This window comes from Pseudomonas sp. NFACC45 (assembly GCF_900113505.1).
In the GTDB taxonomy this organism is placed as follows: Bacteria; Pseudomonadota; Gammaproteobacteria; order Pseudomonadales; family Pseudomonadaceae; genus Aquipseudomonas; species Aquipseudomonas tehranensis.
On sequence record NZ_FOPO01000005.1, the window covers coordinates 1 to 225,865 of the forward strand.

The window sequence follows — 225,865 nt, forward strand, 5'->3', positions numbered from 1 at the left end:
CCCCTGTGGGAGATTCTATGGTTGAGGGGAAGCCCTCAAGCCGCTTTTGGTTGGTATTCGCTTTGCCCTTTCAGCAGAGCGAATACGATCCGGGCAAGCTTGCGAGCCAGCATTACCAACGCCTGAGTGGTAGTGAAACCGCGAGCTCTTTGCTTTTCATAGAAGCCTTTCCAAGCAGATGTGCGACTAGCCGACATGGCGGCATTGTGCAAAAGCCGGCGTACTTCCGGGTCGCCTCGTTTACTCAAGCTGCGGCGACCGTCTTTTTGTCCTGATTTCGACACTCGCAAATCCATTCCCAAGAAGGCAATGAAAGCATCTGCGTTTCTGAAGTCGCCCCGCTGAAATGCCGTAAGCAGGCGGGCTCCGGTTAGAAATCCAATGCCCTCAACTTGCAGGCAACGGTTCAACTGACCCAGCAAACCGGCATTCTTCAGATGATCCTTGATCGTCTTCTCAATCAATGTCTCAAGCCTTTGCATGGCTGCAATTTGTTCGGCGAAAGCGGTCTTCAGCAGCGGCTCGTTAGCCCAGCTTTGTACCAGGGCCACTCGAGCCTGAACCAAGGCTGCACGACGGCGGAAAAGGCTCAGCAGCTGGCGATACAGCGGGGATGGCGGGGTCCAGGGGTGAAGCTCATGCCCTTCGTTCTTCAGGTAACGAGCCAGCAACTTGGCGTCCAGCGCGTCGGTTTTGGCGCGGATTTTTACGCCTTCGCGGTAATGATGCAGTTCATAACCGCCCACCATGTAGATCTCGCAGCCAGCCTCATAGGCCAGATCAGCGAATTCCAGGTGATAGATATTGGTCGACTCAATGGCTACAGCGACGGGGCCCGGCAATGCTTTCAACCACTTTTTGATGGCCGCTTTGTTGTTGGGAATCGCCTCCAGTACATCAAGTTCGGCGTGATAGATCACCAACTCGTTCTTGGCGACATCCACGCCCACAATCGGCTTTGTGACAGAAACCGGCATTGCCATTGAAAATTCTCCGGGCTAAGGTTTGAACACTTGAAGGGTTCACCCAGAGGCGCAGGCTTGTTCCTATCGTCGGTTTAGGCCAGATGCATTCTTTATCGGCGCTTGGGTGAAAGGAGGAGGGGCGAAATCTCCCACGGTCTGTACTGCGCCTAACAGTCAGAATCGAGCCTTGTCCCTCCTCCTCCCTTCAAGTCCTACCATACAAGCGAGCCTGCTCGCGATTACGGAGTGTCAGACAACATTGTTGTCGGCTGATACACCGCTATCGCGAGCAGGCTCGCTCCCACAGGTTTTTTGTATTCCGGTCCTGGCAATCATCCTGTTATGAGCTAGTACTGTCAGGTCGATTCAACATCCTCAGACAGGAATCTTCCATGTTGGCTCATTGGTCTTTGGCGGCAATTCATCTTCTGGCTTTCGCCCTGGGATTCTGGGCGGTGCTTGCCCGTGGCACGGCGTTGCGACGCCTGGCGGGCGGTATGGACGCGGTTCGAAACGTGTTGATGGCGGACAACCTGTGGGGGCTATCGGCGGTGGTCCTGCTGGTGACCGGCGGGATGCGTGCTTTCGGCGGATTTGAAAAAGGCACGGACTATTATCTGCACCAGCCGCTGTTTCACCTGAAGATGACGTTGTTCGTGCTGATCCTGTTGCTTGAAATCGCGCCGATGATCGCCTTGATCAAATGGCGGATGGCACTGGGCAAAGGGCATGCGATCGATCCTTCGAAAGCCGGCCGGTTTGCGCGGATCAGTCACATTGAAGCCTTGCTGCTGGTGCTGATGGTGATCGCAGCCACAGGTATGGCTCGCGGCGTGGGTCTGGGGTGACCGTCACGAATACCGGCTTCATCGCCATTAAAACGAAACGTCTGACAGCCATGCTATGGGTCATATCATTAGTATCGGTTTGACGGGATGAACGAAAAATCAAAGGCGGGATGGAGCAGGGATGAGGGACGGTCGGCATGAATCTTTAGCCAGCCTTGCGACGATGCATAAGGGCTGGCTACGGACTGCTGCAGGGCTCAGGGCGTTTGCGGCTTGTCAGGGGCAGTAAGGCCCGCCTGAATGCGCTGATAAATCTCTTCGCGATGCACCGCAACGTTTTTCGGAGCGTTGATGCCGATACGGACTTGTTGGCCGCTAACGCCCAGAATGGTGATCGTGATGTCGTCACCAATGTTTATGCTTTCACCGACTTTGCGGGTGAGTATCAGCATGGTGTTCTCCTTGATTGCTTTATAGGGCACCTGATTCAGGCAGTGCAGATGTCGGTACTGCTTATAGATTAGTGCCAAGTGTCACAATGTGGGTGCCTCTTTCTGACGCGCAGACGCAGCATTAATTCCCAGGGTGCGACTATACAGAGACGCCGTGCAGGTTTCTCGTGTTTTGAGCGCTGTTTACGGCGTTATTGACGGGCTTGAGTGTTAAAATCCCCGCTCCATGTCTTCCGGGGTAAAACGTTGTGCGCAAATTGGCTTGGGTAATCGCGGTATTGGCGCTGGCAGGATGCGGTGAAGGGCGTGACGTCGACACACCGAAGCCGAAGGTGGCGGCGACCCTCACGCCGACCGCTGCCGCTGCGCCACAGTGGGGCGTTGAAGTCCGGGGCGAAATCCCACAGGCTGTCAGCGATCTGACCGCGTGGCTCATCGAGCACAGTTTTGTCTCAAGCGTGGTGAAAGAGGATGGCAAGGACCGGGTTCTGGTCGGGCCTTTCAATTCCAAGGCCGAAGCCGAGGCGAAACAGGCGCAATTGAACGCCGCCCTGGTTCGAGCGAAAAAGCGCAACATCGAGTCGCTGGTGGTGGATTACCCAACCGCTCAATAAACCCCGCAGAATAGAACAGTCAGTTAAGCCACAAAACCTGTGGGAGCGAGCCTGCTCGCGATAGCGGTGGATCTGCCAACGTTGCGGTTGACGTTGATGTTGATGGGCATGCCCCTATCGCGAGCAAGCAAGCTCCCACAGTTGATTTGCGCTGTTCCCAAATGCGAGGTCAACCGCAGGCCTGCAAATTCACCGGGCCCACGAACTCGTTTCCACGACCCATCACACACGCCACGCTCTGGTTGCGCTGGCGCTCCCAGCTCTGTACCGGGTAGGTCTTGTCCCAGGCTTCATACAGGCGCCGGTCCTGCTTCGAGAGGCGCAGGCCGTATTGTTTACTCATGTAGAAATACGTCCGGGCGATCATTCCGCGGATGGAAGGGCGGGGCATGACTTTCTTGGCCTTGAAATCCACCTGGGTCAGGCATGAGCCGTACTGGCCCTTTTGCGTCGGCAGCCAGCCAAAACTGAAGTTGCTGCGGTCGCCGTTCACTTCCCCGATGCTCGGCACCAGATTATGGAGGTCGGCCTCGGCCCGTTGGTAGACCGGGTCATGGCGGGTGCAATTCTTCCGGCCGCCTTGTTGCCAGCATTGACGCTGATGACCGATCTGCCACGCCGGGACGATATGCTCCCACTCGATACGCGCGGCGCGATTGGCGTTCTTGCGCGGCACATAACCGCAGGCAGCCAGGTTCACGCGATTGCCGGAGTATTTGCAGCCACAGTAGAACTCGGTGGATTGGGGAGCATAGAGCTTCCAGGCGACTTTCTTGGCCTCGCTGAACGTACGGGGCGCATCGGCTTGCGCGCCCATGGCGACCATCACAAGCAATAAAGCTAAACAACGAACACTCATCAGGCTCAATCTTCCTTCGGCACAACCCAGAACACCTGCACACCGCCATCGTCGCGATAGGCGAGGGTGACATTGTCGTTCTCGTCGATTTCTTCCAGCAGGCGCTCCCACTCATCCACTGGCTCCTCGGGCAGCCGGAAGATCAGGGCCGCCTTGGCTTTTTGGGCGGTGGGGGAGTTGATGATTTTCGAGACCCGCAGGCCGAGGCGGGTATAGGAATCTAAGGGGGTAGTTGCAGCGGACGGCGTTGCCACAGGATTATCCTTATTGAGCTGTACGTGCGTACAGTATTTAACCGTAGGCATTTACGCAACTGCTTAAAATTCAAGAAAATCCTCTGACAACGCTTTTTCCGTTTTGGTGTAGGAAAAATTAAGCTAAAGAAGCCGCTCCAGCAGTCGATGGCCTTCGTAGGAATCTTATTCATGGAGTTTTGTTATGTCGTTTTCCGTCGGCTTTCCCAATGCCGCTGCCGTCACCATCGGCGGCCAGTCCGCGGCCACGCTCAAGGCCTTGAGCCAAGCGAGCACCGAGGCAGCCGATGAAACCCTTGACCAGACGCAGGCGCCAGGCCAGGTCCGTACGAGCATGAGCCCTGCGCCCGAAGGTAAGACCGAAAAGAGCGGGAGCACCCAGAGCATTGCCGTGCAGGTGTTGCTCAAGCGCATGCAAGAGCTTCAACAGCAGCTCAGAGAACAGCAACAGCAGTTGGCTGCTGCGCAGAAGCAGGTCTACCCGACACCCGAAGCCAAAACCTCGACGGTCATGGCGATACAAGGCCAGATTGCCGATACCAGCGGTGCATTGCTGGAGGTCACCGGCCATCTGATCACAGAGCTGGCCAAGGGGTCCGATACGGGGGCCCTGGTCAACACGACCGCCTGATCCCACAGCCTTGCGGTGAAATCCGCACGTTGACAAAACCCGGAAGCTTTACCATAGTTCCCTTCACGCAAACGTTTGCGCAGCCTTCGTTGATGCTCGACGACGGCCTGTGGAACGACTTCCCGTGCAACGATTTTGCTCAAAATAATCATAAAATCGGAGTGAACCCATGAAGTTGCCATTCGCTGGACGCCTTCTCGCCGTCGCCATGCTCGCGGCCGCATCCGCTGCGCTGCCTTTCTCTTCGGCATTTGCCCAGACCCCGGAAAAACCCAAGGTGGCCCTGGTCATGAAATCCCTGGCCAACGAGTTCTTCCTGACCATGGAAGATGGTGCCAAGGCTTATCAGAAGGAACACTCCGCCGATTTCGACCTGATCTCCAACGGGATCAAGGATGAAACCGACACCGCCAACCAGATCCGCATTGTCGAGCAGATGATCGTCTCCAAGGTCGATGCCCTCATCATCGCGCCAGCCGATTCCAAGGCCATGGTGCCGGTGATCAAGAAAGCCGTCGACGCCGGCATCACCGTGATCAACATCGACAACCAGCTCGATCCGGCGGTGGTCAAAAGCAAAAACATCACCGTGCCGTTCGTAGGCCCGGACAACCGCAAGGGCGCACGCCTGGTGGGCGAGTACCTGGCCAAGCAGCTCAAGGCCGGTGATGAGGTCGGCATCATCGAAGGCGTGTCCACCACCACCAATGCCCAGGCGCGCACCGCCGGCTTCAAGGACGCCATGGAAGCGGCGCAGATCAAGGTCGTTTCCCTGCAATCGGGCGACTGGGAAATCAACAAGGGCAATCAGGTTGCCGCCTCGATGCTCAGCGAGTACCCGAACATCAAGGCACTGCTGGCCGGTAACGACAGCATGGCGGTCGGCGCAGTATCGGCCATTCGCGCTGCGGGCAAGGCGGGCAAGGTACAAGTGGTCGGCTACGACAACATCAACGCCATCAAGCCCATGCTCAAGGACGGTCGCGTCCTGGCGACTGCCGACCAGTTCGCCGCCAAACAGGCTGTTTTCGGCATCGAGACGGCCCTGAAGATCCTCAAGGGCGAAGCCGTCGACAGCGGCACTAACGGCGTTATCGAAACTCCGGTCGAGCTGGTGACCCAGTAGTTATCCTGGCGACACAACGACGCTCGCCCTTGCTGGCGAGCGTATTGGAGAGTTTTTTATGTCCGTTCGCGACCCGAACGCTGTCCTTTCGGTCAGCGGCATCGGCAAGACCTATGCCCAGCCGGTACTGAGCGACATCGACTTGACCTTGATGCGCGGCGAAGTGCTGGCGCTGACCGGCGAAAATGGCGCCGGTAAGAGCACCCTGTCCAAGATCATCGGCGGGCTGGTGACGCCAACCACCGGGCAGATGCAATTCCAGGGGCAGGATTACCGTCCCGGCAGCCGTACCCAGGCTGAAGAGCTGGGCGTGCGCATGGTAATGCAGGAACTCAACCTGCTGCCGACGCTTTCCGTGGCCGAAAACCTGTTCCTCCACAACCTGCCCAGCCGTGGCGGCTGGATCAGTCGCAAGCAACTGCGCAAAGCGGCGGTCGAGGCCATGGCCCAGGTGGGACTCGATGCGATCGACCCTGACACATTGGTCAGTGAGTTAGGCATCGGTCACCAACAGATGGTCGAAATCGCCCGCAACCTGATCGGCGATTGCCATGTGCTGATTCTCGACGAGCCGACCGCCATGCTCACCGCTCGTGAGGTGGAGATGCTCTTCGAGCAGATCACTCGTCTGCAGGCGCGAGGCGTGTCGATCATTTATATTTCCCATCGCCTTGAAGAACTGGCTCGGGTGGCCCAGCGCATTGCGGTGCTGCGCGACGGCAACCTGGTCTGCGTCGAGCCGATCGCCAACTACAACAGCGAGCAACTGGTGACGCTGATGGTTGGGCGGGAACTGGGCGAGCACATCGACCTGGGGCCGCGCCAGATCGGCGCGCCGGCATTGACCGTCAACGGCTTGAGCCGTTCGGACAAGGTCCGCGATGTGTCCTTCGAGGTGCGCAGTGGCGAGATATTCGGTATTTCCGGGCTGATCGGGGCAGGGCGCACCGAGCTGCTGCGGCTGATCTTCGGCGCCGATGCGGCCGACAGCGGCACGGTGGCGCTGGGTTCGCCGGCCCGTGTCGTCAGCATTCGCTCGCCGTCCGATGCGGTGGCCCACGGTATCGCGCTGATCACCGAGGACCGCAAGGGCGAAGGCCTGCTGCTGACTCAATCCATCGCCGCCAACATTGCCCTGGGCAACATGCCGGAGATCTCCAGCGCCGGCTTCGTCAATGGCAGCGAGGAGTTCTCATTGGCGCAGCGCCAGATCGACGCCATGCGAATCCGCAGCTCCAGCCCGACACAGTTGGTGTCCGAACTGTCGGGCGGCAATCAACAGAAGGTCGTGATCGGTCGCTGGCTGGAACGCGATTGCTCGGTGTTGCTGTTCGACGAGCCGACCCGTGGCATCGACGTCGGCGCCAAATTCGATATCTATGCGCTGCTCGGTGAGCTGACGCGCCAGGGCAAGGCGTTGGTTGTGGTGTCCAGCGACCTGCGGGAACTGATGCTGATCTGTGACCGGATCGGCGTGCTGTCCGCCGGCCGCCTGATTGACACCTTCGAGCGCGACAGCTGGACCCAGGATGACTTGCTTGCCGCCGCATTCGCCGGCTACCAGAAACGTGATGCGTTGCTCAACGAAGCAGCGCCTAGGGACTTCTCATGAAAACCGTATCTGCCGTCGGCAAACCGAGTGGCAACTTCTATGGCCTGGGCACCTACCTGGGGCTGGCCGGGGCCTTGTTGGCGATGATCGCGTTGTTCTCGGTCCTGAGCAGCCATTTTCTTTCGTATGACACCTTCAGCACCCTGGCCAACCAGATTCCAGACCTGATGGTGCTGGCGGTCGGCATGACCTTCATCCTGATCATCGGCGGTATCGATCTGTCGGTCGGGTCGGTGCTGGCCCTGGCCGCATCGACGGTGAGTGTGGCGGTGCTGGGCTGGGGCTGGAGTGTATGGCCAGCCGCATTGTTGGGCATGGCCGTGGCGGCCCTGGCCGGCACCGTTACCGGTTCGATTACTGTGGCGTGGCGGATCCCATCGTTCATCGTTTCCCTCGGCGTGCTGGAAATGGCCCGCGGCCTGGCGTACCAGATGACCGGCTCGCGGACGGCCTACATCGGGGATTCCTTCGCCTGGCTGTCCAATCCGATCGCCTTCGGCATTTCACCGTCTTTCATCATTGCCTTGCTGGTGATCTTCATTGCCCAGGCTGTGCTGACCCGCACTGTGTTTGGCCGTTATCTGATCGGTATCGGCACCAATGAAGAAGCCGTGCGACTGGCGGGTATCAATCCAAAACCTTACAAGATCCTGGTGTTCAGCCTGATGGGGTTGTTGGCCGGTCTGGCCGCGCTGTTCCAGATTTCCCGCCTGGAGGCGGCAGATCCGAACGCCGGTTCAGGGCTTGAGCTACAGGTCATCGCTGCGGTGGTCATCGGCGGCACGAGCCTGATGGGCGGGCGCGGTTCGGTCATCAGCACCTTCTTTGGCGTGCTGATCATCTCCGTGTTGGCCGCGGGCCTGGCGCAGATTGGCGCCTCCGAACCGACCAAGCGCATCATTACCGGCGCGGTGATTGTGGTTGCGGTGGTGCTCGACACTTACCGCAGCCAGCGCGCCAGCCGGCGGGCCTGAACCATGGCGACGATCAAGGATGTGGCGGCGCTCGCGGGAATTTCCTACACCACCGTGTCTCACGTAGTGAACAAGACGCGGCCGGTCAGCGAAGAGGTGCGGCTCAAGGTCGAGGCGGCCATCGAGCGGCTCGATTATGTGCCCAGCGCGGTGGCCCGGTCGCTCAAGGCCAAGACCACGGCGACCATTGGTTTGCTGGTGCCCAACAGCCTCAATCCCTACTTTGCCGAACTGGCCCGGGGGATCGAGGATTACTGTGAGCGCAACGGCTATTGCGTGATCCTGTGCAATTCCGATGACAACCCGGACAAGCAGCGCAGTTATCTGCGGGTGCTGCTGGAAAAACGCATCGACGGCCTGATCGTCGCTTCCGCCGGCGGCGACGTCGGTCTCGCCCAGGGGCTGACCAACGTGCGTACGCCCATGGTCATCGTCGACCGTGGGCTGGACGGCGTCGACGCGGACCTGGTGCGCATCGACCATGAGCACGGCGCCTATCTGGCCACCCGGCACCTGCTGGAGCTTGGCCACCGTGATATCGCTATTATCGGCGGCCCGGCGGACACCAGCGTGGCGCAGATGCGTCTGGCCGGTTACTGCCGCGCCCTGAAAGAAGCCGGGATCGAACTGCCCGTCGAGCGCATGCTCGAAAGCGATTTCACCAGCACCGGTGGTTATCAGGCGGCGGCCAGGCTGCTCGAACAACAGCCACCCAGTGCGATTTTTGCGGCCAACGACATGATCGGCATCGGTGTGTTGCGCGCCGCTGCCGAGCGCAATGTGCGCGTGCCCAGTGAACTGTCGGTCATTGGTTTCGATGACATTCAGATGAGCCGTTATGTCTATCCGGCGCTGACCACGGTGGGGCAGTCGATCCTGCAGCTTGGTGAGATGGCCGCTGAAGTGCTGTTGCGGCGGATCGCAACGCCGGGGCTTGCCACCGATCAGCGCATCGTGACGCCCAGCATTGTCTTGCGAGAGTCGACTGCACCGCTGTCAGGTACATTCGCCCAATACCGCTGAACCGAATTGATGAGTGAAGATGTATGCCAGCAAAAGTAGTGGTAATAGGCAGCCTGAACATGGACCTGGTGACCCGGGCGCCGCGTCTGCCCAAGGGCGGTGAAACGCTGATGGGGCAATCGTTCTGCACCATCCCGGGAGGGAAGGGGGCCAATCAGGCCGTGGCTGCAGCGCGCCTGGGAGCGAAGGTGTCCATGGTCGGTTGCGTGGGCAGTGACGCCTACGGTCAGCAATTGCGCGGGGCGCTGCTGGCCGAGGGCATCGACTGCCAGTCGGTCAGTGTCGTGGACGGCTCCAGCGGCGTCGCGCTGATCGTTGTCGACGACAACAGTCAGAATGCGATCGTTATCGTCCCCGGTGCCAACGGCGCGCTGGGTCCTGATGTTCTGGATCGCTTCGATGAGGTGCTGCGCAGCGCCGATGTCGTTATCTGCCAGCTTGAGGTGCCGGACGCGACCGTCGGGCATGCACTCAAGCGGGGCCGGGAACTGGGCAAGACCGTCATTCTGAACCCCGCGCCGGCCTCCCGGCCCTTGCCGGCCGACTGGTACGCCTGTATCGACTATCTGATTCCCAATGAGAGCGAAGCCGCCGTGCTGAGCGGGCTGGCGGTGGACTCTCTGGAAACCGCCGAAGCGGCCGCGACGCAATTGCTCGCCGCCGGTGCCGGCAAGGTGATCGTCACCCTGGGCGCCCAGGGCCTGATGTTCGCCAATGGCGCGAGTTTTCAACACTTCCCGGCGCCGCAGGTCAAAGCGGTGGACACCACGGCGGCCGGAGACACCTTTGTCGGCGGCTTCGCGGCAGCGTTGGCTGACGGCAAAAGCGAGGCCGAGGCGATTCGTTTCGGTCAGGTCGCCGCCGCGTTATCGGTCACCCGCGCGGGGGCGCAGCCCTCCATTCCCACCTTGTTGGAAGTACAGGCTTTCAAATCATGAAAAAGACGCCGTTGTTGAATATCGCGCTGTCGCGACTGATCGCTTCCCTTGGCCATGGCGACAAGGTGGTCATCGGTGATGCGGGGTTGCCGGTGCCTCCACAGGTCGAGTTGATCGACCTGGCCCTGACCCATGGCATTCCGGATTTTGTCAGCACCCTGAAAGTGCTGCTCAGCGAAATGCAGGTGGAGAGCCACGTACTGGCTGAAGAGATTTTCGATAAACAACCTGCGGCCCTGGCGACACTGGAGGCACTGCATGCCGATGGCGCGCTGGGGGCGCGGGAGCTGGTCAGCCATGAACAATTCAAGGCGGTCAGCCGGCAAGCTCGGGCGATTATTCGCACGGGAGAATGCTCCCCGTATTGCAACATCGTGTTGATTGCCGGAGTAACGTTCTAACCTTCTCAACCCTGCACAAGGAATGCGCCATGCACCGCTATGCTCAGAAAATGCGTCAACTGTTCCGGAGTCTGCTGCTTTTGTCACTGATCACTGCTACGAGCGCCCAGGCGGCGGAAAAAATCGACCTGATCATCGACACTGATCCGGGGGCCGACGATGTGGTTGCCCTGTTGTTTGCCCTGGCTTCCCCCGAAGAGCTGAATATCCGCGCGTTGACCACCGTCGCTGGCAACGTGCGTCTGGACAAGACATCGCGCAACGCTCGCCTGGCTCGGGAATGGGCGGGGCGCGAAGACGTGCCGGTGTACGCCGGTGCGCCGAAGCCGATGATGCGCACGCCCATCTACGCGGAAAACATCCATGGCAAGGAAGGCCTGTCGGGTGTCGAGGTGTATGAGCCGAAGAAAGGGTTGGCCAAGGGCAACGCCGTCAACTACCTGATCGACACCCTCAAGGCGGCCAAGCCTCACAGCATCACCCTTGCCATGCTTGGCCCGCAGACCAACCTGGCCCTGGCGTTGATCCAGGAGCCCGAGATTGTCCAGGGCATCAAGGAAGTGGTGATCATGGGCGGTGCGCACTTCAATGGCGGCAACATCACCCCGGTGGCCGAGTTCAACCTGTACGCGGATCCACAGGCCGCAGAAGTGGTGCTCAAGAGCGGTGTGAAACTCACTTACCTGCCGCTGGACGTGACCCACAAGATCCTCACCAGCGAAGCACGGCTGAAGCAGATCGCTGCCGTGAACAACAAGGCCAGCAAGATCGTCGGCGACATTCTCAACGAATACGTCAAAGGTGACATGGAGCACTACGGCATGACGGGCGGGCCGGTGCACGATGCGACGGTGATTGCCTACCTGCTCAAGCCAGAGTTGTTTACCGGGCGTTCAGTCAACGTCGTGGTGGACAGCCGGGAAGGGCCGACCTTTGGCCAGACCATTGTTGACTGGTACGACGGCCTGAAGGCACCCAAAAATGCCTACTGGGTGCAGGATGGCGACGCTCAGGGCTTTTTTGACCTGCTGACCGAGCGTCTGGCGCGTTTGAAGTAACCCGTCTTGCCACACACCCGCAGGCCAAGGCCTGCGGGTGTGCTTCAATCCACTGCTTCAATGCTGCTGGGGTATCGTTCGAACGCTTGCTGGATAAAGTTCAGGGCGGCCTTCGTTCCCAGTTCCTTCACCAACAGTTCTATACCGATGATTGCCAGTTCTTCGGGGCTGCCAGGACTGTAGGAGCTGTGGCCCTCCGACCATTTGGCATTGATGGTGGCTTCGATGCTGACGGTGCTCATGGTCGGGCTCGCGAGTTGGAAGGTCTGTAGGTTGAGTTAACCATTTTTGCTTGGGGTTTTGCACTGCGACTTAGGCATCAGGGAAGGGCTGTGCGACACTTGCTTTTTGACTTTCTGAAGAGGCCCCCGCCGTGCAGATCGATTTGAACGCTCCTGACGGGTTGACCCTCGACGCGGTTCGTCAGTTGCTGGCTTCGGCCAGTGATGACGAGCACACCCAACTGCGCGTGACCAAGGGTGGCATCGCCTATTTGTCTTCGGGTGTGGTGGGCGGTGTGGACATCGACGGGCTATCGTTTCGGCTGGAAACGTGGGCGAAAGGTTCGGGCTACGTCGGGCGGGTCGCCGCCAGCGACGAGGTCTGGGTCATGCAGATCTACAATGCGTTGAAAGACAACTGGCCGAATCCACCCTTTGACTACATCGACGTTTACTGAGCACCATTCATATTCAGTCACGATTCACCCCTGAAGCGGGATGTCGGCTCAGGCAAACTGCCTGTTTTCCTGATGAGGGCACCATGATAGCCCTTGGCTTGAAACCAAGCTTCGTTTGGGCTGTCGCACGCTCTCTGTTTAATCATCAACAAAAGGAGGCTTCATGCCTTGGAAGCTCGCGTCATTGGGTACTTTGCTGGCCGTCACGCTCTTGAGCGGATGCAGTAGCACCTCTGAATCGACCCCTGATCCGGTGGCAACAGAAACTGGCTACAGCCGCTGCGAAGCAAAAGGTGCCGAGTTTGCCATTGGCAAGAAGGCCACGCCGCAACTGCTGGAACAAGCCCGCACCCGTGCCGGTGCGCAGAATGCGCGGATTCTCAAGCCCAACGACATGGTGACGCTTGAGTACCGCTCGGATCGCCTGAATCTCAATACGGATGCCAATCTGGTCATCAATCGGGTGAACTGCGGCTGATTGAGTTTTCAATCGCCCATAAAAAACCCCGTCACATGGACGGGGTTTTTTGTGCTCGCCGAGTAATTACTCTGGGCGAACCTGTGCAGCTTGCATACCCTTTTGGCCTTTCTCAGCCACGAAGGAAACGGTCTGGCCTTCTTTCAGGCTTTTGAAACCGTCGCTTTCGATAGCTTTGAAGTGTACGAACAGGTCGTCACCGCCACCTTGAGGAGTGATGAAGCCGAAGCCTTTTTCATCGTTGAACCATTTAACGGTGCCGGTTTGGCGATTAGACATGGTGTATCTCCAAGAAACATATATTTTCAGTGTACTGTGCTGCTCAGGCCAACTGGGCACACGGGGATATCATAGTCGAAATGTTCGATTTGGGAGCCCCCCGGAGGCGCTGTTTGCCAATCAGTCGCGTTTTCTTTACCACCTTAACCTGCTGGAAGCCCCGGTTTAAAAGGCTTTCAGCCGAACGTAAAGACGATAAAAAAAGCTGTAAAACCTGAATAAATCGTTCGAAATAGCCTGAAATCAGCATTTTTTGACGCTGTTTGGCTTCGTCGAAAGACTCGTTCTCTTACTTTTTGACCTTGTTAGCGGGCTTGCATTTTGCAATCTGCCCCAGCGCTTTTTCCTTTAGCTCCGGGCTGGCCTGGTCGTCCATCAGGGCCTGGATGTCCTTGGCCGGGTAGGACTTGATTGCATCGGCGCCACAGGCGCAATGGGTTTCGGCATCCTCCGCCCCGATCTGTGGCGTTGCCGCCTGGGTGCACTGGGCCATGTATTTTTCACGCTCGCCCTTGGGCCATTCGGCGTGGGCGGTCAGCGGAAGCAGCAGGGCGAGGGGGGCGACTGCTGCAAAGAGTGTTTTGAGACGCATGCTGCGATGCTCCTTTCGGGTCGATGTCTTTTTATCTGAGGCGTAGCGGGCGGTTCAGTTCAGCACTCTGGCATAAAAACCGTGGATTTACGTTCGCTTCAATCCGGGCGCGGCGATGACCGTTCATCTGTGCTAGCATGCCGGGCTCGGGTATTTTCAGGCTTCGGAGGACCACAGGTCCCGGCGGCGGCAAATGTTCGATTAACCCTGATTTGAATCCCAGTCACTCTGGTTCGGTTTTCCCGGTTGGCCGCAAGGCTCCTGCCGCTGTAAGGCAGGCGTTCGTCATTGAATGGCCTGGACTGGATCTTGTACTGGCTCATCCCAACCCACGTGACCTTTGGTAGGGGTCACCACTAGGAGAGGAGGCGCCATGCCAACTATTACTCTTCCCGACGGCAGTCAACGTTCATTCGATCATCCGGTCTCCGTGGCCGAGGTCGCCGCATCCATTGGCGCGGGTCTGGCCAAGGCCACCCTGGCTGGCAAGGTCAACGGCAAACTGGTCGATGCCAGCGACGTCATCGATAGCGACGCCACGCTGCAAATCATCACGCCCAAGGATGAAGAGGGGCTGGAGATCATTCGCCACTCTTGCGCGCACCTGGTAGGCCATGCGGTCAAGCAGCTGTATCCGAGCGCTAAGATGGTCATCGGGCCGGTCATCGACGAAGGCTTCTATTACGACATCGCCTTTGAGCGTCCTTTCACGCCGGAAGACATGGCGGCCATCGAACAGCGCATGCAGCAGCTGATCGAGAAAGATTACGACGTCATCAAGAAAGTAACCCCGCGTGCCGAAGTCATCGAAGTGTTCAAGGCGCGTGGCGAGGATTACAAGCTGCGTCTGGTGGAAGACATGCCGGACGAGCAGGCCATGGGCCTGTACTACCACGAAGAATACGTCGACATGTGCCGTGGCCCGCACGTGCCGAACACGCGTTTCCTGAAATCCTTCAAGCTGACCAAGTTGTCCGGCGCCTACTGGCGTGGCGATGCTAAGAACGAGCAGTTGCAGCGCGTCTACGGCACTGCCTGGGCCGACAAGAAGCAGCTGGCGGCTTACATCCAGCGTATCGAGGAAGCCGAGAAGCGCGATCACCGCAAGATCGGCAAGCGCCTGGGCCTGTTCCACACCCAGGAAGAATCCCCGGGCATGGTGTTCTGGCACCCGAACGGCTGGACCCTGTACCAAGTGCTCGAGCAGTACATGCGCCAGGTCCAGCGTGAAAACGGCTACCTGGAGATCAAGACGCCGCAAGTGGTTGACCGTAGCCTGTGGGAGAAATCCGGGCACTGGGCCAACTACGCCGACAACATGTTCACTACCCAGTCGGAAAACCGCGACTACGCCATCAAGCCGATGAACTGCCCTTGCCACGTGCAGGTGTTCAACCAGGGCCTGAAAAGCTACCGCGAGTTGCCGATGCGCCTGGCCGAGTTCGGTGCCTGCCACCGTAACGAGCCATCGGGTGCGCTGCACGGCATCATGCGCGTGCGTGCCTTCACCCAGGACGATGCGCATATCTTCTGCACCGAAGAGCAGATGCAGGCCGAATCCGCTGCCTTCATCAAGCTGACCATGGACGTCTACCGGGACTTCGGCTTTACCGAAGTCGAGATGAAGCTGTCCACTCGTCCGGAAAAACGCGTCGGTTCCGATGAGTTGTGGGATCGCGCCGAAGCAGCCCTGGCCGCCGCACTCGATAGCGCGGGCCTTGCGTACGATCTGCAACCGGGCGAAGGGGCTTTCTACGGGCCGAAGATCGAATTCTCGCTGAAAGATTGCCTCGGCCGTGTATGGCAATGTGGTACCTTGCAGCTCGATTTCAACCTGCCGATCCGTCTGGGCGCCGAATACGTGTCCGAAGACAACAGCCGCAAGCACCCGGTCATGCTTCACCGCGCGATCCTCGGTTCCTTCGAGCGTTTCGTCGGGATTCTGATCGAACACTACGAGGGTGCGTTCCCTGCGTGGCTGGCGCCGACCCAGGCAGTGATCATGAATATCACTGATAAACAGGCAGATTTTGCCGCCGAAGTCGAAAAAACTCTCAACCAAAGCGGATTTCGTGCCAAGTCCGACTTGAGAAATGAAAAGATCGGCTTTAAAATCCGCGAGCATACTTTGCTCAAGGTTCCCTTTCTCTTGGTTATTGGAGATCGGGAGGTCGAGATGCAGACTGTCGCTGTGCGTACTCGTGAAGGTGCTGACCTGGGCTCGATGCCCGTCGCCGAATTCGCTGAGTTCCTCGCGCAAGCGGTTTCCCGGCGTGGTCGCCCAGATTTGGAGTAATTATTATTAAGCGTGAAATGAGACAAGATAAACGAGCTGCACCGAAAGCCCCGATCAACGAGAATATCTCGGCACGCGAGGTTCGGTTAATTGGCGCTGACGGCGAGCAGATTGGCATCGTCTCGATTGATGAAGCGCTTCGTATTGCTGAAGAAGCCAAGCTTGATCTGGTAGAAATTTCCGCAGACGCAGTCCCGCCGGTTTGCCGGGTGATGGACTACGGCAAGTCGATCTTCGAAAAGAAGAAGCAGATTGCCGCGGCGAAGAAAAACCAGAAGCAGATTCAGGTAAAAGAAATCAAGTTTCGTCCAGGGACGGAGGAAGGGGATTACCAGGTAAAACTGCGCAACCTGGTACGTTTCCTGAGTGACGGGGACAGGGCCAAGGTATCCTTGCGATTCCGCGGCCGTGAGATGGCCCACCAGGAGCTGGGGATGGAACTCCTCAAGCGGGTTGAACAAGACCTGCTCGAGTACGGTTCGGTCGAACAGCATCCTAAGATGGAAGGACGCCAGCTGATCATGGTCATCGCCCCGAAAAAGAAGAAGTAATCAACAGGGCACGGCAGGCCTTGCGATTATGTTTATCAACTGAATGCGGAGTATCCGAACATGCCAAAGATGAAAACTAAAAGTGGTGCTGCTAAGCGGTTTCTGAAAACTGCTAACGGTATCAAGCACAAGCACGCTTTCAAGAGCCACATCCTGACCAAAATGTCGACCAAGCGTAAGCGTCAACTGCGCGGTAGCAGCTTGCTGCATCCGTCTGACGTGGCAAAAGTCGAGCGCATGCTGCGCCTTCGTTAATTTTTGGATCAAGAATAGAGGAAGTAACTCATGGCTCGTGTAAAGCGTGGCGTCATTGCCCGTAAGCGTCACAAAAAAATTCTGAAACTTGCTAAAGGCTACTACGGCGCGCGTTCCCGCGTATTCCGTGTTGCCAAGCAAGCGGTAATCAAGGCAGGCCAATACGCCTACCGTGACCGTCGTCAGAAAAAACGTCAGTTCCGCGCTCTGTGGATCGCTCGTATCAACGCTGGTGCTCGTGTTAACGGTCTGTCCTACAGCCGTTTCATTGCCGGCCTGAAAAAAGCGTCCATCGAGATCGACCGTAAGGTTCTGGCTGATCTGGCAGTGAACGAAAAAGCGGCGTTTGCTGCGATTGTCGAGAAAGCTAAAGCCACCTTGGCTTAAGTACCCCCGACAGTCACCCGGCCTCACCTCTGTGGGGCCAGGTGTTAAACGTCATAAATAGGGGAAGAGCCTTCAAGCTCTTCCCCTATTTTGTATCTGGAGTCTGTACATGGAAAACCTGGACGCGCTGGTCTCTCAAGCACTAGAGGCTGTGCAAAGCGCTGAAGATATCAATGCCCTGGAGCAAATCCGGGTTCACTACCTTGGCAAGAAGGGCGAGTTGACTCAGGTGATGAAGACCCTGGGGAACCTGCCGGCCGAAGAGCGTCCGCAGGTCGGTGCGCTGATCAACGTTGCCAAGGAGCGTGTTACAGAAGTCCTTAATGCGCGCAAGGCATTGTTCGAGGAAGCGGATCTGGCTGCCAAGCTCGCCGCCGAATCCATCGACGTGACCCTGCCTGGCCGCGGCCAGACTTCCGGCGGTCTGCATCCGGTTACCCGGACCCTGGAACGTATCGAGCAGTTCTTCACCCACATCGGCTACGGCATTGCCGAAGGCCCTGAGGTCGAAGACGACTATCACAACTTCGAGGCGCTCAACATCCCAGGCCATCACCCGGCCCGGTCGATGCATGACACCTTCTATTTCAATGCGAACATGCTGTTGCGCACCCATACCTCGCCGGTACAGGTCCGCACCATGGAATCGCAGCAGCCGCCGATCCGCATCGTCTGCCCAGGCCGTGTGTACCGTAGCGACTCCGATATCACCCACTCGCCGATGTTCCACCAGGTCGAAGGCCTGCTGGTTGATCGCGACATCAATTTCGCCGACCTGAAAGGGACGATCGAAGAGTTCCTGCGGGTGTTCTTCGAAAAAGAACTGGCGGTGCGTTTCCGTCCTTCGTACTTCCCGTTCACCGAGCCATCCGCTGAAGTCGATATGGAGTGCGTGATGTGCAGCGGTAAAGGCTGCCGCGTCTGCAAGCAGACCGGCTGGCTGGAGGTCATGGGCTGCGGCATGGTTCACCCGAACGTGCTGCGTATGTCCGGGATCGATCCGGAAGAGTTCTCGGGTTTTGCTTTCGGCATGGGCGTCGAGCGTCTGGCCATGTTGCGTTACGGTGTAAATGACTTGCGCCTGTTCTTCGACAACGACTTGCGGTTCCTTGCGCAATTTCGCTAAGCCGCAGACCCGTAACGAATCTATTAGGAGAGCAGGATGAAATTCAGTGAACAATGGCTGCGCGGCTGGGTAAGCCCGCAGGTAAGCCGGGACGAGCTGGTTGCTCGCCTGTCGATGGCCGGTCTTGAGGTCGATAGCGTAACGCCGGCCGCCGGTGCATTCAGTGGTGTGGTGGTGGGCGAGGTGCTGAGCACCGAGCAGCACCCAGACGCTGACAAACTGCGGGTGTGCCAAGTTAGCAATGGCGCGGAAACCTTCCAGGTGGTCTGCGGCGCGCCAAATGTGCGCCCGGGCCTGAAGATCCCGTTCGCCATGATCGGTGCCGAACTGCCGGGCGACTTCAAGATCAAGAAAGCCAAGCTGCGTGGCGTCGAGTCCAACGGCATGTTGTGCTCCCAGGCTGAACTGCAGATTGGCGAGGGCAACGATGGCCTGATGGAGCTTCCGGCCGATGCGCCGGTGGGCCAGGACATTCGTGAATACCTGAGCCTGGACGATGCCAGCATCGAGGTCGACCTGACCCCGAACCGTGGCGACTGCCTGTCCCTGGCCGGTCTGGCTCGTGAGGTGGGTGCGTTGTATGCCGCCCCGGTGGCACGCCCCGCGGTCGCGACCGTGGCGGCGGTGCATGATGAAGTGCGCTCGGTTGAAGTCCTGGCGCCTGCAGCATGCCCGCGTTACCTGGGTCGCGTTATCCGTAACGTCGATCTGTCCAAGCCGACCCCGCTGTGGATGGTCGAACGCCTGCGTCGCGCCGACGTGCGTAGCATCGATGCCGCAGTCGACATCACCAACTATGTGATGCTGGAGCTGGGTCAGCCACTGCACGCCTTCGACCTTGCCGAAATCAACGGCGGCATCCGCGTGCGCATGGCCGAAGAGGGCGAGAAGCTGGTCCTGCTCGACGGCCAGGAAGTGACCCTGCGCAGCGATACGCTGGTGATCGCCGACCACTCCCGTGCCCTGGCGATTGCCGGCGTGATGGGTGGCGAGCACAGCGGCGTCTCCACGACGACCCGTGATGTGTTCCTTGAAAGTGCGTTCTTCGACCAGATCGCCGTGGCGGGCAAGGCCCGTTCCTATGGCCTGCACACCGATGCCTCGCACCGTTACGAGCGCGGTGTGGACTGGCAACTGGCCCGTGAAGCCATGGAGCGCGCCACTGGCCTGCTGCTGGAGATCACTGGCGGCGAAGCTGGCCCGATCATCGAAACCGTCAGTGAACAGCACCTGCCCAACATCGCACCGGTTACCCTGCGTGCCCAGCGCATCACGCAAATGCTCGGCATGGAAATGGACCCGGCTGAAGTCGAGCGCCTGCTCAGCGCCCTCGGCCTGAACATCAGCGCCGACGGGGCAGGGCAGTGGCGTGTCGAAGTGCCAAGCCATCGCTTCGATATCAGTCTGGAAGTCGATCTGATCGAAGAGCTGGCCCGTCTGTACGGCTACAACCGTTTGCCGGTTCGCTACCCGCAGGCGCGCCTGGCCCCACAAGCCAAGGCCGAAGCCCGTAGCGACCTGCCGGAACTGCGCCGTCTGCTGGTGGCTCGTGGGTATCAGGAAGCGATCACCTACAGCTTCATCGATCCGCGTCAGTTCGAACTGTTCAACCCAGGTGTCGAGCCGCTGTTGCTGGCCAACCCGATTTCCAACGACATGGCGGCCATGCGCTCGTCCCTGTGGCCAGGCCTGGTCAAGTCGCTCCAGCACAACCTGAATCGCCAGCAGGATCGCGTGCGTCTGTTCGAGAGCGGTCTGCGCTTTGTCGGTCAGTTGGAAGGTTTGAAGCAAGAGCCGATGCTCGCCGGTGTCGTTTGCGGCAGTCGTTTGCCGGAAGGCTGGGCGCAAGGTCGAGATGTCGTCGACTTCTTCGACGTCAAGGCTGATGTGGAAGCGGTACTGGGTTTCGCCGGTGCGCTTGACGCGTTCACCTTCGTGCCGGGCAAGCATCCGGCGCTGCATCCGGGACAGACCGCACGCATTGAGCGTGACGGGCGTGAAGTCGGCTATGTCGGTGCCATTCACCCTGAATTGTCGAAAACCCTGGGCCTTGATCGTCCCGTCTTTGTTTTCGAGCTGGTTTTGGCTGAAGTTGCACTGGGGAAAATGCCGAAATTCCAGGAGTTATCACGCTTTCCTGAAGTGCGGCGTGACCTGGCGTTGCTAGCTGACCGCGACGTTGCATCCAGCGCTGTGCTGGACGTAATCCGTGAAAATGCAGGCGAATGGCTCACGGACCTCAGGCTATTTGACGTGTATCAGGGTAAAGGCATTGATCCGCATAGAAAAAGCCTTGCAGTCGGCTTGACCTGGCAGCATCCATCGCGCACTCTTAATGACGATGAGGTGAATACCGCAACGCAGAATATCCTCACCTCGCTCGAAAACAGGTTGAACGCCACGTTAAGGAAGTGACGTATGGGGGCTCTGACGAAAGCTGAGATGGCGGAACGTCTGTATGAGGAGCTGGGCCTGAATAAACGGGAGGCCAAAGAATTGGTCGAACTGTTTTTCGAAGAAATCAGGCACGCTCTGGAAGACAACGAACAGGTCAAACTGTCCGGTTTCGGCAATTTTGACCTGCGGGACAAACGCCAGCGGCCTGGCCGCAATCCGAAAACGGGTGAAGAAATCCCGATCACGGCTCGCCGTGTGGTCACCTTTCGTCCAGGGCAGAAGTTGAAGGCCCGAGTTGAGGCTTATGCTGGAACCAAGTCATAACGACGAGCTACCCGTCATCCCGGGCAAACGCTACTTCACCATTGGTGAAGTCAGCGAGCTGTGTGCGGTAAAACCACACGTGCTGCGCTATTGGGAGCAGGAGTTTCCTCAACTCAACCCGGTCAAGCGCCGCGGAAACCGCCGGTATTATCAGCGCCAAGACGTGCTGATGATCCGGCAGATCCGCGCGCTGCTGTACGACCAGGGGTTCACCATCGGCGGAGCGCGCTTGCGCCTCTCCGGTGATGAGGCCAAAGACGATACAACCCAGTACAAACAGATGATCCGCCAGATGATCGCCGAGCTTGAAGATGTGCTGGTGGTGCTCAAGAAATAAATTTCTGCTTTTAAATCTTCCAGTTTTCAAAAGCTTGCGATATATTCCTGAGCGTTCCGTTGAGAGACGGAACAAGATTCACGCCTAGTCGGGGCGTAGCGCAGTCCGGTAGCGCACTAGCATGGGGTGCTAGGGGTCGAGTGTTCGAATCACTCCGTCCCGACCATATTATTCAATGACTTAGCCCAATCTGCAAAGATTGGGCTTTTTCATTGGTGGGGAGTTTTTCGGGACTTCATCCCATTTTCCTTTTCAAGATTGTCAGCACCGGTCCCCGCGAGTCGATTGTTGATACCATATTGGCTCGTGCGCCGGCCCCGGATCGTGTCCCAGGAAGTGGTGTAACTCATCATGGTTCTAGCCATTGAGCTTGCCGTTTAGTTGATCACGGCCGACAGCTTGGCCTGTGGATTATCGCTGACCGCCTCGAAGGCTTCCAACTGCATGTAGCGTCGTTGCAGGCACCACTCGTCGTTCTGCTCCAGCAGCATCGCCCCCACCAGCCGCGTTATGGCCGGATCGTTTGGAAAAATCCCCACGGCAGAAGCCAGCTTCTATAAGGCTTCAGTAAATCGATGAACTCGAATGCACGGTTGATCTAGGATGGGATGCATCGTGCAGCGCTACTAATCGATCAAGGTCATCAGCAAGGTGAACTCCCACACAGGCTGGTCTTTAGAGAGCGCGATATGTTCCAGACTGTGGGTGTGAGACAGATGATCGACTCCCTGGAGCGTCAGAGTCGAAAACATCTTGCGGTTCGCTACCATGCCGCCTACACAAATGCCTTTGAAACCATGCGCTCGTGACCACGCTTGCGACCAGTCATCCGGTTGCGGATCGCTTCGCCTTTCAGCCGATCATAGCCAAAAGCGAGCCTAAGCGCCGAATCTACCGCGTCAGAGCCACCGCTGGCGCAGAAAACCTGATTCAACGGCTAGTTACCGTTGCGATTACAGCAAGGGTCATCCCTACCACGCTTTTACTTTTGTGCAGATTCGTTCTCGTTATTATTCTCCAGGCTCATTTTCAAGCACGCTGATGGGCATGCAGCTTCTCAAAAAAGGCAACCGCCGGAACTGGCGTCAGATGCCTCCGACGCACATGTATTTGATTTCCAGATAATCTTCGATGCCGTAAGCAGAACCTTCACGGCCTAATCCCGATTGTTTGATGCCGCCAAAAGGTGCCATCTCGTTAGAGATAAGCCCGGTGTTTACGCCAACCATGCCAGACTCTAGTTGCTCGGCAACGCGCCAGGCACGGGAATGGTCGCGGGTGTAGAAATACGACGCCAAGCCGAACTCGGTATCGTTGGCTTGCTCGACCACCTGACGCTCGTCTTCGAAGCGAATCAGAGGGGCTACCGGGCCAAATGTCTCTTCGCGATTGACAAGCATTGGGGGGGTTACATCAACCAGCACGGTCGGGGCATAGAAGTTGCCACCCAATTCATGGCGAGCGCCTCCGACCAGCACTTTTGCACCGTGCATGCACGCATCGGCCACGTGCGATTCGATCTTCTCGATGGCCTTGCCATTGATCATAGGCCCCAGCGCAACATTGGGTAGAGTGCCTGGCCCTACCTGCACCTGCTTCACCTCGGCGCTCAAGCGTGCGGCGAAAGCATCGTAGATACCGCTTTGCACGAAAATGCGATTGGCACTGATGCAGGCCTGCCCGCCATTGCGAAACTTGCAAGCCATAGCACCGGCGACAGCGGCTTCCAGATCAGCATCGTCAAAGACAATAAAGGGAGCGTTGCCTCCGAGCTCGAGGGAGACTTTCTTGATGGTGTCAGCACACTGTCGCAACAAAATCCGGCCCACTTGTGTAGAACCGGTGAATGACACCTTGCGCACGTCAGGATGAGTAGTCAGCACTTCGCCCACTTCGTGACCACGGGCGGCAGTGATCACATTGAAAGCACCATTGATAACCCCTGCCTCGCGGGCCAACTCCACAAGAGCTAGGGCGCTTAGTGGAGTGTCTTCTGCCGGTTTGACCACTATGGTGCAGCCCGCAGCGAGCGCCGGGGCCACTTTGCGAGTAATCATCGCCATAGGGAAGTTCCAGGGAGTGATCGCTGCGACGACGCCGATAGGTTGCTTGATCACAACGATGCGGCGATCATCCGATGGTGCCGGGAGGACATCGCCATTGACTCTCTTGGCCTCTTCAGCGAACCACTCAATGTAAGCCGCCCCGTAATCGATCTCGGCTCGAGCTTCGGCCATCGGCTTGCCCTGTTCCAGCGTAATCAGGGCCGCCAGGTCTTCTCTATTTGCCAAAATTAGATCGTGCCAATCCCGCAAGATCCGTGCACGCTGCTTTGCGGACTTTGCCGACCAATCCTTGCCAGCAGCCTTGGCACTCACTATGGCCTCAGCGGCCTCTACTGCTGACATGTCGGGCACCACTGTGATAAGTGCGCCAGTGGACGGGTCGAGTACCTCGTAGGTGCGGCCATCCAGCGCAGAAGTCCATTCACCACCAATAAATGCCTGATTACGAAAAAGTGCCGGGTTATTGAGTGTTACAGCCATGTCCGGATCCTCGGATTGTTGGTTCTTTGGAACCGACAATAAGACTGACGGCCGCAGGACAGTAGATCCACTTTTTCGGCCTGCTTAGAGCCATTCAGAGAATTACCAAAACAGTGAAACCCTGTGATAGTCAGCACTATTACGGAGCTTGTGCCAGTTTGAGATGGACTTAACCAGGCAGAAAAAGTGGCTCTATGCGCCTCTAGCAGCCTTGGTTAGATTTTCCCCATCTACGAACAAGATCCCAGAGGAAAGCCCATGGATACCCCGCTGACTACCGAACAACTGAATTCTTACTTCATCGGTTTCACCCCCAATCCACTTTTCAAGCTCAGGCCGCGCCTGATAACTGGTGCCCAGGGCAGTTACCTGCACACCACCGACGGAAAACAGGTATTCGATGGGTTTTCAGGTCTGTGGTGTTCGGGTATGGGGCATAGCCATCCGAAAATCGTTGAGGCTGTGCAAAAACAAGTTGCCAAACTGGACTATGTCTCTGCCTTCTATATGAGCCATCCAGCGGCGTTTATCCTGACTGAGAAAATTGCAGCGCTCGCTCCAGATCCACTCAACCACGTGTTCTACACAACCGGCGGCTCCGACGCGGTCGACAGTGCGCTGAAACTTGCACTGGGCTATCACCGCCTGAAGGGCAATGGCGGTCGTACGCGGATGATCGGCCGTGAGCGCGGATATCATGGTGTAGGATTTGGCGGTATCTCGGTCGGTGGCATGGTTGGTAATCGCAAGATGTTTTCGACCCTGACCCTGCCTGGTGTCGATCATCTGCCGCATACTCACAGTTCAGAGCACATGGCCTTTTCCAAGGGACAACCTGCGTGGGGGGGGCACCTGGCTGACGATCTGGAGCGCCTGGTGGCCCTGCATGACGCGTCAAACATTGCGGCGGTGATCGTCGAGCCAATGGCCGGCTCTACCGGGGTGCTCGTGCCACCGGTTGGATATCTGCAGCGCCTGCGCGACATCTGCACGAAGCATGGCATCCTGCTCATTTTCGATGAAGTGATCTGTGGCTTCGGGCGCATGGGTGCCAATTTTGCTGCACAACGCTTCGGTGTGGTTCCGGACATGATTACCTTTGCCAAAACCGTCACCAATGGCACTCAGCCGCTCGGTGGTGTCATCATGTCCAGCGAGATCTACAACACGTTCATGGATCAGCCGGAATTCACCAACAGTGTGTTCCATGGCTACACCTATTCGGCCCATCCGGTAGCGGTGGCAGCCGCTTTGGCGGCCTTGGACGTCTTCTCTTCCGAGGGTGTAGCGGACAAGGTGCGAGAAAAGGAACACCTATTCCAGGAGTTGCTGCACTCGCTGAGGGGTGAGCCTAATGTGGTGGACGTCCGCAACATTGGGTTCGCGGGGAGCGTGGAGTTCGCCAGCCTACCCGGACAGCCAGGCGTTCGCGGGCACCGTATTACGGAAGCACTCTACGAAGCAGGTTACTACTTGCGCTGGTCTGGAGACCAGGCCGTCTTCGCGCCACCTTTCGACGCCACTGCGGATGAGCTGGAATCCTTGGTGGAGGCATTGCGTAAAAGTATCCGGTCGAACGCCTGACCGGTTATCGACAGAGCTAATGGGAGTCTGCAACAGGCTCCCATTTGTGCCCGCAGGAATTTTGAGTCCGTTCCCGATGTGCCGTCACAACTTGCGTTGCTGAGCTGATACGCGGGCTTCTCGATCAGCAGCGCCACACCCTGCCCACCACCGACACACGCAGCCGCAATTCCAAAACGCAGATCGCCCTCGCGCACGGGAGAACAGAAACAACGGGTTGCGATCGCCAAGGGGTAGGCAATGAGCCGTGAAGTGATCTTGTTCGACGAACCTACTTCCGCCTTGGATCCGGAGCGTGTGGGTAAAGTGCTTCAGGTGATGAAAACCTATCATCTGAGGGCTACACCAAGATGGTCGTTACCCACGAAATGGAGTTTGCTCCGGCGGTTTCAGATCAGTTGGTCTTCGTTGAGAAAGGGGAATCATCGAGCAGGCTACACCACAGAAGTTTTTCAGCAATCCCGGAACCGAGCGCGTCAGGAAATTACTAGAGCTGGTCGTTTGATGTTTACCTGCTCGAAGATGCTAGTCTCGTGAAGCGTCGGGTAGTGCTTTATTTTTTGCTGGGAGTGACTTTCACTTTCGGTCGTGTGTGAGGTTGAAATGACGGCATCCTTGATTGGTGAACGCATTCAAGATCTGCTTGATAGGCGCTCTGCTGTTTCCCTACAGCAACAGCTGTATCGCCATCTCCGGATCATGATTGAGGAAGGTACATTGCGACCTTCCTCAAGACTCCCTTCTACGCGGAGCCTTGCCACACAGTTAGGTGTCTCCCGAATAACCGTCGTTGCTGCCTTCGACATGCTAACTGCTGATGGATACTTGGTGGGAAGCATTGGCAGTGGGACGTTTGTAGTAGAAAGGCCGCCCATTCGATCGATGGTTTCTGTCTCTCGCCCAGTTGCACCTGATGCCATTTCATTGCGTGGCCAACTGATTCTGTCTGGTGCCGCGGGTCTGCAGGAGCGAGAGGGAGCATTCCTGCCAGGTGTACCAGATGTATCGGCCTTCCCTTATGCAATATGGCGGCGGTTGCAAAGCTGTTATCTAGGACAAAACCTCGCCCAGCTGAGCGGGTACGCCAACGGCGGAGGCTATCTACCGCTACGCCGAGCTTTGGCTGACTACCTGCGAGTTGCCAGAGGAGTGCGATGCAGTCCGGATCAGGTTCTTGTGACAATGGGAACACAGCAGTCCCTGGATCTGATTTTGCGACTGCTCACAGATGCCAATGACCAAGTCTGCATAGAGAACCCTTCCCACTGGGCCGGCGCGCTGATGTTGAAGTCGCTGGGGGTGCGTTCTATTCCAGTACCTGTGGATCGGGAAGGCATCGACATGCGTGATGAGCATTTCTCAATGAACCCTAAGCTGGTGTTTGTGACTCCATCGCATCAGTTTCCGTTGGGAAGCATTTTGTCCAGCAGTCGTCGCGAGCGCTTGCTGCGGCAAGCAGCGCAGCGAAACTTCTGGATAGTTGAGGATGATTATGACAGTGACCTTAGGTACGACCACGCACCGTCTCCGTCTTTGCAAGGTGAAGATAATTCGGGCCGTGTTATCTACCTGGGTACCTTCAGCAAGGTGATGTACCCGGGTCTACGTATGAGTTACATGGTTGTACCGCCCTCACTTGTGAATTCCATGGTGAGAGGACTGTTAAGCCTCTATCGCCCTGGACATCTACCTCTCCAGGCTGCACTTGCTGATTTCATCAATGACGGTCATTTGACTCGACATCTGATTAATGTTCGTCCGCTGTATGCAGCACGCCAGGCAGAGCTTCGTAGATGTCTTGCTGAGACGTTCGGTGAGGCTATCACTTTGAGCAGCGGGTTCGCCGGGCTGCATTTGACACTGCGTTTTCGTCGAATTGTAGATCTGGACGCTTTGCAGGCTGAGGCCGCCAAGCGTGATGTTCTGCTGAGGAGATTGAGCGCTTTCAACCATGACGTTGGGCCATTCGAGGATGGCTTCGTCCTAGGTTATGGCGCTCTCAACCAAGCAGACATTGGTGTGGCGGTGCGAAGTCTGCATGAGGCGTATCTGAGCGTAGAAAAGTCAGTACCAGTTCAAGCAGCCCATTAGGTAGCGGGTCATGATCGACAGCAAACTCCACATATTCTTTCACAGCAACCTGGACGACCCAAATCTCTGGTGTCATGCCTTATCCGACATGCTGGGGCCAATTTATTTCAGCGTCGATGGTTCTTGTGAAAGACCGGCGACAGTAGATATTGCGCTGCTGTGGACTGCACCAATTCAGGGATCGCTACTTGGAGGCCGGTCATTTGCCGATCGATAACAACTTGGCGGAGCGTGCGATAAAGCCGTTTGTTACTGGACGCGAGTCGTGGCTCTTCAGACAAGCCTAAAGGCGCCACGGCCAGTGCGCAGATCTACAGCTTGGTCGAGACCGCCAAGGTCAGCGTATAGGACCGATTGCCGCACGCCTCGTCAGTAGAAGATTTACGAAGCGCTGCTGTCGTGGAACTGCTCGCCACAGATGCCACGGTAAACCGAGGTTTCATCTTTTGGTAGGTGGGATGTAGGATCGCACTCGATCAACACGTGGTAGCGCTGGCTGGGGTTCGACCTTGATCCAGAGTTCGGCCTGGGCGTTGATGGAGCGGTCCATGGCTGCGGTGGCCAGACGGAGTTGTACGTGCAGATAGTTGCTGATCTTGACGATGCCCATGGTGTTCACTGTAAAGGATGGATATACAAAGCGCATATGGTTCGTCTATCAATCGTAAACCCCCCACACTAAATTGCGCATGGCCATTGACTTGCCTGCTCACCGCCGGTTAGTTTCGTGACATGACATTTCAAACCTTCCGCAGCCAGCCAAGCATTATTACTGCCATTCCTCATATGGCGGGATAGCACACTGCTGCACCCAAACCCGCCTTAGAGGCGGGTTTTGTTTTTCCGTCTCCAAGGCCCTTGAAAAACCAGGAGACACCTATGAGCACCTGCCTCGTCCCCCATTCTGCTGATACGGCATTGCTTGAACACTATGTGAAGAAGATCCTCGCCGCCCCGGTCTATGACTTGGCGGTGCGTACGCCCCTGCAAGCCGCGCCGGCCTTGTCGGCGCTGCTGGGCAACCAGGTGCTGCTCAAGCGTGAAGACCTGCAACCGACTTTTTCCTTCAAGATTCGCGGCGCCTATAACAAGTTGGTGCAGCTCACAGCCGAGCAAAAGACGCGCGGGGTGGTGACGGCGTCGGCGGGTAACCATGCGCAAGGCGTGGCACTGGCGGCGCGGGAGTTGGGGATCCAGGCGCAGATCGTAATGCCGTGCAGCACGCCGGAATTGAAGGTGCTGGGCGTACGCTCCCGAGGCGCCGAAGCGGTGCTGCACGGCGAGAGCTTCCCGTTTGCCCTGGCCCATGCGCTGCAACTGGCCGAGACATCCGAGTGCACGTTCGTTTCGCCCTTCGATGACCCGGACGTGATCGCCGGCCAAGGCACGGTGGCCATGGAGATCCTGCGCCAGCAACAGGGCCCTTTGGACGCGATCTTCGTGCCGGTGGGCGGCGGCGGCCTGATCGCCGGCATTGCCGCCTACGTCAAATACCTGCGGCCCGAGGTGCGCATCATCGGGGTCGAACCCGAAGGCTCCAGTTGCCTGCTCGCGGCACTGCGGGCCGGGGAGCGGGTGGTGTTGCCGAGTGTGGACGGGTTTGCCGATGGTACCGCGGTCGCGCAAATCGGCGCCTATGGTTTTGAGATCTGCCGCGATTGGGTCGACGAAGTCATTACCGTCAGCAATGATGAATTGTGCAGCGCCATCAAGCTGATCTACGACGATATCCGCTCCATCACCGAACCGTCCGGTGCGCTGGCCGTGGCGGGCATTCGCAGCTATGTCGCCCGTCACGGTCTGCGTGGGCAAACATTGGTGGCGGTCAATTCCGGGGCGAATATCAACTTTGATAGTTTGCGACATATTGCGGAAAGAGTGACGGCGCAAGGCGCCGTTTGATCTGAGGGCCAGCGTTAAACGTTTAATCGAAGGAGGGCGGCGATGATTTTAGGTGAACCATCGCCTTTGGTGTCGGGGTCAGGAAGGTGAGTTGGCCGGACGCTCAGTGCGCCAGTGGTTAGGTAGACTATTTGGTTAACCCGTGCCCTCAGAGCTGACAGCGCTGTGAATTCCGTATTGCAAGTGAGCCCTTGTATATGTCGTTTGCGGTGAGAATTCGGATGGCGTAACTGAATGAATAAACTTCGCATTGACTATCTCAAGGGAGGTAGTGGAGTATGTTTGCGCCTATCGGTACCGCTTTTCGAGCGGGGGCCAATCTGCTGGATGGGAACTCCGTTCTTCCTCCCCTGCACGACCGCCATGCGGAACCCATACTACTCGTAGATGAAGACTCCAATATCGGTCACTCTATTGGTGTCTAAGATGGGAACCGTCGCGATTTAAAGAACTGAAACAATAAACACGGCTCGTCTACTTTCGGAGGGATACGTAATTTGGTCAGGTTTAAATGGCCTTGCTTGGCCCTTATCCATGAGATAGTCAGATGACCAGTGACCGCTTAATGCTTTTAATAAAGCGGTATTAATGACTTTTCTCATCCCGCGGAGAGTATCCGAAAACCTCCTTGAAACGGACGGAAAAAAGTGCCTGGCTAGAGAAACCGCAATTATAGGCAATTTCAGCAATTGTCATTTGACGAACTTTATTTTGCAGGTTCTCTCGGAGTAATTTCTGAGCGTGCTTGAGACGCGCGAGACGAAGCTCACGCCCAAAAGTCGTATCGTGAGCCTGAAAGATCTTATGAATATATCGGATGGATACTCTATGGGACTGAGCTGCTCTTTCAGGTGCGAGATCCGGATCCTGAAAATTTGCCGCGATATAAGCCATCACTCGGTGAAAGAAATGGTCTATCACCGGTTTTGAATCACCCCCTGTGTCGATCTCGGGAACATCCATCATCAAGAAGGCTAGTTCGAGCAAGCCCCTCTCTAAACTGCTGACATGTTCGATAGAAAGACAGGGCGCGCTTTCCAAAGCTTGCAATGCGAATTGTGTCAGAAGTGGCACGAAACGGGAATTGGCGACATCGACTCGACCGCAAACTGCATCGATTTTCGGGCACATAGCCCTGAACAAGTCAGCGGGAATCTTAATGGTGACATTTCTAGTACCATCTGGAATATCAGTCCGATACTCTTCTGCTGAGTTAAATATCGCGACCTGACCAGGCGCAACGTCTCCTAATCTACCCAAGTGCGAAAAGCGCTCGGTCTGCATTGTGGGCATGACCAACGCGAAAAAGTCTGAATCATCTCGTCCCCCATGTACCTTTCTTCGCAATGCCCGTTGCGCATCGGCAGCAAAACGGGTAATTCCCACGGCGCCAATTTGGGTAGACTCGATAATCCCTGAGAACGAAGAAGGATCGCGCGCTACGACATCTATAGGGTAGTAGACATCGCTCATGAACTCATTCCAGGCGACAAGACGCCTTTGTGGGTGAACCTCCCCAGTAGAAAATCTGGTAACTAAATGTAACGGATCCACACAACCACCCCCGGATTAGACATCACCCCGTGCAGCACTGCACGTCTCATGCCATCGACGACAGTCGCCCATGTTAGCGGCTGAAGATGGGCGCTAGCCAGGTTGTAGCAGATGTAAGCCGCAACTTCTTCTGGCGGATCGAAAGCAAAGGCCCTTGAGTCGTCTATTGGATCTTGAAGGTGCGGAAAGGTAGCCCCTCACAGGTTCGTAGTAAAGCACTTATTGCACTGAATTGGTGCGGCGTACGCTCAGGCGAAAATATGAGTTCTCTCACATGAAAGATTAGCCCTCCCACGCGATGGAATATGTCTTCACCGGCATAGGACGGTCAGTTTTCGCCATTGAAGCGAAGCGCTGCCATGTTGCGAGTGCGCGACAAGGATATTTCAGCCATCGACTGATAAGTAAGAGGAATATATGAAAAAAACAACAATCACCGCACTGAGGGCTTGATCATGCGTACTTCCTCAGAACGCGAAGCAGAATTGGCTACGTTGTTCCAAGCCCGGTTTTACGGGCGCCTGCGCGCCGACTGCGATGCTGACGTGGTCGCTTCATTCGAGCGCTCGCCGATCGGGCCCCACGATGATAAGACTGGGAGAGTTGTACGGGGACTGGGCGGCGCGTCCATCACAGGCAAAGCCATCATCATTTCACTTGGTACCGATGGACCTTGGGGAGTCGGACACATAGTGATCGGGAAGCCAGGAAATTTCGTGCCAAGTCCAGGGGTTTTCCTGACTTACGAAGATGCCTTGCTTCACGTTTTTTCGCTTCGTTGCCAGGCGCTCTTGGATATCAAGTCATGCCAACTGGATTCACAGTTGCTTAACGGGTGAAATGGAAATGAAAAATACAAACAAGCAAATTTTCGGCTACAGCGATCGTTTCTCGGTATCGCCTGGGCATAGTCTTTCTTTTAAGGTGAGTTGCGAAGGAGTGGCAAAATATGAAGCCTCTCTGGTTAAGCTCCGTCACGGGTTCACAGGGGGATCGAGTCCAGGCTTCCTTGAGACGCCAATCGCCTCGTCGTTCGAGGGAAGCTATGAAGGTCACAAATATGTATGCCAGCCAGGCTCCTACGTTGAGGTCAATGATCCGAAGGAACTGCTCCGATCACCGGATGGATTGATTATCGAAGCTCATATATTTCCGACGCTTCCTCAAGGAACGCGGTCGGGTAATTTTGGTGCTTACACCGTTGCTCAGAACTCGATATGTGGTGACTCTAGCTTACAGGCGTTGCTCGGAAACTGGTCTGTTGAAAATTCTGCTGGCTATGCGCTTGTGTTGGAAGAAGGCCGACCAACATTTATATGGGGAGAAGCTGGCGAGACGCGCAAAATCTCATTGGCAACACCCCTTATTGCACATCAATGGTACCGCATCACTGTTACGATAAAACCCGATCTTGGTTCCGTCCGCATAGACCAGGAACCAATTGATAACATCATGAACCGTCTTTCATCGAGCGCAAGTACGCTGACCGGAGAGTCACTCACAGTTCCATTTCGCACTGGGCGCTCAAACACCACTGCACCCTTCCGAATAGGCGCTCTTGCACGTTATGAGGGCGGCCAATTGCTAGCAACCGCTGCCTACAATGGAAAGATCGGTAGGACACGCATCTTGCGTCTAAACCCAGGTGATTCGGTTGCTGACGAGGTTGCTGCCTGGCACTTTGGGAAAAGCAATCGCGCGGACGGCCTCTTGCTGAAAGAGGTTGTCGACGAGTCCAAAAATGGTTTGCACGGCCGCTGTTTCAACACTCCGACACGCGGAGTGACCGGACACAGATTCCAAGGGTTGAATGACGACTTCAGGAATGCCCCGAATGAGTTCGACGCCATACATTTTCATGACGATGACATCACCGACGCTCAATGGCCGACGGCATTCACAGTGGAGGTTCCGGAGGATCTCACAAGTGGCGTATATGCCGTTAAACTATTAGGCGGGGAGACCGAGCAGTACATCCCGTTTTTCGTCAAACCAGGCGCTCATAAGCGCGAAGTTGCAGTGCTGTTCTCCACTGCAACTTACCTAGCGTATGCCAACGACCGAATCGCCTTTGAAGCAAATGGCGCGGAAATCATAGCCAGCCGTACACCGATCATTGATCGGCAGGATTTGACGCTTCAAGATCACCCCGAGTTTGGCCGCTCCTGCTATGAAATACACAATGACGGGTCAGGCGTTGTTTTTGGCAGCCCCCGTCGTCCGATCCTGACCCTCAATCCTAAGCACCGCGCTTGGTTCATGGCGGAAGGTGTGTGGGGGCTTCCTGCCGACCTTTGCATTGCACACTGGCTTGAGACGATTAATTGTGAGTTTGATGCACTCACAGATGAAGATCTTGATTGCGAGGGATTTGACCTGATCAAAGATTATAAGGTTTTGATCACTTGTAGCCATCCAGAGTATGTAACGCGCAACGAGATTAACGCGATTGAGTCGTTCACTGCTAAAGGTGGACGTTTGATGTATCTGGGAGGAAATGGGTTCTTCGCTACTGTTTCTTTTGATCCAGAAGACCGGCATATCATGGAGTTGCGAAGGTCAGATGCCGGTACCAGGCCTCACGAGTCGCCGTTTGGTGACCGCCGTCACCAAACTTCCGGAGAGGTTGCCGGGCTGTGGCGTAATAAAGGTATGCCACCACAGCGACTGTTAGGAGTCGGATTCGCAGGGCAAGGCTTTGATCGTTCTACTTACTATGAGCGACTTACTGACAGCTACGATCCTCTTGCCGCATTTGCGTTTGAAGGGATTAGTCGTGATGAGCGTATAGGCGATTTTGGGATCATGGGCGGTGGCGCCGCGGGTGCGGAGATTGATCGGTACGATCCTTCGCTAGGATCAGCACCGGGGGCACTGTTACTAGCCACGTCAGGGCCGCTGTCAGACGCCTACCTTCTGGCAGCCGAAGATGTTCTCGAGTCAATTCCTGCAATTGGCGGCACTGAGCAGTCGCGCCTGAGAGCAGATATCGTCTTAAGTCCACTACCGGGTGGCGGAGGGGTATTTTCCGTGGGGTCGATTGCGTATACCGGCTCTCTTTCCCACAACGACTACGACAATAATGTTGCTCGTCTCACTGGCAACGTGCTCAGGCGGTTCCTTGATCCTGAACCGTTGGACGGAGCGATTGATTCAAACTGAGTGTCCGACTCGATGAGTAGGCATTGGGCTTAACATTTTGGAATGCAAGTACGGAGCAGCGGGTGGTTAGCTGCTCTGTCGCGCTACAGGCTTTCTCTGTACAGGCTTCCTCTGTTGAGGTGTGCACGCATACGAAAAGCGCCGTTCGCTCGTTCGATAGTCCACTGTGGCAAGGGTTCTTAAAATGGGCGTGCCAGACGCCAAACATTAAGTTTGGCGGTTGATACGAAGGATTCTTCCAGTCCCGATGTCCGTTTAGAACAAAAACGTTTCGCGTTATCACAGCTGATTTTGCTAGTGCGCGAAAAGCGTAGTACGAATATGCCTGGGAAGTACCCAGCCAATCGTTAAGGGGGAACAAAATGAGCGATGCTTTGGTTGTGCCAAATGAGAATAGTAAACTCAGCAGTAAACTCAGTAGTAAACTCTCGCTTACTGACGTAATGGTCTATGGCTTGCTTTACTTCGGTCCAATTGCCCCCATTGCTGTCTTTGGAGCGATTCACAATATCTCCAATGGCTTGACCGCACTGACTTATACCCTTGCAGCTATTGCCATGCTATTCAGTGCTATTAGTTACAGTGAAATGGCGAAACACATTCCACTCTCTGGGTCGGTATATTCTTACGTAACAAAAGGTACAAATTCGACATTTGGCTTTATGGCTGGATGGTCGATTTTGTTGGACTATCTCTTACTTCCAGCATTGCTGGCGATTCTCGGTGCGGCGGCGCTACAACCGCTATTTCCTGAAGTCGATAAAACTGTTTGGCTGGTGATCTTTGTTGCTGTACCTATGATCGTGAATTTGTTCGGAATTACTGTCAACGTGAACGTCGGCAAGGTTCTTCTGATTATTCAGCTGGTTGTTCTCTCAATTTTCGTAGTGTTTTCGGTCGGGCTTATTGCTGACGGTGCAGTTTCTAAGGCTCAACTACTTGCTCCGTTCTATAATCCGGCTCAGTTCAGTGTTTCCGCTGTCTTTGGCGCTGTGCCAATCGCTGCTTTGAGTTTTATCGGCTTTGACGCGGTCTCTACTTTAAATGAAGAGGCCAAGGGTGGCGGCAAAACCGTATCAACAGCCACGATGTTGTTGCTTGTCATTGTTACTGTACTATTTGTCGGGCAAGTCTATCTGGTATCTGTCTTTGTTCCGCTAGGTTCTACATTCGAAGGTGCTGACGCTGATGTGGCTTTTTACACGGTTAGCACGCAAATAGTTGGAGCTTGGTTCCTGCCTGTTGTTACTTTAACAAACGCACTCATCGCTTTGATGGCAAATGCACTTATGTCACAGGCTACTACGTCGAAAGTCATCTACTGCATGGCGCGCGACAAAAAATTGCCCAGCATGCTCACTAAGCTCAATAGAAATGAAACCCCGACTACAGCGTTGTACCTCGTCGCTGCTCTTTCACTCATGATTGCAATTCTTGCCAAAGATCATATTGAAACGATCGTGACAATGGTGACATTCGGCGCATTGTGTGCTTATGTAATGCTTAACATTTCCGTTGTTTTCTTCTTCAAAGGTAAGACTGATAAGTCTTTCTTTAAGCATGTCGTCTCTCCTGTGATAGGTTCAGCCGTTCTGTGCTACGCATTGTTCAGTGGTAATGTGAATGCTCAGTTCGTAGGTATTGCATGGCTTGTAATTGGTTGCGTGGTCGCGTGGATTTTGAAAGGTAAGCAATCCTTGGAAATGCCTGTATAGATTCCTATCATTTCAGGGGGGGCATGAAAGATCATGTTCCCGCTGAGAAAATTGTTGTGAATCTTTAACTGGACGTTTGGCTTGGCAAACGATAAACATTCTTTGATCCTACATTTTTTGAGCTAAAGGGAGTAAGTCCTTGCGCTCGATGGAGACACTTATGCACTTAAAAATGCTCATTGACGGCCAACTTGTCGAAGGGGAGGGCGAGCGCCTTCTAGTTATGAATCCTTCGCTCGGCTGCATATTGGCAGAAATTGCCGAGGCAACACCTTACCAGGTTGATCGCGCCGTTAAGGCCGCTGATGCCGCGTTCGAGAGTTGGTCGCAGACTACTCCAAGAGATCGCTCACTATTGCTTCTTAAGCTCGCAGATGTCATCGATAGTCATGCCAAAGAGTTAGCGCGTTTGGAGTCCGATAACTGTGGTAAACCTTACGCGGCGGCTTTAGCGGATGAACTTCCTGGAGTGTCAGATGTATTTCGCTTTTTCGCGGGAGCAAGTCGCTGCTTACAGGGCGCCGCAGCTGGGGAATATTTGACTGGCCACACCTCTATGATTCGTCGGGATCCAATTGGCGTTGTCGCATCGATTGCGCCATGGAACTATCCCTTGATGATGGCAGCATGGAAACTAGCTCCAGCGCTAGCTGCTGGAAATACGGTTGTTCTTAAACCATCCGAGCAAACACCTCTAACTGCGTTGAAGTTAGCCTCTTTAATGGCTACGGTTTTTCCAGCAGGTGTGGTCAATATCGTGTTTGGTCGAGGGCTAACTGTTGGTCGGCCACTTACTACTCACGATAAAGTGAGCATGGTCTCACTAACAGGTTCAGTGGCCACTGGAAGTCATATCATCGCTGAAACAGCGAACACTGTTAAACGAATGCATATGGAGTTGGGCGGTAAAGCTCCTGTCATAATTTTTGACGACGCAGACATCAATGCAGCAGTAGAGAGTATACGTAATTTCGGATTTTATAACGCAGGGCAAGATTGTACCTCAGCCTGCCGGATTTATGTGCAAAAAGGCATCTATGGTCAGTTTGTTGAAAAGCTTGGGGTGGCCGTATCCCAAATTAAGCACGGTCTTCAGGATGATCCCGACACTGAGTTAGGGCCATTGATTACTGAGCAGCACTTGGAGCGTGTAGTCGGCTTCGTTGAAAGGGCGCGATCATTACCGCATATAAAAGTGGTCACAGGTGGTAAACGAGTTGAAGGCCCTGGTTTCTTTTTCCAACCTACGGTGCTCGCCGGAGCCTGTCAAGATGATGAGGTAGTGCGAAGGGAAATTTTTGGCCCAGTAGTTTCGGTAACCGAATTTGAGGATGAATCTCAGGTGTTGGCGTGGGCAAACGACTCAGATTATGGTCTTGCATCATCAGTGTGGACATCAGATGTTGGACGAGCACATCGTCTTGCTGCACGTTTGCAATATGGCTGCACTTGGGTTAATACCCACTTCATGCTTGTGAGTGAAATGCCCCACGGAGGTTTAAAGCAGTCGGGCTACGGCAAAGACATGTCTATGTACGGGTTGGAAGACTACACCGTAATTCGCCATGTGATGTTCAAGCACTAGTGGATCGGCGTGCGCTCATCTTAAATCGATGAGCGCCAAGCCGATCTTATTGACAAAAAAATTTCGGGGGGTGTTGCATCGTGGCTTGGGGTAACAGGTTTTTTGGCGCATGGCATTCCTGAAGAGAGTGGCCCTACAGTCCACGTACTTTTAAGTTGACAACATCGCCCATATCGATGGTGTCGGGTAGGTGACTTCGCCGGAGGTTACGTTGATCCAGCGCGTCGAGACGATGGACAAGCAAATCACTCATCACAAGCAACGAGAAACTGGCCCACGAGATCGCGCTGCTCAAACGCTTCAAGTTTGCCAAGCGCAGCCACCAACCAGGCCCGGATCAGACCAGCTTGCTCAACTACTTGATCGACACCGATATCGCAGCCGGCGGAGCTGAGCTTGAAGCGCTGCAACTGGCCCTGATTGAAGGCAAAGTTCGCCAGCAGCCCAAGCGCGCTGCACTGCCAGCGCAGTTCCCTCGCACGCAGATCCATCACGAACGGAAAAACAGCTTTTGCCGATGCGGCTGCGCGCTGAAGCGTATCGGCGAAGATGCCGGCGAAAAACTCGGCTACACACCGAGCGTCTGCACTGTCGAGCGCTACATCCGTGAGAAATTGGCCTAGCTCTCAAGGTCGCATGCGCCAGCAAAATTTTTATCATCAGCTCCGACAAAAGTTATGGGCATGGTGTCAGTTTGCCAACTATGGGCTTTATTAGATGAACAGTACGGAACAAGCTTTTTTTACCTCAAATACGCTATCTGCTTCCAGATATGCATTCTTCCTAGCGGGATGTGGTATGGGCGCATGGGCACCTTTGGTTCCGTTTGCTAAGGAAAGGGCGCTGATAGGTGAGGCGGAACTTGGTCTGCTCCTTTTGGGCCTTGGTACCGGAGCAATGTGCATGATGCCGTTTGTGGCCCGTTTAGCGAATCGAATTGGCTGCAGAAGTACTGTCTATCTTGCAAGCACTTTTACCGCTGTTGGCTTGGTTGGCTTGGCAACTGCCACTTCATATTGGGTGCTCTTGGCTTTTTTGCTTTTGTTTGGGGCCGCAATCGCTACTGCCGATGTAAACATGAACCTTCAAGGCTCGCTTGTTGAGCGCCACCATCGCAAGCAGATGATGTCTGGCTTTCATGGGCTATTCAGCGTCGGAAATATTTTCAGCGCGGGCACGGTAAGCCTGCTGCTCTGGCTAGGCCTCAATCCCGTTCAGTCAATCCTTGTCTTAGCACTTGGATTGGGCGTCGCGCTCTTATCTCTTGGTCGTTACATGCTCCCGTTCGCGGAGTTGGAGGGAGCGCCAGCCAAAACGAAGCCAACCAAGCTGGTGTTGCTACTGGGAGCGCTGTGCTTCATCGCTTTTTTGGTTGAAGGTTCAATGCTCGACTGGAGCGCCGTCTATCTGACTTCGAACCGGGACATGGAGCCTAGTATTGCGGGCATCGGTTACGCCGCGTTTTCCGTGACCATGGCAGCAGGGAGGCTGTTAGGCGATTGGATCGTAAGCAAGCTCGGATCGCGAGCAGTGCTACTTGCAGGAAGTGTATTGGCAATGGGCGGCATGGCGTTGGCGGTGGTTATCGACCATTGGGTAGTTTCGGTTTTGGGGTTCGTACTCGTCGGATTAGGGATCTCGAATCTCGTTCCGATATTTTGCTCCACGGCCGGGCATCAGACTGTTATGCCCGTCGCTCAAGCTCTCGCAATCATCAATGCGATCGGATACCTAGGCATACTGATGGGGCCGGCTGCGATTGGATTTATCGCTCATGCTACGTCCCTCAGCTTCTCTTTGCTCTTCACCTCTGCGTCACTGATCCTCGTCCTCTGCAGCGCCAAGATCGCATCATACAAATAGCATTGGGCCTGGTAGGAGATCGCCATCTCGGGGCACAGGTGGCGATCTCCTTTTTATCTTCTTGGAAATTACCCTGTTGCGGCGCTGGAGGGGCAGATCAATTTAAGTGGACACCACTTCCCGCCTTTTGGGCTGCCCCCGGCACCGTAGATATTGGAAATGTAGTCAACTGAACTGACTTCGCTCAGCCATTCAAATCGAGGGCTGTCTCTATGTTACAGCCCTCCAGCGCAGAGGCCTCGTTAGCAGCTCAACCGAATTGACTTGCCGATTCAACTGCGGTTTTTGGCTTCCTACTACGTGTTAGTTGATAAGCAATTGCCAGCCATATGAACCACCCCGGCATGACCATCAAGGCAACGCGGGTGTCAGGCCTCAATGCCAGCAGGCACAGAACGAAGCCCATAAAAGCCAGTGAGAACCATGCCATTGGGACGCCGCCTGGCATCTTGTAAGCCGATTTGGCGTGAAGCTCAGGACGCTTTTTGCGATAGGCAATGTAGGACGCGAGGATGGTCGACCACGTGAAGATCACCAGAATTGCTGACACGGTGGAAACGATGGTGAATGCCGTCATGACTTCCGGAACGATGAACAGCACGAGTACACCCACCAGCATCAAAAGTGTCGTGAAGGCGAGGCTCAGCAGAGGCACGCTGTTGCCCGACAGTCGCCGAAAAATACCCGGAGCGTTGTCTTGATTCGCCAGCCCGAACAGCATACGGCTGGAGGAGAATACGCCACTATTGGCCGATGACGCGGCGGAGGTCAGGACCACGAAGTTAACGATGCCGGCCGCTGCGGGAAAGCCTGCGACGAGGAAAAGTTCGACAAAAGGACTTTTTACAGGTGACACCTGTTGCCAGGACGTTACGGCAATAATGCAGCCCAATGCCAACACGTAGAACAGGATGATTCGCAACGGAATCGAGTTGATTGCCTTGGGTAAAGTCCTCTCCGGAGCCCGGGTTTCTGCCGCCGCAGTGCCGATCAGCTCGGTGCCGGCAAAGGAGAATATCGCCATCTGAAAACCGGCAAAAAAACCAAGCACGCCATTAGGAAATGCAGCCTGCTCATCCACCAGGTGGCCCAGGGACGCGGTAACGCCACTGGAGGATACGAACGAGCTGGCAATCAGCACGATGCTGACCCCAATAAGCGTCACGACGGCGATGATCTTGATGATCGCAAACCAGAATTCGACTTCACCGAAGAGCCTGACCGTCAGCACGTTCAAGGCGAACAGTGTCGCCAGCATCCCGATAGCCGGTATCCAGGCAGGCAGATGGGGGAACCAGTACTGGAAAAAGCCTCCCACGACAACGGCATCGCCGATCACCGCAACGCTCCAGCTCAGCCAATATGACCAACCGAGAAAAAATGCGGCGCGAGGCCCCAGGTAGGCGCCGGCAAAATCCGCAAAGGTCTTGAAATTCAAGTTGGAAAGCAGCATTTCGCCCATGGCACGCATGACGAAGTAAACGAACAGGCCAATGATCATGTAGATGAGGATGATCGAGGTGCCGGAGAGGGCGATGATTTTTCCGGAGCCCATGAACAAACCCGTGCCAATGGCTCCGCCCATGGCCATTAACTGGATGTGACGATTGCTGAGCGTGCGCTGCAGCGCAGGCTGCTCAGCCCGCTCTGTTGAATTCGATTTCATTTCAAAACCTCTTGATCTTATGTTTTTGAGTTTTGGCAGAAAATTGGATATCCAGCGCCATTGTCAGGATGCAATGGCGGGTGACGGTGTTGTTTTATTTGGACAGTGACGGCCCACTGCACATGCCTTGGGGCGTCACTCGCAGGTCAACCGGCCGTGCGCAGATGGGCGGCTTTGGTCGGTTGCTGATCAAGCATCTGGAACAAGTTTTTTATATTTTCAGGCGTTGGTACCAGATGGATGTGCCGGCCGACCTGATGTTCGTGCGCCATCGCATGCAGGTAGCGAAGCGACGAGAAATCCTCGAGGGCAAAGCCTACGGAATCGAATACCGTCACCTGCTCATCGCTCTCGCGTCCCTGGACGTCGCCTTGCACAATCCGGAAAAACTCGACGACGGGTGAGTCAGCCTCCAGTTGCTGAATATCGCCTTCAATCCGCGTTTGAGGTTCAAATTCCACGATGACCCGGGCGTTGCGCAGGATGTCGGCGTGTAGTTCGGTCTTGCCCGGGCAGTCGCCGCCGACGGCATTGATATGCATGCCGGGCTCAATCATCTCGGACGTCAGGATCGTTGCGTAGGCCTTGTCGGCCGTAACGGTGGTGACAATGTGCGCGCCCCTGACTGCCTCCTGTACGGAGTCGGCCTGAATCACTTTGATAGTCGGGAAAGCCGCCAGGTTGCGCAGCAGCTTGAGTGAGGCGTCGCGATCAATATCGAAGATACGAATTTCGTTGATGCCCAGCATTTCATGGAAAGCAAGCGCCTGAAACTCGCTCTGAGCACCATTGCCAATGATAGCCATCGAGGTTGCACCTGGGCGGGCAAGAGCACGCGCGACCAATGCCGAGGTTGCAGCGGTGCGAACGGCGGTTGTCAACGTCAGCTCGCTAAGCAGGGTTGGGTAGCCACTCTGGACATCGGCCAGCAGACCAAACGCCATCACCGTCAGTAAGTTCCTTTGACCATTGTCCGGATGGCCGTTCACGTACTTGAAAGAATATTGCCTGCCATCGTCGGTAGGCATCAACTCGATCACTCCGTCTGTGGAGTGGTTGGCCGTGCGCGGCGACTTATCAAACTGCGCCCAGCGTAAATAGTCTGCTTCGATGTAGGTGGCCATTTCACGGATTGCCCGGCGGATGCCAACCCTGGCGAACAGGCGTGCGGCATCATCGACATCTAGGAAGAGCGTCATTTTTTATTCTCCAATCCATCCAGTTAAACGTTGTAGAGCAGGGGAGTCAGGCGCGTTTGCTCTCGAAGCCATGCAGTACGTTCACCGCATTGATTCCGATTTCATCGACCATGTAGCCACCTTCCATCACGAAGAGAGTGGGGCAACCAACACTCGCTATCAGCTCGCCGATCCCGATGAAATCCTCGCTTTCCAACAGGAAGTGACTGATCGGGTCGTCCTTGAAGGTGTCGACGCCCAGTGAGATCACCAATACCTGCGGCGAGAATTGCTGAAGTTTCCTGCAGGCATGAAGCAGGGCATCACGGTAGCTTTCCCAGGCGGTGTTTTTCGGCAACGGGTAGTTGAGGTTGAACCCTTCGCCATGGCCGGCGCCGACTTCATCGCTGAACCCCGAATAGTAGGGATAGGACACGGCCGGCTCGCCGTGCAGCGATACGAACATGACGTCATTGCGCTGGTAAAAAATGTTCTGGGTACCGTTGCCGTGATGAAAATCGACGTCGAGTACCGCGACACGTTTGGCGCCTTGGGTGATTGCCTGCTGTGCAGCAATGGCCGCATTGTTGAGATAGCAGTAGCCCCCCATGTACTCACGCGCAGCGTGATGGCCCGGCGGACGACAAAGGGCAAAGGCACTGTCATGGCCTTCATCGATAAGTGCCAGACCTGTCAGGGCGATATCGGCACTGGTCTTGACTGCTTGCCAGGTGGTGGCGGTGATCGGCGAGCCTGCATCCATTGCATAGAAGCCGAGTTTGCCGTCAATGAACGTGGGTACCTGGTCGTTGGCCAGGTCGCGTACAGGCCATACCAGTGGCAGGGCATCATGGGTGCGTCCTGTGGCGCACCATTGCGACCAAGCGCTTTCCAGAAAGCTCACGTAGCGCTCGCTGTGCGCGTTGACGTAACACGAACGGTCAAACACTCGCGGTTCGACTATCTGGCCAAGTCCTACTTGCTTGACGCGATTGTGAACGGTGTCGGCCCGACTGGGCTGCTCGAACGACGGCTTGAGCACGCCATCTTTCAACTCAGTGCCATGGTGCAGACGGTGGGAATCACTGAAAACTGTAAACATTCTGCGCATCCATTAATGTGAGCCAGTGCAGATATTCTGTTCTGGTCAGGATGGGAATTCTTTGCTTTGTTTTCGTAATTCTCTATATTTATCGGGCGATTTAACTCAGGAATAGTTTAATGAAGAAAAATTTATCCAGGCGCATCAGCCTCGATGAGACCGATCTGGCCATTCTTGAGTTATTGCAGGAGGACGCGAGCATTTCCAATGCCGAACTCAGTGAGCGGCTTTCATTGAGCCTCACGCCTTGCTGGCGACGTCGCAAGAGAATGGAGGAGGCGGGGGTGATAAAGGGTTATCAGGCAACACTTGATCGAAGAATGCTGGGGCTGGATATCATGGCATTCGTGCACATTCGCTTTTCCACGCATGCCGATCATGCTCCGGACGCCTTCGAGGCAGTGATTGCGCAGTTGCCAGAGGTATTGGCCTGCCACAAGATCACCGGAGACGCCGACTACGTTCTTCAAGTGTTGGCAGAGGATCTTGATAGCTATAGCGACTTTATCGAGCAAGTGCTGAGGCGCCAGGTCGGTATCGCGTCTATTCAGTCGAGTCTGGCTTTGCGCGAAATCAAAGCGGGTAGCCGCATGCGCATACCCAAATTGAGCAAGGATTGAATATCGGCCTTTCTGGGCTGAATAGAGCTCTAAAACCTTCCCGCCACGTCCGTCGTCATAAGCATCTGCTGGAAGCGCTCCAGAAAGACCGACTCGGCGCGGGTCATCTTTTGTTCGCGATTCCAAAGCAAATAGACGTTCACATCGCTGACACCCTCCCAGGGCGGCAGGCGCCAGATTTCATCGGCTTGCACATCAGCGGCGACAATGTGTTCGGGAAGGCAGCCAATACCATATCCGGCGGCGACCAAACGCAAGATCTCATCCAGGCTTGGTGAGGACGCGACAATGCGTCCAGTGAAGCCTTGTTGATCCCTGAACACCGTGAGCGGCGATAAATTGCCGCCGATCTGGTCACTGGTGAAGCTCACGAAATTTTCGCTTTGCAGGTCTGACAAGGTCAGGTTCTTGCGACCAAACAGCCGATGGCGCTTCCCACAGAAAAACGCATATCGCTGTTCCAGCATCACCCGCTGTTCGAGTCGAGGTTGCGGTGTTCGGCACAGGCTCAAACCGAAAGACGCGGTCTTTTGAAGCAGCGCGCTGATCACATCCGAGCTGCGCAGTACATCAACTTCCAGTTCCACTTGAGGAAACTCATTGTGGAATTGCGCCAGGAATTCATCGTAGCTGCGAGACTGGATACGGCTTATGGTCAGCAGCCTGATTTTACCCGTGACCAACTCGGCGGGCGCATCCAGCGCCGGGCCTAAACGGGAGATTGTGCCGTAAATCTCTGCGGCGATCTGCATCACTTCCTCGCCTGCCTTGGACAGGGTAATGCGAGGCCCGCGGCGCACCACCAGCTCACTTGCAAGTTGCTCCTCCAGACGTTTGAGCGCCTGACTGATTGCCGGTTGGCTCAAGTGCAGGCGGGCGGCGGCCCGACTGATGCTGCCCTCCTGGCCAATCACCAGGAATGTCCGCAACAGGTTCCAGTCCAGGCGATCATTGAGAAATCGCTTTGCTTCGGGGTCTCTCTGGAAACCAGACGATGAGGTTGTCATTATTTCCTAGGCTTATACTCAAGTATTTAGATTAGAAGCTTTTCCTAGCATAGGGCTTGGCGCACCATCGAGCAATGCACCGTGAGAGTGCGACTTTCATGCTCACGCATGACCTTATCTCCTGCCTATAACAATGATTCCTGGGAGCCTCAGATGACGAGCAAAACCTCCACGCCGCGTCGTGCCGCAGCCGCCGCATTTATCGGCACCACCATCGAATTCTATGACTACTACATCTATGCCTTTGCCGCGGCACTGGTGCTGGGACAACTGTTCTTTCCCAGTGAAAATCCGATGCTCAGCACCATGGCCGCGTTCGGCAGCTTCGCCGTAGGCTTCATCGCTCGGCCATTCGCCGGGATGGTGTTCGGACATTTGGGTGATCGTCTGGGGCGCAAGAAAATGCTACTGGTGACCATCGTGCTGATGGGCGTTGCGACGACCGGTATAGGCTTGCTGCCGACCTACGCCCAGGCGGGTATCTGGGCGCCCATCGGCCTGGTGTTGCTACGGCTGCTGCAAGGCATTTCTGTGGGCGGTGAATGGGGCGGTGCGGTCCTCATGGCCAGCGAGCACGCGCCCAAGGGACGCAAAATATTTTTCGCTTCGTTCGCCCAATGGGGCAGTCCGGCCGGCCTGTTGCTGGCGCTGATCGCATTCCGCTTGATCAGTGAAATGGAACAGGAAAACCTGATGAGTTGGGGCTGGCGCATTCCGTTTCTGATGAGCGGGGTGCTGATGATCGTCGGCCTGGTCATTCGTTTCGGCGTGCCGGAATCGCCAGAATTTGCCGAGGTCAAGGAGAGCGACCAGACCTCTGACAACCCGGTGATGGAAGTGCTGCGCACGGGCTGGAAGAACATTCTGTTCGCCGCACTGGCCGTCACCATCGGTTCGGGCGGCTTCTTCTTCACCAATACGTTCATGATCAGCTACGTCACCCAGTATCAAGGTATCGCCAAGACCACGATCCTGGATTGCCTGTTTGTGGTCACCATCCTGCAGTTCCTTTCGCAACCCTGTTCGGCACTGCTGGCCGAGCGGTTGGGTGAAGGGCGGTTTCTCAAGTGGGTGGCGTCACTGTGTGTCGTGGTGCCGTATCCGATGTTCCTGCTGGTACAGACCGGCAACCTGTTCTACATGACCGCCGGCATTGCCCTGGCAGTGATCCTGCTAGCCGCACTTTATGCAGTGATTGCCGGCTACATGGCTGAAGCCTTCCCGGCGCGAGTGCGGTATTCGGGTATTTCGATTGCCTATCAACTCGGTAGCGGCTTGACCGGAGGCCTGACACCCATGATCGGCACCTTCATCGCCGCTCAATTCGCCGGGCAATGGGTGCCACTGGCGCTGTTTTTCAGCGTGCTGGCCCTGATGTCGCTGACCGGCGTGCTGGGGCTGGCGCATCTACGCAGCGTCAACGCCAGGCCGACTGCTCTGTCTACTGCCCAAGGAGTCGCATGATGAGCAAGCCTCTCGCCATGTCAGAGGTCGAATGGCAAGCGCGCTGTGAGCTGGCGGCGCTGTACCGCTTGATCGCCTACTATCGCATGACTGACCTGATCGATACCCACATCACTCTGCGTGTACCGGGACCTGCGCAGCATTTTCTGATCAACCGCTATGGGGTGGCGTTCGAGAGAATGCGCGCAACCGATCTGATCCTGATCGACCTGCAAGGTAACGTGGTCGGCAGCAACTGCAACGGTGGCAAGGTCAACGCCGCCGGGTTCGTCATACACTCGGCTATCCATGAGGCACGCCCGGACCTGCACTGCATCATCCACACCCACACCGCCAGCGGTATGGCGGTGGCGGCCCAGCGCGACGGGTTGCTGCCGCTGACCCAGCATGCGCTGAAGTTCTACGGCAACCTGGCGTATCACACCTATGAAGGCATCGCGCTCTCGCTGGACGAGCGAGAGCGTCTGGTCGCCGATCTGGGGTCGCACAAGGCGATGATCCTGCGTAACCACGGTTTGCTGGCGGCCGGCGCTGGCGTTGCGGCGGCGTTCCACGAGATCTATTTTCTGGAACGTGCCTGTCAGGCGCAGATCCAGGCGATGTCAGCCGGTGTAGCGCTGAATATTCCCAGTGAAGCTGTATGTCAGCACACGGCGGCGCAGTTTGGCCGTGACGGCATCGACGGCATTATCGACCTGGCCTGGCAGGCCGCGCTCAGTCTGATCGACGAGCAGCGCACCGACTGGTGCAACTGACCATGGCCTGCATCGTTTTGCTCTGCCAGGACCCTGCGCTGACCGATTGGCTGGCCACGCTTTTCGCCGACCATGCGCCACACTTGAATGTACTGCGGCCAGACGATGCGCAGGCCCCGTTCGCCGAGGTCGCGGTGTGCTGGTTTCCACCGCCCGGCAGCCTGGGGCGCTTGCCGCGCCTGCGCCTGGTGCATTCGATCGGCTCGGGTATTGACCATTTGGCCCAGGACGACTCTCGCGATGCGGCGGTGCCGATCTGCCGCGTGGTCGACCCTGATCACAGTCTGGGCATGAGCGAATACGTGCACTGGGGCGTACTGCACTTTCATCGAGGCTTCGATCAGGTGATCGTCGGCAATCTTGCGCAGCACTGGCAGCGCCCGGCGCAGCGAAAGGCTGAAGACTTCAAGGTTGGTGTGATGGGGCTGGGCGCGATTGGCACCCCGGTGTCGGTGCGACTGGCTGTGGCGGGTTACCACGTGCGCGGCTGGGCCCGCACGCCGCGTGAGATCGACGGCGTGACGACCTTCAGCGGTCCGGATTCGCGGCGTGAGTTTCTCGACGCACTGGATGTGCTGATCAACCTGCTGCCACTTACCCCCTCGACCCATGGGGTGTTGTGCGATGAGGTCTTCCAGTGCATGGCCAAAGGTAGCGCATTGATCAACTGCGGCCGTGGCCAGCATCTCAACCTCAATGACCTGCAGCAGGCACTGGCGAGCAGGCAACTGCGCGGAGCCTTACTGGATGTCTTCGAGCAGGAGCCTTTGCCCGCCGACTCGTTGTTGTGGCGCACGCCGGGGGTCTGGGTGACGCCGCACATGGCGTCTGCCGCGTCCGACCTGTGTATCGCCCGGCAAGTCGCCGACAACGTGCAGCGATTGGCCCAAGGGCTTGCACTGAACAATCGGGTCAATCCTGAACTGGGTTATTGACCGCATGCGTTTTGAGAGAGGTCCACAATGAAAACATTTTTCCACCCGGCGCAGCGCCTTCACCATCCGCGTACCTACCTGTCGCGCGGCCAGATGCGTCAGCCACAGGAATTGCCCGCACGTATTGACCCGCTGCTGGCGATGGCCGAAAAACTGGGGTACCCGCTGTTGGTACCTCATGACTATGGTCAGGCGCCGTTGGCCGCCGTACACAGCGCGGCCTATCTGGACTACCTGAGCAGCGCTTACCAGCAGTGGCACGAAGTGCCGGAAGACTGGGGGGATGAAGTCATGTCCAATATCTATATCCGCGAAGGCAACCCTCTGCGCGGGATTCTGGGCAAGACTGCCCGCTACCTGGCTGATGGCAGCTGCCCGATCGGCGAGCACACCTGGCAGTCCGCCTATTGGTCGGCACAGAGTGCAGTGGCTGCCGCCCACGCGGTTATCGACGGAGACCCGTCCGCCTACGCACTTTGCCGTCCTCCGGGGCACCACGCCCGTGGCGAGGCGGCAGGCGGCTTCTGCTTTCTCAACAACGCTGCAATCGCCGCTCAGGTACTGAGGGGCAGGTTCTCCAAAGTCGCTGTCCTCGACACCGACATGCACCACGGCCAGGGCATACAGGAAATTTTCTACGATAGGGATGACGTGCTGTATGTGTCGATCCATGGTGATCCGACCAACTTCTACCCGGTGGTCGCCGGTTTTGAGGATGAAACCGGAACGGGTGCCGGTGAGGGCTTCAACCTGAACTTACCGATGCCCCACGGCGCAAGCGAGGCCGATTTTTTCAGCTGTATGGATCAGGCCGCCTCTGCATTGCGCACGTTCGGGCCAGATGTGTTGGTACTCTCGCTGGGCTTCGATATTTACGAAAACGATCCTCAGTCCAAAGTATCTGTCAGCCATGAGGGCTTCCGTTTACTGGGGCAACGGATTAAGGCGCTGGGGATTCCTTGTGTGGTGGTGCAGGAGGGCGGCTATGACATCGCCACGCTGGATGAAAATGCCTCGCGATTCTTTGCCGGCATGACTGCGTGATGTAACGAGCGGATGACCCGGTTCGCATCACGCATCATCAATGCCATCAACCGTGACTAGCCGGGTGACTGGCACGTTGGGCTGACGTATCCGCATGTGTGTCCCATCGTTGCGCCAGGGGGGGCAGTGCGCGGGAGGGTCTCACTGAGTGTCGTACTGATTGCAGAGAAGGGGGCTAATTTGATACGCGGCTACTCCCGGTATCCAGAGCTTGCAGTGGCCTTATGAAACTCCTCAGATTGGATATTTCAGTTCAGGTAGGGTCGATACCGTCTAAGTTTTCCCTTGGTAGATATCAGGGGTATCTCATGCACAATCCTCAGCACGAACAGGAAGAGAGCGTCAGCGAGGCGGCGCGTGAGACGAAGTGACGACTAACGATCTCGTCAGCAAAAATTGCTCAGGCTTATCTGCCATTCAAGCTCAGTACCTGGCCAGTTCGGTGTTCGGCATTGACGGCCAGGCGTCGATGCTGACAAGTGAGCGAGATCAAAACTTTAAATCTCGACCGATCAGGGAAGTGGTTTTGTTTTGAAGGCAGGTTACGGCGAACGGAGAGCCTAAATGGCAGATTGGTGATTGTACGCTGAAGGCAGGTAACGCTGCGTAATCCGTAGTCATTTTTTGAAAACGGTGGTGTAGTTCTTGAAGTTCCCTAGAGGAAAGGATCCGAGTCCGCTCCTCCTGGTAGTCACTCGGAACAAGTTTGTTGATTTCGACCAAGTCTGCTGGGTTTCCGTTAATCAGTAGCGTTCGCCATGGCTGGCGTTTTTGTGCCCACCTGAACATTTGAGCGAGATCCGAAAAAAGACTGATGGCTTGACGAGTAGCGCCGCGAGCCATTACTGCACGCACTACGTTTCGCAGGTCATGTTCACTGTTTGAGCTGATGACTTTAGAGCCGAAAGTGGGGTAAAAATCTTTCGCAAACTTTCTCCGTAGCTCTGCGTTACCGTCCTTGCGAGCGACACCGTCGCGGAGCCATTCTTCCGCCAGATCCCATAGCGTCAGCTTCTCAGATTTTTGCTGATCGGCCTCTGCAAGTTGTACCGCTAGTTCCGCTTTTTGCCTTACCTTCGCGGCACGTTTGTTTTCATTAGGATTGATCCCTTTCGCTACAAGGTCTCGCGCTTCGTTGCGCTCCTTGCGGATTTCGGTCAACGACTTGTTTGGCCAGGTGCCCCAGGAAAAGCGAGTGTAAATACCCTCCCAGCGGAACTGGAAGTAGAAGGGGATGGCGACCTTTTTTGCGGAGTGAAACCCTGCCCGAGAGGCTGCCCTCGTCGCGTATAACGGTACCGACATATAGAAGTGCAGTGAAAACCATAGATGTTCATTGAATTACTGCATGGGGTGCTAGGGGGCGAGTGTTCGAATCACTCCGTCCCGACCCTATAATCAAAAATCCAGTCATTTAACCGTGACTGGATTTTTTATGCTCAATGATTTTTAAGAAAGCTCGGGTTTCGCCTTGAAACGTCTGCCGACCAAGTAAGCAGCATTGCGTTCAACGCATCAGCGCCGAAGGGTTTTCCTGCAGCATCACCGAACGGTGGAGGGTATCGAGCGCTTCCTTCAGTAAGGATTGCTCCTGCGCATCCTTGGATTTCTTGCTCTCCTTGGCGGCGTACTCCAGCAATACCAAGTGACTGCGGCTGGCTGAAGCTTGTTTCGGCACCACGGTCTCTTCAATCAGTTTACCCATGACGTACTTCTGTGTCCGTGTGTCCTGGCTGGCCTGTTGCGTGACGGAGGCTTTGCTCAGTCGGCCATCTTTATAGGCGAGGCTGGCCGAGCTGCTGGCCCTGTCATTCACTTGTACGTAGAGATAGTTCTGCGACTCGTTATCTTTGCCCAGCGCAGGTGCTTTCCCGCCCTTCAGGCTTTTGTGGTAGTTGGCCGATAGACTCGATTGCTGGACTTGATCGATCTTGCGGTCACGCATGATGGAACCTGCGACGACCGTCTTCTGCGAGAGGGTATAGGCAAAGCTATCGAGTTCAGTCAGGTGCATCGGGTTGGACGCCTTGTTCGTCTGAGTGATGGATGCCTCGAAGTCTGCCAGTCCGGTCAATAGGCCCTTGTCCGCCGCATTACGGGTCAATCGCTCAGGTAGGGTAGCGCCCTGTGGGTAGTGGCTGTTCATGGCGCTGAACGCATCCTTGAACATCTCCATCAGGGCCGCCTTGGCGTTGCCACGCTCCTGTACCCGATCAAGCTGGGCAAGGTAGCTGTTCAATGCGTTGGCCTGTTGTTTGGCATCGCCCAGGATTGCGCCGTTCTTCAGGTCCACGGTCAGGTTCAGTTTGCCATCCGGACCGCTCATTTGCGTGGTGCGGCGTTGGTTGTCGGCGCTAAAGGCCAGGGTCAGATCCTCACCGTCCACTCCCTTCAGCTTGGCGTTCAGGTCAATGGATGCCAAGACGCTGGAGTCAAACTGCGTCAGCTTGCCCAGGTCGAGCTTGGGGGGCTCGGCGGTCAACCCGTCGACAGCCGCCTGAAAGGCGCTGCTCAGAGCGCCAATCGCCTTGAGTTCATCCTCGCTCAGCGGGCCACTCTCCACCAGAGCCTGGACGCCCAGACCATCGTCCTGGCTTGTCAGGCTGAAGGTAACCGTCTTGCCGCTGGCGGTCTTGATGCTGAGACTGATCAGGTTGTCGGCTTTATTGTGCAGCAGCGTCTGTTCGGATTTTATCTCGGCGACGTTGTGAGCCCTGTCCGTGGTGGTATGGAACACTGACTGGGAAATGCTCGAACCATTCTTGGCGAACTGCTCCAACAAGGCTGCGCCCAGGCGGTCAAAACGGTTGGCTATCGACAGCGATCTGGGGTTGGTTCCCATGATGTTAGTGACCGCGTCCTTAGCTTCCTTTTCCCAAACACGAACAATTTCCTGGCCCGGCAGTTGCCCGAGGCGGGAATAGGTTTGTGATTCGACACTGACCACCGGGCTGCCCAGGCTGACAATTGCCGATGGTCTAGCCGGGAAGGCTTCAGCACTGTCTATCGCTGTTGCAGGCAATGCCGCGACAGCGGAGCGAGTCTGGAGGGGAATGGTGGAGGTGATCGAGGATAGGGTAGTCATGACAGTCCGTGTCAACAGAGCAGAGTTACACTCAATGTAGTGAATACACCCCCCGATTGAAAGCGGGGCGGTTGAAATAAGTGGCAAAGAGCTATTGTTCATCTGCCCGTTAGCGACTGACCGGAGCGGCTCAGCCCAATCTGAAAAGATTGGGCTTTTTCACGCTTTGAGAAACGGCGTTCCCGGCTGTGTGGTCAACACTGTCGCCGTCAGAAGACCAGCTTGAACAGGGCGATGACCACGATCAGGCCGATTATGAAAATGATACCTACGGTGCCGCCAAGAAATTTCAACATAATGATGCTCTCATCGGATGGGCTTAATTTTCTAGACCACCCTCGACAACGCTCGTTTCGTTGAATTTCACCCGGCGGTGATCAATGAACCGCCCAAGACCTCGGAACAGGCACCTGATCAAACTTCGAAACGGTCTTGATCCAGTAGCGCCGATAGTCGGTCTGGTCCGGGGCCAAGGGTTTGTGGGTTGACCATGGATGCTCTGCCTTCAGGCTCGCGCGGTAAGCTTCCCATTCTTTCTGCTCGGCCACTTCCCTGGCTTTGGTCCTGTCATCGAACCAACCCAGGACGTACGCTTCGCCCTGATCCGTGCCGTGTGCTATCAGCAGATAAATCTCTGTCATTACCTGGTCCGCCGTTCAATCCTGAAACCCAGCCACTGGGGTCTTACCCTGGGTATCGGCAGTTCTTTTGTGTTGTTGAGGTTTATTGATCAGCGGCGTGTTTCGCGGGGCGGACCGGGTCGGCGGTTATGGGGCGTCCAGCATCTATGGCGCGCAACCGCCATCGCGAGCCTGCTCGCGATGACGTCGGCACAGCCAACATCCCTGCAAACTGACCCTCAGGCGTCGGCAAGCTGAAACCGATAACCCACCCCATACAACGATTCGATCGGCTGTTCACCTGGGCATGCCTGTTCGAGTTTGCGTCGCAGATTGCGGATGTGGCTGTCGACGGTGCGATCGGTGACCACCCGGTGATCGGAGTAGATCCTGTCCAGCAACTGATCACGGGAAAATACCCGCCCCGGCGCGCGGGCGAGGGTGCTGAGCAGACGTAGCTCCAGGGGCGTCAGGTCCAGCGCATTGCCGTCGAGGGACGCCAAGTACTGTTCTTCGTCAATCAGCAGGCGCGGCGGCGCAGCGGTTAGAAGTTGCGGGCTGCGCCGCAGGATGGCCTTGACCCTGGCCACCACTTCGCGGGGGCTGAAGGGTTTGCAGATGTAGTCATCGGCCCCCAGGTCCAGCCCGAGCAAACGGTCCACCTCCTCGACGCGGGCGGTGATCATGATGATCGGCACGGCACTGAAGCTGCGCAGTTCCTTGCACACTTGCAAACCGTCGCGCCCTGGCAGCATCAAATCAAGCAGGATCAGTCGTGGCTCGTTGACACGTACCACCGGCACTACCTCAAGCCCATTGTCCAGGCACTGGGTCGCATAGCCGGCGGCGATCAGGTAGTCGCGCATCAACGCGGCCAGTTTGGGTTCGTCTTCGACGATGAGGATCGGGCTGTCGTTGACCATGGTTCAGGCGTTCCTTGGCAGGCGCAGGGTCAGCCAAAGACCGCCCAGGGGCGAGTGTTCGGCACTGAGGCTGCCGCCGTGGGCTAGGGCGATGCTGTGACAGATGGCCAGCCCCAGGCCGGCGCCACCACTGGCGCGATTGCGTGAAGTTTCGCCGCGGTAGAACCGCTCGAACAGCCGTGGCAACTGATCGGCGTCGACCCCTGGACCGGAATCCAGGAAGTCGACGCGTACGGCGTCGCCATCGCCGGCAGCTCGAATGCGCAGTACACCGCCCTCATCGGTGTAACGCACGGCATTTTCCAGCAGGTTGCTGAACAACTGCTGCAGACGCTTGGGGTCGGCCTCCAAACGCAACGGCGTGATCGGCAGCTCCAGCTCCAGGCGCAAATCCCGGGCACTACAGCGTTCCTGGAACATGGCTGCGCAACCGTCCAGCAGCTCGTTGAGATCGCATTCGCTCTTGCGGTATGTCAACGCGCCCACATCGGCCAGGGACAGTTCATACAGATCATCCACCAGTTTGCTGAGCATGCCGACTTCGCCTTGCAGCGATTTCATCGAAGACTGATCAAGTGTGCGCACGCCGTCCTTGATGGCTTCCAGTTCCCCGCGCAGTACCGACAGGGGGGGTCGCAGTTCATGGGAGACGTCGGCCATGAACTCCCGACGCATTTTTTCATTGCGCTCCAGGGTATACGCCAACTGATTGAAGTCCCGGGCCAACTGACCGACTTCGTCATTGGAAGACACCGAGACTCGGTTGCTGTATTCACCGGCGGCCAGGCGATGCGTAGCGGCGGCCACGCGTTTGACCGGTTCAAGCAGGGTGCGGGCGATCCACCAGGCGATTAGCATCGCCAACAGCAAAGAGAACACCCCCATGGCCAGACTGGTGCGTATCAGGTACTGACGGAAGCGTTCGCCCCCGGCTTCGGTCACGTTCTGAAACGGCGTCACCGCCAGCCAGCCAACGGTTTTGCCCGCGACCTTGACTGGGCGCATCAAGGCGTCGTCGGCAATTGCCGAGTAGCCCATGACCCATTGCTTTTGCACGTCCAGCAGGGCGATGCGAAACACTGCACCGGTCAGGTCGGACATGGGCATGGGGGGGCGTTGCGGGTCGCTGTCGTTTTCCCCGGGTTCGGGGCGCAGCAGTTCGAACCAGCGATCCGGCTGGTTGCGCAAAAATTCCCAATCGCCCTCGCGCTCGTAGGCGTTGGCCAGACGCGGCAGCACTGGCGACATGCGCAACAGGGCCTGCTCGTTGAGGTAGTCGAGAAAACCCTTGCCGAAGCTCCAGCCGTTGGCCACCCCCATGCTCAGGATGACGAACAGTACGCTGGCCAGTACTGCGATAAACAGCTTGGTGGAGATGCTCAGTTTCATGGGCTCGGGCAGGTCGGTGAAGGGCCCGTCCATTTAGGCCCTGGTGCGAAGAAGATTCAAGGGCGCCGGGCAATCTTCAATTTTCCTGCACATTTGCCTCGCAGTATGGCGCCTGGCTTGAACCAACCGTCTTGCAGAGGCATTTATGTCGACCAAATTATTCGCCAAATCCCTGGTGACCAGCGTCGTGCTGGTGTTCCTGATCGTTCTGTTCCTGTTAGGCGGTTGCTCCGGCGAATCGGCACCGGTAGTCGAACCGCCCAAGGTGTCGGTGCTGACTGTGCAGCCGAAAAGCCAGGCGCTGACTACGGAACTGGCCGGGCGCACCCAGGCGTTCATGGTCGCCGAGATCCGTCCGCAGGTGGGCGGTATCGTTCAGCAGCGACTGTTTGTCGAAGGGGCCGAGGTCAAGGCCGGACAAGCGCTGTACCAACTGGATGCCTCCTCTTACAAGGCCGCATTGGCGGAGGCACAGGCCAATCTCGCCAAGGCCCGTGCCACCTTGAAGTCAGCCCAGGCCACGGCCAAGCGTAACGCTCAGTTGGCGAAGATCGATGCCATCAGCCAGCAAGACAACGAGGACGCTCAGGCCAGCCTGCTGACCGCCGAAGCCGAGCGGCAGGTGGCCCAGGCCGGGGTGGAGACGGCGCGCATCAACCTGGCGTACACCCGCATCAGTTCTCCCGTCAGCGGGCGCATCGAAACCTCGACGGTCACCCCGGGCGCGCTGGTGGTTGCCAATCAGGAGAGCGCATTGACCACGGTGCAGCAACTGGACCCGATCTACGTTGACGTCACCCAATCGACCACCGAGTTGTTGCGCCTCAAGCGCGACCTGGCCAGCGGTGTGCTGCAAAGCAATGGCGAAGGCGAGGCGCGAATCAGCCTCAAGCTCGATGACGGCAGCACCTATGCCCATGAAGGTCGCTTGAAGTTCAGCGGCGTGAGTGTGAACGAAGGCACTGGGACGGTGACGTTACGGGCGAAAATTGCTAATCCGGACCGGTTGTTGCTGCCGGGCATGTACGTGCGGGCGGTGCTGGAGCAGGCTCGCGACGATCAGGCGATTTTGATTCCGCAACAGGCAGTAACCCGCAGTGCCAGCGGGGTGACCACGGTCTTGCTGGTGGTCAATGGCAAGGTCGAACAGCGCGTCTTGACCATCGACCGCGCCGTGGGCAACCAGTGGTGGGTCAAGACCGGCCTCAATGCCGGTGACCAGTTGATTGTCGAGGGCGGGCAGAAAGTCCGGGTCGGTGAAGCCGTCGTGGCGCAGAACCCTGGCACGCGCAGTCGCACGCTGAAATCGGCACCCGTCGCCATTGCGCAGGAGGGCTGAGCATGGTGCGTTTTTTCATCGACCGGCCGATTTTTGCCTGGGTCATTGCCATCGTCATCATGCTCGCTGGCGCTTTGTCCATCAGTCAGTTGCCCCTGGAGCAGTACCCGGACATCGCACCACCGACAGTGCGTATCTCCGCCACCTACACCGGCGCCTCGGCCAAGACCGTGGAAGACTCGGTGACCCAGGTCATCGAGCAGCAGATGAAAGGCCTGGATAACCTGACCTACATGTCGGCCTCCAGCAGTTCGGACGGCAGTGCCAGCATCAGCCTGACGTTTACCGCCGGCACGAACCCGGACGTGGCGCAGATGCAAGTGCAGAACAAACTGCAACAGGCCGAGTCGAGGCTGCCGCAGTCGGTGCAAAGCGAAGGTCTGACCGTGACCAAAGGCGGCTCGGATTTCCTGATGATTGTCGCTCTGGCCTCCGACGACCCGAGCGTGACCGGCACCCAGATCGGCGATTACATTTCCAGCACCTTGCTCGATTCCATCAGCCGTATTGACGGTGTCGGCGATGTGCAGACATTGGGCTCGGGTTATGCCATGCGCATCTGGCTGGATCCTGCCCTGTTGCAAAAATACGCGCTGATGCCGTCGGACATCAGCTCTGCCCTGGAGGCGCAGAACACTGAAGTCTCCGCCGGTCAGCTCGGCGCCTTGCCAGCGGTGAAGGGCCAGCAGTTGAATGCCACGATCAGCGCCCGCAGCAAGCTGCAAACCGTCGAGCAGTTTCGCAATGTCGTGGTCAAGTCCACCAGCGACGGTGCCGTGGTATTGCTCGGGGATGTAGCACGGGTTGAATTGGGCAGTGAAAGCTACGACGTGAATTCGGCCCTGAACGGCAAACCCGCTGCCGCCATGGGCGTACAACTGGCCGCTGGGGCCAATGCCCTGACCGTGGGGGAAGCGGTGAAGGCCAAGCTCAAGGAGCTGGAACCGTTCTACCCCACGCCAATGCAACTCAAGAACGTGATTGCCTACGACACGACGCCCTTTGTCAGCCTGTCCATCGAAGAGGTGGTCAAGTCCTTGGGCGAGGCCATCGTTCTGGTGGTGCTGATCATGTTCCTCTTCTTGCAGAACCTGCGGGCCACACTGATCCCGGCGATCACCGTGCCGGTGGTGCTGCTGGGTACGTTCGGTGTGCTGGCGCTGTTCGGCTATTCAATCAACACCCTGACCATGTTCGCCATGGTCCTGGCCATCGGCCTGTTGGTGGACGATGCGATTGTGGTGGTAGAGAACGTCGAGCGAGTAATGGCCGAGCGCGGGCTATCGGCCCTGGACGCCACGCGCCAGTCGATGGATGAAATCACCAGCGCCCTGGTCGGCATCACCCTGGTCCTCAGTGCGGTATTCATTCCCATGGCGTTTTTCGGCGGTTCCACCGGGATCATCTACCGGCAGTTTTCGGTCACCATTGTCTCGGCCATGGTGCTCTCGGTGCTGGTGGCGATGACCTTGACGCCGGCGTTGTGCGCGACCCTGCTCAAGCCGTCCGATGGCAAGGGGCATGGCGCTCAAGGCGGATTTTTCGGCTGGTTCAACCGCATGTTCGAGCGCGCTGCCGAGGCCTATAAAGGTCGGGTGGGCGCTATTTTGCAGCGGGGTCGCATCAGTTGGCTGGTGTATGGGCTGGTGGTGCTGGTAATGACGGTCGGTTATCTGAGCCTGCCCACTTCATTCCTGCCTGATGAAGACCAGGGCATTCTCATGGCTCAGGTGCAATTGCCGGTGGGCGCCACGGACAGCCGTACCCAGGCGGTGATCAAGCAGTTCGAAAGCTATCTGCTCGAACAACCGGAAGTCGAGGCGCTGATCAGCATCACCGGCCTGGGCATGGGCGGCAACAGCCAGAATACCGCCCGAGCCTTTATCCGGCTCAAGGACTGGAGCGAGCGCACAGGGGCAGGGCAGGATGCGGCGTCCATCGCCCAGCGCGCGACCATGGCGCTGTCGAGCATTGGTGATGCCAATGTGTTCGTCATGCAACCGCCCGCCGTGCGAGGCCTGGGACAGACGTCCGGCTTCGACCTGCAACTCAAGGATCTCGGTGGCCTGGGGCATGACGCTCTGGTCGCCGCGCGGGAGCAATTCATCGAACTGGCGAACAAAGACGCACGCTTGCTGGGCGTGCGCAGCAATGGCCTGGACGACGCCCCGCAACTCAAGGTCAGCATCGATGATCGCAAGGCCGGGGCCTTGAGCTTGAGCACCAGTGACATCAACACCACCTTGTCCACGGCGTTGGGGGGCACCTATATCAATGATTTCCTCAATCAGGGCCGGGTAAAGAAGGTTTACGTTCAGGGCGAGGCTGCATCGCGGATGCAGGCGGCCGACCTGGAACATTGGTTCGTGCGCAACAGCAACGACGAGATGGTGCCTTTTTCCTCGTTTGCCAGCAGTTCGTGGAGCTACGGCTCACCGTTGTTGGAGCGTTACAACGGCAACGCTTCGCTGGAAGTGGTGGGCGATCCGGCGCCTGGGGTCAGTACCGGGGATGCGATGGATGCGGTGGAGGCGATCATCAAGCAATTGCCGGAGGGCATCGGCTACGAGTGGACCGGGCAGTCCTATCAGTTGCGCCTGTCCGGTTCGCAGGCACCCCTGCTGTACGCGATATCGGTGCTGTTCGTATTTCTCTGCCTCGCTGCGCTCTATGAGAGTTGGTCGGTGCCTTTCTCAGTGATGCTGGTGGTGCCGTTGGGGGTGGTGGGTGCGGTGCTGGCCACCCGTGTCAGTGGTTTGAGCAACGACGTGTACTTCCAGGTAGGGCTGCTGACCACGGTGGGGTTGGCGGCTAAAAACGCGATTCTGATCGTCGAGTTCGCCAAGCATCTGCAAGAGCAGGGCAACAGCTTGCGGGACGCGACGCTAATTGCCGTGCGCCAACGCCTGCGGCCGATTCTCATGACCTCCCTGGCCTTCATGTTCGGCGTATTGCCCCTGGCCCTGAGCAGCGGTGCAGGTTCCGCCGGACGCCAGGCAATCGGTACCGGCGTGCTGGGCGGCATGTTCACCGCCACGGTGTTGGGGATCTTCTTCGTCCCATTGTTCTTCGTGCAGATTCGCCGACGGTTTTCCCGCGTGTCCACGGTTTCGAGTTCGGTTCCAACCACTCAGGCAGGTGACGCATGATCAAGTTCCGCTGGCCCTTGCTGGCCTTACTCACACTGCTCAGTGGCTGCATCAATCTGGCACCGCAGTATGAACGCCCCGAGGCGCCGGTCTCCGAGCTATGGTTGCCCACCGTCGGTACGCCCAAGGGGGAGGTCGCCGCCGAGATCCAATGGCAACACTTTTTCACCGACAGCCGTCTGGCGCGCTTGCAAGCACTGGCCCTGACCAACAACCGCGACCTGCGCCTGGCCGCCTTGAATGTCGAAAAGGCCCAGGCCCAATACCGTATCCAGCGCGCCGAGTCTTTGCCGTCGATCAATGCCAGCGTCAGCGGCACCCACAGTCGTACGCCTGGCTCGTTGTCCAACAGCGGCTCGGCGACCACCAGCCATGACTACAGCGCGCAACTGGGGCTGAGCAGCTATGAGCTGGACGTATTCGGACGCATGCAAAACCTTCAGGACGAGGCTCTGGAAGACTATCTGGCCCTGACCGAAACCCGGCGCAGCACGCAGATCAGCCTGGTGGCCGAAGTGGCCACGGCCTGGTTGACCCTGGCGGCGGACAACGAGCGTTTGCAACTGGCCCAAGAGACCTTGCGCAGCCAGCAGGCGACCTATGAGTTGACCCGTCGCAGCCACGCACTGGGCGGATCCTCCGGTTTGTCCGTGGCCCAGGCGCAAACCACCGTGGAGTCAGCCCGGGCTGACGCGGCGGCGTATGAAAGCCAGCTCCTCCAGGATCGCAATGCCCTGCGCCTGCTGGTGGGCAGTGATGTTCCCGAGGAACTGCTGCCCGGTGCGAACCTGGAGTCGGCGGCGGCGCTGGTGCAAGTGCCGGCCGAGCTGCCGTCCAGCCTGTTGCAACGGCGCCCGGATGTATTGGCCGCCGAACACACCCTCAAGTCGGCCAATATCGACATCGGCGCGGCCCGCGCGGCGTTCTTTCCGAGCATCAGCCTGACGGCCAGTGCCGGTTCTTCAAGCTCGGCGTTGTCCGGCCTGTTCAAGTCCGGCAGTGGCGCCTGGTCGTTTGCTCCGAGCGTCAGCCTGCCGATCTTCGACGGTGGCAGCAACCGCGCGACACTGGACGCGGCCAAGGTCGAGCGCGAAATACAGGTACAGACTTATCAGCAAACAGTGCAAAGCGCCTTCAAGGAAGTGGCCGATGCGTTGGCAGAACGCAGCACGCTGGATCGCCGCCTCGCCGCGCAGCAAGCATTGACTGATGCCAGTCGCACGAGCTTCGAGCTTTCCGACGCCTTATACCGTGGTGGTTCGCAAAGCTACCTCGAAGCCCTGGACGCCCAGCGCTCGCTGTACAGCGCCCAGCAAGACCTGATCACCCTGCGCCTGGCCGAACAGAGCAATCGCGTGACGTTGTACAAGGTGATGGGGGGTGGCTGGAACTGAGCCGACGTTCAGAGGCATTAAGCGCCCCTGAAGAGCATGTTCGCCGTGGCGTTCAACCTTGCGGCTCGGCCACCAGTAGCAACGACTGCGGCGCCGAGCTTTGTGGGTGCTGCGGCTCCTGCAGACCGGCCAGTCGATAGCCGGCCATATCCAGTGCTTTGAGCCAACTGGACAAGGTGCGAAAGTACCAGGGCATGGGCTGCCATTGCCCCCGGAAGCCGGCGAAGGTTTCTTCTCGCCAACCGTCCTGATAGTTGCCCGCTGCTGCGGCCCACGGATGCAGTGTCTGGATCACTAGCGTGCCGCCGGGGGCGAGCAGGGCGTTCATGGCGGTGAGCAGCGGGATGATGTCCTGGTGCAGCAGGGCGAAGTTGGCGCAGATCAGGTCGTAATTGCGGCCGATGTCCACCGTGGCCTGCGCCAGCGACTCGTAGCTTGCCAGATGCACCGGCGAAGAGCCCGCGGCCCGCGCGGCCTCGACCAGTGTTGCACCGCCGTCCACGCCGACCGCTTCGATGCCCCGTTCGGCCAAGGCCCGTAACAACCAGCCCTCGCCGCAACCCAGATCGAGCACACGCTCGGGTTGACGGCTCAGTACCGCCAACAGGATGGCTTGGTCGGTGACGTTGATGCGGCTCTCGAGGGTGCCGGTGCGGATCGCTTCGATCCAGGATTGGGCGTTGTGCTGCCAGCTCTGGAGGAGGCTGGATTCGGAGGCGGACATGTCGATCTCCTGCGTTGTCCAGCCGAACCTGGGTTGATACTAGGTCACGATGTAGGGAACGGCCTGTGACCCTATTTTGCTCTCGACCAACGGTCAACTTTGGTGCCCTGGTTAGTAGCGGTTTCACTCCCCCTTTCTTCTGGAGGTTTTGAGCGCAGAAGCTTACTTAGGCCGCCGTCGATTTCATCCGGCTGTCGCTCGCGGTTTCCCGTAACAGTCGAGGCGACATGCCGAACGGCGACTTGAAGTGCCGGCTGAAGTGGGAACTGCTGCCATAGCCCCAAGCGTAGGCGATCTCTGTGAGCGAGTTCGCTCACTTCACTATTCCTCAAGCTGACCTTGAGCGATTGATGGCGGCGGCGCGGGACAGTTCGGCAGATAAGGTGGTCGCCGAATACTACGCTGCCAACAAACCGCGCTTTGAGGCTATGTTTGGCGGGCAAACCGCATCGGTGACAACGGGGCAGCAATGACTCGATGACCCAGCAAGTGTGGGAGCGAGCCTGCTCGCGATAGCGACCGCCATCGCGAGCAGGCTCGCTCCCACATTTAGGGGGGCTGTCTCAGGCTCTACAACTAGAACTTGAACCGTCCTACCAAGCCCTTGAGCTGCCCGGAAATATCCGTCAAGCGGCCCGAGCCCGTTTGCGCCGAGTGGGCATATTCTTCCACCAGTTGTGCATCGGTATGGATTTGCGAGATGTGCCGGTTGATGTCTTCGGCCACCTGGTGCTGTTCCTCGGCCGCCGTGGCGATCTGGGTGTTCTGGTCGCGAATCGAGTCCACCGAGATACGGATCTTGTCGAAGCTGTCGCGGGCTTGCTGAATGCGTTCAACGCTGGTTTTGGAGCCCTGCAGACTGCCCTGCATTTGCAGGGTGACTTCCTGGGTCCGGCGGGCGAGGTTGCCCAGCAGGCTGTCGATCTCGCCGGTGGAGTCGGCGGTACGCCGGGCCAGGGCGCGCACCTCGTCCGCGACCACGGCAAATCCGCGACCCTGATCGCCGGCCCGCGCCGCTTCGATGGCCGCGTTGAGGGCCAGCAGGTTGGTCTGTTCGGCAATGGAGCGAATGGTGTCGAGGATGGTGTTGATGTTCTTGCTGTCCTGCTCCAGCGCCTGCATGGTCTGGGTCGACTTTTGCAGGTCCTCGCTCAGTTTCAGCACGCTGCCCGTGGCTTCGCCGATGTGCTGTTGACCATCGTGCACGTCGCGATAGCCCGCGTCCGCGCTGGAGGCGGCCTGGCTGCAGGAGCGCGCGACCTCGTTGGCGGTGGCGACCATTTCGTTGAACGCGGTACTCACCAGTTCAACGGCCTGACGTTGACGTCCGGCAGCTTCGTTCATGTTTTGCGCCACTTCGCTGGTATCGGCGGCGGCGCTTTGCAGGTCGGAGGAGGCGCTGCCAATGCGCTGCACCAGTTGGGCGATCATGCCCAGGAACTGGTTGAACCAACTGGCCAGGGTGGCGGTTTCGTCCTTGCCTTGCACCGAGAGCTTGCGGGTGAGGTCGCCTTCACCTTCGGCGATTTCCTGCAGGCCATTGGCAACACCGCGAATCGGTCGCACGATCACGCTGGCGAAACTGGCACCGACGATGGCGAACACCACTGCCAGCACGGCGGCGATGATGGCGATCAACCAGGTCAGGCTCGAGGCTTGGGCCATGACTTCGTCGCGTTTGATCAGGCCGATGAAACGCCAGCCCAAGCCTTTGGAGCTGACGACGTTGGCCATGTAGGGCACGCCCTCGATCTCGATCTGAGTTACGCCATCAGCGCTTTTGGCCAGTGCGGCATAGTTGGGACCAAGCTCTGCCATGGGCTTGAAGTTGTGCTTGGCGTCGCTGGGGTCGACCAGGACGTTGCCATTGGCTTCGACCAGCATCAGGTAACCGCTGTCGCCCAGCTTGATGTTCTTGACCAGTTCGGTCAGTTGCTTGAGTGAAACGTCCAGGCCCACCACACCCACCAGCTTGCCGGCGGCGTCGGAGACCGTGTGGACGATGCCGATCAGCGATACATCGTCCGGGGCCCAGTAATAGGCGTCTGTACGCACTGTGGTGCCCGGTGACGCGATGGCGGCCTTGTACCAGGGACGAACGCGGGGGTCGTAATTGGAAATTTTGGGATCGTCAGGCCAACTGGCGTAACCACCGTCGGCCAGCCCCAGAGAAAGATAGGCGGTGGTCGGATGGCTTTGGGCGAATCGGTCGAATATGTCCAGCAGCTGCTTGTTGTTCTCAGGCAGCGGAATTTGTGCAGCGTCGGCACCGGAATAATTTTTCAGATCCTTGGCCGCGACAATCCGTGGATCCTTGGCGAAGAACTCGACGTTCTGGCTGATGCCATCGAAGAACTGCTTCATGCCGTTGTCGATCTGGCGGATTTCACGGCCGCTGCTGTCCAGGAAGTTGCTTTGTGCGGCGTTGCGCAGGTTCAGCACGACAAGCACCGCCACCAGGATAACCGGCAGGCAGGCGATGGCCGCGAACGCCCAGGTCAGCTTCTGTTTGATATTCATGACTTCTCCCGCGGATATTTATAGGTGTTGAAACGGCGGAAACAGGAAACAGTAGCGGTGCGCGTTGCGAGTTTCTGGAACGGGGGAAGCGCCCATGCGTACCTACACGATATCGACCAAAGTCGAATGGACTTGAGGCCGCTGGCTGTCAGGGAGTTCAAGGGCCTGGGATGTAGCGAGTCGATTGCAGCCGGCGTGGTTAATCTGGAAGATGTGCCAATTGCTCTGCTGCTTAAAGCGCGAGCGTGATACAAGTCCTGATGCCTTCATGTATTGACGAGGCCCTATGCCCAGCGCATTCGAGAGCGTACTTAAAAACAAAAACATGGCTTACCGGCCGCTCGGATCCTCAGATGCTGATCAGGCTCCGGTTCGTGTCGCGTTCGTATTGATGGACAATTTCTCGATGATGTCCTTTACCGGCGCGGTGGATGCGCTGGTGACAGCCAACCTGATGAGCGACAGGCCACTGTATGAGGTGCTGACGGTTGGGGCATCGGGGAGTCAGGTGACCAGTGACCTGGGGATCGTTATCTCTGCCGATATCGAGTTGGCGCAGTTGCCGGAGAACCAGGACGTCCTGATCGTCGCCGGTGGCTTTCGCGTGAAGTTGCAGGGTATGCCGCTGCTGCGACGCAAGCTGCGCGCCAACGCCGCGTCCGGGGCAATACTGGGCGGGTTGTGGAACGGCGTTTTTTTTGTCGCCGATGCCAGTTTGCTCGATGGTTTCGAATGCGCTGTTCACCCGGAAAGTCGCGCCATGATGGCGGAGGTTTTTCCCCGTGTGAAAGTTTCCAGCCGCGCTTATGTGGTTGACCGGCAGCGGGTCAGCTGCGCAGGTGCCAACAGCTCGCTGCGCATGATGCTTCAGTTGATCCGCCAGACGGGAGGCGAGGCGCTGGTGGGGGCGATCGAGGAGATCCTGCGCTGTGATGAGTCGGGCGACGCGTCGGATCTGCCGCCGGTCTTCGTCGAAACCGATCCGACACTGCCAGAAAGTCTCAAGCTGGCGTTGGAGCTGATGTGGCAAAACATCGAGGAGCCGTTGACCATCGATGAGCTGGCGGCCTGCGTGAAAATCTCCAAGCGACAGTTGGAGCGGCGCTTCTGCAGTTTCCTCGGCGCAACGCCGACGCGTTATTACCTGGAACTGCGCCTGACCCGTGCGCGCCAACTTATCCAGCAGACCAATCGATCCGTCACCGAAATCGCCGTGGCGACAGGCTTTGTCAGCTCGCCGCACTTTCAGCGTCGTTTTCGGGATTTCTTCGGCGTTCCGCCGGGCAGTTATCGTTCGACGTTTGAGCGAAAACAGGGCGTTCGGTGATAGCACGCGACCCGTTCGGAGGTGGGAGGGGCTTGCTCTCTCGCCAGGATCATGATGGCAAAGTATCAACAATCCCCGCACTGAACATCATGTCAGAGATTTTGCCCTGTAGAGGGTTGGCAAACGCCGCAGGCTAGCGGCGTTGGGATCAGATTTTATCGTCAGCTTTTACCTTGGCAGGTACTTCATCGGCCTGTGAGGCAGTCATGCTTGTGCCGCGGCAAAGTACTTTGCGCACTTCATCGGCGATCGAGCCTGCGACGATGCGCTCCTGCATCGGGTCGAACTGAGCTTTTTCCAGCCTTTCGAGACTGTTGTACATGCCCATGTGCCGAACATTGTGGTTAGCGCAGTCGAGTGCCAGTTTTGTGTAGTTGGTGAAGTAGGGACCCGCTCTTTGGACGGTGACCTGGAGGGTCGAACCGCTCTCGGTAAACGAGACGATGGAGTATTCGGCCTTCGAATCGTCGTAGGCATACTGAATTTTTTGAACGTCTGCTGTTGCATAGCAGGCAACGGAAAGCACAACGAGAGACATAACCGTTTTCATACTTCTTCCATGACTAACTGAGTGAGGATAATTGATGGCTAATTGAAATCATTTCAATGGCCGGTAACGTTAAGAAGATATTGTAGTTTTAATAAGAGCAGAGCACCACACGTCGGAAAGGGCTGTCGCTTCGCATTGCTTGTTTCACTCAGCTCATGCAGCTTAAGTTTCTAAAGATGCTTTCGATATATACCCCTGAGAGGCGTGAAAGATGGCCAAATGACATGTCGCGAGCGCCTCGCTACTTGTTTTCACAGTTATGTAGCTCATCAATGATTTGATTAAACACCTCAAACTGAGTCTACGGCCCTATATTGCTCAGGTTGGCATGGCGCAGGGCAATGAGAAGCGGCGGGAGGAGAACCTGCCCGCGATATAAGTGTTCCATTCAACAAGAATGCTGTATGGGCAACCGCTATCGCGAACAGGACCTGCCCTCAGGGCATTTGCGGCAATTCCTGTGGCCGTAGATCAAACACCAGCACCTCGGCTCCCTGACCGTTGCTCAACGTCAGCACCTGTTCCTCGCGCACCCGTACGCCATCACCTTCCTGTAACGGCACCCCATTGAGCTCGACGCTGCCACGGGCCACATGCACGTAGGCATAACGATCAGGCGCCAATGTCAGGGTGGCGTTTTCCTCGCCGTCGAACAGCCCGGCATAAACCCGTGCGTCCTGGCGCACCTGGAGCGAGCCGTTGGCGCTGTCCGGGGAAATGATCAATTGCAGGCGACCGCGTTTCTGTTCGGCGCTGAAGTGCTCCTGTTGATAGCGCGGTGTGGCGCCACTGACGTTGGGCACGATCCAGATTTGCAGGAAGTGCACCAGCTCCTCGGCGCTGTGGTTGAACTCGCTATGGGCCACGCCGCTGCCAGCGCTCATCAGTTGTACATCACCGGGGCGAATGACGGAGCCGGTACCCAGGGTGTCCTTATGCTCCAGCGCGCCTTCAAGTACATAGGAAAAAATCTCCATGTCCCGATGCGGATGCTGGCCGAAACCCTTGGCCGCTGCGACCCGGTCGTCGTTGATGACCAGCAGGTCGGAGAAGCCTTGTTCGTTGACGTTGCGGTAGCTGGCAAAGGAAAAGGTATGGAACGAGGTCAGCCAGCCGTGGCGGGCGATGCCGCGGTCTGAAGCTTTGCGAAGGGTCAGCATGGTAGCTCTCCTGATGGGTATGGGCGGCGGCGGTGGGCGTTCGCCAGGTTCAGAAGAAGGTTAATGGTTATTGACTGGTTCAATAAGCAGGTTAAAAACGAAAGACTGTCCGTTATGAGTGGACAATAGAGGCTGCTACCAGCAGGCGGCTGGCTTCGACATAATGTGGGTTTGTGGCTTCTAAGGCCTCTGGATATTTTGGCGTATTTTCGATGAAAACCGTTGCAATGGTGTTGTTTCCGGATTTTTTATTGCTCGACATGGCCGGGCCTCTTGAAGTGTTTTCCATCGCCAATCGTTACCTTGAACCCGATCTTCGTTATCAATTGCTGACCCTGGGAACCGAACGCGGCGCGTTGCGAGCGTCCAACGGCGTAGCGGTACAGGCCGATATCCACATTGACCAGGCTTGGGCGGCCTATGACGTGTTGCTGGTGCCGGGTGGGCCGGGCGCCTACAACGACCAGCATCCGGGATTGCACACTTGGTTGCGCGCGGCAGCGCCACGGGCCACGCGCTACGGCTCCATTTGCACCGGCGTATTTGTGTTAGGGGAGGCTGGGCTGCTTGACGGCTATCGCGTTACCACCCACTGGCACTACACCGAACGCCTGATCCAGCGTTTCCCCAAGGCACGGGTGGAGACCGACAAAATCTTCCTGCAGGATCGACGCTTGATCACCTCCGGCGGTGTGACCGCCGGCATCGACCTGGCGCTGTCCATCGTCGCTCAGGACCACGGTCGTAAAGTCGCGCTGGATGTGGCCAAAGTGTTGCTGGTGGTGATGAAGCGCCAGGGCGGCCAGGCGCAGTTCAGCCCGCTGGTGGCGGCGGTGGCGGCTCAAGAGTCTGCCATTACCCGGGTGCAGCATCATGTGATGGAGCACCTGGAGGAACCCTTCACCATCGAACGCATGGCCGCGATCGCCGCCATGAGTTCGCGCCATTTCGCTCGGATGTTCGTTCGCGAAGTGAAGATGACGCCCATGGAGTTCCTGCAAGGCGCGCGCATCGATCGCGCCCGCCAGTTGCTGGAATCCACGGATTTGCCCCTCAAGACCGTGGCGTTTCGCAGCGGCTTCGGCAGTGTGCGGCACATGCGCTTGCTGTTCAGTGAAAAGCTTGGCCTGACCCCCGTGCAATACCGCCAGCAGTTCAGTTGAGCCGTCGGTGTCCGTCCAGGGCACCGCAATGTCCGTCATGCGCCCTGTGCCAGCATTGTCCTCTGGGCGATGGCTGCCAAGATAACGGCGAACCCTCTGGAAAGGATGCGCAGGAGCCAGGGCAGACGCGTTCGGATCGCCGTAGTGTCATGCTCGCGATGGTTATCCGGCGCTCGATCGCCCATGAACAGTTTCGCCAGACCCGACACCGAGCCGGCGGTGTGCTTCGGCCCGTTTAGCTTTTATCGCCAGCAGCGACTGGTCACGCGTGAAGGCGAGCCTCTGATATTGGGGGGGCGCGCCCTGGACATTCTTCAAGTGTTGCTGGAGAACGCCGGTCACTTCGTGAGCAAGCAAGCGCTTATCGCGCGCGTCTGGCCTGACAGCGTGGTGGAAGACATCAACCTGCGGGTGCACATCGCGGCGCTACGGCGGGCTTTCGGTGACGCGGCGCAGGAGGGGCGCTACATCCTCAATCATCCCCGGCAGGGCTATTGCTTTGCCGCGCCCGTGGTCGTGGATGCTGACGTCGAGCAGCCGCTCGAGCGCCACAACCTGCCCGCGCGCCTGAGCCCGGTGATCGGTCGCGACAAAGTGCTGGGACGGTTGCTCAGCGAGGTTCCCCGTCAGCGCCTGACCACCGTGACCGGACCGGGTGGGGTCGGCAAGACCACTGTGGTGCTGCGGGCGGCCGAACTGTTGCTGGAATACTTTGACGACGGTGCCTGGTTTGTGGACCTGTCCGTCATCAGCGAGCCGTCGCAGGTGACGGCACAGGTTACCCGCACCCTGGGGCTGGGACACGGAACCTTGAGCCAGCAACTGAAATCGCGGCGGATGTTGCTGGTGCTCGATGGCGGCGACCATCTGCTCGACGCCTGCCGGGACCTGGCCCGGGCGTTGGGCGCATCGGCCCCGCAGGTCTCGCTGTTGTTCAGCAGCCGTGAGCCCTTGAATCTGACCGATGAGCGCGTCGTACAACTGCCGGGGCTGACAGTGACCTCGTCCCGTGAGCCGGCCCACCAGATATTGGCGTGTCCGGCGGTGCAGTTGTTGATCGATCAGGTCGCTGCCCGGCAGCAGGGTTTCGAGCCCAATGACCGCGAGCTGGCGGTGATTGTCCAGATATGCCAACGCCTGGACGGGTTACCGCTGGCGCTGGAACTGGCGGCGGCCCAGGTGGGGGTGTTGGGCGTGGCGGGGGTTTTGGAACAGTTGGATTGTGGGCTGTCACTCTTGAACCATGGGCGCCGCACGGCTGTGGCGCGCCATCGAAGCCTGGAGGCCATGCTGGACTGGAGCTTCGAGCGCTTGAGTGACGATGAGCAAGCCGTGTTCCAGCGCCTGGCCGTATTCGATGGGCCGTTTACGCTCAAGGCGGCGCTGGCCGTCATCAGTTGTGCCGAGTTGGAGGCCGGGCAACTGCCTGGTCTGCTGTCACGGCTGGCGAACCAATCGCTGGTCATGGTCGAGCAGTGCGTGGACGGGGCTCGGTTCCACTTGCTCCACACCACTCGCGCCTACGCCCTGGAAAAATTGCGGCGCAGTGGTCAGTGGGCTGTTTTCAACCGGCGCCATGCACTGCAAGAAGCTTGGGAGGTACGTCGTTCAAGGCCCCAGCCGTCGGGCCAGTTTTTGCAGGAGCGCGCCAGCTTGCTGTAGGTCGGGAGTGTCGAACCCTTCGCTGAAACGTCGATAGACCGGCCTGAGCAGATCCTGGGCGGCATGGTCCATGCCCCGGCGTTGCCACAGCCGGGCCAGGGACATGGCGCTGCGCAATTCCCAGGCCAAGGCATTTTGCCGCCGGGCCACCGCCAGGGCGCTCAGCAGTTGCTCTTCGGCGCAGCGCTCAAAGGCGGGGTCGTTCTGCGCCAGCAGGGCTTCGGCCTCGGCCCGCAGGATCTCCGCCGTACACCAGCCTGCCGCACCGTTGCGGGCGCGCTCGACCTGTGCCTGGCTGACGCAATCGATGCGCAGGGTGACGACGATGTCCTGGATCAGTCCGGCGTTGGTCGAACTTGCTTCCAGGGTTTCGTCATCGAAAGCGCGGGCATAGTGGCTGGCCCAGTCATGGAACAGCATGACCGAATGTTTTTTCGCCTGATGCTTCAACAGTTCGAGCCTTTCCCGGGCGCGTGAATGCTCGCCGTTGTAGTGCGCAATCACACAACCGCTCAGCGCCAGGGTGTAGCAGATCGAGATGCCGTGGTTGATCTGCAAGGCAATCTGCAGCGCAAGGTCGGCGGTGCGCCGGGCTTTTTCGGCAAAGCCTTGCAGCCAGAGAATGCGCGCCAGAACGGTCAGTGCCGCCACGCTCTGATCGTATTGCACGCCGAAACCATGGGAGAAACGGCTGAGATGGCCGCTCTGGGCCAGGCGCTGGATCACTTGTTCGGCATCACGCCGGGCGGCCGTCTGGTCACCCGTGAAATGCTGCGCCAGCACCCGCAGGCGTTGGGTGCTCAAGGACAGGGTCGGGTCGCCGTGCACGCCCAGTCGGTCGAAATCCAGGCTTTGTTCCAGCGCCTCTTGGTAGTTGCCGCAGCTGAGGTTGACGGTCATGAGCCCCGACACGGCGCGCAGCTCGCCGGCCAGGTCCTGGCATTGTTGCGCCAGGCCCCGGGCCGTGATGAAGGCTTCGACAGTGGCAGGCGTGCCGCCTTGAGTATGGTAATTGAAACTGGCATGGGCCAGTTCCAGGGCCAGGGTCAGTCGTGGGCACGGCACGGGGCTTTGGCGCAATAACGCCCGCGCCTTGCTCACGTAAAGCCCGTGCTCCCTGAGCAGCGACAACTCCTGCCAGAGAGGCAGGGTGCGGGCAGTCAGGCGGATCGCTACCGCATGCGATCCCTGCGGGCCCAGCCCCCGGTCGAGCGCGGCACGGATGTCGTCGCGATAGAGGGCGTGGCGGGCGATCCACTGCCGCGTGGGAGTCGTTTCCCAGTCTTTTTCGGCATGCTCCATCAGTGTCAGGCAGCGCTCGGCGTGACGCTGATGGCTGGCAGCCAGTTCCCCGGCTTCAGCCAGTTTTTCCAGGGCATAGCTGCGAGTGGTATCCAGCAGGCGATAACGCACCTCTTCATCGCCGACCTCGACGTTGAGCAGCGATTTGGCGACCAGTTGGCTGACCGACATCAGCACCTGGTCCGGCGCGATATGTTGACCCACGATCACCGCTGCGGCCGATGCCAGATTGAAGCTGCCCATGAACACCGCCAGCCGTCGCAGGCAGGTCTGCTCGCAGGCGGTGAGCAGCGCAAAACTCCAGTCCAGCGTGGCACGCAGGGTTTGCTGGCGCGGTGCGGCGGCGTTGGTGTCGTTGTGGAGCAGGGCGACGCTGCCTTGCAGTTGCCGGTGAAGTTCCTCCAGTCCGAACACCCCGATCTGACCGGCGGCCAGTTCGATGGCCAGGGGAATTCCGTCCAGCCGCCGGCAGATGTCGACCACCAGCGGTATGTCCTGATCCGTCAGCTCGAAGCTGTCATGACTGGCCATTGCCCGTTCGGCGAACAGTTGCAGCGCAGGAAACTCCAGGGCCGGATAACCCTCAATGGGCATCTCCCAAGGTGGGAACGCCAGGGAATCCAGATGCTGCACGTGCTCACCTTCGGCCCGCAGGCTTTCGCGGCTGGTGGCCAGGATATGCAAGTGGGGCGCCCCGCGCAGCAGGGTTTCACTGAGCTGGGCGATGGCATCGATCAGGTGCTCGCAATTATCGATCACCAGCAGCAGGTGTTGTTCCTTGAGTCGCCGGGTGACGATGTCCAGCGGGTCGCCTTCATGCAGTGGCAGGTCCAGCAGCGCACACAGGTTCGGGACGATCGTGCACGGGTCGTTGAGCGACGCCAGGTCCAACAGGTAGGCGCCATCCCGGTAGTGACCGATCAGCCGCTCAGCGACACGTAAGGCGACGGTGGTCTTGCCGATCCCGCCGGTCCCCACCAGGGTGATGAAACGTTTTCGCGGCAGCTGGGCCACCAGGTTTTCCACCAGGCCCTGGCGTCCGATCAGCCGGGTGCGGCGCGGCGGCAGGTTGTGGGCCAGGGAAGGGTGAGGGATTCGCGCCAGTTGCTCCACCGGCTCCAGGGACACCGGTGCGACGAAACTGTAACCGCGCTGCGCCACAGTGATGATGTAGCGCTGCCCATGCTGGCCGTCTCCCAGGGCCTTGCGCAGCGCCGCCACGTGCACCCGCAGGTTGGTGTCTTCCACCACGCTCTTGGGCCAGACACGGGCCATCAGTTCCTGCTTGCTCACCACGTGTCCGGCGTGTTCGAGCAACACCAGCAGAATCTCCACTGCCCGGCGTCCCAGGCGCAACGGCTGCCCGGCCTCCAGCACCAGGCGCTGGCGAGGATGGACGCGGTAAGGGCCGAAATGCAGCGTCTGTTCGACAGGCAGGTTGAGGTACTGGCTCATGTTGCTCTCAATGTTCTGGTCCCGGTGCATCGGCTTTTCCCGAGCATGTTCCTCAGGTTTTGTTTCAAGCGCAACGGTGAAGAGCCTTCTCACTGGCAAACACACAGCCCTCTGGTTGCTTGAACCTTGTGGCGAGGGGATTTATCCCCGCTGGGTCGCGAAGCGGCCCCAAAAGCCCGATCCCCATGAATCGGATACACCCAGGTGTCAGTCTCTGGACTGCTTTGCAGTCCAGCGGGGATAAATCCCCTCGCCACAAAAAGCAGTCTTCATCGCGGCTTAACACGCCGGTTCCAAAAAAATTAACAACGTTTAACTCACACCAATGCCCCCTCTGGCCGGACCATTGAGCCATCCACTCATCTCAAGGAGTCACGTCATGAGCACCTTCATCACCCGCGACGGCACCGAGATTTACTACAAGGATTGGGGCAGTGGTCAACCGGTGGTCTTCAGCCATGGCTGGCCGTTGAACTCGGACAGTTGGGAGGCGCAGATGATGTTCCTGGCGTCCAACGGTTACCGCGTGATCGCCCATGACCGCCGCGGGCACGGGCGCTCCAGCCAGCCTTGGGACGGCAACGACATGGACACCTATGCCGATGACCTGGCCGAGCTGATCGAGCGGCTGGACCTCAAGAATGCGGTGCTGCTGGGCTTTTCCACCGGCGGTGGCGAAGTTGCCCGCTACATGGGTCGTCATGGTGCCGCCCGCGTCGCCAAACTCGGGCTGATTTCGGCGGTGACTCCGTTGATGCTCAAAACCCCGGCCAACCCGGGTGGCTTGCCCGTACAGGTGTTCGACGGTTTCCGCCAGGCCTCCCTGGCTGACCGTTCTCAGCTATACAAAGAAGTGGCCAGTTCGTTCTTCGGTGCCAACCGGCCGGGCGCCAAGGTCTCCCAGGGCATGATCGACTGGTTCTGGATGCAGGGCATGCTCGCCGGGCACAAGAACACCTACGACTGCATCAAGGCGTTCTCGGAGACGGATCTGTCCGAAGACCTGCGCAATATCGATGTGCCGACCCTGGTGGTCCATGGCGATGATGATCAGGTGGTCCCGATCGAAGCCGCGGGCATCGCCGCCGCCAAGTTGCTCAAGAACTCGCAGTTGCTGATCTACCCCGGCGCGCCGCATGGCCTGACCGATACCCACAAGGACCGCTTGAATGCGGACCTGCTGGCGTTCATCCAGGGTTGACCAAGCACTAACCTGTGGGAGCGGGCTTGCTCGCGAATGCGGTGGCACATTCGACATAAGTGTCCACTGACCCACCGCTTTCGCGAGCAAGCCCGCTCCCACAGGGCCGGTATTCAACAGGAATAGCACCCATGAACCGCAATGACTTGCGCCGCCTCGACATGAACCTGCTGGTGATCTTCGAGGCGCTGATGTTCGAGAAGAACCTGACCCGTGTCGCCGAAAAGCTGTTCATGGGCCAGCCGGCGGTGAGCGCCGCGCTGGGACGCTTGCGGGATCTGTTTGACGATCCGCTGCTGATTCGCAACGGTCGCGGTATGGAGCCGACGCCGCGGGCCCTGGCGATTCTGCGGGAACTGCAACCGGCGATGGATACGATCTCGGGCGCGGTCAGTCGAGCCAAGGCTTTCGATCCCTCTACCAGTTGCGACGTGTTCCGCATCGGCTTGTCCGATGATGCCGAGTTCGGCTTGTTTCCACCCTTGCTCAGTCAACTGCGCGAAGAGGCCCCCGGCATCATCGTGGTGGTGCGCCGGGCCAATTTTCTACTGATGTCGTCGCTGCTGGCCAGTGGCGAAATCAGCGTCGGCGTGAGTTACACCACCGACCTGCCGGCCAATGCCAAGCGCAAGAAACTGCGCGACATTCCCTGCAAGGTCTTACGCGGCGACCAGCGCCCAGGGCCGCTGACCTTGGACGAATACTGCGCGCGGCCCCATGCCATGGTTTCGTTTTCGGGCGACCTGAGCGGCAACATCGACCTGGACCTGGCCCGCATCGGTCGAACGCGCAAAGTGGTGTTGGCAGTGCCGCAGTTCAGCGGCCTGCGGGCCTTGCTGGCAGGCACCGAATTGATCGCCACCGTGCCTGACTACGCCGCCTGTGCGCTGGTGGAAGGCTGCGCGCTGCGTGCTGAGGATCCGCCGTTCCAGATCAATGCCGCCGAGTTGTCGATGGTTTGGAGCGGTGTGCATGACAACGATCCGGCCGAGCGCTGGCTGCGCTCGCGCATTGCCACCCATATGTCTCAACCGTTGCCGGCCGCCGCCTACCCGCAGGGAGCTCACCGATGAGCATTGTGGATGAACGTTCCCAGCAGGATCTGGGTTTGCTGTTCCTGCGCCTGAGCGGTGGGCTGTTTTTACTGTGGGTCCACGGGCTGCCCAAGCTGTTGCATTACAGCGTTGAGCTGACCCGTATCGAGGATCCGTTTCATCTGGGCGCCGCGCCCACCCTGATGCTGGCGATTTTCGCCGAAGTGCTTTGCCCCCTGTTGATCATGGCCGGGGTCCTCGTGCGTCTGGCGTGCGTGCCCATCCTGTTTCTGCTGGCCGTCGCGCTGGTGGTGGTACACCCGCAGTGGACCCTGGAAGAAGGGCAGTTCGGCTGGCTGCTGCTGATCGTATTTACCAGCGTGTTGATTGCCGGGCCTGGACGGCTGGCGATGAACACGCGTTTTGTTGGAGTGTTACGTCATGTCTGAACCTCAAACCGTTGATTCCACCCGCAACCCTGCAAAACCTGGCTTTGATGAAATCGTCACGCTGGTGATCAAGCACCGGATCAAGTCCGGCCAGGACGCGGCTTATGAGGCCTGGCTGCGCCGCACCGTGCGGGTGGCCGCTCAGTGGCCTGGGCACCTGGGTGTGGATGTGGTGCGGGGCAAGCAGGGCGGGTTGTCGCTGTTTACCTGCGTGCTGCGTTTCTGCTCCACCGAGGCGATGCAACGCTGGCTGGATTCGCCCCAGCGCCGCGAGTTGGTGGAAGAAGCCGCGCCGCTGCTGGCCGATGGCGACCAGACCGAAGTCGCCCCCCATAAGGAGTTCTGGTTCGCGCCGTTGGCGGATGCCTCCATCCCCCCGCCACGCTGGAAACAGGCGGTGGTGACGCTGTTGGTCATCCTGCCCCACACCTTGCTGGTGCCGCTGATCTGGGGACCTTTGCTGCAACTGCACGCATTTCTTTCCAACTACGTAGTCGCCACGTTCCTGATCACCCTGACCATCGTGCTGTCGGTGGTGTACGTGTGCATGCCGCTGGCGACCCGCCTGTTCGCGCCGTGGCTGGAAGCCTCCCAAACCCACGAACACCTGGAGCCCTAAGCAGCGCCGAGCTGTTGTGACAACCACTGTTGTGGCGAGGGGATTTATCCCCGTGGGATCGCGAAGCGACCCCTCTAGATGCCACCACCGATTGATTCACCTGCACATTTATCGCCAAAGGACATCCGATGAACGCCGATCTGATTCTATTCAATGGCCAGTTCCATACCGTTGACCGTGAGAAGCCCCGCGCCAGTGCGGTCGCCATCAGCCAGGGGCGCTTCGTCGCGGTAGGGACCGACGCCGAGGCCATGGCCCTGCGCGGCAGCGGCACCCAAGTCATCGACCTCAAGGGCCGTACCGTCATCCCCGGGCTCAATGACTCGCACTTGCACCTGATCCGTGGGGGCCTGAACTACAACCTGGAACTGCGCTGGGAAGGCGTGCCGTCGCTGGCCGATGCCCTGCGTATGCTCAAGGACCAGGCCGACCGCACGCCAACGCCACAGTGGGTGCGTGTGGTGGGCGGCTGGAACGAATTCCAGTTTGCCGAAAAGCGCATGCCGACCCTGGAAGAACTCAACCAGGCCGCTCCCGATACGCCGGTGTTCGTCTTGCATCTGTATGACCGTGCCTTGCTCAACCGCGCAGCCTTGCGAGTGGCCGGCTACACCCGCGACACGCCAAACCCGCCGGGCGGCGAGATCGTGCGCGACAGCAAGGGCGAACCCACCGGCATGCTGGTGGCGCGGCCCAACGCAATGATCCTTTACTCGACCTTGGCCAAGGGGCCGAAGCTGCCTTTGGAGTACCAGGTCAACTCCACGCGCCAATTCATGCGTGAACTCAATCGCCTGGGCCTGACCAGCGCCATCGATGCCGGCGGCGGCTTCCAGAATTACCCGGATGATTACGCGGTGATCGAGCAGTTGGCGCGCGAGCAGCAGTTGACGGTGCGCATCGCCTACAACCTGTTCACCCAGAAGCCCAAGGAAGAACTCACCGACTTCAAGAACTGGACCGGCAGCGTCAAGTTGCACCAGGGCGATGACTTCCTGCGGCACAACGGCGCCGGTGAGATGTTGGTGTTTTCGGCAGCGGATTTTGAAGACTTCCTCGAGCCGCGCCCGGACCTGCCAGCGGGCATGGAGCAAGATCTGGAGCCGGTGGTTCGGCACCTGGTGGAGCAGCGCTGGCCGTTCCGCCTGCATGCTACCTACGACGAGTCCATCAGCCGCATGCTTGACGTATTCGAGAAGGTCAACCGCGACATTCCGTTCAACGGCCTGCCGTGGTTCTTCGACCATGCCGAGACCATCACACCGAAGAACATCGAACGCGTGCGAGCGCTGGGTGGAGGCATTGCGATCCAGGACCGCATGGCCTTCCAGGGTGAATATTTCGTCGACCGCTACGGTACCAAGGCCGCTGAAGCCACGCCACCGATCAAGCGCATGCTGGCCGAAGGCGTGCCGGTGGGCGCCGGCACCGACGCCACCCGGGTGTCGAGCTACAACCCCTGGACTTCGCTGTACTGGATGGTCAGCGGTCGCACCGTCGGCGGTCTGGCACTGCACGAAGAGGGGCTGCCGCGCCTGACGGCGCTGGAACTGTTCACCCATGGCAGTGCCTGGTTCTCCTCGGAGCAGGGCAAGAAAGGCCAGATCAAGGTGGGCCAACTGGCGGACCTGGCGGCGCTGAGTGCGGATTTCTTCAGCGTCGAGGAAGAGGCCATCAAGTGGATCGAGTCCGTGCTGACAGTGGTCGACGGCAAGGTGGTGTACGCCGCCGGCGACTTCGAAAAACTCGGCCCCGCCAGTGTGCCGGTGCTCCCGGACTGGTCGCCGGTGGTCAAGGTGCCCGGCCACTGGCGCCCGACTTCACCGTTGCAGGCGCAAGTCCACCAGTGCAGCGGTCCGTGCACGGTGCACGCCCATAGCCATGAACGGGCGCGGTTGTCGAACGTTCCGGTCAGCGATTTTCAGGGTTTCTGGGGCGCGTTTGGCTGCTCCTGCTTTGCCTTCTGACTGACACACCGTTTCTCCCCTGTGGGAGCGAGCCTGCTCGCGAAGGCGTCGGCAAATCCGACGTCGCCGCAAGCTGACATACCGTCATCGCGAGCAGGCTCGCTCCCACATTGTTTTTCAATACATCCAACCCAAAGGAGTCATCCCATGAGCAACGTTCCCGCTTACAACCGCCTGAACAAGGACGACGCGGTCGTTCTGCTGGTCGATCACCAGACCGGCCTGATTTCCCTGGTCCAGGACTTTTCGCCCAACGAGTTCAAGAACAACGTGCTGGCCTTGGCTGACCTGGCGAAGTTTTTCGAACTGCCTACCATCCTGACCACCAGCTTCGAACAGGGTCCTAACGGCCCGATCGTGCCGGAGCTCAAGGAAATGTTCCCGGACGCGCCGTACATCCCGCGCCCGGGCCAGATCAATGCCTGGGACAATGAAGACTTCGTCAAGGCGATCAAGGCCACCGGCCGCAAGCAACTGATCATCGCTGGCGTGGTCACCGATGTCTGCGTTGCATTCCCGACGCTGTCGGCGTTGGCCGAAGGTTTCGACGTGTTCGTCGTCACCGACGCTTCGGGTACGTTCAACGAAACCGTGCAACAGGCGGCCTGGGTGCGCATGACTGCGGCCGGCGCGCAGATGATGAACTGGTTCTCGGTGGCCTGTGAGCTGCACCGTGACTGGCGCAACGACATCGAGGGCCTGGGCAATCTGCTGTCCCAGCGGATTCCGAACTACCGCAACCTGATGAACAGCTATTCGGCGCTGACTGCCAAGTAAGCGCCGTGGCTGCTGCTGGATGACGCCCGCCTTGTGCGGGCGTTTTTGCGCCCGGCATCCACTTTTCCGCAAGCTGAGCCGCCGTCATCGCGAGCAGGCTCGCTCCCACATTTATCCAGGGTGACTACAGATTCCTGTGGGAGCAAAGCTTGCTCGCGATGACGGCGGCACCTTCACCCTCTATGCAACCTGTCTCCCCCTATCCACAATACCCACCAGAACATCCTGACTGTCCACCCTGGAATGACAATGAACCCCTTCGAAGAAATGCGCATTTTTGCCCAGGTCATGGAGTCGGGCAGTTTCACCGCAGCGGCGGAAAAACTGGGGCTGTCCAAGCAGTTCGTCAGCCGCAAGCTCATGGAGCTGGAGCAGCGGCTGGGCGTGCGTTTGCTCAATCGCTCGACACGCCGGCTGGATGTGACCCCGCTGGGCCAGCGCTATTACGAAGCTGCGCTGCGCCTGCTCAATGAAGTCGAACAGGTGGAGCAGGGCATCAGCGGCCAGACCAGCGAGCCGCGGGGCACCATTCGTCTCAGCGCACCGCTGTCGTTCGCGGTCGCGCACCTGGGCAGCTTGCTACCACTGTTCTTGCAGCGCCATCAAGAGGTGAGTGTCGAGGTGGATTTGAGTGACCGCTCGGTTGACCTGCTGGGGGAAGGCTACGACATCGCGCTGCGCATTGGTGTGCTGGAAGATTCGACGTTGATCGCCCGGCGCATTGCGACCATCGAGCGGGTGTACTGCGCCAGTCCCGTCTATCTGGCGCAACGCGGCACCCCCGAACGACCGGAAGACCTGCGCAATCACGATTGCCTGCCCTATGGGCATAGCCGTCAAGTGCAATGGCGATTCGGTGGAAGCAGTAAACCGCTGACCTTGGAGGTCGCCGGACGCATGCGCGCCAATAACGGTGATTTGCTCAGGGATGCGGCTGTCGCTGGCATGGGCATCACGTACCTGCCGACGTTCATTGTCGGTGATGCATTGAAGGACGGTCGATTGATCAAGGTGCTCGAAGGCTTCGAGACAGAGGCGTTGGCGCTGTCGGCGGTCTATCCGCAACATCGGCAAAGTTCACGCCCGGTGCAGGCGCTAGTGGAGTTCTTGCGAGAACAGATGCAGTGAGCTGCCCGGCTGCGTTCAGCCGTGGCAAACGGCTGAACGCATCGGCAGTGCCTGATCAGGCGGCCAGGCTGGAGCTGCTCATTTCTTTTTTATACTGCGCCTTCATGGCCTCCATCTGCTCGCCCAGCGACTCCAGCGTCGCTTTGCCCAGCAGTTTTTTGGCTTGAGGGAACATCTCGGTTTCTTCTTCTTCGATATGGTGCTCAAGCAACTCTTTGACCACTTTCACCCGGCCGGCAAATTCTGGCGTGGACGGGTCAGTGTTCTTCAGGTCCGGCAGCACCAGCGAGTCGACCGTGCGATGTTCTTCCTTGGCCTCGTAGTACATCTCGGCCTGCTCCTTGCCGCCGGCCTGCTTGTAGGCCGGATAAAGAATTTCTTCTTCCAGTCGGGTATGAATGGAAATTTCCATTTCCAGTTTCGCCAACAGGTCGGTGCGTTTCTTGATGCCGCGGCTGGTTGATTCGCTCAGCTGGGCAAGGATGGCCTTGACGCGTTCATGGTCGGCTTTCAACAGGTCGATGGCGTTCATAAGTAGCTCCTGGCAATTCACGGATGCGGGCCGGCTTCAAGCGCCTGCGCCGCGTTCCAGGGAAATTGCATCAGCCGTGCCAGCCAAGGTTTTTTGCAAAGTCTTTTAAAAACAACAGGTTATATAAGTCTGTATTTAGCTCGTCGTGCAGCCTGCATGAGGGCAGGAAAAAATGCATTGCACTTTGCGCTGCCCCAACCGCTAAACCATCAGTTGCCGCACCCGCCCGGCAAGCGCCAGGCATGAAGTCAGCCCGGGCGATTCGATCCCGAACAGATTGATCAGCCCCGGGACCTGATGCTCGGCGGGGCTGCTGATGAGGAAGTCGCGGGCGGGCTCGTCGGGGCCGGAAATTTTCGGACGGATGCCGCTATAACCCGGTTGCAGGCTTTGGTCCGGCAAGTCAGGCCAATAACTGCGAATCGCCGGATAAAAGGCCTCGGCCCGGGCCGGGTCCACACGGTAGTCCTCGCGCTCGATCCACTCGGTGTCCGGACCGAACCGGGCCTGGCCCGCCAAATCCAGGGTCATGTGAATACCCAGACCGGCAGCTTCCGGAGCGGGGTAGATCAGATGCCGGAAAGGCGCGCGTCCGGTCAGGCTGAAGTAGTTGCCCTTGCACAAATAATCGCGGGGCACCGAGTGCAGCGCCAGCCCCTCGATACAGCGGGCGAGGGCGGGCGCCTGGAGGCCAGCCGCATTGATCAGGCGGCGGCAGGACAGACTCATCTGCGCCGTACCACCCAATTGCAGCATGAAACCACCGGTGAGGGTCCGCGCCCTCAGCAAGGGTGTGTGGAATACGATGTCGGCACCGGCCGCTTCGGCATCGCCCTGCAAGGCCAGCATCAGCGCATGGGCGTCGACGATACCGGTGGAGGGCGAATACAGCGCGGCGACACACGCCAGGGCCGGCTCCAGCGCCTGGGCCTGTTGCTGAGCGAGCAGACGCAGGTCGTCGACACCGTTCTTCAATCCTCGCTCAAGCAAGGCCTTGAGCCCCTCCACCTGAAGCTGATCCTTGGCAACGATCAATTTACCAAGCCTTTGGGTCGCGACGCCGTGACTGTCGCAATACGCGTACAACCGCTGGCGACCCTCGACGCACAGCTGCGCCTTGAGGCTTCCCGGTGGGTAATAGATGCCGGCATGGATGACTTCGGAATTGCGCGAGCTGGTGCCCATGCCGATGGCTTCGCCGGCTTCGATCAACAGCACTTCGTGACCGGCCTGGGCCAGTTCCCGAGCCACGGCGAGCCCGACCACGCCAGCGCCCACCACCACGCAATCGATGTCCATGCCCAAACCCTTTCCCCTTGCAGTCGTCTATGCTCAAGCGCCTCAGGATAGCCCGGCGCAGGCGACTTCTACAGCCCAAAAAAAATGCCCGTATCTGGCGATACGGGCATTTTTTGATGACTACACCGTTCGGGCGATCAGCCCGTCAGGCCAGCCTGCTGGACCAACGTCAGCAACGGCTGCGGGTACACACCGAGGAAGAACGCCAGTACGGCGATGGCCAGCAGCATCACGCCGCCTGCCTTCTGTTCCCAGTGCAGCTCGGCATCGTGGCGACGCAGGTTCGGTTCCATCAGGTACAGGGTGACCATGACGCGCAGGTAGTAGAACACGCCGATGGCACTGCCCAGCACCAGGGAGCCGACCAGCCACCATTGGTGCGCCTCGACGCCGGTGGCGATGATGTAGAACTTGCCGATGAAACCGGCGGTCAGCGGGATACCGGCCAGGGACAGCATCATCACGGTCAGTACGGCGGTCAGGTACGGACGGCGCCAGAACAGGCCGCGGTATTCGTACAGGGCGTCGGCGTCGCGGCCGTTGTACGGCGAGGACATCAGGGTGATCACGCCGAAGGCGCCGAGGCTGGTGATCACGTAGGTGACCAGGTACACGCCGATGGCTTCCACGGCCAGGCCCTTGCTGGCGATCAGGGCGATCAGCAGGTAACCGAAGTGGGCGATGGACGAGTAACCCAGCAGACGCTTGAGGTTGCTCTGGGTCAACGCCAGCAGGTTACCGAACAGGATCGACGCGATGGCGATGATGGTCAGCACGTCGCTCAGTACACCGCTGCTGGCCACTGGCGAGATCTGGAACAACCGCACCATCACTGCGAACACCGCGACTTTCGACGCGGTGGCCAGGAACGCCGCCACCGGCGCCGGGGCGCCTTCGTAGACGTCCGGGGTCCAGAGGTGGAAGGGCACCAGCGACAGCTTGAACGCCAGGCCGATCAGCATCATGCCCAGGCCCAGTTGCGCGATCGGGCTTGGCAGGCCCGTGGCCGCCAGAGCCTGACCGATGCCGACGAAGCTCAGGGTGCCGGCTTCGGCGTAGAGCAGGGCCATGCCGAACAACAGGAACGCGGAACCGGCGGCCGACAGCACCATGTACTTGATGCCGGCTTCCAGGGAGCGTTTGTTGAAGAAGGCATAGGCCACCAGACCGTAGACCGGCACCGACAGCAGCTCCAGGCCGATGAACAGGCTGGCCAGGTGCTGTGCGCTTACCAAAACCAGGCCACCGGCGGCGGCCATCAGGATCAGCAGGTACAGTTCTTCACGGTTGCCCGGGTAACCCGTACCGCCATCGCCGAGGTAGGCGTGGGCGAGGGTGACGCAGGCGAGGGTGGCGACCAGGATCAGCGCCATGTACAGGCACGCGAAGCTGTCGATCTGCAACAGCGGTGTGACCGCCAGCGGCGCGACTTTCAGGGCCGGCAGAATCGACAGCAGGGCCAGGTTCAGCCCCGCCACCGACAGCAGGAAGGTCTGTGAGTGATTACGCCGCCAGGCGATCGCCAGCATCACCACGATGATCGTGGCGCTGGTGATCAACAGCGGCGCAAGCGCGATAAAGTGTTGAATCGTGAATTCCATAGCGCTCTTACCGGGCCGAAGCGAGTTGAGAGAAGGCGGTGCCGAGCCACTGCTGCACGCCATGCATCGTGGCGGCAGAAGTGTCGAGGAACGGTTGCGGGTAGACGCCGAGGTAAACCAGCAGCACCGCAAGGCCGAGCACCATGATCAGTTCGCGACCGTCCATGCCGCGCAGTACTTCATCCGACTTGGTCGGACCGAAGTAGGCGCGGTGGATCATGATCAGCGAGTAGACCGAACCGAACACCAGGCCAGACGTAGCGATGGCGGTGATCCATGGAGCGCTGACGAACGAGCCGATCAGGATCAGGAACTCGCCGACAAAGTTACCGGTGCCCGGCAGGCCCAGGGACGCCGCCGCGAAGAACAGGCTGATGGCCGGCAGGTACGCGATGCGCGACCAGATGCCGCCCATTTCACGCATGTCCCGAGTGTGCAGACGCTCGTACAACTGGCCGCTGAGGATAAACAGTGCCGCCGCCGACAGGCCGTGGGCCAGCATCTGGATCACCGCGCCTTGCAGGGCCAACTGGCTGCCGGAGTAGATCCCGATCAGCACAAAGCCCATGTGCGAAACGCTGGAGAAGGCGATCAGGCGCTTGATGTCGGTCTGGGCGAACGCCAGGAACGCACCGTAGAAAATCCCGATCAGACCCAGGGTCATGGCAATCGGCGCAAACTCGGCCGAGGCGTTGGGGAACAGCGGCAGGGCGAAGCGCAGCAGGCCATAGGCCGCCGTCTTGAGCAGGATACCGGCCAGGTCCACGGAACCGGCGGTCGGTGCCTGGGCGTGGGCGTCCGGCAGCCAGGAGTGGAACGGCACCACCGGCAGCTTCACCGCGAAGGCGATGAAGAAGCCCAGCATCAGCACGTATTCGGTGGTGCGCGACATCTGCACTTTCAACAGGTCGGCGTAGTTGAAGGTAATCACGCCGGTGTTGTTGAAGTTGACCAGCACCAGACCCAGGATCGCCACCAGCATGATCAGGCCGGAAGCCTGGGTGAAGATGAAGAACTTGGTCGCCGCGTAGATCCGGGTTTTCTTGCCGTCCGAAGAACTGTGACCCCAGAGCGCGATGAGGAAGTACATCGGCACCAGCATCATTTCCCAGAAGAAGAAGAACATGAACAGGTCCAGCGCCAGGAACACGCCGACGACACCGCCCAGGATCCACATCAGGTTCAGGTGGAAGAAACCGACGTGACGCTGGATCTCTTTCCAGGAGCACAGGACCGAGAGGATACCCAGCAGGCCGGTCAGCAGGATCATCAGCAGCGACAGGCCGTCGAGGGCCAGGTGCACGCTGATACCGAAGCGTTCGATCCAGATGTGCTTGAACTCAAGCGCCCAGGTCGGATCGGCGCCAGGGGCCGGAGCAAATGAATAGTCGCCGGTCGCCCAGAGCCAGAGGCCGAGTGCGAGTTCCAGGGACATGGTCAGCAGCGCAATCCAGCGCGGGAGGGTGGAGCTTGAACGCTCCGCCATCCAGCACAGCAGGCCGCCGATGAAGGGGATCAGGATTAGCCAGGGCAGAATCATGACGGGCTCGTTTCCTTTCGCAAGTTCGCAAGGTTCATATCAGACCGCTACCAGCACGATGGCGCCGATAACCAGCACGGCGCCAGCCGCCATGGAAGCCGCATACCAACGCAGTTGACCGGTCTCGGTACGGCTCAGGGCAGTGTGGCCGCCCTTGGCCATACGCGGGATCAGGCCAATGGTCTGGTCGAGCGGGTCTTTGCGCAGAATGTGGCTGATCGCAAGGTATGGCTTGACGAACAGTTTGTCGTAGATCCAGTCGAAGCCCCAGGCAGCGAACCACCAGGCCGAAAGGAACCGCCCGATGCCGCTGTTGGCGATCGCCGTGACGAAGCGACGTTTGCCCAGGAACAGCAGGGCGGCCAGCAGGATACCGGCCAGGGCGATGGCGCCCGAAGCGATTTCCAGGCTGTGCTTGGCGTCGCCGCCGGCATGGCCGACGCTTTGCGGCAGTACATCGGCCAGCGGTGGCGTGATCATGGCGCCGACGAAGGTCGACAGCACGATCAGCACCGACAGTGGCAGCCAGTGGGCAATGCCGTGGCCGGCGTGGGCTTCGGTCTTGGCTTCACCGTGGAACGCGATGAAGATCAGGCGGAAGGTGTACAGCGAGGTCATGAATGCACCCACCAGGCCTGCGTAGAGCAGACCCTGGTTACCGCTGGCGAACGCTTCCCAGAGGATCTCGTCCTTGGAGTAGAAACCGGCGGTGACCAGTGGCAGGGCCGCCAGGGCCGCGCCGCCGACGATGAAGCTGGCGTAGGCCAGCGGCAGTTTCTTCCACAGGCCGCCCATCTTGAAGATGTTCTGCTCGTGGTGGCAGGCAACGATCACCGCACCGGAAGCAAGGAACAGCAGCGCCTTGAAGAAGGCGTGGGTCATCAGGTGGAAGATCGCGCCTTCCCAGGCGCCGACGCCCAGGGCCAGGAACATGTAGCCGATCTGGCTCATGGTGGAGTAGGCGAGGATCCGCTTGATGTCGGTCTGGACCAGGGCGGCGAAACCGGCCAGCACCAGGGTCACACCGCCGACGATGCCCACCAGGTGCAGGATATCCGGCGCCAGCGCGAACAACCCGTGGGTACGGGCGATCAGGTAGACACCGGCGGTCACCATGGTTGCGGCGTGGATCAGTGCCGACACCGGGGTAGGGCCGGCCATCGCATCCGCCAGCCAGGTTTGCAGCGGCAGTTGCGCGGATTTACCGACAGCGCCGCCCAGCAGCATCAGGGTCGCCAGGACCATCCAGAAGTCGCCAGCCTGGAACTTCTGCGGCGCCAGGACCAGCAGTTCCTGGATGTTCAGCGTGCCCAGTTGTTGGAACAGGATGAACAGGCCGATGGCCATGAACACGTCGCCGATCCGGGTCACGATGAACGCCTTGAGCGCCGCGTTACCGTTGTTGCGGTTGCTGTAGTAGAAACCGATCAACAGGTACGAGCACAGGCCCACACCTTCCCAGCCGAAGTACAGGAACAACAGGTTATCGCCGAGCACCAGGAACAGCATGCTGGCGATGAACAGGTTGGTGTAGGCGAAGAAGCGCGAGTAACCGGCTTCACCGCGCATGTACCAGGAGGCGAACAGGTGGATCAGGAAACCCACGCCGACTACCACGCCCAGCATGGTCACCGACAGGCCATCCAGGTACAGGGCGAAGTTCGGCGTGAAGCCTTCCACCGCCATCCACTGCCACAGCACCTGCACGTACGCGCCACCTTCCGGCGGGGCGACGTTGAACTGCCAGATCACGTAGGCCGTGACGATGGCAGACAGGCCGATGGACCCCACGCCAACCAGCGCCGAAAGGTTTTCCGACCAGCGTCCACGAGAGAACGACAGCAGCAGGAAACCGATGAGGGGAAATACGAAAGTCAGAAAGAGTAGGTTCATCCGCGCATCTCGCTGGCAGCGTCGATATCGAGAGTGTGGAAGCGGCGATACAGCTGCAACAGAATCGCCAGGCCGATACTGGCCTCGGCGGCTGCCAGGCTGATCACCAGGATGAACATGACTTGTCCATCCGGCTGCGCCCAGCGAGCGCCCGCGACGATGAAGGCCAGGGCGGAGGCATTCATCATGACCTCCAGGCTCATCAGCACGAACAGAATGTTACGGCGGACCATCAGGCCGACCAGACCGAGGCAGAACAGGATGCCGGCAACCGCCAGACCATGCTCGAGAGGGATAGCAGGCATGTGATTACTCCTTCGCCTCGTTACGGCCCAAATGGAACGCCGTGACGGCTGCGGCAAGCAGCAGCATCGAGGCGAGTTCGACCACCAGCAGATACGGGCCGAACAGGCTGATGCCCACGGCCTTGGCGTCTACGGTGGTGTGGCCGATGGCCTGGCCGCTCTGATGAGCGAACAGCACATACAGCAGTTCACCCAGCAGCAGCGCGGCGAGAATCACCGGCCCGGCCCAGATGCCCGGCTTGAGCCAGGAGCGTTCTTGCTGCACCGAGGCCGGGCCCAGGTTCAGCATCATCACCACGAACACGAACAGCACCATGATGGCGCCGGCGTAGGCGATCACTTCCAGCGCACCGGCAAACGGCGCACCGAGGCTGAAGAAGGTCATGGCCACGGCGATCAGCGAGATGATCAGGTAGAGCAGGGCGTGCACGGGGTTGGTGTTGGTGACCACTCGAAGCGTGGAGACCACCGCGATACCCGATGCGAAATAGAAAGCGAATTCCATCTTTCTTCCTTAAGGCAGCAAGCTCTTCACGTTGATCGGTTCGGCTTCATTTTGCGCGGCGCCTTTTGGCTTACCGGCAATGGCCATACCTGCAACACGATAGAAGTTGTAATCAGGGTTTTTACCGGGACCGGAAATCAGCAGATCTTCTTTCTCGTACACCAGGTCCTGACGTTTGAACTCGGCCATTTCGAAATCCGGTGTGAGCTGGATCGCGGTGGTCGGGCACGCTTCCTCGCAGAGGCCGCAGAAAATGCAGCGCGAGAAGTTGATACGGAAGAAGTCCGGGTACCAGCGACCGTCTTCGGTTTCGGCTTTCTGCAACGAGATGCAGCCCACCGGGCACGCTACGGCGCACAGGTTGCAGGCTACGCAGCGTTCTTCGCCGTCGGGGTCGCGGGTCAGGACGATGCGGCCGCGATAACGCGGCGGCAGGTAGACCGCTTCTTCCGGGTATTGCAGGGTGTCGCGCTTGCGAAAGCCATGGCCGAAGATCATGACCAGGCTTCGCAGTTGGGTACCGGTACCCTTAACGATGTCGCCAATATATTTGAACATGGGTCAAATCCTCACTGAACCGCGGCCGCAGGCGTGTTCATCAACACGATCGCAGCGGTCACCAGCAAATTGATCAGGGTCAGCGGCAGGCAGAATTTCCAGCTGAAGTCCATCACCTGGTCGTAGCGCGGGCGCGGGATCGAGGCGCGCAGCAGGACGAACAGCATGATGAAAAACGCGGTCTTCAGGGCGAACCAGACGAAGGACAGTTGCGGCAGGATGCCGAACGGACCGTGCCAGCCACCGAAGAACAACGTCACCAGCAGCGCCGAGATCAGGATGATGCCGATGTATTCACCGACGAAAAACATGCCCCATTTCATGCCGGCATATTCGATGTGATAACCGTCGGCCAATTCCTGTTCCGCTTCCGGTTGGTCGAAGGGGTGACGGTGAGTCACGGCCACGCCGGCCACGAAGAAGGTACAGAAACCGAAGAACTGCGGAATGATGAACCACAGGTTCTGGGCCTGGTACTCGACGATGTCGCGCATGTTGAACGAGCCGGCCTGGACCACCACGCCCATGAGCGCCAGGCCCATGAACACTTCGTAGGACACGGTCTGGGCCGAGGCCCGCAGGCTGCCCAGCAGGGCGAACTTGTTGTTGCTCGACCAGCCGGCGAACAGCACCGCATACACCGACAGACCCGCCATGGCGAAGAAGAACAGCAGGCCGATGTTCAGGTCCGCCACGCCCCAGGTCGGGGTGATCGGGATGATCGCGAAGGCGATCAGCAAGGCGCTCATGGCCACGACCGGTGCCAGGGTGAAGATCACCTTGTCGGCAAACGGCGGCGTCCAGTCTTCCTTGAAGAACATCTTGATCATGTCGGCGGCGATCTGGAACATGCCGAACGGGCCGACGCGGTTCGGACCGTAACGGTCCTGCCACCAGCCCAGCAGGCGACGTTCGACGAAACTCAGCAGCGCACCGCAGACCACCACGGCCAGCAGGATCACGATGGCCTTGAGAACCGTCAGGATCACGTCGATCACTTCAGGGGTAAACCAGCTCATTGCGCTGCCTCCTGCAGACCGTCGACGGTTTTGCCGAATATCGCCGGTGGAATACCCGCCAGGCCGGCCGGCAGGGCCACCAGGCCGGCGCCCAGTTCTTCATTGATGCGCAGCGGCAGACGCAAGGTCTGGCCCGCGACGTTCAGGCTCAGCAGGGCACCGTCGTTGACGCCCAGGCGATCGGCTTCGGACTTGGCCAGCGACACGTAGGCGGTCGGGATGCGTTCCTGGACCGGAGCGGCTTTGGAAGAATTCTCTTCACTGCCGAACAGGTGATGGAACGGTACGACCTGCCAGGTGCCCGGTGCCGGGTTGAAGGCGCGCGGCACGCTGGCGAACCAGCTCAGGCCATCGCCCTGGCTTTCGATCAGGCGAGTGCCCGGGTCACCGGCACGCAGGTGACCGCCGACTTCGTCCTGGAACTTGTTCCAGGCTTGCGGCGAGTTCCAGCCCGGCGACCAGGCGAACGGCACTTGCGAGCGCGGTTCGGCGGAGCCCGAGTAACCTTCCATGGAGAACGAGAACGCAGTGTCGTTGTCCTGGGAGGTCCGTGGTTCGTGGACGCTGATGTCGGCGCGCATCGCGGTGCGACCGGAGTAGCGCAGCGGTTCGCGGGCCAGCTTCAGGCCCTTGATGCGGAATGCGGCCGATGGCGCGGCATCGACGATGCGAGCCAGTTGCGGGCTGCTCGAAGCGACGGCGGCGGTGGCATGGTCCAGTTGCGTCCAGTCGATCGGCTGGTTCAGCAGGGTGGCGCGCAGGGCATGCAGCCAGCGCCAGCCTTCATGGACCAGGATGCTGGCGTCCAGATAAGTCGGGTCGAACACCTGGAAGAAGCGCTGGGCGCGACCTTCCTGGCTGACCAGCGTACCGTCGCCTTCGGCGAAGCTTGCCGCCGGCAGCACCAGGTGGGCGCGGTCGGTGGTGGCGGTTTTCTGGTGGTCGGCAACGATCAGCACTTTCGCTGCACTCAGGGCAGCGTCTACCCGGGCTTTGTCAGTGCGGGTGTACAGGTCGTTTTCCAGCACCACGATGGCGTCGGCGCTGCCGTCGATCACCGCTTGCAGCGCTGCGTCCAGCGATTCGCCGCCGAGCATGGCCAGGCCGAGGCTGTTGGCTTCCGGCACGATCAGGCTGATGGAACCGTTCTTCTCGCGCAGCTTCAGTGCCTTGGCGATGTTGGCGGCGGCTTCGATCAGCGCCTTGGAACCCAACGAGGTGCCGGCAATGATCAATGGGCGTTTGGCCGCCAGCAGGGCGTCGGCGATACGCTGGGCGAGGGCGGCTGCTTCGCTGTCCAGGCCTTCGACGGCCGGGGCGCTGGCGTCCAGGGCGTGGGCCACGGCAAAACCGATGCGCGCCAGGTCGTCGGGAGCTGCGTGGACACATTCTTCGGCGACGTCGTCGAGCTTGGTTTCCGCCAGGCTGGCAATGAACAGCGGGTTAAGCGCGTGCTGGCCGATGTTCTTCACGGCCGCGTCGAGCCATGGCTGCACGCGCATGGCGTCGGCCATGTCTTCGGCCTTGCCCTTGACCGACTGGCGCAGGGCCAGGGCCATGCGCGCGGCCGTCTGGGTCAGGTCTTCGCCAAGGACGAACACGGCGTCGTGGTCTTCGATGTCGCGCATCGTCGGCACGGGCAGCGGGCTGTCCTTGAGCACTTGCAGCACCAGGCGAATGCGTTCCAGCTCGCCTGCTTCGATGCCGCTGTAGAAGTGCTCGGCGCCGACCAGTTCACGCAGGGAGTAGTTGCTTTCCAGGCTGGCCCGTGGCGAACCGATGCCGACGATGTTGCGACCGCGCAGCAGGTCGGCGGCTTTATCCAGTGCTTCGTCCAGGCTCAGCTTGGCGCCGCCCGCCAGCAGTGGCTGACGCGGGCGATCGGTGCGGTTGACGTAGCCGTAGCCGAAGCGGCCACGGTCGCACAGGAAGTACTGGTTGACCGAACCGTTGAAGCGGTTTTCGATGCGACGCAGTTCGCCGTAGCGTTCGCCCGGGGAAATATTGCAACCGCTGGAGCAGCCATGGCAGATGCTTGGCGAGAACTGCATGTCCCACTTGCGGTTGTAGCGCTCGGAGTGAGTCTTGTCGGTGAACACACCGGTCGGGCAGACCTCGGTGAGGTTGCCGGAGAACTCGCTTTCCAGGGTGCCGTCTTCAACGCGACCGAAGTACACGTTGTCGTGGGCGCCGAACACGCCCAGGTCGGTGCCGCCGGCGTAGTCCTTGTAGAAACGCACGCAGCGGTAGCAGGCGATGCAGCGGTTCATCTCGTGGGAGATGAACGGGCCCAGTTGCTGGTTCTGGTGGGTGCGCTTGGTGAAGCGATAACGGCGCTCGTTGTGGCCGGTCATCACCGTCATGTCTTGCAGGTGGCAGTGACCGCCTTCCTCACAGACCGGGCAGTCGTGGGGGTGGTTGGTCATCAGCCATTCGACGACGCTGGCGCGAAACACTTTCGCTTCTTCGTCGTCGATGGAGATCCAGCTGCCGTCGGTGGCAGGGGTCATGCAGGACATGACGATCCGACCACGCTTGTCGTTTTCGTCGGTGTACTGCTTGACCGCGCATTGGCGACAGGCGCCTACGCTGCCAAGGGCGGGGTGCCAGCAGAAATAAGGGATGTCGAGGCCCAGGGACAGACATGCCTGTAACAGGTTGTCTGCGCCATCGACTTCGAGCTCTTTGCCGTCTACGTGGATAGTGGCCATGGTTCAAAGTTCTTCGTTGGCCCGGTGTCAGCGGGCGTGGCTAATGGAATCTTGTTATTCGTCCGAATCCAAACAGCCTTGGTGAAAAGGCGTCATCGAACGAAAGGCGAAGGGCACGGACCCTTCGCCTTTTTAAGCGTCGTTACGCGCCGACCATGGTCGGCGTGACCACCTGATTGAGATCACCGGCGCGCGTTGGCGCGATGCCGGCCTCGAATTCAGAGCGGAAGTATTTGATCGCGCTGCCCAACGGCTCCACGGCACCCGGTGCATGAGCACAGAAGGTCTTGCCCGGGCCGAGGAAACCCACCAGACCCAGCAGGGTCTCGATGTCGCCGGCCTGGCCTTCGCCGTTTTCAATGGCCCGCAGCAGCTTGACGCTCCAGGGCAGGCCATCGCGGCAAGGGGTGCAGAAACCGCACGACTCACGGGAGAAAAACTCTTCCATGTTGCGCAGCAGGGACACCATGTTGACGCTGTCGTCCACCGCCATGGCCAGGCCGGTGCCCATACGGGTACCCACCTTGGCGATGCCGCCGGCATACATTTGTGCGTCCAGGTGTTCGGGCAACAGGAAGCCGGTGCCGGCGCCGCCGGGCTGCCAGCACTTGAGCTTGTAACCGTCGCGCATGCCGCCGGCGTAGTCTTCGAACAGCTCGCGGCCGGTGACGCCGAATGGCAGTTCCCACAGGCCCGGGTTCTTGACCTTGCCGGAGAAGCCCATGAGCTTGGTGCCCATGTCTTCGCTGCCGTCGCGGGCCAGGGATTTGTACCAGTCCACGCCGTCGGCAATGATCGCCGGCACGTTGCACAGGGTCTCGACGTTGTTCACGCAGGTCGGCTTGCCCCACACGCCGACGGCGGCAGGGAAGGGCGGCTTGGAGCGCGGGTTGGCGCGGCGGCCTTCCAGGGAGTTGATCAGCGCGGTTTCTTCCCCGCAGATGTAACGCCCGGCGCCGGTGTGGACGAACAGCTCGAAATCAAAGCCCGAGCCCAGGATGTTCTTGCCCAAGAGGCCTGCGGCCTTAGCTTCTTCCACGGCACGGTTCAGGTGCTTGGCGGCGGTGGTGTATTCGCCGCGCAGGAAGATGTAGCCACGGTAGGTTTTCAACGCACGGGCACTGATCAGCATGCCTTCGATCAGCAGATGGGGCAGTTGCTCCATCAGCATGCGGTCTTTCCAGGTGTTGGGCTCCATTTCATCCGCGTTGCACAGCAGGTAGCGGATGTTGATGGACTCGTCCTTGGGCATCAGGCCCCACTTCACGCCAGTGGGGAAGCCCGCACCGCCGCGACCCTTGAGGCCGGAGTCTTTGACGGTCTGGACGATGTCGTCCTGGGCCATGTCGCTGAATGCCTTGCGCGCGGCGGCGTAGCCATTCTTGGCCTGGTATTCGTCCAGCCATACCGCTTCGCCGTCGTCACGCAGACGCCAGGTCAGGGGATGGGTTTCGGCCGAACGCTGGATGCGGTTGGCGGGCCCGAAGGAAGTCAGGGTCATACGTAGCCCTCCAGCAGTTTGGCGACGCCGTCAGGCTGGACGTCACCGAAGGTGTCGTCGTCGATCATCAGCGCCGGAGCCTTGTCGCAGTTGCCCAGGCAGCACACCGGCAACAGCGTGAAACGACCGTCGGCGGTGGTCTGGCCCAGGCCGATGCCCAGCTTGTTCTGGATCTCGCCGACCACGGACTCGTGGCCGCCGATGTAGCAGACCATGCTGTCGCAGACGCGAATGATGTGGCGGCCCACTGGCTGGCGGAAGATCTGGCTGTAGAAGGTGGCGACACCTTCGACGTCGCTGGCCGGGATGCCGAGGATCTCGCCGATGGCGTAGAGCGCGCCATCAGGCACCCAGCCACGTTCCTTCTGGACGATCTTCAAGGCTTCGATCGACGCCGCGCGCGGGTCTTCGTAGTGATGCAGCTCGTGCTCGATGGCCGAGCGCTCGGTTTCGCTGAGGGCGAAACGGTCTGTCTGGATAAGCGTGCTATTCATGCTTAGCGGTCCACGTCGGCCATAACGAAATCGATACTACCCAGGTACGCAATCATATCCGCGACCATGCTGCCTTTGATCACCGAAGGGATCTGTTGCAGGTGTGGGAAGCTTGGGGTGCGAATCCGGGTGCGGTAGCTCATGGTGCCGCCATCGCTCGTCAGGTAATAACTGTTGATGCCCTTGGTCGCTTCGATCATCTGGAAGGATTCGTTGGCCGGCATGACCGGGCCCCACGAAACCTGCAGGAAGTGCGTGATCAGGGTCTCGATGTGTTGCAGCGTGCGCTCTTTGGGCGGCGGCGTGGTCAGCGGGTGATCCGCCTTGTACGGGCCTTCCGGCATGTTGCGCATGCACTGGTCGATGATCTTGATGCTCTGGCGCATCTCCTCGACGCGAACCATGCAGCGGTCATAGGCATCACCATTGGCTGCCAGCGGTACTTCGAATTCGAAGTTTTCGTAGCCGGAGTACGGGCGCGCCTTGCGCAGGTCGAAGTCGCAACCGGTGGAACGCAGGCCCGCACCGGTGACACCCCATTCCAGGGCCTCTTTGGTGTTGTACGCGGCGACCCCGATGGTGCGGCCCTTGAGGATGCTGTTCTGCAAGGCGGCCTTGGTGTATTCGTCCAGGCGCTTGGGCATCCATTCGACGAAATCCTTGACCAGCTTTTCCCAACCCCGCGGCAGGTCGTGGGCAACGCCACCGATGCGGTACCAGGCCGGGTGCAGGCGGAAACCGGTGATGGCTTCGATCACCGTGTAGGCCTTCTGGCGGTCGGTGAAGGTGAAGAACACCGGGGTCATGGCGCCCACGTCCTGGATGTAGGTGCCCAGGAACAGCAGGTGGCTGGTGATCCGGAAGAACTCGGCCATCATGATGCGGATGACGTCGACCTTTTCCGGCACCTTGATCCCGGCCAGTTTTTCGACCGAAAGCACGTACGGCAGGTTGTTCATCACGCCGCCGAGGTAATCGATGCGGTCGGTGTAGGGAATGTAGCTGTGCCAGGACTGGCGCTCGCCCATCTTCTCGGCGCCACGGTGGTGGTAACCGATGTCCGGGACGCAGTCGACGATTTCTTCGCCGTCCAGCTGCAGGATGATGCGGAATGCACCGTGGGCCGAAGGGTGGTTCGGGCCCAGGTTGAGGAACATGTAGTCCTCGTTCGCCCCGGAGCGTTTCATGCCCCAGTCTTCCGGCTTGAAGCGCGCGGCTTCTTCCTCGAGCTGTTGCTTGGCCAGGGACAGGCTGAACGGATCGAACTCGGTGGCGCGGGCCGGGAAGTCCTTGCGCAGCGGGTGACCTTCCCAGGTTGGCGGCATCATGATGCGCGTCAGGTGCGGGTGGCCGGGGAAATCGATCCCGAACATGTCCCACACTTCACGTTCGTACCAGTTGGCGTTCGGCCAGATACCGGTCACGGTCGGCACGCTGAGGTCGCTCTCGGACAAGGCGACCTTGATCATCACGTCACTATTACGCTCGATCGACATCAGGTGATAGAACACGGTGAAATCGACGCCGTCGGGCAGCCCTTGACGCTTGGTGCGCAGACGCTCGTCCACGCCATGCAGGTCATAGAGCATGACGTACGGCTTGGGCAGGTTACGCAGGAACGTCAGGACTTCGACGAGTTTGGCGCGGGCAACCCAAAGCACCGGCATGCCGGTGCGGGTCGGCTGGGCGGTGAACGCCTCGGGGCCAAAACGGTTGTTCAGTTCGACGACCACATCCTGGTCGTCTGCCTTGTAAGGCGGGATGTACAGAGCACTGCCTGTAGTCATGGTTATTTATCGCTTTCGGTCAACGTAAAGAATGAAGCCAGGTTCTCGTTTCTTATGCAGAGCAGAGCTGGATCAGACTTCGTCGGGGCTGCGCAGGTTGGTGACTGCGATACGCTGTTCGCGGCGCTGTTCCTTTTGCGATGGCATCTCGGCGCGATAGACGCCTTGATCACCAACGACCCAGGACAGTGGGCGACGCTCCTGGCCAATCGACTCCTGCAACAGCATCAAGCCTTGCAGGAACGCTTCAGGGCGAGGCGGGCAGCCAGGCACGTAGACGTCCACGGGCAGGAACTTGTCCACCCCTTGAACGACGGAATAGATGTCGTACATGCCACCGGAGTTGGCGCACGAACCCATGGAGATAACCCACTTCGGTTCGAGCATTTGCTCGTAGAGACGCTGGATGATCGGCGCCATCTTGATGAAGCAGGTCCCGGCAATAACCATGAAATCCGCCTGGCGCGGCGATGCCCGGATCACCTCGGCGCCAAAGCGCGCGATGTCGTGGGGCGCCGTGAAGGCGGTGGTCATTTCCACGTAGCAGCACGAAAGGCCGAAGTTGTACGGCCACAGGGAGTTCTTGCGACCCCAGTTGACCGTGCTGTTCAGCACGTCTTCGAGCTTGCCCATGAAGATGTTTTTGTGGACTTGATCTTCTAACGGATCGGAAACGGTTTCCCGCTCGCCAATCGGATACTGCTCGTTAGGAGCATCGGGGTCGATCCTGGTGAGATTGTATTGCATTGCCAAAGCCTCATTGTTTCAGCTTCGCTTGCCGCTTACGACGACCTTCCGGAGCCCAATCAAGAGCCCCCACCCGCCAAAGGTAGACAAGACCTGCCAACAGAATTGCTATGAAAACGAGAGCTTCGACGAATCCGGTCCAGCCGCTTTCGCGGACGGACACAGACCATGCAAAGAGAAAGAGGGCTTCGATATCGAAGATCACGAAGAGCATCGCGACCAGATAGAATTTGGCTGAGAGCCGCAAGCGGGCGCCACCGGTAGGCAGCATGCCGGACTCGAACGGTTCATTTTTGCTGCGGCCCCAGGCTTTTGACCCGAGCAGGCTCGACACGCCGAGCATGAAGGCACACAGGCCGACAACGCCCAGAAGGAAAATGGCAAAGCCCCAGTTGTGGGCCATGAGTCCTGTCGCTTCGGGCATGCTGGAAATCCTTAACAGAGAGCAAAGGTCTCTGAGCTTGAAAAGAAATAACGCAGTGACGATATGTCGCAGCAATCAATCGCGGTGATTTTATGGCTAAACACCGGGCAAGTAAAATTCCTGTAGCGAAATTATTTATTGGAATAAGGACATAGCGCACCTCCAAGACCCTGCGGCCCCGGCGGGGCGGGGATTGGGCGGTTATTCATCAATTATATTTCGTGCGGAATGTAACAATGATAATGACTTCCAAATGATAATTATTATTATCTGAGTCAGCCTTTTCTACAGTGCACTTAGTATCGTGTCCGAGAGGCTGTCTTACATCGTCGCTACTGCAATTGTCAGCGTCGGACGTTTTACTCCTTTTCGGACTGCCCAATACTGCCTTCGATCAATTTTTCTACCCGTGCGCCGCAGTTTTTTTGAGGGCGGGCTTGGTGAAGGTTGGATCTGCCTAGGACTGCTCCTGTGGGAGCCAAGCTTGCTCGCGATGCCGGCAACGCTGTCCCGAGGCAGACTGCGCAATCGTTCATCGCGGGCAAGCCTGGCTCCCACAGATGCAGGCTTGCTCTTACAGAGTAGGTTGCTTCAAAAAAAACGGGTGAAAAAACCGGGGATGTTCGATCGATGTCGCTCAGTTGACCTCGCGTAGAACCTAGGGCCGGGGGGGCGCGCGTTCAATCGACACCGTTTTGCGAGCAAAAAAAATCGGCACGAGGGTGGGCCCAAGGTCTTGAAGAGATGATATCAAATGGCTATCTTTACGCTTCATTCATCTAATCATCTATATCAATACTGGTTAGATTTTCGCCCCCTTCTTAGATAGCCGTGTCAGTTTCCATCGTTCGCGGCTGATACCCAAGGAATGTCATGAACTCTCGGATCGCGAATATGAGCGTTATGCTCAAGCTGGCTTTGGGCTTTGCTGTTGTGCTGCTTCTGACCGCTATTCTCGCCGCGACCGGCTGGTTCAGCCTGGGAAAGATGATCGAGCGTACTGATCGAATGACCAGCATTACCGAGCTTGGCAACCGTCTTGATCACCTGCGCAGGGCTCGCTTGCAGTACCAGTTGGACCGAGGGGATGAACAAAAGGGTGCATTGATCCAGGCGTCGCTGGAGCAGTTTGTCGCCCAGCAGAAAAGCCTCGCAAAAGAGCTGAGAAAACCTGAAAACCTGAAGAAACTTGCCCTGATCGAGCAGGCCAGCACGCAGTATCAAGTGGCACTGAATACGATGCGTGAGGCGTATCGCAATGACGCAGCCATGCGCAAGGAGATGGGCGTCAATGCGGTCAAGGGCGCCGCGCTGATTGCCAAGGTCATCAATGACGTAGAAGCAATGCCTGCCTCGGATGAGCGCCGTTTTGACCTTTATAAGCTCATCCTCAAAGCTAAAGAGGATGTAGCGCTGGTGCGTTATGAAGTGCGTGGTTATACCGGCAACCCCAACAGCACCACAGAACAAGCCGCCACCCGCCAGCTCGAAAATGCGTTCAAGACCATCGAAGCGCTCAACAGCGCTTTCGGCCCGACCTATGCCGACACCTTCAAGCAACTGGAAACTGCGCTGATTGCTTACCGTCGTTCGGTGCAGAACTTCACGACCAGTAATCAGGCCATGGGCAAGGCTGTGCAGGACACCCTTGATTTGGGGGAAACCATCACCCGCCTGTCTGACGAAATGTATGCCAGCCAACTGGCCTCCCGTGACGAAGACAGCGCCCAGTCCCGTATCTTGCAGTTGAGCTGTACTGCATTGGCGATGCTGTTGGGAATTCTTGCTGCCATGCTCATCACTCGCCAGATTACGCGGCCGTTGCAGGACACATTGGCTGTGGTCGATCGCATTGCGGCAGGCGACCTCACGCAACACATGATCGTGACTCGTCGTGATGAGCTGGGTGTCTTGCAGCAAGGTATTCAGCGCATGGGCACCACCTTGCGCGACCTGATCGGTGGCATCCGCGATGGCGTCACCCAAATCGCCAGCGCCGCCGAAGAATTATCGGCCGTCACCGAGCAGACCAGCGCCGGGGTCAATAGTCAGAAGACCGAGACCGATCAGGTGGCGACCGCCATGCACGAAATGTCGGTTACCGTGCATGAGGTCGCGCGTAATGCCGAACAAGCTTGCGCAGCCGCATCAGAGGCCGATGCACAGGCCCGTATTGGCGACCAGGTTGTTGCGCAAGCCATCGTTCAGATCGAGCGCTTGGCCAGCGAAGTCGGGCGCTCAGTCGACGCCATGGATGAGTTGGAACAGGAAAGCGCGCGCATCGGCAAGATCATGGACGTGATCAGAGCGGTGGCTGAGCAGACCAACTTGTTGGCCCTCAACGCCGCCATTGAGGCCGCTCGCGCGGGTGACGCCGGGCGCGGTTTTGCCGTGGTCGCCGACGAAGTGCGTGGGCTGGCCCAGCGTACCCAGCATTCCACCGAAGAGATTGAGAGCCTGGTGGCGGGCTTGCAGGACGGCACGCGTCAGGTGTCGAGTATCATGCGAAACAGCCGCGAACTGACCGACAGCAGCGTGGAATTGGCCGGCAAGGCCGGCATCTCCCTGGGCAACATCACTCAGGCAGTTTCTGGTATCCAGGCCATGAACCAGCAGATTGCCGCCGCCGCGGTGCAACAAAGCTCAGTGGCGGAGGAAATCAGCCGCAGTGTTCTGAGCGTGCGCGATGTATCCGAACAGACCGCCTCAGCCAGCGAAGAAACCGCGGCCTCAAGCATCGAACTGGCGCGGCTGGGTAACCAGTTGCAGCAGTTGGTCAGCCACTTCAAAGTGTAAAAAACGTAAGAAAAACGCAGGCAAAAAAAAGCCCCGAACCAGTCGGGGCTGCAGAACGTCGGCTTTGCGGTTAGCTTTTATTCGGTCCGCAAGGGCCGTTGACTCAAGGCAAGCCGAGGATCAGTGAAACTGCTCTTCTTCGGTGGAGCCGGTCAGCGCGGTGACCGAGGAGGTGCCGCCCTGGATCACGGTGGTCATGTCGTCGAAGTAGCCGGTGCCCACTTCCTGCTGGTGAGCCACGAAGGTGTAGCCCTTGGCGGCGTCAGCGAACTCCTGCTCTTGCAGCTTCACGTAGGCGGTCATGTCGTTGCGGGCGTAGTCGTGCGCCAGGTTGAACATGCTGTGCCACATGTTGTGAATGCCGGCCAGGGTGATGAACTGGTGCTTGTAGCCCATGGCGGACAGTTCGCGCTGGAACTTGGCGATGGTCGCGTCGTCCAGGTTTTTCTTCCAGTTGAAGGAAGGCGAGCAGTTGTACGACAGCAGTTGGTCCGGGTATTCCTTCTTGATCGCTTCGGCGAAGCGACGCGCCTCGTCCAGGTCTGGTTTGGCGGTTTCGCACCAGATCAGGTCGGCGTACGGCGCGTAGGCCAGACCACGGGCGATCGCCTGGTCGAGACCGGCGCGCACCTTGTAGAAGCCTTCCTGGGTGCGGGTGCCGGTCACGAACGGCTGGTCGTACGGGTCGCAGTCGGAAGTCAGCAGGTCAGCGGCGTTGGCGTCGGTACGGGCCAGGATGATGGTCGGTACGCCGGCAACGTCGGCGGCCAGGCGGGCAGCGGTGAGCTTCTGCACGGCTTCCTGGGTCGGCACCAATACTTTGCCGCCCATGTGGCCGCATTTCTTCACCGAAGCCAGTTGGTCTTCGAAGTGAACGCCGGCGGCGCCTGCTTCGATCATGCTCTTCATCAGCTCATAGGCGTTCAGTACGCCGCCGAAACCGGCTTCAGCGTCGGCCACGATTGGCGCGAAGTAGTCGATGTAGCCTTCGTCGCCTGGGTTCTTGCCGGCTTTCCACTGGATCTGGTCGGCACGACGGAACGAGTTGTTGATGCGTTTGACCACGGTGGGAACCGAATCCACCGGGTACAGCGACTGGTCCGGGTACATCGACTCGGCGGAGTTGTTGTCCGCAGCCACTTGCCAGCCCGACAGGTAGATCGCCTGGATACCGGCCTTGACTTGCTGTACAGCCTGGCCGCCGGTCAGGGCGCCCATGCAGTTGACGAAATCTTTCTCGGGACGGAAGGCTGGCTTGGCGCCCTGGGTGACCAGGTTCCACAGTTTCTCGGCGCCCATTTTCGCAAAAGTGTGCTCAGGTTGAACCGAGCCACGCAGACGGACGACGTCAGCAGCGGAGTAATTGCGCTTCACGCCTTTCCAGCGCGGGTTTTCAGCCCAATCTTTTTCAAGGGCTGCAATTTGCTGTTCGCGTGTCAGTGCCATGGAGATAAACCTCGTCGCATAGGTCTGGGGTGGAAAATTCCTGCTCCTGCCGACCAGGGGTTGGACGGTCAAGTCGGTTCAGGCGGGGAGGCGACGGGATGAACGATGGGCTCGAGGGGAAAGTGAGCAGGTAGAGGCGAACTGCGGGCGCATTCGGGCGTCGTGGGCCTTTATACGAACTCAGAGTGATGCCGGGTTACCTAGTTACGCTTCCGTCCCTCGGGACAACTTCGTTCCAGTCGCAACCTCGTCAAACACACCTTGTGGGCGGTACAGACACGAATCGGCTCGCAGGGTAGTTGCAAGCGTCGACCCGAAGGCCCTTGCCAGGGCCCCTGATTAGCGGGAGCGAGGCCATCATGCCTTCGGTTTTTTGGCTCGTCAAACGTTTTGTAGTGCTTTTTTTGTGGCACTACATCTTTGGTCTAATACGACTCATCAGTCAGTTTTTGGTGCTTCAGTTCAGGGTATCCACCTTAACCCGCAGAATCATGTCGTCCCGGCCTTGGGTCGAGTAGCTGCGGCTCAGCCCCTGTTTATCGGCCTGGGTCTGGCGATTGACGCCGGCCAGGGTGATCCATTCACCCAAGCGACCGCTGACCGTTGTGTCGGTACTTTGAACGTTCACTACATCGGGACGCTCCTGGCTCATGCGGTCACGGTTGGTACTGATGTTCAGATGAACGGTCTCGCCGGTGACGCTGGCCGTGACATAAAAGCCCTGGGTGACGTTGCGGTATTCGGTCTGGCTTTGCAGGCGGCCGTAGGTGTCGGTTTGGCTGCTGGTGAACGGCACGCTCTGGCCAACCTGAATCAGCGCCGGCTGACCTTCGCTCGCTTGTACCTGCTGCACGCCGCCTTCGCGGCTGGCAGTGCTGCGGTTGATGATGCGGGTCTGGCTGGGCGCGGCGCCGTTGATCGAATAGCCCTGGTCGCCCTGCAAGTTGTTTTCGTTGGTGTCGACCGTGATCAGTAGGCGCTTGGGGGCGGTGTCCAGTTGGGCGAGAAATGCCTTGAGCTCCTCGATTTTCCCAGGCTCGGCATTGACGATCAGTTGGTTGCCATAGGCGCTGACCTGGCCGTCCTTGCCGATGAAATTCTGCGCCACCGGTAACAGGTCGGCGCTGGTCCGGTAATTCAGTGGGACGATTTCAGTGGCGGCCATCACCGACAGGCTGCAGCCGAGCAGCAGGGTGGCGAGCAAGGTGCGTAAGGACATGTCCATTTCTCCGCGAGACAAAGGCTTGATATTGCCAGTTTGTCGGCCCCGGATGGGGCAAGTTGAATGGTAGACGGCAAAACGCCCCGGCATCGGTGGATGGCGGGGCGTTTTGGGGTGTTGCATGATGCTCTTGTGGCGAGGGGATTTATCCCCGCTGGGGTCCACCCTGTAGGAGCTGACGAGTGCAACGAGGCTGCGATCTTTCCATTGCCAATTGAGTTTGAAGCAAAAGAGCAAAATCAAAAGATCGCAGGCTTCGCCAGCTCCTACACCTGGCGGGATCGAACTCCCGCGCCACGGTGTCAGGCCGAGTGCCGCACCATGTCCACATGAGGAATCCCGGCTTCCAGGAACTCCTCGCTGACCACGGCAAAACCCAGTCGCTCGTAGAACGGCGTGGCATGCACCTGGGCGCTGAGCATCTGTTGCTTGAGCCCGCGCTTCTCGGCTTCGGCGATCACGGCGTGCATCAGCGCGTCACCCACCTTCAGGCCGCGCCAGTCCTTGAGGACCGAGACGCGACCGATATGGCCGTCAGTCAACAGGCGAGCGGTGCCGATGGGGAAGTCGCCTTCAAACGCCAGGAAATGCACCGCGCTCTGGTCATCGGCGTCCCATTCCAGTTCAGGCGGGACGGATTGCTCGGCAATGAACACAGTCTCACGAATGCGCCGGATCTCGGCGTTATCCTTTTGCCAGTCTGCGACACGAACGTGAATTTTATTCATCAGCGAACCCCAGGCTGCCTTGCTTGACCAGTTCGCAGATCAGGCCGCGACCGTCTTCGTCCGCCAGCCACGGGCCGAGGTTTTCGCTGTGCAGGGCGTCGGCGGCGCAGATCATTTTCAACAGGTCGCGCAGCTTGCCCGGCAGATAACGGCTCTGGCCGCTGGCAAACAACAACAGGTCGTCATCGACTTCCGACCAGGCCAGGCGGGCGCTAGGGTTGCGGATGATCACGGCGCCCTGTTCCAGGCCGGCCAGCAGGTCGTCTTCTTCCAATTCCGGGCCTACCACCAGTTCCGGGTAGCGCGGCTCGGTCATGAACTGGCCGAACCAGGTCAGCAGCAGACGCTCGTCGCTCATGTGCTCGGCCAGCAGGCCCTTGAGGCGATCGAGGGCGTCGTGCTGGATCTGGTGCGGGTCGGCCACCGGGCGCGCATCGGCGTCGGTGTAGCGTTCTTCGTCCGGCAGGAACTGGCTGAGGAAGTCGGTGAAGTGGGTCAGCACTTCGGCGGCGCTCGGCGCCCGGAAGCCTACCGAGTAGGTCATGCAGTCATCCACGGCCACGCCGCAGTGGGCCAGGCGTGGCGGCAGGTAAAGCATGTCGCCCGGTTCCAGGGTCCACTCGTCGGTGGCCTCGAAGTCGGCGAGGATGCGCAGGTCGGCGTGTTGCAGCAGCGGGCTCTCAGAGTCGCACATTTGGCCGATTTTCCAGTTGCGCTGGCCATGGCCCTGCAGCAGGAATACATCGTAATTGTCGAAATGCGGGCCGACGCTGCCACCCGGGGCGGCGAAGCTGATCATCACATCGTCGATGCGCCAGCTTGGCAGGAAGCGGAAGTTTTCCAGCAGTTCACTGACTTCGGGTACGAACTGATCGACCGCCTGCACCAGCAGGGTCCACTCGCGCTCCGGCAGTTTGCTGAATTCGTCTTCGGCAAACGGGCCGCGACGCAATTCCCAGGGACGTTCGCCGTGCTCGATGACCAGGCGCGATTCGACTTCTTCTTCCAGGGCCAGGCCGGCCAGTTCGTCGGCATCGATCGGGCTTTGGAAGTCTGGAATCGCCTGGCGGATCAGCAGTGGTTTTTTCTGCCAGTAGTCGCGCAGGAACTCCCGTGCCGTGATGCCGCCCAAGAGTTGCAGAGGAATATCAGGATTCATTTGTAACCTATTGAAAAAATATACTTTTCAGACGCGAATAAAAACGCCCGGCGCGGCCGGGCGTCTCAGGGCAAAACGGTGGATCAGATGCGCTTGGCTTGTGCCGCTGCGTTGCCGATGTAGTTGGCCGGCGTGAGCTTTTTCAGCTCGGCGCGGGCCTCGGCAGGCATGTCCAGGCCATCAATGAAAGTCTGCAACGCTTCAGGGCTGATGCCCTTGCCACGGGTCAGTTCTTTGAGCTTTTCATACGGGTTTTCGATGTTGTAGCGACGCATCACGGTCTGGATCGGCTCGGCCAGGACTTCCCAGCAGGCGTCCAGGTCGGCAGCGATCTTCTGCTCGTTCAGTTCCAGCTTGCTGATGCCCTTGAGGCTGGCTTCATAGGCAATGACGCTGTGGGCAAAACCGACGCCCAGGTTGCGCAGTACGGTGGAGTCGGTCAGGTCGCGCTGCCAGCGGGAAATCGGCAGCTTGCTCGCCAGGTGCTGGAACAGCGCGTTGGCGATGCCCAGATTGCCTTCGGAGTTTTCGAAGTCGATCGGGTTGACCTTGTGCGGCATGGTTGAGGAACCGATTTCGCCGGCGATGGTGCGTTGCTTGAAGTAACCCAGGGAGATGTAGCCCCAGATATCACGGTCGAAGTCGATCAGGATGGTGTTGAAGCGCGCGATCGCGTCGAACAGCTCGGCGATGTAGTCGTGCGGCTCGATCTGGGTGGTGTACGGGTTGAAGCTCAGGCCCAGCTCGTCTTCGATGAAGGCGCGGGCGTTGGCTTCCCAGTCGATGTCCGGGTAGGCCGACAGGTGCGCGTTGTAGTTGCCCACGGCGCCGTTGATCTTGCCCAGCAGTGGCACAGCGGCGACTTGGGCGATCTGGCGCTCCAGACGGTACACCACGTTCGCCAGCTCTTTGCCCAGGGTGGTCGGCGAGGCCGGCTGACCGTGGGTGCGCGACAGCATCGGCACGTCGGCGAAGCGGATTGCCAGCTCGCGGATGGCCTGGGCGGTCTGGCGCATCAGCGGCAGCATCACTTCATCACGGCCTTCGCGCAGCATCAGGGCGTGGGACAGGTTGTTGATGTCCTCGCTGGTGCAGGCAAAGTGGATGAATTCGCTGACGTTGGCCAGCTCCGGCAGCTTGGCCGCCTGCTCCTTGAGCAGGTATTCGATGGCTTTGACGTCGTGGTTGGTGGTGCGCTCGATCTCTTTGACGCGCTCGGCGTGCTCCAGCACAAAGTTTTCAGCCAGGGCATTGAGCGCCGCGTTGGCTTGCGCGGAAAACGCCGGGACTTCGCCGATGGCAGGGTGAGCGGCAAGGCGCTGGAGCCAGCGCACTTCAACCAGGACGCGGGCACGGATCAGGCCGTACTCGCTGAAAATCGGGCGCAGGGCCTGGGTTTTGCCGGCGTAGCGGCCGTCAACAGGGGAAACCGCAGTGAGCGAAGAAAGCTGCATGGGGTGTTCTCGGACAGTCGGGCAACGAAATGGGGCGCGTATCATACATGAAAACAATCGCCGGTCCGTCGCCAACTGACCGGCGTATTACGCGTAATGGGACACTATTTATTACTTGTGGCGAGGGAGCTTGCTGCCGCTGGGCCGTAGGAGCTGTCGAGTGCAACGAGGCTGCGATCTCTCCAGGCGCTTGAATCCCAAGCGAAAGGTCAAAAGATCGCAGCCTTCGGCAGCTCCTACAAGTCCAGCGGCAGCAAGCTCCCTCGCCACAAAAAAACGGGTCGATGCGACTTATTCGTTGCGCATCAACGGGTAAAGCTCTTTCAGCAATTTGCGTCGGCTGATCACCAGTTGCCAGCGATGACCACCCAACTGCCGCCACAGCCGCGCCGAGCGAATTCCGGCCAGCAACAGGGCGCGGATCTTCGAGGCATTGCTCGGTTGTTGCAGATTGCGCATGTCGCCGTGTACCTGGATACGCTGGCGCAAGGTGCTCAGGGTGTCCTGGTACAGCGCACCGCAAGCGGCGATGACGTTTTCGTGGGCGGGACCGAAGTGTTCAACCTGGGACTGAATCTGCGGCAGGCGATTGCCGATGGTGTCCAGCAGGTCGTCGCGCTTGGCCAATTGACGTTCGAGGCCCAGCATCGACAGGGCGTAGCGCAGCGGCTCGCGTTGCAGGGTGCTGGGGTCGCGCTCCAGGGCGCCGATCAGTGCGCGATAACCCTCGCGCAGGTTCAGGTCGTCGCCGCCATAGACTTCAAGTGTGTCCTTGGGATCACGAATCAGCAGGCTGCCGAGCATGCAGCTCAGGCCCGCTTCGGTGGCTTGGCCGGTCTTGGCGATCCGGTCCACCAGCACGGCGGCAAGAAATACACCGCCCAATGCCGTCAGTTGCTCCTGGGTCGGGCTCATGCCTTGCTGCTCCAGGGCTCTGCGACTTCGATCACGCCGCCGCCCAGGCAGATTTCCCCGTCGTAGAACACCACGGACTGGCCGGGTGTGACGGCTCGTTGCGGGTCATCGAATGTTGCGCGATAGCCCGTGGCGGTTTTCTCCAGCATGCAGGGTTGATCACTCTGGCGGTAGCGAACCTTGGCCGTCAGACGGCGCGGTTGACTGAGGTCGATCGGGTTGACCCAATAAATGTCGGAGGCGAGCAGGGCGCGGGAGAACAACCATGGGTGGTCGTTGCCCTGGCCGACGATCAGCTCGTTGTGCTCCAGGTCCTTGACCAGCACGTACCACGGCTCTTCACCGGCGTCCTTGAGCCCGCCGATGCCCAGGCCCTGGCGCTGGCCGATGGTGTGGTACATCAGGCCATGGTGGCGGCCGATGACTTCGCCTTCGGTGGTTTTGATTTCGCCTGGCTGGGCCGGCAGGTACTGCTTGAGGAAATCGCTGAAACGCCTTTCACCAATAAAGCAGATGCCGGTGGAGTCTTTCTTCTTGGCGGTGGCCAGGGCGTGTTTTTCGGCGATCGCGCGCACTTGCGGCTTTTCCAGCTCGCCCACCGGGAACAGGGTCTTGGCGATCTGCTCGCCGCCGACGGCGTGCAGGAAGTAGCTCTGATCCTTGTTCGGGTCCAGGCCCTTGAGCAGCTCGGTGCGGCCATCGATGTCGCGGCGGCGCACATAGTGACCGGTGGCGATCAGGTCGGCGCCGAGCATCATGGCGTAGTCGAGGAACGCCTTGAACTTGATTTCGCGGTTGCAGAGGATGTCTGGGTTCGGCGTACGACCGGCCTTGTATTCGGCCAGGAAGTGCTCGAACACGTTGTCCCAGTATTCGGCGGCGAAGTTGGCGGTGTGCAGCTTGATGCCGATCCTGTCGCAGACGGCCTGGGCGTCCGCTAGGTCGTCCATGGCGGTGCAGTATTCGGTTCCGTCGTCTTCTTCCCAGTTCTTCATGAACAGGCCTTCCACCTCATAACCCTGCTCGATCAGCAGAAGGGCGGAAACGGAAGAGTCCACGCCGCCGGACATGCCGACAATGACGCGCTTGTTGGTGGTGTCAGAAGGGGCTGGATCACGCATAGCAGTTCAATGAGTGTCTTGAAAAAGGACGCGATTCTATCAGGCCCGGACGCGCAAGGCTAAAGAGAAGGACGGATCAGCGTCAGACTGTGGCGATGACCGGCCAGATAATCGTCGATGCAACGGATGATCAGCTCGCTACGCCAGTGTTCACGTTGTTCGAGCAACTCGTTGCGGGTCAGCCACTTGGCGCCGAGGATGCCGTCGTCCAATTGATACTCGGGGTGGTGTTCCAGGGCCTTGGCGGCGAAACAGACGCGTTGGTAGGTCACGCCGTTGCTGGGGGCGGTGTACAGATAAATGCCTACCACGGCGGTGGGCTCGACGTCCCAGCCGGTTTCTTCCAGGGTTTCGCGCACGGCGGCTTCGATCAGGGTTTCGTTCGGGTCCAGGTGGCCTGCAGGCTGGTTAAGCACCGCCCGTCCGCCCTTGGATTCTTCCACCATCAGGAAACGGCCGTTGTCTTCGACGATGGTGGCGACGGTGATGTGGGGTTTCCAGTCCATAGCGATGCCTCTATATAACTGTTTGAACACAGATCCTGTGGGAGCGGGCTTGCTCGCGAAAGCGGTGTGTCAGTCAATGCAGATGTTGAATGATAAATTGCCTTCGCGAGCAAGCCCGCTCCCACAAGGGGAATGTGTTGTGTCTGAAAACACAAACCCCGGCATCAGGGCCGGGGTTTGTGGTGTTCCCTTACAACCTTACACCAGCGCAGCAATCGCCGCGTTGAAGGTGTTGCTTGGGCGCATGGCCTTGCTGGTCAGCTCCGGGTTGGCGAAGTAGTAACCGCCGATGTCCACCGGTTTGCCTTGGACGGCATTGAGTTCGGCAACGATTGTTTCTTCGTTGTCGGTCAGCGTCTTGGCCAGGGCGGTGAACTGGGCCTTGAGGGCTGCGTCGTCGTTTTGAGCGGCCAATGCCTGGGCCCAGAACAGGGTCAGGTAGAAGTGGCTGCCACGGTTGTCGATGCCGCCGACCTTGCGCGAAGGCGACTTGTTGCGGTCCAGGAACTCACCGGTGGCCTGGTCCAGGGTCTTGGCCAGCACCAGGGCTTTAGGGTTGTTGTAGGTCACGCCCAGGTGTTCAAGGGACGCGGCCAGGGCCAGGAACTCGCCCAGGGAATCCCAGCGCAGGAAGTTTTCTTCCAGCAACTGCTGAACGTGCTTGGGTGCCGAGCCGCCGGCGCCGGTTTCGAACAGGCCACCGCCGTTCATCAGCGGCACGATCGACAGCATCTTGGCACTGGTGCCCAGTTCCATGATCGGGAACAGGTCGGTCAGGTAGTCGCGCAACACGTTGCCGGTCACCGAAATGGTGTCCTTGCCTTCGCGGGTACGGGCCAGGGTGAACTTCATCGCGTCGACCGGCGACATGATGCGGATGTCCAGGCCGGCGGTGTCGTAGTCCTTCAGGTAAGCCTGGACTTTTTCGATCACCACGCCGTCGTGGGCGCGCATCGGGTCCAGCCAGAAAATCGCTGGAGTGGCGCTGGCGCGGGCACGGTTGACGGCCAGCTTGACCCAGTCCTGGATTGGCGCGTCCTTGGTCTGGCACATGCGGAAGATGTCACCCGCCTCGACGTTCTGCTCCAGCAGGGTGCGACCGGTGTTGTCCGAAACACGGACCACGCCGTCGGCCTTGATCTGGAAGGTCTTGTCGTGGGAGCCGTACTCTTCGGCTTTCTTGGCCATCAGGCCGACGTTCGGCACGCTGCCCATGGTGGTCGGATCGAAAGCGCCGTGTTGCTTGCAGTCTTCGATCACCGCCTGGTAGATGGTGGCGTAGCAGCGATCCGGGATCACCGCCTTGGTGTCGTGCAACTGGCCGTCGGTGCCCCACATCTTGCCGGAGTCACGGATCATGGCCGGCATCGAGGCGTCGACGATGACGTCGCTCGGCACGTGCAGGTTGGTGATGCCTTTATCGGAGTTGACCATCGCCAGCGATGGGCGCGCCGCGTAGACCGCCTGGATGTCGGCTTCGATCTGCGCCTGCTGCTCGGCCGGTAAGGCCTTGATGCGGGCGTACAGGTCGCCGATGCCGTTGTTCAGGTTGAAGCCGATCTGCTCCAGCACTTGTGCGTGCTTGGCCAGGGCGTCTTTGTAGAACTCGGCCACGATCTGACCAAACATGATCGGGTCGGAAACCTTCATCATGGTGGCCTTGAGGTGGACCGACAGCAGCACGCCTTTTTGCTTGGCGTCTTCGATTTCAGCGGCGATGAAGTCGCGCAGGGCGTTCTTGCTCATCACGGCGCAGTCGAGGATCTCACCGGCTTGTACGGTGGTTTTTTCCTTCAGGACAGTGGCAGTGCCGTCCTGAGCGATCAGCTCGATTTTCACGCTGCCGGCGGCGTCGATCAGGGCGGCTTTTTCGCTGCCGTAGAAATCACCAGTGCTCATGTGGGCCACGTGAGATTTGGAGTCGGCTGCCCAGGCGCCCATTTTGTGCGGGTGCTTACGCGCGTAGTTCTTGACCGACAGCGGAGCGCGGCGGTCGGAGTTGCCTTCACGCAGGACCGGGTTCACGGCGCTGCCCTTGACCTTGTCGTAACGGGCGCGTGCGTCTTTCTCGGCGTCGCTGGTCACGGTTTCCGGGTAATCCGGCAGTGCGTAGCCCTGGGCCTGCAATTCCTTGATCGCGGCCTGCAGTTGCGGCACCGAGGCGCTGATGTTCGGCAGCTTGATGATGTTGGCTTCAGGCGTCACGGCCAGGTCGCCCAGTTCGGCGAGGTGGTCGGCGACGGCTTTGTCACCCAGTTGCTCGGGGAAGCTGGCCAGGATGCGCCCTGCAAGGGAGATATCGCGGGTTTCCACGGCGATGTCGGCCGAGGCGGTAAAGGCTTCGACGATCGGCAGCAGCGAATAGGTGGCGAGGGCGGGAGCTTCGTCGGTGAAGGTGTAGATGATCTTCGAGCGGGTGGGCATATTCGGATTAACTCTCTTCTTTGCTAAAGCATGCGCAGAAACTCGAGGAGCGCCGGGTAAGCGCGTTCGTTCAAAAGTCATCCGTGAGCCGAATGTCGAGGTTTCTTCGCGGTGATGTTGGGTGCATCAGTCGAGCGTCAAGCGGTTGGGCCGCGGTAACGGTCCGGCTTTTAAACTGGCGGAAAGTCCTGTGATAGAGCACTCAGCCAGCGTGACCCTGTGGTCAGCGGCGGCATTATACATAGGTAGCTGGCAATCTGCCGATGGTTCATAGACTTCCGTACACGTCCATTGGTCTAAACGTCGCAGTACCCAAGGAGCGGACTATGCTCATGTTTGGCGCTTTTCCCTTGGTTTTCAGGGTTGTACACCGCTAACTGCAAGCTATTCCCCCGGATGAGCCTAACGTAGGGTTTGCGCGCCGATTCAACTGGGGTACGCTCGAACGCAGCCAGATGTTCAATCCAAGCAATGGAGTTCAGCATGGGGTATCAAAAGATTCAGGTTCCAGCCGTCGGTGACAAAATCACCGTCAATGCAGACCATTCTCTTAATGTTCCCGACAACCCGATCATCCCCTTCATTGAAGGCGACGGCATTGGCGTCGATATCAGTCCGGTCATGATCAAGGTGGTGGACGCTGCGGTTCAGAAGGCCTATGGCGGCAAGCGCAAGATTTCCTGGATGGAGGTCTACGCCGGTGAGAAAGCAACCCAGGTTTACGACCAGGACACCTGGCTGCCCCAGGAAACCCTGGACGCGGTCAAAGACTACGTGGTTTCCATCAAGGGCCCGCTGACCACGCCGGTCGGTGGTGGTATTCGCTCGCTGAACGTAGCCCTGCGCCAGCAGCTCGATTTGTATGTCTGCCTGCGTCCGGTGCGCTGGTTCGAAGGCGTGCCAAGCCCGGTCAAGAAGCCTGGCGACGTGGACATGACGATCTTCCGTGAGAACTCCGAAGACATCTATGCCGGCATCGAGTGGAAAGCCGGTTCGGCCGAAGCCACCAAGGTCATCAAGTTCCTGAAAGAAGAAATGGGCGTGACCAAGATCCGTTTCGACGAGAACTGCGGCATCGGCGTCAAGCCGGTTTCCAAGCAGGGCACCCAGCGTCTGGCCCGCAAGGCCTTGCAATATGTAGTGGACAACGACCGCGATTCGCTGACCATTGTGCATAAAGGCAACATCATGAAGTTCACCGAAGGTGCCTTCAAGGAGTGGGCCTACGAAGTGGCGGCCGAGGAGTTCGGCGCGACGTTGCTCGACGGCGGTCCGTGGATGCAGTTCAAGAACCCGAAAACCGGCAAGAACGTCATCGTCAAGGACGCCATCGCCGATGCCATGCTCCAGCAAATCCTGCTGCGCCCGGCCGAATATGACGTGATCGCGACCCTGAACCTCAACGGTGACTACCTCTCCGACGCCCTGGCGGCGGAAGTGGGGGGGATTGGCATTGCACCGGGCGCCAACCTGTCCGACACCGTGGCGATGTTCGAAGCCACTCACGGCACCGCACCCAAGTATGCCGGCAAGGACCAGGTCAACCCGGGCTCGCTGATTCTGTCGGCGGAAATGATGCTGCGGCACATGGGTTGGACCGAAGCGGCCGACCTGATCATCAAGGGCACCAACGGCGCGATTTCGGCCAAGACCGTGACCTATGACTTCGAACGTCTGATGGACGGCGCTACGCTGTTGTCTTCCTCGGCCTTCGGTGATGCACTGATTTCGCACATGTAAGCGGATCGCCAGCCAGCAAAAAAATGCCCGGCTCGAGTGATCGAGTCGGGCATTTTTGGTGTCGGGGGAGGCTTGTGCCGATCAATGGACTTCAGTGGTCATGACATTGACAGGGGTGGCGCAAGGGGTATCTTCAACGGTGTCCGCCGCAATATTGACCGCGTGCAGGCCCTTGGGCCCCTGGATAACTTCGAATGTGACGCGTTGTCCGGCTCTCAGGGTTTTATAGCCATCCATCTGAATCGCCGAGTAATGGGCGAAAAGGTCTTCATCCCTGCCGTTGGCAATAATGAAACCGTAGCCCTTGGCGTTATTGAACCATTTGACTTTGCCACTCATCTTGACGACCGACATAGGCCATATCCCTCTGCAACACACTCCGTCAGTGGAGTATCATCCAGTCCATCCGCAGTCTAATCTTGGAAAACAGGATCGATTCCACGGACCTTTTTAACCCACGATGGGCTCTATTGGTTGTAACACCGTTTTCCCGATAGTCAAGGCGACCCGGCGGTCGTGGTTGAAATCGCCTGCAAGCGCCCCCATCACTGTATTTGCCAACTAAACGAACCTTTCTTTCCATGCATGCAATCAGCCAGATTCGACTAACATTCAATCAGGATCGCCCGGATCTACATGACGACGATTCCGCAGGCATTGCTGTTCAGGAAGCAAAGCCTGCATTACAGGCGCCACCGATGTACAAGGTGGTTTTGTTCAACGATGACTACACACCGATGGATTTCGTCGTCGAAGTGCTCGAGGTGTTTTTTAACCTGAATCGCGAGCTGGCGACCAAGGTCATGCTGGCCGTCCATACAGAGGGACGGGCAGTATGTGGAGTGTTTACCCGCGACATCGCCGAGACGAAGGCCATGCAGGTCAACCAGTACGCCCGGGAAAGCCAGCATCCGCTACTCTGTGAAATCGAGAAGGACGGTTAACGCCGACCACTTGGGTATGAGGTGAAGCTATGTTAAACCGCGAGCTCGAAGTCACCCTCAATCTTGCCTTCAAGGAGGCTCGTTCGAAGCGTCATGAATTCATGACCGTCGAGCACCTGCTGCTGGCCCTATTGGATAACGAGGCTGCCGCCACCGTTTTGCGTGCCTGTGGCGCAAACCTCGATAAACTCAAGCATGATTTGCAGGAGTTCATCGACTCCACCACGCCATTGATCCCCGTTCATGACGAGGATCGTGAAACCCAGCCAACCCTGGGCTTCCAGCGTGTCCTGCAGCGTGCTGTCTTCCATGTACAGAGCTCGGGTAAGCGTGAAGTGACCGGCGCCAACGTCCTGGTCGCCATCTTCAGCGAACAGGAAAGCCAGGCAGTTTTCCTGCTCAAGCAGCAGAGTGTTGCGCGCATCGATGTCGTCAATTACATCGCCCATGGCATTTCCAAGGTGCCTGGGCACGGCGATCACTCCGAAGGTGAACAGGATATGCAGGATGACGAGGGCGGTGAGTCTTCTTCTTCAGGCAATCCGCTGGACGCCTATGCCAGCAATCTGAATGAACTGGCGCGCCAGGGGCGTATCGATCCACTGGTCGGACGCGAGGCGGAAGTCGAACGGGTCGCGCAGATCCTGGCCCGACGCCGCAAGAACAATCCGCTGTTGGTGGGCGAGGCGGGCGTGGGCAAGACTGCGATCGCCGAAGGCCTGGCCAAGCGCATCGTCGACAACCAGGTGCCGGACCTGCTCGCCAACAGTGTGGTGTATTCCCTCGATCTGGGGGCCTTGCTGGCGGGCACCAAGTACCGCGGTGATTTCGAGAAGCGCTTCAAGGCCTTGCTGGGCGAGCTGAAAAAGCGTCCGCAGGCGATCCTGTTCATCGACGAAATCCACACCATCATTGGTGCCGGTGCCGCGTCCGGTGGCGTCATGGATGCCTCGAACCTGCTCAAGCCGCTGCTGTCTTCGGGTGATATCCGCTGCATCGGTTCGACCACGTTCCAGGAATTTCGCGGGATTTTCGAGAAGGACCGTGCCCTGGCCCGGCGTTTCCAGAAAGTCGATGTGTCGGAGCCTTCGGTGGAAGACACCATCGGTATCCTGCGTGGGCTGAAGGGGCGTTTCGAGCTGCATCACAATATCGAATACAGTGATGAGGCGCTGCGCGCCGCCGCTGAGCTGGCCTCGCGTTACATCAATGACCGGCACATGCCGGACAAGGCCATTGATGTGATCGACGAGGCGGGTGCCTATCAGCGCCTTCAACCCGTGGAGAAGCGCGTCAAGCGCATCGAAGTGCCACAGGTTGAGGACATCGTCGCGAAAATCGCGCGGATTCCGCCCAAGCACGTCACCAGTTCCGACAAGGAGCTGCTGCGTAACCTGGAGCGCGATCTGAAGCTGACGGTGTTCGGTCAGGATGCGGCCATCGATTCGCTGTCTACCGCCATCAAGTTGTCCCGCGCCGGTCTCAAGTCGCCGGACAAGCCGGTGGGTTCCTTCCTGTTCGCAGGTCCTACCGGTGTCGGCAAGACCGAGGCTGCACGGCAATTGGCCAAGGCGATGGGGATCGAGCTGGTTCGCTTCGACATGTCCGAGTACATGGAGCGTCACACCGTGTCGCGTCTGATTGGTGCGCCTCCGGGTTATGTCGGTTTCGACCAGGGCGGTCTGCTGACCGAGGCCATCACCAAGCAGCCGCATTGCGTGCTCTTGCTCGATGAAATCGAGAAGGCGCATCCGGAAGTCTTCAACCTGCTGCTGCAGGTCATGGATCACGGTACGCTGACCGACAACAACGGGCGCAAGGCGGATTTCCGCAATGTGATCATCATCATGACCACCAACGCCGGTGCCGAAACCGCAGCTCGCGCTTCGATCGGTTTCACCCATCAGGACCATTCGTCCGATGCGATGGAAGTGATCAAGAAGAGCTTCACGCCTGAATTCCGCAACCGCCTGGACACCATTATCCAGTTTGGTCGCCTCAGCCATGAGGTCATCAAGAGTGTGGTGGACAAGTTCCTTACCGAACTTCAGGCGCAGCTCGAAGACAAGCGTGTGCTGCTGGAAGTCACCGATGCGGCCCGCAGTTGGCTGGCGGCCGGCGGTTACGATGTGACAATGGGCGCGCGGCCGATGGCTCGCCTGATCCAGGACAAGATCAAGCGTCCGCTGGCGGAGGAAATCCTCTTTGGCGAACTGGCCGAACATGGCGGTGTGGTCCACATCGACATCAAGGACGGCGAGCTGACCTTCGACTTCGAAACCACGGCTGAAATGGCCTGATCGTTAGCTGCAATAAAGCAAAAGGCGCCGAAAGGCGCCTTTTTGCTGACTTCAGAAACACGCCGATCTCCTGTGGGAGCGGGCTTGCTCGCGAATGCGGTTGTACATTCAACATCTATGCAAACTGACCCACTGCCTTCGCGAGCAAGCCCGCTCCCACAGGGATTTGTGTGTTTCTGGAGAGTGAGACAAATCCCAGGCAAACAAAAACGCCCGGCATCAGCCGGGCGTTTTGTATTGACTTGTTAGCGAGCGCGGTAAGTGATGCGCCCTTTGCTCAAGTCATAGGGCGTCAGCTCGACGCGCACTTTGTCACCGGTAAGAATACGAATGTAGTTCTTGCGCATCTTGCCGGAGATGTGCGCGGTTACGACGTGCCCATTTTCCAACTCCACACGAAACATGGTGTTGGGCAGGGTGTCGACGACAGTGCCTTCCATTTCGAAGCTGTCTTCTTTCGACATGCAGTAAAGCCCTCGGTATCCAGTGAATGGCCCGGTGCAACTGCGCCAGGCAAAAGCGGCGTGCATTGTGCCCGAAAAAGGGGGTTTAAGCCAAGGGGTTCTAACTGAGGACGACCCATCTCTGGTTAATCAGCAATTCGATGGGGCGATATTGGGTCTTGTAGTTCATTTTTTTGCAGTTTTTGATCCAGTAGCCCAAGTACACCGCTTCCAGCCTCAGGCGCCGGGCTTCGTTGATCTGCCAGAGAATGGCAAACCGCCCCAGGCTGCGCCGTTCTTCGTCGGGCTCGTAGAAGGTGTACACCGCCGAAAGCCCGTTGGGCAGCAGGTCTGTGACGGCGATGGCCACCAGTCGCCCTTCGAGGCGGAACTCATAGAAGCGGGAAAAGGGCAGGTCGCGGACCAGAAAGGTCGAAAACTGATCACGACTGGGTGGGTACATGTCGCCGTCGGCGTGGCGCTGCTCGATGTAGCGCTGGTACAGATCGAAATACTCTTCGCTGAACTGCGGCTTGGCTGGTCGGACCTGAAGATCGGCGTTGCGCTTGAAAATCCGCTTCTGCTGGCGATTGGGTACAAACTGAGCCACGGGAATGCGCGCCGGAACGCACGCATTGCAATGTTGGCAATGGGGCCGGTAGAGATGATCGCCGCTGCGACGGAAGCCCATCTCCGACAGGTCTGCGTAGACATGCACATCCATGGGCTGGCTAGGATCGAGGAACAGCGTCGTGGCCTGCTCCTCGGGCAGGTAACTGCAAGAGTGGGGTTGAGTGGCATAAAACTTCAAGCGCGCCAACTCGGTCATGATCAACCCTCGGGAGTAAGCTTTGGATTAAGTGTAAGCCAGGAGCGCCATTGTCGCTCAGCAAACCCAGGTTGCGTGATTGGGCTGGTCCAGATGCGCCTTGAGGTAGCCGGCAAACTCAGCCCTTGGGATCGACCGGGCGCCCAGGCTGTGCAGGTGTTCGGTGGGCATTTGGCAGTCTATCAGCACGAAACCGGCCGCTTTGAGATGTTGGACCAGGGTGGCGAAGCCGAATTTCGAGGCGTTGTCGGCCCGACTGAACATGGATTCGCCAAAAAACAGCTGCCCCATGGCCAGGCCATACAGGCCACCCACCAACATGCCTTGGTCCCATACCTCCACTGAATGGGCGAAACCGCGTCGATGCAGCTCCAGATAGGCGGTCTGCATGGCCTCGGTGATCCAGGTGCCGTCAGCATAGTCTCGGGGCGCGGCGCAGGCCTCGATGACAGCGGCAAAGTCCTTGTCGAACGTCACGGCATAGCGTTGCTTGCGCAGAAGCTTGCCCAGGCTGCGCGATACATGCAGTTCGTCGGGAAACAGTACGGTGCGTGGATCCGGTGACCACCACAAAATCGGCTGGCCTTCGGAGAACCACGGGAAACAGCCGTGGCGATAGGCCCGGATCAGCCGATCGGCGGACAGGTCGCCACCGGCGGCCAGCAAGCCGTTGGGGTCGCTCAGGGCTTTGGCCAGTGGCGGAAAATCGAACGTGTTGCGTTGTAGCCAAGTCAGCATGGTCATCCGGGCGTGCAGAAGGGGAGGGCGGCTCTTGTGCGCAGACGCAGACAAGAGCCCGCCTAAAGGTTAACCGTCAAGCCACCGGAATGTCATCGAGATACTTCTCGGCGTCGAGTGCGGCCATGCAACCGGCGCCGGCCGACGTAATGGCTTGTCGATACACGTGATCGGCCACGTCGCCGGCGGCGAACACACCTTCGATATCGGTTGCAGTGGCATTGCCCTCGCTGCCGCCGCGGACGATCAGGTAGCCGTCGCGCATCGTCAGTTGGCCCTGGAACAACTCGGTGTTGGGTTGATGGCCGATCGCGATAAACACACCGGCCAGGGACAAGGTGCTGGTCTGGCCAGTCTCACTCTGGCGCAGACGCACGCCGGTCACGCCGCTGGCGTCGCCCAGCACTTCATCCAGATTCTGGTTCCAGTGCAGTTTCACGTTGCCGTGGCTGGCTTTTTCGAACAGCTTGTCCTGCAGTATTTTCTCTGCGCGCAGTTTGTCCCGGCGGTGAATCAGGTGGACCTCGCTGGCGATGTTGGACAGGTACAAGGCCTCCTCAACCGCCGTATTGCCGCCGCCGACCACCGCCACGACCTGATTGCGATAAAAGAATCCGTCGCAGGTCGCGCAAGCGGAAACGCCCCTGCCGGCGAAGGTCTGCTCCGAGGCCAGGCCCAGGTATTGAGCTGAAGCGCCGGTCGCGATAATCAGTGCGTCGCAGGTGTAAGTGCCGCTGTCGCCGATGAGTTGGAAAGGGCGCTGTTGCAACTTGGCGGTGTGGATATGGTCGTAGACGATCTGCGTGTCGAAGCGTTCGGCGTGGCGTTGCATGCGTTCCATCAGCACTGGACCGGTCAAGCCCTCGACATCGCCGGGCCAGTTGTCGACTTCGACGGTGGTGGTGAGCTGGCCACCGGCCTGCAGGCCAGTAATGACAACGGGTTTGAGGTTGGCACGGGCGGCATAGACAGCGGCGCTGTATCCCGCGGGGCCGGAACCGAGAATGATCAGGCGTGAATGCTTCACTTCGCTCATAAAAACACCTCATAAGCCTTTGTCACGAAAGAGAATGCATGCTCCAATTGACGCCAGCACAGCTGGATTTTGGCTATGCTGTAGCCCATCGTGCGGGCAATGCCTTGGGGCCGACAAACCCGTACAATGCTTGAGTTTTGAACGCAGGAGAGGCAAAAGATCAAAATCTTCGGCAACACCTGCGGTTTTCTGGATGCACGTCACAGTGGTAAAAGTAGTACCGGTTGTGCACATTCACTTTTTTGCCTGCTCGTGATGAGCAGTTTTTTATAGTCATTCAACAGATGGACGCGCCTTTGGCGCAGGAAAAGAAGCGTTTTGAAGAAATCCACCGCAGCACCTAAAACAGTCGTTCCGCTCTGGCGCCAGCAATTGCACTACCGGCTCAAGGAAGGTGCGTTGATCGCCATCGGCGCCTTGTGCCTGTTCCTGATGATGGCCTTGCTGACTTATGGCAAGGACGATCCGGGCTGGAGCCACAACAGCAAGATCGACGATGTGCAGAATTTCGGCGGTCCGGCCGGTTCCTACAGCGCCGACATCCTGTTCATGGTGCTGGGCTATTTCGCCTACATCTTTCCGCTTTTGCTGGCGATCAAGGCCTATCAGATTTTCCGTCAGCGCCACGAGCCCTGGCAGTGGAGTGGCTGGCTGTTTTCCTGGCGCCTGATCGGCCTGGTGTTCCTGGTGCTGTCGGGCGCCGCGCTGGCCCACATCCATTTCCACGCACCCACCGGCCTGCCGGCCGGAGCGGGCGGCGCGCTGGGGGAAAGTCTTGGCGAGCTGGCCAAAAATGCCCTGAACATCCAGGGCAGCACGCTGCTGTTCATCGCCCTGTTCCTGTTTGGTCTGACGGTGTTCACCGATCTGTCATGGTTCAAGGTGATGGATGTCACCGGCAAGATCACCCTGGACCTGATCGAGCTGATCCAGGGGGCCATGAATCGCTGGTGGGCGGCGCGCACCGAGCGCAAGCAACTGGTGGCGCAACTGCGCGAGGTGGATGACCGCGTCCACGACGTGGTGGCCCCGACCGTCACGGACAAGCGCGAGCAGGCCAAGGTCAAGGAACGCTTGATCGAACGTGAGCAGGCTCTGAGCAAGCACATGTCCGAGCGTGAGAAACAGGTGCCGCCGGTCATCACCATGGCGCCGGCCAAGGCGCCGGAGCAGAGCAAGCGCGTACAGAAAGAGAAACAGGCGCCGCTGTTCGTCGACAGCGCAGTGGAAGGCACCTTGCCGCCGATCTCGATCCTGGACCCGGCCGAAAAGAAACAGCTCAACTATTCCCCCGAATCCCTGGCGGCCGTCGGTCACCTGTTGGAAATCAAGCTCAAGGAGTTCGGCGTCGAGGTTTCGGTGGATTCGATCCACCCGGGTCCGGTGATTACCCGTTACGAAATCCAGCCGGCCGCCGGCGTGAAGGTCAGCCGTATCGCCAACCTGGCCAAGGACCTGGCGCGTTCTCTGGCCGTGACCAGCGTGCGCGTAGTGGAAGTGATTCCCGGCAAGACCACCGTGGGCATCGAGATTCCGAACGAAGATAGGCAGATCGTACGCTTCTCCGAAGTGCTCTCCACCCCTGAATACGACAACCACAAGTCGCCGGTCACCCTGGCCCTGGGCCACGACATCGGCGGCAAGCCGGTCATCACTGACCTGGCGAAAATGCCGCACCTGCTGGTGGCCGGTACCACCGGTTCCGGTAAGTCGGTGGGTGTGAACGCGATGATCCTGTCGATTCTGTTCAAGTCAGGTCCCGAAGACGCCAAGCTGATCATGATCGACCCGAAAATGCTCGAGCTGTCGATCTATGAAGGTATTCCGCACCTGCTGTGCCCGGTGGTGACCGACATGAAGGACGCCGCCAACGCCCTGCGCTGGAGCGTCGCCGAGATGGAGCGCCGCTACAAGCTGATGGCGAAGATGGGCGTGCGCAACCTCTCGGGCTTCAATGCCAAGGTCAAGGAAGCCGAGGAGGCCGGCACGCCGTTGGCCGACCCGTTGTATCACCGCGAAAACATCCACGACGAAGCGCCGCTGTTGCACAAGCTGCCGACCATCGTGGTGGTGGTGGACGAATTCGCCGACATGATGATGATCGTCGGCAAGAAGGTCGAAGAATTGATCGCCCGTATCGCCCAGAAGGCCCGTGCTGCTGGTATCCACCTGATTCTCGCGACGCAGCGGCCGTCGGTGGACGTGATCACCGGCCTGATCAAGGCCAACATTCCGACCCGCATGGCGTTCCAGGTGTCGAGCAAGATCGACTCGCGGACCATCATCGATCAGGGTGGCGCCGAGCAGTTGCTGGGCCACGGTGACATGCTCTACATGCCGCCGGGCACCAGCCTGCCGATTCGTGTGCACGGTGCGTTCGTGTCCGACGATGAAGTTCATCGGGTCGTTGAAGCCTGGAAGCTGCGTGGCGCCCCTGAATACAACGACGACATCCTCAACGGTGTCGAGGAGGCTGGCAGCGGCTTTGAGGGCAGCAGCGGTGGTGGCGATGACGATGCCGAAACCGATGCGCTCTATGACGAAGCGGTGCAGTTCGTCCTGGAAAGCCGCCGGGCCTCGATTTCCGCCGTTCAGCGCAAGCTCAAGATCGGCTACAACCGTGCCGCACGCATGATCGAGGCCATGGAAATGGCCGGGGTCGTCACGGCGATGAACACCAACGGTTCGCGCGAAGTACTGGCGCCGGGCCCGATGCGCGATTAATGACCTGAGCGGCCTGGCGACACGCCGCTTGACCTCCCACGACTTCAAGAGGACTCCCATGCGCCTGATTCGCATGTTGCTGTTGCCCGTACTGGCCCTGACCACCTTGTCGGCCCACGCCGATGAAAAGGACGTGGCCCGCCTGACCCAGTTGCTGGAACGTTCCCAGACCCTGACCGCTCGCTTCTCCCAGCTGACCCTCGACGGCAGTGGTACCCAGTTGCAGGAGACCGCGGGTGAGATGGCCTTGCAACGTCCGGGCCTGTTCTATTGGCACACCGATGCACCGGCTGAACAACTGATGGTGTCCGATGGCAAGAAAGTCTCCCTGTGGGACCCAGACCTGGAGCAGGTCACCATCAAGACCCTGGACCAGCGCTTGACCCAGACCCCGGCGTTGCTGCTCTCCGGCGATGTTTCCAAGATCAGCCAGAGTTTCGACATCAGCTCCAAAGAGGCCGGCGGCGTGATTGACTTCACCCTCAAGCCCAAGACCAAGGACAGCCTGTTTGACAGCCTGCGCCTGTCATTCCGCAATGGCCTGGTCAACGACATGCAACTGATCGACAGTGTCGGCCAGCGCACCAATATCCTGTTCACCGGGGTCAAGGCCAACGAGCCGATCGCTGCGGCCAAGTTCAAGTTCGACATCCCCAAGGGTGCTGATGTAATCCAGGAATAAACACAAAGCCCCTGTGGGAAATGGCCTGTGGGAGCAAGGCTTGCCCGCGATTGCATCGCCTCGGTCTACCAGACGCACCGAGGTGTCTGTATCGCGGGCAAGCCTTGCTCCCACAGATCTGCTCCGGCAGAGAGGATCGGCACCAGGACCCAGCGGAGGTTGTGTAAGTAGTGATGGACCTGTTTCGAAGCGCCCCGATTGCCCAGCCATTGGCCGCCCGCCTGCGCGCGACCAACCTGGATGAGTACGTCGGCCAGGAGCATGTGCTCGCTCGCGGCAAGCCTCTGCGCGAAGCGCTGGAGCAGGGCGCGCTGCATTCGATGATCTTCTGGGGGCCGCCGGGCGTGGGCAAGACCACCCTGGCACGGCTGCTGGCAGAAGTTTCGGATGCCCATTTCGAAACGGTTTCGGCGGTGCTGGCCGGGGTCAAGGAAATCCGCCAGGCGGTGGAAGTCGCCAAGCAACAGGCCGGGCAGTACGGTAAACGCACCATCCTGTTTGTCGATGAAGTGCACCGTTTCAACAAGTCGCAGCAGGACGCGTTCCTGCCTTACGTCGAAGACGGAACGCTGATCTTCATTGGCGCGACCACCGAAAACCCTTCGTTCGAACTCAATAACGCCCTACTGTCTCGGGCGCGGGTCTATGTGCTCAAGAGCCTCGACGAGGCGGCGATGCGCAAGCTGGTGCACCGGGCGCTGACCGAGGAGCGCGGCCTGGGCAAACGCCAGTTGAGCCTCAGCGACGAAGGCTTCCAGATCCTGTTTTCTGCCGCCGACGGCGATGGTCGGCGCTTGCTCAACCTGTTGGAAAACGCCTCGGACCTGGCCGAAGACAACAGCGAGATCGGCGTTGAACTGCTGCAAAGCCTCTTGGGCGATACCCGTCGACGCTTCGACAAGGGCGGCGAAGCGTTCTACGACCAGATTTCGGCGCTGCACAAATCCATACGTGGCTCCAACCCCGACGCCGCCTTGTACTGGTTTGCGCGGATGATCGACGGCGGTTGCGATCCGTTGTACCTGGCGCGCCGAGTGGTGCGCATGGCCAGCGAAGACATCGGCAACGCCGATCCCCGTGCCCTGAGCCTGTGCCTGGCGGCCTGGGATGTGCAGGAGCGCCTCGGCAGCCCGGAAGGCGAGCTCGCCGTGGCCCAGGCCATCACGTACCTGGCTTGCGCGCCAAAGAGCAATGCGGTGTACATGGGCTTCAAGGCCGCGATGCGCAGCGCCACCGAGCACGGTTCCCTGGAAGTGCCGCTGCACCTGCGTAACGCGCCGACCAAACTGATGAAGCAATTGGGCTACGGTGATGAATATCGTTACGCTCACGACGAACCGGACGCCTATGCCGCCGGCGAAGACTATTTTCCCGAAGAACTCGAACCCCAGTCGTTCTATCAGCCGGTGCCCCGTGGCCTTGAACTGAAGATCGGTGAAAAACTCAATCACTTGGCACAACTGGACCGTCTGAGTCCACGGCAACGGAGAAAACCTTGATCCCCTTGATCCTCGCAGTCTCCGCAGGTGGCGTCGCCGGCACGTTGTTGCGCTTTGCCACCGGCAATTGGGTCAACGCAAATTGGCCACGGCACTTCTATACCGCCACGCTGGCCGTTAATATCGTGGGCTGTCTGCTGATCGGCGTTCTATACGGTCTGTTTTTGATTCGCCCCGAGGTGCCCATCGAGGTGCGCGCGGGGCTGTTGGTCGGCTTTCTTGGCGGCCTGACGACTTTTTCATCCTTTTCACTGGATACGGTACGCCTGCTGGAAAGCGGGCAGGTGCTGCTGGCCCTGGGCTATGCGGCCATCAGCGTATTCGGCGGGCTGCTCGCCACCTGGGCCGGCCTGTCCCTGACCAAACTTTGATAACGAGAGACCGACATGCTCGATTCCAAACTGTTACGTAGCAACCTTCAGGACGTAGCGGACCGCCTGGCATCCCGTGGCTTCGCCCTGGACGTCGCGCGCATCGAAGCGCTGGAAGAACAGCGCAAGACCGTCCAGACCCGCACCGAAGCCCTGCAGGCTGAACGTAACGCGCGCTCCAAATCCATCGGTCAGGCCAAGCAGCGCGGCGAAGACATCGCACCGCTGATGGCCGATGTCGAGCGCATGGCGGGTGAGTTGAGTGCCGGTAAGGTCGAGCTGGACGCGATCCAGACCGAACTGGATTCGATCCTGCTGGGTATCCCCAACCTGCCGCATGAATCGGTTCCGGTCGGTGAAGACGAAGACGGCAACGTCGAAGTGCGCCGTTGGGGCACGCCGACAACCTTCGATTTTCAGGTTCAGGATCACGTGGCCCTGGGCGAGAAGTTCGGCTGGTTGGACTTTGAAACCGCCGCCAAGCTGTCGGGCGCTCGCTTTGCTTTGTTGCGTGGGCCAATTGCCCGTCTGCATCGCGCCCTGGCGCAGTTCATGATCAACCTGCACGTCACCGAACACGGTTACGAAGAAGCCTACACGCCTTACCTGGTTCAGGCGCCAGCCTTGCAGGGCACTGGCCAACTGCCGAAGTTCGAGGAAGATCTGTTCAAGATCAGCCGCGAAGGTGAGGCCGACCTGTACCTGATCCCGACCGCCGAAGTGTCGCTGACCAACATCGTCGCTGGCGAGATCGTCGACGCCAAGCAACTGCCGATCAAGTTCGTCGCCCACACACCGTGCTTTCGCAGTGAAGCCGGGGCGTCGGGCCGTGATACCCGCGGCATGATCCGCCAGCACCAGTTCGACAAGGTCGAGATGGTCCAGATTGTCGAACCGTCGAAATCCATGGAAGCGCTGGAAAGCCTGACTGCCAACGCCGAGAAGGTCCTGCAATTGCTGGAACTGCCGTACCGCACCCTGGCGCTGTGCACCGGCGACATGGGTTTCAGTGCGGTGAAGACTTACGACCTGGAAGTCTGGATTCCGAGCCAGAACAAGTACCGCGAAATCTCCTCGTGCTCCAACTGTGGCGACTTCCAGGCCCGCCGCATGCAGGCGCGTTTCCGCAACCCGGAAACCGGCAAGCCGGAGCTGGTCCACACCCTCAACGGCTCCGGCCTGGCCGTGGGCCGCACCCTGGTGGCGGTACTGGAAAACTACCAGCAGGCCGACGGTTCGATCCGGGTTCCCGACGTGTTGAAGCCCTACATGGGCGGCATTGAGGTCATCGGTTAAATGGACTATTTGCCACTGTTTCACAACCTGCGCGGCAGCCGTGTGCTGGTGGTCGGCGGCGGCGAGATTGCCTTGCGCAAGTCTCGCCTGCTGGCCGATGCCGGTGCAGTGCTGCGGGTGGTCGCACCGCATATCGAGGCGCAACTACTCGAGTTGGTCAGTGGCAGCGGTGGCGAATGTGTCCTGCGTGGTTATCTCGAAACAGACCTGGACGGTTGCGGCCTGATCATTGCCGCCACCGACGACGAACCGCTCAATGCCCGGGTTTCCGCCGACGCCCATAAGCGTTGCGTACCGGTCAACGTGGTGGACGCGCCGGCCCTGTGCAGCGTGATCTTCCCGGCGATTGTCGACCGCTCGCCGCTGGTGATCGCGGTGTCCAGTGGCGGCGATGCGCCGGTGCTGGCGCGGTTGATCCGGGCCAAGCTGGAAACCTGGATTCCTTCGACCTATGGGCAACTGGCTGGTCTGGCGGCGCGTTTTCGCAGCCAGGTCAAGGGGCTGTTCCCGGATGTGCAGCAACGCCGGGCGTTCTGGGAAGAGGTGTTCCAGGGGCCTATCGCTGACCGGCAGCTGGCCGGGCAGGGCGCCGAGGCTGAGCGCCTGTTGCGTGAAAAGATCGCAGGCCAGGCGCCGAATGCACCGGGTGAGGTCTATCTGGTGGGCGCAGGCCCTGGTGATCCGGACCTGCTGACCTTCCGCGCCTTACGGCTGATGCAGCAGGCGGACGTAGTGCTTTACGACCGTCTGGTGGCGCCGGCGATCCTTGAGCTGTGCCGACGCGATGCCGAGCGGATCTACGTCGGCAAGCGTCGCTCCGAGCACGCGGTGCCCCAGGACCAGATCAACCAGCAATTGGTCGACCTGGCCCGGCAAGGCAAACGTGTGGTGCGGTTGAAGGGCGGTGACCCGTTCATCTTCGGTCGTGGCGGTGAAGAAATCGAAGAGCTGGCGGCCCATGGCATCCCGTTCCAGGTGGTTCCGGGTATCACCGCCGCCAGCGGCTGCGCAGCCTACGCCGGGATCCCGCTGACCCATCGCGATTATGCCCAGTCGGTGCGCTTCATCACCGGCCATCTGAAGGACGGCACCAGCGACCTGCCGTGGTCGGACCTGGTTTCCCCGGCCCAGACCCTGGTGTTTTACATGGGGTTGGTGGGGCTGCCGATCATCTGCGACGAGTTGATCAAGCACGGTCGCGCGGCCGACACACCGGCGGCGCTGATTCAGCAAGGCACCACCTCCAACCAGCGAGTGTTCACCGGCACTCTGGCGGACTTGCCGCGGTTGGTTGCCGAGCATGAGGTCCATGCGCCGACGCTGGTGATCGTTGGGGAAGTGGTGCAACTGCGCGAAAAACTGGCGTGGTTTGAAGGGGCTCAGGGGCAGGTCTAGAGACCGCATCGCTCCAATCGCGAGCAGGCTCGCTCCCACAGGTTTTTGTGTCGTTTGCAGATACTGTGAACACCCGCAACCCCATGTGGGAGCGAGCCTGCTCGCGATTGGCCTTCAGAAGCAACAAAGATCCTGGATCAGTCCTCAACCCCACGCCAAATTCCTTTCCCACTCAACCGCTCCCGATCATGGGCAACCCTGAAATCCTGCTCCGGCCCTTTGGGCACGATCCCGTTGGGATTGATGGTCTTGTGGCTGCCGTAGTAGTGGCGCTGGATGTGGGTGAAGTCCACGGTCTCGGCAATTCCCGGCCACTGATACAACTCCCGCAACCAGTTCGACAGGTTCGGATAATCCGCAATGCGCCGCAGGTTGCATTTGAAATGACCGAAATACACCGCGTCAAAACGGATGATGGTGGTGAACAAGCGGATATCGGCCTCGGTCAGGTATTCACCGGTCAGGTAGCGTCGGGTTTGCAGCAATGCCTCCAAGCGGTCCAGTTCAGCGAACAAACCATCGAACGCTTCTTCGTAGGCCGCTTGAGTGGTGGCGAACCCGGCGCGGTACACGCCATTGTTCACGGCCGGGTAGATGCGTTCGTTCAACGCATCGATGTCGTTGCGCAGGTGCTCGGGGTAGAGGTCCAGGTCGTTCCCGGTCAAGCCGTCGAAGGCGCTGTTGAACATGCGGATGATTTCCGCTGATTCGTTGTTGACGATGCGTTGTTGCCGTTTGTCCCACAGCACTGGCACGGTGACGCGACCGGTGTAGTCCGGCGTATCGGCGGTGTAGCGCTGGTGCAGGAAATCCAGGTGATCGAGTTTGTCGCCAGTGGAGCCATGGCGCTTGTCGAACGTCCAGCCGTTTTCCAGCATCAGGTAGCTGACCACCGAGACATCGATCAGGTCTTGCAGGCCTTTGAGCTTGCGATAGATCAGCGTCCGGTGGGCCCAGGGGCAGGCCAGGGACACATACAAATGGTAGCGCCCGGACTCGGCGGTAAACCCGCTGTCGCCCGTGGGGCCGGCGCTGCCGTCGGCGGTGATCCAATGGCGGCGTTGCGCCTGTTCACGCTGGAAGGTGCCGTCCTTGCTTTCATACCACTGGTCCTGCCAGCGACCTTCGACTAACAAACCCATCTCGATCTCCTCTGCCCATAAACGTTGGAGAGGAGTCTATTCCCATAGGTTCGAACAAAAAGCGCAAAGGTTGGGCGTTGATGATCGGTTAAATCGATCGATCCCGCGCGGCCCAGTATTGGCGGGCTTGCTCTAAAGCTTCTTCCCGAGCCAGACCCAGGCCGCGAAGGGCCAGGGCCATGGTGGCGATCAGCGCCAGTTGCGGGTAGTTGTCTTCAACGTCGCCTCGCCAAATGGCTTTGAGGTGCTCAGGGTCGAGGCTTTGCGGTTTGACGTGGCGCTGTTCGGCCAGTCGCGGCCATTCCTCATCCCAGCTCACCCCACCGCAGGTGCCATACAGGTGGCTGTCGGCGTCCGGGTTGATCTCGATCTCGCCACCGTCGCCCTTGATCACGATGGCGGTGTCTCCCAGCAAGCCGCTGGCATCGCGGTGGACCGCCTGGTAGCCCGGATGGAAGATGCTTTGCAGCCCGCAACGGGCACCCAGGGGGTTGAGGATCCGCGCCAGGGAATGGATCGGTGAACGCAAGCCCAGGGTGTTGCGCAGGTCGATCATCCGTTGCATTTGCGGAGCCCAGTCCACCAGTGGCATGAAGGCCAGGCCACCATTGTCCAGCGCTGTGCCAACCTGCTGCCAGTCGCGACACAGGGGGATGTTCAGCAAGCCAAGCAGTTGCTCGCTGTAGAGCCGGCCCGCCGTATGCGCGCCGCCGCCGTGCATGAAAATCCGCACACCGTTCTGCCCGAGGCATTTGGCCGCCAGCAGGTACCACGGTAAATGACGTTTCTTGCCGGCGTAGGTCGGCCAATCCAGATCCACCGCCAACGCCGGGGTCTGCAGGCGTTCACGCAAGGCTTGGGTGAAACCGGCCATTTCTTCGGCGCTTTCTTCCTTGTGCCGCAATAGCATCAGGAAGGCGCCGAGTTGGGTGTCTTCGACCTGTTCGTCCAGCACCATGCCCATGGCTTGCCGCGCTTCTTCGCGGGTCAGGTCACGGGCGCCGCGCTTGCCTTTGCCGAGGATGCGCACGAATTGGGCGAACGGATGTTCGGCCGGGGTCTCAAGGGTCAGCGATGGGAAGTCGGTCATAAGCAGTTCGTCGGTTTGGGCAGGCCCGCCAGCTTGGCGGCGAGTTTGGCGGGAGTGCCTTTGAACAGTCGGTTCAGGTGCAGGCTGTTGCCCTTGTCGGCGCCCAGTTTCAGCGCCGTGTACTTGATCAGCGGCCGGGTCGCGGGGGAGAGCTGGAATTCGTCGTAGAAGCCGCGCAACAGTTCGAGGACTTCCCAGTGTTCGGCGCTCAACTGGATGTCTTCGGCGGCGGCCAGGGCCGTGGCGACTTCGGCCGACCAGTCATTGAGATCGGCCAGGTAGCCGTCCTTGTCCAGCGCAATGGCGCGTTGGCCCACGTTCAGCACGTTCATAACCAGGTGTTGACCTTGTCATGGTGGATCGACAGCGCGACGAACGCCGGGTAATCGATGGCCTCGGCCCATTGCGGAATGTCCAGGGCCCGGGCTTGGGCGTCTTCGCCAAGCACGAAGAGCTTCAGGCCTTTGCGTTGCAGTTCTGCAAACGGCACCGTGGCGGCTCGCAAGGCGTATGTCGCGTCGCCGCACAGCAGCAGCGCGTCCTGCTCGCCCAGTACCCGCAGGCAACTGGCGAAGCGGCTATCGCCGAAGGGGGAATGAGACAACACATGCAAAGTCGACATCAGAGGGTGATCACCTGGTCATAACGATCAATGAGCGCGGCGATCTGCGGCGCGCTGAGTATGTTCAGCTCGTCCAGCGCCAGGGCAGCGGTTGCAACGCCACGTTCGGCGGCACTGTCGGCGCAGACGTACAGGTCCTCGACGCCAAACATGGGCAACGCCTGCAAGTTCGCGCTCAGGTCCTTTTGCTGGAGCGCCTTGGCGTTTTGGCCGCTGGCGAGCTGCAAGACGCCGTCGTCGAGAAACAGCAGGCCGATGGGCAGGTCGAACGCGCCCCCGGCCAGTACGATGTCCAGGGCTTCCCGGGCGCTGGGGCCCGACCAGGGAGCCTGGCGGCTGATGAGCAATAAGGATTTGGCCATTACGCGCCTCCAAAACAGATCAAACGGTCGGCGTCCTGGATCGCGTCGTGCAACTGGCCCAGGCCGGACAAGGCCCAGGGCGCGCCGACGCTGACCGCTGACCGCTGGTAGCGTTGGGCCTCTTCATTGTTCAGCACACCACGGCGCAACGCCGCGGCGATGCAGACCACGCCGTCGAGCTGGTTGTCGCTGACAAAGGCGCGCCACTGTTGGGGCAGATCCTGTTCATCCTGGGGCGTTACGAGGCTGTCGGCAGCGTTATAGACACCATCCTGATAGAAAAACAGCCGCACGATTTCATGCCCTCCGGCCAGCGCGGCCTGGGCAAACAACAGGGCGCGACGCGAGGAGGGTGCATGGGCGGCGGAAAACAACGCGATGGCAAACTTCATGACAGACCCGATCAGCAAAACTGCGGCCATGATAAAGCTTTATGGGCGGGGGGGCGATTGCCAGGGGATTCAACACAAAGGGGCATGCTTTGGATACTTTGTGGCGAGGGGATTCATCTTGTGGCGAGGGGATTTATCCCCGTTGAGCTGCGAAGCAGTCCCTTGACCCGCCAACGCGGTGTATCAGACAGGCCACGGTGGCGAAAGAGGGGCCGCTTCGCAGCCCAGCGGGGATAAATCCCCTCGCCACAGGTGGTATTCAATCCATTCGAGCTACTGCTCGAGCCCATTCAACTCGCAATACTCCGCCCACTCCATCCCCGCCATCTGTGCCACTTCCTTGTGGACTTCCATGCGCTGGTTTTCGTAGTCCTGGGGCGAAGCGGCGGTCAGTTGCAGGGTCAGCTCCCAAGCGAACAGGCCCTGGCGCTCGGCTTCGGCTTCGAACGCTTCATGCAAGCGCTCGGCGCGATACTGCGCAGCGGTCTGGCCCTTGGCCTGGGCCAGCAGCGGGTTGAGGTTGTCCAGTTCGACGCGCAGCTCGGGGCGTTCATCGAGAAATTTTTCCAGCGCTCGTTCATGTTGCTGTTCGGTTGCCGCCATGGTCACTCCTTGGGTGCCGGGGGTTGTTTCTTGCTGGCCTTGGCCGCAGCGGCCAGGCATTCGAGGGCGAACTGTTCGGTGTAGGTCATCTGTATCGGCGTGGTTTCGCCCTTGACCGTACGTTCACCGTCGAGGATGTAGCGAATCCGCTTGTCGGTGACGCCGATTCGCTTGGCGATCCAGGCCGGGGTCTGGCCGATCTGGCTGATCAGTTTGTCAGCGTATTCGGTGGTCGGTTTGTAGAACTCGGCATTGGGTGTCATGGGCTGTTCCGCGCGGGCAAGTGGCAATGGCGCGACAGGTTGCGCGAATCATCGCCCGGTGTCGCGTATAAATTTCAGTAAAGCAGCATGAAGGCCCAGGCCGCAGTGCTACAGTCGGTTTTTTTCTCTACGAGTGAACGCAATGCGAATGCTGATGGTGGCCGCGGCCGCAATGTTGCTGGTTGGCTGCGCGGGTTCGGCGATGAACCAGGCCCGTACTCAAGCGCCTTACAAGACACTGACCTCCGACAAGCCGGAACAGGTCGTGGCCCAATGCGTGCAGTTTTCCTGGCAGGACGAAGCGGTATTTGGCGTGGATGCCGGTGCCTACCTGCAACCGGCTCAGAAGGGGGGCACGACGGTGTACACCCGCGCGGCTGAATCGTTTGTCGATGTGCAAGGCAGCGCCACGGGTACCGCATTGAGCTATTACGCCCAGCATGACGATTTTGTGGCCAAGCGCCGGTTGGCGGCGTTGGCGACTTGTCTTTAGGCGACTTGCACTGCTATCGCGAGCAGGCTCGCTCCCACAGGTTTATATGTCGTTTGCAGATACTGTGAACACCCGCAACCCCATGTGGGAGCGAGCCTGCTCGCGATGAGGCCGGCACAGCCCACATCACCGCAAGCTGACCCACCGCTTTCGCGAGCAAGCCCGCTCCCACAGGGTCCGTATTTCAATCAGTCTGGTCCAGGCGCTTCTGGAAGAAGAAACGCTGGTGACCTGGCGGGTAGTCGTCGATCTGGCCACAGCCTGTGAAACCGTGTCTTTTGTAGAACTCCGGCGCCTGGAAGTCGAAGGTGTCCAGCCACATGCCCACGCAGTTTTTCGTCCGGGCAAAGTCTTCGGCCATCTGCATCAATGTTGAACCGGTGCCTTGGCCACGGGCCTGTTCCGGCACCACCAGCAACTCGATATAAAACCAGCGAAAGAACACTCGACCGTAGAGCCCACCGATGATTTCGTCGCTGTGTTCGTCGCGTACCAGCCAGGCGACCAGCTCAGGCACCGTGCCGCCGGTCTTGGCCGTGTTGTAGGCGCGCAGCGGGACGAGGATCGCCTCGCGGTCTGCTGCGGTGGGGGTGTCCGTACGTTCGATTCGTAGCGTCATCGGCAATGTCCTTGTGCGGTGAGGGATGAGCCGCACGAGCCTATCCCAACCTGGCTTTTGCGTCACCCAAGCGACGGTGAACAGGCGTACTACGCAAACCGGGCCATACTGCCTAGTGTTTTTGCAGCGATCCGCGACATGGAATGATCGGTAGATGGTTAATCTGTTGTCGGGATCCAACACGTTTTGAAGAGGAACGTCATGAACACCGCATTGCTGATCATCGATGTCCAGAGCGCGCTGTGCAGCGGCGAAGAAGAGTGCTTCGACAGCCCACGCCTGCTCCGGACAATCAACGACCTCAGCGCCAGGGCCAGGGCCGTCGGCCTGCCGGTGATCCTGATCCAGCACGAAGAGCTGGAGGGGTCGCTGACTTATGGTTCCAGCGCCTGGCAACTGGCCGACGGCCTGTTGACTGCACCGGATGACCTGCGAGTACGCAAGACCACGCCGGACGCCTTCTACCAGACCGATCTGCTGTCGCTGCTGCAAGCCCGGATGATTGATCGCGTGGTGATCTGCGGGTTGCAAACCGACTATTGCGTCAACGCCACCGTACGCCAGGCCCATGCCCTGGGGTACGACGTGGTGCTGGCCGCGGACGCCCATTCCACCGTGGACAACGGCAGCATGGCGGCCGAGCAGATCATTGCCAACCACAACAACCGGCTGGGACGCCTGAGCAGCGCGGTGTCGCGGATCGATGTGCTGCCGGCGGGGGACATCCGTCTCTGACCGCGACACCCAAACCTGTGGCGAGGGAAACCGGACGATGGCAGCGGATGCGTTGATCAGCGCTGCAGCACGAGCACTGGCGGCAGGGGATCCGGTGGCCGCGCTCAATCGCGTTTCCCTGCGTGACGATGCGCCGGCCTTGGCGCTTCGCGGCATTGCCATGGCCCAGTTGGGCGAGCTGGAGCGGGCCAGGACGCTGATGCGGCGGGCGGCTCGGGCCTTCGGGCCCAGGGAGGCCGTGGCACAGGCGCGGTGTGTGGTGGCCGAGGGTGAGATCGCCCTGGCGTCCCGTGATCTGGCCTGGCCGGTGAAGCGCCTGGAGGCTGCGCGGGCGGTGCTTGAACGCCATGGCGACCGGACGAACGTCGCCCACGCACGCTCAATCGAAATCCGCCGCTTGCTGTTGCTAGGCCATCTCGATGAGGCCGAGTCCAGGTTGGTTGACCTTGATCCGAGCTGTCTGCCTGCGCCGTCCAGAGCCGCTTGCGAACTGGTGGTGGCGGGTATTGCCATGCGACGGTTACGAACGAAAACCGCACGGGCCGCGCTCGAACGTGCCGGCCAGGCCGCACGACAAGCGGGCATCGGCGCGCTGACTGCCGAAGTCGAAAGCGCCTGGCGCGTCCTGCAGACGCCGGCGGCCCGTCTGATTGCGGGGGGCCAGGAGCGGTTGCTGGTCCTTGAGGACGTTGAAGCACTCCTGTCCAGCGACGCGTTGGTGGTGGACGCATGTCGCAATGGGGTAAACAGGGCGAGCCAGCGGATCTCCCTTGCCAGGCGCCCGGTGTTGTTCGCCCTCGCCAGACAATTGGCTCAAGCCTGGCCGGCCGAGGTGTCCAGGGAAACGCTCGTTGCCCAGGCCTTTGGCTTGAAACTGACGGATGAATCCCATCGCGCCCGACTGCGGGTCGAAGTCGGGCGGCTGCGCGCGGTGCTTCGCCCGCTGGCCGAGGTGACAGCGACCCGGCATGGGTTTGCCCTGGTGCCGCGCAGGGACGGGGAAGTGGTGGTGCTGGCGCGTCCTGTGGAGGAGCCCCACGCCGCAGTGCTGGCGTTGCTCGCCGATGGCGGGTCATGGTCCAGTTCTGCCCTGGCGCTGGCCCTGGATGTCAGCCAGCGCACCGTGCAACGGGCCCTCGACACGCTGGCCGCGGCGGGCCAGGTGCAGTCGGTCGGGCGTGGGCGGGCCTGCCGCTGGATGGCGCCGCCGCTGCCTGGATTCACGACGGTATTGTTACTCACCGCGCTGCTGCCCAATGGTTAGGATGCAGTCACACTCCAACGATGAGGCTTGCAAGATGAAACGTTCAGATGCCCAGATCCTGCGTGAATACGGTCCTTTTCCGGGCGTTGACTGTGTACACGGTGTCAGTCATGACGGTGAGCTCGTCTGGTTTGCTTCCGGCGACAAGTTGCACGCACTCGATCCCGCCAGCGGCCAGATGTTGCGTTCGCTGGACGTCCCGGCAAACGCTGGAACGGCTTTTGACGGTGAGCACCTGTTTCAGATCGCCGCAGACACCATTCGCAAGATCGACCCGCGCACCGGTCAGGTACTGGCGACCATTGCGGCGCCCAATAGCGGGGATGACTCAGGGTTGGCCTGGGCCGAAGGATCCCTCTGGGTCGGCCAGTACAAGGCGCGCAAAATCCTCCAGATCGATCCCTCCACGGGCAAGATCCTGCGCACCCTCGAATCCAACCGCTTCGTCACGGGCGTGACCTGGGTCGACGGCGAACTCTGGCACGGCACTTGGGAAAACGATGAAAGCGACCTGCGGCGCATCGACCCTCAAACCGCAGAAGTGCTGGAAAGCGTGACGATGCCGGCGGGGATCGGTGTGTCGGGGCTTGAGTCAGACGGCGCCGACCGGTTCTTTTGCGGCGGTGGCAACAGCGCGAAGGTGAGGGCGGTTCGCCGACCGTAGGAGCTGCCGAAGGCTGCGATCTTTTGATCTTGATCTTTCGCTTGGGACTCAATTGTCTGGGGCAAGATCGCAGCCTCGTTGCACTCGACAGCTCCTACACAGCTCCTACACAGCTTTTTCGCAGATGCGCTCGACCTTGCGATAGGTCAGCAACACGATGCCGGTGACCACAATCGCGCCGCCCATCACCTGGCCCGGGTTGAGCATCTGGTCCAGCACCAGCCAGCCGATCAGCAGGGTCGCCAGCGGTTCGATGTTCATCACTGGGGCGTTGCGTGGCATGTCCAGGCGAGGCACGGAGATGAACAGCACAATAAACCCGGTGCCATAGAGCACCACCAGGGTCGCCAGGGCGAACCAGCCGGTGCTGCTGGCCGGCAGGTCGAAGCCGCCGGGAAGGGCGCCGGTCAGGCCGGCGAGGTTGACGCTGCTGAACACAATGAAAATGGTCAGCAGGCTGCGCACCGAACCGCGTACTTGGGATAATTTGTGGTCGGTGATCCACAGCGCGCAGGCAAAGACACAGGCGGCACTGAAGGCCAGGCCAACACCCAGCAACCATTGTGGGCCGACGCTCTCTTGCGACGACAGTCGGGCCGGTACTTCCAGCACGAACACCAGGCCCAGCAGGATCATGCCCATCAACGTGGCAGTACGTGCAGTGGGACGTGGCCCGCCCAGTGCCCAGGTCAGCAACGCCAGCAGGATCGGAAAGACATTGCCCACCAACAGCGCCAGGGCCACCGGGACCCGCGCCACGGCGGAATACAGGCACAGGCTCTGGGCGGCAATCAACAGCCCCAGAGCCAATTGCCAGCGCCAGACGCCTTGTGGCAGGCGCAGGTTCTGGCGTTGCCAGAGCACCATGGCAGCCAGCACCAGCAGGGTGCCGCCCGAGCGCAGCAGGATCGCCAACAAGACCCCCGCACCGTCATCAAATGCCGCACGGGCGGCGACATGGTTGCCGGCGAAGGCACATCCCATGCACAGCAGAACCAGCACGGCGAGGTGCCGCGGTAACGGAGTGGGGGTGTCAGGTGCAGCCGTGGAGCGGGTCATGGCAGGGCGTCTCAAAGGCAGGCCGCCGAAGCAAAACGCTTCGGACCGGCTATTTAAGTTATATGTTGTCGTACAACTTGGCTTGGGTTTTTACCCCATAGGCATGCAAGACACAAGCTTCGCATCCTGAAAGCCATCTACCGATTCACAGCGATCCCTCGCAGGTCCGCCGCACATTGTTCGTCGGTTTGCTGTACAACAACCTGATCGTTGGGTTGTTTCCACACCGCCCTTGATCTACCCCTTCCGCGGAGCAACCCATGCGCCTGGCTGATTTCATTCTCGACAATATCGAGCCGATTCTTCAGGCGTGGGAAGACTTCGCCAAAACCATCACACCGGCCTCCCATGGCATGGATTCGCTGGCTCTGCGCGATCACGCCGAGCAAATGCTGCGCACCATTGCCGCTGACCTGCGCACTTCGCAGACGGTCAAGGAACAGATCGCCAAGTCCCAGGGCGATGCGCCAGCGGCAGAGGCTGAAACCGCAGCCGAAACCCATGCGATCATTCGCCAGTCCTCGGGGTTTACGGTGGAGCAGATGGTTTCGGAGTACCGTGCGCTGCGCACCAGCGTGCTGTTGCTCTGGATGCCGCAGACCCAGTTGGATCAGGAGCAGGTCATGACCGATCTGATTCGTTTCAACGAAGCGGTGGATCAGGCCCTGGCGGAATCGGTGGTCAGTTATTCGGGCGCCGTCGATGCCTCACGAAATATTTTTCTCGGGATTCTGGGTCATGACCTGCGCAGCCCCCTGGGCGCGATCTTGCTGAGCTCAGAGGTGCTATTGCGGGCAGGAGACCTGCCCGCCAAAGCCACCAAGATATCTTCGCGCATTTACACCAGCGTCAAGCGGGCCAACAAGATTGTCGGCGATCTACTGGACTTTACCCGTACCCAGTTGGGCTCGGGCATTCCGGTGCAGCGCTTTAATGGTGATCTGGTGGCGGCCTGTGAAGGCATGGTGGAAGAGGCGCGGGCTTATCACCCGGAAAGCAGAATCATCTTTGAAACCACCGGTGCCCTGGAAGGCCTGTTTGATCAGGCGCGCATGGAGCAGGTGTTCGCCAACCTGATCGGCAACGCCGTCCAGCATGGCAGCGAGGGGACGCCGATTACCGTTTCACTGGGCACCGAAGAAGATACTGCGGTGATCGCCATCAACAACCAGGGTAAGCCGATCGAGAAAGACGCCATTGCCAGCATCTTCAACCCGATGGTCCGGCAATTGCGCAACGGCGACATGCAGTATGGCTCTACGGCTGGGCTCGGGCTGGGGCTGCACATCGCGTCAGCCATCGTATCTGCCCATAAGGGCACTATCGAGGTTCATTCCAAGGCAAGATCGGGCACCACCTTCACCGTACGGATCCCGCTCCACGCGCACTGAATTTTTTCTTGCGCAGGGTAGGCGGCCTACTTGTACGATGTCCTATCACGGAGTAAAACAGTCGTCGCCGTCCAATAATAATTAACGGAGACGCACGATGGATGCTTCGCAACCTGCAACGACCGCCCACCAGGGCCGCCGGGTGTTCCTGAAAAAATCCTTGGTGGTTTCGGCCGCCGCCGCAACGCTGGGCAACCTGCCCAGGCTGACTCAGGCAGAACCCTTGAGCCAGCGTTACCCTGACCCGCTGATCAAGATCCTCGACCCCAGCTTCATGGACCTGCGGCTGTTCAACGCCAGTGTTGAAAAGCTCGCTACTGGCTTGCGCTGGGCGGAAGGGCCGGTGTGGGTGGGCGACGGTCGTTATTTGCTGGTCAGTGACATTCCCAACAACCGCATCATGCGCTGGGATGAAGTCACCGACAGCCTGTCGGTTTACCGCGAGAACTCCAACTTTTCCAACGGCCTGTGCCGTGATCGCCAAGGGCGCTTGCTGGTCTGCGAAGGCTCCACCACGTCGACTGAAGGCCGGCGCGTCACCCGCACCGAGCACAACGGCACCATCACCGTGCTGGCGGACAGTTTCGAGGGCAAGCCTTTCAACTCGCCCAACGACATCGTGTGCAAGCGCGACGGTTCTGTCTGGTTCACCGATCCACCGTTCCAGACCGGCAACAACTACGAAGGGCACAAAGTCGCACCTGCCCAGCCCCACGCGGTGTACCGCATTGACGGTGAAACCGGCAAGGTCACCCGGGTCATCGACGACATGGCAGGGCCCAACGGCCTGTGCTTTTCGCCGGACGAGAAGATCCTCTACGTGGTCGAAGGCCGGGCCAAGCCGAACCGCCTGGTGTGGGCGATCACGGTCAAGGACGATGGCACCCTGGGCGAGCGGCGCAAGCACATCGAAGGCTTGGATTACGCGGCCATCGATGGGCTCAAATGCGACGAGAGTGGCAACCTCTGGTGCGGTTGGGGCGGTAATGGCGATCCCAAGGCCGACCTGGAAAAGCTCGACGGTGTGCGGGTGTTCAACCCCGAGGGCAAGGCTATCGGACACATCTCCCTGCCGGAGCGCTGCCCTAACGTCTGCTTTGGCGGACGAGAGGGTAATCGCCTGTTCATGGCCGGCAGCCACTCGTTGTATGCACTGTTTGTGAATACCCGTGGGGCGACGTTTGCCTGAGTGACTGACCCTCTCGCCCTGCGGTTCCTTGTGGCGAGAGAATCAGGTGTGGGAGCAAGGCTTGCCCGCGATACAGGCGACTCGTTTCTCCAGAGACCACGTTGCCTTCATCGCGGGCAAGCCTTGTTCCCACAATAAATCCCCTCGCCACAGCGTTCTGTTTGGACCAGGGGACTTGGTTATCCGCAACTCCATAACTCCACAGTCGGCTGGCTTGCCTTGGGCGGTCCGAGCCAATGGCTCATCGGCTGGCAAGCCCCGTCGAAGCACAACTGGTAATCACCCGCCTCGGGTGTTCGCCCCAGTTTCAGCGGTTGCAGGGGCGGCAACCGGCGCTGATAGTGCCAACTGCCGTTTTTCAACCGGGCACCGTCCGGAACTTCCATGCCGGCGCCGTTGCCCTTGACCCTGGCTTCGCCCAGAACCAGGCCTTGTTCAGTCACGCGGTAATCTTCCTCCCAACGAATCTTCTCGATGGTGTGATTCCACGCCAGGGTGAAATCAGTGACAGGAAGCTGGGCCCAGACCGCACCGGCCAGGCCCAGGCACAAACCGATCACGCCAGGGTCCGTCCGGCCTGCCGTGAGCGCCACACGTGCTGGAGGATCAATAGCCCGGCCAACACGAAGCCGATTTCATCGGTCAACGGCAGCGCCACGACCAGCGAAGCCCCGGCGGCAAAACACATCAGGCGTTCCCAGATCGGCATTTTCTGTTGCAGGTAGCCGGTGGACGCCATGCCCCACAGCCCGACCGCCAGCATCGTCTTGATCAGCATGTAAGCGGTCATCCATAGGCTGTCGCCCTGGAGCATCAGCGCCGGGTTATAGACGGCCATGAATGGAATGACGAAGCCGGCAAGGGCGATGCGCACCGCCCAGAAGCTGATTTTCAGCCCCGTTTCCCTGGCGATGGGCGCAGCGGCGAAGCAGGCCAGTGCTACCGGCGGCGTCAGGTCGGCGAGGATGCCGAAATAGAACACGAACATATGCGACACGATCAGCGGTACGCCCAGTTCCAGCAGGGCGGGCGCGGCGATCGAGCTGGTGATGATGTAATTGGGAATGGTCGGAATACCCATGCCCAGCACCAGGCAAGTGAGCATGGTCAGGATCAGCGACAGCAACAGGTTGTCTCGGCCGATGGCCAGGATGTAGCCGGCGAAGGTCGACGCCACACCGGTCAACGACACCACGCCGATAATGATCCCCACCAGGGCGCAGGCAATCCCCACCGGCACCGCATGCCGCGCGCCGTCCACCAGTGCGTGCAGGCAAACCGTCAGGGTTTCCCGTGCGCCTTTGATGAACCAGCAGATCACCACCAACACCGCGATCACCGCAAATATGACGCCGATGCCTAACTGGAAAAAGCCCACGCACAGGATGCCCAGGGCGATCCAGAACGCGCAGCGCATTGCAAAACTCGACACCCGCAAAATGATCGCCGAGCCGAGAATCACGATGGCGGTGAGCGCCAGTCCGACCATGCCGGAAAACAGCGGCGTGCGACCGGAGAACAGCAGGTAGATCAGCACGGCGAGGGGGATCAGCAGATACCAGTTTTCTTTGACGGCGCCCAGCGCGCTGGGGCATTGGTCTTTGGGCAAGCCCTTGAGGTTGGAGCGCTTGGCTTCCAGGTGAACCATCCAGAACACCGAGCCGAAGTACAGGCACGCGGGAATCAGCGCCGCTTTGGCGATCTCAACGAATGGCACGTTGATGGTCTCGGCCATGATGAACGCCACGGCGCCCATGATCGGCGGCATCAATTGACTGCCCATGCTCGAGGTGGCTTCCACGCCGCCGGCAAACGCGGCCTTGTAGCCGAAGCGTTTCATCAGCGGGATGGTGAATTGCCCGGTGGTCACGACGTTGGCGATGCCGGAACCGGTAATGGTACCCATCAAGGCAGAGGAGGCCACGGCTACTTTGGCCGGGCCGCCGAGCTTGTGGCCGAACAGGCCCATGGCGAAGTCGGTGAACAGCTTGATCATTCCGGCCTTTTCAAGAAAGGAACCGAACAGAATGAACAGGAAAATGTAGGTGGCCGATACGTAGGTGGGCGTGCCGTAGAGGCCCTCGGTGCCAAAGGACAATTGATTGACGATCTGATCGAAGCCGTAGCCGCGATGGGCCAGCTCGCCCGGCAAATATTCACCGAACAGCCCATAGGCCAGGAACAACCCGCAGATCAGCGGCAGGGCAATCCCCATCACTCGCCGCGCCGCTTCGAATACCAGCACGATCAAAACGATACCGACGATGAGGTCCGTGGACGTCAGGTCACCGGAGCGCTGGATCAGGTCAGACTCGAAGACCCATTGGTACGCGGCCGTGGCGATGCCAGCCAGGGACAGCACCCACGCCAGGGGTTGCCAGGGGCGGCTTGCGCCATAGGCGGGATAACTGAGGAACACCACCCACAACAGGAAACCCACGTGCACGGCACGCAGCACCTGACTGGAAATGGGGGCGAACGCGGCGGTAATGATCTGGAATACAGAAAACAGCAGGGCCACGTAGAACAGCGTCTTGGGCCAGTCTCGTGGGTCGGAGGGAAGACCGTGCTGAATTTCACTCATTAACTGAAAGCCTCTTGTCTACATCGAAGGTGCGAACCAGGAGGGTGCAACGGCGATCATCGCCGCTGCACCGGGTCGGTTTACAGCGCGCCGACTTCCTTGTAGTAGCGCTCGGCACCGGGATGCAGAGGAATGGGCAAGTTCTTCGCGGCATTTTCCAGCTTGATGTCCTTGGCCGCCGAATGGGCGTTGCCCAGGCGGGTGAGGTTATCGAACATCAGCTTGGTCATCTGATAGGCCACCTCGTCCGGGACATCCGAATGGGTGACCAGGATGTTGGTAATGGCCACGGTCGGCACGGCTTCGGCCTGGCCGTCGTAGGTATCGGCCGGAATATCTGCGCTCTGGTAGGCAGGGTTGCCGATCTTCGCCACCACGTCTGCCGGGATCGACACGTAGTTGAGCGCCATGGTCGAGGCCAGGTCACGAATGGCCGCCATCCCAAGCCCGGAGGACTGGAGCGTGGCATCCAGTTGACGGTTCTTGATCAGGTCCACCGATTCGGCGAACGGCAGGTATTGGACCTTCATGTCGCTGTAGCTCAGTCCTGCGGCCTTGAGGATGGCCCGCGCATTGAGCTCGGTACCGGATTTGGCCGCTCCCACGGAGATGGATTTACCCTTGAGGTCGGCCAGGGTCTTGATGCCCGATTCCTGGCTGGCAACGATCTGGATGTAGTTGGGGTAGGCGCCGGCGATGGCCCGCAGTTTGGTCAGAGGGGCTTTGAAACCGGCATCTTCCACGCCGTTCTTGGCGTCCGCCACCGAGTCGCCCAGCGCCAGTGCCAGCTCTCCGCGACCGGCCTGCAGCAGATTGAGGTTTTCCACCGAGGCCTTGGTGGCCTGTACCGAGGTCTTGGAACCTTCGATCCCGTTGCTATAAATCTGCGACAGGCCGACCCCGATCGGGTAATAAACCCCGCTGGTGCCCCCCGTCAGGATGTTGATGTACACCGGGGCTGCCTGGGCTGTGGTCGTGACCACCAGTGCTGCCGCGGCGGCCAGAAGGGTGAAGCGCTTGTTGACTCGCATGGGAAACTCTCCGTCTTGTTATGGCTTTATGCAGAGTAGTGCCACTGTAGTCGAAACGGGCCCGCAGGTGGCGAGTCAATAGCGCATCAAAAGGTGATGGGCATCGTTTTTTTAAGCATCCTTGTTAAACGCCGGGCTTGGCGCGGCGCTGCTGCCGCGCACGGTCAACTCGAACGGCAGCACGACATGGCGTTCGGCAATCGGCTTTTTCTCGATCAGGGCGATCAGCATATGCACCGCTCTCTGGCCGAAGGTTTCGGCAGGTTGGGACAGGGTGGTCAGCGGTGGATCGCAATACGCGGCGAAAGGAATGTCATCAAAACCCACCAGTGAAATGTCCTCGGGCACCCGCAAGCCCATTTGCTTGATGCGCTTGAGCGCGCCAATGGCCATCTCGTCGTTTTCACAAAACAGCGCGCTGGGGCGCTCGGCCAAGGCCAGCATGGCGCCGGCCCCTTCGTAGCCGGCCTTCAGCGTGAAGTCACCGTGACAGATCAGGCTTGGGTCGGCGGCGATACCGGCCTGGCACAAGGCATCCTGATAACCGGCCACGCGGTCCAGGGTCAGGGGACTGCTTCGGGGCCCTTTGATGATGCCGATGCGTCGGTGGCCGAGGCCGATCAAGTGTTCGGTCATGGCCTGGGCGGCGGCCCGGTTGTCGAGGCTGATGGTCGGGTAGGGCGCGCCCTTGACCACCTCGCAGGCGTTGACCAGCGGCAAGCATTCGGCGCCCGCGGGAAGCGATTCGAACGGGTTGCTCGCCCGCAACTGGATCACCCCGTCGGCCTGGTGCGCGTAGACGAGGGCGGCAAATTCGCGCTCGATTTCCTCCCGACCCTGGGTGTCGCACAACAGCAATCGATAGCCGGCCGCCTGCGCAGCCTGCTGGGCCCCGCTGATGACCCGGGCGAAAAAGGTGTTGGCGATGGTCGGGACCAGAATCACCAGGTTGCCGGTTCGCCGGGAGCGAAACTGCACAGCCATCAGGTTGGGCCGATACCCGGCCTGTTCCACGGCCGCGTTGACCTTGTCGCGAGTCTGGGGCAGCACCCGTTCGGGAGATTTCAGCGTTCGGGAAACCGTGGCCACCGAAACTCCGGCCAGCCGGGCCACTTCACGGATATTGGACAAAATCACCTCGATTCGGCGCCAGGAATGCCGGCACGGTTGGGGAGCTTACCGCAGGTTGCGCGTTGCACAAATGCTCATGCATGTGCCTACGGGTTTGACATGCCGCAAAACTGAGCCTAGATTTCCGCCATGATGTAACCGGTTACATCGTCATCAATCCCAGCCGAAGAGAGTCACGATGAATCCTGTAGCAGCGAAAATAAGAATGGGCTTTGTCGGCGGTGGAGAGGGCGCCTTCATTGGCCAGGCCCACCGTCAGGCCGCGGGTCTGGACGGTGGTTTTGAACTGGTGTGCGGTGCGTTCAGCCGTGATGCGCACAACAATCAGCAGACCGGCGCGGCCCTGGGCCTGGCTGCAAACCGTTGCTACAACGATTGGCAAGGCATGCTCGACAGCGAAGCGGCGCTGCCGGCGGACCTGCGCATGGAACTGCTGGTTATCGTCACCCCCAATCATCTGCACGCCCCCATCGCCAGTCAGGCGCTGAAGGCGGGGTTTCATGTGTTCAGTGAAAAGCCTGCCGCTTTGAATCTGGGTGAATTGCTGGCCCTCAAGCAAGTGCTTGAAAGCAGCGAGCGGCTCTACGGCCTGGCTCACACCTACCTGGGTTATCCGATGGTCTGGCAGGCCCGGGAGATGGTGCGCACCGGCGTGATCGGCACGGTGCGCAAAGTGCTGGTCGAGTACCCCCAGGGCTGGCTCAGTCAGGACGTCGCCGGGCAAGGCAACAAACAGGCCGGCTGGCGTGACGATCCTGAACAGTCAGGGTTGGGTGGTTGCATTGGCGACATCGGCACCCATGCGTTTTCCCTGGCGGAGTTCGTCGCCGACCAACCCATCGAACAGATATGCGCGGCATTGGGCACCCACATCCAGGGCCGGCAACTGGACGACGACGCGGCGATGCTGTTGCGCATGGCCGGCGGCGCCAGTGGCGTGCTGATTGCCAGTCAGATCTGCGCGGGTGAAGAGAACCCGCTGAAAATCCGCCTGTATGGCGATAAGGGTGGCTTGGAATGGCGCCAGGAAGAGCCGGCCAGCCTGATCCATCGTCCCATCGACCAACCGTTGCGAGTCTTGCGTTCCGGTGTTGGTCAGCCCTGGCTGTGCGAGGCCGCCCGCCAGCGGATGCGTCTGCCGGCCGGCCATCCTGAAGGTTATCTGGAGGCCATGGCCAATCTCTATGGCGATTTTGCCCGTGCCATACGGGCCAAGGCACCAGGGCCTGACGCCCCCGGGGTACCCGGCATCGAAACCGGTCTGCGGGGCATGGCCTTTATCGAAGCAGCCATCGCCAACCATCGCGGCGATACCAAGTGGACCGCACTGGCCTGCACACAATGAATCAGGAGAGCCCCGCCGTGAATCCCATTGCCCAAACACCGACAGGCCTGCGTGGCCCGGGTATTTTCCTGGCGCAGTTCATGTCCGCCGAAGCGCCATTCGACACCCTGGCGAACATCGCCCAATGGGCGGCCTCGCAAGGTTACAAAGCCATTCAACTGCCGACCTCGGGCACGCAATATATCGACCTGGCCCGCGCCGCCGAGAGCCAGGATTACTGCGACGAACTCAAGGCCATTTGCGCCCAGGCCGGTGTCCAGATCAGCGAGTTGTCGACGCACCTGCAAGGCCAGTTGGTGGCGGTGCATCCGGCGTTCGACGCGCTGTTCGATGACTTCGCCCCGGCCCATCTGCGTGGCCAGCCCCAGGCACGAACCGAATGGGCGATCGAGCAATTGAAGCTCGCTGCCCGCGCCAGCCAGCGCCTGGGCCTTAGCGCCCATGCGACGTTTTCCGGTGCGTTGCTGTGGCCGTACCTGTACCCGTGGCCGCAACGTCCCTCTGGCCTGGTGGAGCAAGGGTTCGCCGAACTGGCCCGCCGCTGGTTGCCCATTCTGGACTGCTTCGACGCAGCCGGCGTGGACCTGTGCTACGAAATCCATCCAGGTGAGGACTTGCATGATGGCGCCTCGTTCGAACGCTTTCTGCAGGCCGTCAATCATCACCCTCGGGCGGCGATCCTCTACGACCCCAGCCATCTGCTCCTGCAGCAGATGGACTACCTGGGCTTCATCGATCGCTATCACGAGCGCATCCGCATGTTCCACGTCAAGGACGCCGAGTTCCGGCCCGACGCCCGTTCCGGTGTGTACGGCGGTTATCAGGGCTGGGTCGATCGTCCCGGGCGGTTCCGTTCGCTGGGGGATGGCCAGATCGATTTCAAAGCGATCTTCAGCAAACTGACCCAATACGATTTCAGCGGCTGGGCGGTGTTGGAGTGGGAGTGTTGCCTGAAGGACGCGCAACAGGGCGCCGCAGAAGGCGCGGCGTTCATTCAGCGACACATGATCAGCAAGACCCGAAAGGCGTTTGACGATTTTGCCGGGGTAACGGCCGATGAAGACTCCAACCGGCGGTTACTGGGCCTGTTGAGGTAACCGGCCCAACCCAAAACCCTATGGCGAGGAAACTCATTGTGGGAGCAAGGCTTGCCCGCGATGAAGTTAACGCGGTCCCTGGGGAAATGAGGCGCCTGTATCGCGGGCAAGCCTTGCTCCCACAATCAATCCTCTTGCCACAAAGGCTGTGTTCGGCATTTTTTCTTCACAAGAACAACAATAAAACGGTGACTGTCATGACCACGATGAACGCACGCTTGAGCGTGATGATGTTTCTGCAGTTCTTTATCTGGGGCGGTTGGTTCGTCACCCTGGGGACCTTTCTGTCCAGCACCCTGGGCGCCAGCGGTGGGCAGATCGGCATGGCGTTTTCCACCCAGTCCTGGGGAGCGATCATTGCCCCCTTCGTGATCGGCCTGATCGCCGACCGCTACTTCAATGCCGAACGCATCCTGGCGGTGCTGCATCTGTTGGGCGCGGTGTTGTTGTATCAGCTGTATTCGGCGGCGGATTTCAGCGTGTTCTACCCGTACGTGCTGGCCTACATGGTGATCTACATGCCGACCCTGGCCCTGGTCAATTCGGTGGCGTTCCGCCAGATGCGCGACCCGGCGCTGGAGTTCTCCCGCATCCGGGTGTGGGGCACGATCGGCTGGATCGTCGCGGGCGTGGTGATCAGCTTTGTGTTTGCCTGGGACTCGCGCGAAGCGATCTCGGCAGGCGGCTTGCGCAATACCTTCCTGATGGCGGGCATCGCCTCGCTGGTCTTGGGACTCTACAGCTTCACGTTGCCGGCCACCGCACCGCTCAAGGCGCAAGCGAACGCAGGTGGCGTCAAACAACTACTGGGCCTGGATGCCCTGGGTCTGTTGAAGGATCGCAGCTACCTGGTGTTCTTCATCGCCTCGATCCTGATCTGCATCCCCCTGGCGTTTTATTACCAGAACGCCAACCCGTTCCTGGCTGAAACCGGCATGAGCAACCCCACGGCAAAAATGGCCATCGGGCAAGTCTCCGAAGTGCTGTTCATGTTGCTGTTGCCGCTGTTCATCCAGCGCTTTGGCATCAAGCTGGCGCTGCTGGTCGGCATGTTGGCCTGGGCGCTGCGTTACGTGCTGTTCGCCTACGGCAATAACGGCGATCTGGCGTTCATGCTCTTCACCGGCATTGCCCTGCATGGCATTTGCTATGACTTCTTTTTTGTCTCGGGGCAGATCTACACCGATGCCAAGGCGCCGGAGCGTTTTCGCAGCTCAGCCCAGGGGCTGATTACGTTGGCGACCTATGGCGTTGGCATGCTGATCGGCTTCTGGGTAGCGGGACAGGTGACCGATCACTATGCCGTGGACGGCGGCCATGAGTGGAAGAGCATCTGGCTGTTCCCGGCCGGTTTTGCGCTGCTGGTGTTCGTCTGCTTCCTGTTTACCTTCAACGGCCGGCAAGCGGTCGTGGCCGCTTCAAAGGCCTGAGGTGCTGGACGTCAATCATTTATGGCTGACGTCCAGTTTGGTGTAGGTCACTTTCCCGCCTTCGCTGGAAGAACCGACGTTATCCAGCGTGTAGACGCCGGCCTTGAAGTAGAAGTTATAGGGATGCCAGGAGCGGTCCAGCTTCACCTGCTTGCCAACGTTGTTGATCAGCACCGTGAGCTTGCCTTGCTTGTCCATTTGCAGGGAGTAGCTGAAGGTTTTGTTCAGCGCCACTTTCGGCACGGTATAGATCACCGGGCTCTTCTTGTCCTTGGGTTTTACCCGATATTCCACATCAATGTTGCCGGTGCCCTTGGCGTAGCGATACACCAGTTTCAACAGCGGCGTAGGGGCATCCTTGGCGTGGATCTGCGCCACGACTACGCGGCCCTGGGAAGGAACCTGGTTCACCGCCAAGGTGCCTTTGAGGGTATTGACGCCGCTGTTGTAACGCCAGTTGCGCAACTTGCCGTCTTTGGTGGTTTCGCGCAATTCGGAGCGCGGGTAGTCACTTTTACCGGTATGGGAGCCGTTCACCGGCGCCCAGAAGATAATCCGCTCGCCTGAGCGGTTGAAGTACTTGTTCTGCAGCGTGGGCATGGCCTTGGTCGCCACGACCTGCGCCGGGGTCTGCACGGGCAGGGTGATGTTCCAGACAGTCAGATCAATCATGGTCAATGCTCCAACGGAATCGGCCATCACGCATCAGCCGCAATGGGCAGGATTACCTTCCGTGGCACAGTGTCCATGGTATCGACGAGCGACCGTTTCGCTGCAGAGGCAACTGACGAATGGCTCTGCGCCGAGCCTTGGGGCGGGTTGAGCGCAGTGATGTCAATTTGACGCTGATCGGTTAGAGTACGCGCCGCCCGAGAGATGGATCCCGGGCGTTTTCTCATGGAGTATTCAATGAACCACCTCAGCAAAATTGTCGCCTGCGCACTGGTTGGCCTGGCCCTGGCGGGTTGCACCGGCACCCCGATGAAAACCAAGCAATACGACAGCAGCCAATACACCGTGGTCGGCCACAGTGAAGCGAAAGCCACCGGCCTGCTGCTGTTTGGCATGATCCCGATCCGCCAGAACAACCGTTTCGTGCGCGCTCAGAATGCCGCGATCCTGGCCAAGGGCGGCGACGCCATGATCAACACCCAAGTGCAGGAAGACTGGTTCTGGGCCTGGGTCCTGACCGGTTACACCACCAAGGTGTCCGGTGATGTGGTCAAGCTGAAAACCGTTCAGTAAGACTCACGCTGTTGTGGGGGAGGGATGTGTCGTGCCGGCTGGCGCGGATCGATGTCAGTCATGACCCGTTCAGCCAACCGTACGCCCACTTTCCTCCTCCCGAAGCGTAAGGCTCATGCCATCGCAGCTTTGCGACCAGGCGGTGAGCCAGTCGGGCATGGCCGGTGACTGTTCGGCCAGCCCCAATGCGCGAATAAACTCTCCTGGTGCAATCGTGCCCTGGGCCGAGCGGAACAGACCGCGCATCATCACCACGCCCACCACACGTCCCTGGCTCAGGAAACGGTGTTCCATGAAGGTCCACTTCTCGTCCCAGCCCAGCAAGCGAGTGTGCACCTCGAACGCCTCGAACAGCTTCAGCTCCCGGCGAAACTTGCCCCACACATCCCCCACGATCGGCACTGCCCGGTTGCGCAAGGCCACTTTGTAGGCGCCGCTGCGCAGCACGTAATCCATACGCCCTATGTCGGCCAGGGTGAAATAGCGGCCGTTGGTGACGTGGCGGTTGAGGTCCAGGTCCAACGGCCATACCCGCATGCGCACCACGGTGGTATCCAAGGGGCCGGTCGGCTTGCGCCAGGGACGACGAAACAGCATGAGCAACAGTCGGAACCAGAGATTCATAAATACGCCCGCAAGGGTGGAAAACGCCGCACTTTAGACAGCCGCCGAGGCTTGGGCTAGGTGCGCAAATGACTGTTTTCGTGGAAATCGCGCATTTGGGACATGTCCGGCGGGTTGCAACTGATCAGGAATTTGTGGCGAGGGAGCAAAGCTCTCATGGAACAAACTACAACCTACTGACTTTTAATCTGCAAACACAACTCGGCAATGTGATCTCAGTTAGGCGAGTGCGCCTCTTTTGTGGCGAGGGGATTTATCCCCGTTGGGCTGCGTAGCGGCCCCCAAACCAGGCAACTCGGTGCGCCAGGAAGATTGCGTTAACTGCTTTAGGGCCGCTACGCAGCCCAACGGGGATAAATCCCCTCGCCACAAGAGGCACTTTGGATTCACCTTATGGGGGCTTCAAACTCCGCGCCGAATGTTCAACAAGCCGCTACCTCAGCCTTTGGCCGCCATCGCCGTTACTTCTACCCGCATCCCTTCAACTGCCAGCGCCGCCACGCCCACTGCGGCGCGTACCGGCCAGGGTTTGGCGAAGAAACGCTGGTACACCTCGTTGAAGGCCGCGCGGTCGGCCATGTCGGTAAGGTAAATCGTCAGGTGCAAGACCCGATCCATGGAGCTGCCGGCGCCTTCCAGGGCCGTCTTGAGTGCCTGCAATGTGCATTCGCTTTGCAAGGTGATGTCACCCAGTTCCAGGCTGCCGTCAGGGCGAGTGGGAATCTGGGTGGAAACCAGCAGGCCGCCGAAGCCGGCGACGTCGGAAGAGATGGAGTCCGCGTCCGGGTCGGGGATGAACGTGATGTCTTGGTTTGCCATGAAAGCCTCTTGTTCAGGAAAGGGTAATGGGGCGGTCGCGACGCAAGCGGCCCTTGCGCGGCCAGTTTACCGTCCATCGTCGAGCCTTTCGTGATTTCCTTTCTCTGCTCATGTACGCCTGCGTCTGATGACCGAGTTGGACGGGTTGGTTCAGGCAGGCTGGAACACCAACGTCTCGCCATCTTCCGGTACCCGTATCCGACCTTCGAGGCCGGCCATCGCGGCGGCGTCGCGCAGTGCTTTGCGCGTCGTCGGGCAGTGGCTGATCGCTTCGAGGTGATTAGCAACCACGGTCCCGCGAGACAAGCGGGCGAACGCCAGGGTTTCCTCGATGCCCATGATGATATCGCCACCTAAATCGAACCGCGCCCCGCCTGCCGGCACCACGCTGACCTGCGGTTGATGGTGCAAGACGAACTCGCGCACGGCGGGGCTGAGCAGGGTGTCGCCGGTGAGGTAGACGCTGGGTTCGCCAGGCAGCTCGATCAGGTAACCGACGCCGTGCTCCATCAGCTTGCCCACCAGACCCTGCCCATGGGTGCACCTGACTGTACGGATCGTGCCGCCCAAAAACGCGCCGGGCTGTTGGTGTTCCTTGGCAAGCGGCTGGACATTCAAGCCCCGCTTGGCGAGATAGGGGGCGTCATGGGGTGTGCAGATCACCGGGATCTGTTTTTCCCTCAACCACCGCTTGGCGGCTCGGTCCAGATGATCGAAATGACCTTTCTGGCAGTGTGTGATCAGGCAGTGAGTCACGGTCTCCAGGTCGCCAGCCGTAGACGCTGGCAGTTCCACCAGTGGATTGCGCTGGGTGGCACCGAACAACCGAAGCGGCGGCAGCATACCTTTGCCGGCCAGCATCGGATCGACGAGCACGCGATACGGGCCGGATTCAAGGATGATCGTGGCGTTACGGATTTGCTGAATTTTCATGGAGCGTTCCTTTTTTGGGCGAGCGCTTCATGGTGTCGATTGGCGGTGATGGGCATAATGGCCGAATCTGACATCATTGATTCATTTCAAGCCATGCCTCAAAAACTTCGTGTCGGTCTACTCTTGTTTCCCGGTTGCATGCCTGCCGGGCTGTTTGCGTTCGCCGATCTGCTGCATGCGGCCAACCGCAGAAGCGGCCGGGTGTTGTTCGAGGCGACTTATGTCGCCCTGCAAGCAGGCCCGGTAACCTGTGCACATGGCATAAGCCTGCAAGCGCAGGCGGCCCTGGGCCGTTGCGAACTCGACGCCGTCCTGGTCCCCGGTTTCTGGGCCGAATCGGCCGAGCAGGTGAACGCGGTACTTGCTGGGCAGACGCAACTGTTGAAAGCCCTGTCGAAACGTCCCCGACGCCTTCAGCTCTGGGCTTACTGCACAGGTGTTTGCCTGCTGGCCGCCTGCAGGCAATTGGACGGGCAGGGCGCGACGGTGACGTGGTGGCTGGCTCAGGCAATGCAGGCGCAGTATCAAAAAGTCCGTTGGCAAAGCGATCAGAACTGCGTGTTCAATGAGCGAACCGCCACTGCTTCGGGGGTGAATGGTTATTTGCCCATCGCGGAAAAATTGATCGAACAGAGCGTCAGCCGAGATGTGCTGCGCGACATTACCCGGCTCATGGTGCTTGCGCGCCCAGCGATTTCTCACGCGGCGTTCCAAGGGATCGCCCTGGTCCAGCAGCCCGATGGGTTGCTGCGTCGGTTGCATGGGCTGATCGAGCAAATGCCAGCGGAACACATCACGGTCAAGGCGCTGGCGGGGCGGCTCGCCATGTCCGAGCGCACGCTCGCGCGCAAGGTCGGCAGCGAAACGGGCCAGACCGTCGCAGCGTACGCCCGCTGCATCAAGCTGAACCAGGTCAGCGAACGCCTGACGTTGACATCATTACCCCTCGCCAGCATCGGCGCCGAGCTGGGTTTCAGCAGCAGTTCCAACCTGCAACGGATGTTCAAGGCGCTGACTGGGCTGACGCCGGTGGAGTACCGGCGCCAGTTCGGGCGGGTGTGACGCCGGGGGACGGATCAGCTGCGTGCCTCATCCGTCTCGTTTCGATGATGGTCAGGCCAACTGTCGACGGGGCGCGCACGGTCTTCGTTGAACATTTCGGTGAGCAACGCGTTGGCGCGCTGGTAGGCGTCGTGCCTGAACTTGAGGTCGTCTTCCGGCTGGGCGACGATTTCCTCCAGCATCTGCAGATTCAAACGACGGAACTGATCCGCGCGCTCGCGCGCTTCGTAAGCCCCGACACCCATCTGCACCAGCGCATTTCGGCCCAATGCCAACGCGCTCTCGAAGGTTTCCCGCTCGGCGGTCTCAACACCCATCTGCCGCAGGGTGATCAGGTGCCCCATGTCCCGCGCACGGACGATCAGTTTCAACGCGGGGAAGTGCTCCTGGGCCAGTCGGGTCAGCGTCAGGTTGTCCTGCTGGTCGTCAATCGCATTGATCAGCACCACCGCCTGGCCGGCGCCGGCCGCGTGGAGCAGATCGAGGCGCGTGGCGTCGCCGTAGAACACTTTTACGCCGAACTTGCGCAGCGTCTCGATGTTGTCGGGGTCATGGTCCAGCACCACCACCTCGACGCCGCAGGACATCAACAGACGCCCGGCGATCTGCCCGAAGCGGCCGAACCCGGCGATGATTACCCGTGGGTTCTGCTGATCGACGAGGTCGGATTCCTGGCGGTTTTTCTTGGTGGCGGACTCTATTCGATCCAGCAACAGGATCAGCAAAGGCGTCAGGCACATGGACAGGGCCACCGCCAGCGTCAGGCTCTTGCCCCACTGGTCGGTCAGAATGCCGGCCAGCGTGGCGGCGCCGAACACCACGAAGGCGAACTCGCTGCCCTGGCCCAACAACACCGCCTGCCATGAGCGTTGGCCGGCAGGGACGTTCAGCAAACGGCTGACGGCTTTGATCACCAGCAATTTGATCAGAATGAAACCCAGGGTCAGGGTCATGACCTTCAGCGGAGCATTGATCAGCGTGCCGAAATCGATCGACATGCCGACACCGATAAAAAACAACCCCAGCAGCAAGCCTTTGAACGGTTCGATGTCGCTTTCCAGGGCATGGCGGTATTCAGAACTGGCCAGCAGCACCCCGGCGAGGAACGCGCCCATGGCCATCGACAAGCCGGCCTCTTCCAGCAGAAAACCGAAGCCGAACACCAGAAACAGCGCCACGGCGCTGAAGATCTCACGCAGACCCGACCGCGCGGCGAAGCGCAACAGCGGGCGCGTCACGTAGCGCCCCAACAGCACGACGACGCTGATGGCTGCGACGATCTTGATGATTGAAAGCATCAGGGCGGTGCCGGATGGCGTGTCGCCGTGGGCCGCCAACAACGGAATCATGGCAACCAGGGGAATGGCCGCGATGTCCTGGAACAGCAGGACGGCGAAGCTGCTGCGTCCGACGGCGGTCGACGTCAGGTTGCGCTCGTTCATCGCTTGCATGGCGATGGCCGTGGAAGACAGGCTCAGAGTCAGGCCGACCAGCAGCGCGGCCGTCCAATTGAGCCCCAGGGCCGCGCAGAACACCGCGATTGCCCCGCCACAGGCGAGCATCTGCAAGGCGCCGCCACCGAACACCATCCTGCGTAGCGCCCAGAGCCGCTTGGGATCGAGCTCGAGCCCGATGACGAACAGCATCAGCACGACGCCGATTTCGGCGAATTCCAGAATCGCCTTTACGTCAGTAACGAGCTTGAGTCCCCACGGGCCGATCACGCACCCGGCCAGCAGATAACCCAACACCGGGCCCAGGCCCAACCTGACGGCAATCGGCACGATCAACACCGCCGAACCCAGGTAGATAAGCAGTTCAATCAGGCTGTGAGTCTCCATATCAATCTTCCTTCCAGGAGGCCAGGCGTGCGCTGTAGTGTTCGATTTGTGCGTCCAGGGTCTCGGACGCGCCGGCATACGCGCCGTGTACCACGACCGGCTCCAGCCAGCGCATGTGGCAGTAGAGGGCCGTTGCGTGGAGGGGCTGGGCCAGCACCTGGAAGCCCGGGTTGGCGCCGATCTGGAAATGATCGTGGTTGCCTCCCGTGGAGACGGCCCATAGCAGGGGCTTGTCTTTGAGGGCTGTGGCGTCTCTGCCATAGGCCCAGCCATGGGTGAACACTTTATCGATCCACAACTTCAGCAGCGGCGGCATGCTGTACCAATACATCGGGTGTTGGAGGACGAGCAGTTGACACTGTTCGACGGCGCGCTGTTCGGCCTCGACGTCGATGTCGAAGTCCGGATAAAGATCGTAGAGAGAGCGTATGACCACGTCCGGATTGCTGGATGCCCGCTGGAGCATTTGCTGGTTGACCCGTGATTGGTCAGGGTAGGGGTGGGCGTAAATGATCAGAATCATCAGGGCAATTCCGGTAGGCCGGTCCTGGTCAAAAGGCCGGATATCCTACCGAGGAAGGCGCGTGTTGTTTAGAACATTGTTTGCCGGCGTGTCGTGCCAGGGTCAATTGAGCGGCAGCGAGACCTTGACCTCCAGGCCGCCACCGCGCCGATTCCTGAGGGTCAGCGTGCCGCCATGCTCCAGCACCGTCGCCCGCGCTGCCGACAGCCCCAGCCCGACACCACCGGTGTTTTTGTTGCGCGAGCCTTCGATGCGAAAGAACGGCGCGAAGACTTGCTCGTGGAACTGGGGGGCGATACCTGGCCCGCGATCGTGAACGCGAATCTCGACGCGGTCCATGAACGCCTTGAGCTGAACGCCCGGCTCGCTGCCATATTTGCTGGCATTGTCGATCAGGTTGACCAGCGCGCGCTTGATCCCGATGGGCCGGCCCACATAAACGAACCGATGAGCGCCCTCGAATGAAACCTCGATGCCGGCATCCTTGAAGTCGTCGACGACGGTGTGCAGCAGTTCGGCCAGGTCGAACGCGGTGGCGTGTTCGAGCCGAGCTTCGTCGCGGAAGAATTCCAGCGCGCAATTGACCATCGCCTGCATTTCATCCACGTCCCTGAACAGTCTCGACTGCTGCTCGGCATCCTCAATGAATTCCCCGCGCAGGCGCATGCGGGTCAAGGGCGCGCGCAGGTCGTGGGAGATGGCGGCGAGCATTTGTGTGCGGTCCTGGACGAAGTGCTGGAGCTGGGCCTGCATGGCATTGAACGCGAGTATCGCCTGACGGATTTCGTGAGGGCCGACCACCGGGATGGGCGGCGCCTTGAAGTCCACGCCAAAGCGCCTGGCGCCCTCGGCGAAGCGTTCCAGCGGGGTCGCCAGGTGCCGCGTGGCAATCAGGCCGACGATGAACGTCGATAAAAGAATCAGCGCGATAATGATCAGGTTGCGCATCCATTCCTTCATGCCCCAACTGCGAGAGGGCACGGAAAATTCCACCCAGGAATGGTCGGCCAGTTGGATGAGGACCGCGTAGCGTCTGTCTGGCGCATCGGCGGGCCAATCGTCGGGTTCGTAGGCCTCTACCCTGGCCTCGGGCCGGCCCAGTTGCTTGCGCAGGAACGCCGCCCCCTCACTGAACTGCGGGTCGTCGATCAGCGGCAATCGCGCGTCTTCCCGGCGGAGTAACCAGTGCGCGGCGAACCCCTGGTCGCTGGCCGCCCTGGCGATATCGGACCGTTGCCCGGGCGCCACCGAGTCGATGATGCGCGTGATGGTGGCGGCCTTATCCATCAGGCCCGTTTCCATTAGGGGAGGGCGTGCCCAGGTCCCAGCCAGCAGGCCGAACAGCTCGTTCAGGGCCAGCAACGTCAGCATGGCGAGCATGGTGGTCAGGGCAATCCAGCGGGCTACCGTATCGCGTGGTCGACGGAAGGCTGATTGCCGGGGCTTCATCGCTTCACCACATGGGGGCTGAAGAGGTAGCCGCTGTTGCGAATGGTGCGGATCATCGATGGGCCATTGATATCGCTCTCCAGCTTGCGGCGCAGCCGGCTGACCTGGACGTCGATGCTGCGATCGAAGGCGTCGTAGGTTTCGCCGCGGGCCAGGTCCAGCAGTTGCTGGCGAGTGAGGACCCGGCGCGGGTGTTCGGCAAAGACCAGCAGCAACTCAAACTCGCCGGTGGACAGCGGGATCATGACTTTGTCCGGTGAGCGCAACTCGCGACGGGTGACGTCCAACTGCCAGTTTTCGAATTCCAGAATCAGCCGCGAGGTGCTGTTCAGCGTACCCCTGGCTTCGCCGGTGCGCCTGAGTACGGCGCGCACCCTGGCCAGCAGCTCGCGCGCATCGAACGGCTTGGTCAGGTAATCATCGGCCCCCAGCTCAAGACCGACGACCCGATCACTCAGCTCACCCATGGCCGTGAGCATGATGATGCCAACTGTATGCTCGGCCCGCAGTCGTTGACAGAGCACCAGCCCGTTGTCTCCCGGCAACATGACATCGAGGATGATCAGGTCCGGCAACCGACGCGCCACCGCCTGCCACAGCGCGGCACCGTCGGCGGCCACTTCGACGCTATAGCCATGTTGCTCGAGGAATTTGCGCAAGAGGGCGAGGACTTCGAGGTCGTCGTCCACCAGTAATAGATGGCTCACAGTGGGCACGCAGGGCAATGAATACAGAAGGGAATACTAGGGTCAATCCGGGGCCTGCGTCATATATTTCAACTCGGTAACAAAGTTGCCGACGGGCAATGTTGTGGAAATCTTCAGGCAAAGAATCAGGGGCAGGATCGCCCCATGTCAGTCAGTTAAAAATAGCCCGCCCAACAAGGATAGGTGCATGGCTGTGTCCCCTAACTGACCGGTATCGCCCCAATTTCTCGCCGAGATAGCCTTGTATGCCGATCACCAAGCCCGCTCCGCTGTTTGTTCGTTGCACTGTTGTCGTAGGACTCGTGGCATTCGCCAGCGGCTGCACCAGCACGCCCGCTGCAACCCCTGGCAGTTGTGAACATGCGAGCTACACCGTTCATGATCCGGCAGAACCCGTCAACCGGGGTATCTTCGCCTTCAACCGGACCGTCGATGACTATGCGCTGGCCCCCGTTGCCCGCGGCTATCGCAAGCTGCCAGAGGTCATGCAGACGGGCGTCCATAACTTCGTGGCGAACTTCGGTGAGCCCAAGGTCTTCATCAACGATCTGCTGCAAGGCAACGCCCAACGCTCGGTCAACACCCTGGGGCGCTTCGTCATCAACACCACGGCCGGCATCGTCGGGCTGATCGATGTGTCCGGTAAGCTCGGCATCGAGCGCCACAAGGCCGATTTCGGCCAGACATTCGGCGTCTGGAACCTCGCCCCCGGGCCGATCCTCGAACTGCCGCTGCTGGGAACGTCCAGTTTGAGGGACGCCACCGGCAGACTGCTGAGTTCTGCGGTCGATCCGTTCGGCAGCAACAGCGACACGGTCGATACGCTAGGTACGATCAACACCGTAGGCGGCATCGTCGATGGACGTGCCGAGGCGCTCCCACTGACCGACAAATTGCGCACTCAACCGGATTACTACGTGGCGCTTCGTGACTCGGTCGCGCAGCGGCGCGCCGATTTTGTCGCCCAGGGCAAGTTGGGCGCGGTGGCGGGGGATGACGCCGCTTGCCAGGAGGGGGAGACCGTTGATGAGTAACCCTGTATTGGTTCTGCACCGGCGAGTGAAAATCCTCGACAGAGGTATTCTGCATTGCCGGGAGATCGAACTGCAGTTGGCGCAGGACGGCCGACATCTACTGCTCAGCCGCTACCTGGAGTTGTACAGCCATGACCAGGCCGGCGCGTGCGACACCCAGAATTACCGGGTGCCGCTGGCGAGCATGATTCGCTGGATGGTCAGTCATGGGGAGCGGGTGAGTCCACTGGTCCGCTAGCCTTGCGCCGACGTAGAGACTGCTAGACTTTACCGTCCAGTTATCTCTCGGAGAGATCGGATGAACAATAAAAACACGATTTGTCTCTGGTACGACGGCGCTGCGCTGGAGGCTGCGCAGTTCTACGCCGCGACGTTCCCGGACAGTGCGGTGCAGGCCGTTCATCACGCCCCCGGTGACTACCCGATGGGCAAGCAGGGCGATGTGCTGACGGTCGAGTTCACGGTGATGGGCATTCCATGCCTGGGGCTCAACGGGGGCCCGGCGTTCCAGCACAACGAAGCCTTTTCATTCCAGGTCGCGACCGATGACCAGGCCGAAACGGATCGCTTGTGGGACGCGATTATCGGCAACGGCGGCCAGGCCAGTGCCTGCGGCTGGTGCAAGGACAAGTGGGGTCTGTCCTGGCAGATCACCCCGCGCGTGTTGACCGCCGCGATAGCCCATCCCGATCAAGCAGCGGCCAAGCGCGCGTTCGAAGCCATGATGGAGATGACGAAGATCGACATCGCGGCCATCGAAGCCGCGTTAAAAGGTTGAGCGGCGCAGGCTGACAGTTCGCTATCGCGAGCAGGCTCGCTCCCACATTGGATCTGTGTCGGTCTCGATGGGGGCAACACAACCCCCTGTGGGAGCGAGCCTGCTCGCGATGACGGCGGCACATTCAACATGGCTGCACCTGCCAGTCAGCTCATCCCAGGGCGGTTTCAGGCAACCTGGCAATCACCTTGATCTCGAACTGAAAACCATACAACCACGTCACCCCCACCGCCGTGAGCGTCGGATGCGGTGCGCTGCCCCAGAACTCGGGTACCACTTTCCAGATCCTCTCGAATGTCGATTCGGGGTCGACGATGAACACGGTGACGTCAACCACATCGTCAAAGGTGCAACCGGCGGCGGCTAGAGTCGCCTTCAGGTTGTTGAACGCCAGCCGAACCTGGTCCTCCAGTTCCGGTTCTGGCGAGCCGTCTTCGGTGCTGCCGACTTGCCCCGATACGAATAAAAAGCCATTGGAGCGAATCGCTGGCGAATAGCGATTACGCTCATACAGGGCCTGGCGCCCGGCTGGGAAAACTACATCACGCTGTGCCATAAGTGTCTCCATCAAAGGGTCGGATTCAATCTTGAAACCACTCTAGGGGCTTGTGCCCGGACGATAAACGAGCAACCTTGGCGATCACTGTTTGTAGAATCCAAACAATCTGACGGACACATGGGGCAGCAATGGATCGTTTCGACGCGATGCAGGCATTCGTTCGAGTGGTGGAGGCGGGCAGCTTCACCAAGGCGGCCGACACCCTGCACATGAGCAAAACCACCGTGACCCAACTGGTGCAGCAACTGGAGGCACGGTTGCGCGTCAAGTTGCTCAACCGCACCACGCGCAAGGTCAACGTCACCGCTGACGGCGCCGCTTATTACGAGCGGGTGATTCGCCTGCTGGCCGACATGGACGATGCCGAGACCAGCGTCTCCGGCGCCCAGGCGCTGCCCCGCGGGCGCCTGCGGGTGGACGTGCCGAGCCCACTGGCTGCAATGATCCTGGTGCCGGCCTTGCCGACCTTCTATGAACGATATCCGGACATTCAGATCGACATGGGCGTCAGTGATCGCATCGTCGACATGCTTGATGAAAACGTCGATTGCGTGGTGCGCGGCGGTGAGTTGCGGGATCAGTCGCTGGTCGCCCGACGGGTCGGCGATCTCGCCCTGGGCGTCTTCGCCGCCCCGAGTTACCTGGCACGGTTTGGCGTGCCCGCGCATCCGCGAGAACTGGAGGATTCGCACCATCGCACCGTGGGTTTCCTGTGGGCGCGCACCGGCAAATCCTTGCCCTACGCAATGCGCCGTGACGCTGAGCTGCTTCACGTCAAAGGGCGCTACGCGCTGGCCATTGACGACGGCAACGCCTACCTCGCGGCGGGTTTGGCGGGGTTGGGCGTGCTCTGGCTGCCCGAGTACATGTCCCGCACCCACCAGGCGCAAGGTGATTTGGTGGCGCTGTTCGAAGACTGGCACCTCGAGCCGATGCCGCTTTATCTGGCCTATCCGCCGAACCGGCACATCAGCGCCAAGTTGCGGGTGTTCATCGATTGGGTCGTGGAGTTGATGGCGCAGCATGCGCCGGTTATTGCTCGATCCGGGTTGTGAAGCCCGACCGCATGACTGCAGAGGAGACACACCATGGACCTATTCACCGGCGGTTGCCTGTGCGGCAACGTTCGCATCCAAGCCTCGGGGCGCCCGTATCGGGTTGGCCTCTGCCACTGCCTCGATTGCCGCAAGCATCACGGGGCGCTGTTCTACGCCTCTGCGGTGTTCCCCCAGGATGCCGTGACCATCGAGGGTGAAACCCGGGACTACGCCGGGCGTTTCTTCTGCCCGCGCTGCGGCTCGTCGGTGTTCGCCCGTACCGGCGACGAGATTGAAGTGAACCTGGGAACGCTGGATGCCCCGGATCAACTGATGCCCACCTACGAAAGCTGGACCGTGCGCCGTGAATCCTGGTTGCCGGCGTTTCCGTTCACCAGGCACTACCCGCATGATCGTGAGGGCACGGGGCGCTTCGAGGAGTAGGCGCGGCGGTACCCGGTCTTAAGCAAAGCCCACAATCGCCTTGATCTCCAGGTACTCCTCGAACCCATGGAGACCATACTCACGGCCATTGCCGGAGCGCTTGTAGCCACCGAACGGCGCCATCGGGTTCCACGCCGGATAATTCAACAGCACTTGCCCTGCGCGGATGCGCGACGCAACGCTGCGCGCCTGTTCAAGGTCCTGACCCTGAACATGCGCGCCCAGCCCATAGACGGTGTCGTTGGCGATGGCGACCGCTTCATCCACCGTGTCATAGGGAATGATGCACAGCACCGGGCCGAAGATTTCTTCCTGGGCGATGCGCATCGCGCTGTCCACCTCGGAGAACACCGTCGGGCGAGTGTAGAAGCCTTTTTCAAAACCCTGCACGCGGCCTGGCCCACCACACAGCAGTTTTGCGCCTTCGTTCAGGCCCACTTCGATCATGGCCTGCACGCGCTTGAACTGGGCTTGATTGGCGATAGGACCGAGGATGGTTTCTTCCGATTGCGGATCACCGACGATGATCGCATTGGCGGTGGCGGCAGCCAGGGCTTCGACCTGGGCCAATCGGTTCCTTGGCACGATCATGCGGGTCGGTGCGCTGCACGACTGGCCGACATTGCGAAACGCCGACATCACCCCCGGTGGCACGGCTTTGTCGAAGTCGGCGTCTGGCAGCAGCACGTTCGGTGACTTGCCGCCCAACTCCTGGGTCACGCGTTTCACCGTCGGGGCGGCCGCCTGGGCCACCAGCGCGCCTGCACGGTTCGAGCCGGTGATGGAGATCATGTCGATATCAGGATGCGCCGCCATCGCCGCACCGACCTCGGCACCGCTGCCGTTCACCAGGTTGAAGACCCCGGGAGGCAGGCCGGCGTCATGCACCAGTTGCGCGAAGAGCAGGGCGCTCAGGGGCGACAGTTCGCTGGGTTTGAGAACGACCGTGCAACCTGCCGCAATGGCCGGAGCGACTTTTGCGGTGATCTGATACAGCGGCCAGTTCCACGGCGTAATGAGCCCGCAGACGCCGATGGGTTCGTGGGTAATGGCTGTGCCGCCTTCGACCTTCTGGAAACAATAGTCGGACAGCACATCACGGGCCACACGCACGTGTTCGGCCGCCAGTGGCACTTGCATCGCCCGGGCAAAACCGATGGCTGCGCCCATTTCCAGAGAGAGCGCCTGGGCCAGCGCCTCCTTTCGTTCAAGGATCAGTTCATGGATTCTGCCGATCACCAGTGCGCGCGAGGCCGGCGACGTCGAGGACCAGCCGGGGAAGGCCGCACGCGCCGCCGCGACCGCCCGATCAACATCCTCGCACGACCCTTGGGCGACGTGGGCAACCACCTCTTCGGTGGCCGGGTTGATCACCGGCAGCGTGGCCGCATGTGCCGGGGACGACCAGTCACCGTTGATATAAAGCTGTCGGGTTATGTGCGGGTCGAGGGTGTAGCTGTTCGAAGATCGGGTTGTCATCCAACGGGCTCCCATAGAGCGTTTATGGCATGGTCTGCGGCAGATCGTTATGCCGTGTCTGCTCAATAAACTAACAAAGGGGCCCTGATCAGTTGTGCCGTTCTCGACCTTGGCAAAGGAGAATCTGCTGTATCTGGCGCGCTAACTTGGCAAAAACGTATCTGTACCCATTGCCGGTTGCCCATTGCCCGTTGCCGACACGCGAGCCAGCGCTTCGACTTCAATCAGGTAGCCATGATGCAGCGCCGGGACGGGCACCACGGCGCGTGCGGGGCGGTGTTCGCCCAGATAGCGGGCATAGATGCGGTCGAAGGCCGGCCAGTGTTCGATGCCGGCGACATAGACCGTCACCTTCACCAGATCGCTTGGGCCCCGGCCTGCAGCGTCGAGAATCGCCAGCAGGTTTTCCAGGGCAATGACGGCTTGGACCTCGAAGGGCTGGTCGACGCTGTGGCTGCCATCGGCGCGTACCGGCAATTGCCCGGACACATACAGGACGCCCTGGTGCGACAGCGCCTGGGCGTAATGTCCACCCGGCGCTGCGGCGTGGGTGGTATGGAAAAAACCGATTTCACCAGCCATGCAGACGGCTCCAGCTGTGCACTTGGCCCGTGGCATCACAGGCGAGGTAATGAGGGAACTGTGCGCCAGTGGCACATGCATGGTTGGGCAGGATGCGCAGGCGGCTGCCGATGGGAAACCGCGCGGTGATATCCACGTGCTCGGCGTTCGTCAGGGTGATAATGCCGTGCTCCTGATTAGCGCTGGTGAGCAGCGCGCCGTCGATCCAGTCGCCGGTTTCGCTACACACCTGTCCATAGCCGAAGTCCCGTGACTGGCGCTGCGTACCCCGGTCACGACTCATGGCCATCCAGCCGGCATCGGTGATGATCCAGCCTTTTTCCTGTTGATGACCGATGACGGTGGTCAGCACGCTCAACGCCAGTTCGCCTGCCTGGCAGACGCCGACGTTGTGCATCACCAGGTCGAAGAATACATAGACGCCTGCGCGAACTTCGGTGACGCCTTCCAGGTTCTGTGCCGACAGCGCCGTGGGCGTGGAGCCGATGCTCACTTCAGGGCAAGCCAGCCCGGCTTCGCGAATGCGTTGGGCAGCGCGCACGCAAAGGTTGCGTTCCTGTTCGGCCAAGGCTTGCAGCGCGTCGGGCGTATCGAGTTCGTAGCTGGAGCCGGCATGGGTCATCACGCCGCAAAGCTGCATGCCGCCTTCATCAAGTAACCGGGCGATGCCCACGAGTGAATCGTCCTCGACCCGCACGCCGGACCGATGGCCGTCGCAATCGATCTCGATCCAGACCTCGAACCGCTCATCGTGCTGCTGGCCGAAATCGACGATGGCCTGGGCCGCCGTCAGGCTGTCCGTGAGGATGCTCAAACGACAGCCTTGGCGCCTGAGCGTCAGGGCCTGGGCCAGTTTGCCGGGCGCCATGGCCACGGCGTAGAAAATGTCCTGGATGCCGGCCGCGAAACAATGTTGCGCCTCCTTCAAGGTAGACACGGTGACGCCGCTGGCGCCTGCGGCGATCTGCGCCTGGATCACGGGTAGGCATTTACTGGTCTTGATGTGGGGCCGTAAACGCACACCCAAGGTGTCCATGCGTTGCTGCATGCGCTGGATGTTGCGCTGCATGCGCGGTACATCGATGAGCGCGACAGGGGTATCAAGGAGGGAAATTGAGGCGGTCATGAGCAGCACTCGGTGGATGGGGACAGGGCGACTCTACTCAGCCGTCGTGAAGTCGTGGTTCAATGCTGAGTCATCAATCATTAAGTTGAACTGAATGATTAGCGTCGAAGACCTGCGCATGGCCGTGACGCTGGCGCGCTCCGAGTCGTTGAGCGCAGCGGCCAGGGCCCTCAATGTCTCGCCACCTGCGTTGTCCATGCGCTTGCGCAAACTGGAGACACTGCTCGGCCTGACCCTGGCCAACCGCGATGCCCGGCGCCTGAGCCTCACCGCCGATGGCGAGCGCTTCTCCCGCCAGAGTGCGCTGTTGCTGGAGCAACTGGAGGCGCTTCCCGAGTCGTTCAAACAGCCGGACAATCAACTGGCCGGCACCCTCAGGCTGGCGGCGCCGTTCGGCTATGGACGGCAACGCATCGCGCCGTTGCTGGCGCGTTTTGCCAGGTTGCACCCACAGTTGTGCCTGCATCTGGATCTACGGGAAACGCCCTGGCCCGATCGTCACGACAGTGATGCGGTGATTCACATCGGCAACCTCAGTGACAGCCAGTGGGTTGCCCGGTCCCTGAGCCACAATGCTCGCTGGTTATGCGCCAGCCCCGCCTACCTGGAGCGGCACGGCACGCCGTCTTCACCGGAGCAACTGGCCGAGCACCGCTGTATTTGCATTCGCGAAAACGATGAGGACGTCACGCTGTGGCATCTGCGCAATGAGCAGGAACGCAAGACCCTGCGCATCCAGCCAGCCTTGCTGAGCAACGACGGCAGTGTGGCCCGACGCTGGGCCGAAGAGGGGTTGGGCCTGGTGCTGCGCTCGCAATGGGATGTCAGCAGAGCCATCGCCGATGGCAACCTGGTCCGGGTGCTCGCCGATTGGCAATTCGACAGCGCACCGATCAACCTGCTGGTGCCGTCGCGCAAAGTTCGCAGCGCACGGGTGCAGGCGTTGGTGAGTTTTCTTGAGGCTGAGTTGAAAGCCTGAACAATAAGGTTCCTTACAGACCTGCCGCCATCGCGAGCAGGCTCGCTTCCACAGGGAAACTGGGGTGGTCGGTGATTTCCGGGCCAGCATAAATCCTTGTGGGAGCGAGCCTGCTCGCGATGGCGGCGGCCCGTTCAAGATAAAGGCTAGAACGGCCCGCCGCAGGCGTAGATTCTGCCGCAAAGCGGCCTTCACCGCGTCGCCAGACGCACCATAACTGTCCGCAAACCCAAAGAAACACGGGTGCAACGCCCGCCTCTGGAGCATCCCGCAAAGTCTGCTGAGCGAACCCTGCAAAACGGTGGTTTGTACCAAGCGGCCGGTATTTTTAACCGTTTATCCACGGTCTCATGGTGTTGTAATAAAAACGTGATGCAGCGTTGTACCGATGCTTCACGAACGGCATCAATGTTTGCCTCGTCATGCCTTCAACAACAACTCAGGACCGCACTCATGAGCTTTCTTCGACCCAAGTACATCACCTTCGACTGCTACGGCACGTTGACCAACTTCCAGATGGGCACCATGACTCGCGAACTGTTCGCTGATCGTGTCGATGCTGGGCAGATGGACCAGTTCGTCAAGGATTTCTCCGCTTATCGTCTGGATCAGGTGATGGGCGAGTGGCGGCCCTATGATGAAATCATCAAGACGTCCCTGATGCGGGTCTGCAAGCGCTGGGGAATCGAATATCGGGGCGAAGGCCAGCTCTATTACGACGCCGTGCCAACCTGGGGCCCTCACGCCGATGTACCGGCGGGTCTGTCGAAAATCGCCGACAAGATTCCGTTGGTGATTTTCTCCAACGCGATGGACGAACAGATCATGTCCAACGTCGACAAGCTCGGCGCGCCTTTTCATAAAGTCTTCACCGCTCAGCAGGCCCAAGCCTACAAGCCGCGCCTGGCCGCTTTCGAATTCATGCTCGATAACCTCGGCTGCGGGCCGGAGGATGTGTTGCATGTCTCGTCCAGCTTCCGCTACGACCTGATGTCGGCCCACGACATGAAAATCAAGAACAAAGCCTTCGTGGCCCGCGGTCATGAGCAACCGGCGAACGCCGTGTATGGCTACCACCAAATCCCGGACATCGGCGGTTTGGCCGCTCTGGTCGGGCTCTGAGTTGAGCGCACTCTTCAAGGTGAAAGGGGTTAGACATGGGCAGTGAGTCTTACTGGCTCGATACCGCACCGGCCTTCACTGGTGCCCAGCTCGGCGGATTGCCCGGGCGGGTCGACGTGGCCATTGTCGGGGGCGGTTTCACCGGCCTGGCGGCGGCCCGGGCCCTGGCCTTGAAGGGGGCCAGCGTGGCAGTGCTGGAAGCGGGCAGGGTGATTGGCGAAGCGTCGGGGCGCAATGGCGGTCAATGCAACACCGGCGTTGCCCAGGACTACGCGTCACTTAGCGCCAGCCTCGGCGCCGATAAAGCGCGGGCTTATTACCAGGCCTATGAAAGCGCCGTACAGAGTGTGGTTTCGCTGGTGGAGCAGGAAGCGATTGCCTGCGATCTCACTCGCCACGGCAAGCTCAAACTGGCCGCCAAGGCGTTGCACTACGAAGGATTGGCGCGCACCTGTGAGTTGATCCGCAAGGAAGTCGACGCCGACGTCGAGTTGCTGTCTGCCCAAGAGACTCGGGCGGAGGTCAATTCGGCCCAGTTCCACGGTGGCCTGCTGCAGCGCAACGGCGTGCAGATGCATGTCGGGCGCTTCGGCGTCGGCCTGGCCGAGGCGGCCTCGCGTCACGGGGCGTTGGTGTTCCAGGGTGTGGCGGTGAAGGACTGGAAGGCCAGCGATGGTGGCTATCAGGTCAACACCAGCAAAGGCGCGCTGCAGGCCTCGCAGATCCTGCTGGCTACCGGCACGTGTCAGCAAGGTGGATTGGGCTGGTACCGGCGGCGAATCGTACCGGTGGGCAGCTTTGTTATCGCCACCGAGGTGCTACCCCAGGAGCTGATTGACAGCTTGCTGCCGGCACGCCGCTCCTACGTCACCAGCCGCATGATCGGTAACTACTTTCGCTTGACCCCGGACAACCGGCTGCTGTTTGGCGGTCGGGCGCGGTTTGCCATGTCCGACAGCGTTTCCGACGCCAAGAGCGGCAAGGTGCTGCAAGCGGCGATGGTGCAGATGTTCCCGCAGTTGGCCCACGTCCGGATCGACTATTGCTGGGGCGGGCTGGTGGACATGACGTCCGATCGTTTACCTCGCGCCGGCCAGCATGGAGGGGTGTATCACTCCATGGGCTACAGCGGTCACGGGGTGCAGATGTCGGTGCACATGGGGCAGGTCATGGCCCAGGTCATGGCTGGCGAGGTCGAGGCCAACCCTTGGCGCGAACTCGATTGGCCGGCCATTCCCGGGCATTTCGGCAAGCCCTGGTTCCTGCCGCTGGTAGGCGCGTATTACCGCCTGCAGGACTACCTGCACTGAGTTTCATGGCGTTGTTTGGCGTTTCAACCACGTTGCGTTAATCGTGCGCAATCGAGCCCTATCATTTTCCGAAAGGTAGAACTGACATGACTGACAACAAAAATGGCATTGAAGACCAGTTGATCACCGGTACAGAAAGCCTGCGTGTTTTCGAAGGGCTCAATCGCGGCATGTCACGCCGCAATGCATTGCAGATGCTGGGGTTGGCAGGTGTGGCCGCAGCGGGCGCCGGCAGCCTGTTCGGTGCCGCTGGCAAGTTGTTTGCCGAAGAGGCGGCAAGCCCTGGCCAAGGCAAACCGGGCGGACGTATCCGCGTCGCCGGCATCTCCAGCTCCACCGCCGACACCCTGGACCCGGCCAAAGGCTCATCGTCCACGGACTACGTGCGTCACTACATGTTCTACAACGGGCTGACGCGTTTCGACAATCACATGGTGCCGCAACTCGAACTGGCCGAGCGCATCGACACCACTGACGCGACACTCTGGGTGATTACCCTGCGCAAGGAAGTGACTTTCCATAACGGCAAGGGGCTGACCGCCGCCGACGTGGTGTTCTCCCTGTTGCGACACAAGGATCCGATCACGGGATCCAAGGTCTTGCCGCTGGCGTCGCAGTTCGCCGAGGTCAAGGCCAATGGCAGTCATGAAGTACAGATACGCCTGAGCGGCCCGAATGCCGAGCTGCCGTCGATCCTGGCGATTTCCCATCTGCTGATCGTGCCCGAGGGCACCAGCGACTTTAGCCAGGGCATCGGCACCGGTCCGTTCAAGGTCAAGGAGTTCAAACCAGGGGTGCGTTCCATTGGCGCCCGCAACACCAATTACTGGAAACCGGGTTTGCCGTATCTGGACGAAATCGAGTTCATCGGTATCGGCGACGAGCCATCACGGGTCAACGCGCTGTTGTCTGGCGACGTGCAGATCATCAACGAGGTCAACCCGCGCTCGACGACTCGGATCAAGAACAGCAGCACCCATCGGGTCGTGGATTCGCCGTCGGGCAACTACACCGACCTGATCATTCGTCAGGACCAGATGCCCGGCCAAAGCCCTGAGTTCACCCAGGCCATGAAATTGCTGTTGGACCGCGAGCAGGTCAAGTCGGCGATTTTCCGCGGCTTCGCCAGGGTCGGCAACGATCATCCGATCGCGCCGGGCGCACGCTTTTACAACGCCGATCTGCCGCAACGCACCTACGACCCGGAAAAAGCACGTTTTCTGCTGAAGAAGGCGGGTATGGAAAATATCACCATGCCGGTGATGTGTTCGCCGGCCGCCACCGGCTCGGTGGACGTCGCCGTGCTGCTGCAGCAATCGGCCAAGGAGGCCGGGCTCAAGCTCAATGTCAACCGCCTGCCCAGCGATGGCTACTGGTCCAACCACTGGGCCAAGCACCCGATCAGCTTCGGCAATATCAACCCGCGACCCAATGCCGACATGCTGTTTTCGCAGTTCTTCCAGTCCACCGCACCGTGGAACGAATCGGCCTGGAAGAACCCGCAGTTCGACCAGCTGTTGGTCCAGGCCCGAGGCGAAACTGATGAGGTCAAGCGCGGCAAGATGTACGCCGACATGCAGACCCTGGTGCATGACCACTGCGGCATCGGCATCCCGGTGTTCATCAGCAACATCGACGGTGTCGACCAGCGCGTCAAAGGTTACGGCACCAACCCGCTGGGCGGATTCATGGGCTACATGTTCTCCGAGCAAGTCTGGCTGGACGCCTGATGAACGCCGGGTATTGGCTGGGTGACAGGGCAGGAGGGCAGGCTGATGAATAGCAGCACACTTTGGTTGATCGGCCGGCGCGTGGGCGCCGCGATCGTGACGTTGTTGATCGTCTCGATGGTGGTGTTCGCCATCACGGCGGTGTTGCCGGGAGACGCGGCGCAACAGTCCCTTGGACAGTTCGCCACGCCGGAGCAAGTGGCAGCGCTGCGGATAAAAATGGGTCTGGATCAACCCGGTGTGCTGCGCTACCTGCACTGGTTGACGAGTTTGCTCAGCGGCGACATGGGTGTGTCGGTCTCCAATGCCGTGCCGGTCAGCGAGCTGATGGCTGGACGCGTACCCAGCACCTTGATGCTGGCGGCCGCCACGGCGCTGGTGTCGGTGCCGGTGGCACTGATCCTGGGCATTGGTTCGGCGATGGGGCGTGGTGGTCGCGTCGACAGCTTCATCAGCTTTTTTACCTTGATGATGGTGGCGGTACCGGAGTTTCTCGTCGCCACCCTGGCAGTGTTGATTTTCGCGGTGAACCTGGGCTGGCTCTCGGCGTTGTCCTATTCCAGCGAGATCACCTCGCCGTGGCAATTCATGCGCACCTACGCCTTGCCGGTCATGACCCTGTGTTGCGTGATCATCGCGCAAATGGCGCGCATGACCCGGGCGGCGGTGATCGATCAACTCGACAGCCCCTACGTGGAGATGGCCCGGCTCAAAGGTGTGAGCCCGGTGCGGGTGGTCCTGCGTCATGCGTTGCCCAACGCCATCGGGCCTATCGCCAATGCCATCGCCTTGAGTCTGTCCTACCTGCTGGGCGGGGTGGTGATCGTCGAGACAATTTTCAACTATCCCGGCATTGCCAGCCTGATGGTCGATGCCGTGACCAACCGGGATATGGCGTTGGTCCAGGCCTGCACCATGTTGTTTTGTACCGCGTACCTGACGTTGGTGTTGATTGCTGACCTGTGCGCGATCCTTTCCAACCCGAGGCTGAGAAATCAATGAACAATCTCATTGTGAAACCCCCGACCGCGGCGGTCGCTCTGGCGTTGGGCAAAGACGCCCACGCCACGTCCTGGCTTGGACTGGTGGGCGCCGCGATGTGTGTCTTCTGGTTGCTGGTGGCGATCTTCGGTCCGTGGCTGGCACCGCACCCGGTGGGGGAAGTGGTCTCTGACAATGTTTTCGACAGCCTCAGCATCGCTTATCCGTTAGGCACCGATTACCTGGGTCGCGACATGCTCAGTCGGGTTCTGGTCGGCGCACAGTTCACCGTGGGCCTGGCGCTGGTGGCTGCGGTCCTGGCCAGTGGGCTGGGGACCAGTTGCGCACTGCTGTCGGTGGTATCACCCAAGTGGCTGGATGAGCTGATCAGTCGCTTGATGGACGCTTTCATTTCGATCCCGAGCAAGATGCTGGCGTTGATCATGGTCTCGGCATTTGGCTCGTCGGTGACTTTGCTGGTGTGTACGGCGGTGCTGAGCTACTCGCCGGGCGCGTTCCGTATCGCCCGCAGCATGGCGGTGAACATCGAGGCGCTGGAGTACGTGCAAGTGGCCCGCACCCGTGGCGAGCGTCGACTGTACATCGCCTGCGTGGAGATCCTGCCCAACATGCTCAACCCGGTCCTGGCGGACCTGGGCTTGCGTTTCGGCTTCATTGTGCTGCTGCTCAGCGGCATGAGTTTCCTGGGCCTGGGCGTGCAACCGCCGGATGCCGACCTGGGCTCGCTGGTGCGCGAAAACATCGGCGGCCTCAATCAGGGAGCGCCGGCCATTGTGATTCCGGCCCTGGCCATCGGCACTCTGACCATCGGCGTCAATCTGTTCATCGACCGCCTGTCTTCGCGACGCAGCCGACGTACGGGAGGGCATTGAAATGAGTGAATTGATTCGAGTCGAGGACCTGCGCGTGGTCGCGTGTGGCGAACGCGGTGAGGTGGAGATCGTCAAGGGCGTGAGTTTCTCCCTGGAGAAAGGTGAAGTGCTGGCGCTGATCGGCGAATCCGGTTCCGGCAAGACCACCATCGCCCTGGCGCTGCTCGGTTATGCCCGGCGCGGTTGTCGCCTGGCCGGCGGTGTGGTGCAGATTGGCGAACATGACATGCTGGCGTTGCGCGAAAGCGAGCTGCAAGGTCTGCGCGGCAATCGTGTGTCGTATATCGCCCAAAGTGCCGCTGCGGCATTCAATCCGGCAAAAAAACTCATCGACCAGGTGGTGGAAGGGGCATTGATTCATGGGCTGGGCAGCCGGTCGGTGCTGGAAGCCAAAGCCATCGAACTGTTCCGTGACCTGGCGTTGCCCGATCCCGAGCGCATCGGCCAGCGCTATCCCCACCAAGTCTCCGGCGGGCAACTGCAACGGGTGATGGCGGCCATGGCGTTGATCAGCGATCCGCTGCTGGTGGTGCTCGATGAACCAACCACGGCCCTCGACGTGACCACCCAGATCGACGTGCTGCGCGCCTTCAAGCGTGTTGTGCGCGAGCGGGGCGCGACGGCGGTTTATGTGTCTCACGACCTGGCGGTCGTCGCGCAGATGGCCGATCAGATCGTGGTGCTTAATGGCGGGCAGATCTTCGAGCAGAGCGCCACCGCGCCGCTGCTCAAAGGCCCGGCTCACGCCTACACCCGCAGCCTGCTGGCGGCGGCGCGGCCGGATACGACGATCCGTCCGCCCTGCGGTGTGGCCGGCGATGCGCCGCTGCTGACCATTGAGGGTTTGACCGCCGGCTACGGCAACAAGAATCCGCAGGGCATGCCGCCGATCCGGGTGCTGGAAGACATCGACCTGACCGTGCGCCGGGGTCAGGCCATCGGCGTGATCGGCGAATCGGGTTCGGGCAAATCTACCCTGGCCCGGGTGGTGGCGGGGCTGTTGAGCCCGGCACTGGGCGGGCTGACGTTTGATGGTCAACCCTTGGGTGGCAGCCTGTCCGAGCGCACCGACGAACAGTTCCGGCGCATTCAGATGGTCTTCCAGAATGCCGACACCGCGCTCAACCCGATGCACAGCGTTGGCAACATTCTGAGCCGGCCATTGAAAATGTATTTCGGCCTCAAGGGCGCGGCGTTGCGTGAGCGCATCGACGAGCTGCTGGACCTGGTGCGTTTGCCACGGGAGCTGGCCGAACGCCGCCCGAGTGAACTCTCCGGCGGGCAAAAACAGCGAGTCAACCTGGCCCGGGCGTTGGCGGCCAAGCCGGACCTGATCCTCTGCGATGAAGTGACCTCGGCGCTGGACACTGTCGTCGGCGCGGCGATTCTTGAACTGCTGCGCGACTTGCGCCAGCAATTGGGGGTTTCCTATCTGTTCATCAGTCACGACATCTCCACGGTGCGGGCGCTGTGCGACGACATTGTGGTGATGTACAGCGGCCACAAGGTTCAAGAGGGCACCCGGCAGTCGTTCGCCCAGCCACCCTTCCATCCCTACACCGACCTGCTGATCCATTCGGTTCCCGAGTTGCGTCAGGGCTGGCTGGAAAGCTGCGGCACCACCACCTGCGGCACGCTCCCGCCCTTGGGCGCCCAGGCCCCTGTAGCGGGGCTGTGCACTTTCCTCAATCGCTGCCCGGTGCGGGTCGATGGCCTGTGCAACCACACCGCGCCACCCCGGCGAATCATCGACGGTGGCAGTGAAGTGCTCTGCCATCACGACAGCGCCGAACTGCTCAAGAACCAACAGGATGCCAACAGCATGACCATGGGAGCCTACGCATGAACGCGCGTTTCGTGAGGTTGGCCGAGCAGGGCCGGCCCATCGTCCATTTGAAAGTCGATGGCGAACCCGTCGAAGCCTTGCAGGGGGACACACTGATGGTCGCGTTGCTGACTCGGGGCCCGGCGTTGCGCCAGTCGGAGTTCGATCCGGGCAGCCGGGCCGGTTTCTGCCTGATGGGCGCCTGCCAGGATTGCTGGGTCTGGACCCGCAGCGGCGAACGTCTGCGCGCCTGTTCCAGCGAAGTGCGTGAAGGGCTGGACATCATCACCAAGCAACCGGAGGCAATATGGCCACTGCGCGGCTGAGCAATCATCGAGTCGTCATTGTCGGCGCCGGACCCGCTGGCATTCGTTGCGCCCAGACCTTGGTCGCGGCGGGCTTCAAGCCGGTCCTGATCGACGAAAACCGTCGCGACGGCGGACAGATCTACCGACGCCAGCCTGAAGGCTTCACCCGTAACTACGCCACGCTCTACGGCACGGAGGCGGACAAAGCGCGGGACTTGCACGAAAGCTTTGACCGTTTGCGCCCACAGATTGACTATCGCCCGGACACCCTGGTGTGGAACCTCACGCCCGGGCAACTGTGCTGCGTCAGCCAGGGCCTGCACTCGACGGTGGATTACGACGCATTGATCCTTTGCACCGGCGCCACCGACCGCTTGATGCCGATCGAGGGCTGGCAGTTGGGCGGCACGTACAGCCTCGGCGGGGCGCAGATAGCCTTGAAGGCCCAGGCGGTTTCCATCGGCCATCGCGTGGTGTTCATGGGCAGCGGGCCGCTGCTGTATCTGGTCGCCAGCCAATACCTCAAGGCCGGTGCCAACGTGGCGGCGGTGCTGGACACTGCGCCGCTGGGGCTGCGCATCAAAGCCTTGCCCAAGCTCATGGCGCGTCCCGGATTGCTGTTCACTGGCATGAAACTGTTGGCTCAGTTGTATCGAGCGAAAATCCCTGTGCACCTGGGTATCTCTCCATTGCAAGTGCTGGGTGAGGCGGTCAGCGGCGTCAGTGGTGTACGGGTACGCACGGCGGCCGGTGAAACCTTGACGGTGGATTGCGACGCGGTGGCGCTGGGTTATCACTTGCGCCCGGAAACTCAATTGGCTGATCTGGCGGGCTGTGCTCTGCGTTTTGACGAGGCTTCAGGCCAATGGTGGCTGGACACGGACGAAGAGGGCCGGACCTCGGTCAGCGGTGTTTATGCCGCCGGAGATGGGGCGAAGATCCGTGGCGCTGATGCCGCCGAACACGCCGGGCGCCTGGTCGCCTTGGCGTTGTTGAGCGATTTGCAGCAACCGGTGGACGCCACGCAGGTTACCGCGCAGCGTCAGGCGCTCAAGGTCATGGATCAATTTCGCCTCGGTCTGGCCCAGGCGTTTCCCTGGCCCGCCGCCCAAGCCAAGGCCTTGCCCGACGAGGCGATCGTCTGCCGCTGCGAGATGATCAGCGCCGGTGAGTTACGCCGTACGGTCAGTGAAAAGGGCGCCTGTGAAGTCAACCGGGCCAAGGCTTTCAGCCGGGTCGGCATGGGCCGCTGCCAGGGGCGTTATTGCTCTCAGGCCGGGGCCGAAGTCATTGCCGCAGCCGCGGGTGTCCAGGTCCAGGAAGTCGGTCGGCAGCGCGGCCAGGCGCCGGTCAAACCCCTTTCGATGCTCACCCGGGAGGTGACGCCATGACGCTCAATAAAGCCGATGTGGTCATCGTCGGCGGTGGTTTGATGGGCTCGGCCGCAGCGTTTTTCCTGCGCCAGCGAGGCCAGTCGGTGATCCTGCTGGAGCGTGACCAGATCGGTCAGTACGCCAGTGGTGTGAACTTCGGCAACGTGCGGCGCCAGGGGCGTTTTCTCGGTCAACTGGAGCTGGCAAACCGTTCCTGGGCGCTGTGGAAGCGCCTGCCGGAACTGATCGACGACGACCTGGAGTTCATCGCCAGCGGGCACATGCGCGTGTGTTATCGCGAGGATGAAATCGCCGAACTTGAGGCTTACGCGGCGGCACCCGAAGCTCAACAGTTGGACTTGAAGATCTACCGAGGTAGCGAACTGCATGCGCGCTTCCCGTTCCTGGGCAAGGACGTCAAAGGTGGTTCCTACGCCCCTCATGACGGTCACGCCAACCCGCGTCTGGCGGCCCCGGCGTTTGCCAGGGCGGCGCGGCGACTCGGCGCACGCATCGAGGAGCGGACCGAAGTGGCCGAAGTGCAGAAGGTCAATGGTGATTTCAGTGTCACAACCACCGATGGCCGTCAGTTCAGCGCCGCTCAGTTGCTGATTACCGCAGGTGCCTGGGGCCAGAAACTCTCGGCGCAGTTCGGTGAGCCGGTGCCGCTGGACACTAACGGCCCACAGATGGCTGTCACCGAGCCGGTGCCTTATGCCTTACCGACGGTGATCGGCGTGTACACCAAAATTCCCGAGGAAGTGATCTACTTCCGGCAGATCCCGAGGGGCAACATCGTCATTGGTGGCGGCTATCGCAGTAAACCGGACATGCTCAATCGCCGGGCTTATGTTGAGCCGCGCAGCATTCTCAATCAGCTCGATCAGATGCGGCGCTTGCTGCCGGGCGTCGGTAACCTGAACATCATTCGCGTGTGGAGCGGCATCGAAGGTTATCTGCCCGATTCCCTGCCGGTGATGGGCCCCAGCGGCAACGTGGACGGCTTGTACTATGCGTTCGGTTTCTGCGGCCACGGCTTCCAGCTCGGGCCGGGGGTTGGCGACGTCATGGCCGAGCTGATCAGCTCCGGCAGTACCAGCACCTCGATCGAACCGTTCTCCATTCGCCGGTTCGCCGCCACGGCCGAGCAGCGGAGCAAAGCCTCATGAAACCTCGCGTACTCGCCATTCTTGAGCGCCTGCTGGGGTTCGAAACGGTCTCTTCAGAGTCGAACATGGCCCTGATCGAGTACGTGCGTGAGTTGTTGCTGAGCAAGGGCATCGAGTCGCTGATCGTCAAGGATGAAAGCGGCAAGAAGGCCAACCTCTTCGCCAGTACCGGCCCACAGGCGTTGCCGGGGATTCTGCTGTCCGGGCATACCGACGTGGTGCCGGCGGCGGGGCAGGCCTGGACCGTTCCGGCGTTCCAGGCGACGGTGCGCGACGGACGGGTGTACGGTCGTGGCAGTTGCGACATGAAAGGGTTCATCGCCTTGGCCATCGATGCCATGCTCGACGCCGCTGACCACTCCTTGAACCGGCCGCTGCAACTGGCGCTCTCCCATGATGAGGAGATCGGCTGCGTGGGCGTACGCCGCTTGCTCGACGTGCTGCACCTGGCACCGGTAAGGCCGTTTTTGTGCGTGATCGGCGAGCCGACCAACATGCAGTTCGTGCTCGGGCACAAGGGCAAAGGCTCTTATCGCACTTACTGCCGAGGCCTGGAGGCGCACTCGTCCCTGGCGCCGCGTTCGGTCAATGCGATTCATGTGGCCTGCGATTTCATCGCCGCGTTGCGCCAGAGCCAGCAGCAGTTGCAAGAGCACGGCGCCCGGGACGCCGATTACGACGTGCCCTACAGCACCGTGCACGTCGGCCAGATTGTCGGTGGCAAGGCGCTGAACATTGTGCCGAACCTGTGCACCCTGGATTTCGAAGTGCGCAACCTGCCGGCCGATGACCTGGATCAGTTCCTGGAGACACTGCGCGAGCACGCTGAAGTGATCGTGCGCGAGGCGAAAAAACTCTCCAGCGTGGCGGACATCGAGATCGAGACCCTGAACGTCTATCCGGGCCTCGATACTCATCCAAGCGTTGAGGCGGTGCGCTTTCTGAAGAACTTTGCCGCAGCGGACACCGGAACCGCCAAGGTTTCCTTCGGCACCGAGGGGGGGCTGTTCAAGCAGCGTCTGGATGTGCCGGTGGTGGTCTGCGGCCCGGGCTCCATCGAGCAGGCGCACAAGCCCGACGAGTTCATTGAAATCAGCCAGATGGACGCCGGGGAGCGGTTTCTGGAAGGGTTGCTCGGGTCATTGAGACGGTAGCTGGCTTTCGTGACAAATGCAGCCCCTTGTGGGAGCGAGCCTGCTCGCGATAGCGATCCATCATTCAACATCAATGCTGCCTGACCCACCGCATCGCGAGCAGGCTCGCTCCCACAGGGTTCCTGGGTTGCTCCTGATACTGCGGTAGAGCCTGCTGCCGCACGACAAATTTCAGCATCCAACACTGCCCAAACCCCGCTTTCAGCATCCTCATCCGCGGCATCTCCTTAGACTGGAAATACCTCGGAACAGGACGCGATCATGCTCAAGAATCAATTGAAAGACCCCAGCCTTTTAGCAGAACTCGCCTACATCGACGGGCAGTGGATCGGTGCCGATGACGCCGCCACGCTCGACGTCATCAACCCGGCCACGGGGGACGTGCTCGCTCGGGTGCCGGCCATGCAGGGGGTGGAAACCCGGCGTGCCATCGACGCCGCCGAGCGTGCCTGGCCGGCCTGGCGTGCGCGCCCGGCGGCGGAACGCGCAGTGCTGCTGGAGCGTTGGTATCAGGCCATGATCGACAACCTGGACGATCTGGCGCTGATCATGACGTTTGAGCAGGGCAAACCGCTGAACGAAGCCAAAGGCGAAATCCGCTACGGCGCCGGCTTCGCTAAATGGTTTGCCGAAGAAGCCCGCCGGGTCTACGGCGAAACCATCCCGGCGCCCAGCGGCGATCGGCGCCTGCTCACCCTCAAGCAACCGGTGGGCGTCTGCGCGGCGATCACCCCATGGAACTTTCCCAACGCGATGATCACCCGCAAGTGCGCCCCGGCGTTGGCGGCGGGTTGCCCGGTGATCGTCAAACCGTCGGACCTGACACCCTTGTCGGCCCTGGCCCTGGCGGTGCTGGCCGAGCGGGTCGGGATTCCGGCGGGGGTGTTCAACGTTGTGACCGGCATGCCGGCGGGCATCGGCGAAGAACTGACCGGCAACCCGACGGTGCGCAAGATTTCTTTCACCGGGTCCACGGCGGTCGGTCGACTGCTGATGCGCCAGAGTGCCGAACACATCAAGCGCCTGAGCCTGGAGCTGGGCGGCAACGCGCCGTTCATTGTGTTTGACGACGCGGACCTGGAACAGGCCGTGGCCGGGATCATGCTCAGCAAGTTCCGTAATGCCGGCCAGACCTGCGTCTGCGCCAACCGGATTCTGGTGCAGGACGGCATTTATGAGCGTTTCGCCGAACGTCTGGTGGAGGAGGTGGGCAAGCTCAAGGTCGGCAATGGCCTGGAGGCCGACGTGATGATCGGTCCGCTGATCAACATGGCGGCGGTGAGCAAAGTCGCTCGGCATATCGATGATGCGTTGAGTCAGGGCGCGCGTCTGCTCTGTGGCGGTATTCCCGAGGGTGACAGCCAGTTCGTCCAGCCCACGGTGCTTGGCGAGGCCCACGCTGGAATGTTGCTGGCCAGCGAAGAAACGTTTGGCCCGGTTGCACCGCTGATGCGCTTTACTACTGAAGAAGAGGCCTTGGCCCTTGCTAACGCCACTCCATATGGCCTGGGCGCGTACTACTTCACCCAGGACTTGCGTCGTTCATGGCGGTTTGGCGAGGCGTTGGAGTTCGGCATGGTTGGCCTTAACACCGGGATCATTTCCATGGAAGTCGCGCCCTTCGGTGGTGTCAAACAGTCGGGCCTGGGCCGTGAAGGCAGCAAATACGGCCTGGATGAATACCTTGAAATCAAGGCCTTCCACATCGGGGGACTGTGATGCGTCCATTGTTTGAACACCTACCAGGGAGCCACGATTGATGAGCAAACCATTTCGAATCGCTGCCATCGCCGGTGATGGCATCGGCAAGGAAGTCCTGCCTGAAGGGCTTCGGGTATTGGAGCAGGCCGCAAAGAAATGGCAGTTGTCGTTGAGCATCGAAGTGCTCGATTGGGCTCACTGTGACTACTACCTGGAGCACGGGCAGATGATGCCCGCCGACTGGTTCGAGCAGCTCAAGGGTTTCGATGCGATCTACTTCGGCGCCGTGGGCTGGCCGGACAAAGTGCCGGACCACATTTCCCTGTGGGGCTCGCTGCTCAAGTTCCGCCGCGACTTCGACCAGTACGTGAACATTCGCCCGGTGCGGCTGTTCCCGGGCGTGCCGTGCCCCTTGGCCGGACGAGAAGCAGGGGACATCGATTTCGTGGTAATCCGTGAGAACACCGAAGGCGAATACTCCTCCGTGGGCGGCAAGATGTTTGAAGGGACCGAGCATGAGTTCGTGCTCCAGGAGTCGGTGTTCACCCGGCGCGGCGTCGATCGGATTCTCAAGTTCGCCTTCGATCTGGCCCAGACCCGACCGCGCAAGCGCCTGACGGCGGCGACCAAGTCCAACGGGATCTCCATCAGCATGCCGTATTGGGACGAGCGCACGGCGTTGATGGCCGAGCAGTACCCGGATGTGCAATGGGACAAACAGCACATCGATATCCTGTGCGCGCGTTTCGTTCTGCAGCCGGACCGTTTTGATGTGGTGGTGGCGTCAAACCTGTTCGGCGACATCCTCTCCGACCTCGGCCCGGCTTGCGCCGGCACCATCGGCATCGCGCCGTCGGCCAACCTCGATCCGCAGCGGCGCTTCCCGTCGTTGTTCGAACCGGTGCATGGCTCGGCGCCGGATATTTATGGACAGAACATCGCCAACCCGATTGCGATGATCTGGTCAGGGGCGTTGATGCTCGATTTCCTGGGCAATGGTGATGAACGTTATCGCGCCGCCCATGACGGGATTCTCAAGGCTATTGAACAAGTGATAGCCCAGGGGCCGATCACCCCCGACCTGGGCGGTCAGGGCTCGACTCAGGACGTTGGCACAGCCATCGCCGCAGCGCTTTGACGCTTTACTAACCTGTGACACCTTTTTGCCCGCTCACACTGCGGGCTTTTTTTTGGGGTTTGATCGCAAAATTCAAATTCACCGAAAATCCCTTTGTGGGATGGTTGCAGGATGCACATCCACCGCCAATCCCCTGTGGGAGCGGGCTTGCTCGCGAAAGCGGGGTGTCAGTTTGGGGGATGTTGAATGTGCCGCCGCCTTCGCGAGCAAGCCCGCTCCCACAGTTTTTCCGGAGTGGCTGCAGGATGCGCATTCACCGCCAATCCCTTGTGGGAGCGAGCCTGCTCGCGAAAGCGGGGTGTCAGTTTGCGGTGATGTTGAATGTGCCGCCGCCTTCGCGAGCAAGCCCGCTCCCACAGTTTTTTCGGGGTGGCTGCAAGATTGGCAATCACCGCAGATCCCTTGTGGGAGCGAGCCTGCTCGCGAAAGCGGAGTGTCAGTTTGGGTGATGTTGAATGTGCCGCCGTCATCGCGAGCAGGCTCGCTCCCACAGTTTTTTCCGGGGTGGCTGCAAGATTGGCAATCACCGCAGATCCCTTGTGGGAGCGAGCCTGCTCGCGAAAGCGGAGTGTCAGTTTGCGGTGATGTTGAATGTGCCGCCGTCATCGCGAGCAAGCCCGCTCCCACACTTTTTCGGGGTGGCTGCAGGATGCGCATCCACCGCAGATCCCCTGTGGGAGCGAGCCTGCTCGCGATAGCGGTGGTGCTATTTGACGACGTAGATCTTGCGTACGTAGACGTGACTCGTCCAGGCGCACGGCGCATTCTGCGGTACGAACACCGTGTCGCCGGTATTGACCGCCAGGTCGGTGCCGTCGGCTGTCTGCAGGGTGACGCTGCCTTCAATCAGGTGCATCAACTCATGCAGTTTGTGGGGCCTGGCTTGGCGAGTGTAAGGCGTTGAGTCCCAAACGCCGATGCGCAGGTTGGTGGCTTCTTCGACAAACAGATTGTGCGAGCGACATTGCGGTGGCGGGCTGAGCAGTATGGCTTCATCGGGGGCCGCCGAAGGCGAGAGCAACGTGTGGGCCGGGAGTGCTGTCAGCCCGGGCTCGCTGGTATTCACGCGCTGGGTATCGGCACAGAAGGCCCATAAAGACTCAGCTTGCGCGTCGATCTCAAGCGCCGTACCACGGGCGATCACCGCGCTTTCACCGGCGCTGAGGCGCAGCGTTTGTGCCTGGCTGCGCAGTTCAACGCCTCCGGCATGCACCACGATCATTTCGCTGAAGGGATACTGGTCGCTGCTGAACCCACCGCTGGCCCGGACGATACCAGCGGCGATGCCATCCGCCCCGGCATAAGCGATGAGCCTGTCGAATGGATCATTGGCGCCCAATGAGCCTGGGGTGAACGAGGTTGAGGCGGGGCTGCCGTCGGCATGGGCCAACAGCACTGCAGTGGGTTCGAGCATGAACAGGATTCTCCAAAATAAGCGATGGGATTTGTCAGCCAACGGCCTGGGTCACCAACACAAACTGCCGCACCGCGCCGCTCGCTTGCGGTGGCGTGCCGCGAGCCATTTGGGCGACGGTGTCGACTTGCTTGAGGCCCGCGTCTTCGAGCCAGGGGCCCAGCCCGGTGTCGGAGGGAATGTCGATCCGAACGAATGCATCCGGCACCCGTGCCAGCAACACGGCGATCAGGTGCCGGGCCTGTTCAGGGTTCTGCGCGATGACCGGACCGATGCAACGGCCACGTCCGAAGGGGCGCAGCAGGGCGAAAGCGCACAACTGGCCGTCCCGCTCAATACCCACTGCATGCTCAACGACATCGAACAGATCGGTGAGCACGACCCCACGGTCCAGGCCACTTCCGGCATTGGCCAGTGTGATCATTTCGGCGCGATCGGCTTCGGTCAGCGGGCGGCAGCGTTCGTTGGCGGCCAATGTCTGCGGTGCAGGCGGTAAAGCCAGGCCTTGATGTTGCTGGATATGCCCAAAGTCCACGAATCCCTGACTGGCATACAGCGGGGCGCCGGCCAGCGTCGCATTGAGGATGGCAGTACGCGAGCCGCACGCTTCGATGGCCAGCTCCATCAATTTGCGACCGATCCCCTGGCCCTGGTACTCGTTATCGACGATCACCAGGCCGATGGTGGCGTAACTTCCCTGGGCACAGGTGAATGCAGTGCCGATCAGGCGGCCCTGATCCTCAACGACAAAACCTTGGGCCACGCGCTGCAGCATCGCCCAGTCCTCCAGGCGATGGGGCCATTTCAGTTGCACGGATAGGGCGTGTGCCGAGGGGACATCGGTAGCGGTCATGGCACGATAGACGTAGTCAGGGCATTTCGAATTGGACATGGCAGATCACCATTGAGTGAGGGGGTAATCAGTCGGATTTATCCGCGGATAATGTTTGTATCTCACCTGCAAGCAAGCCTTACAAGGGGCGCAAAACGATTCGGCAGGTTCCTTCTACAACGACGCTTGCGGCCACATTTCTTGCTCAAATCAGCGGCCGGGCCGGCAGTAAATACCGGATGGTTTTTTGCCCGATGCACCTTGTCATGCACGGGTCAGTAGCTGCGCTCACGGTCCACCAGACCCCGCATCGGTTCGCCCCGTTGATGCCGGCGAATATTGTCCAACAACACGCCGAACGCACTCTCGGGTTGAGTCATCGCTGCGATATGGGGGGTCAGCATTATTTGTCGATGGTTCCAGAACGGATGATCCGGCGCGGCCGGTTCCTGTTCCAGCACGTCGAGCACCGCCGCGCTCAACTGGCCGCTGGCAAGGGCTTCAAGTAAATGCGCTTCTACCAAATGCCCACCGCGGCCCATGTTGACCAGGGCCGCGCCGTGGGGCAGATGCTGGAACAGCTGGCGGTTGAGAATTCCCTTGGTCTGCTCGGTCAGCGGCAGGACACACAGCACAATGTCGCATTGGCTGAGGAAGGCCGGCAGTTGCCCGGTTCCGGCAAAGCACTGCACTCCATCAATGTGATGTTCACTGCGCGCCCAGCCTGACAAGGCGAAACCAAAGGGCTTCAAGGCGTTGAGTATGTGACGGGCCTGCAACCCCAGGCCCATGACCCCGACCCGGCGCTGCTGCGCAGGCACCAACCGGTGTGCTTGCCAGCACCGCTCGGCCTGTTGCTGGCGATAGCGCAACATGTCCCGGTGCAAGCTGAGCACGGCGAAACTGGCGTATTCACACATACCCTGGCTGATGCCCGGGTCGAGCAAGCGCACCACCGGCAGCGTTGGTGGCAAGCGGCCCAGATCCAGTTGATCGACCCCCGCCGACAAGGCGAACAGCACTTGCAGGTTGGGCAACAAGGTTTCGATATCGTCCGGTGCCTGCCAGGCCGCCAGGTAACGAATATCCCGCGGATCGCCGATGTCCGGCCAGGCACGCCATTGGATATCCGGCGCGTGTTCGGCGAACAGGCGCTTCCATTGTTCACCGCGCACCGGGTCGGCTTTGTAGAGCAGGGCCATGAGGTCATTTCTCGCATGAAATAAGGAAGTAACAAGCATGCCTTAATGGCAAAGCAGGATCTGTCGAAAGGCCCCCCCTGGGAACATCAGGCTGCGTTGTATGGCGCGCAAGTCAGCAGATTCCATGGGGTACGAGGCCCTTGGAGGATTCTGCTGTTTGCCGGGGTGTAAACAGTCGATCCGAATTTCTCAACGACCAAGTTCGGCTTAGACAATCGTGTCGAACGCTTAACCTGTGAACACACCGCAGCCGCTTCCTGGTTGCGAGGCTCACGATGGGAAATGCCATGAACAGTAAAGTCGAAGAAACCCCCAGCCTGCTCCGTCAGCGTGATCAGTATGTGCCGCGAGGCCTGGTCACCGCACATCCACTGGTGATTGATCGGGCCCAGGGTTCGGAGCTGTGGGACGTGGACGGCAAGCGCTACCTGGACTTCGTCGGCGGCATCGGGGTCCTGAACATCGGCCACAATCACCCCAAGGTGGTCGCGGCGGTGCAAGCCCAACTGCAGAAAGTCACTCATGCCTGTTTCCAGGTCGTGGCCTACCAACCTTATCTGGACCTGGCCAAGCGCCTGTGCGAAATGATCGGGGGTGAGCAAGCCTATAAGGCGGCGTTCTTCACCTCAGGCGCCGAAGCGGTAGAAAACGCGGTGAAGATCGCCCGAGCCTACACCCAGCGCTCGGCGGTGATCGCCTTTCGCGGCGGCTTCCATGGCCGGACGTTGTTGGGTACCACGCTCACCGGCATGAGCCAGCCTTATAAACAGAATTTCGGACCGTTCGCACCGGAGGTGTTTCACACGCCCTATCCGAATGCCTACCGGGGTGTCACCAGCGAAATGGCGCTCCAGGCGCTGGACGAACTGTTGGCCACTCAAGTGGCGCCTGAGCGGGTCGCAGCGATCATCATTGAGCCGGTGCAAGGCGACGGTGGTTTCCTCTCGGCGCCCGTCGAGTTCCTCCAGGGCCTGCGCGCGCTGACGGAAAAACATGGCATTGTGCTGATTCTCGATGAAATCCAGACCGGATTTGGTCGCACCGGTAAATGGTTCGGCTTCCAGCATGCCGGCATCCAGCCAGACCTGGTCACGGTCGCCAAAAGCCTGGCCGGCGGCTTGCCGCTGTCGGGTGTGGTCGGCAAGGCCGAAATCATGGATGCGCCACTGCCTGGTGGACTGGGCGGCACCTATGGCGGTAACGCGCTGTCGTGCGCGGCGGCGCTGGCGGTGATCGAGGCCTACGAGCAGGAACACCTGTTGGCCCGTGGCGAGGCCCTGGGCGAGCGGCTGCGTCAGGGGTTGTTGCGCCTCCAAGCCCGTTACCCGCGCATTGGCGACGTGCGTGGCAGCGGCTTCATGCTGGCGATCGAACTGATCAAGGATGACGTTGCACGTACCCCGGATGCCGACCTCAACCAACGCTTGATCGACGAAGCCCGGGCCGGTGGATTGCTGGTTATCAAGTGCGGGGTGTACCGCAACGTATTGCGCTTCCTTGCCCCTCTGGTGACCAGCGAGGCGCAGGTCGATGAAGCATTGCAGATTCTCGACGCTGCGCTGGCACGGGTCATGGGCTGAAGGCCCGGCGTTCATGGCGTTTGCCAGGGCAAGCGCCCATGCATATCAAAAGGAGCGTGGATCGATGGGACATCAGCGGAGGCTTTACCCATGAGGTTGACTGAGTATCGGGCATTGTTGATCGACTGCGATGAGGTGCTGGTGGATCGGGACTCCGGCGTCTGGACCGCGTTGCAACCGTTGCTGGAGAATCACGGCGATACGCCTGACAAGTCACAGGTGCTGGCCGAGTTCGACGAGGTGCTGCAAGCGCTGTATCCGCGCTTCGGCGAGTTGGGCTTCAGCGGTTTGCTGTGTTTCGCCCACCGTCAGTTGGCCGAACGCTGGAAACTCAAGGTCAGTTGGGAGGAGGGCATGAGCTTCGCCCGCTCGGCCGCCGCCTGGACGCTGTTCGAGGATGCGCCGGGGGCGATGCTCTACCTGCGCAAGTTCTATCGCCTGTTGGTGCTGGGCGACCGCGATGCAGAAGACCGGGGCGCGTTGTGCGAGCGCCTGGGCATCGAGCCGGAGGATTTTATTTCACTGGCCAGTGACCCCTTGCACGATCCCGCTTGGCTCAAGGCCAACGACCTCGATGCGCAGGCTATTCTTCAGGTGACCCGTCCGGGCGCCCGCCCAGCCAAGGTCGGGGCGGTTTGCCTGATTTGTCGCAACCCCGACAACCCACCCAAGCCATGCGCAGGCCAGCATTGCATCAACAGCATGGCCGATCTGGTGGCTCAGCATCAGCTGTCTTTACGGTGCTGATTTTGTTAGAAGATTGTCTTACAAATGGCAGGCAGAGGTAGGCGATGGAAGGTGTAGCGAAACTGGACCGGATCGACATCAGCATTCTGGTAGAGCTTCAAAAAGACGGCCGCATGACCAACGTCAGCCTGGCCGATGCCGTGGGGCTTTCCGCCAGCCCATGCCTGCAACGGGTCAAACGGCTGGAATCGTTGGGGTACATCTCCAGCTACAAGGCCCACTTGAACCTGGCCAAGATTACCGATTCGGTGACGGTCTTCACCGAAATCACCTTGAGCGACCATAAGCGCGAGGACTTCGCCAAATTCGAATCCAACATCCGCCTGGTGGATGAAGTGCTCGAATGTCACCTGATCAGCGGCGGCTACGATTATCTCGTGCGCTTCATGACCCGCAGCATCCAGGATTACCAGGATGTGATGGAAAGCCTGCTGGACAAGAACATCGGCATCTCCAAGTACTTCAGCTACATCGTCATCAAATCGCCTGTGCGCAAGGACGAGATTCCGTTGCGCAAGCTGCTGCGGCATTGATTGATTGAAACGTTTTACGCTGATTCAGCGCCGTCATCACTGGCGTGAATCAGCGAAGCCACCTGCTGCCCCAGGTCGGTCAAGCTGAAAGGCTTGGTCAGGATGCGGGTCGTGGCATCGACCGAAACCAGGCTTTTACCTTCGGCGAACCCAGTGATGAACATCACTTTGAGCGAGGGATATCGGGTCTTCATTGCATCCGCCAGAGCGACACCGTTCATCGTTCCGGGTAGGCCGATGTCTGTGAGCAACAGGTCGAGATGCGCCATTTTCTCGACCTGTTTCAGGGCAGAGGCACTGTCCAGGGCCTCGATGACGCGATAGCCGGTTTCGGTCAGGAACTCCGAAACCGTCTGGCGAATAGCCGCTTCGTCGTCGACCAGCAGAATCGTTTCGTTGGCGCCTGGTTGCAGTCGCGCAGCCTCCGGCTCAGCGTCCTCCGGCCGAGCGGGGGACTGGCTGACCACCGGGAAATACATCGTCACGGTCGTTCCCACCCCGACGCTGCTCTGAATCTTCACTTGCCCGCCGGATTGCTGGGCAAACCCGTAAATCATCGACAGGCCCAGACCGGAACCTTCGCCAATGCGCTTGGTGGTGAAAAACGGATCGAACACGCGCGGCAGGATGTCGGCGCTGATCCCGGTGCCTGAGTCCGCCACCGATATCGCCACATACAGTCCGGCGGGCAGCATCTTTTCACTGCAAGATTGCGCGTCGATAGCGCAACGTTGTACGTCCAGCTTCAAGGTCCCGCCACCGGGCATCGCATCCCGAGCGTTGATCGCCAGGTTGAGCAGCGCGTTCTCCAGCCCATTCGGGTCGCATTTGATCGGGTCGTGCCCCCTGAAAGAACATTCGACATGAATGCTCGGCCCCACGGAACGCCGGATGATTTCTTCGAGGCCGGCCACCACCTCCCGAGGTTCGAGCACTTCCGGTTGCAGCGATTGCTGCCGGGAAAATGCCAGCAGGCGCTGGGTCAGGGCGGCTGCACGGGTTGCCGAAGTCAGGGCGACAGAGTTGTACCGGGACAGCTCGTCATAACGTTGATTGTCGATGTTTCGTTGCATCAACTCCAGGCTGCCGGTGATGCCGGCCAGAAGGTTGTTGAAGTCGTGGGCGATGCCCCCGGTCAGTTGGCCGACAGCTTCCATTTTCTGGCTTTGGCGCAGTTTGGACTCGGCCAGCGCGCGCTCTTGTTGTTCGGCTTCAAGCTGCCTTGTTCGGACAGCGATGCGTTCTTCGAGCAACTCGTTCCAGTCCCTCAGCGCCGCCTCCAGTTGCACCCGCTCGTGAATGTCTTCGACGGTGCCATACCACTGTTCGCAGCGGCCTTCAGGGTCCAGGCTGCAAAATGCACGGATTCTGAACCATCGATATTCTCCCGTGGACTTGCGCAACTGGATCTGCGCGTCGAAGGGTTGCAAACTGGCCAGCGACTGTTTCCATAGCTTGGCAAATGATAGCCGGTCATCGGGATGCACTGCGTTTAACCACTGGCGTCCCAATGTCTGCGCCGGCGACCTTGCGGTGTATTCATACCAGCGTTGATCCAGTGACGTCACCGCGCCATGGCTGTCGGCCGTCCAGGGCCAGAGCGGAGTGAGCTGCGCCGCGATTCGGTAGTGCCTTTCGCTTTCACGCAATTTTTCTTCGGTCAGGCGCATGGCTTGCATGGTTTGCGAGCGCCTCAATGCGGCACCGAGGAGGTTGCTGTAACCGCGCAGAAAATCGATATCGCTCTGGCTAAACTGCCTGGGGCTGCGACTGTCGACTTCGAATATTCCGAAAGGCCGTGTTTCGCTGGCTCCGTATACCAGTACATTGACGAACGCCTGAACGCCGTTGCGCTTCTGGAAATCGTGATAGTGAAAGCGTGTTTCTGTTGAGGCATCCGTGGAAATGACGGCGTTGCCGGTGTCCAGGGAATAGCGTTCCGGGGTTCCTGCCAGGGCCTGCACCCGTACTTTTCCCACCACCCCGGGTGCCCACCCCACACCGTTACGCACGAGGAAAGTGACACCGTCGTCTTCCAGCAACATGAACTTCGCCAGATGGGTTTCCAGCGCCTCACCCACCAGGCGACACGCCTCATCCAGAATGTGCTCCAGGTCGTCTGAAACCAGGGCCAGCTCGCCGAACTCGGCAAGTACCTTGCGTTGACGTAATAAAGTGTCTTCGATTGCCATATGGGTCACCCTGAGTACGTCTTGAATATCCGAGGGTGGGAGGACGGCTAGGTTCACATGAATTGATGAGCGTGCCGGCCACAGAGCGTTGACGAACGCAAAAGCCCTTCCTGAGAAGGGCTTTGCAAGGTGGATGCAGTATCTGTGACGCTCCCTGAACAACGGAGGGAGCGGGCAGTGCATGTTCCGGTTCTATTCCTGAAGGAACGTCAGCAGATCCTGGTTCAGCCGATCCTTGTGCGTATCGGTCAGGCCATGCGGCGCGCCGGGGTAGACGATCAGGCGCGCACCCTTGATCAGCGCCGCCGAGGCCCTGCCTGAAGCATCGATAGGCACGATCTGATCGTCATCGCCATGGATCACCAGCGTCGGCACATCGAACTTCTTCAAGTCGCCACGGAAGTCGGTCGCCGAGAAGGCCGCGATCGACTCATAGGTGTTCTTGCTGCCCGCCTGCATGCCCTGGACCCAGAACGACTGGATCAGCCCTTGGGACGGCTTGGCACCCTCGCGGTTGAAGCCGAAGAAGGGGCCGGAAGCGATGTCCAGGTAAAGCTGCGAGCGGTTCTCCAGGGATGCCTTGCGCAGCCCGTCGAACACCTCGATGGGCAGGCCGCCGGGGTTGGTCTGGGTCTTGAGCATCAGCGGTGGGACGGAGGAGACCAGCACGGCCTTCTTCACCCGGTCGGTACCATGGCGACCGATATAGCGAGCCACTTCGCCGCCCCCCGTCGAGAAACCCACAAGGGTGACATCCTTCAAGTCCAGCGCTTCAATCACCGCCGCCAGATCGTCGGCGTAGTGATCCATGTCGTTGCCCTCCCATGGCTGGCTGGAGCGTCCGTGGCCGCGACGGTCGTGGGCAACAACGCGGTAGCCTTTGGCGGCGAGGAACATCATCTGCGCTTCCCAGCTGTCGGCGTTCAGCGGCCAGCCGTGGCTGAAGGTGACCACCTGTCCATCGCGGGGGCCCCAGTCCTTGTAGTACAGCTGCACGCCGTCTCGGGTGGTGATGTAACTGGCGGACTGGATCACGCTGCCGACGGCGGACGCGCTAGCGCCGGCCTGGGCGGGCGATGCAGCCTCGGCGCTGAGGGTAGCCAGTGCCAGTGTCGCGATGGCCAGGGTGCGATTGAGTGTGTTCATCGTTTCTCTCTCCATAAGGGGCGGATTGTGATCTGCTGCGATCGTCATCGATCGCGTTGGTGGGCAGATTAGAGAGAGAGGCCGATGACGAGAACGGCGATGGTATCGATAGCAACTATGGGAATAACAGATACCTGAAACCCGCCAGTTTGACTCCTGCAGCTCAATCATTGTGGCGATCAGCCGAAGAAGCGGGTGGTCTCGGAAATTCTGGAACCAAGAGATTGCCAAAGGCAGGAGTGTGGATTGCACCAGCCGTCAGCCACGGGTTTGCGTCTATGCTTGTTCTGTGAGTTTCCACCTCGGCCTTGCGCGAACACCGAACGGCTTATCAGGAGAACACGTGAGAATTTCGACACCGGCTGCGGCGCTGCTTTGTCTATTGCTCGGCACAGGGGTCAAGGCCGGAGAGTACCAGGTCGTTACCGAAGAATGGGCCCCGTACAACTACCAGGAAAACAACCAGCTCACCGGTATGACCACGGAGATCGTGCGGGCCATCATGGCGTTGACCGGGGATGACTTTGAGGTGCATCTGCAGCCCAGCATGCGCGCCACCCAGGTACTGAGGACCCGCAGCAAGACCATCATGTTCTCGTTGTTCCGCACGGCGGAGCGCGAGCCGTTATACAAGTGGGTCGGGCCGATCGTGGAGGAGTCCATTTACGCCTATCAACTGGCCAATGCGCCGCCGGTGAACTCCCTGGAACAACTGCTGCACGCCCCGCAGATCACCACCCGTCATGCCGGCCTGGTGCCCCAGATGCTGCAGTCGCTGGGTTTCAATAATGTGGACAAAAGTGCAACCGAGAGCAAGTTGCTCTACCGCATGTTGCTCGCCGGGCGCACCGGCATCATCGTCGGCGACACCGATGCCGGAGTGGCTTACTACAGCCGCCAGTTGAACATCGCGCCGGGCACGCTGCGCAAAATTCCCATCGAGCTCTATCGCTCGTCGCTGTACATCGCGTTCAGCCTCGATTCTGAGGACGAGGTGGTGACTGCGTGGGCCAAGGCTTTGGAGCAGTTGCGCCGTTCGGGCGAGGTGGAACGGATTCAGCGGCGGTATGAGAGGGTTGTTGGGCAGTGAAAGCACGATCGTTGTGGGGCATGGTGCAAACTCGATGGAGTTGCTGGCGCTCAATTATGGTTTGCTCAACTTCCAAACCCCTCAAAGCCACCTTTAAATGCCAGAATCTCTCCACTGGATCGTTTTGGAGATCACCATGCTTCGCGCTTTTGAACAACGGCTCGACCCTTTTCCGCCCGACGAGGTCCCCCCACCACCTGACGGTCTGGCGCGGTTCCTGTGGGCCTGCACGCGGGGCGCCCGCGGTTACATCCTCGCCCTCGCGCTGCTCAGTGCCGCTGTGTCGATTTACGAAGCCTGGCTGTTTTCCTTTCTCGGGCAGGTCGTAGACTTGCTCTCGGTTTGGCAAGCCGGCGGCGATGCGGCCAGGCAGGAGAGCCGCGTGCTGTGGGGCATCGGCGCGGTGCTGGTGACGAGCATCGGGCTGGTCGCGTTGCGCACGATGGTGCAGCACCAAGTATTGGCGATCAACCTGCCGTTGCGGTTGCGCTGGGATTTTCATCGGCTGATGCTGCGACAAAGCCTTTCGTTCTTCTCCGATGAGTTTTCCGGCCGGGTCACCACCAAGGTGATGCAGACCGCGCTGTCCGTGCGCGAAGTGTTATTCACCCTCATTGAGGTCGCTCCCGGGATCGGGGTGTACTTCATCGCGATCATCGCGCTGGCCGGCGGCTTTGACCTCAAGCTGATGCTGCCTTTCATCGCCTGGGTGGTGTTGTTCGGGCTTGCCATGCGCTACTTCGTGCCCCGCCTTGAGAAAGTCGGGCAGGAACAGGCCAATGCGCGCTCATCCATGACCGGGCGCATCTCAGACGCCTATACCAACATCACCACGGTGAAGCTGTTCTCCCACACCAAACGCGAAGCACACTTCGCGCGCGCGGCCATGGAGGATTTCAAGCAAACCGGCTTTCGCCAGATGCGCCTGGTCAGCCAGTTCGAGATCGTCAATCAGGCATTGGTGGTCGGGTTGATCATGGGGGCAGGCGGTTATGCCCTTTGGCTATGGCACCAAGGCGAAGTCGGCCCAGGTGCGGTGGCGGCGATTATCGCCATGGCGTTGCGCATCAATGGCATGTCGCACTGGATCATGTGGCAAATGACCTCGCTGTTCGAGAGCATCGGCACCGTACAGGATGGCATGGCGACCTTGACCCGTGGCCCCAAAGTGCAGGATGCGCCGCATGCCGGCGCGCTGGTTACCACCGGCGGTGCGGTGACCTTCGACAAGGTGAGTTTCAACTACAACGGCGAACGCCAGGTGCTCGATGGCCTGAGCCTGAGCATTCGCCCGGGCGAAAAGATCGGGCTGGTGGGCCGCTCCGGCGCCGGGAAATCCACGCTGATCAACCTGCTGCTGCGTTTTTACGACGTGGACGAGGGTGAGATTCGCATCGACGGGCAGAACATCGCGCACGTCACCCAGGACAGTCTGCGCAGCGCCATCGGCATGGTCACTCAGGACACTTCGCTGCTGCACCGCTCCATTCGCGACAACATCGCCTATGGTCGCCCCGATGCCACCGACGCGCAAATCCGCAGCGCGGCGGCCAGTGCCCAAGCCGATGGGTTCATCAGTCAACTGAGCGACAAGCAAGGCCATAGCGGCTACGACACCCTGGTGGGCGAGCGGGGTATCAAGCTTTCGGGTGGCCAGCGTCAACGCATCGCCATTGCCCGAGTGATGCTCAAAAATGCCCCGATCCTGCTACTGGACGAAGCCACCAGCGCGCTGGATTCAGAGGTCGAAGTCGCCATCCAGGAAAGCCTCGATAAAATGATGAAGGGCAAGACCGTGATCGCCATCGCCCATCGGCTGTCTACGATTGCCGCGATGGACAGGCTCATCGTCATGGATGACGGACGCATTATCGAACAAGGCACCCACGCCGAACTGCTCGGGAAAAACGGGACCTATGCGCGGCTATGGCATCACCAGAGTGGCGGATTTCTGGGGGAGGATCAGGGCGTGGCTGAGGCGGTGGAGTAGGTATGAGGGTGTAAATGCAGCCAGGTCTGTTCAGGCGCCGCAATCGGGTGCTTGGCGGCATGCACATCATCTACTGACATCTTTTGTCGTGCGCCTATTGGATTGTTATGGTGACTTTGCCTTTTGATCTGCCCTGCTCGACGTACCGCAACGCCTCTGCGGTTGATGCAAAAGGGAAGGAGCGATCGATGACCGGTTTGATGACGCCGGCCTCGATAAGCGAGGTGATCTTCTGCAGTTGTATCCCGTTGGCACGCATGAACAAAAATGCATAGCTCACCCCATGTTTGCGGGCTTTTCTGCGAATACCGCTGCTCAGCAGACGCATGATTTGCCGCAGCACCCAGGACAGGCCTTGCTCTTGGGCAAATTGCGCGGTCGGCGGCCCTGAAAGGGAAATGAGCTGTCCGCCAGGCTTGAGCACCTTGATCGATTTCTCCAGTACATCGGCGCCGAGGCTGTTTAACACCACGTCAAAATCGCGCAACTCCTTTACAAAATCCTGCTGTTTGTAATCGATGACCACATCCGCCCCGAGTGCTTTCACCCATTCGACATTCGCCGTACTGGTGGTGGTCGCAACGAAGGCGCCGAGGTGTTTGGCGAGCTGGATAGCAAGCGTACCGACGCCACCGGATCCGGCATGAATCAACACCTTCTGGCCTTTTTTCAGCTGGGCGGTCTCAACCAGCGCCTGCCAGGCCGTCAAACCCGCCAAGGGGATGGCGGCCGCTTCGGCCATGTCGAGATTCGAGGGTTTGAGCGCGAGCGCGTTTTCGTTCACGGCGATCAGTTCGGCAAACGTCCCGATCCGTGCTTCTGGAGGACGTGCATAGACTTCGTCTCCTGGCTTGAATCGCTTCACCGCCGACCCCGTGCGCACGACCACCCCGGCCAGGTCATTGCCCAACACCAATGGAAACGTATAGGGCAGGATCAGTTTGAATTCCCCCGTTCTGATCTTCGAGTCCAGCGGGTTCACGCTCGTTGCATGCACCTGGACCAGAACGTCATGCACACCGACTGCAGGGTCGGGCACTTCGCCAATCATTCCGTTCTGCTTGCCGTAGCGGTCGATAAAAAATGCCTTCATGTTGCAGCTGCTCTTGTCGGAGGAATGAGAGAGGGGCGAGGCCGAGCTGTCGGCAGGGATCAGCCTTGAGTCAGATAGCGCTGCGCCACGGCGGACTGCCTGATCTGCGACAAAAGACCCTGACGCGCGGTTTGCAGGGCATCCCAGCGCTCGCCTTCATGCAGCGGTGGAATGGTCACCGGTTCGCGACGGTCGAAGCCCACCAGGGCGGCATCGACCAGATCATCCACTTCCATGATTTCGCTCAAGGTGTTGATGTCGACGCCGGCGCGATCCCAAATCTCCGTGCGGGTGGCCGCGGGCAGTACGGCTTGTACATAGACCCCCTGAGGCGACAGTTCCAGGCTCAGGCCTTGGGACAGAAACAGTACGAACGCCTTGGTCGCACCGTAGACCGTCATGCCGAACTCAGGCGCCAGACCCACCACCGAACCGATGTTGATGATCGCGCCTTCACCTGCCTTGACCAGGCGTGGCGCGATGGCGCTGGCGAGCCGCACCAGCGCGGTGGTGTTGAGGGCCACCAGTTGTGCAACGCTGTCGGTGCTTTGCTCGATGAAGGCGCCGGACTGTGCCGCGCCGGCATTGTTGACGAGGATGCCGATGCGCGCATCGTCCCGCAGGCGGGCTTCGACGGTGTGCAGGTCACTGAGTTGAGTCAAGTCGGCCTGAAGCACTTCAACGGCGACGTTGTGCTCGCCACGCAACTTCGCGGCGAGCGTTTCCAGGCGCAAGTGATCGCGGGCGACCAACACCAGATCGTGTCCGCGTTGGGCGAAACGCTTGGCGTAAACCGCGCCAATGCCGGTGGAGGCGCCAGTGATGAGAACGGTAGGGCGAGTCGTCATGATGTCAGCTCTTTATCAGGAACATGGATTGGGATTGATGCACGAGAAAAAATCAGGCTCGATCAGCCAGTGCCTGGGCCAAGGGTATAGGCGGTAAACAGATTCAGGTCGCTCATGGGAGGTTGTTCCGTGTTCGTTGATAACGGGTCAGGTCGTTGGAGATTATGATGATGATCGAAATCTAAAGTGTCAACGGTTTTGATTATGATCAACATCAATGTATGATCAGTCGATGAATTTCCAGCGGTAACGAGGTATCGAAACATGCGAGTGACCAAGGCCCAGGCCCAGGCAAATCGGGAACACATCGTCGAAACAGCCTCGGTTGTATTTCGCGAGCGCGGTTTTGACGGGGTCGGCGTGGCCGACCTGATGGCCGCCGCCGGTTTCACCCATGGCGGTTTCTACAAACATTTCGGTTCGAAGGCTGACCTGATGGCCGAAGCCTCGGCGAAAAGTCTTGAGCAGTCACTGATCGGCGTCGAAGCATTGAGCGTGAAGGACTTCATTGATGTGTATGTGTCACGGGACCATCGCGACGGGCGCGCCACGGGTTGCACCATGGCAGCGTTGTGCGGTGACGCGGCACGTCAGTCGGACGATTTGAAGGGGGCATTCGCTGAAGGCATCGAGCGCATGTTGCAAACACTCGGCGAAAAATACCCTACCGGGCCGGATGCGGCGCCGGGTGAGGCGAGGGTGAAAATGATCGACCTGCTGGCGCGCGCGGTCGGCGCGATCATGCTATCGCGTGCCTGTCCTGACGACTCGACACTGGCCGATGAAATTCTGGCGGTGTGCCACGCGCAAATGACTGCATCTTTGTCTAGTCGATCGTAGATTTTGTCGTTGGACGACAGGCGCGAATGCCCGCTTTCCCGAAGTCAAAATCCAAAGGCTCGAACCGTTCACTCGTGTCCATACGAATATTACGCAGGCCCACGGTTTCCAGGTGTGAAGCGTACAACGGCTCCGAAAAATAACTGATCAAAATCGAACGACGGTGCGAGCCCACCGAGTTCAGACTGCCCGCATGCACCAAGTCCACATCGAACACCAGGATGTCACCGGCGCAACCTGAAAGCTGTACGGAGCGTGATTCATCGTTGAGGTCGAATGGCGGTTCCCCCAGCGCGGGTCGATGGCTGCCAGGCACGATACGCGTCGCGCCGTTCTCGGCGCCATAATTGTCGAAAAAAGCCAGGGCCATGGCGATGTCGCCTGGCCGTTGGGCCGACAAGTCGCGGTGCAGCGGTTGATGGCCGCCACCGACAAGAGGTTCGCGCCCCTCCACCTGCGCCAGAAAGAACCGCTCCCCGATCAACTCACCCGCGACCGCCAGCACCCGGGGCAGACGACACACAGCCTGAACCTTCGCATCGTCGTCCAACATCGAATGACGCCAGTCCATGCCTCGCGGCACCGGCCACTGGTCCGACGGCCTCACACCTGCATCGAACACCGCACGCAGGTCTTCCAGCCATTCGGTTGGGATCGCTTGACGGAGCAGGGCGTAACCATTTCGATGGAGTTGATCGCGGTCAGTCATGGTTTTCTCGACTTCCTTGTGCGCACGTTTGCAAGGCTAGTATTCAAAGCAAAGTTGGACCACCCGACACTGCAAAATCGAAAGCGACCAGAGACAAGCCCGGAAGGTTTGCAGTTATCATCCGGCCACCATCCAAGAAAAGGACTTCACCGATGAAGCGTCTGTTCGCCTGCACCCTCCTTGCACTGGCCGTCGTCGGCTACGCCAAAGCCAACCAGAGCACCTTCGAAGAAACCAACCAGTGCTCGGAAGATATCGACTGCCAAGGGGATTTCATCTGCAAGAACGGCCTATGCGATCTTCCTGAACCCCAACAAAGCCTCGTTGCAAAACCCACCGTCACGACTCAAATCGCCCCCCCAGCGCCCCCCGGCGTTGCCTATGAAACCTTGCCCGTCACCGCCGAGCGTGCTGGGCCGTTTACAACCCATACCCTGGGGACGGGGACCGCGCTGAATTATCAATCGCGCGCTGGGGTGGTGAATGTCATGGAGGCAATTGTCGAGGAGGCTGAGTACACCGGGTATGTGGCGATTGAAAAGGCTTATACGTTTGGGCCGAGCCGGTATGTGGTGGTGGTTTCCACGGGGGAGGGTGGGAATGCTTGTCCGGCGTCTACTTATGTTTTTAGTTTTGATGCCAAGGCCGAGCGTGTTGATGGGAAACGGGAGGTTGATGGGTGTTCTGAGTTGGTTGAGGTTGTGGTGGAGGGGAATAGGTTGACGGTTCAGAAGGAGGGGGGTGGGACTGTTGTTTTTAATGGGGTTGTGGAGTAGATCGGTGGGTGGGCCTTCGTCTGTTTTCGGCCAAAAGCGGACTGTAGACAGATAGCTGCTGGCATTCCTACGCTGGCATTCTAGTAATCACACAACGCTAAAAAGGAACATTCATGTTGGTCATTCAAATTGATCGGGATAGCGTGCATGCAGGGGATGATCTGGAAAGTCGTAGGACGTCAATCAGGCTTGATCCAGCAGTAACACTGCGCGCTTTGTTCGAAGCGATCCAAGGTATGGGTTACCTGCCTGGCATCAGTGGAGGCAAGGCGACGTGGATTATTTGTTCGTCTGGCAAACACATAGGTGTTTTAGCTCAGCAATGGCCAGAAACTAAATTGTTAATCCCCGCCGAGAGCTTCCTGAGTCAGTATTTTGGGGATACCGAACCTCGCCTTCTGTTCAGATATTGGTGCCAGGCAGATCCAGACCATGTCTTTTCACAGATCAAAGCTGGAAATGAACCGCCGTCTCGATTTTAGGACTGGCGGGGGCTACCTACTGATCAAGAGGCTAATATGTCTGCTTTGGGTTGTGGCGGCCTGTTGCAAAGGTGGGCTACCGATCTATAGCTGCATCCTTTCGTTATCAGAATCAGGTCGAAGGCTCACACCGATAAGCTAAAGTTTTTCGTACACTACCTCGAATTCTTCACCCAATTCCTGTTGGATGGATTTCAGTAATTTAGCGACGGCCTCGTCAAATCTTGCGTAATCGTCTGCACTCCAAGGGCCGGGATCAGGTGGATAGTCCCAGTTCAGCGAGGTGTCATGCCACTGTGAAAGCTCGTTAAGCATTGCCTGGACTTCGTTACTGAGTGGTAGCCTCTCTTCAATAGGCCCTACAGAAAATTTATCCCGGGCAATATTGTTTCCACACCAAAGGCAGCCTCCGCCCCATTCGAACATTAAGCGAACTCGATAGCGTTTTGCCCTCATCATTGGGCTCCATTTTTTTGTGGGTACATGGTGCGCACAATAGCGCTGGCAAAGATATCCACGCTAGGCAGGCAACTGTTACGACAGTCAGCAATGGGTCGGTTACTGCCTTTCGCGACGGTCAGCAATCGACCCCAAGCGGGCATCTGAATATCTGGCCGCTCGCGTAAGAGATAGGCCGTAAGATGTGTGCTTCATTGCCGATAAGGAAATCGCCATGTCACCGAACAAGGCTTGCCCCGTCATCCTCTCCAGTATTCCTGGCACACACATCCTTCTGTTCCGCCATCCAATAGCAGGCGTACAACTGGTCAAAGGGACAATTGAGACAGGTGAAACTCCAGCTCAGACCGCGCTGCGTGAATTAAGCGAAGAATCAGGCATAGAGGCTGCCTCGGTTGTCAGCGATATGGGCTGCTGGGACGCCGCGCATCTCGACCAGATATGGTCATTTCAACTGTGTTACACGCAGGCAATTTTGCCGGAGCAATGGACTTATCACACGCTCGATGACCATGGTCACGCCTTCAACTTTTTTTGGGCTCCGCTCGATGATTTGCCGTTTGCCGACTGTCATCCGGTCTTCCGTCGAGCATTACGGTACCTGACTGCCACACTGACAGCGCAAGGTTATGTATTGGCTCATGATCAAAGCACAAACATATCATCCGAAGCTCTGAGTTGATGTTCGCAAGCGGATTTCGAGTGGCGGCTTCTGGCCGAATGCAGACCTTGACCAACGTCTGCACATAGCCATTCTCTGCCAGTCATAGGTGGTCAAATCCGATGTAAATGGCAGGTAAGGTCGAATGCATGCCGCGGGGGAAGTCCGTGCAGAACTCATCGGCCAGCTAAGCAGAAACGGGCGCTTTAAGCGCCCGAAGCTCTATCAATTTTCAACCTGCTCCTGAAGCCGTCGACCAATGACCTCCAGCAAATCACACCCATCACGCAACGGAATCACCAAAAGTTGCGCCAAGTCCGAAAGCACCACTGTGTCGCTGGCGATCTCGGATCGGAACGCGATGTTTTCCAGTACTTGAGTCACCACACGGATGCGGTAATCAGCGGTGGCGTGCAAGACGTCCAGCGGGGCTTGAGTATCGATGAGTAGAGAGGCAGGCGTGCAGTCGATGCCGGTGATGGGGATGTATCTTTGCATGGGATTGCTCCGGTCAGGTTAGAGGGCTGATCCGATCCTCAGGTCGCCAAACCTGATCGCCATTCTGGGGCGACGGAATGACTATAGGTTTCCCCGCGCTCGACGGACAAGGCACCCGGTTCCGAGAGCTTTGTAGGAATCGCGATGGTTTTTTGCCAGAGATGTCTTACAGACAGAGGGAGAGTCGAATCTATCGACAGTGGACAACTGCCCTAGGGAAATTTACTGTCGCGAGCGGCCTGGAGCCATCGAGCCAGTACTTTGATTTAAGGAGAGGGTTATGGAGAAATGGACGCTGCACTGGCTGGAAGCTTCGGGGAGCCTGGCCGAGTTTCGCCGCGAGCTGACTGATGAATTTGATGCCGCGTACGAGGCCGTTGCTCGCCTGATGCTCCCGCCGCGACTCGATGTTCTGATTCAGCGGCTACCGGGCGAAACCATTGCGGAAATGGGCCTGGTAGGGCGGGCGTTTCGCAGTTCCATGTTTTCCATGACCCTTGATCCCGATAATCCCAATTTCCTTTCCAGCCTACGCACCGGTGCGTTGCGTCGACATGTGATTCATGAGGTTCATCATTGCCTGCGCATGGGCGGTCCTGGCTACGGCTGGACTTTGGGCGAGGCTCTGGTCAGCGAAGGGCTGGCCGGCCAGTTTGTTCGGCATTTGCTCGGAAGCGATCCGGAGCCTTGGGAGCGTGCCATTGCCTGCGCCGATCTTTCAAGTCCAGCGGTTGGACGCCTAGCTCTCGAATCAAGATATTACGATCACAACGAGTGGTTCTTTGGTTTCGGCGACAAGCCCAAATGGCTCGGTTACTCGTTGGGCTATCAAATGGTCGGACGCTGGCTAGCGTTGAGGGGCGAGGTTGATGTTTCAACCTGGGTCAACGTACCTGCAACAGACATCATCGCCATTGCGCTGGAGGATGGTTTGGTGTCGGCGCAGTCTTGAACGATTCTCGCAACCGCTCAATCACCTGACCAATCGAAGGCCCTTGGATTGCCGGCGGCGTAGGGCTCTCCCCGAATTCACGCCAAATGAACAAGGTCAGCTCCACGCCATCGGTCAATGTCTGAGCGTTCTCTTGAGTGCCAAACGTCTCCAGCAGCCTGTACCGCGAATCTTTCCAGAACAGTTCCTCGACCCAGTCGTACACCGGGATGAAATGGAAGTGGATAGGGTAGCGGGGATCGTGACCGAATCGACTGATGTAAAGCCATTTGGGCTTCAGTTGCGTTTCAAGAACGCGCTGGATGTCTGCCATCAGACCGCCGAGCTCTGCGGGCGCAGGGCCGGGCAATTGAGCCAATGAGTTTACATGAGCTTTGGAGCCGAGCATGAGGTAGCCGGGTAGGGCGGATGCCAGATGGTGGTTGACGACCCAGTGGGTGGTTTCATGGAGGATGAATTGCGGTGATAACTTCAAAGCTGACTCCCTGTCGGTCATTGGGTGAAGGCGCGTCTAACCTTCGAACTCCGTCTGCAACATCGCCAAGAACGCCTCTCTGGCAGGATGCAGGCCGGCGTTTTCATGCCAATAGAAAAGGTTGTCGATCCCCATCAGCTCGGGAAATTCATACCCCGTCCAACCAGCCCCCGGGCGGTATTGCTCATAGATTCCCCGGGGCACCAGCGAGACACCTGCACCCGCACTGACGCAGCCGACGATGGTGCCATAGCTGGCGATGCTGATGATCGGTTGTGTTTGCTCATGACGCAGCAGCCACTGCTCCAGCGCCAAGCGGTACGGACAGCCTGTGGGCCACATGAAGATCGCTTTGCCTCGCAAATCTGCCGCGCTGCGCAGCGGGCCATGAGACTCGGACGCGATGAGCACCAGGTCCTCGCGGTACATCACGGCGCGCTTGAGTCCTGGCCGCTCCATGTCCACCGCTACGATCGCACCATCGAGCCGGTGATGCTGGATATCGTCCAGCAACTGAGCCCAGGTGCCTGTGCTCAGCTCAAGCGAAACCTGCGGGTACTTCGCATGGTACTTGGCCAACAACTGAGGCAGGCGCCCCGTGGCGCTGGATTCGATGGCGCCGATGCGCAGCGGTCCGTGTGGAGCGCCGGTAGGTTCGACTGCGCGGCGGGCTTCTTCCGTCAGGCTCAATATTTTTGTGGCGTACTCCAAAAACACTTTTCCCGCCGGGCTGACCCGCAGCCCACGACCCTCACGAAAAAACAACGGCGTACCGAGCTCGCGCTCCAGGGATTTGAGGCGTGCCGTGATGTTGGACGGCACGCAGTGCAGCACTTCGGCGGCGCGGGCGATGCTGCCGGTATCGCAAACGGTCTTGAGCATGCGCAGTTGGGACAGTTCCATAGCTCACCCAAAGTGAATGGTGAGTTGAGTTTAAGTCACTTGTGTTGATGTTGGGTGGTTTCGATACTTCCGGGTAAATCGGTCAGACGCTCAATGCGCAGGAACTCTGAATGGAAACCCGTTGTGTGCCGTTTGAAGGCTCGAAAGACCCCAGCAGACCCAGCGTGAAAGTTATTCTCGCGACGATGTTCGTAATTCTTTGCTGGGCCTATTCTCCGATTGGCATTCGCATCGGCTTGCAGGCTTACGAGCCCGGTCAACTGGCGCTGATGCGGTTTCTCATCGCATCGGCGTTCATGGCCCTTGTCGCGATGGCGAAGGGCATTTCCCGGCCGCGTCTCAGGGATCTTCCATTATTGACGGTGCTGGGTTTCTTTGCCGTGAGTCTGCACCACATCGCCCTCAACTATGGCCAGCGGGGCGTTAGTGCCGGGGCTGCCAGTGTGCTCGCCCAGTCCACGCCTTTATTCAGCGCTTTACTCGCACATTTTTTCTTCAAGGACAGAGTCAGCGGTTGGCAATGGGGCTGCGTAATGTGCGGTTTGCTCGGCGCTGCGGTGGTCGTCACGGGTGATCGTGGCCTTGGAGACATGGACGCCCATGGGCTATTGATCCTGCTGGCGGCGCTGTCCTGGAGTGTGTATTTCTCTTTGCAAAAGCGCCATTCCCATCGCTACGACGGATTGACCATGGTTTGTTACACCGTCTGGTCGGGCACTCTCCTGTTGTTCATTTTCGCGCCGGGGATGTTGAGCGCGGCGCGCCAGACTTCGGCCCCGGTGAATCTGGCGGTGTTGATTCTCGGAATTTTTCCCAGCGCGCTGGCGTACCTCGCTTGGGCTTACGTCCTGGCGCACAGCAACGTGAGCCGAGCATCCATGGCGCTTTACCTGATACCGCCCACGGCGATGTTGATGGCTTCTTGGGTGCTGGCCGAACGCCCGTCAGCGATGGTCATTGTTGGGGCGGTTATCGTGTTGGTGAGTGTGTTTGCGTTGAGTGTTGAACCGGGGAACGGGGCAAAAGTGGGCTGATTCTATCGCGGATTTAGGATTACCTTACCCGGATTGAGCTGGGGGTTATCAATGAATCTTTTACCCTGACGCGCTGTTTTGGGGCTGCTGCGCAGCCCAGCGGGAGCAAGCTCCCTCGCCACAGGTTGCGTTATGCCAGCGATTTACCTCATTGAGTTTTACCGGCTTGCGTCGTTCCTGCGGCCAGGCCCAGGTTGATGCATTGAGCGAGTCCTGTGCTGGCCGGGGATGCTTTCGTCTGATCCGTATTTTTCGGCGTCAGGTGCCTCTGTAATGAACACCATTCCCTCCCCAGAATAAACACGCGGCTCGCCTCACACGGCCCGTGTACTGCAAACTTTTCTATCAGGTGTGCTCATGGCGAAGATGGCGATTTTTTTGGGTGGGTTCCTGGCGTTGACGCTTTTGATTGGCGTGCTGGCAACGATTTCTCCGGTATAGACGCGAGGGGGCTTTTGTGGCGAGGGAGCTTGCTCCCGCTGGGGCCGTAGGAGCTGTCGAGTGCAACGAGGCTGCGATCTTTCCCCAGACACTTGAGTCTCAAGCGAAAGATCAAAAGATCGCAGGCTTCGCCAGCTCCTACAGAGCCCAGCGGGAGCAAGCTCCCTCGCCACGGGGTTGTGGCACATCAGGCCTACCGATGCAAAATCACCTGTGCAATCTCCTGCAACCCCATTACCCGCTGCGCGGCGTTGAGTTTGATCGCTTCCTTGGGCATGCCGAAGACCACGCAGCTGGCTTCGTCCTGGGCCACGGTGCTGCTGCCGGCGTCGAGCATCTCTTTCAGGCCGCGGGCGCCGTCGTCACCCATGCCGGTCATGATGATGCCGGTGGCGTTGCGGCCGGCGAATTTGGCCACTGAGCGAAACAGCACGTCCACCGATGGGCGGTGGCGGTTGACCAGGGGGCCGTCCACCACTTGCACGTGATAGAACGCGCCGCTGCGGGTGACCATCATGTGTTTGCCGCCCGGGGCGATGAGGGCCAGCCCCGGGTGGATGCGGTCGTTGTTGCGGGCTTCGCGCACTTCGATCTGGCACAGGCTGTTGAGTCGGGCAGCAAACGAGGCGGTGAATTTTTCCGGCATGTGCTGGACGATGACGATCCCTGGGCATACCCGTGGCAAGGCGGTCAGCACCGCTTCCAGGGCCTGGGTGCCGCCAGTGGAAGTGCCGAGCGCCACGATGCGCTCGGTGGTCTGGGCCATGGCATGGCCGTTGGCGGCCGGCAGCATGGCGTCGGCGGTGAGTTTGGTGGCGGGTGTCAACGGTGCCGGGGCAGGGCGCTTGCCCAGGTTTCTGACGTTGACCTGGGCGGCGGCGCGGATGGCTGATATCAACTCCGGTGCCGACTCCAGCAGGAAATTCTTCAGGCCGCTGGTGGGCTTGGTGATGATTTCCACCGCGCCGGCGGCCATGGCTTGCAAGGTGGTTTCGGCGCCGCGGGGTGTCAGTGACGAGCAGATCACCACCGGCGTGGGCCGTTCGCTCATGATTTTCTTCAGGAAGGTGATGCCGTCCATGCGCGGCATTTCCACGTCCAGCACGATCACGTCGGGCCACTCTTTGGTCAGTTTGTCCATGGCGAAAATCGGATCGGACGCCGCGCCCATCACATGAATGTCCGGCGTGTCGCTGAGGATCGCCAGCAGTACCTGGCGAACCACGGCAGAGTCGTCCACCAGCAGTACATTTATCTTTTTTGACATGGTTAATGCCGGGTCCTTATCGGTTGATGCCTGACCCACACGTCGCCGCTGCACAGGTCAAAGATGATGCTTCGGTAACCGGTGCTGCCCATGTCGTGGGCGATCAGGTCCAAGCGGTACAGCGCGGCCATTTCCAGCGCTGCGTTGACGTTCATGCGCGCCACGTCGCCGAACGGCACCTGGCGTTGCAGCTCCGGGAACATTTCACCGCCGCCGAACAGCTTGAGCTGGTAATCCTCGGGTTCGGTACGATGGGCCTTGGCCTGGCGGACGAACAGTTCGATGGCTTCGTCGGCGTACATGCCGTTCAGCGCCGTGGAGCAGCGCGCCCGGCTGGGCAACATGTAATGGCACATGCCGCCGATCTTGCGCTCCGGATGCCACAGGGTGACGGCTACACAAGAGCCGAGAATGGTGCGCAGGCGAGTCGGGCTGGTGGCGAAACGAAACTCGCCGGGCGCCAGATACACCTCGGGCATTTGCTTTAGCGCGGCGCTCATGGCTTGCGATAAATCGAAGGTGCCACCAGTTTCAACGCATCGGATACGCCGTTGAGGCTTTCGGAGTGGCTTACGATGAAATACCCGCCGGACTTGAGCCGCGGGAGCAACCTGGCGACTACTTTACTTTTGGTGGGCTGGTCGAAATAGATCATGACGTTGCGCAGGAAAATCACGTCGAACTCCCCCAGTTCCGGCAGGGTGTCATTGAGGTTGACCTGGATGAAATTGACCCGGCTGCGCAACGTCCGGTCAATGAGGAAGGTTCCTTGCTGGCGGCCGGTGCCCTTGAGGCAGTATTTCACTAGCAGCGATTGGGGCAGATTACGGGCGCGCTCCATCGGGTAATGCCCGGACCGGGCCTTGGCCAGCACCTGGCAGCTGATGTCCGAGCCAATGATTTCCCAAGGGGTGGTGCCCAGGTCTTCGGCCAGGGTCATGGCCAGGCTGTAGGGTTCTTCCCCCGATGAACTGGCGGCACTCCACAGGCGAAAGGTTTTGCCCGGCGTTGCATGGGGCAGCACATGCTGGCGCAGGAAATCGAAGTGCTTGGGCTCGCGGAAAAAGTAGGTTTCGTTGGTGGTGAGCAGGTCCAGCGCCACCTGCAATTCCTCGGTGCGCTGGCCGTTCATGATCAGCTTGAAATACTCCCCGTAGCTGCCCAGCTCATAGTGTTTGAGACGCTTGAACAACCTTCCGGCCACCAGCGCCTTCTTGGCCGGGGACAGATTGATGCCCGCGGCCTGGTACAGCCAGGACTGAAACTGACTGAACTCCCGATCATTGAGCGTCAGTGAGTTCACAGTGCGTTCCGTGCAGGTGTCTGTGTTCATTGCGCTTCAACTTCCAGGGCGGTTGGACTGGCCTGGGCCAGCTGCGACATTTCATCGATGGACAGCACCCGGTCCACCTCCAGTACGATTACGAACTTGCCGTCGACCTTGGCCATGCCACTGATGAAGTCGGCGCGAATCTTCGCCCCGAAACTCGGTGGCGGTTCGATCTGCGAAGCCGGGATCTCCAGCACCGCCGACACGGTGTCCACCAGCAGGCCGATGTCCTGAGCGTGACCATCCTCGGTGCTGGCCTCGATGATCACCACGCACGAACGCCGAGTGATTGCCGAGTTCTGTCGGCCGAATCGGGCCGACAGGTCCACCACCGGCACGACCGCGCCGCGCAGGTTGATCACCCCGCGCACGAAAGCCGGCATCATCGGCACCACCGTCAGGTTGCCGTATTCGATGATTTCCTTGATGCACAGGATGCCGATGGCAAACATCTCCGTGCCGAGCATAAACGTCAGGTATTGCGCGTCTTCTTCAACCGCGATGGCGGCTTGGCGTGTGGTCGCGATGGCACCCATGCCTTTTTCTCCTTTAAGCGAGCCTGTGGAAACGCACCGTCAGAACCGGGTGAATTCGGATTCGTCGGGTGCGCTGGCCATGTTGTAGGCAAACGCCTTGGGCATCACCGTCGCGGGAGCACGCACTGCCTTGCGACTGGACGGGCCGGGGGTGTTGTCCACTTTCAGTGGCTGGCTGGCCGATTTGGCCGGCGCGTCGAGAGTGAAGAAACTCATGGCCTGTTGCAGTTGTTCGGCCTGGCTGCTCATCTCTTCTGCGGTGGCGGCCAATTCTTCGCTGCTGGAAGCGTTCTGCTGGGTCACCTGGTTGAGCTGGGTCATGGCCGTGTTGATCTGCGCCACGCCGGCGGCCTGTTCTTCGGAAGCGGCGCTGATTTCCTGCACCAAGTCCGAGGTCTTGTTGATGGACGGGACCATTTCGTTGAGCAGGTGCCCGGCCTTCTCGGCCATGTCGACGCTGCTGGAGGACAGCTCGCCGATCTCCTGGGCCGCCACCTGGCTGCGTTCCGCCAGTTTGCGCACTTCGGCGGCGACCACGGCGAAGCCTTTGCCGTGCTCACCGGCGCGGGCCGCTTCGATTGCCGCGTTGAGCGCCAGCAGGTTGGTCTGGTAGGCGATGTCGTCGATGATGCTGATGCGTTGGGCGATTTTCTTCATCGCCACCACGGTCTGCTGCACCGACTCACCACCGTCGGTGGCTTCTTTGGCGGCCTTGCTGGCCATGCCGTCGGTGACCTTGGCGTTTTCGGTGTTCTGGTTGATGCTGGCGCTCATCTGTTCGATGGAGGCGCTGGTTTCTTCGACGCTGGCGGCCTGCTCGCTGGTGGCCTGGCTCATGGATTGCGCGGTGGCGCTGACTTCTTCGGAAGCACTGGCCAGGTTGTCGGCGGCGTTGCGCACTTCACCGATGATGTGGGAGAGCTTGCCCACCATATTCTGCATGGCGTTGAGGACCATGCCGGTTTCGTCTTTGGAGCCGCTTTGGATTTTCGCGTTCAGGTTGCCTTCGGCCAGTTGCTCGGCGACCGAAACGGCCTGCTTCAAGGGGCGAGAAATGATCCGGGAAATGAACAGCGCCAGGCCCAGGCCCACCAGCAGGGCGGCAATCAGCACGGCAATGATCGACAGGCGCGCATCTTCATACAGCTCAGTGCCGTGAGCGCTGGCCACATCGGCCCCGCTGGCATTGAGCTCGACCAGTTTCTGCAGGTCGGCGGTCACCAGATCGAAATGACGTTTGGATTCGCCCTTGAGCAACGTCTGGGCTTCGGTGGTCAGGTTTTGCCGGGACAGCGCGAACAGGTCTTTGCTGACGGCCAGGTAAGCGACCCAGTCGCTGCGAGCGGTGTCGAAAAGCTGGCGATCTTCTGCGCTGGAGAGCAGCTTTTCATAGGTTGCCAGGCGTGTTTCGAAGCCCTGTCTGGCTTCCTCGGCTTCTTGTTCAATCGCCGTGCGCTCCTGCTCGGAGTCGGCCGTAATCTGGCGATTTTCCTTGAGGCGATAATTCGCCGCGTAGAAACGCATCCCTGAGGCGGCGCGCATCGAAGCCATCCAGTTTTCGCGGATATCGATGGTGGTGCCGTTGACCTCGTTGAGTTGGATGATCGAGAACACCCCCATGACGGCGGTCAACGCGAGCACCACCAGAAACGAGGTGATCAGTTTGGTGGCGATTCTAAGATCGTAGAACCATTTCATTGGGAAGTACCTCTCCATGGAATTGCTAAAGCGTCAGCGAACAGTGGCTTGTTGTAATGGGGGTGTGGTGTAGCGGTTGTCGGTTTGGGCGATCTGGGTCAGTAGCGCCGGCACGTCGAGAATCAACGCCACCGCGCCGCTGCCCAGAATGGTCGAGCCGCTGATGCCGCGCAGCGCGCCGAACAACTTGCCCAAAGGTTTGATCACGGTCTGGAACTCACCGAGCAGGTCATCCACCACCAGCCCGGCCTTGAGTTCGGCGTAGCGCACCACCACCACGTTCTGCCGACGTGAGGCCGGGCCTTCGTGGTTGAAGTGATCGCGCAGGTACACCAGCGGCAGCACTTCGCCGCGCAGGTCGAGGTAGCCTTGTTGGCGGCTGCAAACTCCGTCGTCCTCGCTCAGCTCGATGCATTCCTGAACCATGTCAAGGGGGATGACGTAGGTGGACTGGCCGATGCCCACCAGAAAGCCATTGATGATCGCCAGCGTCAGCGGCAGGCGGATGCGCACCACGGTGCCCTGGCCCGGTTGGCTGTCCAGATCGACGGTGCCGCGCAGCAGGGTAATGTTGCGCTTGACCACGTCCATGCCGACGCCACGCCCGGAAAGGTTGGTGACGGCCTGGGCGGTGGAGAAGCCGGGTTCGAAGATCAGGTTGTAGATTTCCTGGTCGCTGGGGCTGGCGCCGGGGGCGACCAGGCCGCGTTCCTGGGCTTTTTCCAGGATCCGGTCACGGTTCAGGCCGGCGCCGTCGTCGGCGATTTCCAGCACGATGCTGCCCGAGTCGTGATAGGCATTGAGGTGCAGATGACCCTTGGCCGGTTTACCGGCCGCCAGCCGCGCCTCGGCGGTTTCGATGCCGTGGTCCATGGCGTTGCGCAACAGGTGCATGAGCGGGTCGCCGATTTTTTCCACCACGGTTTTATCCAGCTCGGTTTCCGCACCGCTGATGATCAGGTCGATGTCCTTGCCCAGTTCCTGGCTGACATCGCGCACCACCCGGCGGAAACGATTGAAAGTTTCACCGATGGGGATCATGCGCAGACGCAAGGCGCCGTCGAGAATTTCTTCCACCAGCCCGGACACCGTTGAAGTCGATTCCTGCAACGAGTCGTCGTTGCAGTGGCGGGCCAGGAGGCTGGCGCCGGCGCTGGCGATGACCAGTTCGCCCACCAGGTTGATCAACTCGTCGAGCTTGTCGGCGTTGACCCGCACATAGGCGCCGTCCTTGGCTTTGCCGTCGCTGGTCGTCGGTTGCTTGTCGGGCGTGACCTGAGCGGGCATGCGCGCAGCCGAACGCTGGTCCGGCATCAGTTGGCCGGTGGTGACCATTGCCGTGTTGGGGTCATCCTGCTCTTGTAAGGTTGCAACCAGCCCGGTGTTCATCGGCGGCACAGGGTCATCAATGGCGACGATCTGGATCTGGCAGTCTTCGCGCACGAAATCGAAGACTTCGTTGATCGCTCCGTGGCCGGCAGCCGAACTGAACTCAATGTCGAACCCCAGGTAGCAGGACTCGGCATCCCAGGTTTCGGCAGAGGGCATTGCATCGGTTAGCGTGGTGATGTGGATGATCTCACCGAGGGTTTGCAGGTAACGCAGGAATGACAGCGGGTCCATGCCGTTGCGGAACACCTCCGGGCCAAAACGCAGGACGATGTGCCAGAGGCGCGTTTCGGCGGGCGCTTGTGGGTCGCTTGCTTCGGCGGCCTTCGGGGCTTGGGCGGGCGAGGGCGTCTGATATTCCTGAAGGATCTGGCACAGCTCCATTTCCCGGGCCAGGGCCGGGGGCGCCAGTTTCGCGCCCTGGTTGGCCACCACATTGATCAGCTCCAGCATGTGATCACTGGACTTGAGCAACACGGCGATCAGGCCGGCGTCCACTTCGACGCTGCCGTTGCGCAGCCGATCGAGCACGTCTTCGACGATGTGGGTGAAACTGACGATCGGTTCCAGGCCGAACAACCCGGCCGAGCCCTTGATCGTATGGGCCGCCCGGAAGATCGCGCCGATGGCATCATCGTCCCCCGGATCGCTTTCCAGCTGCAGCAGGGACTCCTCCATCGCCTGCAACTGTTCCCGTGCCTCGACGATGAACGTTTGTTGTGCCTGATCGAGATTGATGCTCACGCTCATATCCTTTGTCGTGTCCCACGTGTTGCGAGGTCTCTATACAACCAGGTTGCACAGGGCGAGTGTTTCGGTGACGGCCTTGCTCTGGCCCGTTATCTCCAGCCGGGTACCGGCCTTGGGGGCCTCGCGCTGGACCATCAGCAGCAGTTGCAGGCCGGCGCCGTCCATTTCCGTGATCTGCGACAGATCCAGCGCCATGCGTGGCGTCGCTCCCAGGCGCGGCAGCCACTGCGCGGCGAGGTCGGCGGCGGTATAGATCGTCAGTTCGCCGTCGATCTGCACCTGCGCGGTGTCATCCTGTGTTTCGTACAGCAACGGCATTTCACTCTCCGCGAATCAAGGAAGAATCAGCTTGGACACCGCCGCCAACATCTGCGCCGGCTGGAAGGGCTTGACCACCCAGGCCTTGGCACCTGCTGCCTGGCCCTCGAGTTTTTTTGACTCCTGGGATTCGGTGGTGAGCATGATGATTGGCGTGAACTTGTAGCTGGCCAGCTTCTTGACCTCCTTGACGAAGGTGATGCCGTCCATGTTCGGCATGTTCACGTCACTGATGATCAGGTGCACTTTCTGGCCGTTGAGCTTGCCCAGTGCATCCTTGCCATCGCTGGCCTCGATTACGTCGTAGCCGGCACTTTTCAGCGCGATGCCGACAACCTGCCGAACGCTCGCGGAGTCGTCGACAACCAATACACTTTTAGCCATGAACGGCTCTCCTAGAAGAAGGTTATTTCCTGTGAATTCTGTTGCGCGCCCGATTCGCCATGATGGTTGCGGCGTTGTTCTTCGGTGGCGTAAGTGGTTTCCATGCGCGCCAGCCATTGGCGGGCATCGATGGAAACGGCCTGGTCGGGCGACTGACTGGCCTGCTGCATATGCACATGCAGGTCCTCGATGTTGTCGCGCACGTGGCTGAGGATCTGGCTGACCCGATCCTGGAATTGCAGGTTGACCAGCACTTCGGTGAGCTCGTCGCGAATACCGAAGCTTTCCTGTTGCAACATGTCGGCCGATTCGGCCAACCGCCCGGTGACGCTCTTGAAGCGTTCCAGCACGCGCTGGATGCTGTCCTCGGAGACGGTGACCGACTGGCTGTCCTGATCCGCGCCGCTGGAGGCGGCCTGGACCAATTGAGTGATGGCGTTATTGATGATGTCGACCTTGGCCGACATCTGCTGGCCGGTCTCGCTGGATTTGCTCGACAGACTGCGCACGGCGTCGGCCACTACCGCAAAACCGCGCCCGGCTTCGCCCGCACGGGCGGCTTCGATGGCGGCGTTGAGGGCCAGCAGGTTGGTTTGCGCGGCAATGGCCGCGACATCGGCGGCCATGGTCCGCAGCTCGCCGGTGTAGGCGGTGAGGTTACGCACCTGGGCCAGGGTTTCATCGCGGCTGGCCTGGGTGGCTTTCAGGGAGTCGATGACCTGGACCAGCTCACCTTCGCTTTGGGCCAGTACCTGTACGGCGCCGCCACTGCTTTTGCCGGCCAGCTCACCGGCGGCCAGTTGCGAGGCTTGCACGGTGTCTTCCAGGCGTGAAGAAATACCGGTGAAGCGACTGGTCAGCGAGACAATCGCGGTTTCGGTCTGCTGCCGGGAGCTTTCCACCTGCTTGGCCCAGATCGGCATGGCACCGAGGATGACTTCGTTGAGTTGCGCGCCGGCCTTATGGCTCAGGTGGTCGGCGGCGTGTAGCGCGTGATGGGCAATGGCGGCGGCGACGGCTCTGTCGATCTGCTGGTGCTGGGCGCGGGCAGCCCACACGCCGACCCCGGCGCCAATGGCCAGGAGCACGGCGCACAACCCCAGGTTTTGTGTACTTGGACCGTTGAGAATCAGCAGGCCGACGCTCGCGATCAGGGCCACAAACAAGCTGGACCAAAGGATGCGCGGCGGAGTTTGGGATGGGGAATGACCGTGTGAATACGACGTCATGGTTCGGTCCTTGAACAGTGTTGCTAACAGGTTATTTGCGAATAACTGGTTATCTGCGACCCCACCCCGGACTTTAAGACCGGTCGTCCGATTCCGGAATGGCCGAGGGCGTTGACCTGCCCAGCGAGTGGCACTGTGCTACTTCAGGTTAGACGCAGTCCCTGAAATGTCGAGGCGCACTGACGAACAGATGAGTCGCGCACAACCCCCTCTACGTCGAGGGACTCTGTGGGAGCAAGGCTTGCCCGCGAAGCAGGCGACTCGGTTCCAGATCGAGCGCATGACCTTCATCGCGGGCAAGCCTTGCTCCCACAGATATTCTCGCCACAGGTTTGGATTGAGCTAAATTACTTCCCACCGGATTTTGAACCTGCCATCACGAGCCCTCATGCCCACCCAGCCTCTCTGGAAAATCTACCTCCTGTTCCTGGCCCCCATGGTCCTGTCCAATTTCCTGCAATCCATGTCCGGTACGCTCAATAGCATCTACATCGGCCAGATGCTCGGCACCCAGGCATTGGCGGCAGTGTCGGGCATGTTTCCCATCCTGTTTTTCTTTATCGCGCTGGTGATTGGCCTGGGCGCGGGAGCGGGGGTATTGATCGGGCAGGCCTACGGCGCCAGGGAAACCGGCACGGTAAAAGCGATTGCCGGCACCACGTTGCTGCTGGCGGCGATCATCGGGCTGGTGGCGGCGGTGCTCGGCAGTGTGTTCGCGCGCCAGGCGCTGCAGGGGCTAGGGACTCCGGCCGATGTGCTGGAGGACGCAGTGTCCTATGCCCGGGTGATGATGTGGATCCTGCCGATATTGCTGGTGTTCGTGGTGTTTACCCAGTTGCTGCGCGGGGTGAGCGATACGCTGTCGCCCATGCTGGCCTTGCTGGTGTCCACCGGTGTCGGGCTGTTGCTGACACCGGCGCTGATTCGCGGTTGGCTGGGGCTGCCGCAAATGGGCATCCAGAGCGCGGCGCTGGCGGGGCTAGTGGGTACGGCAGCGGCCATGGTCATGCTGGCGTGGCGCCTGAACCGTCGCGAGCATGCGCTGGCGCCGGACCGGGCGTTGTTCGCGGCGATGCGCCTGGACATGGATATCCTCGGCAAGGTGTTGCGCATCGGCCTGCCCACGGGGTTGCAGATGGTGGTGATCTCGCTGTCGGAGCTGGTGATCCTGGCGCTGGTCAATGGCCACGGATCCCAGGCCACGGCCGCCTACGGCGCGGTGACGCAGATCGTCAATTACGTACAGTTCCCGGCGTTGTCGATTGCCATCACCGCCTCGATCCTCGGCGCCCAGGCCATCGGCGCCGGGCGTCTGGAGCGCTTGGGGCCGATCCTGCGTACGGGGCTGTTGATCAACGTCTGGCTCACCGGTGGGCTGGTGGTCTCGGGGTATCTGTTGTCTCACTGGCTGCTGGGGCTGTTCATCACCGACCCGGCGGCGCGAATCCAGGCTGAGCACTTGCTGCACATCATGCTCTGGAGCCTGCTGGTCTTCGGCTTCCAGGCCGTGATCGGCGGCATCATGCGCGCCAGCGGCACGGTGCTGATGCCGGTGGCGATTTCGATCTTCTGCATCGTCGGCGTTCAGCTGCCCGTGGCTTACCTGCTGGACGCGCAGTTCGGCCTGCAAGGGGTATGGATGGCGTTTCCGGTGGCTTACTTGAGCATGCTGGTGTTGCAGACGCTGTACTACAAGATGGTCTGGCAGCATCAGCGGATTGAGCGGTTGGTGTAGCTCACCGCTTTCTGACACAACAAAAAACCTGTGGGAGCGAGCCTGCTCGCGATAGCGTCGGCACATTCAGCATCGATGCGAGCTGACCACCGCCATCGCGAGCAGGCTCGCTCCCACAGAGATTCGATGCTTGGCGATGTTACAGTGGCCGGCATTCTTCTACCGCCATCACCGAGGATCTCGATGTCTGCCCGCCCGCCCTCCAGTGTTTCCTACCGCGCCTTTCTCTTCGACATGGACGGCACGCTGCTCAATTCCATCGCCGCTGCCGAGCGGATCTGGACGCGCTGGGCCCTTCGTCACGGCGTGGAGGTGGCCAGCTTTCTGCCGACCATCCACGGCGTGCGCGCCATCGACACCATTGCCCGCCAGCACCTGCCAGGGGTAGATGCCCTGGCCGAGGCCGAGCAGATTACCCGCGAGGAAATCGAAGACGTGGAAGGTGTGGTGCCCGTGCCCGGTGCTGCGGCATTTCTGAACAGCCTGCCGCCCCTGCAATGGGCCATCGTCACCTCGGCGCCCATGGCGCTGGCCTTGCGCCGTATGGAAGCGGCCGGCATTCCTCGTCCGGCGGTGATGGTCACCGCCGAGGATGTCAGCGACGGCAAACCCAACCCTGCCTGTTATCGACTGGCTGCTGAGCGTCTGCAAGTCGCACCACAGGATTGCCTGGTGTTCGAGGATGCCGAAGCGGGCATCAAGGCCGGCGAAGCGGCTGGGGCGGATGTGCGGGTGGTGACGGCGACGCATACGCATCCGGTGGCCACCCCCCATCCGCTGATCAAGGATTACCGTGAGCTTGGCGTTGAGGTGGATGAGGCCGGACGGATGCGGCTGAACCCGACGCTGTGACCGCAGCAGAACCCCCTGTGGGAGCGGGCTTGCTCGCGATAGCGTCGGCAAATTCAGCATTGATGCAATCTGACCCGCCGCCATCGCGAGCAGGCTCGCTCCCACAGTTGGATCTGTGGTAATCGTTGAATCGGTCAGGTCACCACGCGGTAGCACGGTTCATACGCGGCGCCGCCCGGCAGTTTCATGCGGTGCTGGGCGACGAAGGCCTGGAGCAGCCGGTCGAGGGGTTCCATGATGGCGGCGTCGCCGTGGATCTCGTAAGGGCCGTGTTCTTCGATCAGGCGGATGCCCTTGTCCTTGACGTTACCGGCCACGATCCCCGAGAACGCTCGGCGCAAGTTGGCGGCCAGTTCGTGGGCGGGCAGGTCGCGCCTCAGGCCCAGGCTGGCCATGTTGGCGTGGGTCGGGTCGAACGGACGCTGGAAGCCTTCGTCGATTTTCAGCAACCAGTTGAAGTGAAAGGCGTCGTTGCGTTCGCGGCGGAACTGTTTGACCGCTTTGAGCCCTTGGGTCATCTGCCGCGCCACTTCGGCCGGATCGTCGATGATGATCTGGTAATGCTTCTGTGCAGCCTCGCCCAGGGTCGCACCGACAAAGGCATGCAGTTGATCAAGGTACGGCGCGGCGCTCTTGGGCCCGGTAAGAACGACCGGGAAGGGCAGGTCCTGGTTGGCCGGGTGCATGAGAATGCCCAGCAGGTAGAGGAACTCTTCCGCCGTACCGGCGCCGCCCGGGAAGATGATGATGCCGTGACCCACACGCACGAAAGCTTCCAGGCGCTTCTCGATGTCCGGCAGGATCACCAGCTCATTGACGATCGGGTTCGGCGCTTCGGCGGCGATGATGCCTGGCTCCGTCAGGCCCAGGTAACGGCCGCCGTGGATGCGCTGTTTGGCGTGGGCGATGGTGGCGCCTTTCATCGGGCCTTTCATCACGCCCGGGCCGCAGCCGGTGCAGATGTCCAGGCTGCGCAGGCCCAGTTCGTGGCCGACTTTCTTGGTGTATTTGTATTCTTCGGTGTTGATCGAGTGGCCGCCCCAGCACACAACGATTTTTGGCTCCACCCCAGGGCGCAATGTGCGGGCGTTGCGCAGCAGGTGGAAGACGTAGTCGCTGATGCCTTGGGAGGAACTGAGGTCGATGCGCTGGCTGTCCAGTTCGTTCTCGGTGTAGACGATGTCGCGCAGGGCGCTGAACAGCATCTCGCGGGTGCTGGCGATCATTTCGCCATCGACGAAGGCGTCGGCCGGGGCGTTCAGCAGTTCCAGGCGTACGCCCCGGTCTTGCTGGTGAATACGGATCTCGAAGTCCTTGTAGGCTTCCAGGATGGTCTTGGCGTTATCGACATGGGCGCCGGTGTTGAGAATGGCCAGGGCGCACTGGCGGAAGAGGGTATAGATACTGCCGGAACCGGCTTCACTCAGTTGCTGGACTTCGCGCTGGGACAAAGTCTCCAGGCTGCCCTTCGGGCTGACCGAGGCGTTGATTACATGTCTTTGATTCATTCAGCTTTCCTTGAAAACGATGCCGTACTCACAACGACGGCATCTTGAAAAAAACGTCCACGCAGAAAGATCGCACGATCCTTGCGGTATCGCCATGGACTTTGATCCGGATCCTTCGGGTCGGTTGCAACACAAAATGAGCCCCAGCATAGCTAAATCCACCGGGCAGGCGATAATGCGGGACTTTTTTTACGCTGCACAAGGAAATTGCACCGCGATGTTCGAGCTCAAGCCGTGGGACGCCGAAGTCTACCGACGCCAGACCCGACGCAGTACCCTCATCGTCGCCGTGACGTTCCTGGCACTGGCGATGCTGTTGTCCAGCCTTTCGGTGATGCTGTTCGGCACGCCCGGGGGGGATAATTTCCGCTTCAATCTCGGCGGGGTGATTGCCGCGGTGTTGGTGATGGTCGCCTTGATGCGCCTGTATTTCTGGTCGCAGCCGTGGATGGCCGCAGCGGTGTACGGCTGGCAGCTCAAGCGCAGCTTGATGAGCATCACCAATGTGATGCACCAGGTGCAGGCCGGGGTGCAGGCCCAGGACGTGGCTGCCATGAAGCTGCTACGGTTTTATCATCTGGGATTGACGCAGATGCATCAACTGGACGCCAACTCCAGCGCCCAGGGCTCACTCGCCCGCGAGGCTGATGAGCATCTGGCAAGGATGCAGGCGCTCAATCTCGACAGCGAGCAAGCTCGGCTGGACCCGATCTGGATCGACACGGTGAAAAAGGCTTATAGCGGGCGCTGATCGACGCCCCAGGGCAATGACAGGTTAAGCGCCGAGGCGCAGAAGGCGTGCGCCCCGGCGATTTTCAAGGTTACGATTTTCTGCCCGCGCCTTGGTTGCGGTCGGTTCCTTTGCGGCCCGCTTCAGAGCCTTTCTGACGATCATTTGCAACGTTGCCGCCCGATGCATGGCCGCCTTTCTTGCCGGCTTCCGATGCTTTTTCCCGATCATTTGCGAAGTTGCCTTGGTTTTTATTTCCACTACTGGCCATTTCGAGCATCCTCATTTTGGTTACGCGAGGAACGAGCCTCGCATAATTTGGGAAAGGAAATGGCCGGCAAAAGTTTAATGAAAACGGTTCGTCAGGTGACGAACGGCGCGAATGGACCAGACGGGGTCGCTAGTCCTCGCCACCACTGATTTTCCAATGCTTGGCATCCGCCGGGAAAACCACTTGCTCGACCCGGTGCGCAATGCCGAAGGCCAAAGAGTTTTCGGCCGGGATGACCCGTTCTTCGGCGCAAAGGCATTTGAAAATGTCCAGCTGAGTGGCGGCGCCGGCGGTTTCCTTGACGTAGATTTCCACGTACCTCGCCACGTCGTTGTCCAGGCTGGACAGGTATTCCCGTAAACGCGAGTGATCCACCGACTTCTGGCCGAAATACCAGTTCATCGGGTGAATCAGAAAGCGTGAGTGAGGCGTGGTGGTGCGGTCGCTGGCGGCCAGGTACATGATGATGCCCATGGACTCGATATTGCCGGCATTCACGGCACGCACCGGCACCGGAAGGGATTTGATGAAGGTGTAGAGGGTAAAGCCGAAGTTGGTACTGCCACCGATCGTCGAGAGGTTAAGCATCAGTGAGTCGGCGCCTTTTTCAATAGCATCCAGGCAGTTGTCCCGGAAGCGCTCGGTCGTTCCCTGATCGATCTGGCAATGAAAATGGACAATGTGTTCGGACATTTCAACCTCCTGTCGACTTCCTGTTGAACTGTCTGCGCAGCGGTAGCGCCGTACAGTTGGGAGTTCGCAGGTGCGCGGATGTTCCTCGTCTGTGGCCGGATGTTGGCGTTCGCGCAGGTGTCGTTCGCCGGGCTCAGCACGCTTGGGCAGTCTGGGCCATGCGTTGCAGAAACATCGCCAGCGCGGCTTCCTCCTCGCTGAGGCCTTTGCGGACCCGGGGGTTGGGCAGCTCCCTCAGCGAACCCAGCAGGAAACCCTCCACCACGGCGGGATGGATGTAGCATTTACGACAGACGGAGGGTGTATTGCCCAGTTGCCGAGCGACTTGCCTGACCATCTCGGCGAGGTGTTTTTTGGCCTCGGTCTCGGTTTCCCAGCACAGCAATCGCAGCCCCGCCAGCGCCGCGGCGCTGCCGGCCCAGGTGCGGTAGTCCTTGGCGGTGAAGTCCGCGCCGGTGAGGCTCTTGAGGTAGGCGTTGATGTCGGACGAGCTGATGGAGTGGCGTTCGCCGTTATCGTCCAGGTACTGGAACAGGTTCTGCCCGGGAATTTCCTGGCAGCGCTTGATGATCCGCGCCAGACGCCGGTCTTTCACGGTGATCTGGTGTTCGACGCCGCTCTTGCCACGGAACTGGAAGGCAATGGCGCTGCCGTTGACCTCGACGTGCTTGCTGCGCAGGGTGGTCAGACCGTAGGAGCGGTTGTCCCGGGCATACTGGGGGTTGCCGACCCGGATCAGGGTGACGTCCAGCAACGTGATAACCGTGGCCATGACCTTGTCGCGGCTGAATCCGGGTGTGGCCAGGATTTGCTCCAGGCGTTTGCGCAAGCGCGGCAAGGCGCGGCCGAACTCCAGCATGCGGGAGTACTTGTCGGCATCGCGCACTTCGCGCCAGCGTGGGTGGTAGCGGTATTGCTTACGCCCGCGGGCGTCCCGACCGGTGGCCTGGAGATGACCGCGCGGGTCGGTGCAGATCCATACGTCAGTGTAGGCCGGCGGCACGGCCAGGGCGTTGAGGCGCTGGAGTTCAGCCGCATCGGTGATCCGCTGGCCCTGGGGGTCGAAATAGCAGAACTTGCCCCGCACCTTCCTGCGAGTAATGCCGGGGGCGGTGTCATCGACATAATGCAGGTCGGCCGGCAACGCATCCGGCGGCAGGGTGTCGGGCATGAAAAAGGTCCTTGGCCACGAATCCGTTGGTCTGTGAAATCATTGACCGCAGGCCGTTGCGGTCGTGCCAAGTTTCTGTTGCTATCCGAAGTACCACCAAATCTCGGGTTCAACGCAGGATCCTGTGGGAGCGAGCCTGCTCGCGATAGCGTCAGATCAGCCCACATCAATGTTGACTGAGCCACCGCTATCGCGAGCAGGCTCGCTCCCACAACGGCAGCCCTACGCCAACACCGCCACCGCCTTGATCTGCGCCCACAGCAACTGTCCCGGATGAAGCTTGAGCTGATCGCGGGAGTAACGGGTGATGCGTGCCAATAGCGGTGTACCGGTAGCCTCCAGCCGTATCAGCACATGGGCGGCGTTGTCGGCGGCCAGTTCGCTGACCACGGTGACGGGCAAACGGTTGAGGATGCTGGTCTGGGCATCGTTTGTCAGGCTGAGGCTGACATCACGGGCCTGGACCTTGAAGCGCAGCGGCTGGCCGATGGCCAGGGGTGTATGGGCGACGCGCACATTCAAGAGGCTGTCGGGCAGTGTCAGGGACAGCAATTGATAGGCCGCGTCATAACCGCTGACCTTGCCTTGGACCACCACGCCCGCGTCATCCCCCAACGCCAGCGGCAGGTCGAGTCGCGCCAGTGTTTCGCCGATCGGCCCGCTGGCCAGTACACGACCGGCGTCCAGCAGTACGATGTGGTCGGCCAGGCGCGCCACTTCGTCCTGCGAGTGGCTGACGTACAGCACCGGGATGTCCAACTCGTCGTGCAGGCGTTGCAGGTAGGGCAGGATTTCGTTCTTGCGCCGAGTATCCAAGGCGGCCAACGGCTCGTCCATCAGCAACAGTCGCGGGCTGGTCAACAGGGCGCGGGCGATGCCGACCCGCTGGCGTTCGCCGCCGGACAGGTTGTGTGGCTGTCGATCCAGCAAGTGACCGATGCCCAGCAGCTCGGTGGCCTGGTCCAGGTCCACCCGTCGTTGCGCCGGCGCGATGCGCTTGAGGCCGAACGCCAGGTTGGCCTGCACGGACAGATGCGTGAACAGGCTCGCCTCCTGGAACACGTACCCCAGCGCCCGTTGATGGGGCGGCACGAACACGCCGCGCTCGCTGTCCTGCCAGACTTCGCCGTTGACCTCGATGAAACCGCGGGGCGGCCGTTCCAGCCCGGCGATGCAGCGCAGGCAGGTGGTCTTGCCGGAACCAGACTGGCCGTACAGCGCGCTCACGCCACGGCCCGGCAGTTGCACATCCAGGTCCAGGGAGAAGTCTCCATGGTCGAGCTGAAAACGCGCTTGAATCATCGATCAGCTCCAACCGGCCCGGGTTCTGCGGCTGGAATACAGCGCCAGCAGCACCAGAAATGAGAACACCAGCATTGCCGCCGCCAGCCAATGAGCCTGGGCGTATTCCAGGGCTTCGACATGGTCGTAAATCTGCACCGACACCACCCGGGTTTTTTCGGGGATATTGCCGCCGATCATCAGCACTACGCCGAATTCGCCGACGGTGTGGGCGAAGCCGAGGATTGCCGCAGTGATAAAACCGGGGCGGGCCAAGGGCAGGATGACGCTGAAAAACGTATCCCAAGGACCGGCCCGCAAAGTGGCCGCCACTTCCAGGGGGCGACTGCCGATGGCGGAGAATGCGTTCTGCAATGGCTGCACCACAAACGGCATGGAATAGATCACCGAGCCGATCACCAGTCCGGTGAAACTGAAGGTGAGGGTGCCCAGCCCGACGGCCTGGGTGAATTGGCCGATCCAGCCGTTGGGGCCCAGGGCGAGCAACAGGTAAAAGCCGATCACCGTGGGCGGCAGCACCAACGGCAGGGCCACCACCGCGCCCACCGGCCCGCGCAGCCAGGACTGGGTACGTGACAGCCACAGGGCGATAGGCGTGCCGATCAGCAGCAGGATCACCGTGGTCAGCGACGCCAGTTTCAGGGTCAGCCAGAGGGCGGCGTAGTCGGCACTGGTCAGTGGCATTTAGCGTTGATAACCGTAGGCTTGGATGATGGCGGTGGCTTTCGGCCCTTTGAGATAATCCATGAACGCCGAGGCGGCGGCGTTGTTTCGACCCTTGTTGAGAATCACCGCGTCCTGTTTGATCGGGGCGTGCAGTTGGGCGGGGACGATCCATGCCGAACCGCTGGCCAGCTTGCCGTCCTTGTACACCTGGGACAAGGCCACGAAGCCGAGTTCTGCGTTGCCGGTAGAAACGAACTGATAGGCCTGGGTGATGTTCTGGCCCTCGACGAGCTTGCCTTTGACCTGCCCGGTCAGCCCCAGCTTATCCAGCACCTGGGTCGCGGCCAGACCGTAGGGCGCGGTTTTCGGGTTGGCAATGGACAGGTGCTGGAAGCCATTGCCCTTGAGTACCTGGCCTTGGCTGTCGACATAACCGTCCTTGGCCGACCACAGCGCCAGCGTGCCGATCGCATAGGTGAAGCGCGAACCCTTGACGGTGTCGCCTTCGCTTTCGAGCCTGGCCGGGGCGGTGTCGTCGGCGGCGAGGAAGACTTCGAACGGTGCCCCGTTCTTGATCTGCGTGTAGAACTGCCCGGTCGCGCCATAGGCCGCCACCAGCGTGTGCCCGGTGTCTTTCGCGAAGCCGGCGGCGATGGCCTGGAGGGGGGCGGTGAAATTGGAGGCTATGGCCACCTGCACCTCATCGGCCTGGACGACGCCACCGCAAAAGAGTGTGGTCAGCAGCAGAGGTGCGAAGCGGGTGAGGTGCATGAGGGCTCCGTAAGGTGGGTTTCGCTATATAGGGAAATATATAGCGAATGGCCGATAAACGGAACGCGGCATTTCGGGAAGTTGGTGTGAGAGGGCTGCCGTCATCGCGAGCAGGCTCGCTCCCACATTGGATTGGTGGTGAACACACATCTTGCTGCCACACCACAACCCATGTGGGAGCGGGCTTGCTCGCGAAAGCGGTGGGTCAGCCAATAGAAATGTTGAATGTACCGCCGTCTTCGCGAGCAAGCCCGCTCCCACAGGTCCAGTGGTGTGCCCAGATGTTGTGTTCGCCACCGATCCAATGTGGGAGCGAGCCTGCTCGCGATGGCGACCGTCAGGACCGCCCACGGCCGTTCAGTTGGACCAGTGCCTCTTCGGCCAAGCGCCGGGTCAGCTCGGCGGTCGACAATTCCCGGCCCATGGCAAATGCCTGCCCGGCCCAGAGATTGCTGAAGTCTGCTTCATCCTTGGCGCGCAACGGCATCAACGCACCGCCCGCCAGGGGGAATGCCGGCGCCATCGGACTCATTGGCCCGATCTCGCGCATCACCCGGTTGACGATGCCCCGGGCCGGGCGACCGGTGAACAGGTTGGTGACTGCGGTTTGACTTTCCTTGGCCGTGCGCAGCGCCCGGTGATGGGACGGGCTGATCTTGGCCTCGGGCGTGAACAGATAGGCGCTGCCCAGTTGTACCGCCGATGCGCCCAGGGCAAACGCCGCGACGATTCCCCGCGCATCGCCAATACCGCCCGCAGCGATCACCGGCACGCTCACCGCATCCACCACCTGTGGCAGCAAGGCAAACAGGCCGACCTGGGTGTTGAGGTCGTCACTGAGGAACATCCCGCGATGGCCGCCAGCTTCATAGCCCATGGCGATGATTGCGTCGCAACCGTGCTGTTCCAGCCAGAGGGCTTCCTCGACGGTGGTGGCTGACGACAGGACTTTGGCACCGGTGGCTTTCACCCGGTCCAGCAGGGACTTTTCCGGCAGGCCGAAGTGAAAGCTGACCACTTCAGGCCGCATCTGCTCCAGCACCCGGCACGCTGCATCATCGAACGGCGTGCGGTTGGACACTGGTGTCGGCGCGTCGAAGTCGGCGCCCAGCTCTTCGTAGTAGGGCTTGAGGTGTTGCTTCCAGGCCGCGATGCGCTGTTCGTCGAACACGGGTGACTGGTGACAGAAAAAATTCACGTTGAACGGCTTGTCGGTCTGTTCGCTGATCGTCGTCAGCGCCTGACGCAATTGCTCGACATCCAGCATCGCCGCCGGCATCGAACCCAGCCCGCCGGCATTGCAGGCGGCGATCACCATGGCCGGTCCCGTCACTCCGGCCATCGGCCCTTGGATAATGGGCAGCTCGATACCAAGCAGGTCAAGAATGCGAGTGTCTGGCCACTGGCTCATGTACGGGGTCTCCGACGGCAGAAGGAAAGAGGGTTTTTAGCAGGTGTGGCCCAGCCAGGGCCAGTCGAGTTTTTCAATCGGATGCGCCAACTTGATCCCAAGAGCGGGTTACCATGCGGGCTTCATTTCTCAAGGAGCCTGACCCATGGACGTCAAACTCAAGGCAGTCGAACCCTTCACCGTGGCCGGCCTGCAGGTACACACGCGCAACGCTGACGAACAGCAGCCCGACACGGCACGGATCGGCCCGATGTGGCAGCAGTTCTTCACTGAAGGGCTGTTCGACAAGATTCCCGCCAGACAGTCGGAGTCGTTTGTCTACGGGGTCTATTCCAGCTACGAATCCGACGCCACCGGGTACTTTGATGTGACGGCCGGGGTACAGGTGGATGCGACCAGCGCAGGCTACGCCGCCGTGGACATCGAAGGCGGGGATTACCTGGTGTTTTCCGCCAAGGGGCCGATGCCCGATTGCGTGATCCAGACTTGGGGCCTGATCTGGGCATATTTCGCGGATAACCCGCAGACGCTGCGCCGCTTCACCACCGATTTCGAGGTCTACAGCAGCCCCGACTCGGTGGCGATCTACATCGGCGTTCAGTCCGCGGACGAGCGCTCCAGCGCCAGCAACTGACGCTTGCGCTCCACGCCCCAGCGATAGCCCGACAGGTTGCCGTCGCTGCGCACCACCCGGTGGCAGGGGATCGCCACCGCCAGGTTGTTGGCGCCACAGGCCTGGGCTACGGCGCGCACGGCTTTAGGCATGCCGATGCGCTGGGCGATCTCGGCGTAGCTGGCGGTGCTGCCCGGCGGAATATCCCGCAGGGCTTGCCAGACCCGTTCCTGGAACGCCGTGCCTTGCAGGTCCAGCGGCAGGTCCAGGCCCAGGGCCGGTGCTTCGATAAAACCCACCACTTGGGCGATCAACTGCTCGAAGTCGCGGTCGGCTCCGATCAGGTTGGCGCGACGGAATTTGTCTTGCAGGTCCCGCACCAGTGCGTCCGGATCATCCCCCAGCAGGATCGCGCACACCCCGCGTTCGCTTTGCGCCACCAGAATCGCCCCCAGGGAGCATTGGCCGACGGCGAAGCGGATATCGGTGTTCTGCCCGGCGGCGCGGTAATCGGCGGGTTTCATGCCCAGCACTTTGTCGGCGGCTTCATAGAAGCGACTGTTGGAATTGAAGCCGGCGTCGTACAGCGCTGCGGTGATCGATCCGCCATCGCTCAGGCGTTCGCGCACCTTGCGCGAGCGGTGGGCGGCGGCATAACCCTTGGGTGTCAGACCAGTGACGGCCTTGAACACCCGGTGGAAATGGAAGGGACTCAAGCCTGCGCTTTGCGCCAGCTCATTGAGCCCAGGCAGTTCTTCGGCGGCCTCGATCTGCCGGCAGGCGGCCGCGACCCGGGCCGCTTGTTGGGCGGCGATCTGGGTCTGGTCCCTGGCCACGCGCTTGCTGGGACGATACCCCGCCGCCTGGGCCTGTTCCGGCGTGTCGAAAAATTCCACGTTACGCGGATTGGGCAGGCGCGACAGGCTGCTGGGGTGGCAATAGATGCCGGTAGTTTTCACGCCATAGACGAATTGCCCATCGGCGCGCGGATCCCGGGCGAGCACGGCGGCCCAGCGAGGATCCTGTTCAGCGGTGAGGGTGTTCGAAGTGCTGTTCATGGTCGTTATGTCCATTGGCCCGTTTTGCCTAAGGTAGCGAGCCTGTGAGAGGGCAACACTCCGGGTCTTGCGGTTGAATTCTGCGCCTTCATCCGGCGGTGCGAAATGTCAGGTTGATCCGCTGGGCGCCCAGCTTTGGATGTTGGCCTTGCTTGAGCGGCAGCACGCCGTGATAACGCATCCGGTCCACGCCGCCCCAGACCACGATGTCGCCATGGAACAACGGGACGCGCAGGCTCTTGTCGCTGCGCTCGAAGCCGCCGAATTGAAACACTGCCGGCAAGCCCAGGGACATCGAGACGATAGGGGCGGTGAGTTGGCGTTCGTTCTTGTCTTGATGCAAAGACATCCGTGCGCCGGGCACGTAGCGGTTGATCAGGCAGGAATCCGGCTCGAAGTGCTCGAACTGCGCCTGTCGGGCAGCGGCCTGGGCCAGTTCGCGAAACACTGTCGGCATGTCGGGCCAGGGCAGGCCGGTCTGCGGATCATGGGCCGTGTAACGGTAGCCACTGCGATCGGTGGTCCAGCCCAGCGCCCCGCAGCTGCTCAGGGCCACCGACATGGTAAAACCGCCAGGCGTGACCATCTGCCGGAACGGCGCGGCCAGTAATACCGCTTCCAGGGCCGGCAGCAAACGTTCGAGCCAGGGCAGGGCAAAACCGCGTAACACAAACGATTGCTCACCGATCTGTTCGGTCAGGCCGGGTGTCGTCGGCGTCTCGTCGGCGAACAGGTCCAGCGTGATAGGGGTGTCATCATTGCGCATCATGAAAAATGATTCCAAGTGTATGCCGGCTGCCGCTGTGCACGCGGCTGACGCCATGGCGCATGTTCACTCGATAATAACCGCGAACGCCTTTGACCGGCCGCTGATGCACCGCGAACACCAGCGCATCGCCCTGTTTCAGATCGATGACCTGCGCACGTGACTGCATGCGCGGGCGCTGCTCGGTCAGCACGAACTCACCACCGCTGAAGTCCCGCCCCGGTTCCGACAACAGAATCGCCACTTGCAGCGGGAACACCTGCTCGCCGTACAGATCCTGATGCAGGCAGTTGTAATCCTGGGGGCCGTATTGCAGCAACAACGGCGTAGGACGCCGTTGCCCGGCGGCGTGACAGCGCTGAATAAAGTCGGCGTGCTGGTCGGGGTAGCGCACTTCAAGGCCCATGCATTCATTCCAGCGGTTCGCCAACGGCACCAGCGCCGGGTACAACGACTGTCGCAATTGCTCGACGACTTCGGGCAGCGGATAGCGAAAATACTGATATTCGCCACGCCCGAACCCATGGCGGGCCATGATCACCTTCGAGCGGAAAAGATCGCCCTCGGCGTATAGGCCGCTGAGCATTTTGCATTGCCTGGCCGTGACCAGGTTGCGGATGATTGCGCTGCCATCCTGGTCGAGGTTTTGTTCCAGGGTAGGCCAATCAAGGCCGTCTATGTGTTGTGTCAGCGAGGGGGCTTGCAGGATAGCGGACATGCGCACAAACCTTGGTGGGAAAGGTTGGCCAGTCTGGGGAGTATCCTGGTTGTTGACACTCCGGAGCTTGCGATCAATGTCTGCCGAAGGGGCTGGCCCCTGTGGCGAGGGAGCTTGCTCCCGCTGGACTGCGCAGCAGGCCCCTGGGGCGGTCGCTGCGCAACCGAGCGGGAGCAAGCTCCCTCGCCACCGAGATCCAACGAAATTTTTACAGTGCTTTACTGACTTTGACGTCGCTGATCACATCATCGGTCTGGCCATGCATCGCCTGCAGCGCCGCCATGGCTTCGTCCATTGTACCGGTTTGCAGTTGCGCGAATTCGAAGCGGCGTTCGCCGTTGAGCTTGTACTTGATGACGTATTTGGTTGTCTGGGCCACGGTTTTGCCTGTCTTGAAGGGCGATGCTCAGCTCAGTTTCGAGCTGGAACGCCGGATGATTTTGATTTTGTGGGTCAGGGTCGGCTTGCGCGTGACGCTGATGGCACGGCGGTTGACGGTGTCGATGGTGATGTTCCAGAAACCGGTGCTCGGTGCGGTGATCCTGGCCGGGAACGTGTCGAACGCGCCGCCGTGATAAGTG

The 225,865-nt window shown here is 59.9% G+C and carries 212 protein-coding genes, 1 tRNA gene and 8 pseudogenes (1 of these 221 cut by a window edge); 105 read left to right on the forward strand and 116 right to left on the reverse strand.

The annotated features are described in order from the left end of the window. Positions 1-35: 35 nt before the first annotated feature. Complete coding sequence (locus BM132_RS10095; RefSeq protein ID WP_092455084.1) at positions 36-983, reverse strand: IS110 family RNA-guided transposase; 948 nt, start codon at positions 981-983, stop codon at positions 36-38. 374 nt (positions 984-1,357) lie between these two features. Here BM132_RS10095 and BM132_RS10100 point away from each other — a divergent pair, with 374 nt between their 5' ends. Then, the gene (locus BM132_RS10100) at positions 1,358-1,813 is read left to right on the forward strand and encodes a DUF2214 family protein (RefSeq protein WP_092399324.1); all 456 of its coding nucleotides are present in this window, start codon (positions 1,358-1,360) and stop codon (positions 1,811-1,813) included. Positions 1,814-2,010: 197 nt separating this feature from the next. Here the strand turns inward: BM132_RS10100 and csrA are convergent, their stop codons facing one another. Then, positions 2,011-2,205, reverse strand: coding sequence for a carbon storage regulator CsrA (gene csrA, locus BM132_RS10105; RefSeq protein ID WP_003179932.1), 195 nt, complete (start codon positions 2,203-2,205; stop codon positions 2,011-2,013). A gap of 248 nt (positions 2,206-2,453) precedes the next feature. On the opposite strand from csrA, the gene BM132_RS10110 reads away from it, so the two are divergent. Next, positions 2,454-2,819, forward strand: a complete 366-nt coding sequence (locus tag BM132_RS10110) for an SPOR domain-containing protein (protein WP_092399322.1) — start codon at positions 2,454-2,456, stop codon at positions 2,817-2,819. A 169-nt stretch (positions 2,820-2,988) separates the two neighbouring features. On the opposite strand, the gene BM132_RS10115 is transcribed toward BM132_RS10110, so the two are convergent. Both BM132_RS10115 and BM132_RS10120 read right to left on the reverse strand, forming a co-directional pair. Further along, positions 2,989-3,678, reverse strand: coding sequence for an endonuclease (locus BM132_RS10115; protein ID WP_092399320.1), 690 nt, complete (start codon positions 3,676-3,678; stop codon positions 2,989-2,991). 5 nt (positions 3,679-3,683) lie between these two features. Further along, complete coding sequence (locus BM132_RS10120; RefSeq protein WP_076385536.1) at positions 3,684-3,983, reverse strand: DUF1654 domain-containing protein; 300 nt, start codon at positions 3,981-3,983, stop codon at positions 3,684-3,686. Between the two features lie 133 nt (positions 3,984-4,116). Between BM132_RS10120 and BM132_RS10125 the strand changes: the two genes are divergently transcribed. The 8 genes from BM132_RS10125 to BM132_RS10160 all read left to right on the forward strand — a co-directional run bounded on the left by BM132_RS10125 (position 4,117) and on the right by BM132_RS10160 (position 11,695). Next, a complete protein-coding gene (locus BM132_RS10125) occupies positions 4,117-4,563 on the forward strand; it encodes a hypothetical protein (RefSeq protein ID WP_092455086.1) in 447 nt (148 codons plus the stop codon). A gap of 169 nt (positions 4,564-4,732) precedes the next feature. Continuing rightward, positions 4,733-5,689: a sugar ABC transporter substrate-binding protein gene (locus BM132_RS10130; protein ID WP_092399316.1), complete on the forward strand. Its 957-nt coding sequence runs from the start codon at positions 4,733-4,735 to the stop codon at positions 5,687-5,689. 58 nt (positions 5,690-5,747) lie between these two features. Continuing rightward, on the forward strand, positions 5,748-7,301 hold the full coding sequence (locus BM132_RS10135) for a sugar ABC transporter ATP-binding protein (RefSeq protein ID WP_092455088.1): 1,554 nt from the start codon (positions 5,748-5,750) through the stop codon (positions 7,299-7,301). Further along, positions 7,298-8,275 carry an ABC transporter permease gene (locus BM132_RS10140; RefSeq protein ID WP_092455090.1) on the forward strand — a complete coding sequence of 326 codons (978 nt, stop codon included), beginning with the start codon at positions 7,298-7,300 and terminating at the stop codon, positions 8,273-8,275. Before BM132_RS10135 ends, BM132_RS10140 begins: the two co-directional genes overlap by 4 nt. 3 nt (positions 8,276-8,278) lie before the next feature. Beyond that, complete coding sequence (locus BM132_RS10145) at positions 8,279-9,298, forward strand: LacI family DNA-binding transcriptional regulator (RefSeq protein ID WP_092455092.1); 1,020 nt, start codon at positions 8,279-8,281, stop codon at positions 9,296-9,298. A 23-nt stretch (positions 9,299-9,321) separates the two neighbouring features. Beyond that, on the forward strand, positions 9,322-10,236 hold the full coding sequence (gene rbsK / locus BM132_RS10150; RefSeq protein WP_092455094.1) for a ribokinase: 915 nt from the start codon (positions 9,322-9,324) through the stop codon (positions 10,234-10,236). Beyond that, complete coding sequence (gene rbsD, locus BM132_RS10155) at positions 10,233-10,637, forward strand: D-ribose pyranase (protein ID WP_092399306.1); 405 nt, start codon at positions 10,233-10,235, stop codon at positions 10,635-10,637. The genes rbsK and rbsD overlap by 4 nt, the downstream gene beginning before the upstream one ends. Positions 10,638-10,666: 29 nt before the next feature. Continuing rightward, the gene (locus BM132_RS10160; protein WP_092399304.1) at positions 10,667-11,695 is read left to right on the forward strand and encodes a nucleoside hydrolase; all 1,029 of its coding nucleotides are present in this window, start codon (positions 10,667-10,669) and stop codon (positions 11,693-11,695) included. Positions 11,696-11,739: 44 nt separating this feature from the next. On the opposite strand, the gene BM132_RS10165 is transcribed toward BM132_RS10160, so the two are convergent. Further along, entirely contained in the window at positions 11,740-11,937 is a 198-nt protein-coding gene (locus BM132_RS10165) for a hypothetical protein (RefSeq protein WP_047229327.1), read from the reverse strand. 131 nt (positions 11,938-12,068) lie between these two features. Here BM132_RS10165 and BM132_RS10170 point away from each other — a divergent pair, with 131 nt between their 5' ends. Together BM132_RS10170 and BM132_RS10175 are read left to right on the forward strand one after the other, a co-directional pair. Continuing rightward, positions 12,069-12,374 (forward strand): hypothetical protein, encoded by a 306-nt coding sequence (locus tag BM132_RS10170; protein ID WP_092399302.1) that lies wholly within the window; start codon positions 12,069-12,071, stop codon positions 12,372-12,374. A gap of 163 nt (positions 12,375-12,537) precedes the next feature. Next, positions 12,538-12,852: an I78 family peptidase inhibitor gene (locus BM132_RS10175; RefSeq protein ID WP_092399300.1), complete on the forward strand. Its 315-nt coding sequence runs from the start codon at positions 12,538-12,540 to the stop codon at positions 12,850-12,852. 66 nt (positions 12,853-12,918) lie between these two features. Here the strand turns inward: BM132_RS10175 and BM132_RS10180 are convergent, their stop codons facing one another. Together BM132_RS10180 and BM132_RS10185 are read right to left on the reverse strand one after the other, a co-directional pair. Further along, complete coding sequence (locus BM132_RS10180; RefSeq protein WP_003179963.1) at positions 12,919-13,131, reverse strand: cold-shock protein; 213 nt, start codon at positions 13,129-13,131, stop codon at positions 12,919-12,921. Between the two features lie 289 nt (positions 13,132-13,420). Continuing rightward, positions 13,421-13,723: a hypothetical protein gene (locus tag BM132_RS10185; protein ID WP_092399298.1), complete on the reverse strand. Its 303-nt coding sequence runs from the start codon at positions 13,721-13,723 to the stop codon at positions 13,421-13,423. Positions 13,724-14,096: 373 nt separating this feature from the next. Here BM132_RS10185 and thrS point away from each other — a divergent pair, with 373 nt between their 5' ends. The 9 genes from thrS (at position 14,097) to BM132_RS10230 (ending at position 21,562) form a co-directional block, all read left to right on the forward strand. Further along, the gene (gene thrS / locus BM132_RS10190; RefSeq protein WP_003203626.1) at positions 14,097-16,019 is read left to right on the forward strand and encodes a threonine--tRNA ligase; all 1,923 of its coding nucleotides are present in this window, start codon (positions 14,097-14,099) and stop codon (positions 16,017-16,019) included. Continuing rightward, positions 16,019-16,570, forward strand: a complete 552-nt coding sequence (gene infC / locus BM132_RS10195) for a translation initiation factor IF-3 (RefSeq protein WP_169432615.1) — start codon at positions 16,019-16,021, stop codon at positions 16,568-16,570. The genes thrS and infC overlap by 1 nt, the downstream gene beginning before the upstream one ends. Before the next feature lie 60 nt (positions 16,571-16,630). After that, a complete protein-coding gene (gene rpmI / locus BM132_RS10200) occupies positions 16,631-16,825 on the forward strand; it encodes a 50S ribosomal protein L35 (protein ID WP_002553160.1) in 195 nt (64 codons plus the stop codon). Between the two features lie 30 nt (positions 16,826-16,855). Continuing rightward, positions 16,856-17,212 (forward strand): 50S ribosomal protein L20, encoded by a 357-nt coding sequence (gene rplT / locus BM132_RS10205; RefSeq protein ID WP_002553161.1) that lies wholly within the window; start codon positions 16,856-16,858, stop codon positions 17,210-17,212. 109 nt (positions 17,213-17,321) lie between these two features. Next, positions 17,322-18,338, forward strand: a complete 1,017-nt coding sequence (gene pheS, locus BM132_RS10210; RefSeq protein WP_047229332.1) for a phenylalanine--tRNA ligase subunit alpha — start codon at positions 17,322-17,324, stop codon at positions 18,336-18,338. 36 nt (positions 18,339-18,374) lie between these two features. After that, positions 18,375-20,753: a phenylalanine--tRNA ligase subunit beta gene (gene pheT / locus BM132_RS10215; RefSeq protein WP_092399296.1), complete on the forward strand. Its 2,379-nt coding sequence runs from the start codon at positions 18,375-18,377 to the stop codon at positions 20,751-20,753. Positions 20,754-20,756: 3 nt separating this feature from the next. Then, positions 20,757-21,059: an integration host factor subunit alpha gene (gene ihfA, locus BM132_RS10220; protein WP_002553164.1), complete on the forward strand. Its 303-nt coding sequence runs from the start codon at positions 20,757-20,759 to the stop codon at positions 21,057-21,059. Then, a complete protein-coding gene (locus BM132_RS10225) occupies positions 21,040-21,396 on the forward strand; it encodes a MerR family transcriptional regulator (protein ID WP_003179985.1) in 357 nt (118 codons plus the stop codon). Before ihfA ends, BM132_RS10225 begins: the two co-directional genes overlap by 20 nt. Positions 21,397-21,485: 89 nt before the next feature. Then, positions 21,486-21,562 (forward strand) — tRNA-Pro (locus tag BM132_RS10230). 211 nt (positions 21,563-21,773) lie between these two features. Here the strand turns inward: BM132_RS10230 and BM132_RS27935 are convergent. After that, positions 21,774-21,941 (reverse strand): annotated as a pseudogene (locus BM132_RS27935) (IS256 family transposase); the annotation flags it as partial. Positions 21,942-22,481: 540 nt separating this feature from the next. Further along, positions 22,482-23,942: an NAD-dependent succinate-semialdehyde dehydrogenase gene (locus BM132_RS10240; RefSeq protein ID WP_092399294.1), complete on the reverse strand. Its 1,461-nt coding sequence runs from the start codon at positions 23,940-23,942 to the stop codon at positions 22,482-22,484. 258 nt (positions 23,943-24,200) lie between these two features. On the opposite strand from BM132_RS10240, the gene BM132_RS10245 reads away from it, so the two are divergent. From BM132_RS10245 to BM132_RS10260, 3 genes and pseudogenes are all read left to right on the forward strand, one after another. Next, positions 24,201-25,526, forward strand: a complete 1,326-nt coding sequence (locus tag BM132_RS10245; RefSeq protein WP_092399292.1) for an omega-aminotransferase AptA — start codon at positions 24,201-24,203, stop codon at positions 25,524-25,526. A gap of 603 nt (positions 25,527-26,129) precedes the next feature. Next, positions 26,130-27,617: a MocR-like pyridoxine biosynthesis transcription factor PdxR gene (locus tag BM132_RS10255; protein ID WP_092399290.1), complete on the forward strand. Its 1,488-nt coding sequence runs from the start codon at positions 26,130-26,132 to the stop codon at positions 27,615-27,617. A 182-nt stretch (positions 27,618-27,799) separates the two neighbouring features. After that, positions 27,800-28,047 (forward strand): annotated as a pseudogene (locus BM132_RS10260) (transposase); the annotation flags it as partial. 9 nt (positions 28,048-28,056) lie between these two features. On the opposite strand, the gene BM132_RS10265 reads toward BM132_RS10260, so the two are convergent. Beyond that, positions 28,057-28,227, reverse strand: coding sequence for a TA system antitoxin ParD family protein (locus BM132_RS10265; RefSeq protein ID WP_092399288.1), 171 nt, complete (start codon positions 28,225-28,227; stop codon positions 28,057-28,059). Between the two features lie 269 nt (positions 28,228-28,496). Here BM132_RS10265 and ilvA point away from each other — a divergent pair, with 269 nt between their 5' ends. Continuing rightward, positions 28,497-29,519 (forward strand): threonine ammonia-lyase, biosynthetic, encoded by a 1,023-nt coding sequence (ilvA, locus tag BM132_RS10270; protein ID WP_092399286.1) that lies wholly within the window; start codon positions 28,497-28,499, stop codon positions 29,517-29,519. Between the two features lie 585 nt (positions 29,520-30,104). On the opposite strand, the gene BM132_RS10275 is transcribed toward ilvA, so the two are convergent. Then, positions 30,105-30,992 carry an AraC family transcriptional regulator gene (locus tag BM132_RS10275; protein ID WP_092399284.1) on the reverse strand — a complete coding sequence of 296 codons (888 nt, stop codon included), beginning with the start codon at positions 30,990-30,992 and terminating at the stop codon, positions 30,105-30,107. Between the two features lie 927 nt (positions 30,993-31,919). Here BM132_RS10275 and BM132_RS10285 point away from each other — a divergent pair. The 5 genes and pseudogenes from BM132_RS10285 (at position 31,920) to BM132_RS10305 (ending at position 39,398) form a co-directional block, all read left to right on the forward strand. Next, entirely contained in the window at positions 31,920-34,235 is a 2,316-nt protein-coding gene (locus BM132_RS10285; protein WP_092399368.1) for a N,N-dimethylformamidase beta subunit family domain-containing protein, read from the forward strand. A gap of 362 nt (positions 34,236-34,597) precedes the next feature. After that, positions 34,598-35,950 (forward strand): APC family permease, encoded by a 1,353-nt coding sequence (locus BM132_RS10290; RefSeq protein WP_092455097.1) that lies wholly within the window; start codon positions 34,598-34,600, stop codon positions 35,948-35,950. 160 nt (positions 35,951-36,110) lie between these two features. Then, complete coding sequence (locus BM132_RS10295) at positions 36,111-37,535, forward strand: gamma-aminobutyraldehyde dehydrogenase (protein WP_092399278.1); 1,425 nt, start codon at positions 36,111-36,113, stop codon at positions 37,533-37,535. A gap of 211 nt (positions 37,536-37,746) precedes the next feature. Next, positions 37,747-38,155, forward strand: a pseudogene (locus tag BM132_RS10300) (IS66 family transposase); the annotation flags it as partial. 97 nt (positions 38,156-38,252) lie between these two features. Then, positions 38,253-39,398: an MFS transporter gene (locus BM132_RS10305; protein WP_092399276.1), complete on the forward strand. Its 1,146-nt coding sequence runs from the start codon at positions 38,253-38,255 to the stop codon at positions 39,396-39,398. A gap of 250 nt (positions 39,399-39,648) precedes the next feature. Here BM132_RS10305 and BM132_RS10310 read toward each other — a convergent pair whose 3' ends face one another. The 3 genes from BM132_RS10310 to BM132_RS10320 form a co-directional block, all read right to left on the reverse strand. Then, on the reverse strand, positions 39,649-41,064 hold the full coding sequence (locus tag BM132_RS10310; protein WP_092399274.1) for an amino acid permease: 1,416 nt from the start codon (positions 41,062-41,064) through the stop codon (positions 39,649-39,651). A gap of 146 nt (positions 41,065-41,210) precedes the next feature. Then, on the reverse strand, positions 41,211-42,263 hold the full coding sequence (locus BM132_RS10315) for an ornithine cyclodeaminase (protein ID WP_092399272.1): 1,053 nt from the start codon (positions 42,261-42,263) through the stop codon (positions 41,211-41,213). Between the two features lie 46 nt (positions 42,264-42,309). Continuing rightward, complete coding sequence (locus BM132_RS10320) at positions 42,310-43,344, reverse strand: histone deacetylase family protein (protein WP_092399270.1); 1,035 nt, start codon at positions 43,342-43,344, stop codon at positions 42,310-42,312. 119 nt (positions 43,345-43,463) lie between these two features. Here BM132_RS10320 and BM132_RS10325 point away from each other — a divergent pair, with 119 nt between their 5' ends. Continuing rightward, a complete protein-coding gene (locus BM132_RS10325) occupies positions 43,464-43,964 on the forward strand; it encodes an Lrp/AsnC family transcriptional regulator (RefSeq protein ID WP_092399268.1) in 501 nt (166 codons plus the stop codon). Between the two features lie 29 nt (positions 43,965-43,993). On the opposite strand, the gene BM132_RS10330 is transcribed toward BM132_RS10325, so the two are convergent. Continuing rightward, the gene (locus BM132_RS10330; RefSeq protein ID WP_092399266.1) at positions 43,994-44,971 is read right to left on the reverse strand and encodes a LysR family transcriptional regulator; all 978 of its coding nucleotides are present in this window, start codon (positions 44,969-44,971) and stop codon (positions 43,994-43,996) included. 153 nt (positions 44,972-45,124) lie between these two features. Here BM132_RS10330 and BM132_RS10335 point away from each other — a divergent pair, with 153 nt between their 5' ends. The 4 genes from BM132_RS10335 to BM132_RS10350 are packed head-to-tail and all read left to right on the forward strand — an operon-like array spanning position 45,125 to position 49,169. Then, positions 45,125-46,435 carry an MFS transporter gene (locus tag BM132_RS10335; protein WP_092399264.1) on the forward strand — a complete coding sequence of 437 codons (1,311 nt, stop codon included), beginning with the start codon at positions 45,125-45,127 and terminating at the stop codon, positions 46,433-46,435. Further along, positions 46,435-47,190 carry a class II aldolase/adducin family protein gene (locus tag BM132_RS10340; RefSeq protein ID WP_092399262.1) on the forward strand — a complete coding sequence of 252 codons (756 nt, stop codon included), beginning with the start codon at positions 46,435-46,437 and terminating at the stop codon, positions 47,188-47,190. The genes BM132_RS10335 and BM132_RS10340 overlap by 1 nt, the downstream gene beginning before the upstream one ends. Before the next feature lie 2 nt (positions 47,191-47,192). Beyond that, positions 47,193-48,125, forward strand: coding sequence for a 2-hydroxyacid dehydrogenase (locus tag BM132_RS10345; protein WP_092399260.1), 933 nt, complete (start codon positions 47,193-47,195; stop codon positions 48,123-48,125). Positions 48,126-48,152: 27 nt separating this feature from the next. Further along, positions 48,153-49,169 carry a histone deacetylase family protein gene (locus BM132_RS10350; RefSeq protein WP_092399258.1) on the forward strand — a complete coding sequence of 339 codons (1,017 nt, stop codon included), beginning with the start codon at positions 48,153-48,155 and terminating at the stop codon, positions 49,167-49,169. A gap of 489 nt (positions 49,170-49,658) precedes the next feature. Here BM132_RS10350 and BM132_RS10355 read toward each other — a convergent pair whose 3' ends face one another. The 5 genes from BM132_RS10355 to baeS form a co-directional block, all read right to left on the reverse strand. Further along, positions 49,659-50,474 (reverse strand): integrase arm-type DNA-binding domain-containing protein, encoded by an 816-nt coding sequence (locus tag BM132_RS10355; protein WP_092399256.1) that lies wholly within the window; start codon positions 50,472-50,474, stop codon positions 49,659-49,661. Between the two features lie 202 nt (positions 50,475-50,676). After that, entirely contained in the window at positions 50,677-52,254 is a 1,578-nt protein-coding gene (locus BM132_RS10360) for a lactate dehydrogenase (protein ID WP_256244249.1), read from the reverse strand. 377 nt (positions 52,255-52,631) lie between these two features. After that, entirely contained in the window at positions 52,632-52,895 is a 264-nt protein-coding gene (locus tag BM132_RS10365; protein WP_047229356.1) for a hypothetical protein, read from the reverse strand. 218 nt (positions 52,896-53,113) lie between these two features. Then, complete coding sequence (locus BM132_RS10370) at positions 53,114-53,797, reverse strand: response regulator (RefSeq protein WP_092399250.1); 684 nt, start codon at positions 53,795-53,797, stop codon at positions 53,114-53,116. Positions 53,798-53,800: 3 nt separating this feature from the next. Beyond that, entirely contained in the window at positions 53,801-55,219 is a 1,419-nt protein-coding gene (baeS, locus tag BM132_RS10375) for a sensor histidine kinase efflux regulator BaeS (protein WP_092455100.1), read from the reverse strand. A gap of 112 nt (positions 55,220-55,331) precedes the next feature. Here baeS and BM132_RS10380 point away from each other — a divergent pair, with 112 nt between their 5' ends. The 3 genes from BM132_RS10380 to BM132_RS10390 are packed head-to-tail and all read left to right on the forward strand — an operon-like array spanning position 55,332 to position 61,068. Further along, on the forward strand, positions 55,332-56,525 hold the full coding sequence (locus tag BM132_RS10380) for an efflux RND transporter periplasmic adaptor subunit (protein WP_092399246.1): 1,194 nt from the start codon (positions 55,332-55,334) through the stop codon (positions 56,523-56,525). Positions 56,526-56,527: 2 nt separating this feature from the next. Then, positions 56,528-59,674: an efflux RND transporter permease subunit gene (locus BM132_RS10385; RefSeq protein ID WP_092455101.1), complete on the forward strand. Its 3,147-nt coding sequence runs from the start codon at positions 56,528-56,530 to the stop codon at positions 59,672-59,674. Continuing rightward, on the forward strand, positions 59,671-61,068 hold the full coding sequence (locus tag BM132_RS10390) for an efflux transporter outer membrane subunit (protein WP_177218172.1): 1,398 nt from the start codon (positions 59,671-59,673) through the stop codon (positions 61,066-61,068). The genes BM132_RS10385 and BM132_RS10390 overlap by 4 nt, the downstream gene beginning before the upstream one ends. 52 nt (positions 61,069-61,120) lie before the next feature. On the opposite strand, the gene BM132_RS10395 is transcribed toward BM132_RS10390, so the two are convergent. Both BM132_RS10395 and BM132_RS10400 read right to left on the reverse strand, forming a co-directional pair. Continuing rightward, complete coding sequence (locus tag BM132_RS10395) at positions 61,121-61,792, reverse strand: class I SAM-dependent methyltransferase (protein ID WP_092399242.1); 672 nt, start codon at positions 61,790-61,792, stop codon at positions 61,121-61,123. 166 nt (positions 61,793-61,958) lie between these two features. Next, positions 61,959-62,099, reverse strand: a pseudogene (locus tag BM132_RS10400) (helix-turn-helix domain-containing protein); the annotation flags it as partial. Between the two features lies 1 nt (position 62,100). Here BM132_RS10400 and BM132_RS10405 point away from each other — a divergent pair. Beyond that, positions 62,101-62,265, forward strand: a pseudogene (locus tag BM132_RS10405) (glycine/betaine ABC transporter substrate-binding protein); the annotation flags it as partial. Positions 62,266-62,368: 103 nt separating this feature from the next. Here the strand turns inward: BM132_RS10405 and BM132_RS28925 are convergent. Continuing rightward, on the reverse strand, positions 62,369-63,223 hold the full coding sequence (locus BM132_RS28925; RefSeq protein WP_371264120.1) for a methyl-accepting chemotaxis protein: 855 nt from the start codon (positions 63,221-63,223) through the stop codon (positions 62,369-62,371). Between the two features lie 6 nt (positions 63,224-63,229). Beyond that, positions 63,230-64,312 (reverse strand): annotated as a pseudogene (locus tag BM132_RS28930) (cache domain-containing protein); the annotation flags it as partial. A 286-nt stretch (positions 64,313-64,598) separates the two neighbouring features. Between BM132_RS28930 and BM132_RS10420 the strand changes: the two are divergent. Further along, positions 64,599-65,639, forward strand: coding sequence for a GlxA family transcriptional regulator (locus BM132_RS10420; protein WP_092455106.1), 1,041 nt, complete (start codon positions 64,599-64,601; stop codon positions 65,637-65,639). 148 nt (positions 65,640-65,787) lie between these two features. On the opposite strand, the gene BM132_RS10425 is transcribed toward BM132_RS10420, so the two are convergent. Continuing rightward, on the reverse strand, positions 65,788-66,189 hold the full coding sequence (locus BM132_RS10425) for a hypothetical protein (protein WP_092399236.1): 402 nt from the start codon (positions 66,187-66,189) through the stop codon (positions 65,788-65,790). A 437-nt stretch (positions 66,190-66,626) separates the two neighbouring features. After that, positions 66,627-67,349, reverse strand: coding sequence for a pirin family protein (locus tag BM132_RS10430; protein ID WP_092455107.1), 723 nt, complete (start codon positions 67,347-67,349; stop codon positions 66,627-66,629). Between the two features lie 212 nt (positions 67,350-67,561). On the opposite strand from BM132_RS10430, the gene BM132_RS10435 reads away from it, so the two are divergent. Beyond that, positions 67,562-68,512 carry a GlxA family transcriptional regulator gene (locus BM132_RS10435; protein WP_092399232.1) on the forward strand — a complete coding sequence of 317 codons (951 nt, stop codon included), beginning with the start codon at positions 67,562-67,564 and terminating at the stop codon, positions 68,510-68,512. A gap of 183 nt (positions 68,513-68,695) precedes the next feature. Next, positions 68,696-70,174, forward strand: a complete 1,479-nt coding sequence (locus BM132_RS10440) for an ATP-binding protein (protein WP_092455109.1) — start codon at positions 68,696-68,698, stop codon at positions 70,172-70,174. On the opposite strand, the gene BM132_RS10445 is transcribed toward BM132_RS10440, so the two are convergent. Beyond that, positions 70,121-72,931, reverse strand: coding sequence for an ATP-binding protein (locus tag BM132_RS10445; RefSeq protein WP_092455590.1), 2,811 nt, complete (start codon positions 72,929-72,931; stop codon positions 70,121-70,123). The two genes, BM132_RS10440 and BM132_RS10445, sit on opposite strands and share 54 nt — an antisense overlap. Before the next feature lie 379 nt (positions 72,932-73,310). On the opposite strand from BM132_RS10445, the gene BM132_RS10450 reads away from it, so the two are divergent. The 7 genes from BM132_RS10450 to BM132_RS10480 all read left to right on the forward strand — a co-directional run bounded on the left by BM132_RS10450 (position 73,311) and on the right by BM132_RS10480 (position 80,106). Further along, the gene (locus BM132_RS10450; RefSeq protein ID WP_092455111.1) at positions 73,311-74,132 is read left to right on the forward strand and encodes an alpha/beta fold hydrolase; all 822 of its coding nucleotides are present in this window, start codon (positions 73,311-73,313) and stop codon (positions 74,130-74,132) included. Between the two features lie 131 nt (positions 74,133-74,263). Next, on the forward strand, positions 74,264-75,205 hold the full coding sequence (locus tag BM132_RS10455; protein WP_092455113.1) for a LysR family transcriptional regulator: 942 nt from the start codon (positions 74,264-74,266) through the stop codon (positions 75,203-75,205). Next, positions 75,202-75,615: a DoxX family protein gene (locus tag BM132_RS10460; RefSeq protein WP_092455115.1), complete on the forward strand. Its 414-nt coding sequence runs from the start codon at positions 75,202-75,204 to the stop codon at positions 75,613-75,615. The genes BM132_RS10455 and BM132_RS10460 overlap by 4 nt, the downstream gene beginning before the upstream one ends. Next, entirely contained in the window at positions 75,608-76,234 is a 627-nt protein-coding gene (locus BM132_RS10465; protein ID WP_092455117.1) for an antibiotic biosynthesis monooxygenase, read from the forward strand. The genes BM132_RS10460 and BM132_RS10465 overlap by 8 nt, the downstream gene beginning before the upstream one ends. A gap of 128 nt (positions 76,235-76,362) precedes the next feature. Then, positions 76,363-78,201 carry an amidohydrolase gene (locus BM132_RS10470; RefSeq protein WP_092455119.1) on the forward strand — a complete coding sequence of 613 codons (1,839 nt, stop codon included), beginning with the start codon at positions 76,363-76,365 and terminating at the stop codon, positions 78,199-78,201. A gap of 147 nt (positions 78,202-78,348) precedes the next feature. Continuing rightward, positions 78,349-78,978: an isochorismate family cysteine hydrolase YcaC gene (gene ycaC / locus BM132_RS10475; RefSeq protein WP_014337664.1), complete on the forward strand. Its 630-nt coding sequence runs from the start codon at positions 78,349-78,351 to the stop codon at positions 78,976-78,978. A 249-nt stretch (positions 78,979-79,227) separates the two neighbouring features. Next, positions 79,228-80,106: a LysR family transcriptional regulator gene (locus BM132_RS10480; protein WP_092455121.1), complete on the forward strand. Its 879-nt coding sequence runs from the start codon at positions 79,228-79,230 to the stop codon at positions 80,104-80,106. 55 nt (positions 80,107-80,161) lie between these two features. Here the strand turns inward: BM132_RS10480 and BM132_RS10485 are convergent, their stop codons facing one another. The 15 genes from BM132_RS10485 to BM132_RS10555 form a co-directional block, all read right to left on the reverse strand. Continuing rightward, a complete protein-coding gene (locus BM132_RS10485; RefSeq protein WP_047227744.1) occupies positions 80,162-80,638 on the reverse strand; it encodes a hemerythrin domain-containing protein in 477 nt (158 codons plus the stop codon). A 201-nt stretch (positions 80,639-80,839) separates the two neighbouring features. Continuing rightward, a complete protein-coding gene (locus BM132_RS10490) occupies positions 80,840-81,943 on the reverse strand; it encodes an NAD(P)/FAD-dependent oxidoreductase (protein ID WP_092399213.1) in 1,104 nt (367 codons plus the stop codon). 131 nt (positions 81,944-82,074) lie between these two features. Next, on the reverse strand, positions 82,075-83,538 hold the full coding sequence (gene nuoN, locus BM132_RS10495; RefSeq protein ID WP_047227742.1) for an NADH-quinone oxidoreductase subunit NuoN: 1,464 nt from the start codon (positions 83,536-83,538) through the stop codon (positions 82,075-82,077). A 7-nt stretch (positions 83,539-83,545) separates the two neighbouring features. Further along, on the reverse strand, positions 83,546-85,078 hold the full coding sequence (gene nuoM / locus BM132_RS10500) for an NADH-quinone oxidoreductase subunit M (protein ID WP_047227741.1): 1,533 nt from the start codon (positions 85,076-85,078) through the stop codon (positions 83,546-83,548). A 39-nt stretch (positions 85,079-85,117) separates the two neighbouring features. Then, a complete protein-coding gene (gene nuoL / locus BM132_RS10505; protein WP_092399211.1) occupies positions 85,118-86,971 on the reverse strand; it encodes an NADH-quinone oxidoreductase subunit L in 1,854 nt (617 codons plus the stop codon). Beyond that, entirely contained in the window at positions 86,968-87,276 is a 309-nt protein-coding gene (gene nuoK, locus BM132_RS10510; protein WP_044463936.1) for an NADH-quinone oxidoreductase subunit NuoK, read from the reverse strand. Before nuoK ends, nuoL begins: the two co-directional genes overlap by 4 nt. Before the next feature lie 4 nt (positions 87,277-87,280). Next, on the reverse strand, positions 87,281-87,781 hold the full coding sequence (gene nuoJ / locus BM132_RS10515) for an NADH-quinone oxidoreductase subunit J (RefSeq protein WP_047227739.1): 501 nt from the start codon (positions 87,779-87,781) through the stop codon (positions 87,281-87,283). Between the two features lie 9 nt (positions 87,782-87,790). Beyond that, positions 87,791-88,339: an NADH-quinone oxidoreductase subunit NuoI gene (gene nuoI / locus BM132_RS10520; RefSeq protein ID WP_047227738.1), complete on the reverse strand. Its 549-nt coding sequence runs from the start codon at positions 88,337-88,339 to the stop codon at positions 87,791-87,793. A gap of 11 nt (positions 88,340-88,350) precedes the next feature. Continuing rightward, the gene (nuoH, locus tag BM132_RS10525; protein WP_047227737.1) at positions 88,351-89,358 is read right to left on the reverse strand and encodes an NADH-quinone oxidoreductase subunit NuoH; all 1,008 of its coding nucleotides are present in this window, start codon (positions 89,356-89,358) and stop codon (positions 88,351-88,353) included. Beyond that, positions 89,355-92,069: an NADH-quinone oxidoreductase subunit NuoG gene (gene nuoG, locus BM132_RS10530; RefSeq protein WP_092399209.1), complete on the reverse strand. Its 2,715-nt coding sequence runs from the start codon at positions 92,067-92,069 to the stop codon at positions 89,355-89,357. The genes nuoH and nuoG overlap by 4 nt, the downstream gene beginning before the upstream one ends. Positions 92,070-92,211: 142 nt before the next feature. After that, the gene (gene nuoF, locus BM132_RS10535) at positions 92,212-93,570 is read right to left on the reverse strand and encodes an NADH-quinone oxidoreductase subunit NuoF (protein WP_092399207.1); all 1,359 of its coding nucleotides are present in this window, start codon (positions 93,568-93,570) and stop codon (positions 92,212-92,214) included. Then, positions 93,567-94,064 (reverse strand): NADH-quinone oxidoreductase subunit NuoE, encoded by a 498-nt coding sequence (gene nuoE, locus BM132_RS10540; RefSeq protein WP_003203372.1) that lies wholly within the window; start codon positions 94,062-94,064, stop codon positions 93,567-93,569. Before nuoE ends, nuoF begins: the two co-directional genes overlap by 4 nt. Before the next feature lie 2 nt (positions 94,065-94,066). Then, positions 94,067-95,851, reverse strand: coding sequence for an NADH-quinone oxidoreductase subunit C/D (nuoC, locus tag BM132_RS10545; protein ID WP_092399205.1), 1,785 nt, complete (start codon positions 95,849-95,851; stop codon positions 94,067-94,069). A 72-nt stretch (positions 95,852-95,923) separates the two neighbouring features. Further along, complete coding sequence (locus BM132_RS10550; protein WP_024779314.1) at positions 95,924-96,598, reverse strand: NuoB/complex I 20 kDa subunit family protein; 675 nt, start codon at positions 96,596-96,598, stop codon at positions 95,924-95,926. A 10-nt stretch (positions 96,599-96,608) separates the two neighbouring features. Then, the gene (locus BM132_RS10555; RefSeq protein WP_011062185.1) at positions 96,609-97,022 is read right to left on the reverse strand and encodes an NADH-quinone oxidoreductase subunit A; all 414 of its coding nucleotides are present in this window, start codon (positions 97,020-97,022) and stop codon (positions 96,609-96,611) included. Between the two features lie 1,008 nt (positions 97,023-98,030). On the opposite strand from BM132_RS10555, the pseudogene BM132_RS28935 reads away from it, so the two are divergent. Both BM132_RS28935 and BM132_RS28940 read left to right on the forward strand, forming a co-directional pair. After that, positions 98,031-98,915: pseudogene (locus BM132_RS28935) on the forward strand (methyl-accepting chemotaxis protein); the annotation flags it as partial. A 198-nt stretch (positions 98,916-99,113) separates the two neighbouring features. Then, entirely contained in the window at positions 99,114-99,818 is a 705-nt protein-coding gene (locus tag BM132_RS28940) for a methyl-accepting chemotaxis protein (RefSeq protein ID WP_371264121.1), read from the forward strand. A gap of 120 nt (positions 99,819-99,938) precedes the next feature. Here BM132_RS28940 and aceA read toward each other — a convergent pair whose 3' ends face one another. The 9 genes from aceA to BM132_RS10605 form a co-directional block, all read right to left on the reverse strand. Next, a complete protein-coding gene (aceA, locus tag BM132_RS10565) occupies positions 99,939-101,264 on the reverse strand; it encodes an isocitrate lyase (RefSeq protein ID WP_014337679.1) in 1,326 nt (441 codons plus the stop codon). A gap of 457 nt (positions 101,265-101,721) precedes the next feature. Beyond that, entirely contained in the window at positions 101,722-102,483 is a 762-nt protein-coding gene (locus BM132_RS10570) for a secretin N-terminal domain-containing protein (RefSeq protein ID WP_092455123.1), read from the reverse strand. 305 nt (positions 102,484-102,788) lie between these two features. Continuing rightward, entirely contained in the window at positions 102,789-103,214 is a 426-nt protein-coding gene (locus BM132_RS10575) for a GNAT family N-acetyltransferase (protein WP_072339633.1), read from the reverse strand. Continuing rightward, positions 103,207-104,373, reverse strand: a complete 1,167-nt coding sequence (locus BM132_RS10580; RefSeq protein ID WP_047227729.1) for a ribosomal protein uL16 3-hydroxylase — start codon at positions 104,371-104,373, stop codon at positions 103,207-103,209. Before BM132_RS10580 ends, BM132_RS10575 begins: the two co-directional genes overlap by 8 nt. 83 nt (positions 104,374-104,456) lie before the next feature. Then, positions 104,457-105,827 carry an adenylosuccinate lyase gene (purB, locus tag BM132_RS10585; RefSeq protein ID WP_092455125.1) on the reverse strand — a complete coding sequence of 457 codons (1,371 nt, stop codon included), beginning with the start codon at positions 105,825-105,827 and terminating at the stop codon, positions 104,457-104,459. 291 nt (positions 105,828-106,118) lie between these two features. Further along, complete coding sequence (gene hflD / locus BM132_RS10590) at positions 106,119-106,742, reverse strand: high frequency lysogenization protein HflD (RefSeq protein ID WP_047227727.1); 624 nt, start codon at positions 106,740-106,742, stop codon at positions 106,119-106,121. Continuing rightward, positions 106,739-107,863, reverse strand: coding sequence for a tRNA 2-thiouridine(34) synthase MnmA (gene mnmA / locus BM132_RS10595; protein WP_047227726.1), 1,125 nt, complete (start codon positions 107,861-107,863; stop codon positions 106,739-106,741). Before mnmA ends, hflD begins: the two co-directional genes overlap by 4 nt. A gap of 59 nt (positions 107,864-107,922) precedes the next feature. Then, positions 107,923-108,369, reverse strand: a complete 447-nt coding sequence (locus tag BM132_RS10600; RefSeq protein ID WP_092399195.1) for an NUDIX hydrolase — start codon at positions 108,367-108,369, stop codon at positions 107,923-107,925. 198 nt (positions 108,370-108,567) lie between these two features. Beyond that, positions 108,568-110,793 carry an NADP-dependent isocitrate dehydrogenase gene (locus BM132_RS10605; protein ID WP_092399193.1) on the reverse strand — a complete coding sequence of 742 codons (2,226 nt, stop codon included), beginning with the start codon at positions 110,791-110,793 and terminating at the stop codon, positions 108,568-108,570. A gap of 483 nt (positions 110,794-111,276) precedes the next feature. Between BM132_RS10605 and icd the strand changes: the two genes are divergently transcribed. Beyond that, positions 111,277-112,533, forward strand: coding sequence for an NADP-dependent isocitrate dehydrogenase (gene icd / locus BM132_RS10615; RefSeq protein WP_092399189.1), 1,257 nt, complete (start codon positions 111,277-111,279; stop codon positions 112,531-112,533). 81 nt (positions 112,534-112,614) lie between these two features. Here the strand turns inward: icd and cspD are convergent, their stop codons facing one another. Beyond that, positions 112,615-112,872 (reverse strand): cold shock domain-containing protein CspD, encoded by a 258-nt coding sequence (gene cspD / locus BM132_RS10620; protein ID WP_177193358.1) that lies wholly within the window; start codon positions 112,870-112,872, stop codon positions 112,615-112,617. A gap of 242 nt (positions 112,873-113,114) precedes the next feature. Between cspD and clpS the strand changes: the two genes are divergently transcribed. After that, a complete protein-coding gene (clpS, locus tag BM132_RS10625; protein ID WP_015094394.1) occupies positions 113,115-113,477 on the forward strand; it encodes an ATP-dependent Clp protease adapter ClpS in 363 nt (120 codons plus the stop codon). Positions 113,478-113,506: 29 nt separating this feature from the next. Then, entirely contained in the window at positions 113,507-115,777 is a 2,271-nt protein-coding gene (gene clpA, locus BM132_RS10630) for an ATP-dependent Clp protease ATP-binding subunit ClpA (protein WP_047227721.1), read from the forward strand. Positions 115,778-116,022: 245 nt separating this feature from the next. Here clpA and infA read toward each other — a convergent pair whose 3' ends face one another. From infA to trxB, 4 genes are all read right to left on the reverse strand, one after another. Further along, on the reverse strand, positions 116,023-116,241 hold the full coding sequence (infA, locus tag BM132_RS10635; protein ID WP_002553999.1) for a translation initiation factor IF-1: 219 nt from the start codon (positions 116,239-116,241) through the stop codon (positions 116,023-116,025). A 100-nt stretch (positions 116,242-116,341) separates the two neighbouring features. After that, positions 116,342-117,049: an arginyltransferase gene (locus BM132_RS10640; RefSeq protein ID WP_092399185.1), complete on the reverse strand. Its 708-nt coding sequence runs from the start codon at positions 117,047-117,049 to the stop codon at positions 116,342-116,344. A gap of 57 nt (positions 117,050-117,106) precedes the next feature. Next, entirely contained in the window at positions 117,107-117,787 is a 681-nt protein-coding gene (gene aat / locus BM132_RS10645; RefSeq protein ID WP_092455592.1) for a leucyl/phenylalanyl-tRNA--protein transferase, read from the reverse strand. 76 nt (positions 117,788-117,863) lie between these two features. Continuing rightward, complete coding sequence (trxB, locus tag BM132_RS10650) at positions 117,864-118,823, reverse strand: thioredoxin-disulfide reductase (RefSeq protein ID WP_092455127.1); 960 nt, start codon at positions 118,821-118,823, stop codon at positions 117,864-117,866. 318 nt (positions 118,824-119,141) lie between these two features. Here trxB and BM132_RS10655 point away from each other — a divergent pair, with 318 nt between their 5' ends. From BM132_RS10655 to cysG, 6 genes are all read left to right on the forward strand, one after another. Continuing rightward, positions 119,142-121,547 (forward strand): DNA translocase FtsK, encoded by a 2,406-nt coding sequence (locus tag BM132_RS10655; RefSeq protein ID WP_092399181.1) that lies wholly within the window; start codon positions 119,142-119,144, stop codon positions 121,545-121,547. Between the two features lie 58 nt (positions 121,548-121,605). Next, on the forward strand, positions 121,606-122,229 hold the full coding sequence (gene lolA, locus BM132_RS10660; protein WP_092399179.1) for an outer membrane lipoprotein periplasmic chaperone LolA: 624 nt from the start codon (positions 121,606-121,608) through the stop codon (positions 122,227-122,229). Between the two features lie 173 nt (positions 122,230-122,402). Further along, a complete protein-coding gene (locus BM132_RS10665) occupies positions 122,403-123,728 on the forward strand; it encodes a replication-associated recombination protein A (RefSeq protein WP_092399177.1) in 1,326 nt (441 codons plus the stop codon). After that, on the forward strand, positions 123,725-124,099 hold the full coding sequence (gene crcB / locus BM132_RS10670) for a fluoride efflux transporter CrcB (RefSeq protein ID WP_092455129.1): 375 nt from the start codon (positions 123,725-123,727) through the stop codon (positions 124,097-124,099). Before BM132_RS10665 ends, crcB begins: the two co-directional genes overlap by 4 nt. Positions 124,100-124,114: 15 nt before the next feature. Next, positions 124,115-125,395 (forward strand): serine--tRNA ligase, encoded by a 1,281-nt coding sequence (gene serS / locus BM132_RS10675; RefSeq protein WP_092455131.1) that lies wholly within the window; start codon positions 124,115-124,117, stop codon positions 125,393-125,395. Next, positions 125,396-126,790: a siroheme synthase CysG gene (gene cysG, locus BM132_RS10680; RefSeq protein ID WP_092455133.1), complete on the forward strand. Its 1,395-nt coding sequence runs from the start codon at positions 125,396-125,398 to the stop codon at positions 126,788-126,790. A gap of 137 nt (positions 126,791-126,927) precedes the next feature. Here cysG and BM132_RS10685 read toward each other — a convergent pair whose 3' ends face one another. From BM132_RS10685 to BM132_RS10720, 8 genes are all read right to left on the reverse strand, one after another. Next, positions 126,928-127,932 carry a glutathione S-transferase family protein gene (locus BM132_RS10685; RefSeq protein ID WP_092455135.1) on the reverse strand — a complete coding sequence of 335 codons (1,005 nt, stop codon included), beginning with the start codon at positions 127,930-127,932 and terminating at the stop codon, positions 126,928-126,930. An 88-nt stretch (positions 127,933-128,020) separates the two neighbouring features. Continuing rightward, positions 128,021-129,022: a glycosyl transferase family protein gene (locus BM132_RS10690; protein ID WP_092455137.1), complete on the reverse strand. Its 1,002-nt coding sequence runs from the start codon at positions 129,020-129,022 to the stop codon at positions 128,021-128,023. Beyond that, positions 129,019-129,354 carry a TusE/DsrC/DsvC family sulfur relay protein gene (locus BM132_RS10695; protein ID WP_092399167.1) on the reverse strand — a complete coding sequence of 112 codons (336 nt, stop codon included), beginning with the start codon at positions 129,352-129,354 and terminating at the stop codon, positions 129,019-129,021. The genes BM132_RS10690 and BM132_RS10695 overlap by 4 nt, the downstream gene beginning before the upstream one ends. Continuing rightward, positions 129,351-129,644: a sulfurtransferase complex subunit TusB gene (gene tusB / locus BM132_RS10700; protein ID WP_092455139.1), complete on the reverse strand. Its 294-nt coding sequence runs from the start codon at positions 129,642-129,644 to the stop codon at positions 129,351-129,353. Before tusB ends, BM132_RS10695 begins: the two co-directional genes overlap by 4 nt. Then, the gene (tusC, locus tag BM132_RS10705) at positions 129,644-130,006 is read right to left on the reverse strand and encodes a sulfurtransferase complex subunit TusC (protein ID WP_092399163.1); all 363 of its coding nucleotides are present in this window, start codon (positions 130,004-130,006) and stop codon (positions 129,644-129,646) included. The genes tusB and tusC overlap by 1 nt, the downstream gene beginning before the upstream one ends. Next, on the reverse strand, positions 130,006-130,398 hold the full coding sequence (gene tusD / locus BM132_RS10710) for a sulfurtransferase complex subunit TusD (RefSeq protein ID WP_092399360.1): 393 nt from the start codon (positions 130,396-130,398) through the stop codon (positions 130,006-130,008). Before tusD ends, tusC begins: the two co-directional genes overlap by 1 nt. 273 nt (positions 130,399-130,671) lie before the next feature. Further along, positions 130,672-131,001, reverse strand: coding sequence for a DUF6388 family protein (locus BM132_RS10715; protein WP_092455141.1), 330 nt, complete (start codon positions 130,999-131,001; stop codon positions 130,672-130,674). A 2-nt stretch (positions 131,002-131,003) separates the two neighbouring features. Then, positions 131,004-131,264 (reverse strand): hypothetical protein, encoded by a 261-nt coding sequence (locus BM132_RS10720; RefSeq protein WP_092399159.1) that lies wholly within the window; start codon positions 131,262-131,264, stop codon positions 131,004-131,006. 142 nt (positions 131,265-131,406) lie between these two features. Here BM132_RS10720 and BM132_RS10725 point away from each other — a divergent pair, with 142 nt between their 5' ends. Beyond that, entirely contained in the window at positions 131,407-131,757 is a 351-nt protein-coding gene (locus tag BM132_RS10725) for a hypothetical protein (RefSeq protein ID WP_092455143.1), read from the forward strand. Between the two features lie 184 nt (positions 131,758-131,941). On the opposite strand, the gene BM132_RS10730 is transcribed toward BM132_RS10725, so the two are convergent. Then, on the reverse strand, positions 131,942-132,376 hold the full coding sequence (locus tag BM132_RS10730) for a GNAT family N-acetyltransferase (RefSeq protein ID WP_092455145.1): 435 nt from the start codon (positions 132,374-132,376) through the stop codon (positions 131,942-131,944). A 201-nt stretch (positions 132,377-132,577) separates the two neighbouring features. On the opposite strand from BM132_RS10730, the gene BM132_RS10735 reads away from it, so the two are divergent. Genes BM132_RS10735 through BM132_RS10745 form a run of 3 tightly spaced genes read left to right on the forward strand, consistent with a single transcriptional unit; the run spans position 132,578 to position 135,039 of the window. After that, a complete protein-coding gene (locus tag BM132_RS10735) occupies positions 132,578-133,111 on the forward strand; it encodes a cysteine hydrolase family protein (RefSeq protein WP_092399153.1) in 534 nt (177 codons plus the stop codon). 37 nt (positions 133,112-133,148) lie between these two features. Continuing rightward, positions 133,149-134,375, forward strand: coding sequence for an ATP-binding protein (locus BM132_RS10740; RefSeq protein WP_092455147.1), 1,227 nt, complete (start codon positions 133,149-133,151; stop codon positions 134,373-134,375). A gap of 34 nt (positions 134,376-134,409) precedes the next feature. After that, entirely contained in the window at positions 134,410-135,039 is a 630-nt protein-coding gene (locus BM132_RS10745; RefSeq protein WP_092455149.1) for a Vgb family protein, read from the forward strand. 105 nt (positions 135,040-135,144) lie between these two features. Here BM132_RS10745 and BM132_RS10750 read toward each other — a convergent pair whose 3' ends face one another. Next, positions 135,145-136,098 carry an EamA family transporter gene (locus BM132_RS10750; RefSeq protein ID WP_092455151.1) on the reverse strand — a complete coding sequence of 318 codons (954 nt, stop codon included), beginning with the start codon at positions 136,096-136,098 and terminating at the stop codon, positions 135,145-135,147. 260 nt (positions 136,099-136,358) lie between these two features. Here BM132_RS10750 and BM132_RS10755 point away from each other — a divergent pair, with 260 nt between their 5' ends. After that, positions 136,359-137,489: a sensor histidine kinase gene (locus BM132_RS10755; RefSeq protein WP_092455153.1), complete on the forward strand. Its 1,131-nt coding sequence runs from the start codon at positions 136,359-136,361 to the stop codon at positions 137,487-137,489. Between the two features lie 97 nt (positions 137,490-137,586). After that, positions 137,587-138,678, forward strand: a complete 1,092-nt coding sequence (locus BM132_RS10760; protein ID WP_092455155.1) for an SMP-30/gluconolactonase/LRE family protein — start codon at positions 137,587-137,589, stop codon at positions 138,676-138,678. A 179-nt stretch (positions 138,679-138,857) separates the two neighbouring features. Here BM132_RS10760 and BM132_RS10765 read toward each other — a convergent pair whose 3' ends face one another. From BM132_RS10765 to BM132_RS10780, 4 genes are all read right to left on the reverse strand, one after another. Then, on the reverse strand, positions 138,858-139,238 hold the full coding sequence (locus tag BM132_RS10765; protein WP_092455157.1) for a DUF1850 domain-containing protein: 381 nt from the start codon (positions 139,236-139,238) through the stop codon (positions 138,858-138,860). After that, positions 139,235-141,262: a TRAP transporter permease gene (locus tag BM132_RS10770; protein WP_092455159.1), complete on the reverse strand. Its 2,028-nt coding sequence runs from the start codon at positions 141,260-141,262 to the stop codon at positions 139,235-139,237. Before BM132_RS10770 ends, BM132_RS10765 begins: the two co-directional genes overlap by 4 nt. 80 nt (positions 141,263-141,342) lie before the next feature. After that, entirely contained in the window at positions 141,343-142,293 is a 951-nt protein-coding gene (locus tag BM132_RS10775; RefSeq protein ID WP_092455161.1) for a TAXI family TRAP transporter solute-binding subunit, read from the reverse strand. A gap of 111 nt (positions 142,294-142,404) precedes the next feature. Beyond that, entirely contained in the window at positions 142,405-143,424 is a 1,020-nt protein-coding gene (locus BM132_RS10780) for a LacI family DNA-binding transcriptional regulator (RefSeq protein WP_092455163.1), read from the reverse strand. 178 nt (positions 143,425-143,602) lie between these two features. On the opposite strand from BM132_RS10780, the gene BM132_RS10785 reads away from it, so the two are divergent. The 3 genes from BM132_RS10785 (at position 143,603) to BM132_RS10795 (ending at position 147,296) form a co-directional block, all read left to right on the forward strand. Further along, positions 143,603-144,769: a Gfo/Idh/MocA family protein gene (locus BM132_RS10785; protein WP_092455165.1), complete on the forward strand. Its 1,167-nt coding sequence runs from the start codon at positions 143,603-143,605 to the stop codon at positions 144,767-144,769. Then, complete coding sequence (locus BM132_RS10790) at positions 144,766-145,866, forward strand: sugar phosphate isomerase/epimerase family protein (RefSeq protein WP_092455167.1); 1,101 nt, start codon at positions 144,766-144,768, stop codon at positions 145,864-145,866. Before BM132_RS10785 ends, BM132_RS10790 begins: the two co-directional genes overlap by 4 nt. Before the next feature lie 197 nt (positions 145,867-146,063). Further along, entirely contained in the window at positions 146,064-147,296 is a 1,233-nt protein-coding gene (locus tag BM132_RS10795; RefSeq protein ID WP_092455169.1) for a nucleoside permease, read from the forward strand. Positions 147,297-147,311: 15 nt separating this feature from the next. On the opposite strand, the gene BM132_RS10800 is transcribed toward BM132_RS10795, so the two are convergent. Beyond that, the gene (locus tag BM132_RS10800; RefSeq protein WP_092455171.1) at positions 147,312-147,968 is read right to left on the reverse strand and encodes a polysaccharide lyase family 7 protein; all 657 of its coding nucleotides are present in this window, start codon (positions 147,966-147,968) and stop codon (positions 147,312-147,314) included. Between the two features lie 237 nt (positions 147,969-148,205). On the opposite strand from BM132_RS10800, the gene BM132_RS10805 reads away from it, so the two are divergent. After that, on the forward strand, positions 148,206-148,541 hold the full coding sequence (locus BM132_RS10805) for a lipoprotein (protein ID WP_047227691.1): 336 nt from the start codon (positions 148,206-148,208) through the stop codon (positions 148,539-148,541). 69 nt (positions 148,542-148,610) lie between these two features. On the opposite strand, the gene BM132_RS10810 is transcribed toward BM132_RS10805, so the two are convergent. The 3 genes from BM132_RS10810 to BM132_RS10820 form a co-directional block, all read right to left on the reverse strand. Next, complete coding sequence (locus BM132_RS10810) at positions 148,611-149,165, reverse strand: thioesterase family protein (protein WP_092455173.1); 555 nt, start codon at positions 149,163-149,165, stop codon at positions 148,611-148,613. A gap of 438 nt (positions 149,166-149,603) precedes the next feature. After that, positions 149,604-149,984, reverse strand: coding sequence for a RidA family protein (locus BM132_RS10815; protein ID WP_047227689.1), 381 nt, complete (start codon positions 149,982-149,984; stop codon positions 149,604-149,606). A 150-nt stretch (positions 149,985-150,134) separates the two neighbouring features. Next, complete coding sequence (locus tag BM132_RS10820; protein ID WP_092455175.1) at positions 150,135-150,917, reverse strand: MBL fold metallo-hydrolase; 783 nt, start codon at positions 150,915-150,917, stop codon at positions 150,135-150,137. Here BM132_RS10820 and BM132_RS10825 point away from each other — a divergent pair. Beyond that, positions 150,903-151,979, forward strand: a complete 1,077-nt coding sequence (locus BM132_RS10825) for a GlxA family transcriptional regulator (protein ID WP_256244251.1) — start codon at positions 150,903-150,905, stop codon at positions 151,977-151,979. The genes BM132_RS10820 and BM132_RS10825 overlap by 15 nt on opposite strands. 14 nt (positions 151,980-151,993) lie before the next feature. Here the strand turns inward: BM132_RS10825 and kefC are convergent, their stop codons facing one another. The 4 genes from kefC to BM132_RS10845 form a co-directional block, all read right to left on the reverse strand. After that, positions 151,994-153,820, reverse strand: a complete 1,827-nt coding sequence (gene kefC / locus BM132_RS10830) for a glutathione-regulated potassium-efflux system protein KefC (protein ID WP_092455177.1) — start codon at positions 153,818-153,820, stop codon at positions 151,994-151,996. A 1-nt stretch (position 153,821) separates the two neighbouring features. Next, positions 153,822-154,343, reverse strand: a complete 522-nt coding sequence (gene kefF, locus BM132_RS10835) for a glutathione-regulated potassium-efflux system oxidoreductase KefF (RefSeq protein WP_092455179.1) — start codon at positions 154,341-154,343, stop codon at positions 153,822-153,824. Positions 154,344-154,445: 102 nt separating this feature from the next. Next, positions 154,446-155,792, reverse strand: a complete 1,347-nt coding sequence (locus BM132_RS10840; RefSeq protein WP_092455182.1) for a sensor histidine kinase — start codon at positions 155,790-155,792, stop codon at positions 154,446-154,448. Continuing rightward, the gene (locus BM132_RS10845) at positions 155,789-156,499 is read right to left on the reverse strand and encodes a response regulator (protein WP_092455184.1); all 711 of its coding nucleotides are present in this window, start codon (positions 156,497-156,499) and stop codon (positions 155,789-155,791) included. Before BM132_RS10845 ends, BM132_RS10840 begins: the two co-directional genes overlap by 4 nt. 245 nt (positions 156,500-156,744) lie before the next feature. Here BM132_RS10845 and BM132_RS10850 point away from each other — a divergent pair, with 245 nt between their 5' ends. Genes BM132_RS10850 through BM132_RS10860 form a run of 3 tightly spaced genes read left to right on the forward strand, consistent with a single transcriptional unit; the run spans position 156,745 to position 158,311 of the window. Beyond that, positions 156,745-157,533 (forward strand): MlaA family lipoprotein, encoded by a 789-nt coding sequence (locus BM132_RS10850; RefSeq protein ID WP_092455186.1) that lies wholly within the window; start codon positions 156,745-156,747, stop codon positions 157,531-157,533. Further along, a complete protein-coding gene (locus BM132_RS10855) occupies positions 157,526-157,771 on the forward strand; it encodes a hypothetical protein (protein ID WP_092455188.1) in 246 nt (81 codons plus the stop codon). Before BM132_RS10850 ends, BM132_RS10855 begins: the two co-directional genes overlap by 8 nt. A gap of 60 nt (positions 157,772-157,831) precedes the next feature. Next, the gene (locus tag BM132_RS10860) at positions 157,832-158,311 is read left to right on the forward strand and encodes a VOC family protein (protein ID WP_092455190.1); all 480 of its coding nucleotides are present in this window, start codon (positions 157,832-157,834) and stop codon (positions 158,309-158,311) included. Positions 158,312-158,462: 151 nt separating this feature from the next. Here BM132_RS10860 and BM132_RS10865 read toward each other — a convergent pair whose 3' ends face one another. Continuing rightward, positions 158,463-158,867 carry a RidA family protein gene (locus BM132_RS10865; RefSeq protein ID WP_092455191.1) on the reverse strand — a complete coding sequence of 135 codons (405 nt, stop codon included), beginning with the start codon at positions 158,865-158,867 and terminating at the stop codon, positions 158,463-158,465. A 131-nt stretch (positions 158,868-158,998) separates the two neighbouring features. Between BM132_RS10865 and BM132_RS10870 the strand changes: the two genes are divergently transcribed. Together BM132_RS10870 and BM132_RS10875 are read left to right on the forward strand one after the other, a co-directional pair. Then, complete coding sequence (locus BM132_RS10870) at positions 158,999-159,925, forward strand: LysR family transcriptional regulator (protein ID WP_092455193.1); 927 nt, start codon at positions 158,999-159,001, stop codon at positions 159,923-159,925. 33 nt (positions 159,926-159,958) lie between these two features. Then, complete coding sequence (locus BM132_RS10875) at positions 159,959-160,351, forward strand: GFA family protein (protein ID WP_092455195.1); 393 nt, start codon at positions 159,959-159,961, stop codon at positions 160,349-160,351. A gap of 18 nt (positions 160,352-160,369) precedes the next feature. On the opposite strand, the gene BM132_RS10880 is transcribed toward BM132_RS10875, so the two are convergent. From BM132_RS10880 to BM132_RS10890, 3 genes are all read right to left on the reverse strand, one after another. Beyond that, a complete protein-coding gene (locus BM132_RS10880; protein WP_092455198.1) occupies positions 160,370-161,830 on the reverse strand; it encodes an aldehyde dehydrogenase family protein in 1,461 nt (486 codons plus the stop codon). Positions 161,831-161,971: 141 nt separating this feature from the next. Further along, positions 161,972-162,412 (reverse strand): RidA family protein, encoded by a 441-nt coding sequence (locus BM132_RS10885; RefSeq protein WP_092455200.1) that lies wholly within the window; start codon positions 162,410-162,412, stop codon positions 161,972-161,974. Continuing rightward, positions 162,402-163,538 carry a DSD1 family PLP-dependent enzyme gene (locus BM132_RS10890; RefSeq protein ID WP_092455202.1) on the reverse strand — a complete coding sequence of 379 codons (1,137 nt, stop codon included), beginning with the start codon at positions 163,536-163,538 and terminating at the stop codon, positions 162,402-162,404. Before BM132_RS10890 ends, BM132_RS10885 begins: the two co-directional genes overlap by 11 nt. 94 nt (positions 163,539-163,632) lie before the next feature. On the opposite strand from BM132_RS10890, the gene BM132_RS10895 reads away from it, so the two are divergent. The 14 genes and pseudogenes from BM132_RS10895 to BM132_RS28945 all read left to right on the forward strand — a co-directional run. Then, on the forward strand, positions 163,633-164,517 hold the full coding sequence (locus BM132_RS10895) for a LysR family transcriptional regulator (protein ID WP_092455204.1): 885 nt from the start codon (positions 163,633-163,635) through the stop codon (positions 164,515-164,517). Positions 164,518-164,970: 453 nt separating this feature from the next. Continuing rightward, positions 164,971-165,639, forward strand: a complete 669-nt coding sequence (locus BM132_RS10900) for a haloacid dehalogenase type II (RefSeq protein WP_092399097.1) — start codon at positions 164,971-164,973, stop codon at positions 165,637-165,639. A gap of 35 nt (positions 165,640-165,674) precedes the next feature. Continuing rightward, positions 165,675-166,949 carry an NAD(P)/FAD-dependent oxidoreductase gene (locus BM132_RS10905; protein WP_092455205.1) on the forward strand — a complete coding sequence of 425 codons (1,275 nt, stop codon included), beginning with the start codon at positions 165,675-165,677 and terminating at the stop codon, positions 166,947-166,949. An 86-nt stretch (positions 166,950-167,035) separates the two neighbouring features. Further along, complete coding sequence (locus tag BM132_RS10910) at positions 167,036-168,679, forward strand: ABC transporter substrate-binding protein (protein WP_092455207.1); 1,644 nt, start codon at positions 167,036-167,038, stop codon at positions 168,677-168,679. A gap of 45 nt (positions 168,680-168,724) precedes the next feature. Continuing rightward, positions 168,725-169,681, forward strand: a complete 957-nt coding sequence (locus tag BM132_RS10915; RefSeq protein WP_092455209.1) for an ABC transporter permease — start codon at positions 168,725-168,727, stop codon at positions 169,679-169,681. Further along, the gene (locus BM132_RS10920; RefSeq protein ID WP_092399089.1) at positions 169,678-170,553 is read left to right on the forward strand and encodes an ABC transporter permease; all 876 of its coding nucleotides are present in this window, start codon (positions 169,678-169,680) and stop codon (positions 170,551-170,553) included. The genes BM132_RS10915 and BM132_RS10920 overlap by 4 nt, the downstream gene beginning before the upstream one ends. A 1-nt stretch (position 170,554) precedes the next feature. After that, the gene (locus BM132_RS10925) at positions 170,555-172,399 is read left to right on the forward strand and encodes an ABC transporter ATP-binding protein (RefSeq protein WP_092455210.1); all 1,845 of its coding nucleotides are present in this window, start codon (positions 170,555-170,557) and stop codon (positions 172,397-172,399) included. Beyond that, a complete protein-coding gene (locus BM132_RS10930) occupies positions 172,396-172,704 on the forward strand; it encodes a (2Fe-2S)-binding protein (RefSeq protein WP_092399085.1) in 309 nt (102 codons plus the stop codon). The genes BM132_RS10925 and BM132_RS10930 overlap by 4 nt, the downstream gene beginning before the upstream one ends. Then, a complete protein-coding gene (locus tag BM132_RS10935) occupies positions 172,686-174,077 on the forward strand; it encodes an FAD/NAD(P)-dependent oxidoreductase (protein WP_092399083.1) in 1,392 nt (463 codons plus the stop codon). The genes BM132_RS10930 and BM132_RS10935 overlap by 19 nt, the downstream gene beginning before the upstream one ends. Next, positions 174,074-175,228 carry an NAD(P)/FAD-dependent oxidoreductase gene (locus BM132_RS10940; RefSeq protein WP_092455212.1) on the forward strand — a complete coding sequence of 385 codons (1,155 nt, stop codon included), beginning with the start codon at positions 174,074-174,076 and terminating at the stop codon, positions 175,226-175,228. The genes BM132_RS10935 and BM132_RS10940 overlap by 4 nt, the downstream gene beginning before the upstream one ends. Further along, positions 175,225-176,382 carry an acetylornithine deacetylase gene (gene argE, locus BM132_RS10945; protein ID WP_092455214.1) on the forward strand — a complete coding sequence of 386 codons (1,158 nt, stop codon included), beginning with the start codon at positions 175,225-175,227 and terminating at the stop codon, positions 176,380-176,382. The genes BM132_RS10940 and argE overlap by 4 nt, the downstream gene beginning before the upstream one ends. Before the next feature lie 261 nt (positions 176,383-176,643). Then, positions 176,644-178,101 carry an NAD-dependent succinate-semialdehyde dehydrogenase gene (locus BM132_RS10950; protein ID WP_092455216.1) on the forward strand — a complete coding sequence of 486 codons (1,458 nt, stop codon included), beginning with the start codon at positions 176,644-176,646 and terminating at the stop codon, positions 178,099-178,101. A 40-nt stretch (positions 178,102-178,141) separates the two neighbouring features. Then, a complete protein-coding gene (locus BM132_RS10955; RefSeq protein WP_092455218.1) occupies positions 178,142-179,221 on the forward strand; it encodes a tartrate dehydrogenase in 1,080 nt (359 codons plus the stop codon). A 122-nt stretch (positions 179,222-179,343) separates the two neighbouring features. After that, positions 179,344-179,714: pseudogene (locus BM132_RS28945) on the forward strand (hypothetical protein); the annotation flags it as partial. Between the two features lie 213 nt (positions 179,715-179,927). Here BM132_RS28945 and BM132_RS10965 read toward each other — a convergent pair. From BM132_RS10965 to BM132_RS10975, 3 genes are all read right to left on the reverse strand, one after another. Continuing rightward, complete coding sequence (locus tag BM132_RS10965; RefSeq protein ID WP_092455222.1) at positions 179,928-180,635, reverse strand: cupin domain-containing protein; 708 nt, start codon at positions 180,633-180,635, stop codon at positions 179,928-179,930. Positions 180,636-180,669: 34 nt separating this feature from the next. Further along, positions 180,670-181,527, reverse strand: coding sequence for a GNAT family N-acetyltransferase (locus tag BM132_RS10970; protein WP_092455224.1), 858 nt, complete (start codon positions 181,525-181,527; stop codon positions 180,670-180,672). A 215-nt stretch (positions 181,528-181,742) separates the two neighbouring features. Beyond that, a complete protein-coding gene (locus BM132_RS10975) occupies positions 181,743-182,669 on the reverse strand; it encodes a 2-hydroxyacid dehydrogenase (RefSeq protein ID WP_092455226.1) in 927 nt (308 codons plus the stop codon). Between the two features lie 287 nt (positions 182,670-182,956). Here BM132_RS10975 and gabT point away from each other — a divergent pair, with 287 nt between their 5' ends. The 3 genes from gabT to BM132_RS10990 all read left to right on the forward strand — a co-directional run bounded on the left by gabT (position 182,957) and on the right by BM132_RS10990 (position 185,529). Next, a complete protein-coding gene (gabT, locus tag BM132_RS10980; RefSeq protein ID WP_092455228.1) occupies positions 182,957-184,249 on the forward strand; it encodes a 4-aminobutyrate--2-oxoglutarate transaminase in 1,293 nt (430 codons plus the stop codon). 90 nt (positions 184,250-184,339) lie between these two features. Further along, complete coding sequence (locus tag BM132_RS10985) at positions 184,340-184,996, forward strand: HAD family hydrolase (protein ID WP_092455230.1); 657 nt, start codon at positions 184,340-184,342, stop codon at positions 184,994-184,996. A 44-nt stretch (positions 184,997-185,040) separates the two neighbouring features. Then, positions 185,041-185,529: an Lrp/AsnC family transcriptional regulator gene (locus tag BM132_RS10990; protein ID WP_076385388.1), complete on the forward strand. Its 489-nt coding sequence runs from the start codon at positions 185,041-185,043 to the stop codon at positions 185,527-185,529. A 14-nt stretch (positions 185,530-185,543) separates the two neighbouring features. Here the strand turns inward: BM132_RS10990 and BM132_RS10995 are convergent, their stop codons facing one another. Next, the gene (locus BM132_RS10995; RefSeq protein WP_092455232.1) at positions 185,544-187,721 is read right to left on the reverse strand and encodes an ATP-binding protein; all 2,178 of its coding nucleotides are present in this window, start codon (positions 187,719-187,721) and stop codon (positions 185,544-185,546) included. A 192-nt stretch (positions 187,722-187,913) separates the two neighbouring features. Next, positions 187,914-188,867, reverse strand: coding sequence for an alpha/beta fold hydrolase (locus tag BM132_RS11000; RefSeq protein ID WP_092455234.1), 954 nt, complete (start codon positions 188,865-188,867; stop codon positions 187,914-187,916). A gap of 343 nt (positions 188,868-189,210) precedes the next feature. Here BM132_RS11000 and BM132_RS11005 point away from each other — a divergent pair, with 343 nt between their 5' ends. Next, complete coding sequence (locus tag BM132_RS11005) at positions 189,211-189,957, forward strand: substrate-binding periplasmic protein (protein WP_092399059.1); 747 nt, start codon at positions 189,211-189,213, stop codon at positions 189,955-189,957. A gap of 136 nt (positions 189,958-190,093) precedes the next feature. Further along, positions 190,094-191,947 carry an ABC transporter ATP-binding protein gene (locus BM132_RS11010; protein ID WP_092455236.1) on the forward strand — a complete coding sequence of 618 codons (1,854 nt, stop codon included), beginning with the start codon at positions 190,094-190,096 and terminating at the stop codon, positions 191,945-191,947. 94 nt (positions 191,948-192,041) lie between these two features. Here BM132_RS11010 and BM132_RS11015 read toward each other — a convergent pair whose 3' ends face one another. Together BM132_RS11015 and BM132_RS11020 are read right to left on the reverse strand one after the other, a co-directional pair. Beyond that, positions 192,042-193,040: an NADP-dependent oxidoreductase gene (locus BM132_RS11015; RefSeq protein WP_092455238.1), complete on the reverse strand. Its 999-nt coding sequence runs from the start codon at positions 193,038-193,040 to the stop codon at positions 192,042-192,044. A gap of 59 nt (positions 193,041-193,099) precedes the next feature. Further along, positions 193,100-193,888 carry an SDR family NAD(P)-dependent oxidoreductase gene (locus tag BM132_RS11020; RefSeq protein ID WP_092399053.1) on the reverse strand — a complete coding sequence of 263 codons (789 nt, stop codon included), beginning with the start codon at positions 193,886-193,888 and terminating at the stop codon, positions 193,100-193,102. 264 nt (positions 193,889-194,152) lie between these two features. On the opposite strand from BM132_RS11020, the gene BM132_RS11025 reads away from it, so the two are divergent. After that, positions 194,153-194,728: a TetR/AcrR family transcriptional regulator gene (locus BM132_RS11025; protein ID WP_092455240.1), complete on the forward strand. Its 576-nt coding sequence runs from the start codon at positions 194,153-194,155 to the stop codon at positions 194,726-194,728. Here the strand turns inward: BM132_RS11025 and BM132_RS11030 are convergent. Then, complete coding sequence (locus tag BM132_RS11030) at positions 194,715-195,437, reverse strand: phytanoyl-CoA dioxygenase family protein (RefSeq protein ID WP_092455243.1); 723 nt, start codon at positions 195,435-195,437, stop codon at positions 194,715-194,717. The two genes, BM132_RS11025 and BM132_RS11030, sit on opposite strands and share 14 nt — an antisense overlap. 152 nt (positions 195,438-195,589) lie before the next feature. Here BM132_RS11030 and BM132_RS11035 point away from each other — a divergent pair, with 152 nt between their 5' ends. After that, complete coding sequence (locus tag BM132_RS11035; protein ID WP_092455245.1) at positions 195,590-196,213, forward strand: hypothetical protein; 624 nt, start codon at positions 195,590-195,592, stop codon at positions 196,211-196,213. 113 nt (positions 196,214-196,326) lie between these two features. After that, on the forward strand, positions 196,327-196,695 hold the full coding sequence (locus BM132_RS11040) for a hypothetical protein (protein ID WP_092455247.1): 369 nt from the start codon (positions 196,327-196,329) through the stop codon (positions 196,693-196,695). Positions 196,696-196,833: 138 nt separating this feature from the next. On the opposite strand, the gene BM132_RS11045 is transcribed toward BM132_RS11040, so the two are convergent. Further along, positions 196,834-197,151 carry a hypothetical protein gene (locus tag BM132_RS11045; RefSeq protein ID WP_092455249.1) on the reverse strand — a complete coding sequence of 106 codons (318 nt, stop codon included), beginning with the start codon at positions 197,149-197,151 and terminating at the stop codon, positions 196,834-196,836. A 217-nt stretch (positions 197,152-197,368) separates the two neighbouring features. Between BM132_RS11045 and BM132_RS11050 the strand changes: the two genes are divergently transcribed. Next, the gene (locus BM132_RS11050) at positions 197,369-197,836 is read left to right on the forward strand and encodes an NUDIX hydrolase (RefSeq protein ID WP_092455251.1); all 468 of its coding nucleotides are present in this window, start codon (positions 197,369-197,371) and stop codon (positions 197,834-197,836) included. A 204-nt stretch (positions 197,837-198,040) separates the two neighbouring features. Here BM132_RS11050 and BM132_RS11055 read toward each other — a convergent pair whose 3' ends face one another. Then, the gene (locus tag BM132_RS11055; RefSeq protein ID WP_092455253.1) at positions 198,041-198,313 is read right to left on the reverse strand and encodes a hypothetical protein; all 273 of its coding nucleotides are present in this window, start codon (positions 198,311-198,313) and stop codon (positions 198,041-198,043) included. Positions 198,314-198,593: 280 nt separating this feature from the next. Here BM132_RS11055 and BM132_RS11060 point away from each other — a divergent pair, with 280 nt between their 5' ends. After that, positions 198,594-199,265, forward strand: a complete 672-nt coding sequence (locus BM132_RS11060) for a DUF2268 domain-containing putative Zn-dependent protease (protein WP_092455255.1) — start codon at positions 198,594-198,596, stop codon at positions 199,263-199,265. Here BM132_RS11060 and BM132_RS11065 read toward each other — a convergent pair. Then, complete coding sequence (locus tag BM132_RS11065; RefSeq protein WP_092455597.1) at positions 199,219-199,740, reverse strand: HIT family protein; 522 nt, start codon at positions 199,738-199,740, stop codon at positions 199,219-199,221. The genes BM132_RS11060 and BM132_RS11065 overlap by 47 nt on opposite strands. Before the next feature lie 36 nt (positions 199,741-199,776). Next, entirely contained in the window at positions 199,777-200,643 is an 867-nt protein-coding gene (locus BM132_RS11070; RefSeq protein WP_092455257.1) for a LysR family transcriptional regulator, read from the reverse strand. 110 nt (positions 200,644-200,753) lie between these two features. On the opposite strand from BM132_RS11070, the gene BM132_RS11075 reads away from it, so the two are divergent. Continuing rightward, positions 200,754-201,677 carry a DMT family transporter gene (locus BM132_RS11075; RefSeq protein WP_092455260.1) on the forward strand — a complete coding sequence of 308 codons (924 nt, stop codon included), beginning with the start codon at positions 200,754-200,756 and terminating at the stop codon, positions 201,675-201,677. A gap of 634 nt (positions 201,678-202,311) precedes the next feature. Here BM132_RS11075 and BM132_RS11080 read toward each other — a convergent pair. The 9 genes from BM132_RS11080 to BM132_RS11120 are packed head-to-tail and all read right to left on the reverse strand — an operon-like array spanning position 202,312 to position 211,019. Further along, positions 202,312-203,385 carry a protein-glutamate methylesterase/protein-glutamine glutaminase gene (locus BM132_RS11080; protein WP_092455262.1) on the reverse strand — a complete coding sequence of 358 codons (1,074 nt, stop codon included), beginning with the start codon at positions 203,383-203,385 and terminating at the stop codon, positions 202,312-202,314. Between the two features lie 2 nt (positions 203,386-203,387). After that, positions 203,388-203,885: a chemoreceptor glutamine deamidase CheD gene (gene cheD / locus BM132_RS11085; protein WP_092399033.1), complete on the reverse strand. Its 498-nt coding sequence runs from the start codon at positions 203,883-203,885 to the stop codon at positions 203,388-203,390. Continuing rightward, positions 203,882-204,718 carry a CheR family methyltransferase gene (locus tag BM132_RS11090; protein WP_092399031.1) on the reverse strand — a complete coding sequence of 279 codons (837 nt, stop codon included), beginning with the start codon at positions 204,716-204,718 and terminating at the stop codon, positions 203,882-203,884. The genes cheD and BM132_RS11090 overlap by 4 nt, the downstream gene beginning before the upstream one ends. Continuing rightward, a complete protein-coding gene (locus BM132_RS11095) occupies positions 204,715-205,251 on the reverse strand; it encodes a chemotaxis protein CheW (RefSeq protein ID WP_092455264.1) in 537 nt (178 codons plus the stop codon). Before BM132_RS11095 ends, BM132_RS11090 begins: the two co-directional genes overlap by 4 nt. Before the next feature lie 39 nt (positions 205,252-205,290). Next, a complete protein-coding gene (locus tag BM132_RS11100) occupies positions 205,291-206,949 on the reverse strand; it encodes a methyl-accepting chemotaxis protein (protein WP_092399027.1) in 1,659 nt (552 codons plus the stop codon). A 33-nt stretch (positions 206,950-206,982) separates the two neighbouring features. Further along, on the reverse strand, positions 206,983-209,082 hold the full coding sequence (locus BM132_RS11105) for a chemotaxis protein CheA (RefSeq protein ID WP_092455599.1): 2,100 nt from the start codon (positions 209,080-209,082) through the stop codon (positions 206,983-206,985). A 39-nt stretch (positions 209,083-209,121) separates the two neighbouring features. Next, complete coding sequence (locus tag BM132_RS11110; protein ID WP_092455266.1) at positions 209,122-209,406, reverse strand: STAS domain-containing protein; 285 nt, start codon at positions 209,404-209,406, stop codon at positions 209,122-209,124. Between the two features lie 15 nt (positions 209,407-209,421). Then, on the reverse strand, positions 209,422-209,790 hold the full coding sequence (locus BM132_RS11115) for a response regulator (RefSeq protein WP_047227658.1): 369 nt from the start codon (positions 209,788-209,790) through the stop codon (positions 209,422-209,424). Between the two features lie 11 nt (positions 209,791-209,801). After that, positions 209,802-211,019, reverse strand: a complete 1,218-nt coding sequence (locus BM132_RS11120; RefSeq protein WP_092455268.1) for a methyl-accepting chemotaxis protein — start codon at positions 211,017-211,019, stop codon at positions 209,802-209,804. A gap of 388 nt (positions 211,020-211,407) precedes the next feature. Between BM132_RS11120 and BM132_RS11130 the strand changes: the two genes are divergently transcribed. Further along, positions 211,408-212,754, forward strand: a complete 1,347-nt coding sequence (locus tag BM132_RS11130; protein WP_092455272.1) for an MATE family efflux transporter — start codon at positions 211,408-211,410, stop codon at positions 212,752-212,754. Positions 212,755-212,937: 183 nt separating this feature from the next. After that, positions 212,938-213,606, forward strand: coding sequence for an HAD family hydrolase (locus BM132_RS11135; RefSeq protein ID WP_092455274.1), 669 nt, complete (start codon positions 212,938-212,940; stop codon positions 213,604-213,606). Between the two features lie 134 nt (positions 213,607-213,740). On the opposite strand, the gene ppnN is transcribed toward BM132_RS11135, so the two are convergent. Beyond that, the gene (ppnN, locus tag BM132_RS11140) at positions 213,741-215,114 is read right to left on the reverse strand and encodes a nucleotide 5'-monophosphate nucleosidase PpnN (RefSeq protein ID WP_047227654.1); all 1,374 of its coding nucleotides are present in this window, start codon (positions 215,112-215,114) and stop codon (positions 213,741-213,743) included. A 217-nt stretch (positions 215,115-215,331) separates the two neighbouring features. On the opposite strand from ppnN, the gene BM132_RS11145 reads away from it, so the two are divergent. Beyond that, the gene (locus tag BM132_RS11145; protein ID WP_092399013.1) at positions 215,332-215,865 is read left to right on the forward strand and encodes a DUF3087 family protein; all 534 of its coding nucleotides are present in this window, start codon (positions 215,332-215,334) and stop codon (positions 215,863-215,865) included. A gap of 70 nt (positions 215,866-215,935) precedes the next feature. Here BM132_RS11145 and BM132_RS11150 read toward each other — a convergent pair whose 3' ends face one another. From BM132_RS11150 to BM132_RS11180, 7 genes are all read right to left on the reverse strand, one after another. Next, the gene (locus tag BM132_RS11150; protein ID WP_092399011.1) at positions 215,936-216,115 is read right to left on the reverse strand and encodes a con-10 family general stress protein; all 180 of its coding nucleotides are present in this window, start codon (positions 216,113-216,115) and stop codon (positions 215,936-215,938) included. Positions 216,116-216,244: 129 nt separating this feature from the next. After that, positions 216,245-216,808: an ATP-dependent Clp protease proteolytic subunit gene (locus tag BM132_RS11155; RefSeq protein WP_092399009.1), complete on the reverse strand. Its 564-nt coding sequence runs from the start codon at positions 216,806-216,808 to the stop codon at positions 216,245-216,247. 133 nt (positions 216,809-216,941) lie between these two features. Beyond that, the gene (locus BM132_RS11160) at positions 216,942-217,979 is read right to left on the reverse strand and encodes a DNA topoisomerase IB (protein ID WP_092455276.1); all 1,038 of its coding nucleotides are present in this window, start codon (positions 217,977-217,979) and stop codon (positions 216,942-216,944) included. Between the two features lie 222 nt (positions 217,980-218,201). After that, positions 218,202-219,281, reverse strand: a complete 1,080-nt coding sequence (gene modC / locus BM132_RS11165) for a molybdenum ABC transporter ATP-binding protein (protein ID WP_092455277.1) — start codon at positions 219,279-219,281, stop codon at positions 218,202-218,204. Between the two features lie 3 nt (positions 219,282-219,284). After that, positions 219,285-219,965: a molybdate ABC transporter permease subunit gene (gene modB, locus BM132_RS11170; protein ID WP_092399003.1), complete on the reverse strand. Its 681-nt coding sequence runs from the start codon at positions 219,963-219,965 to the stop codon at positions 219,285-219,287. After that, positions 219,966-220,718, reverse strand: coding sequence for a molybdate ABC transporter substrate-binding protein (modA, locus tag BM132_RS11175; RefSeq protein ID WP_092455279.1), 753 nt, complete (start codon positions 220,716-220,718; stop codon positions 219,966-219,968). It lies immediately after the preceding gene. Between the two features lie 337 nt (positions 220,719-221,055). Next, positions 221,056-222,129, reverse strand: a complete 1,074-nt coding sequence (locus BM132_RS11180) for an NAD(P)H-dependent flavin oxidoreductase (protein WP_092455281.1) — start codon at positions 222,127-222,129, stop codon at positions 221,056-221,058. Between the two features lie 145 nt (positions 222,130-222,274). Between BM132_RS11180 and BM132_RS11185 the strand changes: the two genes are divergently transcribed. Beyond that, positions 222,275-222,763 carry a GyrI-like domain-containing protein gene (locus BM132_RS11185; RefSeq protein WP_092455283.1) on the forward strand — a complete coding sequence of 163 codons (489 nt, stop codon included), beginning with the start codon at positions 222,275-222,277 and terminating at the stop codon, positions 222,761-222,763. Here BM132_RS11185 and ada read toward each other — a convergent pair. The 5 genes from ada to BM132_RS11210 all read right to left on the reverse strand — a co-directional run. Beyond that, positions 222,727-223,800 (reverse strand): bifunctional DNA-binding transcriptional regulator/O6-methylguanine-DNA methyltransferase Ada, encoded by a 1,074-nt coding sequence (gene ada / locus BM132_RS11190; RefSeq protein WP_092455285.1) that lies wholly within the window; start codon positions 223,798-223,800, stop codon positions 222,727-222,729. The genes BM132_RS11185 and ada overlap by 37 nt on opposite strands. 88 nt (positions 223,801-223,888) lie before the next feature. Beyond that, a complete protein-coding gene (alkB, locus tag BM132_RS11195) occupies positions 223,889-224,569 on the reverse strand; it encodes a DNA oxidative demethylase AlkB (protein WP_371264118.1) in 681 nt (226 codons plus the stop codon). Then, complete coding sequence (locus BM132_RS11200; RefSeq protein WP_177218173.1) at positions 224,556-225,284, reverse strand: 2OG-Fe(II) oxygenase; 729 nt, start codon at positions 225,282-225,284, stop codon at positions 224,556-224,558. Before BM132_RS11200 ends, alkB begins: the two co-directional genes overlap by 14 nt. Before the next feature lie 208 nt (positions 225,285-225,492). Continuing rightward, on the reverse strand, positions 225,493-225,663 hold the full coding sequence (locus BM132_RS28465; protein ID WP_092399344.1) for a hypothetical protein: 171 nt from the start codon (positions 225,661-225,663) through the stop codon (positions 225,493-225,495). A gap of 27 nt (positions 225,664-225,690) precedes the next feature. Next, positions 225,691-225,865: the 3' portion of a DUF1883 domain-containing protein gene (locus BM132_RS11210; RefSeq protein WP_003182962.1), read on the reverse strand. 128 nt of this gene lie beyond the right edge of the window; only the last 175 of its 303 coding nucleotides appear in the window; its start codon lies off the right edge, out of view; the stop codon is at positions 225,691-225,693.

Excerpts from the sequence above, each read along its gene's own strand:
- nuoL (WP_092399211.1), bottom strand. The coding sequence starts at position 86,971 with ATGAACCTACTCTTTCTGACTTTCGTATTTCCCCTCATCGGTTTCCTG.
- BM132_RS11130 (WP_092455272.1), top strand. The coding sequence starts at position 211,408 with ATGCCCACCCAGCCTCTCTGGAAAATCTACCTCCTGTTCCTGGCCCCC.
- ppnN (WP_047227654.1), bottom strand. The coding sequence starts at position 215,114 with ATGAATCAAAGACATGTAATCAACGCCTCGGTCAGCCCGAAGGGCAGC.
- BM132_RS10165 (WP_047229327.1), bottom strand. The coding sequence starts at position 11,937 with ATGAGCACCGTCAGCATCGAAGCCACCATCAATGCCAAATGGTCGGAG.
- BM132_RS10265 (WP_092399288.1), bottom strand. The coding sequence starts at position 28,227 with ATGGGCATCGTCAAGATCAGCAACTATCTGCACGTACAACTCCGTCTG.
- BM132_RS10970 (WP_092455224.1), bottom strand. The coding sequence starts at position 181,527 with ATGTCCAATTCGAAATGCCCTGACTACGTCTATCGTGCCATGACCGCT.
- BM132_RS10715 (WP_092455141.1), bottom strand. The coding sequence starts at position 131,001 with ATGGCGGCAACCGAACAGCAACATGAACGAGCGCTGGAAAAATTTCTC.
- BM132_RS28925 (WP_371264120.1), bottom strand. The coding sequence starts at position 63,223 with ATGATCGCCCAACTGGTGCAGCGCATTGGCAGCGCCTCCTCCGACCTG.
- nuoF (WP_092399207.1), bottom strand. The coding sequence starts at position 93,570 with ATGACCCTGACTTCCTTCGGGCCCGCCAACCGCATCCAGCGTTCGGCC.
- BM132_RS11080 (WP_092455262.1), bottom strand. The coding sequence starts at position 203,385 with ATGTCAAAAAAGATAAATGTACTGCTGGTGGACGACTCTGCCGTGGTT.
- BM132_RS10890 (WP_092455202.1), bottom strand. The coding sequence starts at position 163,538 with ATGACCGCCTCAATTTCCCTCCTTGATACCCCTGTCGCGCTCATCGAT.
- BM132_RS10885 (WP_092455200.1), bottom strand. The coding sequence starts at position 162,412 with ATGGCTGGTGAAATCGGTTTTTTCCATACCACCCACGCCGCAGCGCCG.
- BM132_RS10185 (WP_092399298.1), bottom strand. The coding sequence starts at position 13,723 with ATGCGTCTCAAAACACTCTTTGCAGCAGTCGCCCCCCTCGCCCTGCTG.
- BM132_RS10245 (WP_092399292.1), top strand. The coding sequence starts at position 24,201 with ATGGATACCCCGCTGACTACCGAACAACTGAATTCTTACTTCATCGGT.
- BM132_RS10810 (WP_092455173.1), bottom strand. The coding sequence starts at position 149,165 with ATGAATCTCTGGTTCCGACTGTTGCTCATGCTGTTTCGTCGTCCCTGG.
- BM132_RS11160 (WP_092455276.1), bottom strand. The coding sequence starts at position 217,979 with ATGCCCGACACCCTGCCGCCGGATGCGTTGCCGGCCGACCTGCATTAT.
- BM132_RS10735 (WP_092399153.1), top strand. The coding sequence starts at position 132,578 with ATGAACACCGCATTGCTGATCATCGATGTCCAGAGCGCGCTGTGCAGC.
- serS (WP_092455131.1), top strand. The coding sequence starts at position 124,115 with ATGCTCGATTCCAAACTGTTACGTAGCAACCTTCAGGACGTAGCGGAC.
- BM132_RS10335 (WP_092399264.1), top strand. The coding sequence starts at position 45,125 with ATGACGAGCAAAACCTCCACGCCGCGTCGTGCCGCAGCCGCCGCATTT.
- icd (WP_092399189.1), top strand. The coding sequence starts at position 111,277 with ATGGGGTATCAAAAGATTCAGGTTCCAGCCGTCGGTGACAAAATCACC.
- nuoJ (WP_047227739.1), bottom strand. The coding sequence starts at position 87,781 with ATGGAATTCGCTTTCTATTTCGCATCGGGTATCGCGGTGGTCTCCACG.
- mnmA (WP_047227726.1), bottom strand. The coding sequence starts at position 107,863 with ATGCGTGATCCAGCCCCTTCTGACACCACCAACAAGCGCGTCATTGTC.
- BM132_RS11040 (WP_092455247.1), top strand. The coding sequence starts at position 196,327 with ATGTTGGTCATTCAAATTGATCGGGATAGCGTGCATGCAGGGGATGAT.
- BM132_RS11060 (WP_092455255.1), top strand. The coding sequence starts at position 198,594 with ATGGAGAAATGGACGCTGCACTGGCTGGAAGCTTCGGGGAGCCTGGCC.
- BM132_RS10345 (WP_092399260.1), top strand. The coding sequence starts at position 47,193 with ATGGCCTGCATCGTTTTGCTCTGCCAGGACCCTGCGCTGACCGATTGG.
- BM132_RS10745 (WP_092455149.1), top strand. The coding sequence starts at position 134,410 with ATGAAACGTTCAGATGCCCAGATCCTGCGTGAATACGGTCCTTTTCCG.
- cysG (WP_092455133.1), top strand. The coding sequence starts at position 125,396 with ATGGACTATTTGCCACTGTTTCACAACCTGCGCGGCAGCCGTGTGCTG.
- BM132_RS10305 (WP_092399276.1), top strand. The coding sequence starts at position 38,253 with ATGAACAGTACGGAACAAGCTTTTTTTACCTCAAATACGCTATCTGCT.
- BM132_RS10995 (WP_092455232.1), bottom strand. The coding sequence starts at position 187,721 with ATGGCAATCGAAGACACTTTATTACGTCAACGCAAGGTACTTGCCGAG.
- BM132_RS11050 (WP_092455251.1), top strand. The coding sequence starts at position 197,369 with ATGTCACCGAACAAGGCTTGCCCCGTCATCCTCTCCAGTATTCCTGGC.
- BM132_RS10295 (WP_092399278.1), top strand. The coding sequence starts at position 36,111 with ATGCACTTAAAAATGCTCATTGACGGCCAACTTGTCGAAGGGGAGGGC.
- BM132_RS10425 (WP_092399236.1), bottom strand. The coding sequence starts at position 66,189 with ATGAAAACGGTTATGTCTCTCGTTGTGCTTTCCGTTGCCTGCTATGCA.
- BM132_RS10640 (WP_092399185.1), bottom strand. The coding sequence starts at position 117,049 with ATGACCGAGTTGGCGCGCTTGAAGTTTTATGCCACTCAACCCCACTCT.
- BM132_RS11015 (WP_092455238.1), bottom strand. The coding sequence starts at position 193,040 with ATGAAGGCATTTTTTATCGACCGCTACGGCAAGCAGAACGGAATGATT.
- BM132_RS11000 (WP_092455234.1), bottom strand. The coding sequence starts at position 188,867 with ATGAACACACTCAATCGCACCCTGGCCATCGCGACACTGGCACTGGCT.
- BM132_RS10145 (WP_092455092.1), top strand. The coding sequence starts at position 8,279 with ATGGCGACGATCAAGGATGTGGCGGCGCTCGCGGGAATTTCCTACACC.
- argE (WP_092455214.1), top strand. The coding sequence starts at position 175,225 with ATGAAACCTCGCGTACTCGCCATTCTTGAGCGCCTGCTGGGGTTCGAA.
- pheT (WP_092399296.1), top strand. The coding sequence starts at position 18,375 with ATGAAATTCAGTGAACAATGGCTGCGCGGCTGGGTAAGCCCGCAGGTA.
- tusC (WP_092399163.1), bottom strand. The coding sequence starts at position 130,006 with ATGGCCAAATCCTTATTGCTCATCAGCCGCCAGGCTCCCTGGTCGGGC.
- nuoM (WP_047227741.1), bottom strand. The coding sequence starts at position 85,078 with ATGATTCTGCCCTGGCTAATCCTGATCCCCTTCATCGGCGGCCTGCTG.
- nuoE (WP_003203372.1), bottom strand. The coding sequence starts at position 94,064 with ATGAATAGCACGCTTATCCAGACAGACCGTTTCGCCCTCAGCGAAACC.
- BM132_RS11010 (WP_092455236.1), top strand. The coding sequence starts at position 190,094 with ATGCTTCGCGCTTTTGAACAACGGCTCGACCCTTTTCCGCCCGACGAG.
- BM132_RS10240 (WP_092399294.1), bottom strand. The coding sequence starts at position 23,942 with ATGGCTGTAACACTCAATAACCCGGCACTTTTTCGTAATCAGGCATTT.
- BM132_RS10695 (WP_092399167.1), bottom strand. The coding sequence starts at position 129,354 with ATGAACGTGCTGAACGTGGGCCAACGCGCCATTGCGCTGGACAAGGAC.
- BM132_RS10725 (WP_092455143.1), top strand. The coding sequence starts at position 131,407 with ATGCGAATGCTGATGGTGGCCGCGGCCGCAATGTTGCTGGTTGGCTGC.
- BM132_RS11200 (WP_177218173.1), bottom strand. The coding sequence starts at position 225,284 with ATGTCCGCTATCCTGCAAGCCCCCTCGCTGACACAACACATAGACGGC.
- BM132_RS10395 (WP_092399242.1), bottom strand. The coding sequence starts at position 61,792 with ATGTCCGCCTCCGAATCCAGCCTCCTCCAGAGCTGGCAGCACAACGCC.
- BM132_RS10485 (WP_047227744.1), bottom strand. The coding sequence starts at position 80,638 with ATGAACGCCATCGACCTGTTGAAAGCCGACCATGAACGCGTCAAGGCC.
- BM132_RS10785 (WP_092455165.1), top strand. The coding sequence starts at position 143,603 with ATGAATCCTGTAGCAGCGAAAATAAGAATGGGCTTTGTCGGCGGTGGA.
- BM132_RS10470 (WP_092455119.1), top strand. The coding sequence starts at position 76,363 with ATGAACGCCGATCTGATTCTATTCAATGGCCAGTTCCATACCGTTGAC.
- BM132_RS10770 (WP_092455159.1), bottom strand. The coding sequence starts at position 141,262 with ATGAGTGAAATTCAGCACGGTCTTCCCTCCGACCCACGAGACTGGCCC.
- BM132_RS10420 (WP_092455106.1), top strand. The coding sequence starts at position 64,599 with ATGCCCAGCGCATTCGAGAGCGTACTTAAAAACAAAAACATGGCTTAC.
- BM132_RS10850 (WP_092455186.1), top strand. The coding sequence starts at position 156,745 with ATGCCGATCACCAAGCCCGCTCCGCTGTTTGTTCGTTGCACTGTTGTC.
- kefF (WP_092455179.1), bottom strand. The coding sequence starts at position 154,343 with ATGATTCTGATCATTTACGCCCACCCCTACCCTGACCAATCACGGGTC.
- nuoG (WP_092399209.1), bottom strand. The coding sequence starts at position 92,069 with ATGGCCACTATCCACGTAGACGGCAAAGAGCTCGAAGTCGATGGCGCA.
- BM132_RS10285 (WP_092399368.1), top strand. The coding sequence starts at position 31,920 with ATGAAAAATACAAACAAGCAAATTTTCGGCTACAGCGATCGTTTCTCG.
- BM132_RS10720 (WP_092399159.1), bottom strand. The coding sequence starts at position 131,264 with ATGACACCCAATGCCGAGTTCTACAAACCGACCACCGAATACGCTGAC.
- BM132_RS11020 (WP_092399053.1), bottom strand. The coding sequence starts at position 193,888 with ATGACGACTCGCCCTACCGTTCTCATCACTGGCGCCTCCACCGGCATT.
- BM132_RS10120 (WP_076385536.1), bottom strand. The coding sequence starts at position 3,983 with ATGCCTACGGTTAAATACTGTACGCACGTACAGCTCAATAAGGATAAT.
- BM132_RS10350 (WP_092399258.1), top strand. The coding sequence starts at position 48,153 with ATGAAAACATTTTTCCACCCGGCGCAGCGCCTTCACCATCCGCGTACC.
- BM132_RS10315 (WP_092399272.1), bottom strand. The coding sequence starts at position 42,263 with ATGACGCTCTTCCTAGATGTCGATGATGCCGCACGCCTGTTCGCCAGG.
- BM132_RS10600 (WP_092399195.1), bottom strand. The coding sequence starts at position 108,369 with ATGGACTGGAAACCCCACATCACCGTCGCCACCATCGTCGAAGACAAC.
- BM132_RS10740 (WP_092455147.1), top strand. The coding sequence starts at position 133,149 with ATGGCAGCGGATGCGTTGATCAGCGCTGCAGCACGAGCACTGGCGGCA.
- BM132_RS11030 (WP_092455243.1), bottom strand. The coding sequence starts at position 195,437 with ATGACTGACCGCGATCAACTCCATCGAAATGGTTACGCCCTGCTCCGT.
- BM132_RS10435 (WP_092399232.1), top strand. The coding sequence starts at position 67,562 with ATGAAAACCGTTGCAATGGTGTTGTTTCCGGATTTTTTATTGCTCGAC.
- BM132_RS11145 (WP_092399013.1), top strand. The coding sequence starts at position 215,332 with ATGTTCGAGCTCAAGCCGTGGGACGCCGAAGTCTACCGACGCCAGACC.
- csrA (WP_003179932.1), bottom strand. The coding sequence starts at position 2,205 with ATGCTGATACTCACCCGCAAAGTCGGTGAAAGCATAAACATTGGTGAC.
- BM132_RS11110 (WP_092455266.1), bottom strand. The coding sequence starts at position 209,406 with ATGCCGTTGCTGTACGAAACACAGGATGACACCGCGCAGGTGCAGATC.
- BM132_RS10455 (WP_092455113.1), top strand. The coding sequence starts at position 74,264 with ATGAACCGCAATGACTTGCGCCGCCTCGACATGAACCTGCTGGTGATC.
- rbsD (WP_092399306.1), top strand. The coding sequence starts at position 10,233 with ATGAAAAAGACGCCGTTGTTGAATATCGCGCTGTCGCGACTGATCGCT.
- BM132_RS10940 (WP_092455212.1), top strand. The coding sequence starts at position 174,074 with ATGACGCTCAATAAAGCCGATGTGGTCATCGTCGGCGGTGGTTTGATG.
- baeS (WP_092455100.1), bottom strand. The coding sequence starts at position 55,219 with ATGGACGGGCCCTTCACCGACCTGCCCGAGCCCATGAAACTGAGCATC.
- BM132_RS10575 (WP_072339633.1), bottom strand. The coding sequence starts at position 103,214 with ATGAATAAAATTCACGTTCGTGTCGCAGACTGGCAAAAGGATAACGCC.
- BM132_RS10330 (WP_092399266.1), bottom strand. The coding sequence starts at position 44,971 with ATGACAACCTCATCGTCTGGTTTCCAGAGAGACCCCGAAGCAAAGCGA.
- BM132_RS11090 (WP_092399031.1), bottom strand. The coding sequence starts at position 204,718 with ATGAACACAGACACCTGCACGGAACGCACTGTGAACTCACTGACGCTC.
- BM132_RS11095 (WP_092455264.1), bottom strand. The coding sequence starts at position 205,251 with ATGGGTGCCATCGCGACCACACGCCAAGCCGCCATCGCGGTTGAAGAA.
- BM132_RS10840 (WP_092455182.1), bottom strand. The coding sequence starts at position 155,792 with ATGAAGCCCCGGCAATCAGCCTTCCGTCGACCACGCGATACGGTAGCC.
- BM132_RS10115 (WP_092399320.1), bottom strand. The coding sequence starts at position 3,678 with ATGAGTGTTCGTTGTTTAGCTTTATTGCTTGTGATGGTCGCCATGGGC.
- purB (WP_092455125.1), bottom strand. The coding sequence starts at position 105,827 with ATGCAGCTTTCTTCGCTCACTGCGGTTTCCCCTGTTGACGGCCGCTAC.
- BM132_RS10390 (WP_177218172.1), top strand. The coding sequence starts at position 59,671 with ATGATCAAGTTCCGCTGGCCCTTGCTGGCCTTACTCACACTGCTCAGT.
- ihfA (WP_002553164.1), top strand. The coding sequence starts at position 20,757 with ATGGGGGCTCTGACGAAAGCTGAGATGGCGGAACGTCTGTATGAGGAG.
- BM132_RS10440 (WP_092455109.1), top strand. The coding sequence starts at position 68,696 with ATGAACAGTTTCGCCAGACCCGACACCGAGCCGGCGGTGTGCTTCGGC.
- BM132_RS11120 (WP_092455268.1), bottom strand. The coding sequence starts at position 211,019 with ATGACGTCGTATTCACACGGTCATTCCCCATCCCAAACTCCGCCGCGC.
- BM132_RS10325 (WP_092399268.1), top strand. The coding sequence starts at position 43,464 with ATGAAGAAAAATTTATCCAGGCGCATCAGCCTCGATGAGACCGATCTG.
- BM132_RS11180 (WP_092455281.1), bottom strand. The coding sequence starts at position 222,129 with ATGAGCCAGTGGCCAGACACTCGCATTCTTGACCTGCTTGGTATCGAG.
- BM132_RS10975 (WP_092455226.1), bottom strand. The coding sequence starts at position 182,669 with ATGGCCCTGCTCTACAAAGCCGACCCGGTGCGCGGTGAACAATGGAAG.
- BM132_RS10320 (WP_092399270.1), bottom strand. The coding sequence starts at position 43,344 with ATGTTTACAGTTTTCAGTGATTCCCACCGTCTGCACCATGGCACTGAG.
- kefC (WP_092455177.1), bottom strand. The coding sequence starts at position 153,820 with ATGGAGACTCACAGCCTGATTGAACTGCTTATCTACCTGGGTTCGGCG.
- BM132_RS10340 (WP_092399262.1), top strand. The coding sequence starts at position 46,435 with ATGAGCAAGCCTCTCGCCATGTCAGAGGTCGAATGGCAAGCGCGCTGT.
- BM132_RS10895 (WP_092455204.1), top strand. The coding sequence starts at position 163,633 with ATGATTAGCGTCGAAGACCTGCGCATGGCCGTGACGCTGGCGCGCTCC.
- BM132_RS10175 (WP_092399300.1), top strand. The coding sequence starts at position 12,538 with ATGCCTTGGAAGCTCGCGTCATTGGGTACTTTGCTGGCCGTCACGCTC.
- pheS (WP_047229332.1), top strand. The coding sequence starts at position 17,322 with ATGGAAAACCTGGACGCGCTGGTCTCTCAAGCACTAGAGGCTGTGCAA.
- thrS (WP_003203626.1), top strand. The coding sequence starts at position 14,097 with ATGCCAACTATTACTCTTCCCGACGGCAGTCAACGTTCATTCGATCAT.
- rpmI (WP_002553160.1), top strand. The coding sequence starts at position 16,631 with ATGCCAAAGATGAAAACTAAAAGTGGTGCTGCTAAGCGGTTTCTGAAA.
- BM132_RS28940 (WP_371264121.1), top strand. The coding sequence starts at position 99,114 with ATGTCGGTTACCGTGCATGAGGTCGCGCGTAATGCCGAACAAGCTTGC.
- tusD (WP_092399360.1), bottom strand. The coding sequence starts at position 130,398 with ATGAAGTTTGCCATCGCGTTGTTTTCCGCCGCCCATGCACCCTCCTCG.
- BM132_RS10870 (WP_092455193.1), top strand. The coding sequence starts at position 158,999 with ATGGATCGTTTCGACGCGATGCAGGCATTCGTTCGAGTGGTGGAGGCG.
- lolA (WP_092399179.1), top strand. The coding sequence starts at position 121,606 with ATGCGCCTGATTCGCATGTTGCTGTTGCCCGTACTGGCCCTGACCACC.
- BM132_RS11115 (WP_047227658.1), bottom strand. The coding sequence starts at position 209,790 with ATGGCTAAAAGTGTATTGGTTGTCGACGACTCCGCGAGCGTTCGGCAG.
- hflD (WP_047227727.1), bottom strand. The coding sequence starts at position 106,742 with ATGAGCCCGACCCAGGAGCAACTGACGGCATTGGGCGGTGTATTTCTT.
- rplT (WP_002553161.1), top strand. The coding sequence starts at position 16,856 with ATGGCTCGTGTAAAGCGTGGCGTCATTGCCCGTAAGCGTCACAAAAAA.
- modA (WP_092455279.1), bottom strand. The coding sequence starts at position 220,718 with ATGCACCTCACCCGCTTCGCACCTCTGCTGCTGACCACACTCTTTTGC.
- BM132_RS10750 (WP_092455151.1), bottom strand. The coding sequence starts at position 136,098 with ATGACCCGCTCCACGGCTGCACCTGACACCCCCACTCCGTTACCGCGG.
- BM132_RS10275 (WP_092399284.1), bottom strand. The coding sequence starts at position 30,992 with ATGAGCGATGTCTACTACCCTATAGATGTCGTAGCGCGCGATCCTTCT.
- BM132_RS10925 (WP_092455210.1), top strand. The coding sequence starts at position 170,555 with ATGAGTGAATTGATTCGAGTCGAGGACCTGCGCGTGGTCGCGTGTGGC.
- BM132_RS10865 (WP_092455191.1), bottom strand. The coding sequence starts at position 158,867 with ATGGCACAGCGTGATGTAGTTTTCCCAGCCGGGCGCCAGGCCCTGTAT.
- cspD (WP_177193358.1), bottom strand. The coding sequence starts at position 112,872 with ATGAGTGGCAAAGTCAAATGGTTCAATAACGCCAAGGGCTACGGTTTC.
- BM132_RS10955 (WP_092455218.1), top strand. The coding sequence starts at position 178,142 with ATGAGCAAACCATTTCGAATCGCTGCCATCGCCGGTGATGGCATCGGC.
- BM132_RS10950 (WP_092455216.1), top strand. The coding sequence starts at position 176,644 with ATGCTCAAGAATCAATTGAAAGACCCCAGCCTTTTAGCAGAACTCGCC.
- cheD (WP_092399033.1), bottom strand. The coding sequence starts at position 203,885 with ATGAGCGCCGCGCTAAAGCAAATGCCCGAGGTGTATCTGGCGCCCGGC.
- BM132_RS10795 (WP_092455169.1), top strand. The coding sequence starts at position 146,064 with ATGACCACGATGAACGCACGCTTGAGCGTGATGATGTTTCTGCAGTTC.
- BM132_RS10800 (WP_092455171.1), bottom strand. The coding sequence starts at position 147,968 with ATGATTGATCTGACTGTCTGGAACATCACCCTGCCCGTGCAGACCCCG.
- BM132_RS10900 (WP_092399097.1), top strand. The coding sequence starts at position 164,971 with ATGAGCTTTCTTCGACCCAAGTACATCACCTTCGACTGCTACGGCACG.
- BM132_RS10790 (WP_092455167.1), top strand. The coding sequence starts at position 144,766 with ATGAATCAGGAGAGCCCCGCCGTGAATCCCATTGCCCAAACACCGACA.
- ada (WP_092455285.1), bottom strand. The coding sequence starts at position 223,800 with ATGAACAGCACTTCGAACACCCTCACCGCTGAACAGGATCCTCGCTGG.
- alkB (WP_371264118.1), bottom strand. The coding sequence starts at position 224,569 with ATGATGCGCAATGATGACACCCCTATCACGCTGGACCTGTTCGCCGAC.
- BM132_RS10125 (WP_092455086.1), top strand. The coding sequence starts at position 4,117 with ATGTCGTTTTCCGTCGGCTTTCCCAATGCCGCTGCCGTCACCATCGGC.
- BM132_RS10430 (WP_092455107.1), bottom strand. The coding sequence starts at position 67,349 with ATGCTGACCCTTCGCAAAGCTTCAGACCGCGGCATCGCCCGCCACGGC.
- BM132_RS10860 (WP_092455190.1), top strand. The coding sequence starts at position 157,832 with ATGAACAATAAAAACACGATTTGTCTCTGGTACGACGGCGCTGCGCTG.
- BM132_RS10460 (WP_092455115.1), top strand. The coding sequence starts at position 75,202 with ATGAGCATTGTGGATGAACGTTCCCAGCAGGATCTGGGTTTGCTGTTC.
- nuoC (WP_092399205.1), bottom strand. The coding sequence starts at position 95,851 with ATGACTACAGGCAGTGCTCTGTACATCCCGCCTTACAAGGCAGACGAC.
- BM132_RS10755 (WP_092455153.1), top strand. The coding sequence starts at position 136,359 with ATGCGCCTGGCTGATTTCATTCTCGACAATATCGAGCCGATTCTTCAG.
- ycaC (WP_014337664.1), top strand. The coding sequence starts at position 78,349 with ATGAGCAACGTTCCCGCTTACAACCGCCTGAACAAGGACGACGCGGTC.
- BM132_RS10775 (WP_092455161.1), bottom strand. The coding sequence starts at position 142,293 with ATGCGAGTCAACAAGCGCTTCACCCTTCTGGCCGCCGCGGCAGCACTG.
- clpA (WP_047227721.1), top strand. The coding sequence starts at position 113,507 with ATGTTAAACCGCGAGCTCGAAGTCACCCTCAATCTTGCCTTCAAGGAG.
- BM132_RS10355 (WP_092399256.1), bottom strand. The coding sequence starts at position 50,474 with ATGTCGGTACCGTTATACGCGACGAGGGCAGCCTCTCGGGCAGGGTTT.
- BM132_RS10580 (WP_047227729.1), bottom strand. The coding sequence starts at position 104,373 with ATGAATCCTGATATTCCTCTGCAACTCTTGGGCGGCATCACGGCACGG.
- BM132_RS10365 (WP_047229356.1), bottom strand. The coding sequence starts at position 52,895 with ATGACAGAGATTTATCTGCTGATAGCACACGGCACGGATCAGGGCGAA.
- BM132_RS10820 (WP_092455175.1), bottom strand. The coding sequence starts at position 150,917 with ATGAAAATTCAGCAAATCCGTAACGCCACGATCATCCTTGAATCCGGC.
- aceA (WP_014337679.1), bottom strand. The coding sequence starts at position 101,264 with ATGGCACTGACACGCGAACAGCAAATTGCAGCCCTTGAAAAAGATTGG.
- BM132_RS10605 (WP_092399193.1), bottom strand. The coding sequence starts at position 110,793 with ATGCCCACCCGCTCGAAGATCATCTACACCTTCACCGACGAAGCTCCC.
- BM132_RS11055 (WP_092455253.1), bottom strand. The coding sequence starts at position 198,313 with ATGCAAAGATACATCCCCATCACCGGCATCGACTGCACGCCTGCCTCT.
- BM132_RS10910 (WP_092455207.1), top strand. The coding sequence starts at position 167,036 with ATGACTGACAACAAAAATGGCATTGAAGACCAGTTGATCACCGGTACA.
- BM132_RS10690 (WP_092455137.1), bottom strand. The coding sequence starts at position 129,022 with ATGACCGACTTCCCATCGCTGACCCTTGAGACCCCGGCCGAACATCCG.
- BM132_RS11185 (WP_092455283.1), top strand. The coding sequence starts at position 222,275 with ATGGACGTCAAACTCAAGGCAGTCGAACCCTTCACCGTGGCCGGCCTG.
- BM132_RS10555 (WP_011062185.1), bottom strand. The coding sequence starts at position 97,022 with ATGCCCGAAGCGACAGGACTCATGGCCCACAACTGGGGCTTTGCCATT.
- BM132_RS10990 (WP_076385388.1), top strand. The coding sequence starts at position 185,041 with ATGGAAGGTGTAGCGAAACTGGACCGGATCGACATCAGCATTCTGGTA.
- BM132_RS11045 (WP_092455249.1), bottom strand. The coding sequence starts at position 197,151 with ATGAGGGCAAAACGCTATCGAGTTCGCTTAATGTTCGAATGGGGCGGA.
- BM132_RS10730 (WP_092455145.1), bottom strand. The coding sequence starts at position 132,376 with ATGACGCTACGAATCGAACGTACGGACACCCCCACCGCAGCAGACCGC.
- BM132_RS10965 (WP_092455222.1), bottom strand. The coding sequence starts at position 180,635 with ATGCTCGAACCCACTGCAGTGCTGTTGGCCCATGCCGACGGCAGCCCC.
- BM132_RS10665 (WP_092399177.1), top strand. The coding sequence starts at position 122,403 with ATGGACCTGTTTCGAAGCGCCCCGATTGCCCAGCCATTGGCCGCCCGC.
- BM132_RS11070 (WP_092455257.1), bottom strand. The coding sequence starts at position 200,643 with ATGGAACTGTCCCAACTGCGCATGCTCAAGACCGTTTGCGATACCGGC.
- clpS (WP_015094394.1), top strand. The coding sequence starts at position 113,115 with ATGCATGCAATCAGCCAGATTCGACTAACATTCAATCAGGATCGCCCG.
- BM132_RS10255 (WP_092399290.1), top strand. The coding sequence starts at position 26,130 with ATGACGGCATCCTTGATTGGTGAACGCATTCAAGATCTGCTTGATAGG.
- BM132_RS10805 (WP_047227691.1), top strand. The coding sequence starts at position 148,206 with ATGAACCACCTCAGCAAAATTGTCGCCTGCGCACTGGTTGGCCTGGCC.
- BM132_RS10930 (WP_092399085.1), top strand. The coding sequence starts at position 172,396 with ATGAACGCGCGTTTCGTGAGGTTGGCCGAGCAGGGCCGGCCCATCGTC.
- rbsK (WP_092455094.1), top strand. The coding sequence starts at position 9,322 with ATGCCAGCAAAAGTAGTGGTAATAGGCAGCCTGAACATGGACCTGGTG.
- BM132_RS10450 (WP_092455111.1), top strand. The coding sequence starts at position 73,311 with ATGAGCACCTTCATCACCCGCGACGGCACCGAGATTTACTACAAGGAT.
- BM132_RS10360 (WP_256244249.1), bottom strand. The coding sequence starts at position 52,254 with ATGACTACCCTATCCTCGATCACCTCCACCATTCCCCTCCAGACTCGC.
- BM132_RS10550 (WP_024779314.1), bottom strand. The coding sequence starts at position 96,598 with ATGCAATACAATCTCACCAGGATCGACCCCGATGCTCCTAACGAGCAG.
- BM132_RS10225 (WP_003179985.1), top strand. The coding sequence starts at position 21,040 with ATGCTGGAACCAAGTCATAACGACGAGCTACCCGTCATCCCGGGCAAA.
- BM132_RS10760 (WP_092455155.1), top strand. The coding sequence starts at position 137,587 with ATGGATGCTTCGCAACCTGCAACGACCGCCCACCAGGGCCGCCGGGTG.
- BM132_RS11135 (WP_092455274.1), top strand. The coding sequence starts at position 212,938 with ATGTCTGCCCGCCCGCCCTCCAGTGTTTCCTACCGCGCCTTTCTCTTC.
- nuoK (WP_044463936.1), bottom strand. The coding sequence starts at position 87,276 with ATGCCTGCTATCCCTCTCGAGCATGGTCTGGCGGTTGCCGGCATCCTG.
- BM132_RS10380 (WP_092399246.1), top strand. The coding sequence starts at position 55,332 with ATGTCGACCAAATTATTCGCCAAATCCCTGGTGACCAGCGTCGTGCTG.
- BM132_RS11025 (WP_092455240.1), top strand. The coding sequence starts at position 194,153 with ATGCGAGTGACCAAGGCCCAGGCCCAGGCAAATCGGGAACACATCGTC.
- BM132_RS10180 (WP_003179963.1), bottom strand. The coding sequence starts at position 13,131 with ATGTCTAATCGCCAAACCGGCACCGTTAAATGGTTCAACGATGAAAAA.
- nuoH (WP_047227737.1), bottom strand. The coding sequence starts at position 89,358 with ATGAGCTGGTTTACCCCTGAAGTGATCGACGTGATCCTGACGGTTCTC.
- BM132_RS10130 (WP_092399316.1), top strand. The coding sequence starts at position 4,733 with ATGAAGTTGCCATTCGCTGGACGCCTTCTCGCCGTCGCCATGCTCGCG.
- BM132_RS10290 (WP_092455097.1), top strand. The coding sequence starts at position 34,598 with ATGAGCGATGCTTTGGTTGTGCCAAATGAGAATAGTAAACTCAGCAGT.
- BM132_RS11035 (WP_092455245.1), top strand. The coding sequence starts at position 195,590 with ATGAAGCGTCTGTTCGCCTGCACCCTCCTTGCACTGGCCGTCGTCGGC.
- tusB (WP_092455139.1), bottom strand. The coding sequence starts at position 129,644 with ATGTCGACTTTGCATGTGTTGTCTCATTCCCCCTTCGGCGATAGCCGC.
- aat (WP_092455592.1), bottom strand. The coding sequence starts at position 117,787 with ATGCTGACTTGGCTACAACGCAACACGTTCGATTTTCCGCCACTGGCC.
- BM132_RS10160 (WP_092399304.1), top strand. The coding sequence starts at position 10,667 with ATGCACCGCTATGCTCAGAAAATGCGTCAACTGTTCCGGAGTCTGCTG.
- BM132_RS10915 (WP_092455209.1), top strand. The coding sequence starts at position 168,725 with ATGAATAGCAGCACACTTTGGTTGATCGGCCGGCGCGTGGGCGCCGCG.
- BM132_RS11075 (WP_092455260.1), top strand. The coding sequence starts at position 200,754 with ATGGAAACCCGTTGTGTGCCGTTTGAAGGCTCGAAAGACCCCAGCAGA.
- BM132_RS10095 (WP_092455084.1), bottom strand. The coding sequence starts at position 983 with ATGGCAATGCCGGTTTCTGTCACAAAGCCGATTGTGGGCGTGGATGTC.
- modC (WP_092455277.1), bottom strand. The coding sequence starts at position 219,281 with ATGATTCAAGCGCGTTTTCAGCTCGACCATGGAGACTTCTCCCTGGAC.
- BM132_RS11150 (WP_092399011.1), bottom strand. The coding sequence starts at position 216,115 with ATGGCCAGTAGTGGAAATAAAAACCAAGGCAACTTCGCAAATGATCGG.
- BM132_RS10685 (WP_092455135.1), bottom strand. The coding sequence starts at position 127,932 with ATGGGTTTGTTAGTCGAAGGTCGCTGGCAGGACCAGTGGTATGAAAGC.
- infA (WP_002553999.1), bottom strand. The coding sequence starts at position 116,241 with ATGTCGAAAGAAGACAGCTTCGAAATGGAAGGCACTGTCGTCGACACC.
- BM132_RS10920 (WP_092399089.1), top strand. The coding sequence starts at position 169,678 with ATGAACAATCTCATTGTGAAACCCCCGACCGCGGCGGTCGCTCTGGCG.
- BM132_RS10100 (WP_092399324.1), top strand. The coding sequence starts at position 1,358 with ATGTTGGCTCATTGGTCTTTGGCGGCAATTCATCTTCTGGCTTTCGCC.
- gabT (WP_092455228.1), top strand. The coding sequence starts at position 182,957 with ATGAACAGTAAAGTCGAAGAAACCCCCAGCCTGCTCCGTCAGCGTGAT.
- BM132_RS10135 (WP_092455088.1), top strand. The coding sequence starts at position 5,748 with ATGTCCGTTCGCGACCCGAACGCTGTCCTTTCGGTCAGCGGCATCGGC.
- BM132_RS10935 (WP_092399083.1), top strand. The coding sequence starts at position 172,686 with ATGGCCACTGCGCGGCTGAGCAATCATCGAGTCGTCATTGTCGGCGCC.
- BM132_RS10445 (WP_092455590.1), bottom strand. The coding sequence starts at position 72,931 with ATGAGCCAGTACCTCAACCTGCCTGTCGAACAGACGCTGCATTTCGGC.
- nuoN (WP_047227742.1), bottom strand. The coding sequence starts at position 83,538 with ATGGAATTCACGATTCAACACTTTATCGCGCTTGCGCCGCTGTTGATC.
- BM132_RS10385 (WP_092455101.1), top strand. The coding sequence starts at position 56,528 with ATGGTGCGTTTTTTCATCGACCGGCCGATTTTTGCCTGGGTCATTGCC.
- BM132_RS10140 (WP_092455090.1), top strand. The coding sequence starts at position 7,298 with ATGAAAACCGTATCTGCCGTCGGCAAACCGAGTGGCAACTTCTATGGC.
- BM132_RS10855 (WP_092455188.1), top strand. The coding sequence starts at position 157,526 with ATGAGTAACCCTGTATTGGTTCTGCACCGGCGAGTGAAAATCCTCGAC.
- BM132_RS10880 (WP_092455198.1), bottom strand. The coding sequence starts at position 161,830 with ATGACAACCCGATCTTCGAACAGCTACACCCTCGACCCGCACATAACC.
- BM132_RS10480 (WP_092455121.1), top strand. The coding sequence starts at position 79,228 with ATGAACCCCTTCGAAGAAATGCGCATTTTTGCCCAGGTCATGGAGTCG.
- BM132_RS10465 (WP_092455117.1), top strand. The coding sequence starts at position 75,608 with ATGTCTGAACCTCAAACCGTTGATTCCACCCGCAACCCTGCAAAACCT.
- BM132_RS10570 (WP_092455123.1), bottom strand. The coding sequence starts at position 102,483 with ATGTCCTTACGCACCTTGCTCGCCACCCTGCTGCTCGGCTGCAGCCTG.
- BM132_RS10905 (WP_092455205.1), top strand. The coding sequence starts at position 165,675 with ATGGGCAGTGAGTCTTACTGGCTCGATACCGCACCGGCCTTCACTGGT.
- BM132_RS10875 (WP_092455195.1), top strand. The coding sequence starts at position 159,959 with ATGGACCTATTCACCGGCGGTTGCCTGTGCGGCAACGTTCGCATCCAA.
- BM132_RS11100 (WP_092399027.1), bottom strand. The coding sequence starts at position 206,949 with ATGAAATGGTTCTACGATCTTAGAATCGCCACCAAACTGATCACCTCG.
- ilvA (WP_092399286.1), top strand. The coding sequence starts at position 28,497 with ATGAGCACCTGCCTCGTCCCCCATTCTGCTGATACGGCATTGCTTGAA.
- nuoI (WP_047227738.1), bottom strand. The coding sequence starts at position 88,339 with ATGTTCAAATATATTGGCGACATCGTTAAGGGTACCGGTACCCAACTG.
- BM132_RS11155 (WP_092399009.1), bottom strand. The coding sequence starts at position 216,808 with ATGTCCGAACACATTGTCCATTTTCATTGCCAGATCGATCAGGGAACG.
- trxB (WP_092455127.1), bottom strand. The coding sequence starts at position 118,823 with ATGAGCGAAGTGAAGCATTCACGCCTGATCATTCTCGGTTCCGGCCCC.
- BM132_RS10985 (WP_092455230.1), top strand. The coding sequence starts at position 184,340 with ATGAGGTTGACTGAGTATCGGGCATTGTTGATCGACTGCGATGAGGTG.
- BM132_RS10370 (WP_092399250.1), bottom strand. The coding sequence starts at position 53,797 with ATGGTCAACGACAGCCCGATCCTCATCGTCGAAGACGAACCCAAACTG.
- BM132_RS10815 (WP_047227689.1), bottom strand. The coding sequence starts at position 149,984 with ATGGCAAACCAAGACATCACGTTCATCCCCGACCCGGACGCGGACTCC.
- BM132_RS10310 (WP_092399274.1), bottom strand. The coding sequence starts at position 41,064 with ATGAAATCGAATTCAACAGAGCGGGCTGAGCAGCCTGCGCTGCAGCGC.
- modB (WP_092399003.1), bottom strand. The coding sequence starts at position 219,965 with ATGCCACTGACCAGTGCCGACTACGCCGCCCTCTGGCTGACCCTGAAA.